Consider the following 220,989-nt stretch of genomic DNA (forward strand, 5'->3'; position numbering starts at 1 on the left):
CTTCGCCTTAAATTCTTCTGCAGTAATTAAGCCATCGTCCAGCAGTGCCTTGTACTCCCGAATTAACTGCGGTGTCTCAACTTCATTCAGTCGGCGTTCAATATGCCGCAACGTCATCAATAGTTCTTGGCGCATCGCTTGCGTGTCATCCTTGGCAAAGTAAGCCGTCAAGGAGCTGGTCAACATCCCAATAAACGCGACGCCGACCAGCATCAGTGCGGCAGCTGCAATCCGACCGAGTAACGTATGTGGTGAAATATCACCATACCCAACCGTTGAGGCCGTGGTAATGGCCCACCACATTGAGTTAGGCCAGCTAATTCCTTCCGAATACGAGTAAATCGTTGCGGAAATCAATAAGAGGGCAAAGGTAATCCATACGAGGTAAATCAAACCGTTCGTTCGCAGTAATCGCTTAAGGCCAAGTTGGGTCTTGCCAGTGAACCCAATCAATCGTAGTAGTCGCGCCAACCGTGCTAATTGGGCAACCCGACCAATCCGAAAGAAATTAAAGACCGCGTTGAATGGCAAAATCGCCAACAGATCAAAAAGGTGGGTCTTAAAGAACCCCCACTTATCTTTGGCAATGAATAACCGCGCAAAATAGTCAATCGTAAACACAACCAAGATGAGGTCGTCCACAGCCATCCAGAGACCACGATCAATATCGATTGCCCCAATAAAATCAAAAATGACCAATCCAATGGAAAAGAGGGCTAAAAAGACGATGAGCAACTCATAAAGCGTCTGCCACCTCTGATTTGCTTTCATATCATCGTTTCTCCACCACGTCGTACTTCTCCGGATTCAGCAACATGGCCGCAAAGTCCGCCGGCAATAGCCAAGGGATCACCATCCCAAAGCCACTGTTTTCAAAGGCTTCCTTGAGCGCTTCTGATTCCATTTTGGTGCCAATCAGTCCCGCTTCCTTGCTTGAGATATCTTGCACCCCGGTAAAGAAATCACCGTAAACGGTAAAGTGGGCGAGTTGACCATCCGCTACATCATAGTTAAACGCCACCGTGCCCCGCTTAAAATGATGACTGACATACCGGTCAAAGTGAGCGCGTGAGCCGTAATTCCAGTCGTCGTTACCATACCGATCCGCCACCAACTGATCAATGGCAGCCCAATCAGTGTCGCTTAGTTGCACGGTTGGAATGGCCGTCACCGTCGAAACGTTAAAGATCGTCTTCAGCCACCGGTCGATGAAATCTTGCGCTTGTAACGCCTTTTTAGTCGCTGGTAACGCTTGTTTAATGTCCATGATGCGACTCGCCACTGAGGACAAGCCCTTGGACGCGTATTTCGAACGCAACGGCGTTAAAACTTTCCCCGCCGTCTCGGTGTCCACGTCAAAAAGAACAGTCCCCCCAAGTGAAAACCGATTTTTCTGCTGAAAGGCCGCCATTCCAGATATTTTCTTACCTTTAATGGTCACGTCATTTCTACCTGAGACGCCCACGTCGTCAATTCCGAGATCGGTCAATGTCGTGACTAACGGCTTCGCATAGTGCTTAAAGTCTAACCAGTAGTGTTGGTCCTGCGGTTCTACCACGTGAAACATATACACTAGATTACCAAGATCAGTATAAACGGCACCGCCACCAGCTGCTCGGCGCATTAGCTTGATGTGGTGAGCACGTAAATAGTCTAAGTCCACTTCAACATAGGCGTCTTGATACTTACCAATCACGACAGCCGGTTCGTTGCGAGCCATAAACAGGGTGTTTTCACTAAACGGATTGGTCTGCATCAGGTAGGTGCTAACGGCTTCAACGGTGGCCACGTCCGTCACTGGTTGGCCGTTTCGGGTGAGATCTAACAATTTCATGGCGATTCCTCCAGTTTTGTCTACCAAAAGTATAGCTCAACTCGCCATAAAATGCGCTGGTTACTATTAACCTCGCCGTGGTTTTAAGGTCGCCAATCCCTGCTCGCGAATTGCAAACCAAAGTGGTCCCCAGGCGTTAGTCGTCCGCTTCACTGGTTTGCCTGCCGCAATTCGTTTCATCTGTAATTCATAGTAACTTAATCCAATTAACGACCCCACCTTCTTGTCCAACCGTGGAAAGCCCGTGGACAAGTGGTCCAACTGAATCGCGGCGAACGTTCCGGCTTGTGCTTGATTAGGTAAATCAGGAACCAGTGCCAGAGCCCGCGCCATTCCAACCATTTCAGCTTCATGGTTGGCAACCGCCTTCGTCATTCCGGCAATACTAGAAAAGCCTCCGGTCACCATGATTGGCGTCTCAATGCCCGCTTTCGCTTTGGCGGCAAAGTCCACGAAGAAGGCCCCCTTATTCGTCGTAGCTTGCATAACCGGCGATTCGTAATTGCCGCCTGAGATTTCGATTAAGTCCACCCCGAGATCGGCCATTGCATGGATGACCTCGATGGAATCTTCCTCGCTAAACCCGCCAGAAACATAGTCGGACGAATTAATTTTCAGCGCAATCGGGAACTGGGCCCCGACCCGAGCCCGCATCGCTTGGTAAATCTCCTTTAGAATTCGCATCCGGTTTTCCAGTGAACCCCCGTATTCATCCGTCCGTCGGTTCGCTAACGGCGATAAGAACTGGTTCAGCAAATAACCGTGGGCCGCATGAATCTCAACACCACCAAATCCAGCTCGTTGAACGACGTCAGCAGCGACCGCAAATCGATTAACAATCGCTTTAATTTCCGCCTTCGTTAAAGCCCGTGGCGGGTTAAAGCCAAATGCGTTGGGTCCCGTCAATGGCACAGCGCTAGGCGCCACGGGCTGTTTGCTGACCGTTTTGGGCGCTTGGCGACCAGGATGGTTAAGCTGTACCCAGGTCTGAGCACCGTTCTTTTGACCGGCGGCGGCCCACGCCTTTAGCCGATCCAGATTTCGATCATCTTCAATCACCACATTTCCCAGTTCACCACGAGCGTTAGCATCCACCATCACATTCCCCGTAATGAGCAAGCCAGTACCGCCTTCCGCCCACTTACCGTATAAGTTAACGAGTTCTTGAGTCGGTCGATACTGCGCATCACCCATCGTTTCCGACATCGCGGGTTTGTAAATGCGGTTTTTGATGGTCACACCGTTTTTTAGCGTTAATGGGGTAAATAATACTGATTGAGTCATCATAAAGTCCTCCGTTTATTGGTTTAATAATTTAAACATTTAATGCTAAAAAATAAAGCCTTACTTGGCCTTATTTCTGCCGATCTCAATATCTTCTTCAAGGGATGCCACTAGGTCTTTCATCAAAGCTAATGCATCGTCCATATGACTGGTGTAATACCGCTCAGTTCCCTTTTTAGTAACGGTCACTAAGCCCGCATCCAATAGTAACTTCAGATGGTGAGAGACTGCTGGACGTGATAGCTTTAGCTGGTCCGTAATTTCGTTGACGGTCATCTGACGACCTCGACACAGCATCACAATAATCTGTTGCCGATTTTCATCGGTCATCATGTTAAAGGCTGGTTCGCCTTTCTTAAAAATTGCCATCGTTCGTTCTGCCAATGGGCCACCTCCAAACTGTTTTCAGCATTTAGCGTTTAAGTGTTTAAACGTATTAAAACACGGTTCAAATCATTCGTCAACCCATCATCAATCTTAATCTTCTTGATCCCAATGTCGGTGCTGATTAATCGCCATTTTTTCCATGACCAGCGCATTTGGATCAACATCTAGCTTCATACACATAAAGTACGCATACGCTAAAACGTCTGCAATCTCCATTTTGAGAGCCTGCAAATCAGCGGCGTCTTTGGCGCCATCCTCAGCGTCCCGCCACAAGAAATGTTCACTCACTTCCGCCGCTTCAATCGACAGTGCCCGTGATAACGCAGGAAGGGTGTGGTACTTTTGCCACCCTCGATCGTCGCGAAATGCCCGTAATACTTTTTCGACGTCTTGATAGTCCATGATAACCTCCAGTCGTTTGCCAATTCAGCGGATTTAACCGCTTCTTCAAGTGTATCATGGTAATCTCGCTCATGGTTTGTGGCATAATAGATTTACTATCTAAAATTCTTGGAGGCGTCCGACATGTCCACAAAGCGGTTACTTCGACAATCTTTTGGCAGCTTCTTTAAAAATTGGGGCGCGTATCTAACCCTCATCATCGTCATGAACCTGGTGCTTAACCTCGCTATCGTCCCACTAATGCGATGGATTACCAAGGTTATCTTACTCCTCAATCACATTCCCTATATTTCCTATACCAACGTCGGCTGGCTAGTCACCCAGCGACCGGTGGCAACCTTGGAACTATTGGTCCTTGCACTCGTCATCCTGGCACTGGTGTTTTGGCAGTTCAGCTTTATGCTATTAGGGATTGAAGGCATCTGCCATAACCACGATCGACGCCTAACTCGCGTCACCTTAAAGGCTCTAAAATCACTGGGGCATCTGCGATTTAGTAGTTTTTTGCTATTCATCCCATACTTTGTGATCGTCCTGCCTTTTTCTAACCTATTTTTAGTCTCGCCGCTCTTAGCTAAAGTGCAGATTCCCACTTTTATTCTCGAAGATCTAGCGAACAATCCAGGTTATGCAGCCCTCATTTTCATTGGGGGTCTGATAGTAACCTATTTAGCAATCCGGTTCGTCCAAGTCTTACCTTTGATGATTCTTAACCGCCAACGAAGTTTTCAGGCCGCAAGATCCAGCTGGCACTTTACTCGACATCACACATGGGCTTACTTCTGGCGGTCCGGGGTTATCGGTTTAAGCGGCGTTGTGGCGACGCTCAGTATGTCAATCGGCCTGTACCTTCTTCAACTTCAACTAGATAAAGGGCAAAATATCGTCGCGTTTACCGGTGCCGTTGTGAATATGGCCATTCTCTCCATCTGGACGCAACTCGTGGCGGCTGCCGTCCTGGTTGTCTTTATTTTAATGCTCCTCCACGGCCTCGAACAACAGGTGCCGCTTGATTCGAATGAACCACGCTTAAACACGGCGCTATCACGCTCTAAGGGCGTCCGTTGGCTCGCCTTTAGCCTCATCCTGGTGTTCATGGCAGGCCAAGTCACTTACAACGTGATGTACCTTCAAGGCGCCATGCTATCACGGCCTCTTGCAATCTCCCACCGTGGTGTTGACGATGAGAATGGCGTCCAAAATACCATCCCGGCGCTCGTTAAAACGAGTCGTGAAAAGCCCGCTTACGTTGAAATGGACATCCACGAAACCAAGGATCACCAGTTTGTGGTCATGCACGATGAAAACTTAAAGGCCCTCACCGGCGTCAATAAGGCGCCCTATCAACTCACTTTAAAGCAGCTCACTCACCTTACCGCACGGGAGAACGGCCACCATGCGCGGGTCCCAAGCTTTGATGCTTACCTGGCGGCTGCCGAAAAACACCATCAGCGGTTATTAGTTGAAATCAAAACGACGCCGCACGATAGCAAAGACATGTTGACCCGGTTTATTAATCGCTATGAAGACCGTCTATTGGCAGATCACGATCGGATTCACTCCCTTGATTATCACGTGATAAGTGGCTTAAAAAAGCACGCACCTAAGTTGTATGTCAGTTACATTTTACCGTACAACTTGACGTTCCCGCGGACCAAGGCTAACGCCTACACTATGGAGGAAACCACGCTGGATGACAACTTTGTCAACCAAGCGCATGCCGAGAACCAAGCGGTCTTCGCCTGGACAGTCGACGATGAAGATGACATGCAGAGCATGATTTTTCTCAACGTAGACGGCATCATTACCGATAATTTGAGTGACTTGCAAGAAACGATCAAAGAAAACTTTGATCACCCTAGCTATGCCAGTCGCCTGTTAATTTACGCTTCCCAACTGGAAAATGATAATTCCGAACAGGGAAACTAATTCGCCATTGACGTCAAAAAAGCTCAGTCCATAATTGAGACTGAGCTTTTCTATTTCTCTAAGCCGCTTACCCGCCAATGGACCAATTTCCGTTTTACACGACAGTTCCAAGCCTGCTTCCCTTTTTACGACGAGGTTTTCTGACTAACCACATTAAAAACACTAACTGTCCCGTGATCTGCCTTGTTTTGCTTCATAACCATGCTAAAATGGATTCATTAGGAGGTGCCCCACCATCAAAAATACATTAAAACAGCGTTGGATAGGCCTGTTATTCGGCTTATTTTTTAATGCCTTTGGAAACGCACTATCCGTCGCTGGTCACATGGGAAGCGGTGTCTGGACTGCTTCAGCCGTCAATATCAGCGGCTGGGTGGGTTGGCCCCTTGGGACGTTGCTATTTATCATTGGTACGATTAATGCCATTACAAACCAGTTTCTCATCCGCCGTCTCGATATCATCCGCTTTGTCGGCGAGATGTGTTTTATCGTTTTCTTCAGTACCATCGTTCAATTCTTTACCCGGTGGTTTGCCGCAATTGGCATCGGCGATCTCCCCGTCGTGGTGCGGACTTTTGTCAGTGCGTTAGGCATTTTTCTCTTCTGTATTGGTATTTCACTCTATCAGCGCGCAAATATCGTCATGCACCCCAACGATGATACGACTAACATTTTACGATTTCTGTACGTTCACGGAAATGCCACGGCCTCACAACTCATCGACTTTATGCCCCCAATCATTGCCATTGCGATCGTTTTTTTCAATACCGGTCAAATCGACTCGGTTAACATTGCAACCTTATTTTCGATCTTAGGAAACGGTTTTATGATTGCTTGGTCAGACGAACATATCTGGCCAACTTTGAAGCATAATTTCCGATCAAACATCGTGGAGGATTCATAATGTTCGACCTGTTTCTTTCTTTTTGGGGCGACCTCGTGACTTTAACGAGCCCGGCTGATTTTCAAGGCTTTTGGGCTAAAAAAAACGTTCCGACTTGGTTAAAGGTTCTGTTGTTACTGCCGTGGTACCTCCTCAACGTGGTTGCACTACTCATCAGTCTATTATTATTATTTTCAAACCTCTGGTACTTCGGTCTTTTAGGCCTCCTACTAACCGCCTTCATCACCCTGATTTCCGTTAATTCAACGCGTATCATTTGTCCATGCTAGCCGGACAAAATAACTAACGCTAAAAACCCGCTTATCTCCTCAATTGAGATAATCGGGTTTTTAAGCCAGTCTCGAAAAATCATTAAACCGGTTTTGACTTGACGCGCGTTAACGGCTTAGACGAAAAAGCCTGTAAAAATGCGGTGGCCAGCACCAATAACCCACCCATTACTTCCGGCAACCCGAAAGCCGTGTGCAACACAACCACCGTAATCAACGTCGCCGAAAGGGGTTCAAACGAACTCAGCATGCCCGTCGTGGCAGGTTGTAAATATTGCAAACTATCGAGATACAGGAGATAGGCAAACATGGTTCCAATAACCCCTACGAACACAACGCCACCCCAGCCAACCGCGTTAAGTGGCGGTACCGGACTCGTGGCGATGTGGGGCATAAAAATGAGACTCCCGAGCAACATCGCCCATCCGGTGACTAATTTTGCATCAAAATGGCGCAATAACTGAATCGGAATCAAGGTGTACAACGCCTGACTAACGCCGGCTAAAACACCCCAAAAGACGGCTAATGGCGCCAATTGCAGACTCGTTAAGTGGCCCTTAGTCACCATTAGGTAAACGCCGAATAACGCAATCAGTGCGCAGATAAAGTCAATTCGCCGCGGCCATTGTCGGTGAATGACCGCTAAGGCTCCAATGATAAATAATGGCCCGGTGAATTGCAAAATTGTCGCTGTAGCAGCATTGCCGTAATTCACGGCTGAAAAATATGTAAACTGTGAGGGCACCATCCCACAAAGGGCAAAGGCCAACAGTTGGCCTGCCGAGCGCCGGTGACGCCAGATACTAAACAGCTGACCCGGGTTCGTCACACCACTCCAAATCAGCAGCAAAACCCCGGCAATGGCCAACCGCATGCCCACTAGCCAACTGGGCGTCACGCCTTGATGGGTAAATAGATATTGGGCAAATGCCCCCGAGGCACCCCAGCAAATACAGCCGCTAATGGCCAGCCAGACGCCTTTCGTTTTTGCGGCCATCACACCACCTCCAATTGTTTAATCACTATCTTACAACATCTCATAAGATTAAACAGAAAATAATGTGGTTCGGTTTACCCCGCTCGAAAAATGCTTTACCCTAGAACCAAACAAACTAGGAGGCGTAGTATATGACAATTCCAACCGTGACACTCAATGATGGTCACAAAATGCCAGCCATCGGATTAGGCACCTACCAAATTCGTGGTGGCGCTGGTCTCGATCAAATTCTAGCTGCTATTCAGGACGGTTACCGCTCGCTAGACAGTGCAACGAACTACGATAATGAGGGGATTGTGGGCAAAGCCATCCGCCGCTCTGGCGTCCCCCGTAGCGATTTCTTCGTCAGCTCGAAGTTGCCTGGCAAGTACCACCGCTACGACGACGCGCTTAAGGCAATCGAGGAGTCGCTAGCCCGAATGGGATTAGATTACTTTGATCTCTTTTTAATTCACTGGCCACTGCCCAAACGCGACCACTACGTTGAAGCCTGGCAAGCTTTAATTACCGCCCAAAAACTGGGCCTGATTCGGGCCATTGGGGTCTCAAACTTTGAACCTGACCACTTAGATCGCCTCATTAACGAAACCGGTGTTACCCCCGCTGTGAACCAGATTGAGATTCACCCTTACTGGATTAACACCGACCGGTTGCTGGCCAATAAAGACCGGGGCATCGTGACTGAAGCCTGGAGCCCCCTCGGTCGTGGTAGCGCAGCGCTGACAGAACCCGCAATTCTAGAACTCGCCAAGAAATATGGCAAGAACGCTGGTCAGATTATCCTGAGGTGGCATACGCAACGCGGCGTGGTGCCATTACCAAAATCCAGCAGTCTCCAACATCAGCGCGACAATCTCGATATTTTCGATTTCCGGTTAACCCCTGAAGAAATTCGAATCATTGACGGGTTAAATAAACCAGATGGCCGCGTCGACGGTCAGGATCCAAACGAATACGAAGAATTTGAGTAATCATCAGTTCAACTAGCGCTTGTCGATCATTAACGACAGGCGCTTTTTATGGTTTGCATCGGCGTCTAGTTAAGTGTGTTTTTTGCATATTATTAGTTTAACTGGTATCGGTTTCATTTTCGAGGGTAAATGTTTGACGCTACCGTAGCGCTTATGGTTTAATTCCTGTTGATTAATCAATAGGAGTTAGCTCATTACTTTACTTTTGGGGGAATCATAAATGACAAACATAAATGTTGAACGGGACGTCCAATATGACGGCACCTATGATCTGACACTGGATATTTATCAGGATATTGACACCATTTCAGACGACCGAAAAGCCATTATCATCATTCATGGTGGCGGTTGGTGGCTCGGTTACAAAGAAGAGGAAGTCAACTGGGCCAACGAATTTGCAAAACAGGGCTACATCGTCTTTGTGCCCAATTATCGCTTGGCACCAGATTATCTGTACCCCGCTCCCGTTGAAGACATGCTAACGGTTTACGACTGGATTAAGACCTCAGATTACCACTTTGACCGGACCAAAATTGGGGCCGCCGGGATGTCGTCCGGTGGTAACTTAGCCATTGAACTGGGTATGCAAACGGGCATCCCGATTGCCTCATGGTCCGGCATTATCGACTTAGATCACTGGATTGAAACTCATCCGGACGTCGTTGCTTCAAACAAAAACGCCCCAATCCCTGGCACCCCAGTGGACCAAATCAACCAGACGGGGAGTAACGATCCCTATTACAAGTGGTTCGTCCTAAACTACGTCAATGGCGACAACGCCCTGTTACAAAAGGCCTCGTTGCTCAACCGGGTTGACGCTAAAGCTGGGCCCATGTATCTCGCCAATTCCTTAGATGAATTATCACCAAATGATGCAGTCCAACGATTACAAGCCGAGTTAATTAAAAACAACATCCCGTCCGTCGTCCAATTCGTCACGGGACACGGCCACGGTGAAGCCTACATGGCCATTGCCCAAGAGCCAACCTTAGCTTTCTTTGAGACGTATTTGGGCCAAAATCCAAGAGCGCACCACGCTAAACTATGACAACTAACAAACAAAAAGCAGAAGTCAACTTGACGGAAAAACCGATCAAGTTAACTTCTGCTTTTATTTGAATTGATAGGTAAGTTAGATACCCACCACGTTTACTTTAAATTCCAAGTATACGTGTCATTGTTATGTTGCTGGGCCTGAGCATTCAGCCCAACAGAGTGAGCAGCATTAATTATTGGACCGGCGACAGCCAGGGTTGCCCCCGTCCCCAAGACGGCTACTCGGCGCGCTTCATCGGCCAGGCGTTGGCCAGCATTCACAGCTTTGTGAATAGCAAACGTCAACCCAGCTAGTGGGTAGGTCACAATCCCAACAAACGGAATCATACCTGCTAAAGCCAGACCTGTTTCGACTGCAAAGAACAGCCCTTCAGTGATTGCGTGAGCAACAAAGGTTCCAGCTTGGAGACCGCCATTCAGAGCAATACTGCCAGTCGTCGCAACCGTCCCCGCCAGTGAGCCCACCGCTTGACGCTGTGCTTCACCGGCTAAGGCCGCGTCGGTTGGCGAGCCGGTAACGTTAGCGTTACTTGTTCGAAGCCCGACATTCATACCATTAACGACAGTCCCTCCCACATTGGCTAAAACAGCTGGTGCTTGGACAATTGTCCGTCGAGCGCTCCCCCAGGCATAAAAGCCACCATGGACTAGGCTACTAACGGCGTTTAAGGTGATTGCAATTGGCCCAGCAACCAACCCCACCAGTGGAATGGCTGCCAGACCACCGGCGATGACAGTCCCAGCGTCAATGGCTAAATTAACCGCATCGCCGACAACTTCTTCGCCGGCGTCAGCCACTAGGTTAACACCATTAGCGGCTGCCAAGGTACCAGCGGCCGCTACATTTAACCCCGATTCAGCAACGGAGGCATTTGCGGTTCGTTGAATTTTAGAATCAACGGCGTCTTGAACGCCCATTTTACCATCCGCTAGATTATAGACGTCCCACACATGACCACTATCATCCGTTAGGTTAACAGAGCCAAATTTGGGGACCGTTAACACTTTATTATTTGCGGTTAAGACCATCTCACCAGATTTAGTATTATATAGCGCCGTAACATTACCCTGCGACGTTTTAACAATCTGATCTAACCCACTCGCCGCTTTTTGCAACGTCGTGTTCGTCGTGATTGCATCATCATAGTTCTGAGAAGCCTCCCCCAGGTTGGAAATTCCGAGGTCAATGGTACTATCAACTGTCGCGTCAATACCACCATGCGAGTCCTCATGCGTTGTTGGTACCGACGCACTCTCGCCGTGGCTCCCTGTCGCAGTCGTCGGTAACGCTTCCTCGACTGTCGGCGTTTGAGCCGGCACTGCCTCAGTCGCCGCTGGCGCCGCTTGTAAATTGCCTGACGGTGTAGCCTGGACATTCAAGTCATGGTTTCTGTCCGCCCCAACCGTTTCAGCTTGACCCCAATCAGAATTGGTTGACTGACTGGGGTTAGCGGCTATCGAACTGGTCATTGAATCTGATTGCGACTCAGTTGTCGGCACTTCTTGGTCACTGGTGCTTGCGGCTGTAGTTGCCGTCGTCGCCTCATCGTCACTAGCAATCACCGGCTGTGTGCCGACTACCGTGCTTTGAACCACTTTATCAGTAGTTTGTGCTTGCGCAGATGACTGCCCCATTGCGGCAAAGATGAGCGACGTACTAAACAAAGATAGCGCAATTGTTGTAGCATATCTTTTATGCATAGTTGTTCCCCCTTTTGTTATATTAGAATACAATCCACCCAGAATTGTAAACACATCGTATATTAAATCGATTTGAAAATCCACTATTTGATATTATCAAGCTTAATTATTGCGACCGAGCACTTCTCTTATCATATTTTCATGAAGCCCCCGTCACGGTAACGAAAAGGCTTACATAGTGTCATAACAACGTTTGTTCGGTAATTCACTCTTGCATTACTATCGATAGCTCTCTATAATAACGTCAATCAGAAAATGGCGAACTTTAATATTCAAATAACTAATAGTGTTCGTTATTTCTCGTTATTATTGTTATTCTAAAACACCGAATCGGATTACCGGTTCCCATCCAAAGGAGATTGACATGACCGAATCAAAGAACGGCTTGTTGTATGGTCCTAACGATAATGTGTCGTTGGGACAGTCAGGGGTGCTTGGGCTTCAACACGTACTCGCTATGGACGTGTACGTGCCACCAATTATCATCGCTGGATTATTATCCATGTCCATTGCAGAAAAAAGCGGATTCTTGCAAGCGGCCTTTTTAGCGGCTGGCATCGGGACGATTCTGCAAACGCGATTTTTCTTGAAAATTCCCGTCTCTCAAGGACCGTCTTTTGTGCCAATTGGTGCTGTGGCGGGCGTTTACCTTGCTAATGGCGGTCCCAATGGTGGGATGGCAACGGTCATTGGCTCCTTAATCGTTGGCTCGCTAATGCTCATTATTTTCGGGCTATCCGGTATTTTTCAAAAAGTGATTTCAAAGTTGGTCCCAGCAATCGTCGGGGGTACCATTATTACCTGCGTGGGGCTTTCCTTATTGCCGTCCGCGCTTAATGACAACATTTTTAAGGCCAGCGGCAATGTGAACCAAAACATTCTGCTCGCAACAATTACGGGCTTAACCATGCTCATTGCGATGATCATTAGTGCTAGGGTCCCACAGCTTTCAAAAGTGCTGAGGATTAGTTCAATCATTATTTCACTGATTGTCGGCACAGTGACAGCAAGTATGATGGGCATGTTTGACTGGTCAGCGGTTTCTCACGCGGCCTGGATTAGCCTGCCACAATTTACCGCGCTACACTATGGTATTCACTTCTCAATTCCAGCAATTTTAACCTTCGTCATTATCTATCTGGTGCTGACGACCGAAACAACCGGAACATGGTTTGCAATGAGTGCCGTTACTGGCGAGAAACTCTCCAATAAACAGTGGAATCACGGGATCATCGGTGAAGGTATCAGCTGTCTCTTAGCCGCGTTGTTAGGGGCCACCCCAACAACGGGTTACTCAACCAACGCCGGGGTCATCTCCATCACCGGTGTTGCCAGCAAGCGGGTCTTCATGTCCGCTGGTATCTGGTTTATCGTTTTAGGGTTCTGTGGTAAATTATCCGCCTTTTTATCAGCTGTTCCGGCTCCTGTCATCGGCGGTGTTTTCTCGATTATTTGTGTGATGATCATGTTAAATGGTCTCAACGTAATCCGATATCTTCAAACTAACGAATCAACCATGTACGTCATCGGAATTCCAATCATTATGACAATGGCGCTCATCTTGGTTCCAACAAGCGTTATTCACGAAACACCCCAGCTTGTCCAATACTTGCTGGGATCACCAATCACCATTGCAGCTGTGACCGCGATTATCATCAACCTTTTGATGCCCAGCGCGAAGCAACCCGCAACTGCAACCGAACCTTAAATTGATTACCCTCACCCTGTGACCCAAGGTGGGGGTTTTTATTTCTCATCACCCTAAACACTGGCGACACTATCATTTAGCCACTTGCGCTTGTCAATCAATTGACGAAAATATATTCACCCCTTGAATAAATAGTCCGTTTGTTCTACACTTATCCTAATCGTTTTCTAATTGTTTTGTCATTTTAGGAGGGACTGCCTATGATTAGCTCGCCTGCACCCCGCAGTGAAAAACGGGTCGCCGCAAACATTCTCAAGGGTTCTTTGGGAAACATGATCGAATGGTTTGACTGGTACGTATACGCCTCATTTGCTGTTTACTTCTCCGCCGCCTTTTTCCCGGCTGAAAATAAAACCGCGGAGTTGTTATCCACGGCGGCTGTTTTTGCAGTTGGCTTTTTAATGCGCCCGCTTGGGTCGTTCATTATGGGCCGTTTCGCTGATCGTCACGGTCGACGGGCTGCTTTGACGCTGTCCGTTGTCATTATGGCCACCGGATCCTTTGTCATCGCTTTAATTCCAACCTATCGCACCATCGGAGTCTGGGCGCCGATTATTTTGGTCATCACGCGCTTGTTTCAGGGGTTATCACTGGGTGGCGAATACGGCACCAGTGCAACTTACCTTTCTGAAATGGCTTCTCCTAAGCGCCGCGGCTTTTACTCGTCCTTTCAGTATGTGACCCTCATTTCCGGGCAACTTTTTGCACTACTCGTCCAAATTATTCTCCAAGGCTTTTTGTCAACGGCCCAACTGTACGCTTTTGGCTGGCGAATTCCCTTTATTGTCGGCGGGTTTGGTGCCATTATCGTCTTGTGGCTGCGACTAACGATGGAAGAATCCGATCAGTTTGAAACCCAAAATAAGCAAAATAAAAAAGCCGGCACTTTGGGCTTGCTCATGAAATATCCCAAACAATTTATGACGGTAGTTGGCATGACGTTTGGCGGTACCATCGCCTTTTACGCCTACACCACCTATCTTCAAAAATTCATGATTAACACCACTGGACTTAATCCTAAGACGGTCGCAGTGATCAACTTCACCGCCTTGTTGCTCATGTTAATTTTACAACCCCTCTTCGGGGCATTATCCGACAAAATCGGCCGTAAGCCACTCTTATTGGGCTTCGGTATCGGTGGCACCCTGTTCACCGTGCCCATTTTTAGCGTATTGGCCCACGTCCACTCACCTTGGGCAGCCTTTTTCTTGATGTTGTTCGGTCTTGTCATCGTTTCTGGCTACACCTCAATTAACGCCATCGTTAAAGCCGAACTCTTCCCTACTGAGATTCGCGCCCTAGGTGTCGGGTTACCCTACGGCTTAACGGTTGCCATTTTTGGTGGCACCGTTGAATACGTGGCGCTGTGGTTGCGATCCATCAACCACGAATCACTCTTTTTCTTTTACGTGGCAGCAGCAGCTTTCGTTTCGTTCATCGTTTACTGGCGAATGTTCGAAACGTCAGCTCATTCTGAAATTGAACGGGAAGCAACGGAGAAAACACCTGATAACCAGATGATTTAGCGCTGGTTATCATTTGATTTTAATTTTTTAACACTTATTCTTGACACAATCTCACTGTATGCTCATAATATACTCATTGAATCAATCAAGAAGATGAGTACTAACCCGAATCAGGCTTAGAGAGTCGCCGCATGGCTGAGAGGCGATCCGAGGGTGGTTAAGAAGATGGTCTTCAATTAAAAGAAGTGGTGAGTGAGCAAATAGCGCGCGTTTGCTGACAAGCCAATTCCGGTACTGTCCGTTACAACAGCGAATGAAGTGGGTGGCCTCGTAGCCGCTCAGTAAGGTGGTACCACGGCTTAACGTCGTCCTTTATCGAAAGATAGGGACGGCGTTTTTGTTTGTGGCATTTTAATTTAAGGGGATTGTTAATAATGAGAAGAAATACAAAATGGTTAATTGGCCTCGGGGTCATTGTCGTCTTATTCGCAGGTATTTTTACCGTGAGTCGCCTCAACAGCAGCAAGAGCACCAATGGTGTGAAAACTGAAACGGTTGGTGTCGCGCCAGGGCCCTATGGAGACATGGCCAAAAACGTGATCGGCCCCCTCCTCAAAAAGAAGGGCTACGAGGTTAAAATTAAGGAGTTTAACGACTACATCCAGCCCAACAAAGCCTTAAACTCTGGCGAAATTGATGCTAACTTATTCCAGCACACCGTTTACCTACAAACATTCAGTCAACAAAACCATTTAAAGTTAACGGCACTCGATAAAGTGCCAACCCTTGGGATGGGGATTTATTCCAAGACAGTTAAGAGCTTGAAGACGCTAAAAAATGGCGCGACCGTTTCACTTGCTAACGATCCATCAAACCTAGCACGGTCACTCCAACTCTTGGCCGCCAATAAGTTGATCACCCTGAAGTCTGGTATTAATGTGGCAACAGCAAGTCTGGCTGATGTGGCTAAAAACCCGAAGAACCTCAAGTTCAAGACGTTAGATGCCGCTCAGTTACCACAATCTCGTAGTAACGTCGACCTAGCGTTAATTCCAGGGAACTTCTCGTGGAACGCCAACATTAAGCCAACTAGCGCGCTGGCTATGGAAGACCTCAAGCCCGACTACCTCAACGTTTTCGTGGTTAAGTCCAGCAATAAAAACAGTGACTTTGCTAAGGCCGTTAAAAGTGTCTTAACCAGCCAAGCCTTTAAAGATGCCATTGCGAAATCTGAGTTCAAGGACTTCCAAAAACCGGCCTCATGGCGTTAGGAGGGATCGCATGAGTCAAATCGAAATCAATGACGTCTCCGTGACCTTCAACCAAAAGGGCCGCGATGTGAAAGCCGTTCAAGACGTCTCCCTCAAGATTGAAAAGGGTGAAATCTACGGCGTCGTCGGCCTATCAGGAGCTGGCAAATCCACGTTAGTCCGCACCATCAACGGTCTTCAGCGCCCGACGACTGGAACCGTTAACGTCGCCGGCGTCGATATCACCCATGCTAATAAGAAAATCCTATCTGAAACGCGCAAGAAAATTGGGTTTATCTTTCAAAATTTTAACCTGATTAACAACCGGACCGTTGCCCAAAATATCGCCTTTGCTCTTACAGCCGGCGGTTATCCGGAAAAACAACAACCCGAAAAAATTGACGAGTTGCTGGGCCGGGTCGGTCTCCAAGACCGAAAAGACACCTACCCCACCCAGCTGTCAGGTGGGCAGAAGCAACGGGTCGGGATTGCCCGAGCCCTGGCCAACGATCCCGAGATTCTGCTCTGTGACGAAGCAACCAGTGCACTGGACCTGGAGACCGCCGAAGAAATCATCACTATTTTAAAGGATATTAATACGCGGCTTAACATCACCATTGTTTTCATTACCCACCAGCTTGAGGTTGCTAAGGACCTATTTGATCGAGTCGCCGTGATGGAAAACGGCCGGATTGTCGAACAAACAACGGCCTACAACCTGTTTGCTCGTCCGCAATCCGACATGGCAACCCGTCTGGTCAACCGCTTTTTGACAACCCAGCTACCCGATGATGTCATTCACTGGCTAGCCAACCTTCCCGGCCGAATTTTAACCCTTAAGTATCAGGGGGATGATTCTCTGAACCCCATCATCACTGAGATTGCCCGCGACACCGGCGTCGAAATCAGTATCTTACAAGGTCGGATTGAATTCATTCATAATCAAGCCATTGGCATTTTGTCCGTTTTCGTCACCGGTGAACCGGAAGCTGTCATACGTGCAATAACGGCCTTTAAAACCAAAGTTAACTCAGTGGAGGTGACACCAAAATGAACGAAACCCTCACTATTTTGCAGCAAAATTTAGGCCAAGCACTTTGGGAGACCTTTGAAATGGTCTTTATTTCCGGGCTCATCGGCGTCATTTTTGGCACCATTATTGGCCTTGCTCTTTACTACTTTGCTAGCCCATTGTTTTCACCACGACCCGTCGTCAATACGGTTGTGGGCTTCATTATTAATGCCATCCGTTCCTTCCCGTTTTTAATCTTGATGGTTGTCTTAATTCCGTTCGCCAAATGGGTGGCTGGCGACCCCTACACGCCAATGGGCGGGGCCGTCTCACTGACCGTGGCCGCCGTTCCGTTTTTTGCCCGCTTAGCTGAAGGCGCCTTTGCCGAAATTGATCAAGGCGTCATTGAGGCAGCGCGCTCAACCGGCGCCAGTTTCTGGCTCATTTTTCAGGAAGTGCTATTTCCGGAAGCATTACCAGCGCTCATTCGAGGCATCGTCTTGACGATTATTAGCTTGATTGGCTACTCCGCCATGGTCGGAACCATTGGTGCTGGTGGGATTGGGAACCTGGCCATTCAGTTTGGCTACAACCGTTACGAAACCGGCGTCTTAATTAGCGTCATTATCATCTTAGTCATCATTGTTCAAGTCATTCAGTGGATTGGCGACCGCTTAGCCGCCCATTTCACCCGAGCTTAGCCATTAGGAGGCCCACCATTGAAATTCGAAGCATCAAAAGTCTTACAGTCACTGCCAAAACAATTTTTTGCCAACTTAGTCCGAAAGGTTAACGCCAAAGCTGCAACTGGCGCTGATGTCATCAACTTGGGACAAGGTAATCCTGACCAGCCCACCCCAGACTTTATTGTCCAGGCCATGCAACAAGCAACCGCCGACCCGGCTAACCATAAGTATTCCCTTTTCCGGGGAGATCCGGCACTCAAACAGGCTGCCGCTGATTTTTACCAGCGAGAATACAATGTCACTCTGGACCCAGAGACCGAAGTGGCCATTCTCGGCGGGTCCAAAATCGGTCTCGTTGAGTTACCCTTCGCACTTCTGAACCCTGGCGACACCATGATTTTGCCCGATCCAGGCTATCCCGATTATTTATCCGGAGTTGCCCTTGCTCAGGTAAAGCTTGAACTAATCAAGCTCCGAGAACAGAACCATTTCTTACCCGACTACAACGAGTTGTCTGAGGATGCAAAGCAGCAGGCTAAACTGCTCTATCTGAACTACCCAAACAATCCCACTGGTGCAGTTGCAACTAGTGATTTTTTCAAGAATACAGTCACCTTTGCTCAGGCTAATCAGATTGGGGTCGTCCACGACTTCGCGTATGGCGCCATTGGGTTCGACGGCCACAAGCCACTCAGCTTCTTACAGACCCCCGGTGCTAAGGATGTTGGTATTGAAATGTACACCCTATCAAAATCCTATAACATGGCGGGCTGGCGCATTGGATTCGCGGTGGGGAACGCCGATATGATTGAAGCCCTCAATCTCATCCAAGACCACTTGTTTGTCAGCGTTTTCCCGGCCATTCAAAAAGCGGCAATTGCGGCTTTACAAAGTGACCAGTCGACCGTGACCGATCTTGTCAGTCTGTATCAGCGGCGCCGCGATGACTTTTATGCAGCAGCCCGGCAAATTGGCTGGGAACCCTACCCTTCAGGTGGCTCATTCTACGCTTGGATGCCCGTTCCCGAAGGCTTCACTAGTGAAACGTTTACTGACTTATTACTGGAAAAAGCCGCAGTAGCCGTCGCTCCTGGTAATGGATTTGGTAGCGGAGGCGAGGGTTTTGTTCGGGTTGGTCTCTTAATTGACGAACCCCGTTTCAGTGAAGCCTGTCAGCGCATTGGCCAATTACACTTGTTCTCTCGATAATCGTCATGGAAAGGACGCGACTTAAATGACGCTCGAAAGCCAATCAATCCACCTAGAACTCCCAACCGGAACGGTTAAAACAGACGTCGAAACCCGTACTCAGTTTGGTCGAAACGTGTACACTCAAGAAGTAATTACCACTAATACCCCATTGGCCGTCGTCTTCGCCAAGAGCGTCGCTGACGTCCAAGCGACAGCGCGCTACGCTAATCAGCATCACATCCCGCTGACTGTTTGGGGAGCTGGGACTTCCATTGTTAACAGTTCAGCCGGATTAACTGACGGCATCGTCTTAGACCTAAGCGGCTTAAACCACATCATCAATATCAATATTCCCAACCAGTACGCCGTTGTAGAAGCTGGCGTTCTCAACGGTGACCTCGACCAAGCTGCCCGAAAACAAGGCTACTTCTTCGCGCCGGACCCTGGCTCCAAACCCATTAGTTCAATCGGTGGCAATATCGCCACAAACGCGGGCGGTATGAGTTCCCTCAAATACGGTACGACTAAGCAATCCGTTATCGGCCTCCAAGTCGTTTTAGCTGATGGGTCACTCATAAATATTGGTAGCCACACTTTCAAAGACAATGTTGGCTATAACTTAACTGATTTATTTGTCGGTTCAGAAGGTACTCTGGGAATCATCGTCACGGCAACTGTCCGCCTGTTACCCGTGCCCTTCGGTAATCCCATTACTGGCTTAGCAACCTTCATAGATATGGCCGCCCTAAGCAAAGCCGTTCAGAAGATTTCGGGTAGTGGGTTATATCCTGCCATGCTTGAAGCCTTAAACGACACATCAATTGAAGCCCTTGATCAACTGGAGCACATTGAGCTCGCAAAAGACGGCGCCAAAGCACTCTTGATCTTTCAGCTTGACGTCGCCCCAGTTGGCGCCCTGGACGCTCTAAAACAACTATTGACCGAATCCGGTGCCCGCCAGATCAACGTCACCGACGATCCAGTGTACGCTACCAAAATCATCAAAATTCGCCAAGACTACTATCAGGCCGAGGCGGCTTACGGCCGGCTTGTGGTTGAAGACATCGCCGTTCCTCTATCCAAGTTACCTGATCTCGCCGCATTTGTCGAAACGCTTCAATTTACGACCCCCGTTAAAGTCTTTTTAGGTGGTCATGCTGGAGACGGCAATTTCCACCCCAATATTGCAATCCCTAAAGACGTCACCAGCATCCCAGAAGACGTCGAGGCCGCCATTCATAAAATTTTCGATTTTGCTTTATCAGTCGATGGCACCATTTCCGCCGAGCACGGCATTGGCGAAATCAAACACGCTTGGATTACTCCCAAATTAGGGGCAGATGTCGTCGCCATTCAGAAAAAGATCAAGGCCGATTTTGATCCAAACGGCATTTTAAATCCCGGCCGCAAGATTTAGAAAAATGCTTTTAAGCCTTGATATATCAGGAGTCTTAGGAACTAAGACACGTTAAAATCGCAGGTCTTAAACTGCCAGCTTGCAACTTTTAGCTAGGATGATATGCTTGCAATGTGATCACGAGGGTAACACCTCCAAAACAAGTTACACTCCTTAATCACACTAAGACATGCATGGCAAGTAACGGCTCCCCCACAGTCCTGATAACTTTTTATCAACTGGTCGTTATCTCAACTTGTCGGTTAACTGAGTGATCACTAACGATGCAACCTAACCCACAGCCTGAATGGCTGTGGGTTTTTTGTTTTGTGGCAAGGGCCTTCATTAACAAATGGCCGGATCAGTTCATTTAACATCCCGGGAACTTAAATCTGCTGAAAGGATCCATAACAGTTCAACTTGGTGATAGCTTTGAAAAAAGAGCCGATTTTTCTTGGGAGTGGATGTACTCAAGATCTTATTTTGAAACATCAGATCTTATTTCCCAGCACAATATCTTGGAAAACATCGCAAAATTGTTAGATGAAAACCAAATTAACTCAACCGTCACAAAAGTTCTATCGCCAATTAATGCGACTAACTTACGTCAGGCACACGAAATGGTAGAAAATGGTCATATGATGGGTAAAGTCGTTATCGTAAACAAATAGGAGACCACAAAATATGAGCATCCGAATTTTGCCGGATGCCCATATTTGTGATTACGGTAATCTCTATTCGTATCAATTTATGCTAAAATGACGACAAGTAGAGATTACCGACGCTTGAACAGCTTAGTATCAATCCCTCGATGATCTAAATTACCGAACTAAAGGTCGATTTGAGAACAAACACACCATAGCTGCCCCTACTTTGAAGCATGACTTCGAATTCAACCAATGACCCCGCTACAAATTCATTCGGTCACCTCCATGACATCGGCACCAATGAAACTAGGCGGCCAATCACCGATAGATTATCGACAATTGACCGCCTAGAAAAGACAAACAATATTCACTTTAACTTTTAAGGTATCCTTTACATCTGCCGGATACCTCGACCTTTTCGTTTAACCGATTCAAATTACTGATGATTTCTAAAATACTCCTGAGCGCCTTCAAAGAGACCAAAGGCCAAAAAGCTAAAGAGCGTCCCCAGACAAAAGAGTTTAAAGTACTCAAACCACTGTAACGTTTCAATCGTCACCAAGTCGTAAATGCCGCGAATAACCAGCAATCCAACAATGATTTGCAGGACGATAATGGTGTCACTGACAACCTTAGATAACCACTTTTCCATGGGAATCTCCAATCCAATCGTTTGATCTGTTAACGTTAATTAACACGTTAAATCAATCATCACAAATGCTCGACGGGAAGTCAAGTGACCCTAAGCCGTTAGCTCGTTTATTTCGCTGAAATTTCACCAGCTTGAACCGGATCTTCCTTCTTCAACGTGAAGGCGGCGATGACCGTCACAACAGCCACGATAGCCCCTAAGATCATGTAGGTGTGTTGGAAGCCAATTGAGTCGTACCAGTTACCAGCAACGGTTGAGAAAATGAAGACGGAAATTTGCTTGGCAAAGTTGGAGGCCAACGCATAAACCGTTGCGTAAACACGGACGTCGAACGCGCCAGCAATGTACTTCATGATTGAGACCAAAACCAATGGCATTTCAAACCCGGCTAACAACCGAAGAATGATGACAACGGCTAAGTTTGGTGCTAAAGCGCTACCAATAATCCGTGCGGCTAAGATTACCCCATAGGCAATCAAGCCATTTCGGGAACCGATCTTGTTGATCAACCAAGGCATTGGGAACATCAGCAAGAATTCCAACCCAATTTGAGCGGTTGTCATGTAGCTGTAGGCGGCTGTCCCAGCTGCGGCAGTGTCAAAGAACGTCTTAAAGAAAATGATGAACTGTTGGTCAAACACGTCGTATAGAGCGGAAGTCCCAACATAGAAGAGACACAGAATCCAGAAGTTACGCATTCTGAAGATTTGGCCAATCTGACTCATATCAAGTGAAGCGTCAGACGTGCCACCAGCGGCAGCAGCATTTTCCATATGAATCTTGTCGCTAAAGATCAAGAGCAGTGTTAAACATAGCCCCATCACACTGTTTGCCCAGAAGATTGAGTTCGGTGCCATCAAGAAAATCTGGCCCCCGACAAATGAAGCGACCATCCCGGCTAAGGAACCCCCCATCCGAGAGTGACCATATTCAAAGCCGTTCGCCAATGCAGCCCGTTGAACGTACTGTTCAATAACAGATACCCCACCATTGAAGATAAAGCTCAGGAAAATACCGGTGACAATGGCGACAAATGTGGGACTAATCCCTAATAATGGCATGAAACACCATTGAAAGTACGGTCCAATCAACATTGAAGCAACCGCAATAGTGATGATCAGGTTCTTTTTGAAGACCAATTTATCCGAAATCACCCCGAAAGCGGGTTGGAATAATAGCGAAATTCCGGCCATCATTGAGAAGACCATCCCAGCTGTTGCCCCGTTTAAATGGCCAACTTGTTCAAGCCAAAGGGTCAAATACCCGTTGATAATTTGCCACTGGAAGAAGTACGTAAAGTGGGTCAGGGGAAAGCCCCAGAAATCCTTCTTTTTCGGTTGTGCTGATTTATCCATATCCATCTAACCTCCTATAAGTAGTTGTAAGGAACTGGCTTACCAAATACCGGATAGCCGTTATCGTCATAACTAAAGGGTTTCACTAGCGTGTGCCGGTTAGGGTCGTACAGCGGGTCGCCCTTAATGTCACTGTAGTTACGGCAGTGGTACACCATGATATCCTGTTGCCCATCTTCTGAAACCGTAAATGAATTATGCCCTGGTCCTAGCTGATTAGTGCTCAGGTCACTTTGGAAAACCGGCTTCGGCGATTTTTGCCAACTAGCAGGATCTAACAGATCGCTATCATCCGCAGCGGTCAACATCCCCATGGCGTAATTCTCGTCAGTCGCACTGGCTGAATAGGTCATAAAAAACTTGTGATTTCGGTGCAAAACAGCTGGCCCTTCGTTGACCCAGAACCCTTTGATTTCCCAATCAAACTCCGGTTTGGATAACATCACCGGCTTTGTTTTGAGCGTCCATGGGTTGGCCATTTCGGCAATGTACAAATTAGAATTCCCCTTAATCGCCTTGTCCTTTTGCGCCCAAACGTAATACCGTTTGCCATTGTGCTCAAAAGTCGTCGCATCTAGGCTAAAGGTATCCTTGTCCGTTTTAACCTGTCCCCGCTCAACCCAGTTATCTTCACTAGCCATCGGATCCTCGGCGTCACATTCGATACAATACATCCGGTGGGTAAACATCCCCAGCTCGTCAAGTTCTTCCGTATCCGTTGCCGCAAAGTAAATGAACCAGTGACCGTCAATAAAGTGGAGCTCGGGCGCCCAAATTAACTTGCTCATGGCACCGCTTTCATGTTTCCGCCAAACCGTTCGCGGTGCAGCGTGGGCTAACCCATTGAGCGTCTTAGCGCGCCGAATTTCAATCAAGTTGTACGCCGGCACCGACGCAGTGAAATAGTAATAGCCATCCGTATGCTTATAAATGTACGGATCCGCCCGTTGAATAATCAGCGGGTTAATGTATGTTTCTGCCATTTATTCATTTTCTCCTTTAGCTCATTAGTCTTGTTGTTGTTTTCTTAACAAGCAACAGTCTAAAACGAATAGTAACCGCTTTCAATACCTTTTTAAGACTTTTTGATTATTTTTTCGCTTACGATAAACATATGTATCACTTAAAAAGCCCGTATTTTTAGTTTTTGTATCTTTTGATTGCTAATAATGTTATTCTTAACACATAAGATTAACTAAAAAGTGTTCCAAAAGAGGTGGCTGGTTTGCAGCTAGATATTTCGGAAAATTCATTAAATGTGTATAAAGCATTGGCGAATCCAGTGCGATTGAAGATGATTCAGATTCTGTCTCATGACAAATTAAATGTGAAAGATCTCGCAAATCGGGTTGGTTTGAGTAACACCATCACGTTGCGGCACTTACAAATTCTGGCGGATGCCGACATCATTACATTTGAAAAACAGGGACACAGTAAGGTATCCCGATTAAAAGTGGATAATATTTCTGTTCGCTTCCCCGAACGCATCTACCCATCCTTTGACGTTTACGAAACCGATATCCCAGTTGGGCACTACACGGCCTATTCGGTCGAGCCCTCTTGCGGATTGGCTGGTAAAACCGCCTATATCGGTAAGGTGGATAACCCCACTTATTTCATGGACCCCCAACGAATGGAAGCCGGCATGATTTGGTACTCCAAGGGATTCGTCGAGTATCAAGCCCCTAATTATCTACAGAAAAACGACCATTTGGAGATGTTAGACCTATCGATGGAGCTCGGTTCAGAGTTCCCCTTCTCTAACAATGTCTGGCCCTCAGACATCACCTTTTACATTAACGACGTCGAAATTGGCACCTGGACCAGTCCCGGTGACTTTTCCGATACCCGTGGTAAATACACGCCAGCCTGGGTTCCTGACAACGTCAACCAATACGGGATTCAAAAAATTCTTCGGATCACCGATCACGGTTCCTACCTGGATGGTCAACCCTTTACCAACGTCTCGTTAGGTGATTTAGATACATCCAAAACCACTTTCAAGATTCGGTTCGCCATTAAACCAGACGCTGAAAATTCAGGCGGTTGTACCATTTTTGGGAAGGGGTTCGGTAACTATGATCAAGATATTAATTTGAAGTTGTTTTATAGTTAAGCCCACGACAAAGAAGCCACGTTCGCACTTCAGCGAACGTGGCTTCTTGACGACTAGGACACAATAACACCTAGTGCATCATCTTCACTTTATAAGTTAATCGGTTGACCACCTGTCACACCATAAATCTGGCCGGTCACATAACTCGCGGCATTTGACGCTAAGAACACGTAGACTGGGGCCAGTTCAACGGGTTGACCAGCCCGTTCCATCAGAGCGTTCTGACCAAATTCCGGAATCGCCTCTTGCGGTTGACCGTGGTCAAGTTGAAGCGGCGTCCAGATTGGGCCAGGCGCCACACCATTAACCCGAATCCCCTTTTCAGCTAACTGCTTAGAAAGGCCGACCGTAAAGTTAGCAATGGCTGCTTTGCTGGCGGCATAGTCGAGCAACGTAGTCGACGGATCGAACGCCTGAACCGAGGTAGTCGTCACAACACTACTTCCGGCTGGCAAGTGTGGTAGCGCTGCTTGAACCAACGTAAACATCGAAATGATATTCACGTTAAAGGTATCTTGTAACTGCTTGGTCGTAATCTCTTCAATGGCCGGGTGGGCAATCTGTTGGGCGGCATTTAACACTAATATGTCTAACCCACCTAGTCCTTCCACGGCAGTGTCAACAATCTTACTGGTCACATGGTCATCTCGTAAGTCAGCTGGAATCAGAATCGCCTGCCGGCCCGCTGCTTCAATCGCTGCTTGAACCTCTTGAGCGTCAGCTTCCTCACCCGGGAAGAATTGAATGGCAACGTCGGCCCCTTCTTTGGCAAAGGCAATGGCAGCGGCCCGGCCGATGCCTGAATCGCCCCCGGTAACCAAGGCCCGCCGATTTTCGAGCTGGTTGTGTCCCGTATAGCTTTCTTCACCAGTATCTGGGACTGGCGTCATCTTTTGTTGCAACGCTGGGGTGTCCTGATCTTGCTTGGCAAATTTCTCCGTGTAGTAAAGCTTTCGTGGGTCCTTCAAAATTGGATCGGTCATCTGTATTCCTCGCTTTCTTATGGATTACAGTAAGCGTATCTAATTTAGGCCCTAATTTGAAGTTTTCTGCTCATTAAAATCGACATTTCGAATCACCGCGCCGCCCTTAGTCTAAATAACTTCGCGTATAATCTGCAAAGCCCGCGACATGGTAGGCGACGCCCTTTAACTTCGGGTTCACAAGATGGGCTTCTTTGACGTAGTATAACGGAATCACCCCAGTGCGCGCCTGAAGTCGGCTTTCAGCGGCCCTCAACGACCGCCAGTACGTGGTTTTACGATTAGTAGCCTGAGCCGTTTTAATAAACTGATCATAGGTTGAATCACTAAAATGGCCCGGATTCATTGTATTGCCAGTCGTCAAAATACCTAGGTAATTAATGGGGTCCGCAAAGTCGGCCAGCCAGTACCACTGACTCAAGTTGAACTGCCCCGCTGTTTTACGGCTTGAGAGTCCTTTTTCCGGTAAGTTGCTAATATTAATCTCAGTATCGGCTAAATTTTGCTGAATCTGACCTTGGAGAAACTGCGCGACATTCTTGGTGACACCCTGATCATCGCCAATTAAGCTTAACTTAACGGTTCCCGTTTGCCCTGACTCCCGCCGGCCTTGACGCCAAAGGGCTCTAGCCGTTCGAACGTCCTGCTTTGTTGACGTGCTCGTCTCCTGACTAAAATCCCGCCCGGTCGTAGGATCTATCGCCGTTTTTGGCGCCACAAAACTGCTAGCAGGCGTCGAGCCATCTGCTAACACTTTGTCAGTTAGCTGTTGGCGATTAATAACTAGCGAAATGGCCCGGCGCATTTTTGCGTTCGCCAGCGGTTGTCCGTGTCGCTGATTAACCTGCAGATAGTAGGTCCACGCCTTAGGCACCCGCTTCAAGTTCTTATTATTCTGCATTCCGCGAGCCGTCACCCCTGAGATGGTGGCGTCGTCTAACTTCCCTGACTGAAACAAATCGCTGGCTGTATTCGCTTCAGGAACGGTTGTATAGGTGATGCCATCAAGCTTCACCGCCTTTTTATCATAGTAGTGGGTGTTGGGAACCAGTCGGTATTTATTACTAGTGCCACTCCAATTCGTGATTTTAAAAGCACCGTTTGAGACCGTGTTGGCCGCATTCGTCCCATACGTGCGCCAACCAACTTTTTCAACGAATGGCTTATCCTGCGGCATGAAGACCGGCATGGTAACCAGCTTGTTAAAGTAGGTCATCGGATGATCCAAGGTGACTTGCAGTTTTTTGGTACCTAACGCTTTAACACCGAGCGTCGTATAGGACTTTTTGCCCGCGATGATGGCATCCGCGTTCTTAATTCCACTAAAAACGTAAGTATAGACTGGATTATTCTTCGGGTTCAACGACCGCTTCCATGAATATTCAAAATCCGCTGCCGTTACCGGATCACCATTGCTCCACTTGGCGTTGGTGCGGATATTAAACGTATAGGTTCGCCCGTTATTGGTCGGTTTGACCAGCTTCGTTGCCATCGCTGGCACTGGTTGATTTTGATTATTCAATCGGTACAACCCCTCGGAAATGTTAGTGAGCGTGTTAAATTCTGGCATCGTTGCTTGGTTTGTGTTGTCTAGCGTCGTCAAATCCGTCGTTTGCATCAAGTTAAGTGTTTTCGTTGAGGTCGTGGTTTGCTGACCACAAGCCGCAAGCACCATCCCAACCCCAAAGATTGACATCAACAAACCGAGTCGTTTTAATCCCTGTCTCATCGCAAATTCCTCCTCCATTATCCAGTTACTTACTAACTATTTGTCATGATACCAGAGTCCCGGATGATCAACCATCCCAAAATAAAAATCCGGATGACGTCGTGATGGCGCCATCCGGATTCCAGTCATTTATTTAATTAAAATAAGCTACCAATGTAAGCCAAGCCCAGGCCGGTCCCAATCGTTTGCCGGTTCCTAGCCAGTTGCATCTGGACCGTTGCCAGCAGTGGCGTGAGTGACTTCGTCTGGAGACGCTGCTCACTCGTTAGCGCAGCTAGCGCATCGTAGAGCACGCGAACGGCCTCTGGCTCCTTATCCGCTTGAATGAGCTTAGCGCCTGTCAGTAGCTGGGCTTCAAAGGTTGCATCCTTAACCTCATGAGCGTTATAGGCTGCATCAACTAAATCAAACAATTGAGGTACCCCTTGCTTTTGCTTAGTCATTTGACCCCACCATCCTTTAATATGGGGCTATCATACGCGCGGAAGAATCAAAATGCAATGGTGACTTACTCATCTTCCTCAGCCACTAGCGTTTCTTCAAAAACCCGCGTACCGCGGTCGATTAACTCCTGCAAAATCTGAAGTAACATCATGACCCAAACGAAGACGAGAACAAAGCCGATAATCTCAAACGCCGTTAGCGATAAGTAACCGACAACGTCAAACAAGAAATCCGCCGCGACTAAAATGATACCGACCCCATAGGAAATCCATAAAAATTCTTTTGTCATGTGGGGCAGTAACCAGCGCAACATCACAATTAGCGCAATGATGATGTAAATCAACAGCCCCGCAATTTGATCATGTAGCCAGTGATACTCGTGGTTGTTAGGAAATAACCCGACAGCGCCAACGTCAACAGCCAAGAACGTCAACATGGCTCGTAAAATGTTAAGCCGCCAGGAATGTGGGTAAACCTGATGCAGTGAGACAAAAATGTAATCGACCAACGTCACTAACAAAAAAGCCGAAACAATCAACGTCAAGTTAAATTGCCAACCCTGACTAGCGAGGTCGGTTCCCAAAAAACTAAAATTATGTTGCCACCAGCGCCGTTGACCATTTGCGGCCATTGAAATCAAGACACCACCGGCAATCAACGCCGTAAATAGCCGAACCAACGCTGAGGGAGACATCGAAAAAGCAGCCAAGATCATCACGTAATTCACAATGACTTCGAACACAAAAACTAAGATGGTTGCGGTGAGCCGATCAAACGCAGCACCCGCAAAAATACTACTTAATAGCCAAAAGAAGCCGATCAAGGCAACACCTAAAATGACGGCAAACGAGGCAATAATTGCTGGAAAATTTCGCCAGTAGATATTTTTAGAAAAAACGTTGGTCTGTTGGCGCCGACCACGGATAAAAAAGATGGTAAATAGGAGTGTCCCCACGATTGTTCCAGAAAAGATCACATCGGTTCCAATCGACGTTTCACCATTTAATTGGATTAAATTTTGGTCACGAATCCAGTAGAAAACGTTGAACAAAATACTGCATAGCAACGCCGGAATCACAAACCACCAGAAGCCAATTCGTTGGTACAAAGAAACCTCCGAATGATCGCTTTGCAGTTGAACATCAAAATTCCGGACCCGCAGTCGAACCTGGTCACCCGCCTTAACTCTCAGTTGGTTGGCCACGTTTTCTGGCACGGTTAGTTTTAAGTCTTTTTTCGTCATTTTGCCCCTCCACTACTCTATCAACTATTGTGCGGGAAACCCTAACAATGTGCAAGAGTAAAAAACTTGACAGCAACTTGATCGCCGTCAAGTTCAGATTGGACCATCCTTTGTATACTCGGGTTGTGAAATGAAGGGAGTGTTCTTGATGAATCTACAACGCTATATCCAATCGCACCAAACCGACTTAACGGTGATTTCAGCTAGTCTAATTGTTATCGGGTTTCTAAGTCGCTACGGGTTCGGGAACCTAGCCGGCTATAACGTGACTTTGGCGGTCGCTTCCATTATTGCGGTCGTTCCCATTGCGATTCATGCCTACCAGGCCTTACGGGTTCGCGTCATTAGTATTGACCTATTAGTCACGATTGCCGTCATCGGCGCGTTTATTATCGGTGAGTATAACGAATCCGCGATTGTTACCTTTTTATTCTTGTTTGGTGCCTATCTCGAGCAACGGACGCTCAATAAAACCCGAGAGTCCATTAAAACCCTAACAGAAATGGCCCCGACAACCGCGCTCGTGATAGCCGAAGACGGCACGACCACGACAACAGATGTTGACGACGTCGAAATTGGCGATCACGTGCTCGTTAAAACGGGAGCCAACGTGCCAGTCGATGGCCAAATTATCGATGGTACCGGCTACTTTAACGAAGCCGTTATTACGGGGGAATCCAAAGTGGTCTCAAAACGCCCCGGTGATTCAGTCTTTGCGGGTGCGATGTTGAGCAACGGCACCGTGACGCTAACCGCTACCCAAGTCGGCGAAGACACCACATTCGGTAAGATTATCGAATTAGTAGAAGATGCTCAAGATACGAAGTCGAAGGCGGAAAGCTTCATTGACCGGTTTGCCCAGTATTACACCCCAGCAGTCTTAATCATTGCCGTCCTCGTCTATTTGTTCACCCACAACTTTGAAACGGCCATCACCGTCCTCGTGCTGGGTTGCCCTGGTGCGCTGGTTATCGGCGCCCCCGTTTCAAACGTTGCAGGGATCGGAAACGGCGCCAAGCGTGGCATTCTAGTCAAGGGTGGCGCCGTGATGGACGACTTTGCCAAAGTTGACACCTTTGTCTTCGACAAGACCGGAACGCTGACGACGGGACAAACCGCTGTCACACAGGTCAAAGCTTATACGGCTAATCCCAAACTTGCCTTGGCGTTGACAGCCCGTGGTGAGCAACACTCCGATCATCCCCTCGGCCACGCCGTCTTGACGTATGCCAAGGCGCAATCACTAGCGTATCAATCCTTACCCGTCACCAGCGATCGGACCATTAAAGGCCAGGGCCTCGAGCTGACCATCGATGATTATCAAGTCTTAATTGGAAATGAACGCTTGTTAACAACCCATGAAGTCGGGTTAACGCCGCCACAGCAATCTGACCTACAGGCCATTCAAGCAACCGGCAGCTCTGTCATTCTAGTCGCAGTAAACGGTCAGCTTAGTTTAATTCTCGGGATTGCCGATGCTGTCAGACCCGAAGTTAAGGGGCAACTGCAAGCACTACGTGATCGGGGCACCCGCCACCTAGTCATGTTAACCGGGGACAACCAGGTCACGGCCAATAACGTGGCCCAACAAGTTGGCATTGATACTGTTCATGCTGAATTATTACCCGAACAAAAAGTTGATTATATCAAGCAAATGCAAAAAGCTGGTCACCGCGTGGCCTTTGTGGGGGATGGCATCAACGACAGCCCCGCCATTGCAACGGCCAACATCGGCATCGCAATGGGGAGCGGGACCGATGTGGCGATTGAAACCTCAGACGTGGTCTTAATGCAATCGTCGTTTCAATCCCTTGTTCACGCCTACGCACTTGCTAAGAAGACCGTCTTGAATACGCAAGAAAACATCGTGATTGCCGTTGGCGTCGTACTGTTCTTATTGATCGGATTAATCGCTGGATTTATCTACATGGCCAGCGGAATGTTCGTTCACGAAGCTAGCATTCTCGTTGTGATTTTTAACGCCATGCGGCTGATTCGCTTCGGTAGCACGCCCAACGTCAAAAAAGCGCCCCAAAAGACCACGGACTTGACTTAGATCAATTTCAAAGAGGCGGACCAGCGCTAAACTGGTTATAAATTAAAGGAGGCCATGATGATGACAAAACGCGCAATCTTACAACTAGACGGACTGACTTGTCCGTCATGCATGACAAAAATCGAAAAGGGACTCACTGGTCAACCCGGCGTTGAAGCCGTGAAGGTACTATTTAACGCCAGTAAGGTCAAAGCCGACTTTGACGACAGTCAAACGGATGCTGAGACTTTAGCAACCGTCGTCGATAAACTCGGCTTCCCTGTGAAAACAATCAAAACAAAGTAGGAGGTCTCACCCATGACAACCGTAGAAGCGCAATACCAAGCTGAAATCAAACAAGCCGAGCTTGATCACCATACCCCAACGGCTGGTGCAATGGCCGGACACATCGTTGCCAACTTACACGTCTTTGACGTCAAACTCCATCAAGCCAAGTGGTTTTTAAAGGGCCCACAAAGTATCGCATTGCGTCCCCTTTACGAGCAACTGATTGAGCAGGATCGTCACGATTACGACGTTCTAGCTGAAAGCCTACTTGATGAAAATGAACTGCCGCCTTCAACCACCGCCGAATACGGTGAGTACGCCATGCTAGAAGAAGATGGTCGCACTAAGTACAAGCCGGCCGATGATATCGTCAACGAAACCATTCACGATCTCAACACGCAAAACCTGTTTATTACCCGGGCAATAAAATTGGCCAATAACGAAGATCGCCCCGCTATGGCTGCGCTCTTAACCACGCTTTTGAGCCATAACAATCATAGTATCCGCCAACTTCAAGCTGTTCTGGGTCACAACGCCTGGGACGGGTTAGTTGAAGAAGACGACGACTAATCACCAAGTGCTACTAAACCCAACGCTTTAAGGTTCACTAGCGTTGGGTCTTTTTTTGTCACGGCATTATTTCCTAGCCGATTGTCCGTTTCGTCACCCCGCCTGCCCATTCACCCGATTTTCCCACACCGTAGCAAATTGTCGGAATTTTTAGCTCATTATCAAGGGAATCTCCTAATTTTTATACACTTTAGGAATATATACTTAAAAAGATTGCTAAACCCGATAAATGAGAATAAGATTAGAGAAAACTTTTTTGAGTTCTCATTTAAACAGAGGGTGGTCACAATATGTCTAAACAACTGCCGTTAACGCACACAATGTATTCCCCCACGTTTGAGCACGCCGCTTGTGGGATGGGCTTCATCGCCCAGGTGGATGGTCAAGCATCCCATGAATTGGTCGAACAAGGGCTCACGATGCTCCAGCGGATGAATCACCGGGGTGGTACGGGGGCCGAACCCGATACCGGCGATGGTGCTGGTATCCTGATGGCGCTGCCCGACGACTTTTTTCGTCAGACATTTGCCAAGCAATCATTGACTTTGCCAGCAGCCGGCGATTACGCCGTTGCTCAATTATTCTTAGCACATGATTCAAGTGAGCGCGCTGCCGTTTTAGATTCTGCAAAACAGCAAATTCAGCTCAACGGTTTTACGGTCCTTGGCGAACGAACCGTTCCCTTTATCTTCGAAAACTGCGGGCCAGGCGCCCAACAGTCCATGCCCGGATTCGTTCAGCTCATTATTGAGCGCCCTGCTGACGTTCAACCAGGACGGCCATTTGAAGACCAACTATACTTCTTACGACGCGACTTAGAAAAAGCCTTCGATCGGTCAAGCCTCTCCATTTGCTCACTGTCCAGTCAAACAATCGTTTATAAAGGCCAATTACACGCCTATCAAGTGGGACTATTTTACCCTGATCTGCATGATCCTAACTTAAAAAGTGCCATCTGTCTCATTCATTCTCGCTTTTCTACGAACACGTTTCCCAGTTGGGACCGGGCGCAACCGTACCGCTTCCTAGCTCATAACGGTGAAATCAACACCCTAAAAGGCGCCGAAAACTGGATGACAAGCCACGGTATTGCGATCTACGACGAGGCGGCTTCTGATTCTGCCAAGCTAGAAAACTGCATGGAATACCTCTACCGCCACGGTCGCACGATTCCAGAAGCGTTGCTGATGTTAGTCCCAGAAGCGTTTGAAGCGAACCCCAAACTATCGGCCGCTCAGCGCGCTTTTGACGAGTATCATGCCAGTTTTGTGACTCCTTGGGACGGCCCCGCAGCCCTGTGTTTCACCGACGGGATTCAAGTTGGCGCTTACCTCGACCGGAACGGGTTACGACCATCGCGGTTTACGTTAACCAAGGACAATCTCTTGGTGGTCGCTTCTGAATCCGGCGTCGTGGACATTGACCCCGGTGACATTCAAGAAAAAGGCATCTTAGGCCCCGCTGAAATGCTGTTGGTCGACACGCACGAGGGCCGGTTATACCGATCCGATGAGCTAAAGGCCAAGTATGCCAATCAGTATCCGTACGAACAATGGCTAGCCGCTAATTTGTTACCCTTAGAAGCGCTCCCGGACGTTAAGCCGGAACCAGAATTATCCGAGGCGGCTTTACAGGACCTCTGGTTGAGAAACGGCTACACCCAAGAAGTGATCGAAACAGATTTAATTCCAATGGCTCAAGACGGCCACGAACCCACTGTTGCGATGGGCTTTGACTCACCGTTGGCCGTTCTAAGCCACCATTCACAGTCCCTGTTCACGTACTTCAAACAGGCCTTTGCCCAAGTGACAAACCCGCCAATTGACCCGATTCGTGAAAAGGACGTCATTAGTACCGCTCTGTACTTGGGACGTGACGATGACGTCACTCAGACAACGGCGAAAAACTGCCAAAAACTGCGAATTCGTCAGCCCATTCTATCGGACCTTGATTATGCGAAGGTGCTCGGATTAGACCTGCCCACCCTCAAGGTCACTAAGATTCCGTTAGCTTACGACCTAACAGAGACGCCCAACCGCCTCATGCACGCTCTCGACCACTTGTTTACACGAGCTGAAAATGCCATTAACGATGGCAGCACCATTCTCGTGTTGTCCGACCGACCTGTGGGGCAAAACCAGCTCAGTATCCCAATCCTACTGGCCGTCTCTGGTCTGCACAACTACCTCGTTAGCCAGGGTAAAGCCGCTGCCGTTTCACTGGTAGCCGACACTGCTGAAGCGTGCGAAATTCACCATTTTGCCTGTTTACTGGGTTATGGGGCAGCCGCCATTCATCCGTATGGGGCATTTGCCACCCTCAAGCAACGCCGCATGGGCGATTTGATCGACAACTACTGCAAAGCTGGAACGGCCGGCATTATTAAAATCATGAGTCGGATGGGCATCTCCACCATCGCAGGTTACCAAGGGGCGCAACTGTTTGAGGCCATCGGATTGTCGGAATCACTCGTCAATCAGTACTTTACAGGTACCATGAGCCGAATTGGTGGCTTAACCCTCGACCAACTAGAAACCGAATACTTGGCAAAATACCGGGTCACGACAAGCACCCACAAAAGCGATGATCTCCCTTCCGGTGGTAGCTTCCAGTTCAAGGCTGACGGCGAATACCACCTCTATCACCCAGAATCGGTCTATCAGTTTCAAAAGGCCGTTCGAACTGGTGATTATCAAGCCTATCAAGCTTACGCAACGGCGATGAACCAACGGGCTCAAGCAGATCCTACCACCTTACGAGACACTTGGGAACTTGTGACCAGCAATCGGCCAGCCGTTCCCATCAACGAAGTCGAGCCGGTCAGCAGCATTGTGACACATTTCAAGTCCGGCGCTATGAGTTTTGGCGCCCTGTCTCAAGAGGCTCACGAAACAATTGCGATTGCCATGAATTCAATCGGCGCCATGAGCAACTCCGGTGAAGGGGGCGAAGCGGCCAGCCGGTTCAAGACGGGACCCGATGGTTTAAACCGCAATAGTCGCATCAAGCAGGTTTCCACCGCCCGGTTTGGTGTGAACACCGAGTACCTCATGAGCGCTGATGAGATCCAAATTAAGATGGCCCAGGGCGCTAAGCCTGGTGAAGGCGGCCAGTTACCCGCCAATAAAGCCTACCCGTGGGTGGCCAACATTCGGGGGTCCATCGCTGGGGTCCAATTAATTTCACCACCACCTCACCATGACATTTATTCGATTGAAGACCTTGCGCAGCTAATTTACGACTTAAAGCAGGTCAACCCCTACGCTAAAATCAACGTGAAGCTTGTCTCGTCCACCGGCGTTGGGACCATTGCGGCCGGGGTCGTTAAAGCAGGAGCCGACACGGTCGTTATCTCCGGCTACGATGGCGGGACGGGCGCCGCTCCACGGAACTCAACGCGAGACTGCGGATTGCCATGGGAAATGGGGCTCGCCGAAGCCCACCAAACGTTAGCCATGAACCGCCTTCGGCAACGCACAACCCTCGAAGTAGACGGCAAGCTATTAACTGGCCGAGACATTGCCATTGCCGCTATGTTAGGGGCTGAATCGTTCAGCTTTGCGACCCTCACCATGATTGCGATTGGCTGCGTGATGATGCGTAAATGTAATTTGAACACTTGTCCAATTGGCATTGCAACGCAAAATCCGGAGCTTCGTAAGCTGTTTGCGGGCAAGCCGGAACACGTGGTTAACATGATGCATTTTCTGGCTCAGGACCTCCGCGAAATTATGGCCAAGCTGGGCTATCGAACGCTCAACGAACTCGTAGGCCACGGCGAGCATTTAAAAGCCCGCTACTTCCCATCTGGCAAGGCCAAGAACTTGAACTACGACCGAATCATTGATAAAACACTCCCAATTGAGCGAAAAGTCGACGATCCGTTCAAGCCTAAAACGAATTGGCCTGCACTTGATCAAATGAGTGCCGCTTATTTGTCCTCTGGTAAGTCCGTCACCATGAACTTACCAATCGGCAACGTTGACCGGGCCGCTGGTACCCGAATTGGCGGCTGGGTCGCCAGCCACTTTGGTAACCATACGCTAAAACCCGGACTCCTTAACTACCACTACACCGGGATTGCCGGACAGAGCTTTGGGGCCTTTATCACGCAAGGGCTCGAACTGACGCTCACCGGCGAAGCTAACGATTACGCTGGCAAGGGCCTGTCGGGTGGCCGAATCATTATCGCTGCACCGAAAAACGCCGAAAACTTGTACGCCCATTCCCCAATCGTGGGTAACGTGGCGTGCTTTGGCGCAACGAGTGGTGAAGCCTACTTTAATGGTCGGGCTGGTGAACGGTTCGCCGTCCGGAATTCCGGCGCCACCATCGTGGTCGAAGGGATTGGCAACAACGGTTGCGAATACATGACTGGCGGAACCGCCGTCATCTTAGGGCGCGTTGGCCGAAACTTTGCGGCTGGTATGTCCGGCGGGATTGCGTATGTCTATGACTGGGCAAACGATTTTACTGAAAATTGCAATCAAGAGCTCGTCGACTTATTGCCCCTGACCGATTCGACGGATGAAACGCACCTTAAAGCCATTATTAGCGATCACTACCGCTACACCAACTCAAGTCAAGCTGCAAAAATTTTGACCAACTGGGACACGGAAAAACGGCACTTTATCAAGGTCTATCCACGGGACTACCACCGGATGTTGGATTACATTCAACAGTTCCGTCAAGCAGGTCTCGCAACCGACGCCGCCGTCCAAGAGGCCTTTAATGCAGCAACCGGACAGAACTAGGAGGCATTTTATGGCTGATCCATACGGTTTTTTGAAATATGAACGACAAGACAATCCCATGCGGCCCATTGAGGACCGAATTTTAGACTTCAACGTCATGGAACTCGACCTTAACGAGGCCGACCGTCGGCAACAAGCGGCGCGCTGCATGAACTGCGGGATTCCCTTTTGCCACCATGGTATCTTTTACGCTGGCGGGCGAGCTGTTAGTGGTTGCCCGAACGACAACCTAATTCCAGAGTGGAACGACCTGGTCTACAAAGACCGGGATCGCGAAGCTTTCGACCGACTAACCAAGACGAACGCCCTGCCTGATATGACCGGCCGGGTGTGTCCAGCCCCCTGTGAAGTGGCCTGTGTTCAGGCTCTAAACGGCTCAGGGATCACCATCCGAAATAACGAAAAATACATTATTGAAACGGCCTTTAAAAACGACTGGGTTGTTGAATCTGGCAAACCTGCCCGACGAACTGGTCGTCGCATTGCCGTCATTGGTAGCGGCCCCGCAGGAATTTCTGCAGCATGGCGGCTCAACCAACTTGGCCATTCTGTCACCATCTATGAACGCGCCGACCACGCTGGCGGTTTTCTCATGTATGGCATTCCAAACATGAAGCTGCCGAAAACCATCGTTGAACGCCGCATTCAAGCTATGCGCGACGTTGGCATCCAGTTTGTTTTGAACACTGAAGTTGGCACCGACATCACCATAGCCGAGTTAAAAGCCGAATACGATCGCATCATTGTCTGCGTCGGCGCTCGCCAGGCCCGAGACCTTAACGTTGATGGCCGTGAGTTGACGGGAATTCATCAGGCGGTTGACTACCTGTCAACCGCGACTCGAAGCGTCCTTAAAAATGGGCCTAAAGCCACTCACGACCTCGCTGGTCAAACGGTGTTGGTCTTAGGCGGTGGTGACACCGGAAATGACTGTATTGCGACAGCCATTCGTCAAGGCTGTGCTAACGTGATCCAACTGGAAATCGGGACTAAACCACCCGTTGAACGACTGGCTTCAAACCAGTGGCCAGAATGGCCGATGGTCCTTAAAAATGGCTACGGTCAGCTGGAAGCCCAAGCAAAATTCGGGGAAATCACAACCTATTCACAAACTGTCACCCGGTTTTTTGGTGAAAACGGTCAGCTAACTGGCGCTGAAATCAGCGACGTGGACCACTTTAAGCCAATTCCTGGATCGCAACGCCGGGTTGACGTTGACCTGGTCTTGCTAGCCATGGGCTTCACCGGAGCGGAAAAACCCTTATTAGACGCCTTGGGCATCACTAAGATGAACGACGATTACACCACCAATGATAACCAGATCTTCACTGCTGGTGACTGCCACCGCGGCCCAAGCCTCGTCATCTGGGGCATCTATGAGGGCCGAATGTGTGCTGAAAAAATCGACGCGTCATTTGAAATGATGGCTAGCAGTCAGGTGTGAGGACCCTCACTGAAAACAACCCATTACCACCGTCAAGCCCGGCTTATCCCCAATCGATAAGCCGGGCTTTATCGAGCTGTTTCAGCCAAGTCATTCCGCTTGCTTTCCTTCAAAAATCAGTCATACTGGCTTCCAAAAGAAAGGGGGGAATGCCGCTATGACAACTGACCGCGAACTCGTGACAAGCCAACTCTACAACCTTATTTTAGCGCGGGGCACCCGGTCTTTCGAACGGCAGCAGCTTCAGGCTGCTCGCCACGCTCTTGAGGCCGGGGCACCCCTCAAGCAGACCTTGGCGGACCTGCAATTTCAACTTCGACCGCTTGCCTGGCGTGATAATTTGACACCTGACGTGGCTGACTTTTACGTTGAACTGACCGGTGACACGGCCAGTTCAACAATAAAGCAACCATTAGCTACCACCACGGAAAACGAAGAAACAGCGATTTTTGCCGGCGGTTGCTTTTGGTGCATGGTTGAACCCTTTGAGACCCGCCCCGGGATTAACCGGGTAACATCTGGATACACCGGGGGGAAAACTTCTCACCCCACCTACGATGAAGTCCTCGCTGGCGGGACCGGCCACGTGGAGGCCGTTGAAATTAAGTTTGATCCGACCAAAATCGCCTATGAAGAGCTGGTGACACTCTACTGGCAGATTAGTGATCCAACCGATGATCAGGGTCAATTTCAGGACCGCGGTCCTCAGTACCGGCCGGCCATTTTTGTCCAAAACCAGGCGCAAGAAACCATTGCGACTGCCTCAAAACAAGCCTTGATCACAAGTGGCCGTTATCGCGATCCCATCATAACTCCAGTCTTACCGGCCCAACCCTTTTGGCCGGCGGAAAACTACCACCAACAGTTTTATTTGAAACAATCTAAGCGGTACAAGGCCATCAATCGCGCCCGGAACCAGTTACGAAAAACCGGCCAACTTCAAAACCGACTCCATCACTTCATTCACCGCTAACTCATTAACGCAAAAACGACTCACCTAACTTCTGGTCACCGATACCACTGCGGTTAACCGGCCCGAATTAGGTGAGTCGTTTTGTTTTATAGTTAGTTAGCCTTGACTTCAGCTAACTAATAGGATAATCTGTCAGTCGGTCTTTAGGAATCCGACAATCGTTTACGCCATTGTCATTGTCAGTTGACCCAAGCTTGTAATCTCGCCAGTCAAAACGTCACCCGGCTTTAAGAAGACCTGTGGATCGCGACCCACACCAGTGCCGCTTGGGGTCCCCGTGTAAATCAAATCACCTGGCTGCAAGTTGACGATACTAGACAAATAAGCAATCAAATCCTGGATTTTGAAAATCATCTGACTTAGCGGTGCTTGTTGAACAATTTCACCGTTCAACTTGGTCGTAATGACTTCATTGTCTAAATCGGGAATTTCGTCCAACGTCGTCAAGACGTTACCCAAAACACCGTAGTTTTCAAACGACTTTCCCATTGAAAATTGCGGCGTTGAGTTGGCAAACTGCACGTCACGGTCCGACAAGTCTTCACCAACAGTGACGCCAGCCACGTAGTCAAGGGCTGATTCTTTGCTGATGTTACGGCCTGCCTGACCAATCACAACGACTAGTTCGGTTTCCCAGTCCGTTTTTGGGCCGTGAAGTTGAACCGTCGTGTTAGCAGGCGCTAAACAACTGCTGAATTTGGTAAAAATACTAGGCACTTTGGGCAGCTTCTCATGAATCTCAGCGGAGTGGTCTGCAAAGTTCATGCCAACCGCAAAAATTTGTCGTGGTTCGTTGACCAGCAACCCCAAGTTCGCTGGTTGATACTCATCGACATCGGAGACCTTTGCGGTTTCTGAGAACTTTGGCATGGCCATTTCGTAAGGTTGAAGCCCCAACACTCGGCGGCCTTTTGTGGCGCTTTCCAGTATAAAAGCTTCGCCTTGAACATTTGCAATTTTCAATATGATCACCTCAAAATCTCATTATACGCTATGATCAGTGGTTTGTGTGGAACTGTCGCTAACTGTCAGTTGTTAACGGCGAGTGGTCGTTAGTCATCGATGACCCATTCCCACCGCAGTTCTCACCAAAATACAATCTTTGGCAATGCCAGATCAGCGGGTCCTAGTATCATCCGAGTCGTCTATCCCAATCGAACCATGACCAAGTGCTACGATACTAACGTAAGCTCAACACGAAAGGAGTTGTGACCTCCCATGGATGCCACTCAAGAACCAACAAGTTCAATGCTTGATATGTTTCGCTTTGTCTTTGGCAAAGTTCTAAAAAACCGCTGGCTACTTATTTTAAACGTGGCCGCGTTAACCATCATTACGCTGTTACAATTCGTGGTGCCACAAATTGAACAGTATATTATCGATAGTGTGATCCCTAATAAAAACCTAACTTGGCTCGCGCAAGCCATCGCCCTGCTGCTTGGCTCAGCCGTTGCGCTTGGGATCTTCAACTACCTGTCAACCTACTACATGACCGTCATGAGTCAAGCGGCCATTTTTGACTTACGAGACGATCTCTACCGGCATATTCTCAGTCAAGATACCCGCTTCTTTGAATCCAGTCGAACCGGTGACTTGATGACCCGTCTGACCAGCGATATTGGCAATCTGCAAAGTTTGATTTCCGCCAACATGTTGGGCATCGTGGGAAACCTGTTCACCTTCGTTGGGGTGCTCATTTTTATTTACTGGATTAATTGGCAAATGGCCCTAGCGGTTACCCTGACCTTCCCACTGGAATTCTTACTGTACCGCGTTTTCCGCGGGCGCATTCACAGTGCGTTTCAGCGGGCTCGGGCGTCACAAGCGCGAATGTCTAACCAGATGCAACAGACTTTGACGCAAATTGACCTGATCAAGAGCTACACCAGTGAGGACCTGGAAGCCGACCAATTTGACCACGTCTCTGACGAAAACCGAAAAAACATGGTGGCTGCCGGCCGCAATCAAGCCATTTTTTCACCATTGGTTGACGGGATCAACACGCTAGGAATCGCCATTGTCCTCTTACTTGGCGCCTACTTCATTATTAACGACCAGTTAAAAATTGGGCAAATGGTGGCCTACTTAAGCTATGTCGCCATGGTTCAAGCACCCATTAGCTCCCTGACCCGACTGCTAAACCAGTTGCAACAAGCCCAAGTATCCTATGGGCGGGTCCGCGCGATTTTAGACTCAACGCCCCAGCTTAAAAACGCCGCTAACCCCGTGGCATTTCCCAAACTCCAGCACGGGATCACTTTGGATCACGTGACGTTTAACTACGACCACTCCAAGAACCCCCACAACGCGACGGTAACCGACGTTAGTTTCCAAATTCCGTATGGTGAAACCACAGCGCTAGTGGGTCACTCTGGCTCGGGCAAGACGACGCTGACCCGTTTAATTGACCGGCTATACGATCTCAACGGTGGCGATATTTTATTTGACGATACCTCAATTAAAACCATCGACATTAAGTCGCTACGCGAAAACGTCGCCATCGTCTCCCAAGACGTCTTTGTTATTGATGGCTCCATCCGTGACAACGTGGTTTACGGCCGTCAAGATGCCAGTGACGATGATGTCTTGCAAGTATTAAAACTAGCGGACTTAGCCGATTTTGTTAACGGCCTCAGTGACGGGCTGGATACTCAGGTGGGTGAACGCGGTGTCAAACTGTCAGGCGGTCAAAAGCAGCGCCTCTCCATTGCCCGCGCCCTGTTAAAAGACGCCCCAATTATTATTTTAGACGAAGCCACTGCTAGCTTGGATAACGAGTCAGAAAAGGCCATTCAGCACGCCTTAGACAACTTATTAAAGTCCAGAACGGCCCTCGTAATTGCCCACCGACTGTCGACAATTCACAACGCCGACCAGATTGTCGTCTTGGATGACGGTCAAGTTGTCGAAACTGGCAACCACGCGACTTTGATGGCGAAAAACGGAGCGTATGCGGCCCTGTATAATGCCCAGTTTGAATAACTTGGGACTTCTAATTGAAAAAATCGCTTTACAATTAGAATTTGATGAGTTAATATACTTGTAAATTAAAAAGCGATGAAAAGCAGGAGTAGATAAGTGCTCACCTGTAGCGAGTTTCCGGTTGGTGAAAGGAAATGATGGGTGCTCATTGAAAGTAGGCTTGGAGCTGTAAATGCAATCTGAGTGTTTACTGGGTGCCACCATTACCAAGGCCAGCGAATCCGACTTCGGTCGTGCTCGCCAAGACGGCTTTTTTGCCGTAAAACCAAGGTGGTACCGCGCCGCAAGCGCCCTTCGATAATAGTTCGAAGGGCGCTTTTTTTCGCTCATAAAAGTCAAGGAGGAGTTTGCATGAATTTATTAGCTAAGTTAACAAAACATCCAAATACCATCATCCCAGCCGCCGGTGACGGTAGCACCATTCAATTTTTAGCCCAAATGAAACCAATGGCCACCTACTTGTCTGGTCAACTGGCGAGTCAAACATTGTTGGCCGAAAATGACGAGGGCCTGATTTCAGAGTCTGAATACGCCAAGTTTTTACGGGATATGCGCCTCAAAACACCGAACACGCTTATTGCTGACCTCCAATCCGGCTTCGGTAGTCCGCTAAATGCCTACTACGCCGCCCAAGACTTAGAACGGTCCGGTGCTGATATCTTAATCCTAAACGACCAGCCCTACCCAGCTCATAGCCAGCCGCATCCGGCTAGTACCACCCCTGAGGACCTGTTGGGCAAAACGCGAGCTGCCCTAGACGCCTTCGAAAATCCCGCAACGCAACTCTGGATTAAGTTAGAAGGAATCGGCAACTACGGCATTGACGGCATCCGTCAACGGGCCATTTACCTAGCGAAAGCAGGCGCCCATGCCCTAATTATCGATCACGCAACAGCTGACCAACTCCGTGAACTCACTTCAGCGCCGTTAGCCTTACCACTACTCGCCACTTGGACGACTAAAACGGAACAGTTAGACCAGATTTCTGGTTGGCTCGACACCGGCACCCTTGCCAAAGCCGCGCAAGAGGCTCACCAAGCCGCCTATCACTCACTTTTGGAAGGAGCCCTATCCTATGCTAAAAAATGATCGAATGAGACACCAATTCAAAACTGCCGTGATGAGCGGCCACATTGTTCGCATGATGGTGGCGCCTGACGCCCTTGCCGCCAAAGTCTCTGAATCCGCCGGTGCCCAAGCCGTTTTCTCCGCCGGGTACGCCACTAGTGCCTCCGCCTTGGCGATGCCAGACCGGGGCATTAGCGACTTCGGCATGGCCCTCGAACGATGCCGTGAAATTATCAATGCCGTTAACATCCCCGTTTTCGCCGATGCCGATACCGGCTACGGTGACCTAGCCAACGTCAAGCGAACCGTTGAAAGTTACGAAGCCATTGGCGCCGCCGGGATTTTCATTGAAGATCAAGTATGGCCCAAACGGTGCGGCCACATGGACGGTAAAAAAGTTGAACCAACTGAGGTATTGGAAGCCAAAATAAAAGCGGCTAAAGCCGCGCGCCAGCACGATGATTTCCTAATCATGTCACGAACCGATGCCCGCGCCGTCAACGGCCTTCAAGACGCCATCGACCGGAGCAAACGGTATCAGGCGGCTGGTGCTGATTTGATTTTTATTGAGGCACCGCAAAGTTATGATGAACTCGTTGAAATCCATCAAGCGTTCCCAAATACCCCGCTAATGGCCAATATGATTGAGGACGGTAAGACCCCATTGACTGCCACGGAAGACCTCGAACGGCTAGGCTTCAACATCGTCGTCCACCCCAACGCCATGACTTACACCCAAACCTACGCCGAAGAACAGCTTGTTCAAACGCTTCAGCGCGATGGAACCACCAAAGCCTATAAGGACCACATGATCACCTTCCCCAAGTTCAATGAATTTGTCGGGTTGGACCAAGTCAACGCTCGGGATGCGCAATACGCCCCAGAAAAGATGAAACAATACATGTAACTGTTATAATGAGGAGGAACTGCCAATGTCATCAAACGCTTTATCGTTAGAAACCCAACTGAATACTGCCCGCGAAACGCCACTCTTTTATAAAGTCTTCGCCTTGGCCGGAGCCGGCATGATCTTAGATGCCGCCGACGTCTACATGGCCAGCGCCATCAACAGCACCATGATTGCCCAGAAATTCGCGAGTATTAGCCAGGGATCATTATTCTTATCAGGTGGCTTTTTAGGCCTCTTTCTTGGTTCGCTATTGGCTGGTTACATTGGCGACTTCTACGGTCGAAAGAAATCTTACCAGTTTAATTTGCTCTTATTCGGCGCCTTCACCCTCCTCTCTGCTTTTGCGCCAAACATCATCACCCTCATCATTTTCCGATTCATCGCCGCAATCGGCCTCGGTGCTGAAATTGTGACCGGCTACGCGGTGGTTAACGAGTTTGCCCCAATTAAGCGGCGGGGTCACTGGTCAGGAATGACCGCCATTGTCGCCAACACCGGGGCGCCCATTGCGCTACTCATCGCAACCTTTGCTATCCCACAATTTGGCTGGCGAGCCATGTTCATCATCATGGGAAGCTTGGCACTCTTGCTGTACCTACTACGCCGGCACTTTCCTGAGTCACCCCGCTGGCTACTCTCCCAAGGCCGTCAAGACGAAGCAAACGACATCATCAAGCAGCTCACCGAACGCGGCTTATACGACGAAGATGAGTTCAACGACAACCATGAACCAACTAGTCATATCAGCTTTGCTAAGGGCCTATTCATTGCGATTGTGGCTGTCAGCGCCACCTTGCTATGCCAGTACACCTTTACGTCTTGGGTGCCAACGCTACTGTTGAATCAAGGCATTAACATCGTGAGTTCCATCGGCTTCTCAGCCATCATGATGCTGGGTGCTCCCATTGGTTCCGCAATTGGCGCTTTACTGGTTGACCGCGCTGGTCGGAAAAAGGTGATCTTGTCCGCCTTTGCCGCAACGGCCATTCTAGGCATCGCCTATGCTTACGAACGAACAACCGCTGGTATTTTGATTAACGGGTTTCTATTAACCGTGACCCTCTACATCCTCGTGGCAACCGTCGTTAGCGTTTATAACAACGAACTCTTCGAAACGAGTCACCGTTTCCGAGGCGCCGGCATTTCCAACGGGATATCAAAACTGCTCAACGTTTTAATGCCCACCGTCGTTGCCTTCATGATCACCCAGGTCTCACCCGCTTTTATCTTCTATGGGATCGCTGCAATGGCCATCATTGCCGCCATCATTATCGGCTTGTGGGGACCTGAAACGGATCAAAAAGCCATTAAGTAATTGACTGCTTACCCAGTATAAAACCCGACTAAGATTGCCTAATTCAGCGCGTCTTGGTCGGGTTTTATGGTGGCGTCCTTTGTAGTTTAAACAATTCCCTGATCAATCAACGATTGCGCTGCGTCAATCACTGTCTCTTCCGGTGTGTATTGCTGCCACCCCAGATCATTTTGGGCAGCTGCCGTTGTGTGATGATACGTTCGCTTCAGCATCGGCAATAACGATCGTAATCCTGGAATAAATTTAGCTGCGAAGCGTAGGCCACCATTCGGAATTGTCATCAAATGAAGGTGCCGTTCTGGAAACGCCTGTTGGTACAGTTTGGCAACTTGGATCATCGTGATTGTTTGATCAGCGGCCAAGTATCGCTTCCCTATCGCAACCGGATTTTCAAACGCTAACCGATGTAATCTCGCTAAGTCCCGAACGTCACTAATTTCTAACGGCACTTTAGGGACGACATTGGTCCGGTGCAAAAAATTAACCAAAATGCCGTTGGAACTAATACTGTGAGTTGATAGGACTGGTCCAAAAATGGCCCCTGGTAATATCGTCGTCAAGGCCAGCCCTTGGGCCTCCGCAAACGCCCAGGCTGCCCGTTCAGACTCCACCTTCGAAATTCGGTAGGGATCAAGTTCCGGATTGTCCAGAGATGTCCAATAACTTTCATCTAACACCGCAGCCCCAATGCTTGTTGGTGGTGTTGAAGCTGCTTGAGAGCTCGTCATGACGACCCTTGTGATTCCCGCCATCTTGGCTGCCCGCAGCACATTCAGCGTACCATCTTTGGCAACCTTGACTAATTCGTCAGTTGTCTCTCGGCCCGTCCCGAGAGGTGAAGCAACATGAATAACGCCATCCGCCCCGTCCATGCCGTTGGCCCAACCACTTTGAGCGGTTAGATCCGCTTCAAAGAAACTTAAATTAGCCCGCTGACTGTCAGATAAGCCATTTGTTACTGATTGCCGAATGGCTGATGCTTTATTTAAATGGCGCAGTGATGTTCGGACGTGATAACCATGCGCTAGAAACTCACGGATTACCCAACCTGCGACGAATCCAGAACCACCCGTGACCACAATTGTTTTGTTCACTTTAACCCATCTCCAATGTTGTTTTAGACAAAATCTACTATTTATTGTATAATATGTCAATAACATTTTGGAGGTTTTCAAGTATGGAAAAACGCGAACAACTCGTCCTAAAACTTAACCATGTCCTTAGCGCCAACGGATTTGCGCATTTATCAATGGCCAAAATTGCGCAACTTGCGGGTGTTAGCCGGGCGACACTATACGGATATTTTAAAAATAAAGATGAAATAGTCGAGGCCGTCGTTGGCCGCCACCTGATGTTTATCAATCGCAATACGAAAACTCCCGTCTCCCTCACAGTTGAGGGTTACGTCACGTTAAGGCTCAATGCCCAACTCTTGATCGGTGCTCAGGCGCCCATCTTTCGAGATGATTTAACCCAAACCATGCCGGCGTTAGCTAGACGCTTAGAAGCCGCGTATCAAAACTTTCGGCAATTTACAATTGAACAACTCCAGCTTCTTAAAAGCGCAAAGATTATCAACGATCAGTTTTCACCCGAGCGCCTTTTTCGCCAGGACGAACTCTTTATACCAGCAGTCATCAACGATATTTTGACGCATCATCGCCCATTCATCGAAACCGAACAATTGCTGACCGACTACCTAACCGCCGAACTTACTGGAACCGTCACTGATCCCCAAACCATTTTAGTCGCACTCGATAAAAGTAAAACTTTCCGTCATCGTATTTTTGATGAACTAGCGGCAACTTACTACTAAAACTTCGAAAAGTGAGTATCTACTCACTTTTTTTATTTAAAAGAATTGACAGCTATCCTTAACAGATTTATACTCGTTTCATAAAGTGAGTAATCACTCACTTACCTAAGGATGGAGGAATCCCACTATGACCACTAAGATTGTGTCACTAGCTCATCTTGTTAAAAAATTCGGGAAGCAAACCGTGTTGCAAGACGTCAATCTAGACGTTGCAACCGGCCAAATTGTTGGCCTCATTGGGCCTTCGGGGGCCGGTAAGTCGACGGTCATCAAAACAACCCTTGGTATGGAAGTTGCCGACGGTGGAAGCGCTACGGTGTTTGGCGAAACGATGCCCAACCGAAAACTGCTATCCCGGATCGGCTATATGGCTCAGACTGATGCGCTCTATGACGCACTCACTGGCCGTGAAAATCTACAGTTCTACGGTAGAATGAAGGGCTTGAGTCAATCTGACCTCACCAGTGAAATTGACCATGTCGCGACAGTTGTTGATTTAACGGCTGATTTAGACAAACGAACGAGCGGTTATTCAGGCGGGATGAATCGCCGCTTATCCTTAGCCATTGCCCTTCTTGGCCAACCAGAGCTACTTATCTTGGATGAACCGACCGTTGGTATCGATCCCGCGCTTCGCCGGTCCATTTGGGCGGAACTTGGCCGGATTCGCGATGAGGGTCGAGCCATTTTAATCACGACCCACGTGATGGATGAAGCCGAACTGGTTGACGAAGTCGCGTTACTGTTGGGCGGCAAAGTGATGGCTTTCGACGCACCGGCGGCCTTAAAAGCTGAGTATCAAGTTGACACGATTGAAGAGGTCTTTTTGAAGGCTGAGGGGGAATTATAATGAGAGCTTGGTCAATTGCAAAACGAATTATGACAGAAATGCTGCGGGACAAGCGGACACTGGCGCTAATGTTCGTTGCACCCATCATCATTATTACCATGTTAAACGTTGTTTTTTCTTCAAATGCCACGACCAATGTCAACATTGGGGCCGTGTCCGTCAGCCAAACGATGCGCGATGACTTAGGCGACATTAAGCACGTGTCGATCAGCCAGTATCGTTCTAAAACCGCTGCCAAAAAGGCCCTAAAAGATGATAAGATTGATTCAATCATCCAAAAAACCGATGATGGTTATTCGGTCACCTATGCCAATACCGACGCCAGCAAGACAACTGCCGTTAAAATGGCCTTAAAAACGGCGATGACCACTAGCACCATGACGACCATGAAGGATAAACTTAAAACAGCTTCAACAGCCTTGGCAAAAATCCAATCACAGTTACCAGCCGCGGCGCGTCAAAAAATGGCTTCTCAGTCAACCGGTTCGAACCAGTCTGTGAGTGCCCCACAAATTTCTAATCACTACGTCTATGGCGATTCCGATACTGGGTTCTTTGATAAAATTCTGCCAATTTTACTGGGCTTCTTCGTATTCTTCTTCGTCTTTCTTATTTCTGGGATGGCCCTATTGAAAGAACGAACAAGCGGCACACTCGATCGATTATTGGCAACCCCCGTTAAACGATCGGATATCGTCTTTGGTTACATGATCAGCTACGGAATCTTAGCCGTTTTCCAAACGTTAGTCATTATCTCGGCGACAATTTGGTTGCTGGGGATCGACATTGTCGGCAACGTATTCAACCTCATCGTTATTAACCTGCTGTTAGCACTAGTTGCGCTGGCCTTTGGCATTCTAGTATCAACCTTTGCCCGATCTGAATTCCAGATGGTCCAGTTTATTCCGTTAATTGTTGTCCCTCAGGTCTTCTTCTCTGGTATCATTCCGTTAGACACAATGGCCAACTGGGTTAAGGCAATTTCTTATATCATCCCGATTAAATACTCGGGTGATGCCTCAACCGCCATTATTATGCGGGGAACGACGCTCACCGGGCTTGGTCTGGATATCGGCATTTTACTCATCTTCTTAGTTGTGTTGACTGGATTAAATATCGTTGGTTTACGGCGTTACCGTAAAGTTTAACCGCTATTAGCCACAGTAATGCAACGCGAAAGGAACCGTTTATGAACCCTGAAAATATTTTTACTAGTTACTCCGACTGGCTAGCTCACGCTGAAATCCCTAAAGGTCAGCGCGCCGTTCTTGAAGCCAGTATCGATCTATTCTCCAAACAAGGATTTGACGGGACCTCAACCGCTCAAATTGCGGAGCAGGCCGGTGTCAGCCAGGGAACGATCTTTAAGTACTACCATACTAAGCAAGACCTTTTACAAGCCATCATTACGCCTGTTCTTCAGCACCTCTTCCCCAAAATGCGTGATCGATTTGTTGGCAGCTTACCAGAAAAGGCGGACCTACCGACGTTCATTCACTTTATCGTGCAGGACCGCTTTAAGTTCCTGCAGCAAAACGCTGAAGTTGTTCAAATCTTCGTCTCTGAACTTCTGATCAGTCCTCAAATTCGCGAGGTTTTTAACGACCTGATCAAAAACTCAATTCCCATCTTCGAAGAAAGCCCACTCACGAGGCTTCAGTCTTCCGGCCAAATTCGCCAAGATCTATCCCTTTTCGATATTGGTCGAACATTAGTTGGTCAACTTATCACGTATTTTTTCCAAACCAAATTTTCGCCCAAACAGCTCAATACGGCCGCTGATTTAGCCCGTATTGAATCCATCTTAGTGGCTAGTTTACAACCCTAGCACGAATTAAAGAGGCCGCGCTTGAGTTAATTCACTCAAGTGCGGCCTCTTATTTCACTCAGGTATTCATCATATGGCCACTGTTCATTTCAATCAGAGTGGCGACCCATTACGCCGACTAATCCGGAAAACCGCCAGAGCAATAAATATGGCTAAAACCGTCAACGACGACATCGTATCGTGGCGGGGAGCCTCGAACGTCACGTAGAAAATGGCGTATGCCACCATCGCCCACACGAACCGGATGACCCCCGCAATCATGGTTGCTCGGGACAAATCATCAATGTTGTCGATCCACCAACAACAAATGATAATCACAATCCCGACAACGATACCAGCTAAGCTGAACCAATTGAGGTAGACTCCGGAAAAACTAGCCGCAATTAGGATAACTGGGACGTTACCCGCAAGTAACATCACCGACGTTAACCAGAGTAACCAGTGGTTTTTTAACAGACTCACCATCACAGCGACTACAAGGTCAACTACCCCAGCAATGATATAAAGGTAGGCCGGCGGATAGATCATGGGGACTTGCTTGATAATCATTAAGCCACTCATCCCTAAGTTGACCCCAAGGATGACTAAAATAACAGCGGTGACGTACCGAAAAAGACTAAATGGTTTCAACGGTCATCCCCCCTTCACCTCCCATCATATCGTGAGACGCTCGGGGAAGCAAGGCCCACTACCAACGTACTGTCACGCTTAGCGGTCTGAAGCGCTCGCTGGTTGACCCGTTAATACTGGTTTCAAAACGTGAACAGCCAGACCGGCTACGGCACCGACTACAGCTGGCACCACCCAGTCCATCCCAAGGCTTGCAAAGGGTAACACCCCTTGTTGAAAAGCCCCAAGGGCCTTTCCAAAAGCACTTTGACTCACCACTGGCGGAAAAGCAGCGACCATGTCTAACAATGCCGGAACGGCGGTACAGACGACCACGAAGGCATAGACAACGGGATCACGTTTAAACAATGGTGAAAAGATCGATAACAGGATCAAAACCATGGCGAATGGGTAGAGAAACATCAACATCGGCGTTGACCACTGGATGATCGTATCCAACCCAAAATTAGCAGTTAGGAACGACGCCACGCACATGAAGCCAAGCCAGGTTTGGTAACTCACCCTTGAAAAATGTTTGTGGAAATCCTGAGCAAAGGCTGCCACCAACCCAACTGCCGTGGTTAAACAAGTGACTGTCAGCAGTGTCGCCAAAAGCGCATGGCCAATATTTCCCAGGTAATAAGTCACTAATTGATTGAAAGCAACCCCACCGTCAGCTGACACTTTAAAGTGCCCTAACGTTGTGGCGCCTAGCCAGATCAAACCGACATAGATCAATCCAATCATTCCCGTGGCCAACACACCAGCTTTTGCAGTCACGCGGGCGTTACTTTTTGGCGTCGTCTTGCCAAGCTGTCGAACAGCGGCAACCACGGTCACCCCAAAGGCTAGACCGGCTAACGCATCCATTGTGTTGTACCCCTGCAAAAAGCCGTTAAAAAATGAGGCGTGTTGGTAGGCTGCTGTGACGGATTGATTGGAAGCATGACTCATCGGGGCCATGAACGCCATCGCAAAGACCGCGAATAGCATCAGTAAAAATAGCGGGTTCAGGACTTTACCAACACTGGACATGACGTTGGACTCCCGGAACGAAATTAAGAATGCTGCGCCGAAAAATAATAGCGAAAATACGAGGAGTCCTGCATGCGCCCAACTAGCGGGCAATAGTGGTTGAACGCCAACCGAAAACGGAATTGTCGCCGTTCGAGGGGTCCCAAATAACGGCCCGATTGTTGCGTGAATCAACACCATAAATGCTAGCGCAAAGGCCGGCCCAAGTGGCTTACCAATGTCATAAACCCCTTCTGAACGGGTCACCGCTACGGCTAAAACCGACAAGAGTGGTAACACCACCGCGGTAACTAAAAAACCAACGGTCGCTAGTCCCCAATGAGCGCCAGCTAACTGACCTAAATGGATGGGGAAAATTAGGTTCCCAGCCCCGAAAAAGAGTCCAAATAACATGGAGCTGACGACTAAGTATTCCTTGACCGACAGGGGTTTTGGATTGAGATCTTGAACTTGTTCCATAATTGAGTGCCTCCCAGCTTTTCTTTTAATTGCCATTCTCTAATCTGAATCGGACCAATCTGAACTTCCAAAACCACCATCTCCTTTCTGACAAACAAAAAGCACCCTTAAACCAAAATTGGTTTAAGGGTGCGCTGCACGGTACCACCTTAACTTGTCGTTTCATCACTAAAACAACCTTTTCACGTACGGCTAAAAAGCGATACGCTAACCCGATAATGGGGGTTGCCAGTGCACGTTACTCAAACTTCGGTGCACCGCTCAAAAGGGATTTTCACCACGTCAACCAGGCTTTCTCTCACCAACCAAAGCTCGCTTACTGGTTACCGTGACTACTCAACTTTCTCACAGCGTTTTGTCATTTATTTAACCCAATACTAATCATGCACTCATCACTTGTCAAGCTAATTTCTCAAATTATCGAGTTAACAATAAACCACCAAACACAACCAGTAATCCAAAAATAAAGCGAACAAGCCGTTCTGGCGCAATTTTACTGGCCACCCAGTTTCCAAAAGGCACCACAACAAATAGCAGCGGGACAATGACGAGCAGTAACTTGACGACCGATAAGTTCCAAAAACCGGCACTTGCTTGCCCCATTACAACTAATATCCCAACACAAACGAAATGGGCCTGCAAAATACCGCGAAGCTCGTCAACTGGCCACTTTTTCAATGTGCCGTATATGACAACTGGGACGCCGTGGCTGTTATAAGCACTTCCAAGCGCGCCGGATATCAAACCTGCCAAGTAATCAAACCCTCGATTCGTCAGATGCGCTTTAGCGTTAGGCGTTGGGTGGTAGTCCCGCCAAAGGCTATAGCTACCATAACCGATCAGAAAAATGCCCAGCAAGTGTTCGACAATGGTTGCTGGCAGCCATTTAACAAGCGCTAATCCAACGGGAACGCCCAGCAGTGACCCCGTCACCAACCGCCGCACAATTGCCACATCAATATGGCTCCGAAACCGAATCACCGCCGGTACCGCCACGATCAGCCCTAAGGCGCCTATCAAAGCGGTACTGCTCTGTAAATTAACCCCGACCAAGGCCAATAGCGGCATGGTGACTAGGGCTTCACCAAAGCCAAAAATTGTCCGGGTTAGCGCCCCAAATACCGCAATTCCTACAATAATAGCCATCATCATCGCTGGTCACCATCCGGATAAAGCACACTATTTCGGAAAATACCGTCACCCCAGATTTCACGTTCACTCAAACTGGTCTCAATTAATTCAACTGGCTGCCCATTTTCCAGAACCATGGCGCACCGGTACCCCTTAAACGGTTCGTATAACGACATGATGATTTCTTGGCCTTGAAGTGCTGTTTCAATATCATCGACGGTGAAGGCAACGTGAAATTGCTCTTGAATCAGCGGATCCAACGAACAGTTTGGTCCAAAAGCGTGCAGTTCAATCGGAATCGTTAGGTCATTTTGTTGGTCAAGTGAGTACATGTCAAAAAGTGAACTGTACTTTGTGGCCGGATTATCAGCAATCGTTGCCAACGAAACCGGCCGACCAATATGGTGAAACTTAAGTGTTGTCATGGGGTTATCCTCCCTACAATTCTTATAAAACTAGCATATCATACGATGACTCATCCGACCGAAGTTATTAGTTCTACTTGATGAAAGCGCTTGCACGAACGTTCATTCCGTGCCATACTAATCTATGTGGAACAAATCACAAACGAGGTGACAATCATGAAAATTACAGCAGCTGTTGTTGATCAAAAAAATGCCGACTTTGCCATTCGTGACGACGTTGACCTTGCTGATTTAGGGCCGGACGATCTGCAAGTCCACATGGTCGCTAGTGGCATCTGCCACTCGGATGAAGCCCTCAGAATTGGCGATGCCGTCATTGACTACCCCATTGTTTTAGGACACGAGGGTGCTGGCATTGTTGAAAAGGTTGGACCTGAAGTCACTCAATTTAAGCCCGGTGACCACGTTGTGCTCAGCTTTTACGCTTGTGGGAACTGTAAAAGCTGTCTAAGGGGGATCCCAACTCAGTGCGAAAATTACGCAAAGAATAACCTTTCCGGCACCCGGCCAGACGGGTCCGCTCACTTCACCGAAAACGGTCACCCGGTCGCGGACATGTTCGACCAAAGTTCATTTACAACCACGACCGTGGTCCGCGAACGCAACGCTGTGAAGGTCGACAAAGCTCTCGACTTACGGATGCTTGGACCCCTTGGCTGTGGGTATGTCACCGGCTCTGGAACCGTGTTGAACACCCTAAAACCTCGTCCCGGTCAAACGATTGCGGTCTTTGGCACTGGTGCCGTCGGTCTGGCCGCCATGATGGCGGGTCGAATCTCAGGGTGTACTAAGGTTATTGGGATTGACATTGTTGACGCCCGACTGGACCTGGCCAAGGAACTGGGGGCCACCGACGTCATTAATAGCCAAAATGGCAACGTTGTTCAAGCCGTCAAAGACCTCACCGGCGGCTACGGCGTTGACTTTGCTGTTGATACAACCGGGGTGACCTCCGTGATGGAAGATTCTATTAAGGTCCTCGCCCAAGGTGGCACGAGTGCCGCCATTGCCGTCACCCCGAACCACATTGACGTTGATACTTGGAACGACCTCTGTGTCGACGATAAGAAACTCATCGGCGTCAACATGGGGGACTCAATTCCTCAAGTGGATATTCCTCGGCTAATTGATTTTTATAAAATGGGAATGTTCGATTTTGATAAGACTGAAAAATTTTATAAATTCAGTGAAATTAACGAAGCCAATGCCGATTCGCGGTCTGGCAAAACGATTAAACCCGTGTTAATTATTGATCCGGCGTATGTTCCGGGAAAATAAAAATATAGTCCAAAAAGACTGCCATGTGGGTGTCCTCCAGTCAACCTCACACATGACAGTCTTTTTTTAATCTTAATTTTAGATAACGCCCTGCGCCATCATTGCTTCCGCAACCTTCTTAAATCCGGCAATGTTGGCCCCAGCTAGGTAATCATTGCCCAGGCCATACGTCTTAGCGGCTTCAGCCGATTCTTTGAAGATGTCTTCCATTATGCGCTTCAAGAGTTGGTCAACCTCTTCAAACGTCCATGATAACCGCTCGCTGTTTTGGCTCATTTCAAGGGCCGAAACGGCAACCCCACCTGCATTGGCCGCCTTGGCTGGCCCAACGATAACGGCCGCTTGCTTAAAGGCCTTCACTGCTTCTGGGGTACATGGCATGTTGGCCCCAGCGTTCACAATTTTAGCGCCATTTTGAATCGCGCGGGCTGCTCGCCCACCGTCAATTTCGTTTTGAGTGGCACACGGTAGCGCGATATCGTAATCCACATCGAAGTCCCAAACAGAACCTTCGTAGTAGGTCGCTGTTGCCACCCGGTCGGCATAGTCCTTAATCCGCCCACGCTCAACTTCCTTGATCTGCTTCACAATCTTATAATCAATCCCGTTCGGATCGTAAACGTAACCGTTTGAATCCGACGCCGTTAAGACCGTTGCACCAAGCTCAGCTGCCTTTTGAGCCGCATAAATAGCCACGTTCCCAGCGCCTGACAATTTAATAGTTTTACCTTCAAGCGTTTCGCCCTGATCCTTTAACATGGCTGCAGTGTAGTATAACAAGCCAAAACCAGTGGCTTCCGTGCGAGCCAAGCTACCGCCAAATTGCAAACTCTTACCGGTTAAGACGCCGGCTTGATACCCGTTCAAGCGACGATATTGACCGTACATAAAGCCGATTTCACGGGCACCAACGCCAATGTCACCGGCTGGAACGTCAAGGTCGGGACCAATGTGCTTTTGTAATTCGGTCATGAAACTTTGGGTAAATCGCATGACTTCGTTATCAGACTTCCCTTTGGGGTCAAAATCACTCCCACCTTTGGCCCCACCAATTGGCAGCCCCGTCAGACTATTTTTAAAAATTTGTTCAAAGCCTAAGAATTTTACGATTGATAAATTCACACTTGGATGGAACCGCAAGCCACCCTTATACGGTCCAATAGCACCGTTAAATTGAACTCGGAAACCCCGGTTCACCTGAACATTGCCCGCGTCATCCACCCATGGAACTCGGAATTGGAAGGCTCGCTCTGGCTCCGTCAGACGGCCCAGCAGGTTCGCCTTGATATACTCAGGATGCTTTTCCAACACGGGGGTGATGGAGTTGAAGAAGTTATCAATGGCCTCTAAAAATTCCGGCTGGTTGGGATCCCGCGATACAATTTCGTCACGGACTTTTGCGATATAGGTTGTTGCTTCTGACATGAACTGATCATCCTCTCAAATGCTGGTTTGAGTAACACGTTAAGAGAGATTATATCATAAATTAGAATGTTCTCATAATCCACTTACTAATTCTGATTTTGAATTGTTTCACGTGAAACAATTTAGCCTAAAAAAGGCCGCTCATCCAGCGGCCTACGTCTTCTATCCTTTTGACTAGGGTTTCTTAATCACACCCAGCCGTTGCATCTGCGGCAAAATAACAGCTGTCCATAAACTTCCTAAAACGACCCAGGCGATGGCCACGCCCACGGCCGCGCTGAGAAAGAAACTAGGCACAAACAACCACAAAGCACCCTTTGTCCCTAGGAACAAGGCGGCAATCGGGTAGGCCGCAATGGCACCTAATACGCCGGTCCCAATTAATTCACCAACCACAGCCCCTAATAATCGCTTCGTTTTCCGGAATAAAAACCCACTAAAGAACGCCCCAATCATTGATCCGGGAAAGGCTAAAATGGTGCCAGTTCCCATCATATTGCGAATCAATGACGTTAAAAACGCTTGGGTAACTGCCCACCAAGGCCCAAGTAACACCCCGGAGACCACGTTGATCAAGTGCTGCATGGGCGCCACGCGGGCCACCCCAACCGGAAATTCAAACAGGCTCCCACCAAATACACCGAGTGCCACCATTACCGACGTTAAAGCAATATAGTACGTTTTACGTTGCATCGCAATCCCTCCAGGTTAGTTGTCCGTTTCAAGCAGTGGATACTTCCTTACAAAAAGTGACGTCAGATAAACGCCAAGACTCAAGCCCGCCAATAGTAAGACCGTTGTGCCCAAAACAAAATCGAGTCGTTGAAGCCACGAGTAGGCCAGTACCCCGATGAGCCACCAAGCAAAATTCCAGCCCAGAGCCAATCGCTGACGTAATCCAAAAATGCTGACGAACAGAATGGCAAAAAGCGGCGTAAACACGGCACCAATCGCATACAGAAAGTTCTGATAATAGGCCATTGATACCGTCAAAGCAACAATCAGTCCTAAAATTGTCACCAGAACGCCTAACAGGTTCGTCCGCCCGCTCTTCAACAGGTTATCAATGTTAGTAGCCGCCGAATACGCGTCCATAAACGTCGTGGTCACCGTCGAAAAAACGATGATTAATAATGCGATCAGCCCTAGATTCGTCTGGGCGACTGCTGCGGTAAAATCACTTAGCCCGGTCTTTAAAACGGTCAACAGCCCAATCAAAAACATCGCCACACTCCCTAGGAAGTAGCCACTAACACTGACCAGACTCGCTTTAAACGGTGCGGTTGTATTGCGCGTATAATCGCCAATCAACGGGAGCCAGGACAGCGCCATAGTGACGTTTAACTCCACTGCCGAACCGAAACTCATCGTCCCAGAACCGGCCGTCACACCCCCGGAATGGCCCGTCTCAACCGCCCAGACCACCAGCACCATTCCAACCGCTAGTAAGATAACGACCACGTTATTAATCGCAAATAGCCATTGATGATCCAACAGTAACCAAAGCACAATGAGGGCTGCAACGATAGCTGCCATGACCAGGGCCGACTGAAAATGAAAAAGCCGCTTTGTTATTTCATTCATGGCCAACTGAGCATTGACAATCATCACCGCCGTCCATCCCAGCAGTTGAACCGCATTTAAAATTGAAAATAAGCTAACCCCCCAGCGACCAAATGTCGTGTGAGTGACCGCAATGGCCGTCTGGTTATGAGTTGCCGACAAATACGCAGCCGGAAATAAAAATAAACCGCAGCCAATTAAATGGCCCAAAATAATTGCTGTTACGCCACGTTGCAGTCCCAACGGCGCCATTAGCGTCCCCGTTACTATCTCAGCAATCGAAATTGCCGCTCCTAACCAGAGTAAAAAGGCACTACTCATCTTTGTTCGTTCCATGTCACGCCTCCATCATCAAGCACAAAAAAAGGACCCTTCACCTGAGTTTGCCACCGCAAATGAAAGATCCCTCGATCTTAATAGCCACTTTCCTTCGCAAGTCTTAACTTAACAGGTTCAAAGGGATCGGACCAACGCCCATCTCAGCCAAAAAGGCACCCCTAGTGTCGATTTAATTGTTACGTTCATCTTACTGACAATACCGGCGAAAAGCAAGTCGGGCTGTACTGGTTCCAAGCGGTTTTAGTGAGCCCATCCCAACTAATTTGTAAATTCCCCCTTGTCTTTCAGAAAAAACTCGTTATACTGGAACCATTACACAGAGAGCTAACGGTTGGCTGAGAGTTAGCAGCGATATGGCAGTTTCGAAACTGGTTCGCGACCAATATCAAGCGACTTAAAGGCGGTCTGAAGACCGTGAAACTTGGGTGGAACAGCGTTAAGACGCCCCTAGTACCGACGGGTACTGGGGGCGTCTTTTTTTGATTGAAGGAGGATATTATGCAAAAACCACAACAAAAAGAACTCTCGCGGGCATTACAGAGTCGTCATATTCAAATGATTGCAATCGGTGGCGCCATCGGAACCGGACTATTTCTGGGATCCGGTAGTGCGATTCACACCTCTGGCCCAGCCATTATCTTAGCTTACATCATCGTTGGTCTCTTCTGCTTTTTCATGATGCGCGCCATTGGTGAACTCCTACTTTCCGACACCAGCAAGCACTCCTTTTTAGACTTCGTCAAAGAATACCTCGGTGACCGCATGGAATTTGTAACCGGCTGGATGTACTGGTTTTGTTGGATTAGTCTAGCCATGGCCGACCTGACGGCGACTGGAATCTACGTTAAATACTGGTTCCCCAGTCTGCCACAGTGGGTTGCACCGCTCGTTATCTTAGTTTTTCTGTACGCTTCAAATAAGCTTGACGTCAAACTGTTTGGCGAGCTTGAAACCTGGTTTTCGATTATTAAAGTTGCCGCCATCATTTTGCTGGTGGTGGTTGGCTTTGGCTTAGCCCTATTTCACGCCCAAGTGGACGGCGGGCACACGGCTAGCTTCGCAAACCTGTTCAACTACGGCGGCTTCTTCGCCACGGGCGCGTACGGCTTTCTCATGTCATTTCAAATGGTTGTCTTCGCCTTTGTTGGTATTGAAATGGTCGGCATCACCGCAGGGGAAACGGATGATCCTAAAACGAATCTACCTAAGGCCATCAACAGCTTGCCCATCCGGATCGGGTTGTTTTACGTCGGCGCGATGATCGCGATCATGAGCGTATACCCGTGGAACCAAATCACCACTACGGCTAGTCCGTTCGTGCAAGTTTTCGCTGGTATCGGCATTGTGGGGGCCGCGGGGATTCTCAACTTTGTCGTCTTAACGGCCGCCCTATCCGCAACAAATAGCTGCCTCTTCAGCACATCACGGACCCTTCGCGCTCTGGCGGCCGGTGGTAACGCCCCCGCTCGATTCAAAACACTAAGCGACGCTGGCGTTCCCAAAACCTCACTGAACTTTAGTGCTGCTGTTTTGCTGCTCATCGTCGTTCTTAACTACTTGATGCCAGCAGGGGTCTTCAACCTCGTCTCAGGCGTCTCTACCATCAACTTCGTCATCGTATGGGTGGTCATGATCTGGTGCCACGTTAAGTACCGCCACCAGTCTCCGGCCGGCAGTGACACGTTTAAAATGCCTGGTTACCCCTTGACCGACTACCTGAGCTTGGCCTTCTTTATCGCCATTCTCGGGTTCCTACTCATTAACTCGGGGACTCGACTCTCAATGTCGATTTCACTTTTATTTTTTATCGTTCTGATGGGCATCTACCAATTAGCGTACCGACCAAGCCGGTCCCCTCGCTAGTTCGACGTTCACTCATACGGGACTGATTTTAACGGGCCGCATCCAGTCCGTTAAGATCGGTTCCGTTTTTTGTTGACAACTCATCTACCTGTTGTTACTATATACCGGTACATAGTATTACATATAACCAGGATGAAAGGTGGCGGTACTAATTGACAGGCTTAACCGAGTTACTAAAAGGCGCCCTTGAAGGCATTGTTTTACAACGAATCAGTCAAAATGAAACGTACGGCTATGAAATTACAAATTACCTCGTCACTTTAGGGTTTGAAGACATCGTCGAAGGCACCGTTTACACGGTCTTGCTCCGGCTAGAGAAAAAGGGACTGCTTAACGTCACCCGGCGGAAGTCAGAGGTGGGCCCCCCACGAAAATTTTACACGTTAAGCACCGCTGGCCAGCAATACCTCACCGATTTCTGGGAAAAGTGGCAGTTTTTAGCCACCACCATGACAAAACTGAAGGAGAAATAACATGACTAATTTTTTAATCACAATGATAGGTGACAAGAAGCGCTATAACGCGTTTAAGCAAGATATGGCCGCCCTCCCACCGGCCTACGCGAAAACGTTGGACGCTCTCCAACGCTACATCTGGAACTTCGCTAAAAACGGGGCAATGCTTGATCCGCTCGAAGATATTTTGCACATGTTTCAGGAAAGTGCCGCTGAAAAGGTCCCGGTCAATCAAGCGGTGGGAGACGACCCCGTCGTCTTCGCCGAATCAATTATGGCACAGTATCCCGACGACCTATGGTTGATCAAATACCGTAACCAGTTACGGGAGCAGGTGGCCGAGGCTGAAAGGTTATAGGAAGAGAGTGTGGAATAAGGCGGTTAGACTGCGGAGCGTAAGACAGAAGACCAAAGAATCCCGGGCTTGGATTCTTGGGGCTTTTGGCTTACGCAGTAGCGGTCTGCCTTGTGGAACACGTTTAGAGTGTGGAACAGCGCAGCTAGAGTGCGCCACAAGGTGGTTAGACCGCAGCTCATCATCGAGGAACTTGGAAAATTTCAGTGTCAACACAAACACATCCGATTCTGGCAGGCTCGTCAAAATCGGATGTTTTTGTGTGATGCGGCCGGAATCCGAGTTTTGCTACTAATCGCAGTAAACTCATGCACAGCCCTTTCATTGAGTTCACTAACTGTAATGATAGCGACACGCATATATCCGGATAGTATCAGTCACACCGTCAATATCATATATCAAACGGTGTTCTTGCGTAATACGTCGTGACCACAAACCCGATAGGTCGTGTTTCAACGGTTCAGGCTTTCCGATACCAGTATATGGGTCACCTCGTTCTATATCTTTTAACAGCTTATGAATCTGGCGAACATTGCGCTTATCTCCTAGGTTATACCTACAAATAATCGTCCCACGCTTTAGTCGTCCACGCCTTAATCATCTGGTAAATCCTTTAAATCGTGGACTTGCGCTTTACCATTCGTGAATTCCGCTTGTCCTTCACGAATCTGTGCCACTAATGCCTGGTTACTCAAAATATAGAGTGTCTCTTGCATCGCATCATAATCTTTCTTACCCATCACCACTACTGTGTCATCGGCATCCTTAGTCGTTACAATTAAGCTCTCTGAATCGTCATTGACTTGCCGCATATAACTACGTAGCTTTTGACGAAATTCACTGTCTGAGATTGCATTCACCGATAACCACCTCCAAAGTGCAATATCTATTGGTGTCATCTTAACTTTTATTATTTACGGAACAATGCCGTAATCGCAATGTTTTTAGCTTCTTACTGATTCATGACGAGGTCGTCAATTTGCTTGAAAAAGGCGTCGCCGTGGACACCAGTCACCAGCGTAATCGGTCGGCCAGTCGGCGTTAAGAAGGTCCGACCAGCGCCCGGTCCCTCGGTCAAAACGTCACCCGTGACCTGCTTAGTCGTCACGAGCTCTGGATAACGGCTCACCATCGTGGTTAAAACGTCCCACAAATAATAGATGGAGTTGGCTTCAAATGAATGAACCAACGAATAACCTTGACCAATGAGGTCAAAGGCTGGAAAGCGCCGAAGACTCGCCCAGTGTTGGCGTAACTCACGGGTGAGCGGCACCTGATCCGTGCTTTCAAGGCCGACCATTACAATATCGAGGGAAGAATCCCAGACCGTCTTAACGGCTTCTGGATCCCAATAAGCATTCCATTCCATGGTGCCATCTTGTTCTGGTTCTGCCACGTTTCCTTGGTCGTTCATGGTACCACCCATCCAGTATAGGCGATCAATTTTAGTCACAATTGTTGGGTCATCATCTAATGCGCGTGCTAGGTCGGTCAAAGGTCCCGTCATGACCAGTGTCACAGGTTCATCAGCCGCTAATACCTTTTCACGCAAATCATCGTGAGCTGCTAGCGGGGCTTGTGGCGTCTTGGGATCGCCATGCTCGTTTAAAATTGGAAAATCATCAAACGAGAACGCGCTTAACCGCCACTCCTTAGGAAATTGATGAACCGGCCGTGAATCAGACTGGGCGACTTCCAACCCCTGATCCGCTCCAAACAAGTCGATGATCTTTCGTGACGCCGACACAGCCGGCTCAACGTAAGAGTCAGCCCCGACCGCTCCGACACCAATCAGTTTGACATCCGGCATCCGTAGCAATAACAGTAAAGAGACCAAATCATCAACGTTGCCATCGTGATTAAGATAGATTTTTTTCATAGAGAACCTCCGACCATTTAATGGTTGTATTGTACCAAAAGTTCGGATATTTATAAAATTAAAATTGAATTATTAATCTTAAAAAGACATTGATAAGTAAAACCCGAATTTAATCTAAAAAAGCACTCATTCAACTTGCAATGAGTGCTAGAACCACTATAAACCTGTCATAACGACAACTTTTCCAAAGGACTGTCGACTGGCCAAATACTCGTGAGCAAGTCTGGTTTCTTCAAGCGAAAAGACCTTCTCAGGCGCAACATCAATGTGGTGAGCCGTCACAAAATCCAGCATTTCTTGAAACTTTCCCGATGTGACGTCACCCGAACTAAACCCGGTCACATACGTATCGTTTGGCATATCCGTTATGGGATCAAACTCTGGTAGCGTCCACTGGTTGCCCAATTCTCCGGTCATATTGACAATGCCATAGGGGCTGAGGTGTTGCATTGAATCGCGTAACGTCAGCGGGCCAACTAATTCCACAATTTTATCGAATTTTTCATCAACCGGGATCTCGGCCGCCACGACCAGCGCCCCATCAAATCCAGCCTGAATCAGTTGCGCCCGTTTTTCTGGAGAACGGGTCGTCCCGACGACTTCATTATGCCGATTGAGCGCCCTGATTAACTTCAAACTGGCTAATCCGACTCCACTCGTTGCCGCGCGAACTAAAATCCGATCGTCGGGTTTTACCTGGAGACCTTTAACAATGCCATAAGCCGTGTAATAGGTTTCCGGAACGGCCGCTAATTCTTCCCATGATAGGGACGTTTCCACGGGGAAAATGTGCTGATTGGGTAAAAGGGCATACTCGGCATAGCCACCATCAAAGGCTCGGCCCATTTCGCCCATAATTGCCGCCACCGGCTGGCCAACCTGAAACCGCGTTGGGTCAGACGTCTCAGCAACTTCACCAACCGCTTCAATCCCTAAAATTCGAGGAAATTTTACTGACGGGGATTTCCCTTCACGCGTAAAGATTTCAGAGTGATTAATGCCGAATCCTTTCACCTTAACTAGGCTCCAACCCGGCTTAACCTTGGGTGTCGGGACTTCTCGATACTGCAACACTTCAGGGCTCCCCGGCTGTGATACAACGATGGCTTTCATCTTAATTCACCCTCCTAATTAACTAACCCGTGTGCTTTCAAATAAGCGTGCGCAACCGTCGCCGCTTTTCGGTGCTTAACCGTCACTTGGTAGTTCATCTCCTGCATGTCAGCGTTTGAAATTTTACCAGCCAGTTTATTTAACGCTGTCACAACTTCGGGCCGCTGCTTCGCGAAGTTGGCTAACATTAATGGTGCGCCTTGATATGGTGGGAAAAAGGACTTTGAATCCGTTAGTGTCACCAAGTGGTACCGCCGAATTTGTGGATCAGTGGTATAGGCGTCTGTCACGTCCACGCGCTTATCCGCCAGGGCCTCATAGCGCAGTGCCGGTTCCATGGTCCGAACACTCCGTAAGTTAAAATGATAGGCCTGCTTGAGTCCAGGATAACCGTCTGCTTGCTGATAAAAATCTGGATCAAACGCCCCGTCTAATTGACCGGCAACCCGCGCTAAATCTGCGACTGTCTTTAAATGATATTTGGCCGCTGTCGCTGACCGAACGGCTAAAGCATACGTATTTTGATACTTCATTGGCTTGAGATACGTCATTTTGAACTGTTGCTGGAGGTCGTGCTTAGCATCTTGGTAGGCCGTTTCTGGGTCGTGGCTGACCCCCGAACTCGTCTTGACTAGTGATTGCAAAACCGTCCCGGTGAATTCGGGATAAATATCAACTTGTTTGCTAGTCACCGCCTTGAACAAAAAACTAGTGCCGCCAAAGTTGGGTTTTAAATTAACCGTAATCGCTGGGTCCTGTTGCTCGATTAGATCCTTATACATATTAATCAAAATTTCGGGTTCCCCACCCATTTTACCCGCGATTGTGACTGTTTCGTGGGGCTTAGCCAACAGTTGCCGGCCAAGACCAACGCCTGCACCTAAAACGGCCACGACTAACACGCCGATTCCCAGTTTTTTAAAGGAAACGTTTGCCAAAACTTTAATCAATAAACTGGCCAGTAAGGCTAAGACGGCTGAAAGTACCGCACCAACAACGAGAGCGGCGTTATTATTGGTCTGAATCCCTAGTAAAATATAGGTCCCTAACCCGCCGCCACCAATCAGAGCCGCTAAGGTCGCGGTTCCAATAACCAGAACCGTCGCAATCCGGATCCCGGATAAGATCATTGGCATGGCCAGGGGAATTTCGATTCGAAACAGCTTAAAACGCCGACTAACACCCAGTGCATCGGCCGCTTCCATTAACACGGGATCGATGTTCGTCAATCCCGCATACGTGTTTTGAAACACTGGCATAATCGCATACAGAACTAACGCAATGACGGCGGGGACCGTCCCAATCCCGACAAACGGAATCAAGATTCCCAGAACCGCTAGGCTGGGGATTGTCTGAATCACCCCGGCAACCTGCAAAATCACCTCACCGATTCGCTGGTGGTTAACGAGTGCAATGGCGAGTGGAACGCCAATCAGAATGGTAATAATCATCGCAATCAGCGAAATTTCCACGTGCTGCCAAAGTGCTTGAAGAATTTCATTGCCATTCTTAGCCAAGTAAGTACTTAACTCATTGATCGTGATCACTCTCCTCTCCAAGCCGCGCAACATAGTTGAGCAAATCGTGAATGGTCAAAACGCGACCGTCAACTTCGATTAGCTGATCAGCACGTCGTTCAAGCATACCGGCCCACTCGAATACCGTTTGACTATTCCGAACCTTTAAGGGGGTTTCCCCCGGTTGTTTCTCACGACCAAGACCCGCTACTAGGACCTGTTTCAGTAACCGGTCGCCAGAACTCTCAGCATCAAAAAACTGACGCACCACTTCGTTAGCCGGATTAGCCATCACTTCATTGGGCGGCCCGACCTGTTGCAAAGCGCCGTGGTAAACGACACCAACCCGATCAGCCAGCAACGTCGCTTCATGCATGTCGTGGGTCACAAAAACAATTGTAGCGTCAATTTCACGATGCAGCTCAATCATAATCTGTTGTAGCTGCCGCCGGGAAACGGGATCAAGAGCGCTAAAGGGTTCGTCCATTAATATGAGCTTTGGCTTAGCCGCCAGCGACCGAACGATGCCCACCCGCTGTGCTTCGCCCCCGGATAGCTCACTTGGCATCCGCTGTAAAAACGTCTTCGGTGGTAATCCAACCTTGGCCATCAGTGCTGAAATTCGGTCTTCCTTGGCCTTTTTGTCCCAGCCCAAGGCATCCAACTGGACAGCTGCATTTTGAGCCACCGTCAAGTTGGGAAACAACGCCCCGGTTTGCAGCACGTAGCCAATGTGTCGGCGTAACTGTCGTAAATCGGTTTTGGCCACGTCTTCACCATCAACCTTAACGGTCCCACTTGTGGGTACGACCAGCTGATTGATTGTTTTAAGAAGGGTTGTTTTCCCACTTCCTGACGGCCCAACTAACACAAATAACTCACCATCGTTAATGGTGAGCGTTAGATTCTTCAACGCATTTTGATCATCATACTTTTTGCCAATGTTTTCAAATTCAATCACGGTCGTTCACCTCAGCTTCTTTTTCCATACTAAATAAACGATCAATTGGGCGCAACCAAAAAGATGAAATTCGTGTCATTATTTTAGTCCTGGCGTATATTTAAGGTAACTTTTACACCATCACATCAAGCTAGGAACACAGAAAGGTGGAAGTAACATGACAATCACAGTCACTGGCGCAAGTGGCCATTTAGGCCATCGCGTCATCAAAGCACTGCTCAAATTGACGATCGATGATAACATCCGAGCTGGGGTCCACAATCCCGAAAAGCTGGCGGCCTTTCAAAAGCTGGGCGTTCAAGCGGTCCAACTCGATTATTTCAATAACGCTTCCATGGACTTAGCCTTTAACGGGACCGATGTTTTAGTCTACATTCCCAGCAAAACCTATAACGTTTTAAAGCGCGTTGCTGAACTAGAAAGCGTCTTGACCGCCGCTAAAAAAGCGGCTGTTAGCCAGATCATTTTCGTGAGCTTTTTTGCGGATCAAGAGACTAATCCGTTCACGATGTCGCCGTTTTACGGGTATGCGCCTCGCCGATTGGCCGGTTTTGGGATTCCTTATGCCGTGGTTAAAAACAGCCTGTTCGCTGACCCACTTGTTCCCTATCTCCCAGAATTAATCGAGCGCCAAGCCCTCATTTACCCGGTTGACGACCAAAAACTAGCATTCATTACACAAACCGATAGTGCCGAAGCCATCGCGCAACTCGCCGTCAAGCCAGAACTGCGTGGCCACGGTGAAACGTACCTACTGTCGCAAGAAGAAGCGTTCGATATGCCAACCTTAGGGGCCCTGATGACCGATGTCACCGGCCACCCCATCGGTTATCAGCCAGTTTCAACAAAGGCCTTTGCTGATATCTATCGATCTGAAGGTGACGGTGACGAATTGAGCAGTATGTATCGAGCCGGCGAAATGGGCCTAATGGCGGCCACGTCAAAGGACTTTCAAAAATTAACCGGCCATGCTCCGGAAACTATGGCGGCTTTTTTGAAACGCAGCTATCAACCGGAGAATTAATATTGCCCGGGAAATACCATTTTAGTAACGGAGGCAACACCCATGCAAATTCATACCCAATCTAAGTACGATTACCTCTTACCGGCCGCACTACTTGCCGCCGCAGCCGGTGGGCTTGATGCCTACACCTACCTTGAACACGGTGAAGTGTTTGCGGGGCTTCAAACGGGGAACTTAATTCTTCTTGGAACTCACCTAGGACAAGGGCAATCGGCCACTCGATACCTCATTTCAATCATGATGTTTATGGTTGGCACCCTCATTGTTCGACTCTTACAGCATCGTTATCCAAGCGACGCTAATCTCAGTCGGTCCACAATCGTGATCTTCTACGAAATCTTACTAATCGGCCTCAGTGGAGGGCTATCTGCTCACGTCTCCGACATTGTCACAACTGGTTTACTGTCGATGGCAGCCGCCGGTCAACTTCAGGAATTTCGGCGGCTAAACGGCGGTCCCTTTACCTCCCTGATGATGACGGGAAATATCCGGACCCTGGCAGAGAGCCTTTACGATGCCGCTTTTAAGCACGACCATCAGGCTAGCGTTAAAGGTCTCGCCACGTTAACAATCATTATTAGTTTTGTACTGGGAGCCGGTTTCAACGGTGTCATGGTCACGTATTGGGGTGACACAACCATTTGGATTTCCGCCATAATTTTATTCATCACTTGGCTGAGTAGCCACGTTTATCGCATTATCCCATCGTCGCACTAACTGGTGATAACTTAGACCAACCCAAATAGAGCCACTGACGCAACAAGCATCAGTGGCTTTTGTGATCGACTGGGTTTACCTTGAACGCTTTGACCGTGCCCTCAGCGCCGCTAAAATGGTCACGGTGTCCACCACTTCTTGTAGTAACGCACCAACAATGGTTGGAATGACACCCGTACTCGCAATGAGCATCAACCCCGTACAGATGCCGACGCCAATCAACACGGATTGACGGGCCACCTTCATCGTATCCCTTGAAATTTCAACTGCGGCAACGACCCGACTGAGATCATCCTTTAAAATAACCGCATCCGCTGACTCACTCGCAGCGGTCGCCCCGTGGGCCCCCATAGCCAAACCAACATCCGCCGTGACCAAGGAGGGCGCATCATTGACGCCATCGCCCACCATTGCGACAGGCCGCTTTTCCCGTGGCAACTGCTTGAGCACCGCAATCTTTTCAGCGGGGAGGCACTCTGCGTAGACGTCATCAATACCAACAGACTGGGCAATTTTCTCAGCAATCGGCCGCCGGTCACCTGAAATCATCATTAGGTGATCAACGCCAAGCTGATGCAAGCCAGTCACAGTCGTTGCTGCCTCTGGCCGCAACTGATCTGAAAAAGTGATGCAGCCCAAGTAGCGGCTATCTGCGGAGACGTACACGGCCGTAGTCGACTGCTGCTCGATGGGTGCCGACGTGACAAAATCAGCCTTTCCCACCTTCACCACTTCTCCTGCTACCGTGGCGCTAACCCCACCACCCGTTACTTCCGCAACGTTAGTCGCCGCAGGTAAGTCCGCCGGTGCCACTTCAACTAATGAGCGGGCCAGTACATGATTGGAATGTTGTTCACACGCGGCAGCCAACTTAATTAGCGCCGCCTGTGACACGCCAGCTACCGGTAAAACTTCCGCAACTGTCAAATTCCCCTGCGTAATCGTCCCCGTTTTATCAAACGCCATTGTTTTAACCTTCGCCAGTTTTTCCAACGTCGTTCCCGTTTTGACAATGATCCCGCTCTGACTAGCTCGACTCATACCAGCCACTAATGCGATGGGTGCTGCTAATATTAAGGGACACGGTGACGCCACGACTAAAACTTCTGCAAACCGTTCAGGAGTCCCTGACACGGCCCAAGCAATGCCAGCAATCACGTAAGCTACCAAGGTGAAAGGGACGGCGTAACGGTCGGCCATTCGGACAAAGTGCGCCGGTTGGGCTTCGGCTTGCTTGACCAACCGAATAATGTTTTGATACTGACTGTCCTCAGCCAATTGGTCAGCCACCATCGTCACGGTATTATCGCCATTGACGGCCCCCGACATTAGCGGGCTCCCCGCCGTTATTTCGACTAGCCGAGATTCACCCGTTAGCGACGATTCATCAACCATCGCTTGACCGGCCACGACCGTGCCATCGACTGGCACTACCTCACCGGGTTTAACCAGTAACCGATCCCCAACGGCCACTGATTCGACCGCAACATCATGGATCTGATCTTCAATCACAACGTGGGCAATCTGGGGGGACTTTTCCAACAACGCCTGGAGGTCTGTGTTGGCCTTGTGAGCGGCATAATCTTCCAAGGCATCACCACCAGTTAACATGAGTAAAACAATAAGGGCCGCCCAGTACTCACCGATTGCCAGCGTGGCCACTACCGCTGTAATAGCCAGTAAATCCACGCCGAACTTACCTGACCGTAACGTTTTAACCATGTCCACCAGCATGAGGCAAGCAATCAGCGAACCAAGCGCCGTGACCACGATTTGAGCGACGCCGCTTTGTCGAAATAGAAATTGCAAAATCAGGGCTACAGCGCCCACTGTTAAAACACCCCATAACCGTTTATAGTTACTGAATTTTAACATCGTCGTCCCACCTTTCGTGCTCATTACTTCACTTTAATGATACCGAAAAAATCCCACAAATGGTATTTAAATGCGTCATCTGTGGGACTGATGTTTCACGTGAAACTTGGCTAAGTATAACATTGAAGGATAAATTCTGATATAGTAACATTTATGGCACTATCAATTATACAGAAAAAATAATGGTATCCAGCGTCCATCTCATAGCCCAGATGAATCTACTCAGTCAACGTGATTTTGGAAAATTGAATACAGATCCGCCCCAAGTAGCCTAAATTATTAAGTACGATTTTTATTTACTCAAAAAGTGATATTTACTTGTTCAAGATCGAAATATTGATTGAAAATCAAACGCGAATCAAGCTACTGACACCTCTTAAAAAACACGCAGTAGTCAATATGGACAAAATTTCATCGTATTATAAATTTGATGGTAAAATTAACTTTGTATAAGCATGAGAAAATGTAGCTGTCTTTTACCTGTGATAAGGCTAAACAAGCCAGAAAATAAAGAACGATTTTATTCGTAAAATAACGATAATAGTCGCTTTCTTTAGGAGGTGTCAAGATGATTAAAGTCGCGATTTGTGACGATATTCCAGAAATGACTAGTGCTGTCGAGAAAACTCTCGAAGCTTATAACCCCACACTATTTGATATATCAGTCTTCTTCACTGCAGATAAGTTAATTGCGTCATTGCAGAATATTCAATATGATTTTTTTATTCTTGACATTGAATTGCCTTCCTCATCAGGAATAAATGTTGCAAAAGAGATCCGCAAGCATAATTTAAATGTACCAATTATTTTTCTAACAAATTTCAGCGAATACATGGAAGACGTTTTTCAAGTTCAAACTTTTGATTATATTCTAAAGCCCGTGACAGAAGAAAAAATGTTTCCGGTCATTAAAAAAGTTATCAAATATTTGGATTTAGACGATGACCATTTTTCTTTCACATATAAGCGAATTGCGTACAATTTAAAATTTACAGATATTATTTGTTTTGAAAAACAAAAACGTATCGTTATTATTCACACAGCACAGACCGACTTTCAGGCGATTATGTCGACGCCCGAACTATTGCAAAAATTAAACGACAATTTTGTACAAGTTCATACCTCCTATATCGTTAATATCAAGTTTATTAAAGAAGTTGGTACGAATTATATCATTTTAACGGAAGACTCTGGATCAATTGAAATACCCATTAGTCGGAAATTCAAATCACAAGCAAGAGATGCAATTATTATGAAAATGAGGAGTAAACTATGACAGATACTATAATCAGATTGTTGAGTTTTCTTGTTTATGCCTTCTTGCTTAATTTCTTCTTTTCGAGTTGGTCAGTTGCAAATCAGCTATCATTGAAACGCATTTTAGTACTACTTGGATTAACAGGTATTGTTTCACTTACCGCATTTTTTGCTTCCAGTAGCATTGAACCATTTATCAATATCATTGTAACGTTAATCGCCATGATAACAATTGCTAGTCAGTATGATGTGCCCAATAAAGACATGTTTTTCTGGGTTGTAATTTTGTTAGCCATTAACTTTATTAGTGAGTCAATTTCGCTAGCTATTTTTGATGCAGTGTTATCCTCACAGTACGATGCACAAAATTTGCTGTTTGTCATCATCACTACTAGTATCACGATGACAATTGAAATACTGATGTTTCTGGCGCTTAAACTCGTATTTTTCCGAAACCACATTATTCTTGAATCTTTAAACTTACCATCGTTGGTTGCTCTAACCTCTATTCCAGTTGTATCAATCATCGTCTTATTTAGTTTTTTACTTGCTAAGATTAACGTCACAATCCATTCTACGTACTTTGTACTACTGGTAGCATTTGGTGTGCTCTATATGAATCTTTGTATACTTTACTTGTATAGTAGCTTAACGAAACACCTTCGGCAGTTGAATCAAATTACACTGCAAAATAAGTCACTTTCATATGAGTTAAAGTATATTTCTGAGTTAAAAAAGTCGCAGGAACAACTTTCTGCTATTCGACATGATTTAAAAAATAAATTCATTGTTTTTCGGGGATTACTGGAGCACAATCAGATTGACGAAGCAAAAAACTATCTACAAGCAACAACAGATCAGCTCAATGTTCGGCAAAAATTCTATACACGTGATATTATCCTAAATTACTTGCTGAACGATAAGCACGAATTGGCTAATCAAGCTAATATTAAATTTGAGATTAAAGTACTTCTATCTGAGCAAATCAATGTTGATAAAGATATCCTTGCAGTTTTAATTGGTAACTTAATTGATAACGCGTTAGAGGCTTCTAAAAGGTTACCAAATCAAAATGAAGCTGAAATCTCTTTGGTCATTAAACAATTCGAAGATAAGCTACTGATCGATATTAAAAATCACTATAATCCTGGAGAAGTTGTTACACGCCGTAGGCGTAAATATGACGGGCTTGGTACCAGTAATATTAAACGAATTGTTTCTAATTACAATGGTCTGTATAAACAATGGACGGAGACAAATGTTTATCTGGTAAGTATTATTCTTTTAAATATAAACTAAAAAGCAACCTAGTATCAGCTACCTATGTTTTCGGATAGGCGCCAATTCCTGGTTGCTTTTTCACTCGATTGAATGTGTTTTATGATCTATGAATTGAAAATAATATGCAACACACACAGCCAGCAACACAATGGTTGTGATATAGCTTCCCTCCAACCCAAAGCTGCCACCGCTTAATACTGGATGATCACTGTAGATATTTGTCTTTAAAAAAGATACTCCAAGTCCAATATTACTGACTTTACTTCCAAAAATAACACCAAGAGAAAAATTCCAACCGCCGTGTAGACCGGCAACTATCCAGAGGTTTTGTCGTTTATAGAATAACAAGCCAAGAAAGATCCCCAACAATAGCAACGATAATAAACTCCAAATCGAGAAGTTGCCATTTATCGAATGTACTAGTGCAAAAATCAATGCGCTTATAACAATTGCGGTCATAGGCTTTAGCTTTGTGGCAAGGCCATTCATTAAGTAGCCTCTAAAAATCACTTCTTCACTTAATCCTTGAATTGCAAAGCCAAATAAATACAGCAGTACTAAACTCATATCAATATTACTAGTAAAAATAAATTGGACGTGCGCTAAATGACCAATTATTGTTGTAATTAAATAGACACAAACTACGCCCAGCAACCACCCCCTAAGAACTTCAAGCAAAGTGCCTTCATGGGTAATCCCGAGGGATAGTAACCGTCGTTTTTCAATAAAGCCCGCATAAACCAAAAAAATTAGAATTGTCAAAATTGTACCAAATAATTCGCCTATTAAAAAAGGTCTACTATTAAGATTAACGGCAAAACCACTTCCTGAGAAGAATGCGTACAAACCTACGTATATTAATTGCGAAAGGCTTTGCAGCACGACAACCATTATGATCTGGAAACCAAACCAAGTTTTACGTTCATTAGCCGAAATTTCCATAATATTATTTCTTAGCAAGCTGGATCACCACCAATCGCACTGCTTAAAGTGCTTCGTTCTTATCAATACTACGCCCCATACTGATACCTGCAATGGTGACTAGCACGATCATTGCAATGGCAACAAGCAATGAAAGAAATTCGTAAGACATTAATGTGATTGCAGATAAGTTTGATAGAAATACCACAAAGACAATACTAGCAATGATACCTTGTACTGTTGAATTGAGCTTAATACCAATAAAACTGGAAAACAGGATGATTGTCAACGTCAAACAAATGCAAGCAATTGTTGATACCACAACATCAATGGTGTGTGGAAGTGGACTGATTTTAATCAAGGGTATAATGACATTCATCATCATGAATACCAGGTTTGATATAAGGAGTCCAACAATCATCGATAAACTTATTACTGCTGAGAATGCTTTTGTTTTAGTGTAAAAAAGTTCTTTACGGCTAATGGGCAGTAAATAGGTCTTACTTTTATTCATGCCGACATAATCACGAACTAAGTATTGGCTAGCCATCACAGTTCCATAGATTGCTAAGACACACATTGTTCCAGTTGTTGCTAATCCGAGGACAGAGCTGTAGCTCGTTAGCATATTATTTTCATCGCTGGCGTCAAAGCGGCCCACCAACGCAAAGAAATATAAAAATAACAGTTGTAAAATTCCGGTTGTCAAGCCTAGAGGCAATAGCATTTTTTTCATACGTGAAAACTCAAAGTTGAAGTGTTTCATCATCAAGACCTCCTCGATCTAATCGCTAATTCGATTTGTTCATTTTAATTTAACGATTGGACGCTATTAATAAAGCTATGATAAAAACCCATTAAGCCGTCTGAAAATTCTTCATTAATTTCTGCAATCGTTTTTCGAGTACTTGTTTGCCCCTTGGCCATCACGATAGCATCCGTAATCACATCATTTAGATCAGCGAACGAATGACTAGTGATAATAACGATTTTATCTTGAGAGAGTTGTTCGATGAGATTTTTTGTTAAAACAACTCCGTCAGGATCCAAGCCGTTAAACGGTTCATCAAGGATCAAAATTTCAGGTGTGTGAGAGATAGCTACCGCCAACAGCAAACGTTGACGCATACCCAGTGATAGACTACCGATCATTTGTTTCTCAGATACATCTAGTCCCACGTTTTCTAAAATGGTTGACCATTTTTTGGGGGCAGTCAGTCCAAAAAAGTAATAGTGTTCTTCAAGTAGTTCCTTAATAGATAAATCAAATATACTATCAGATTGGGCAAACACGGACCCGATTTTTTTGAGGAAGTCTGTACGTGTTTCTTGGTTTAGAATTAAATCATCAATCCGAATATCACCAGCGTTTGGAACTAGTAGGCCACAAACACACTTGAGTAATGTGGTTTTACCTGCACCATTAGGGCCGACTAGCCCGTAAATTCCATTGTTCTTAAAAATTAAATTATCGATCCGTAAAATGTTTCTGCCATCAATTGACTTAGTGACATGATCAATCTTTAGTTGTGTCAAAATTTAATTACCCCCTTTTGGTTAGCGCAGATAATGATAAAGTGAAAGCGATCAGTGCCCACAATATCAGAACGATTATATTAAAAAATGATACCGTGCCTGAATGAAATAAAGTTGCTCGTATTAAATCACTTGTTGGAACAAATGGGAGCCAGTTATAAACTGATGCCAGCCAATCCGGAATACGACTGGCCGGATAAGTGATTGGTGAAAATAGCAAACCACCAATCATAATAACTTGGGTTGCGAGCGCCATAACGTTCGCTGACAGCCAATAGGCCAAGGTAAACCCGATCAAAATCATCGTTATCTGTGCTAGCAAGATAATGACAATGCTTAGTGGTGAAATATATAGGTGGATTTTGAATCTAATTACTGCAGCAAGGCATGACATAATAACACCCGGCAAAGATGCTAAACTCCAGATAATCACATCTGCCAGTATGATACTGGTTCTATCAACTGGTAGTGTCTTTTGATACGCAACAATGCCATCCTGTTTGGCTGTACCGATAATTTGGGCAGCTAGAACACAACCAACTGCAATAATACCGATTGTAATAGCACCAGATGATAGGTACAGCGAATCTTGATGTGTCATATTTGGCAGTAATAACGCTAATCCATACACAATAGCAAGCGCCAGTACAGCTTGGGTAACACTAAATGTCGGTAACAGCACTTTATGCCTAACCAAACTCCACCAGACGAGTCCACCAAATTTACGTGTTTTTGTCTTCAAAGAATGATCAACTATCTGCTCACTATTTATCTCCATCAGTTAAGCCTCCGTACATTACATCAAGCGAGTTGGGTGCAAGGTTATACGTTACAATTTCAGACAGATCAATACGCTGTTGTAACCAATTAATCGCTGGTATTATTTGGGAGTGGGTTAAAATAATTTCATATTCCAAAGCACTATCCTGCTTGACCTTGATCGATTTAGGAAAATCGTCAACTGATAAGGGACGTTTAGTTGTAAGCGTTAATACATTTTCAGACAAGCGGTTGGACGACGCTAAATTGGTCGACTCATCCTTAATTAAATGGCCATGATCTAATAGCAGATAACGATCCGCATATTGATCAACCTCAAGTAGATTATGTGTAACGACTATCACAATATGTCCAGATTCAGCAAGTTGACCGAGATACTGCCAAATCAGTTTACGCCTGACCGGATCAACATCATTAGTTGGTTCGTCAAACAAGAGAATCGGTGCTGGTGCTACAACGGTCATCGCAAACGATGTTAAACGTTGCAACCCCCCAGATAGTTTTTCACCTGTTGTGTTTGCCCAATCCATAATTTTTAAAGCATTTAACACTTTGTCCAATTCTGATTTGCGATCACCATCAAAATGTCCCCGAATTCTAGACACCGCTTCAATCGATTGACGGAGGGTGACGCCCGTCAGGGGCGCATGTAGCTGAGGCATCATAGAAATCATGCTTCTAGCAACCGATGGTTCTTGAATAAACGAATGGCCAGCAAATGTAACCGATCCCTTATCAGGTTTAGTAATTCCCATAATTTGATTGAGTAATGTGGTTTTACCTGCACCATTATGACCCGTCAAGGCGGTGATAACACCCGGTGAAAACTGTGTTGATATATTGTCATTAGCGGTTACTTGACCATGATTAAATGTTTTAGTAATTGAATGAATACTTAAATTTGACATTAGATTGATCAACCTCCTTCGCGGTTACTAACGAATCAGCCGATAAATACGCATAATCAAGGGTAGCAACCAACCTACAATAATTAGAATCGACATCATTCTACCTAAAATATTGATTAGCGTAATTTCCGCTGTTCGCTTATTTCTCAAATCAGCAAGCATTGAAGGATTATCTGAGATCATTGCAATCACTAGTTGTCCATCTGTCCGCTTGTGAATCCTAAGCTGCCATAGAATTCTTACCCATAAAATAGCGCAAGCAACTGGTAAAAACCAAGCATCACTGTATAACCACAGCCCTGATAGTACAGCTAATTCAACCAGGTCAAGTACAACACCTGCCGAAACTGCAGCAGTTCTACCTAACCGTGACCATACCCAAACGTGTGATAGAGAAACCTTCGCTACTGCCGTCTTCGCAGAGATGTGTAAGCCCGCTTTTGAAGGAGTTAATTGCCCAAACAGTAAATGCATTAATTCATGAGCTATCGTCGTTACTATTGAAAATAAAACAATAAAAATAATGTTTTCCAGTAAACCTATGTGTTCCGCAATAAGCAAGTTCCCGGTAGGGATTCCTCTAATTAAGGTTGTATAACCAACATAAAGTGCTGATATAATACCTATTATTAGAAATGTAGTTCTAGCGATTATCCAACCAGTAGATTTACTCTCAACGATGGGTCTCGGTACGGGCTCATCAGAATCTTTTAGAAAGCCCATATCTTTTAGGGTCGTCATAAAGTGTTCATTGTTTGAAAATGAGTCAACATCTCCGTGCAATAGTTTTGTCGATATTTTTTCATCTACAATGATTGGTTTTGCTTTGCTGGTTAATAGAATCCAGTTGTTGTCTCTCAGCCTTCGTCCTAAGATTGGATTTAATTCTGGTTGATCAGTCATACTTGATGCCCTTGTTTTGATAGTATTGGAAAATCTGCCAGTCTTCAGCACTACCATTACCACATGTCGGGCATTCATCTTCAAAACGGGGCCACGTATGATGGGTGAAAGACGACCCATCCTCATAATTAATTTCAAATTGTGTACCCAGACTTTGCGGTTTGGCATACCGTGTTAAAACTCTAATTGCTTCATCAACAATTGAAGATACTAACTGAAACATGCCCGGCCCGTACGCAATTGAAGGCGGATTGAAATTAACTTCGCGGAAACCCACAAATTGATCTAAAAATTTAGGATCATGTTTACTAAAATTCAAATTTAAACAGTCAAAGCATCCAGTGACATATGGAATCACAGTATAGACACGTCCACGGCTGACCTGTGAAGCACCAAATACACAAGGTAAATCAGCCGCCACAATTGCCTTGTTAACAACTCGATGAATGATAAACGGCGGCTCATCGATTGCGCAAATTACTAAGTCAACCCCATCTGTGTACTGTAATATATCTTCTGGGCTTTGAATTTTTTGATTGTGTACTTCAATTTCAACATCTGAGTTCATTTCGTTAATGGCTTTTTTAGCTACTTCGGTTTTCAGTTTACCGACATCAGCTTCACGAAACAGAAATTGGCGACCTAGATTACCCATTTCCACACGATCATAATCGACAATAATGATCTTTTTTGGCCCCAATCCAGCTAATAATGTTAATATGTTGGATCCACCACCGCCAAGTCCAAGTAAGAGAATCGTACTTTCATGTATCTTCCTTTGTACCTCAAAACGATTTCCATTCATACCGACAAAGCGGCTAAAGTAACTGATATTTGGGAGGTAGCGTTCTTCATCAGTTTCATCAGGCAATGTCTCTTCAAGGACATTATTTTCATCTAATAAGTCAATACCGGATATAATGTCATCAACTGTTAATTCTGGAAATTTTTTTTGCATTTCTACTACAATATCACTAACTTTTTGTCCATTTAACTTACTAGCTAGACTGTAGAGTTGTCCTTCTGGATCCCCAAATTCAACGGTGATTCCTAACTGGGCACCAATCCTAAAATAGGTTTTATCAAGACGATATAGGGGATAAATCGGCTTGATTCGTGGTCTGTTGTATTTCATATGCTCCTCCTAGTATATTTTGCGTTAAAAAAAGTTGGCGAGATCATCTTTAAGTTAAAGATAACCTCGCCAATGATTAGCACTAGTTGTAATTAGATAACAATCCACCATGCTGTTGCGTCAACTTTGTCTGCTTTACGTACTGTAATGTTCTTCATGACCGCCAACTCCTTTCACGCAAAACTGTCATCAAGCTTCACGCCCTCTTATCCAAGTATTTTGATTAATACCTATGAACACGTCATTGGTATATATTTATGATATGTCTGAATGTTTTTATTTTGGCTATAACGTCACAATTGACCGTTTTAATGTAACGAATGACGCAAATTTGTCTTGTCGTTTTGCATTTATGTAAATAAGAATAAAAGCAATATGATAACTGTTTTTATTTTTGAACTCACAATGCGGTCAATATAAAAATTGGTCCCCAAACCAATGCCGGGTTACTGGATTGGTATGAGGATCAAAAATTAATGTCTTATAGTTAGTTTACTTTTTATTTTGTCGGGTCCAATGCCAGTCAAGAATTCAGCCAACATTATTAAAAAGACTATCCCGATAAGGTTAATGTTCGACCTACTACCTTCCATGGACTGTGTCACTCACACGTATCATTGCTGATCAGCTTGGGTGACAATCCACTAGTTATTCGTAACCGACTTGAGAACAAGGATATCAACACGACTTTGGAGATATACGGGCATCTCTACCCAATACGGATACTGATGCAGACAATAAGCTCTCAGGTCTGATCGCAATCCAACCAGCAGTTTCAAAAGTGTGCCACGTAGTTTTAAAACTCCGTTGAATCGTTGATCTAATAACCATTTATCATACACAGTCTATGTTTCACGTGAAACATTTTAAAATTACCGGGCCGTCCACCCACCATCAGCCTTAATCACATCACCGTTAACAAAGCTCGAATCGTCTGATGCTAAGAACACGGCCACGTTCGCAATTTGCTCTGGCTGACCCATTGGAGCCGTTTGAGAGCCCGTTGCAGCAATGGCTTGACCCCCTAGCGGATCCGGGTCAGTAATTGAATTCCCGATATTAGTGGCGACACCACCAGGTGCAATTGCATTAGCTCGAATATTGCCAAATGTGCCATAGGTGGCCGCGATGTTTTTAGTCAGTCCGACTAGCCCGTGTTTGGAAGCAGCATAGGCTGCACCACCGCGGGCACCAAACAGACCTCCAACGGACGCATTGTTGATGATCACGCCCCCGGTTTCTTGATCTTCCATGACACGAATAGCAGCCCGACTAGCCATGAATGGGCCCGTTAAATTGATGGCTAAAACCCGTTGCCACAGTTCATCAGTCACGTTCCCAACGGCTTTAAAATTATCCATAATCCCAGCATTATTGACGAGAATGTCAAGCTGACCATAAGTCGTCGTTGCCTGCTTGATCATTGCTTCAACATCCGCTTCTTGGGCCATATTCGTGACAATACTCGTCGCTGTCCCTCCGCCTTGAGTAATCTCATCAACAACTTGAGCTAGTGATTCCGCATTGATATCGGCTAAAACAAGCCTTGCACCCTCTCGTGCATATGCCTCAGCGATTGCCTTCCCCATTCCTGAAGCGGCTCCTGTTACAATTGCGACTTTGTTTGTTAATTTAGCTGTCATCACCATCACTCCATTCTTTTTGTATCCGTTTTCATTTTACTGCTAATTCCCGGTTCCGATCACATGGCGTTCGCTTTTTATACCGCACGGCGCTACAATAGACCTCGTAAATCTAAACAGAAGAAGTGATTGAATTGTTGAAGCGTAAAAAAGGATCATGTACCACTATTTTGGTCGGCAAGAAAGCCACCATTGACGGCTCAACCATGATTGCCCGGAACGAAGACGGCGCAGGACCACTGAATCCCCAGCGGTTTGTAGTCGTCAATCCCAGCGAACAGCCCACCCATTACCAAGCCAAACTCAGCAAGGTCGAAATGGATCTACCAGCTAATCCAATGCGCTACACTAGCACGCCAGACGCTAACCCGGTAGCCGGCATCTGGGCTGCTGCTGGTATCAATAGTGATAACGTCGCGATGACCGCAACGGAGACCATTACGAGCAACGCCCGCATTTTGGGGATTGACCCACTGGTCGACGACGGCTTAGGTGAAGAAGACTTCACCACCATCGTCCTTCCTTATATTCACTCGGCTCGTGAAGGCGTTGAACGACTCGGTGCCCTGTTGGAAAAGTACGGGACCTACGAGCTTAATGCGATGGCCTTTTCGGACAAGGATGAAGTCTGGTACTTCGAATCAATTGCTGGCCACCACTGGGCAGCAATTAAAATTCCCGATGACGCTTACGTCGTCGCGCCAAACCGCTTTAACATTGACGACTACAACTTCCAGTCGCCAGATGCCTTGTACGCTAAGGACCTGCCAGATCTCATCGACACTTACCATCTAAATCCAGACACGGAAGGCGTTAATCTTCGCCACATTTTCGGTAGTGCCACCATTAAGGACACCCGATATAACAACCCGCGTGCTTGGTACGGCCAAAAGTTCTTCAACCCAGAATTCGACACACTACCAATTGACCAAGACCTTCCCTTCATTTGCCGGACGGACAAAAAAATCAGCGTGGAAGACCTTAAGTTCGTCTTGAGCTCTCATTATCAAAACACGCCGTATGACCCATACGGCACCGGCACCGAAAGTGAGAAGAAACAGTTTAGACCAATCGGCATCAACCGGAACCAAGAACTCCACATCTTACAAATTCGCAACGACGTGCCCGCTGAAATTGCGGGTATCCACTGGTTAGCTTTTGGTCCTAACACGTTCAATGCTGTTGTCCCGTTCTACGCCAACGTCACCGACACGCCAGCTAGCTTCCGGGATACGACGACTGAATCCGATCCTACCAAGGTTTACTGGTTAAACAACGTCCTAGCCCTCTTGGGTGACAGCAATTTTGGCCTCTATGAAGATCAAGAAAACCTCTTCGAGGAACACACGGTGGCTGCTTGTCGACATTTACAAATAGCCGCTGACAAAGCCTATCAAGACCAAAACGATGGTCAGGCCTACCTTGGCAGCATCAACCAACAAATGGCAGACGAATACGTCAAAAACGCCAATAAGCTCCTCGGCCAAATGCTGGCCCTTGGCGAACCACAAATGAAATTACAATTCACGCTTAACGATTAACAGAATTTGAAATTAATGGAAAAGACGATGACGCTCACGTTGTTATCGTCTTTTTTTGCGTCGTTAATAAATAAGGACTCGATACTAGCTTAAAACATTTGAATTTTTCTCGCCGTTTAGTACTCAACCTGCATATCAGTCCTAAACAATCCCGAGACTGCTGATAAAAATAATCAATAGATTAAACATTATTAATCAGCGATAAACCATTGCTAAAAGTGTCTATAGATACCCTCATTAAAAAATAGTTAACACCGTTCATTTTTAACCTAGTATACAATCTGTCTATTTTGTCGCACAAATAATTGCATATGGGTTATAATACTAAGTGCTATGTCTGTTTGATTCATTAACTTGTTTTAAGGAGTAACAACTATGCAAGATCTTCGTGTTATCAAAACCAAAATGACTATTGAAAATGCGTTTGCAGAGTTGATTTTAGAAAAGGGATTGGATGCCGTTAAAATTGTTGATGTGACAAATCGGGCGAAAGTCGATCGTCACACATTCTATCGTCACTACAAGAATAAAAACGATTTAATGGACCACATGATTGCCGACTTTTTTGGGGAATTTGCCGAGCTAATCGAAAAGCAACCGCCATTCTCAATCGGATATCAAAGTAGTGATAAATTAACCCAATTTCTAATCAATGACTTGGCGCCTTTTATCTCTAGTAAGCAACATATTTTAAGGGTTGCGCAACAAGAATTATCAGCCACATTTTCTAAAGTATCGCGCCAAAATATTCGCGATACGATTCATCAAAAGCTAGATGCTGACACACCCGAAATCGAAGTGTACATCATCATTGGCATTTGCACGGCCCTGATGCAATACGTGGTCGATCACAAGACCACCCCAACTAAGGAGGCCGTTCTTAAAACCCTGAACGACCTGAATGCCTTTACAACTCTTGGTTAACGTGACAGATGTCGAAATCAGTCGCTCAATTTTCGTGCGCCGTGTGAAAACTTGTTGCACCTGCGCTTATTTGTTAAGATTGTAGTCATCATTGTTCACCACGCACACGAAATCGAGAGGTAATAAATTGTTAACTGTAAGCAATGTTTCAATGAGCTTTTCTGATCGAAAGCTATACGACGACGTTAACCTGAAGTTCACACCAGGTAACTGTTACGGCATCATCGGCGCAAATGGCGCTGGTAAATCCACTTTTCTGAAGATTTTAGAGGGCCAATTAACGCCAACGACCGGTTCCGTTACAATGGGACCAAACGAGCGAATGAGTAGCCTCAAACAAGATCATTTTGCCTATGATGATCAAACTGTCATGAACACTGTCTTAATGGGTTACCAACACCTATACGATGTGATGACGGAAAAAGATGCCCTGTACGCTAAAGCCGACTTCTCCGATGAAGACGGGTTAAAGGCTGCTGAATTAGAGGGCGAATTTGCTGAAATGGACGGCTGGAACGCCGAAAGTGACGCCAGTCAGTTGCTCCAATCCATGGGCATCGACGAGAAAATGCACGACCTCTTCATGAGAGATCTCGTCGAAAACGACAAGATCAAGGTGCTGCTTGCTCAAGCCTTATTTGGCCAACCAGATGTTTTACTGTTAGACGAACCGACCAACGGGTTGGACCCGTTGACCATTAATTGGCTGGAGGACTTCCTTGCTGATTACGCAAACACCGTTTTAGTTGTCAGCCATGACCGTCACTTCTTAAATGCGGTCTGCACTCACATGTGTGATGTCGATTTTGGTAAAATTGAACTCTTTGTTGGGAACTACGACTTCTGGCAACAAAGTTCCGAACTCGCACAGAAGTTACGCAACCAATCGAACGCTAAAAAAGAAGAACAAATTAAACAGTTGCAAGAATTCATCGCGCGGTTCTCAGCCAACGCTTCCAAGTCTAAGCAAGCGACTTCCCGCAAGAAACAACTGGATAAAATCACGTTGGATGATATCAAACCAAGTTCCCGGAAGTATCCGTTCATTCAATTTAAACCCGAACGCGAGCTGGGAAATGATTTACTCCGAGTTGAAAACGTCAGCTTGACCATTGACGGCCAAAAAGTGCTCGATAACGTCAGCTTTATTCTGCGTCCTGGCGACAAAGCCGCCATTGTGTCGCGGTCTGATGTCACAGCCAGTTACTTGATGCAAATCATTGCTGGCGCATTGGAACCCGATAGCGGGACGGTGACGTGGGGCGTCACGACGAACCGAGCTTACATGCCAAAGGATTTGAACCCTGAGTTCGACGACCCGAAACTCAACATTTTGGAATGGCTCCGCCAGTTTGCCAGCAAGGAAGAAAGCGATAATACCTTCCTGCGGGGGTTCTTAGGCCAAATGCTGTTTAAAGGTGACGAGGTTCTCAAACAAGTCAACGTCTTATCCGGGGGCGAAAAGGTTCGGAGCTACCTGTCTAAGTTGATGCTAAGTAAAGCCAACGTCATGATTTTGGACGATCCAACCAACCATTTAGACCTGGAAAGCATCACAAGTTTAAACGATGCCCTCATCGCCTTTACCGGCTCTCTGGTCTTCACCAGCCACGATCGTCAATTTATCCAAACCATCGCTAACCACATCATCGAAGTGGGCCCTAAGGGCGTGGTTGACCGTGCCGACACCTCTTACGACGAATTCATCGCTCACGAGGCCGCACAGGCTCAAGTTGAAAAACTTTATTAATTTAAAAAAGCAAGCGACTAAAAATCGCTTGCTTTTTTTGTCATTACTTGATCATTGAGGGGCCTCACTATCCGACCATCTTTCAGCCAAGTTCGCCAGTCCTCGCAAATTCGTCATAAAAGCGTGCTGAGCAATTGGCCGCAAAAGGGTCAGAGGCACGTTCAACTTTGGACTAGTCTCGACCATCACGGATTCGTTGACAACCGTCATTTCCCCCTTCGCCGTTAACTGGAATTGCACCTGATAGGATAACCGATCCCCCTTTACCCGATAGTTGATTGCGGTGTCATTAGCCGAGATGGTCAGTTTTTCTGATCGATTAATCGCACTGTGGCCTCTAAAAAGTTCAAATTCACCGTCACTGTTTAGGGCGCTAACCGACCGAATTTCGGGATCCCATTGTACCAACGCTGCACTATTAAGTAAAAGTTGGCTAATTACTGAAGCACGCGCCTGAACGCCAATTGTGTTATCAAAAAAGTCCTGCATAGCTGTTCACACTCCTCTTTAAGAATGTCTTCAGCATATCCAAGACTCGCTATTTTTAATAATCAGAATACTAATATTTACCAAATAAGATTGAACGGAACTTTAATGTCCTTGAAACACGCGACTAGTAGGCCAATAATAAAGATATTCAAAAGGGGGGTTAAACTATGAAAGTCATCAACGTCGACTTAGCCGTCAAACCAGGACAACAGGAAAGCTATGAAGCCTTTATCGACCAGCTAGTTCAAGGTTCCCGAAGCGAACCGGGTAACATCAGTTACAACCACTTTAAGAAACTCGGCAGTGATACAGATTACGAGATTATTGAACATTGGCAAGATGACGATGCTGTGGCCTTTCACAACAACACGCCACACTTTCAAACATTTTTGAACGGTGTCAGTGATTTCTTAACGACCGATCCGGTGATTATTCGGATGGGTTATACCGAATAGTTACGATGATAATGCGCCGCAATGTAGCCCCCGAAATTTAATTTGGGGGCTTTTTTGCGACTAATCAAACTTATAGACTGACTCGTTAAATAACGTGGCTAAAAAGGCTGACCGGTCAGCAGCCGTCTGTCGCTGGTGCCGGTCCCCCAGTCGCTTTGCAATTAGCGCAAGAAGATAATAACTATTTGCTAACATGTAATGAGAATTATTGGCGGTAATAAAATCCACGCCTCTTGTCATTAGAACAAAACTTTCTTTGTCTAGGCTTAATCTGTAATAAACGACGGCCGCCAAGTAAAATACCACGTTTAAGTTCTCATCAAAGGGGGCATCACTCATCTTCTTGAGCGCTGAATGCACTTGGTTTAACGCCTCTTTTTTCTGGCCTGACACCGCGGCAACGTAGGCCAATGTGACTTGAGCCAGCCGCGTTAATGCCTGCTGTGATACGGTTGCACTCGCTAACGATAAATGCAACGAACGTTTGACTTCGGTAGGCTGAAAGTGAGTTGTCCCCTGTAATTGAGCAACGGCTAAATAGTAGTAATAAGATTGTGTCTGCGCAGCCGTCTGAACGGATTCAACAACCGCCTCATCCAGTAAAAACTTGAGTAATTTCTGATAATCATGATGATTGCACAGTGCGACAACCCGATCATTCAGTGCCGATTGGTTCCCAATCGCGTAGTTTTCCGCTAAGCTGAGCCTCTCCAAAGAGACGCCAAGCCGTTGGCATAAAGCAATTAGGAGCTCTGCATTAGGGGTATACCGATTATTTTCAATAGCCGAAAGCATCGATTGAGAACAAATATTTTCGGAAATTTGAGCTTGTGAGCATTTCAGCTCCTTCCGACGCACTCTTAAAATATGGCCAATTGTGTGACCCATAATGACGCCCCTTTCACGGTGAGGATGACTCAAAACTGAAATGAATCAACTTTTCTATCGATTATGGCATACCAACCGATATTTTTACAGTAGCTCCAAAATCATCCGTCCCGCCGTCACGACCAACCCGGCACCGTATAGCATGACGATGGCACCGGATATCAAATTAACCCAGCGCATGAATTTATCAGGTAAGCGTGATTTCAGCGCACTGATAATCAGCGTCACACCAAAGAACCAAATAGCCGTTGCCGACACAACGCCAAATAAAAACGGGCCGGCTTGAGCGGCGGTCAACGTGCTCCGAAAGGCGCCTAAGCTGACGCCAGTATCGATGATGGCCTGCGGATTCGCGAAGGCCACCGCCCAAGCACTAAAAAATGCTCGCTTAAGCGTTAGCTGTTGCTGGTCATTTCCTAGGCCAACTGAATTCGCTGAACGCCAAATGCCCCAGCCCATCCAAATGACCACGAGCCCGCCAATTGCCATAACGGCTAGCTTAAGGGCGAAATACCGCGAAATCAACGCACCCATGCCCAAAAACGCGATGAGGGTGAGTGTCGTATCTGCAATCCAGACGAACACCGCAATCAACAGCGCCCGGCTCAAGCGGTTACTAACCGCACTATTAAAGACAAACAAGTTTTGCATGCCGATAGAACTAACTAATGCAAAACTAATAATCATTCCTTGAATAATCGTCGCGACCAAAACAACATCCTCCTCAATCTAAAAAGGCATCCACCGTCACCTTTTTAGCGTCGAAGCGCCTTAATCTACGGTCACGGAAGATGCCTGTTGCGACTACCCGATGATAGCCACCTTACAGCGATTTATTGATTAACTCATACTCTACCGGATACGCACAACCCTGTCAAAGGCTTAAGATTAAAATTCACTTTGACTTTCATGTGAAAGTCCGTTAGCGTAAAAGTAAACATTGTAAAGAAGGCGGTAGCGATTAATTTTACAGGAATCGGCACGGTGGTCAACACCTTAGCCATCATTGTTGGCGGCCTGTTAGGGTTTCTTTTCCAACGATTACTAAACGATAAATTACAAAAGACCATTATTCAGGCGATTGGTGTCTCGGTAATTTTCATTGGGATTAGTGGCACACTCAGCCATATGCTGGTGATCAACGGCCACACCATTGGCACTCAGGGCGCTTTGATGGTCACCATTTCACTAACCCTAGGAGGCCTCATTGGCGAGTTGTTAGGAATTGACGCTTGGTTTACCCACTTAGGCAACTGGCTTCGAAAACGGGCAGGTGCCAGTGGTGATTCTCTATTCGTCGAAGGCTTCGTTAGCGCCACATTAACCGTTTGTGTGGGAGCAATGGTTATTATCGGGCCGATTCAAGACGCCTTAGAACACGATCCAACAATGTTGTTCACAAAAGCCATTTTAGACGGCGTTATCATCGCCATCTACACCGCCAGTTTTGGCCTCGGTGCAGCCTTCTCAGCCTTACCGGTATTCGTTTTTCAAATAACAGTCACTTTCTTAGCTGTCCTGATTAACCAGTTTTTGACCCCTGCTATGACAGCTGGCATCTCAACCGTCGGGTCCATGATGATTTTTTGTATTGGTATTAACTTATTATTTGATACTAAAATTCGCGTCGCTAATATGCTCCCTGGATTGCTGGTCGTCGTGGGTTACGTTGCGTTGTTCTAACTTCATCGTTGCCATCTGCCCGGTTAGGCACTACGCTAGTATTAACCCTAATATCTAGGAGGAAATGACACCATGTCCTTACAATCTGAACTCATGCAGGAACTTGACGATGACAAGCAAGCAATTCTTGCTATTCGGCGCCACTTGCACGCTCACCCTGAGGTTTCTTTCCAAGAAAAGCAGACAGCTGCGTACATCAAAAAATACTATGCTGACTTAAACATGCCCACCACTGACTTTGGTGATGGTTTTGGGTTTGTCGTCGATATTGTGGGGGCCAACCCCGGACGGCACCTCGCGCTAAGAGCCGATTTTGATGCGCTGGCCATTCAGGAAACTAACGATTTACCTTTCCGGTCACAAAATGACGGTGTGATGCACGCCTGTGGCCATGATGGGCATACCGCTTATTTAATGGTCTTGGCCAAACATCTGTGGGCGCACAAGGACCAACTAAAAGGCAGTATCCGAATTTTGCACCAGCCCGCTGAAGAGGTCTCCCCTGGCGGAGCGAAGTCCATGATTGCAGATGGCGTGTTAGATGGCATTGATAACGTTATCGGGCTCCACGTGATGAGTTCGATGAAGACGGGGACTGTGGCTTACCATCTCAATGAAACCCAAACAGGCCGTGCTAATTTCAAAGTGACCCTAACCGGTAAGGGTGGCCATGCGTCAATGCCGCACTTATCAAACGATGCCATTGTCGCGGGAAGCTACCTCGTCACCGCGTTACAAACCATTGTGTCCCGGCGAATTGACCCCTTTGACACCGCCAGCGTCACCATTGGTTCATTTGACGGCGCTGGGTCCTATAATGCAATCCAGCAAAGTGTGACCCTAAAGGGCGACGTCCGCATCATGAAGGAGAGCACCCGCAAGACCATCCGCCATCAAATTACCCAAATCATTCATGGCATTGAAACCATGTATGGCGTGACCGCGGATCTTGATTATGATGATAACTATCCCGTTTTGGATAACGACCTAGAGTTAACCACAGCCGTCGTTGATAGCATCAAGGCCGCTCATCTACCAGAAGTCGAATCGGTCTATGATTGCGGTCCGCAAGACCCATCAGAAGACTTTGCCTATTTTGCGCAAGAAAAACCGAGCACCTTCTTCTATGTCGGTTGTCAAACGTCGGACGGTCAAAATCACCCTCACCACAGTCCCGATTTCATGATGAACGAAGATTGCCTGATCATTGCGGCCAAAGCAGCGGGTTCCGCTGTTTTAGCCTATCTAAATCGCTAAGTAAAAATCGACCGAATGAGGATGTCCTCACTCGGTCGATTTTTACTTAACCGTGGGTTTAAAGAATGGAAACAACCAACCGGTAAAACTTTTGATCAGTTGGCGATATTCCATCGCCGTAACGTTACCACGTTTACTGAGCATATCATAGGTGACCCCTTGTTCAACCGTCGTGATCCCCGTCCTATGAAACCCGTTCTTAGTATAAAAGGCCAGCCGGGCTTCCCGCTGGTGACTGTTAATTGCCGTTGAATCCAGTGGTTCGACCATTAAAATAATTCGGTTCAGCGGGTGTTGATGATCAAGTTCTTGTAAAATCTGGCTCCCATAACCCTTCGAACGAACCTGATCATTGACCGCTAAAAAGAATAAATAGGAGACGTCGTGATGCGTAATCGTGTAGGTAAAGCCCACAAACTGATGATCATCATAGTAGGCTAAAAAATCCACAATTGCCCGGTGAGCTAGTGATTTTAGCCACGAATAAGGGATTCGTTCTTCTTTGGGAAAAGCCCGCTTGTATAAAGCCTTCACTTGAGCGTTTGCATCAGACAACCCGACTACTCGCTTAATCGTTAACGTCATTTTATCTCCCTCACAGTTTGTTTAGTTACTACTAGTTTAACTGAAATTTGGCATCAGGAAGAGAAATTTCGTCATCGTTTAAGGAAAATTAAGCGCTGCTCCAAATGTTTCACGTGAAACATTTTAATTTAGCAACCACGTCTCATCCATATCTGGCCGCTTTCGGTACTGCTTACCATGCTCGTCAATGACGGCGTGCCATTCCCGAACCGTCACCCAATCTGGTTCAACCAACAGCGGCTCGGTTGCGACGCTTAACGCCGCGTAATTCGCAAAGTCACCAAGTCCCAAGCGTTTGAACAATCGCAAGGCATACTGGTCGGCAATAAAGACCCGCCGTTCAAATATGTAAAGTAGCATGACATCAGCTGTTTCCGGTCCGATTCCCCGGACACTAAGCAGTGACCGGCGTAAATCCGGCGTCGATATTGACTGGAATGCGGACACATCATTATGATACGTCCGCCACCAAGCAAGCATGGCTTGAATGGACCGGGTCTTTTGCTTATAAAATCCTGCTGGTCGCACCAATTCGTTTAATTCATCACTGGTCAGCTGATTGAGCCGTTCAAACGTCAGGTACGGTGCAAGATTGGCTAGGGCCCGCTCCACATTCTGAGCCGTGGCCTGTTGGATTAAAATCATGGTGACCCAATCCTTCACCGTTTCACCGTCTTCCCACCAGTGCTGCGGGCCATAATGAGCCACTAAATGATCCAAAACCCGCCGTGCTGATTCTTCAAAAGTCATTTTGCTCCCCCATTTCACTATCAAATGATACCACGAGGGCCCCGATTGACGCGAAATGACGACCATTAAAAAAGCACGGATACCAGCTGGCACCCGTGCTCAATTAGCGTCATTGACTTAATCTTCCCGAAACAACAGCCCAATTAATGCGACTACCGCTCACTCAAATCCAACAGGTTATTCTTGGCAGCGTTGCCCTGGTCACGGAGCTGACGCCACAGATCTTCTTGGCTGGCCGTAAACGTCAGGTGACGGGTCAGTCGCAGATAGTTAACAGCACTAGCCGCGTGAGCTGTTAAATCGCTAACATCAGCGCCATCCACTAGTCGTTGATAGGCGCGCGTCAACACTTGGCGAATCGGCTCGTTGTCGATACTCCGATACAATGCCGCTGTGCGTCGTTTAAAACTTTGCGATTAGCCGCCTATTTTGCTAGGCCACGTTATGGCAACTTAGTCACATAGGCCACGTGGGCCATCGCCGGAACTTGATCCCACGCAACAGGGTAACCAGCGCCATGAGCACAAAAGACAGAGTCAGGCGTATTTTCCAGGTCACTAACCGGCTCATACCCTATATTTTCAACCACTTCAGCCTGATTATGGCATGGTCGATAACCAGCTACAAGGCAGTCCAGCCGCCCCTGACCATGGGTGTAAGCATTGACCGTCTGTGCATACCCTTGCATCTCGCTCACCGGTGCCAATCCTTTCAAGACCGCATGGGAGCCGTGTGTCTCAGGTGGTTCAGCTTCGCCGTGCATGCGTTGCACATCCGTCATCGCCCGGCCAATCAAGTTCTGATCAACTTCTAATTCAAATTGGTACCACGGTTCCAACAGCGCAACTTTATTTTGAGTCCGTAGCATCATCAATCCCTGACGGATGGCTCGCCATGTTGCCTCCCGAAAATCACCGCCGACCGAATGGACGATGCTCCCCCTTCCGCCAACTAGGGTGAGTTGCATGTCGGTAATGGGGCTACCGGCCAGGACCCCTAGCATCTTTTTAGATGTCATATTTGTCATAATTTGATGCTGCCAGTTTTTATCCAAAACATCCGTTGAAACTTGATTTTTATAAATCAGCCCGCTACCCAAAGGAAGTGGCGTCATCTGTAAGTGAACTTCTGCATAGTGTCGCAACGGCTCAAAATGGCCGACCCCTTCCACCGAGTCTGTGATGGTTTCTCGATATAAAATGCGGCCCTTAGTAAACCCAACGTCCAAGTGAAACCGGTCATGCATCTCCTGGGTTAAAACTTCCAATTGCATGGTACCCATCACTTGAACTTGAATCTCCTGAAGTTGTTCCTGCCAGGTCACGGTTAGCTGACGATCCTCGTCGGCCAATTCTTGCACAGCAGCCAGACACGCAGCGATATCTTCTTGTTGCGGGTCAACAGCATAGGTTAAAACAGGCGCCAGTAGCGGTGATTGACTGTCGGATTCAACCCCTAGCCCCTGGCCCGGATACGTTGACGTTAACCCCGTAATGGCCCCCACTTCACCAGCAGATAGCACCGGTGTCACCGAATAACGTGCTCCGTTATAGCGTCGAATTTGATTAACTTTTTGGTCGGGCACCGGACTTTGGCGGGGCTTCAATTCGCCCCCCGTTAACTTAACCCAAGTGAGTCGTTCCCCCTTGTCATCGTGGGAAATTTTAAACACCTTAGCCCCAAATTCAGACTGGACAGTCGGTTCAACCGTCCACTGATCAAAACCCGCCAAAAATTCAGCAATTCCTGAATCCTTCAAGGCTGACCCCGCAAAACAGGGAAACAAGGTCCGCTGCTGAATAAGTTGCCGAATCACGGCCTCATCAATCGTCCCCGTCGCCATGTAATCGTCCAATAATCGCTCATCATTCAACGCAATTTCTTCCAGAGTGGCGGTTGGCAGTGGTCCTGAGCTAAAGGCCCGGCAGCCCTCACCAAACGTCGTCTGCAACGCCTTCATAACAGCATCAAGGTCAGCGCTGGCGGCGTCTGCCTTGTTGATAAAAATAAACGTCGGCACGTGATAGCGATCTAGTAAGCGCCACAGCGTTTGGGTATAACCTTGAACACCATCAATGGCGGAAACAACCAAAATGGCATAATCTAGCGCAGCCAGCATTTGCTCAGCCTGGGCCGCAAAGTCCACGTGACCAGGCGCGTCAATCAGCGTAATCCGAGACTCTTGGTAAGTGAAGTTAGCCTGGTGCAAATAAATCGTAATGCCACGCTGCTTCTCCATCGCGTCCGGATCTAAAAAAGCATCCCCATTATCGACACGCCCCAGGTTTTTTAAGACGCCACCATGGTAGAGTAACGCTTCAGATAGCGTCGTTTTCCCCGCGTCCACGGGCGCAATAATTCCAGTTGTGAGTTGTTTCGTCATGACCTTATTCCTCATTCATTATAGATAAGTCTTCATATCCTAATATACCACTAAACGACGGCTTGAAAAAAGCGCTCACCGCGCCGTCTTACGACCGATGCTTCTTAGGCGACCAGGCCATCTTCATATAAGTATCTCCTTGTTGCAGCTCTGCCACCATCTGAGCCAACCGCTTCGCCTGAGTTGCCGGCCGTTTTGCTCGTTTAATCCAGCTGAGGTAGTCGTTTCGCTGATACGGCGGGCGAGCTTCATAGGCTGTCATAACATCCGCTTGTTTTAACGCCTCGAAGACTTCTTCAGGCATAACTTGGCGTGGCCGACTTTGGCGAGGGCTCACTGCACGATCATTTAAGTGAGCAAGCCGATAACGAACGATTTTTGTAATCAGTTCCTTTGGCAATGGCTGGTCAAGCGACAGATGAATGGCACCTTTGGTCGTCTGATAACTGCTTAATTCCGCTGCAAAATGAGCGATGGGTTCAGCCGTTGGATAGAATCCAACATGGTGTTTTGAAATACCGAAATACACGATCGCTTTCCCCTGCCAAAAAGTCGGCATGGCATAGCTGATCCGCTCTTCTGCCTCAGGCAAAAGCTCACGCAAAAGTCCATAAAGTGCATTAGCAAGCTGCTGTTGTGATTCCGAAAACTGATGAATGTACATTTCGATTTCTGTCATGGTTCCCTCCCATCCTAACCCGCATTATTTCCCAGGAAATACCGCCTTGGATAACCATTACAGCTAGCGGGTATTTCAGTAGGCCTGCCCTTCAGTCGTTGATACTTTCCGAGTCGTACTTGGTGGCCAGGCTCGTCTAGGATTCTCCCCATAATTCATCGCGGCTAGTCCCTATTGAAGCGCCGAAACCATCCAAACAACAAAACCACCAATTGGAAAAATTAACCACCAGAAATGGGCAAGAAAGTCCCAGAAGTTCATTTGTCCATACCGGGGGGTATATAACCCCGTCGTTGGATTATACGTGTAGGCCTCGGGGTCCGGCTGCGGGGCCTGATTAGTTGCCACATCCAATATCAAGGTATCCAGACTCACACCGAAAACACCAGCGATTGTGACTAACGTCTTCAGGTCAGGCGTCCCTTCCCCCGTCTCCCATTTAGAGATGGCTTGCCGTGACACAAACAATTTTTCGGCCAGCTGATCTTGTGACATCCCGTGGTCTTGTCGTAACTGTTTTAACTGGGTTGCAAATTTAATTGTCATCATTCCTCACTCCTTTCCCTTAATGTGACAAAATAACTGGTCGCTAACCAGCAACGATTAGCGTTAAGTTGCCACGTTCTACTGCCTGTTGCGCAACTGAGCGTGGCATCTCCCGACTGAAACGCCAGTCTAACAACAATCCAGTAGTTGCGGGCGACTTAATCCAACGAAAACCAGCCGTCACTAATGGCTGCCAGTTGGTCATTGATTGCCTGTCGATCGAACCGGTCAGCCATTGGCTCAGTTGCCGAATCAGCCAGTCGATTGACCCCCACCCCACTCACACAGAATGGCACCTGCGGATAGCCCGCCTTAATGAAGTGCGCCATGGTGACGTTTTCTTCCAACCGAATGCGATGCTGCAAATTGGCTTCAAAATCATAGGTGTAAATCACATCACCTTTTTGCAAATCCGGATACGCAAAATAGTGTCGCTCGTCATTGAACGTTTCGTGGTCATCAAAGTCATCGTCCAATTCAGCTCGGTACTGGGTGTCAGTTTGGGGGACATCAAATCGATGAAGGTGCAAATTTGACCACCCAAATAACAGTTGAATCAAACCGTGCAATTGGTCGTAACGGATGCTATTGGCCACCAAAACGGTTCGACTCACCCGCTTTCCAAGAAGGGATATTTTAAGTTGCATCAAGCTGCCTTTGTCCAAATGAAGTCCTCCTTTTGAATATAAATTTTATAAATTAATGTTGCTGGATTTGCGAGTTATAATCGCAATTATTTAAATTTTGTATATTTTAGGAAGTTCTGTCACTCGTTGTATATTAATTGTACCGCTTTGATTCAGGTTAAGGTACTTAAAGCCACTGGCATCTTAAACGCCCGGGATTTCGACTAAACCGTTTTCCAAGTACCCCCGCCTTGAGTTTCCCCAACTTAGTTTCTATAATGATACAGTTAAGGATAATAACGGACGCCGGCGTTAGCCCCGTCAAAAAGGATGGACCGCATGTCTAAGTCACACGAAAACTTCATTATGACCATTTCCACCATCGTCTTGGGAATCGTCGCTGGTACCGGCTCACTTCTCTTGGGGGCCTTTCTGGATTTGATTGAATCCCTGTTTCTCAACTTCAACGAAACGGCTACCCACCCGTTCGCCGGGCTGATTTCACCGGCCCATCGGATGCTCTCTCTGGTCACTGGCGGCCTAGTTGCTGCCGTTGTCTGGTGGCTAATGCGCACCCGGATGAAGCCTGCCGTTGGTATTTCTAAGGCCCTTGATGGTCAGGAAATGCCTGTTACCACAACGATTGTTCACGTGTTAACCCAAATCTTCTTCGTCGCTACCGGCGGTTCGGTTGGTCGGGAATTAGCACCCCGCGAGCTAGGTGCCATGCTCGCTCAAACCTGGCAACGACTCCTGAAACGATTCCGCCATATCGAGCTGAGTGACGACGACCGCCGACTACTCATCGCATCCGCCGCCGGTGCTGGTTTTGCCGGCGTTTATATCGCGCCAATCACCGGTGCCATGTTTTGCTTGGAACTCCTTTATAAGAAGGTGACCGGACGCGCTGTCGCTGTGAGTTTGACGATGTCGTCAATTGCCATGCTGGTTGGTTCTCTTCTACGGGGCTTTCACCCCTACTACGCGGTTGGCAGTGGCGCCTTTTCGGCCACATCCGTCTTCGTTGTTCTTATTTTGGGACCACTGTGCGGGATCTTAGGCGCTTACTTCCGCCAGGCCTTCCAATGGGCCAACCAACACCAGACCCGGGATAATCACCTGCTGTGGCAGCTACCGGCCGTTGCTGTGGTAACCGGCTTGATTGCCACGACCTTCCCCCAAATTATGGGAAATGGTCGGGCCTTAGCGCAACCGGCTTTTATGAACCAATCAGTTAATCTCATTTGGTTATTCCTCATCGGTGGCCTAGCAAAGGCTATTGTGACCGTTTTTTCACTCCGCGCAGGCGCATCCGGCGGCACGCTGACACCATCGATCGCCATCGGCGCAACAATTGGTATGGCCTTGGGCTTTGCCATTCACCTGTTTGTCCCGGCCATCAGCATCTGGCAAGCAGGCATTATTGGGGCAGCATCATTACTCGCAAGTTCGCAGCAGGCCCCGCTCATGGCCTTATTCATGCTATTTGAAGTGTGTCATTTAGACCATTCCGCGTTACTCCCGTTAGGATTGGGCGTTGCTTTGGCGACAACCACTTCTCACGTTATCTTAAATCCTAGTCGCTCCCATTAATTATGAAGGCCCTAGACGATTGCCATAATCGTCTAGGGCCTTTTCTTTACTTAATGATCAGCATATCTTGATCGTCAAATTCCCAGTCACCACCATATGTGACTTCCCAGAAATAACCCGAATAGCCGTCCCAGTCCAGTTTGTGTGATCGGTTGAACCACCGTTTCCTCCAATGACACAGCCTTAGCCATTACTTCGTCGACCTCATTTAAAAAACGCCAGCCGATTACTTTGCAATCTAATCGGCTGGCGTTAACTAACTAGTTCTTCTTTGCGTCGTTCATTGCTTTCATGATTGACGGGTTCTTTGAGTGGCAATCCTTGATCATTTCCAAGTCTGCTTCAGTCAAAGTAACGGTGTATTCAGCCATGTGAATCCCCCTCTTCTCAGTTAATGAATTTAGTTTAGCACTATCAAGGGGCACCTGTCACGAATCCTTTGATCTACGATGGAAGACAGCTATCAACCCAAAATGTTCCACGTGAAACATCAGCTCTAATTAACCCTAAGGTTTCAATAGCAGTTTGCCCGCATAGGCTCCTGCTTCCAAATCGCGATGAGCCTGGGCGCCCTCAGCCAGTGCATAAACTTTTGCGGGCTGAGCTTGAACCTGTTGTGTCAAAACGTAGTGAAATAAGCGATCGGCGCGTGCTTGACGACTCTTGGCGGAGTCTAAAAAATCCCACAAATCCCCTGTCATCAAGTTCTTTGAGTCTTTCATCAGCGCGATTGGGTCAACTTTTGGTGGGTTCCCTCCGGCCATTCCGTAAAAGACCGTGCGACCACGTTTTTGCGTGACTTTTAGGCTATCCAACAGCGTGACCCCGGCACCGTCAAATGCGGTCCGAAAGTAATTTTGATGCGTGCTGGACCAATCATCCTCACGTCTAAAGACCTGTTGAGCACCAATCTCATACGCCGCTTGGGCCTTCGTTGCACTAGATGCAACACCATAAACAACCTGACCATCCGCCACTAGTAATTGCGCTAGCAGTTGGCCGACACCACCACTAATACCCTGAACCAACACGGGATCACCCGGCCGATTCTGAGCCAAATCATGGGCTAGAAAATCTGCCGTTAAGCCTTGCAAGCCAACGGTGACCGCCTCTTCATCCGTCAGTCTCGCCGGTACTCGAATGGCTCGGTCCACTGGCACGGCGACCACCTCAGCATTAGCAAACGGAACGTCAACAAACAACACGCGCTCGCCAACCTCATATTCCGACACCGCCTGGCCAATTGCCGTGATGATTCCGATTCCTTCATAACCATCAATGTAGGGCTGGTGCTGCTCAATATGATAATGGCCGCGACGCCGATAAATATCCGCAAAGTTCAGACCGATGACCGTCGTCTTGACTAACAGCGTATCGGCCTTAACAACCGGATCAGCAATGTCACCATACTGCAACACTTCTGGTCCACCAAACGATTCAAAATAAAGTGCCTTCATTGATTAATCCTTTCCGTGACAGGATGGCCTCATCCCGAACAAATTAGCCTTTTCTATTGCTGTAACGTCTCAAATAACTGGCTCAGTAACTCGCTGGTTCGCTGCTGATTAATAGCCACCAGAATGTTTTGGTCTAAACTGTCATCTTGTAAGTCAGCAATCTTGATGTGGTACTTCTTTTCCAGGGTCTGATCGTTCATACCGGAATACAGAAACGGTAATCCCTTACCCATTGCCGCCATCGATAGACCTTCCTCTAGGTTTGTCACGTAGTGGTTGGCCCTTAAATTAAAGCCGTTTTGCAGTCCCTGATTAATCACATAGTCGACGATGATGGGCGATTGCTGGCGTTCAAATAATATCAATGTTTCATTCTTGAGGTCTGCGAAATTAATCGTTTTTTGAGCTGCTAACGGATTGCCTTCCGGAATGGCAATTTGCAGGTGGTTCTCCATGAATAATCCCTTTTGAAACGTTGGCTGATCTTGCAAATAGGAGGCGATATCAACTATCAGGTCATAGTGACCATCGCCTAAGCCCTCAGCAAGGCCCAATGGCCCGTCAGCTGACAATAAAAACTGCACACCGGGATGGTCAGACTCAAAGCGAGACAACACCTCGTACAGTCGTGCCAGATTAAAATGACTTAAATAGCCAATTCTAAAGACCTTTTGCGTGGTCTGTTCGGTACTCGAATCGCTAAACATCCTCGATAAGTGTTCCACCCGTTCTAAAACGTCAGCAGCTGCCACGAGTAGCTTGGCCCCATCGGCCGTTAGCTGTAAATCGTGACTTTGACGTTGAAACAGCGACACGCCTAATTCAGACTCCAACTCTTGAACGTGGCGGCTGAGGGTTGGTTGAGAAACATACAGTTTTTCAGCTGCCTTGGTAAAGCTGAGTTCCCTGGCTACTTCAACAAAATAAGTTAACGTCGATAATTTCACATTCCCGCTCCATTCAAAAAGGGTTTGGTCTAACTTTAAAATAAAGTTACACCAAACCCCTTTATACAACAAGATTGACTTCTACTTCGTCATGAGTGGCAATTGCAAGAATGAAGCGTACTCGCCACCTGTGTGTAAAATGTGAGTGCCTTTATTATCAGGAGTAGCACCGGGTGTTCCTGGCATAACGCCGCCCAGCTCGTCCTTTGAGCTGACAACCACACGTAGCGTTTCGCCAGCCTTGTAGGTAAGGCCCATTGGGCTCAACACGATGTCGAGAGCGACGACTTCGCCATTTGAGAGCTTCTCAACCCGGTCAAACGCATAAGCCGGAATCTCATCCGTTGAGACCTTGTCATCCAAGTGCCGCATGGAAGCTCGTAAGCGTCCCCAGACACCCTTGTAACGCAAAGCTGATGCTCCTTCTTGCGTAAAGTCTTGCAGGGCAGCACCGTGGTTTGGTACGACAAATTCACTTAGCACGTTACCACGAGCATCCAGCTTTTGAACCCAAACGTAGACGTCCATGTCATCGTAGCCCTCTGCTGCCATGTATAACTTAGCTTTAGGGTAGCCGACAAATTCAGTGTCTTTTTCAAACGTCATCTGGAACGAAGCCCGGCCGGGTAAGCCGCCTGCTTGATACTTTACTGGCACGTCGGTCGTCGTTGGTTCCGTCTGCAATAACCGAAGCTGGCCGTTCAGATAGTAGCGCGTCAGTTGGCTACCCGTTGGTGGAAAGGCCGTGGCCGCGATGTCCGTTTTATTATGCCCTTCAAAATCAATTGTCGTGTAGCGAACCTGCTGGGTTTTTGGCCAGTCATTATCCTTGTCTAACAGGTAGTAATCCATGAACCGACGTAACTCTTCGGTGTTGTCCTTGTCATAGTAGAACGGCCATTCCTGCCGATCGTGGATTCGCAACCACTTCTCAGAAGATCCCAGATTCCGCCATGCACGGAATGTACCCATGGTATGCAACGTGTTGGAATAACTACCAATCACGTATGCTGGCACCTTAATTTTACTGGTATCCGCTATTTTATCCTGCCAGACCGCTGCATCAGCAAGTGGGTAAGCGTCGATTTCCTTAGTCAAATCTTCACGAAGCGCCCCCGTTGCACTCACGTGGTTGGCTCCCAGACGATTAATAAAATTCTTGTCTGGAATGCCGCCAATATAGGCGAGATCGCGGTAACCATCCGACAACCCTTCTGTCGGATTGATCGCTGTTAAATGCGGTGGCTGCTCAGCGGCGATAAACCACTGTGACCAAGCCAGATACGACGTCCCGGTCAAAGCCGTCTTACCACTTGACCACGGTTGCGAGGCAATCCATTCAATAAGATCGTAACCATCTTGAGCTTCTTGAGAACCGATTTCAGTAATGTTGCCTTCACTGTGGGCAATCCCACGCATGTCAGGGTTGCAGACCGCATAGCCATGAGCGACCCAGTATGCGGGATCAGCAGCTTCAAACTTCGTTAAGCCAGAGCTCCACGCATTTCCCATTCCGAGCATATTGAACAAGTTTGTATAACGCGGTGCCGTGCCAGCACTCTTGCCGTAAGGGCTCCAGCCAATTAAGGTTGGCACCTTTACCGCATCCGTTGGCATGAAAATATCAACGTAGATTTTGACCCCATCACGCATCGTCACGGGAACGTCCTTTAGCATCTTAATATCGACGTCCAGGGGCTTGAAACCAGGGGCAATTTGCTCACCCTTTTTTAGGATCATTTTCTTTGTTTCAAACGGGCTCAAAACGCCGTGTTCCACACCGTCATCGATGTAATCAAAAGCTGGACTAAATTTCATATCTTCAGTAATTTTAACAGTCATTTTATTACCTCCAAGTTGTCGTCTTTCTTTAACCATCTCGAAGTATAGTGGCTGCCAAGCTCAAAGTACAATCGCAAAAGCGGATAATGACGGCGTTTCACTGCCTGGTATTCAGGAAGTGAATACCACGAACTGGTGCCGTTCCGCCACGCTTATTCCACTTTAGGCATTAACCGCCGATAGAGGGCCAATGTCTGGCACCGGGTTAACGGCGTTGGATTCTCGGCAACTTGCCGGGCAAACTGTAGCAGAGATGACCCGATAAATTGGCTCACGAATTGCTGGTTCGCCGTTGAACACCCATTTTCGGCCATCCCCTTTAGAATGGTTTCGCTAAGCAGCGCCTCAACCGATTCTTGGATCCCCGCCCACTTGACCAGTTTAAAAAGAACCAGGTGATCTTCAATCTCAGAGACCGCCACAGTGCTCCACGACTCAAAATCAACTTGGTTCAACGCATTAATCTGTTGTGCCAGTCGGCTAATTAACCGCACAAATTGAGCTAATAAAACATCCGCCAGGTTCGGATGAAGGCGGTAGAAGGTCGCCCGTGAAACGCCCGCTCGTTCGCAAAATGCTTTAATTTCAATGCGATTGAAATCGTCTTGATCTTGATAAGCTGCTAGCAAAGCATTATATAGTTTTTCTTCGGTCCGCTGTTTGCGACGATTAATTTTGACTGGTTCATTTAAAAATACTTTTTCCATCAATATGTACCGAGACATATAGTAATAATGTGTCTCATAAGTCTCTTTCATTTAAGTTAACCAGTCAATATATTAAGGTTTATTCTATTAAATGACAACTATTATTTAAAAAATCATGGCGCTCCTAGTGCGGGGTTTCCACGCAAGTCATGATCGGAATGTTTCACGTGAAACAATATCGCTCACGATTTTAAACTTGTTAATCTAACTAACCACCACCAAAGCAGGCATGCGACGAGTCCACCACAGGCGATCCCCAGAACAAGTGCCAAGTTCGTCGTTAGTGTTGCTATAATGGCTATCACAAACATCAGTACAAATAGTATCGTTAGGAGTGTCATTTTAGTGCCCTTAGTCGCCCCTGACAATTGCTGGTACCGCACCGCAGACGCTTCCAAAACAATCACATTCAAGCAAACCAATAATACTAGTAGCATTGCCGTCAACCGGCCCATCCCGAATCCCGGAGCCTTAAAAACGTGCGCTAAAATCATGCCAAGCCCGATTAAATCCACTGCTAGGGAACTCATGACGATTACTCGAGTACCGCGGCGTTCGCGTTCTTTTTTCTTCACGTCTTCAATCATCTTTGCATCCTCCTTAAGTAATGAATCTAGTGACAATCGATACAGATCTGCCAGACTTAGCAAACTGGCAATATCCGGATAGCTGCGGCCCGTCTCCCAATTTGAGATCGTTTGTCGCGAAACGTGCAGGCGTTGGGCCACCTCAAGTTGGGTTAACTGCTGATTGTTTCTGGCCCGCCCCAACCGCTCACTCACTTCCATACACTCAAGTCCCTTCATTCTGTTCTTTCACTACTTATCTTACCGATTACGCCAAGTTTTGGCGAGCTTAGAATCTTTGCATCCGCGTCATGGCAGGCTTTTAGCCAACTATTTTTGTCTAGTAGTCGGGCACCTAAAAATTATGCTACAATGATTAGCGCTGCAACAATTAACGGATTAGAGGGTTTAATAATGAACGAAATACTAAAAGAACAATTCTTTGTAGATGATTTGTCGGCTGACCAAAAGCACGTCATTACAGAGATGAACGACTACATCCAAGGCAGCCTAGCTGGTAATCAACACTCGGTCGCTATTATTGAAGGTGCCGCTGGTACTGGAAAATCAGTTGTCTTAATGGAACTGGTCCGTCAGTACATGACTGACAAGCACTATAAGACGTCGTTGGTGGTCAACCATCCCGAGTTGTTCAAGGCCTACAAGGATCTCGGTGAAGCCATTCCCAACATGAAAGTGAGCGACATCCGGCGCCCCACATCATTGATTAACTACGCGCAAAAAAACAACAAACGCTACGACGTCATTTTTGTTGATGAGGCGCACCTACTATATTCCAAGTCCGAACCCTATGCGCACTATCGCGGTCAAAACCAACTGACCGACCTCATGGACTTAGCGAAGGTGGTCGTGGTGGTCTATGACTTCGACCAGGTTTTCCAGTCAAAAATGTACTGGGATAAAGACCTTCTTTTCAAGACAATCGGCTCTCATCCCTACAAACAATTCGACATGAACTTCCAATATCGAATGGTTGCAAGTGACGAACAGGTGGCCTGGATGGACGACTTAACGGCTGAAAAGCCCATGAAGCCGTTTCCCCGCAACAGCGAATTCAAATTCGAAGTGTTCGACAAGGCCGGTGTCATGTTCGAGCAAATCAAAAAACGCAACAAAGAAGTTGGCATGAGTCGGATGGTTGCAACGTCAGGGTTCCCCCGCATTGATGGCCGCCACAACGTTGAAATGGACACGTTCAGCTTGCCGTGGGACGAATGGGATCCCCAACGCACCCACTGGGCAAAGCGAGAAGGGTCCATTACTCAGGTTGGGACAATTTACACGCTCCAGGGCTTTGACCTCAACTATGTGGGAATGGTGATTGGCCCGTCGTTTGGCTACGACCCCGAGACTGACAGCATGACCATCATTCCTGAAAAGTACTCACATAAGGAAATTTTCAAGAAGCGAAAGGACATTAAGTTTAGCCACGATGAATACAAAGCCTTTATCGCTAATGTGTTGAACGTGTTGATGAAGCGCGGTAAATACGGGTTGTATCTGACGGCCTACGACCCAGCGCTGCGGAAGCGGTTGTTGGAACTACAATAGTGACAAAAACGGGTGAGCGCCTAACTGGCAGCTCACCCATTTTTAATTTCAAACCGCCATTAAGCCTTCCCCACGTATCCCAATAAAATACCTAGATACTCGTGCGCTTGATTCAGTGAGATGGGGTCTTCTTGCAAAAACATCGCGACCAACATCATCATGACGGTATTACTGAAATGAGTCACCAACATGCTCAACGGAATGCGGTCATCATAGTGAGTTAAATCATTAGTGAAAATCTCTCTCAGTGTCTTTCTCAGGTACGCATTAAAGTTCGTGAATAGCGCGCTGTCAACTGGGTTGTGCAAGACAATGTGTTGTAACAGTTCTCGGTGGGAATCGAACAACTCGTAAAGACGGTCCAGATACAACTTCAAGTCGCTTGTGGCCCGAATGGCACGATGTTTCTCGCCCCTCAGTCCGTTTACAATGAGGTACCAACAGTAGTTTAGGAGATCATACTTGTCATCGAAGTAGTTGTAAAACGTCGCCCGGGGAAAGTTACTAAGCTGACAAATTTCATTAACGCTAATGTCTTCAAACGCTTTTTTGCCAATGAGCTGATACATTGTATCGGAGAACGCCTGCAGGGTTCGCTGGGCACCCCGAGTGGGTTTCTTCGTCAAATCATACTTCATAAATAATCAGATCCTTTTGCAGTTTTCAAATTCCGTCCAAATCTAAACAATTCAGACAAATTGAATCTTGCTGTCATATCGAGATGACATTATCATGGCTTCATCAGTTTTGCAAGTGTCCATTTTTTAGCACGTGTTATGGACTGATTACTTGCCATATCATTTCAATGAAAGAGGATCTATTAACATGCTTAAGGCCGAACTTGGTTACTTTAAAGACCACAAACTTTTAATCGTTGTAATCCTGGCAATCGCCTTGATTCCAACAATCTATGCTGTCACCTTTTTAAGCTCAATGTGGGACCCATACGGTCGGACGGACCAATTGCCAATTGCCGTGGTTAACGACGACCACAGCGCGTCAATGTCGGGAAAAACGCTACACGTTGGCGATGACTTAACTAAACAACTGAAGGACAGCAACGGTTTCGACTTTCAATTTGTCTCCGACCATCAGGCACAACAGGGCCTGGACAGTGGTAAGTACTATGCCATCTACAAAATTCCGGCGAACTTCTCAAAAAACGCCACCACCCTACTGACGGATCACCCCCAACAGATGAAATTGAACTTGGTGACCAGCTCCGGAAAGAGCTTTATCGCCGGCAAAATGTCTGCGAGTGGCGCCGCTTCAGTACAAACCCGCCTTAACGGGCAGATTGCTTCAACCTATACTAAGGTGCTGGTCAGTGGCCTCACCCAAGTGGAAGGTGGCGTCAAGCAAGCGGCCACTGGTAGCAAAAAACTCAGTAGCGGTGCTCACCAAGTGAATAACGGGTCGCAAAAACTCGCCACCAATCTCAATAAGTTAGCGAACAGCACGCTTAAATTACAATCAGGTAGTAAAACCCTTCAAACTGGCTTAGGCCAATACGTTCAGGGCGTCGTTCAAGCTTCGTCTGGCAGCCAACAGTTATCGAGCGGTTTAAAGACCGTTAACCAAAAACTACCAGCGCTCCAAACTGGCATTTCAACCCTTCAATCTGGGAGTCAGTCCCTAACAAACGGCCTCAAAAAGACCCAACCGGCCATAACAAGCCTTCAAAGCGGGGCAAATCAACTAAACACAGGGATTGCTTCACTGCAAGCCGGTAGTCAAACCATCGCGACGAAGAGCGCCACATTCAGCAAAGAATTGCAGGCCTTCGCCAACCAATTAACAGCAACTAGCCAGCAATCTGGTGAAAATGCCACCAAGTTGAAAAATCTCCAATCACTGGTCGGCGCCACCCAAAAGGCCATTGCTAGTGTGTCGAGTGCCACTACCACTCAATCAGTGAATACGGCACTAGCCGCCAAAGCCAAAGCCTTAAACTTGACAGCAGCACAGACCCAATCTTTACAAGCCGCCGCTGACCAAGAAATCACCACCAGCCAAAAGGCCCAAATGGCAGAGCTAACCCCGCTTCTCAACCAGCTTTCAACGGCACTTACTAACCTGTCGCACAGCGCGGCCACCAGCAGCAATTCCCAAATGACTGGCGCCTTAAATCAGCTCACAGCCGGCGCTTCACAACTCGCCAGCGCCAACCAGAAACTGGCGGCAAACACAACGCGCCTACACGTCGGTAGTCAACAGCTCAACAGTGGGTTATCAGCTACCCACAGCGCGACTAGTCAACTAACAGCCGGTGCCAATCAATTAAGCAGTGGCCTCACCAGTGCAGCTCCTCAGGTTCAAGCCTTAACCAGTGGAATTGGCCAACTCAACAGCGGTGCCGCCACCCTCAATCAGGGGCTCGGCACGTTAAGCCAAAAGGGCGGCTCTCTGATCGCAGGCAACGCACAGGTCACCTCCGGGCTCCAGCAAGCCGGCGCTGGAACAAACCAATTAGCAACAGGCGCTAACACATTGGCCGATGGCAGCCATACCCTGTCCTCCGGTGTGAACACTTTAAGCACCAAGCTGGCAACCAGCGCCGCCAAACTACCGCGCTTAGCTTTCAATAATGAGCAGTCCAAGGATTTCGCCTCACCAGTTGATTTAGCCCAAACCGAAAAGGACCAGGTGCCAAATAACGGAACTGGGATGGCCCCCTACATGATTGGCGTCTCGCTTTACGTCTGCGCGCTGTCATTAAACTTGATGTTTGACGCCTACACCCCACGCAAGCACCCCAAGAACGGTTTCTTCTGGTGGCTCAGTAAATCAACCATCATGAATGGCGTGGCCGCTCTAGCAGCCACCATCGTATTGGTTTCACTGCACGCAGTGGACGGTTTCAACCCGGTTCATCCATGGGCGACTTGGGGCCTAACCGTCCTAGGCGCCATCACGTTCATGAGTATCGTCACGTGGCTGAATTTAATCCTCGGAAAAGTCGGCACGTTCTTAGCGATGATCCTACTGGTCTTACAACTAGGTGGCTCAGCCGGAACATACCCGATTCAGCTCAGCAATGGCTTCTTTGAAGCCATTCACCCGTACCTCCCACTGTCCTACATTGTGGATGGGTTGCGAGAAACGATTATGATTGGCAGCAGCGCCTGGAACGCTATTTTCGTTCTCCTGGTCATATTCATCATTTTCTCGTTGCTGCAGATTCTGCACTACACCCGCTTATTCTTGAGAATGAGACGGATGGATATTCCGAAGGAAGCAGCTGTTTAAATGCCAAGGAGCCATTACCCGCATGATCTGTGGGTAGTGGCTCCTTTTTTGTTACGTTCTTAAGTTCAGTACTAATCCGTCACTTTCACAACCGTCGTATGACCGTCCACTGTCACCTCTGCCTCCTTAAAGCGCAATGCGAAGAAGTCTGAGTGAGCGGCATATTTAGCGTTCTCAGGATATTTATTATTGTATAGGTCTAACTGTTCAGGCGTCGGATTAATTTGCTCGACAACCGCATGCCGAATCCGTGCGTATCCCAGCTCCCCAAATTGAGGCGTCGCAAAAGCAGCTTGACTGTGGGCCGCTATTTCGGCCACTTTTTCCGCTTGAGCACTAGACATAAAAAGTACTTGATCACTGGTTTTATCGTAAACCCCTAACACAATCCGAACATCGGGTGCCTGACCGTTTTTAGTTAGGGTAGCTACTGCAATTTGAGCGGTACCGTTCACAATTTTTTCTAAATCGGTTTTATCTGCCAAAATGATCACTCCCACATTTAATTTAGTTTCAAAATAATGCCTATCTGCTTTGCGATTAGATTGTAAGCGCTTCATAAGATAAATGCAACATCCAGGCCTTAAAAATGCCATCCTAGCAGGTATTCCCCAATTAGCCACGTCAAACCGCCGCCCAGCAACAGACCAATAACCGCACCTAAAGCCGCTTGCCAGAGTTGCTTACGCCGACTCACTCGAGGGGCTGCACCTACCGGCTTATCTTGAACGTACGCTAAAATTTGCCTAAACGTTCGAAGTTGTAGTCGCCTCATTTGGCTGATGAAGACCCCAATCAGGCCGATTCCAAGAGTGGTAAAGGTTCCAATGAGTAGCGCACTGATAACCGGCGAGAAAAACCGCATACTGATTAGCGCCAGATACGTGGCGACCAGCAGCACGCCAATCCCAACCAACAGCCATCTTGTTCGAACCTGATTCACACGCTTTTTCATCATGCTGACATCTCCTCTAACCAGATCATCGACCGTAATCTGGTACAAATTGGCAAGCAGGATCAGCAAAGAGTTTACACATGCGAATAGTTTTTTGACCCACAATGCTGACCTGAACGATGGTTAACCGAATTTAAGGGACTTGATTGAGTCTTGAACCGAGGTACCATCACTGAGCGTTAAGGAGTCGGACAAGCAAATCAAAATGAGCATCACGTAATACAAATTTCTGGCGTAACATGGTGCCTTTCTAATATGAAATATCTTCACATTGGTAATATCAAACTTAATAAACCTTGAAAGTAGTACTACAGATGATCAACCTCTAGAACTACTATCTTCACTTCAATTTGTCTTGTTCAACACTATATTTTTCTCTTAAGCTACATAACTTATACACCCACCAATTCTTTAGTTATTTCGTCATACTTGATGAGTATTATCGGATTTCAACGCTTAAACTCAGACCAAATGGTTACCACCTAATGATCCTAGTACTCTTATTCACCTCTAACCATTTCGATACCAATTTCAAAATCATCAAAGTCAGATGTCATAACAAAAGGAACCTGAACATCTGAGAAAATAATTTTACATACATGTTCACCTAACTCGGTAAGCTGAATAATCTTCGTTGTAACGCTCAAATAACAAGCCTCAAAGCCGTCCTCTAACTGTTGTTTGTACGCTAGCACTTCATCTGTTTCCAGTATTTTCTGACTCACACTATTAACAAATTCTGGAATATCAACTACTAGTGGCTGATAAAAATCATTAAAATCGATAGATGATGCCAAACCCATTCGCTGTAGTAACTTAATACTGTCCTCTGGGCTGTGTTTAGAATCAACAACTTGATCCATATCTACATGGTAATTACCTTCCGCAAAGTTAGGTTCCTCCTCCCCTTCCACACTGGTAAAGATAAAATGTTTCTCTAATTCCTCGTCTTTAATCCCAACAGGACACGGATTATCGCTATTTTCAAATTCAGCGTATCCTTTTGGTACTACCTCTAGTGCAAATCCAAGTGATAGATACAGAGTACGCAACAAATTTATATCGCTGGCAGTTAGTCGTTCCAAAAGATCTACATCTGCCGGATGGAGCGTTTTTTTTCTACTAAAGTCACAACTTGCAGCGATGATTTTTGAAAATATCCTTCTGGTCTCATCAACATCCAAATAAATGGAAATATTTGACATCACCTTGGCAAGTATATGCTTATCTGGAACAACAAGATTACTTTCTTCAATGATGTTGAGTTCGTCAATAATTTCTTTTTTAAGCGTCCCAATATTATGAACTTTTTCAAGTTCAAATTGATAAATATCTAATTGATTTTGCTGAAGAAGTTTTTCTTTAGAAACTTTAAAATCTGATTTTGAACCAAATGTTAAATAAAACCAATTATCTAAAACGTGAAATATTGGTTTGACAATGTCCGCTCCAACTCCACCCGCTAATGCTGCCGAAAATGGAACCAACATATTGTTTACAAAAAAATTCGAATCAATCATTATTAATTACACCATTTCCCTTATAACCTTGTTTACTTATGATACGGCGACCCCTCATTAATCATAAACGCCCGATAAATCTGCTCCGTCAGCACCAATCGCATCAATTGGTGTGGCAGCGTAAACTTGCCGAACGAGATCTGCGTGTCAGCACGCTTTAAAACGGCTGAATCAAGCCCTAGGGAGCCGCCAATCACAAACGTAATGTCGGAGTGCCCATACGTCGTTAACTGCTTAATTTCGGCTGCAAAAGCCTCTGAGGTCCGTTCCTTACCCAGGATGGCTAACGCGTAAACGTATTCGCGATCCTTAATCTTACTTAGGATGCGCTCCCCTTCCTTGGCCATGACCTGCGCCATCTGAGCGTCACTCAGTGATTCAGGGGCTTTTTCGTCTGGCACTTCAACAATTTCAAATTTACAAAATCGTGACAGGCGCTTAGCGTATTCAGCGATGCCTTGCTTAAAATATTTCTCCTTTAACTTACCCACAACGACTAATTTAATGTTCATAAACAGTTTTCCACATCCTTATCAACAAGGTTATCCACAAAGTTATCCACAATTCCGATGATGGTCTTAAAAGCCGGTTTTTCGGGGTTATCAACATGTGGATTGAAAAATCCCGGTTTTACAACCCCAGTTCGCCCACCCTAAGATAGCGCTACATTCCCTATCAAATCAGCGTTTTGCGGCACCCACCTATTTCGGTTGTCGTGTTTTCCACAGCCTGTGAATAACTAATCCGCTTAAATCGGCCAACTACTGAATTAACAATCTTTTGGTCAATTTTCGAACTTTTTTGGGTTATCCACAAAGTTATCCACAGTTTACGTGGCCGTTTAGTGACTAGCGAATTATTTACCGTACCCCTTTCCGGCTCATTCGGAAAAAAATCCAATAAACACAGTTTAACTAGATTTTACCGTACCACAATAGAGCCGAATATTCGACTTTTTCTAAACTCACAAAAAAGGGTCAGCAAGATTGACTTGCTGGCCCTTACTGTCGTTTATTGATTAAGCTGACTGGTTGTTTCGGTTAACTTAACGTTAGTCGTTTTCTTCGCACCATTGTGATAGTACGTAATTGACACGGTATCCCCAATCTTGTGTTGATACAAGATGTCGCGAAGGGTGGCATCATCACTAATGGCTTTACCGCCAAGGGACGTAATGACGTCATACTTCTTCAGACCAGCCGCAGATGCCGGCGTACCTGAACTTGGATTTGCCATCACCACAACCCCGCTTGAAACGCTGGTTGGCAGTTTCAAGACTGATTTTTGTTGGCTCTGTGAGATGTTGGCAAGGTCGACGTACTTGATCCCAAGGGCTGGCCGAACAACCTTCCCCTTAGCAATCAGCTGGTTAATGATGGAGACCACTTCGTTACTTGGAATTGCAAAGCCCATTCCTTCAACGCTAGTCCCATTGTTATCACTGGCCAACTTCATCGAGTTGATCCCGATCACCTGACCGGCCAAATTAATCAGCGGTCCGCCGGAGTTCCCAGGGTTAATTGCGGCATCCGTTTGGATAACCGTGGCGTTACCTGTCTGCTGGTTGGTTGACTCATCCGTCACTGGGACACTTCGTTTCTTGGCCGAAATAATCCCTTCAGTCAGTGAGGTCGCATATTGGGACCCCAATGGTGAGCCAATAGCTAACGCACTTTCACCAACTTGAATATTGTCAGAATTACCAAAGCTGGCCACTTTATTGACGTCGCTACCGTTAATCTTTAACACGGCAAGGTCGGTTACTGCATCCTTACCCACTAAACTTGCTTCTAGTTTCTTACCGTTACTTAAGATAACCTCAAGCGCATTAGAGCCCGATACCACGTGGTTGTTCGTAACAACGTAAGCGGCATTCCCAGACTTCTTGTAAATGACACCTGAGCCCTCAGAAGCCGTTTCCAGGCTGCTCTTGCTATTACTTGAGGAGCTACTACTATTGCCATACATGTCGCCCAGAATCCCACTTAATCCACTAGAACTCTGACTTTGTCTCTGCATATTGATCACTGAGACAACGGATCCCTTAACGGCCTGGAAGGCTTTGGAGGCTTGAGAATCTACCTTGACGCTCATCTTGCTAGTGCTGGTCGTCCCGCCACTATTTGACCCAGCTGGCACGCTGGTTGAAGTTGACGTGTGGTTAGAAACGTAAGTGGCACCACCAAAAGCAATGCCGCCACCCAACAAACCGGCAACTAACGCCGTAACGGCTACTTTAGTGAGCAACCCTCGATTTTGTGAACGGTTTGGTTGTTGCGGTGAATCTGGTCCTTGTTGATTATCCATCAAGTCGCGCGAAATGCGCTTCCCTCCCTGTCAAACGAATATTTAAATACGTACAACCATAGTGTAACGCTTAGATTTGAATAAAGTTTGAAAGCTTTTTATTGTAAAGTATAAGAAAGTCCTAAAAAAGTTTAAAGAGTCATCAATTCACTGGCTTTTTCCGGCTCCGTATCAAGAATCTGAAAGTCGTGATTCACACCAAAGTCGTGGTCGGCCATGATTGATGACACGGTTAAGTGGGCCAGTGACTTCATGTTGTTTTCCTGCGACCGGTGCCCCAAAAAGATCCGCTTGGTATTGTTCCCCAAAACATCCATTAGAACATCCGCACCATCCTCGTTTGACAAATGGCCCGTATCGCTTAGAATCCGTTGCTTTAACGGCCACGAATAGCTGCCCATCCGTAACATCTCAACGTCGTGGTTACACTCCATCAAATAGGCATCAGCGTTGCGAATCGTCCCTTCGACGTGTTCAGAGACATAGCCGGTATCAGTTAAAATAACAAACGACTTGCCCCCACTATGGAACGCATAGAATTGGGGTTCCGCCGCATCATGAGAGACGCTAAAACTTTCGACGTCGATGTCGCCCATCGACAACGTAATGTCCGGCGCAAACAGGTTCTTCTTCTCGGTTGGCACCGCCCCAATTTTGGGGGCCATTGCGTCCCACGTTCCCTGGTTTGCATAGACGTTTAAGTCGTAGCGACGGGCCAAAATGCCAACACTCTTGCGATGATCTGAGTGTTCGTGAGTGACAAATAACGAATCAACTTCGCCGATGTCTTTTCCAATGGAGGCCATCAGCCCCGCCAATTTTTTACCGCTTAAACCAGCGTCCACTAGAATCTTATGTTGTGCCGTTTCGATATAAGTACAATTTCCCGTACTGCCACTGGCTAGTACACTAATCTTCATCCCGCCTACTTCACTCATTATCTGTCCAACTTCCCTTGATCAGTCTAACTAACAAACCCCCGCCATGCCTTGCGGCCGCCGGGGGATTCGCCGCGGTGAATCCAAACAAGTCCATTACACCGCATTTTTTTGAAAAACGCAACGATTTTAGCGCATCAGGTCATCGAGAGAATCTCTGGATTCGCATTACTTGATGGTGACTGGCTGGATCCAGTTTTCAAAATCTCACCCGTGTAAGCGTTGACCCGTTTCATCACCACAGTATCAGAATTATTGGGCTTCAACGCAAACACCCACGTCGGCAAAAAGACCGCTTTACCCCGCGCTGTGGTAAGTCGCGTGTAAGCGAGGTTCGCCCAAGTGACCTTCGTGCCATTTGGAATTTCGTTGTATTGATATAGCCAAGTTAAGGCCCGTTCTTCACTAATAGTTTTGGTCTTTTCGCGTAAGAGATCAACGTTATCCAAGTAGCTTTGTGAATAGCCAATCACGCGGTGGTTATCGCTGATGGTAAATCGTAATTGACCATCCTTAGAGTATACCGGTCCCTTAGCGACCCGCTGAACGTAGATTAACTGATCCTGATTGGATAACTGCTTACTGTAACGGTATTCGCTCCCGTGGCTCACCAAGTTGGCGTTGCTAACAACCTTATCAACGGCTTTCTTGAGGTCCCCACTATTATCGGCCGTGATGGGCTCCTTAAACTGACTAATCAGTTCAGTGCCACTGAAATGATACGTCTGCTGCTGTAAATTGGTCGCGTTTTGACGAAGATCATTCGTCAGCGTTGCCGAGAAATAGTAGCCATAATGCGCATCATTACTTGGCTTTGAAAAGGCAATTTGGTCTTTTCGCATTTCATCTAACACGTTGTTGCCATTCGTCGATGAGTCACCGACCGTGCTCCGGTTATAGGAAAAAAACAGAAACCCATCAATGAAAACGAAAATGACCAAAAAGATCAGCATAATTCGCTTGAAATTCACGTTAGGGACCTCCTTTCTAACAGATTATTGACCATTAACAAGCGTGTCGTAGCGATTCCACTGATGATTAATCGAGACATACCAGGTTGGCACTAAGTTCACCACTTTCTTCAGGGTTTTATCCCAGGTCCAGTGATAGCCCAGCTGAATGTCATCAATTTTCTTAGCCGAGATTCCCAACGCCGCGAGCTTAGCTAGCAACTCAGTCGTCGACATCACCGTTGTGGTCTGCGTCGACGGCGGAATTGGTACTTGAAGGCTGGCTAACGAGAAGTTCATGCGGTAGGAATCCTGCCCCAAAATCTTGGTTCGCACCGCCCCAAAGCCCGTTTGATTAAAGACCGGCATGCCTTCGACGTACGTTCGGAAAATAATTTGGTGCTGTTTAGCATCATACGAATAGAGCCGAACGTTATCAAGCGGAATGCCAACCATCACCATCTGCGAGTAGGCCCGTTGCATCATCGTTAAGAAACTACTACTCCCCGTCTGCGAATCATAATTCGTAAACGTCACCGTCCCATCGTTCCGGTTGACGACCATGTGGCGAAAACCGCGGTCGTCATAGGTGGTACTGGTCTTATGCTTTTTAACCTGCATATTAGAGTTCGTATTCGTTGTCATGATCCGGTTGGCATAGTAGCTCTCAGACTGTTGGGTAGCCTGATAGCTGTAAACTTTCATCGTTGTTTTCTTTGGGTAATAAACCAGTGGTCGGCCGTGCCAGTTACGAAATTCAACCTGGGTGGCAACTCGCGGTTCAGTCAAAATATCATTGAGCTTCGATTGACTGTTTCCTGTGACGGTGACGCGACTCACCTGTTTTGTTGAATCATTTAACAGGTAAATGTGCGCCGAATCGTTCGTCAGTAACTGAACCCGGTTAAAGTTCCGATTACTGATCCGGAACTTTTGGTTATAAACCGACTTAAAATACTGTGAGTTAATCACGTTTCCGAGATCCAATACCACACTATTTTTCCGGTTTAACTGGTCGAAATAAGGGGTTTCTGAATGGTTACTAACCGTGGCCACCTGGCGCGTCGAAAAGGTCCCCAGCAGGCCTTGAAATTCCGCGGCAAGATTGGTTTCACTATTTGAGAGTAGCGATTGGTTGCCCGCCTTATCTGTGTAAATAATCTGATTTGGCAAGTTCACTTCGCGAAATGAAGCGTTCGTGGCATTATCGTTACTATTGCCCGGTTTCGTTGAATCATTGAGGTTAGAATGGGCCGGATTCGTCCAGAGCATCCCCGACATTCCGAGGCTAACAAGCACCGCGACGGCCAGACCGACTGGTAGTATCAGTTTTTTAAGCTTCATCCCAGAGATCCGCCCCCTCTTCTAACGGTTCATACGGCAGTGAAATGTAGAAGGTCGAGCCGTGACCTTCTCGACTTTCAACCCAGATTTTCCCGCCCAATGACTGAACGGTTTCCTTTGAAATAGCGAGACCTAATCCCGTCCCACCTTGTTCGCGAGAACGCGCCTTATCCACTCGGTAGAACCGGTCAAAGACGTGGGGGATATCCGCTCGTGGAATCCCCAATCCCTGGTCCGTGACGCTCAACACGACGGTATTTTGCGTCTCGACTAAACGACACGTAATCACCCCACCATCAGGTGAATACTTGATGGCGTTGTTCATAATGTTGTCTAACACCTGAGTAAAGCGGTCCGTGTCAATTTCAACCCACAGATCACGCTTGGTAAATTCTCGTTTGATCGTGTAATGCTTGTCCAACCGGTCGTTTTGTTCGTCAGAATCAATAATCATATCAAACCGGTTTAAGACATAGTTAAAGAGCTCGTTGATGTTGACCAACTCAAGGTTAAGCTTCTGAGTCCCCGAGTCCATCCGTGACAACGTCAACAGATCATTAATCATCCGGATCATTCGGTCGGTTTCGTCCTGAGTCACCTTTAGAAACTGCGGGGCAATTTCAGGATCCTGCCAAGCGCCATCAGATAAAGCTTCGATATACGACCGAACACTGGTCAGCGGTGTCCGTAACTCATGCGACACATTCGACACGAACTGACGCCGATCTTGGTCGATTTTTTGTTGTTCCGTCACATCATGAAGCACACAAGCCAACCCACTAATAAAGCCGGATTCCCGTTGAATCAGTGAGAAATAGGCCTGCAAAATCAAGTCGTGGTCGTCCGTTGAGAAGTCCAACATAATTTCGTCGGGATCCTCCAATAAATCACGCAACGTGTATTGTTGACGAATGTTTAAGATATCGAGAATGGACTGACCAATCGCCTTTTCGGAGTCAATCTCCAAAAATTCCACAGCTGTCTCGTTAATAATCGTGACATTCCCGCGACGGTCGGTCGCAATCACCCCATCGGTCATATGAGCCATCACAGAATCCAACCGCCTGCGCTCAGACTCCGTGGATTCCTGCGCTTCTTCGACTCGAACAGACAGGTTATTAACGGCAATGGCCAGCTGACCCAACTCATCGTTTCCGTAAACTTGAACCTGACCAGAATAGTCTCCTCGAGCGATTCGCATGGTCTGTTCCTTCATTTCGGTGATTGGCACGGTAATTGCCCGGGAAATAACGAGTGATAATATTAGCCCTAAAGCAATGGCAATGATGGCCGAGACCACGTAGATTCCCGTCACTTTATTAATACCATCGTAAACTGATTGCAGACTCGCCCGAATGTAAACAACACCAACCGGCGTACTGCTCCCGTTACTCTGCTTGATTAACGGCGTGATTTTTGTGTAATAGTACTGGTTCGTGGCGGCGTCGTAAGTCGTCGACTCCGCCCCCGCACTGTTATTATAAATCACAACTTTAACGGCGTTATCCGTCGTTTTTTGCCCAACAACCTGCTGATTATTGGCCTCGTTCGTCCCACGGATGGTGCCCTTGGTATCAATCACTTGAATTTGAGCGTTAGCCGTACTTGGAATGTTGGCATCAGACAGCAAAATGCGGATTTGACGGTTCGCTGACGTCGTATTTGCCCGCGACAGTTGAGTCGTCAAATTCGTATTAACATACCGCTGAAGTGAAATTTGGTTTTTAAACTGGCGTAAGTTCTGACTTTCCAGTTGTTGCACAAAGACGGCACCAACAATTTCCAGCGTGATCAGCAACATCATTGCAAAAACAAACGCAATTTTAAACTGAATTGAATGGTACCATTTAAGTTTCTGTTTCACACCCTGCTTACCCCTTCGCGTGCTTCAAACTTTGAGCTACGCTTGCCCAGCTGCATCGCCATCACTACTATTGCGTAAGTAATAGCCCACGCCACGACGGGTAATTAACCATACCGGGTGACCTGGGTTATCTTCAATTTTTTCCCGTAATCGCCGAACCGTCACATCCACCGTTCGGACATCACCGAAGTAGTCGTAACCCCACACCGTCTGTAGTAAGTGTTCCCGGGTCATGACCTGACCAATGTGTTGGCCTAAATAATGTAATAGTTCAAACTCACGGTGCGTTAACTCGATGTTTTCGCCGTGTTTAGACACTGCGTAAGCATCAGGATGAATCACAATGTCACCGACTTCAATATCCGTATTATCGCTAGTCTCGGCGGTGCTGACGGAGTTTTGACGGCGTAAGTTAGCTTTAATTCGGGCAACCAGTTCCCGGTTTGAGAACGGTTTTGTGACGTAGTCATCCGCCCCCAGCTCAAGGCCTAAGACCTTATCAATCTCAGAGTCCTTAGCCGTGACCATGATAATCGGCGTATCGTGTTTCATCCGAACCTGACGAGCAACCTCAAGGCCATCAACCTTGGGAAGCATCAAATCAAGCACAATTAAATCGGGTTTTTCGCTCTCAACTAATTTCAAGGCTTCTTCACCATCGGAAGCAACGGCAACATCATAGCCTTCCTTGTTTAAGTTAAACTTCATAATATCAGTAATTGGTCGTTCATCATCGACAACTAGAATTTTCTTCATCTGAAAATATCCTCCTCCAGATAGCGGTTATTCGTTCGAGTAAGTTTCGTCAGTAAATTAGGTGCTCGTTTTCGGACCTTAACGGGGGAGCACAGCCACCGTTAAGACGTTCAGGGGATCGCATAAGCGATTAATGGTGTCCTTTTGGTTCAGGTACACATCACCTATTATAACACACCCATTTTAAACGTGTTTTCCAAGCAGACCGGTGCTTTGGCCGACTGTTTGAACCGGGGTAAATCAATAATTTATCATCGTTGAGAATTTTCTTGCAAAAAAATGCAAAAAAACTGTTGCCACGTCTTTGGCCATATGATATTATATTTAACGTTGATTGATTAAGTAATTCAACAGTTAACACATACCGATATGGGCAGTTAGCTCAGCTGGCAGAGCAACGGACTCTTAATCCGTGGGTCCAGGGTTCGATCCCCTGACTGCCCATTATACAACACTAACCAGTTTCCACGCCGTGTTTAACCACCGTGGTTGCTGGTTTTTTTATGGTTCAAAATAATTCTAATTCTCCATCAGTTTAAAGCGGCCCCGCACAATATTTGCGGGGCCGCTTTTTTGGGTGGGTGCTCGGGGGCCAATCCAATTGCCAACTCAAAAAATTGCAAATGGACCTTGATATTTATTTAGAATCATTCTAATATATAGGCGATTATTAAACGAGGAGGAATTGGTCATGGAAAAAACAAGAGTCGTTATTGTTGGTGCTTCTCACGGTGGTCACCAATCTATTTTGGAACTCCTACACCGTTATGATAACCTCGATATCACCCTATTTGAAGCAGGTGACTTTATTTCGTTTATGTCCTGTGGAATGGAACTTTACCTTGAAAACAGCGTGACGAATGTTTCGGATGTGCGAAATTTTGAACCCAAGCTGTTTACGGATCAAGGCATCCACATCCTCAACAACCACAAAGTCAGCCAGATTAATGCCGACGATAAAACGTTGACCGTCAACGACACCGTCAACGGCAAAAGCCAGACCGTCGCTTATGATAAATTAATTCTGAGCTCGGGCGTGGTCCCCAACCGGCTCCCCGTTCCTGGCCACGACCTAGCTAACGTTGCCCTCATGCGGGGCTATGATTGGGCAACCACAATCAAAGCGAAGCTAGACGATCCTTCGGTTCAAAATATCACCGTTATCGGGGCCGGTTACATCGGCATTGAAGCCGCCGAAGCAAGCCGGAAAGCGGGCAAGCACGTCACCCTAATCGACATGATTGACCGCCCATTGGGAACCTACTTGGACCATGACATGACTGATATCTTGACTCAACACTTAACAACGCAGGGTGTTGACCTGATTATGGGTGCGACAATCAAGGCCTTTAAAGGTCACGATCGGGTCACTGGTGTTGAAACGGATAAAGGGACGGTCGACACCGATTTCGTCATTCAAGCGGCTGGTGTCAAGCCAAGTACTGACTGGCTCAAAGGTACCGTTGACCTTGACGATCACGGTTTTATTCAGACTAATGAATACTTACAAACCAACCTCCCCGATGTCTACGCTATTGGTGATGCCACGCTCGCCTATTCAATTGCGGCCGAAACTAAACTCCCAATTGCTCTAGCCACCGTTGCCCGACGAGAAGCCCGGTACGTTTGCCAGCACCTCTTCGAAAAACAACCTACCGTGCCGTTTAAGGGTCTCGTCGGCTCCAGTGCGCTAAGCGTATTTGATTATCATTTTGCGACCAGCGGTCTTAACACCACGACAGCTAAAAAAGCCGGGGTACCTGTTTCGATCAGTTTCTATCAGGACACGCTTCGTCCGAGTTATGTCCCAGCCGATAAAAATAACCCAACGGTTTCAGCAAACCTCGTCTTTGACCCCGCCACTCACCGGATCCTCGGTGGCGCTGTTCTATCTACGTACGACGTTACCGCTCAAGGCAACGTTTTGGCGTTAGCTATCTCTCAACGGTTACGCCTAGAAGATCTGGCCGAGACCGACTTCTTCTTCCAGCCCGGATTTGACCGACAGTGGAGTCTATGGAACTTAGCCGCCCAACACGCATTGGGGGAGAGCCAATTCTAAATTCAATAATTAGCTAACTAAAAACGGTGAGTCAGGCGACTAAAGTCGCCTGACTCACCGTTTTTTATCACAATTATTATTCACTTTTATGGATGCTTTCAAGAATGTCATCCGCCGAAAAGTCGTGGTTCATATACGCAGCATCGCTTGTCGGTAACTGTTGATCCAGTCGGTCAAACTGCTGAAAATCAACCTCGCCCGTCGCTGTTTCATAAGATAGGAGGTGCCCACCAAACCGGTGATCGTCCGCCAAAAAATGGCTGTGGAAGCCGCCGACTGCCGCCCCATCAAAGATCTGCGGTGCGTAGTAGCTTAGCAGGGTGCCTTCCACCAAGTCGCGGTGGAAAACCACCTGACTAGCAGCCGTTTGTGCCAGAGTTTTATAGGGCTTTGTTGACTTTTTAACGACCCGAGTCGTGACGTTTTTAAAAATCCCGTGAAGCCGGATTGAAAAAAACGTGTTGGCACTGTTTGACGCGGTCAAGATAGCGGCTTGCAACGCAGCTCGAGATTGGTCAGAAACCGTCACTAAGGGCTCATATGAGGCAAAATGACTGTTGGCAAATGGCGTGGTAAACTGGGCGTCCACCTCGTTAATTTGGCCGTTTGCGTCGGCTTGATAGACGACCCCATCCAAAATAATCAGTTCGCCATCCAATCCCTCACCCGTTCCGATACCCGTGTCGCCATGGGCTAAAATATCAGCCATGGTTGCCGTACCAGTCAACAATCCAGGTACTAGGAGCGCTAACGTCCCATGTTGAAAAAGGGTCTTCGTATCTGACATCATTTCACGTCCTTAACTAAATTTACAAATCGGCTAACGAATCCGTCACAAATCTAATGTTATCACGGTAGTCAACTGGAATATCAATGAGCGATGGACCGTCCGTGGCCAGAGCTTGGGTTAACGCGGCCTGCAATTCTGCTGGTGTTTCAGCCCGCAGTCCTTGGGCCCCAAAGCTTTCGGCATATTTAACGTAATCGACTGCCCCCAACGTAACGCCCGCATCACGCCCATAATGCGCCTTTTCCTGAAACTTGACCATATCGTAGAAACCATCATTCCAGATCAACTGAACAATGTTGAGATTTAATCGAACCGCGGTCTCCAATTCCTGGCCGGAAAATAAAAATCCACCGTCACCTGAAATCGAAATCACCGGTTTCCCAGGTCGCACGAGTGCCGCCGCAATGGCCCACGGCAGGGCAACCCCTAACGTTTGCATCCCGTTACTAAACAAGAGGTGGCGGGGATTATAACTCCGAAAATGTCGATCCATCCAAATATAGTGGGAACCCACGTCGACGGTCACTGTTGTTTCGTCAGTGACTTGCCGTTGCAATTCGGCCACGATGGCTAAGGGGTGCACCCCCTGACCCGGTTTGCTGTCCGGCACCGTATTTTGGGCCGCAAAGGTCGTCCTAAGGTCTTGAAGTTCACGTTGCTGCTCATCTGCTAAGACCAGGCCCTCAGGCAACGCCGCAGCAACTGCGTTCAACGAAGCCGCAATGTCAGCAACCACCGTTAAATCAGGCTGGTAATCTGTCGAAATCTCTGGTGTGACACTATCAATTGCGACAGTCTGACCGGTCCGATCCGGGTTCCAGAACCGCGCTTCGTACTCGACGGGATCATATCCAACGGTCAATACTAAATCACTGTTTTGCAACAGCTGATCCCCGATTTGGTTGTGAAACAGACCTACCCGACCAAAGAATTGGTCTTCGAGGTCGTGAGAAATCACGCCTGACCCCTGGAAAGTCTCAACCACTGGCACATGATACCGACGTAGCAGCTTTTGAAGGGCTTCAGCGACGGCTGGGGTCGACCCCCGCATCCCGACTAAAATAGCGGGCCGCTTTGCCGTTTTTAGCTGGCTCACGAGCGTCGCCAAACTTTCCGTGTCGATTTGTCCCTGATGGACCGGCTTCAACGCCTTAATTTCTGGCACCGTGACCGGTTCGCTCAAGACATCTTTCGGAATTGAAATAAACGTGGCCCCAGGCTTGGGACTGACCGCTTCGTTATAGGCATTTGCGAACACTTCCGATAAATTATCAGCCGTTTCAACCTCAACGCTGGACTTTGTGGCCGCCTTCAAAAGCGCCGTACTGGCAATACTTTGGTGTGTTAAGCGGGACAAGTCACCGCGGGGCACCTGACCACCAATGGCGATGACGGGATCCGCTTCTGAAGTCGCTGTGATCAATCCGGTGGCAAGATTAGACACCCCGGGACCAGACGTCACGGCAACCACACCGGGAACCCCAGTTAACCGCCCTATCCCGGCGGCAATCAACGCTGCATTTTGCTCGTGACGCGTCACAATCAACTGTGGTGCTGCCGGATTATCCGTGTTTTCAAGCAAGTCAAACAACTGATCCACTTTTGCGCCAGGAATCCCGAAAACATACTTCACACCCTGATTAATCATCGACTGCACTAATGCCGCTGCACCGTTTTTAGAAATTGTCATTTATTTCACCCTTTCATCCGCTTTGCATGTGAATTACGCTATCGGTTTCAGCCCTCAAAGTCAACGAAAAAGGCCTAATTTATCAAGGGTTTTATAATTTTATTTTTAGTAGACAAAGTTAGTGAAAATGACCTATAATATTTGGGTTGAATTTGTGCTAGCGTCACAGCACCTACAAAGGACGTGTTAATTATGTGGACCGTAAAATCATTTTCAGAATTAACTGCGACAGAGCTCCATGCCATTTTAAAATTACGAGTTGCCATTTTCGTCGTGGCTCAAAATCGAGTCTATCAAGAAGTTGACGATGACGACTTAAAAGCACGCCACATTTTCAAGGTCGTCGACGGCCAGGTTGCCGCTTACGCCCGAATCTTCGAGACACCCGATGGTGCCGTGACAATCGGTCGCGTCGTCACCAACCCTGCCTTTCGTGGCCAGGGTCTCGGTTCCGAGCTGATGACTCAGGTCATGGCCGCCATCAAGCAGTACTACGGTGATCTGCCGATCAAGATCAACGCCCAAGAACAAGTCGAAGGTTACTACCAAAAATTTGGCTTTGAAACCCAAGGCGCCCCCTTCACATACCATTCAACACCCCATATTCTAATGACGCACGCCGCCATGAATGAACCCTCAAAATCGTAAAATGTTTCACGTGAAACATTTCCACAAAAAAATAGCGCTGAACTTCACCGTTCAGCGCTATTTTTTTGTGACCCTAGTCCCCTCATTAGCGAAACGACTGAGCCTTTTTCCCGACCATCTTAACGACAACCATGATGACAACAAGGACGGCAATATTGGCGACAACCGCAATTTCAAATAACCGAGTATAGGACACAGATTCAATAATCAGTCCGCCAAATAACGGCCCTAGCGCCTTCCCCGCTGACGCCCACGAGTTAGACAAGCCCTGATACTTTCCCTTGCTAGCAAACGGTGTCAGGTCATTAACCAAAGCAGGAATTGCCGGAAATGCAGTCGCTTCCCCCACCGTCAAGATTGTCATCGCCACAACAAAGTCCCGGTATTGGTGAGCCCAAATCAGGACAACGAACGATAACGTCACAAAGATCAAGCCGATGTATATTTGCCAGTATGGATTTTTGAACCAGTGAGCCAGCCAGTTGATCCCAATCTGAAAAATGACGATCAAACCGGCATTTAACGTCCACAAGAAACTGTATTTTTCCATCGGAATCCCCATCCCGGTCATGTAAACAGATAGGTTTGACACCCATTGCTGATACATCACCCAGATGATGGCCAATGAAATGAAAAAGACGTAAATCACGGTCATATTCGCCTTGGGTAATTGGGCTGAGTCAGCCCGCCGTGCCTGCCTAGACTGAACAACGTTGGCTGCCGGCCGAAACTTGGTTAGAACGACCACCATAAAAATCACGTACAAACTAGTGGCAATAACAAATAACATGGGAATGCTGTGGCTGTAAATAAACCCCACAATCGAAGTCCCAAAAACAATGCCAAGGTTGTTACCAAAGTACAGCATATTAAAGACAAACCGACCGTCACGGCCCTTAATGGACGTCCCAAGGGAATTGGTCACCGTAATTAACCAACCAGTCGCAAATCCCACAAAAACTAGCGCAACGGGATAGGCTGGCCAACCATGCCAAAATATCATCAAAAACGTCGTCAGAGTTGCTAAGCTAATGCCCTCAATCATGAGATGAAACGGATTAAACCGATCATACAGTTGTCCTGCAACGTAACTGCCCACGATGTTTGACCCAGAATACAGCAGTAATACAATGCCGACCGTCGTTAACGATTGATGTAGATTATTATGTAAATACACACTGGTCAACGGCCAGATAAAGCTATTGCCCACACTACTAATGAAGGCACCGGTGACCAACCACTTTAATCGTATGGTTTGCACACCCTCACTCCCCTTCAACTTTAGAACTTCTTAACCCCTTTTTACAAATTGAAACTTTAAATTCAAACTTTCATCACAATTTTGGATTAAGATGGCACCATAGTCAATTAAAGTTAGTTGGCTATCACCTTTAAACTTAAACCTAAACATTGCATGAATAACTCCCCCCAAACTCCTCTAAATGTTTTAAAGGCGATTGACTCTAAGCGCAGCTCGTTCCCCCCTAACGAGCTGCGCTTTTTTGGTTTTTGGGTGGCATACAAAAAAGCGGCGAGCCACGCCGACCTTCTGAACGCTTTCGCGCCGATCGTTGTGAACTCGCCATGGTTTGGCACCAGGAAACAGTATCGCATGGTTCCGCACCGGTGTCAATCATCATTCAGCCAGATTCTAGCGAAACCAAAACGGCGGTCCGCTTTGTCAGCAGACCGCTGTTTTAAGTATTTCTGAAAAGTCAACGCGGGCTGAGCCCTCGGTCGACCTAATAAGTCGCTTGATCTGGCGTGTACGCAATGGACGAAAATTTGTTGTACGATTTCACGAACAACAACTTCACCGTTCCCCGCGGACCCGACCGGTTCTTTTCGATGATGACTTCAACTTCACCAACGTCTTGGGTGTCATCTTGACCACCACCGCCACCACCGTCGTTATCATCACCGTCTTCGCGTTCGTAGTAGTCGTCACGGTACAGGAACGATACGATATCTGCATCTTGTTCAATCGATCCTGATTCACGAATATCCGATAACACAGGTCGTTTATCTTGGCGTTGCTCAACGCCCCGGGAAAGTTGGGATAACGCAATGACCGGCACGTGCAGTTCCTTGGCCAACTTCTTCAAGCTCCGAGAAATTGCCGACACTTCTTGTTGTCGGTTTTCGGCGCTTCCCGATTCGATGAGTTGCAAATAATCAATGAGAATTAACCCAAGGTTCCCGTTTTGTTCCTTATCTAACCGTCGGCATTTTGCCCGAATTTCAGACATTTTGATCCCTGCCGTATCGTCAATAAAAATCTTGGCCTTGGATAGGCTGCCCATCGCCACAATGAGGTTTTGCCACTCATCTTCCGCCAATTGGCCGGTTCTCAAGTGGTTCGCATTGATACTACCTTCCGCACACAACATCCGGCTCACCAGCGATTCGGCACCCATTTCCAAACTGAAAATGGCAACGGCTTTATCTGTTTTTGTCCCGACGTTTTGCGCAATATTTAAGGCAAAAGCGGTTTTTCCAACAGCCGGTCGGGCCGCTAAAATCATCAGTTCATCTTCGTGGAGGCCGGTTGTAATTTTATCCAAATCCCGATATCCCGTTGATAACCCCGTCACGGTGTCTTCTTGTTGTGACAACCGATCAATATCTTCAAACGTGCTATTCAACACGTCTTTGATGACCTTAAACCCCGACTGATTTGTGGATTCCGAAACACTCATGATGGCCTGTTCAGCACTATCTAAGATGTCGGAAACTGGTTCATCCTCAGCGTAACCATCCGTCACAATCCGAGTTGCCGTTTGAATCAGCTTACGAAGGGTGGATTTTTCCCGAACAATTTTAGCGTAATAGGTGACGTTCGCCGCCGTTGGCACTGAAGAAGCCAGCTCTGCAATGTAGTTCACACCGCCGACGTCTTCCAATTGGTTTTGCCGGGTCAATCCATCCGTGACCGTCACTGCATCAATCGCTTCATCGCGATCATTCAGATCGATCATCACCTGAAAAATGAGTTGGTGGGCCCGACGATAAAAGTCGTCTGCTTGGATCTGCTCCATAGCATCGACTAACGCATCAGTATTCAAAAAGATGGCCCCTAATACGGCCTTTTCCGCCTCAATGTTTTGGGGCGGGGTTTGATCGCGCAATCCTTCGCTCATTTTCTAGTTCCCCTTTAAAATTAACCCGAAACGCCAACAAGGCAGCACTCTGGCTGCCCTGACGACGTGTCTATGCTTCGCTGACGTGCACCCGAATCGTTGCGGTAATGTCTTGATGCAACTTAACTGGAACGTTGACGTAACCCATCATTTTGATTGGTTCGTTTAATTCCATCTTGTGCTTATCCAGCTTAATGTCATACTGCTTGCTTAATGCCTGAATGATTTGCTTGCTGGAAATGGCCCCAAATAACCGCCCATCCGTGCCAGCTTTAGCCGTTAACTCGACCACCGTCGCATCATCTTCCAGCTTTAATTTGAGCTGTTCAGCTTCAGCTTTTACTTCAGCTTCCCGCTTTTCTTCAGCCTTTTGTTGACCCTTTAGTTGGCTCATAGCACCCTTTGTTGCTGCTTTTGCCTTCCCTTGTTTAATAAGGAAGTTTTGGGCGTAACCATCGGGTAAGTCCTTCACTTCGCCACGTTTGCCTTTACCGCGAACGTCTTGTAAAAAGATGACTTTCACAGTCAATCACTCCTTTAGCGTTCGATTTGCGCCACTAGCGAGACCGCTAACGACTATTTCATTCAACAATCCTACCACATTCTCTACTGCTCGTCACCGTCTTCGGCGGCCGCATCTTGACCATTTAAAATATCGATGAGCTGTTGCTTAACATCGGCTATGGTGTGGTCGGCAATCTGGGTCGCGCCACTTGATAAGTGACCGCCACCGCCCATTTTTTCCATAATAATCTGAACGTTAACCTGCCCTAAACTTCGTGCAGAAACCCCGATGCGACCATCATCACGTTTCGTAATGACAAACGAGGCATCCACGCCGGACATGTTCAATAGGTCGTCGGCTGCCTGAGCTGCTGTAACGGAGTCGTAAATCTGGTCTTCCTCCCCCGCCACAACAGCCATCCCGTCGTTAACGAATTCCACGAGTTCAATCAAGTGGTTACGTTGCAAGAAATCATCCACATTTTCCTTCATCAACTGTTGCATTTGCACCGAATCGGCCCCGGCAGAACGCAGGTAACTGGCAGCGTCGAAGGTTCGTGACCCGGTCCGAAGGCTAAACGACTTGGTATCAATGAAGATCCCAGTTAACATCGCCGTTGCTTCGATCTTATTAATCGGTTCACTTTCCTGGGACTGATATTCAAACATTTCCGCGATCAACTCACACGTTGAGCTGGCATAGGGTTCGATATAAACCAACATTGGGTTTTCTGGAAACTCTTCGCCCCGGCGGTGATGGTCAATAATCATTACCCGGTTTTCGAGCCGGTGATACAAGTCACTTGAAATCGACAGGGATGGCTTCGAATGGTCCACCATCACGAGTAAGCTCTGCTTTGTCGCACGGTTTAGGGCCTCATCAGCCGTAATGATGGCATCTGAGATCTCCGGATAGTCTGCCAGTGAATCCAATAGGCGTTGAACGTCAGAGTGAACACTGTGCTTGTCTAGGACAATGTAGCACGTCTTACCGTTCATTTGCGCAATTCGCCGAATCCCCATGCAGGCACCAATCGAATCCATGTCAGGTTGTTGGTGCCCCTGAACAAAGATCTGGTCCGACTGACTCATTAACTCTTGAAGGGCCTGCGAAATCATCCGGGCCCGGACTCGAGTCCGCTTTTCCATCGGATTCGTTTTACCACCGTAGAACCGAGCCTCTTCGTCTTGAGCCCGAACCACAACTTGGTCACCACCCCGACCAAGTGCCAGATCAAGGTTGCTTTGTGCTTGATCCGCTAGCTTCGTCAAATTGGCATCGCCGTATGCAATCCCGACACTCAGCGTTAACGGGTAATTCTGCTTAGACGTGCTTTCTCGAATAGTGTCCAAAATGCTGAATTTATCTTCTTCAATGGCCTTTAAAGACTGGGCGTATAAGAAGACGAAGAAGTGGTCGTCATCCAAACGCTTCAAGTAGACGCCATACTGTTGGGCCCACTGGGACAACGCATTCGTCACGTAGTTTCTCAAATTACTGATATCTTGGTCGGTCATCGACTGGGTAATCTCGTCGTAGTTATCCAAGAAAACCTGCCCAATCGCCACTCGCTCGTTATCATAGCGCTGTTGAATCTGTGCAAAGTGGGTGACTTCCATCATGTAAACCGCCTGGACATCAGGCTGGACCAGCATTGAAAACTGCCGGTCACCCCAGGTCACGGTTGTCGGATGCTCCTGGCCGGCATTGTCCTTGATAAGCTGGTCAAGCTCAGGTGCGACGTCGCTTAACCGGTGGCTCAAAACGTTCGTGTCACCAAAATACTGTTGGAGGTATGGGTTAACCCATTCAATCGCATCGTTCTCGTCGAAAATCATGACCCCAACGGGCATGTCAATCAGCGCCTGCTGCTCGCCTCGATTGATCCGAAACGATAAGTCTGCAATATACCGGTTCGTATCCGCACTAATTTTGTTCATCGTGTTCAATGTAAAGATCAGACAAATAATGACGGCCACGAGACCAATACCACCAAGAACCCAAGAGTACATGAATGCCAAAATAAGCCCGGCCGCAGACAACGCAAAAATAAACAGTGCGATGCCTCTCAATCGCTGGTTTCTTAAAAATTCAGGCATACTGCCTCGTGAGAAAAAATCATTCATGATGACTCCCCTAATCTTTAGGTAATAGTAGTTACATTTTAGCACAATCCCCGATTTGATTCGATATTTCACCCGGATTTGTCGTGGGGCCTCACCAATCAGCTAAACCAATGTAGCAGCATTAACAAACGATTCATTAGCCCCAACGAGAAGCGTCCCCTCAGTAGACCTAGACCGGTTAATCAATGGCCCAGTTTGTTCGCCCACAAACTTTTTTCAAAAACACTTACGAAGATCATTTTTTTCTGGTAATGTAACCAGTTGTGTAAAAAATGAAATGAAAGTAGGACTTAATAACTATGGAACAAACTGCAACTTTGAGTGCTACACAACCTCGGGTCGTCGTTAAACACCCCAAACTTGCCATGGTCAGCATGCTGATCGGCGCCTTTGTTGGAATGTTTAGCGAGACCTCTCTTAATATTGCGCTTCCCCAACTAGAAGCTAACCTCGGTGTGACAACCGCCACCGTTCAATGGCTAGTGACCGGCTACATGCTCATTATCGGGGTTGTGTTGCCTCTAAACTCATTATTAACTAAATGGTTAACCACTCGTCAAATTGTCATTTTTGGGCTGTTAGACTTTATCGTTGGGGCCGTCATTGCGGCCCTGGCCCCATCATTTGCTCTCTTGTTAATGGGTCGGATGATTCAAGGAATTGCGACTGGCCTCATTTTACCGCTCATGTTTACCGTCGCCATGCAGGTCTTTCCATCCGTTAAGTTAGGCACGGCCATGGGAGTCTGTGCGTTAGTCATCATGTTTGCCCCGGCCATCGGCCCAACATTGACTGGCTTGATTCTTGCCAAATTATCTTGGCACTGGATTTTCTGGTCATTTGTTCCGTTTCTAGCCATTGCGTTAATTTTTGCCGTGACCTCACTTGAAAACGTCGGCGACTTAACGCACCAAAAAATCGACGGCCTCTCAATTTTGACCAGCGTCATCGGTTTTGCTGGGTTGGTTATGGGGGTCAGCTTCGCGTCAGACAAGGGCTGGGGATCGCCAATGGTCCTTGGTCTCTTCGTCGTTGCGCTCATCGCTTTAGCCATTTACATTTACCGGCAACTGCACCTTGAACAACCTATTTTAAACCTCAAAATATTCGCTAATCCGGCGTTTCGAGCTGGTGCTTTGCTGGTGATGTTAGACTTCGGAATCATCTTATCAGCCATGTATATCCTGCCCATGTACCTGCAAAATGGCCTGGCAGTAGCTGTGGCGATGACCGGTATTATCATGTTACCCGGTGGCGTGGTCAACGCTCTGGTATCCGCTATTTCCGGCCGCTTATTTGATAACTTTGGGGCCAAATGGCTCACCCGGCTTGGCTTTTTTATCGCTTTGATTGGCGCCGGCATGCTGATGATGACCAACGCTCACAGTAGCCTGGCCATGGTGATTGCCGCTCACATCGTCATGATGATCGGAGCGCCACTGGCTATGTCCCCCGCTCAAACCCACGCACTGAACGCCTTGAACGGACCAGCTTCGGGCGATGGTAGCACCATCATGAACACCCTCCAACAAATTGTCGGGGCCATTGCAACCGCCCTAGCCACCAGTCTACTGGTCTTTGGCCGAACCAATAGTCATCTGGCGACCCCCCAAGCAGCCTTTACCGCTGGGGCCCACGTGGCTATCTGGTTGCCAATTGGCCTATCGGTGATTGCCCTTTTAATCACGTTTACCACGACGTCGTTTAAGCAGTCAACCAAGTCATAATCCGTTAACGAACCCGTCAACCACTTTTGGTTGGCGGGTTTTTGAGTTTTAAGCAAAATAAAGGGCAGCTTGAACGCTGTCAAGCCACCCCTTATTAGAATTACTTCAAAATTTGATTAAGTGCTCGATACTGGTCTAGCATCCATGACTTGTAATCATGGCCAGCCGGCAGCGTTTCGGTTACTTTAAGCACTGGGACCCGGTTTTCATTCGCCATGGCCACCAGGTTTTGCACGGTCTTACTCGTCACTTGTTTGTTGTAAACGAAGAAGGCCACCTGCCGTTTTTTAAGCCCTTGGTGCATATCCGTGAGCATTTTAGGCGACGGATCTGTTTCGTTTTCCACGGCCTCTTCAAAGCCATGGTTTCCAACTTTAAAGCCCATGGCTTCAATCGCGTAGTCAAAGACCGGCTCACTCACATAAACCGCCTTATTAGCGGTTTTCTTGGCCGTTGCTTTTAATTGGTCAAGTTCTGCATTAATTGGTTTTAACGACTCAATATACTTTTGGGCATTTTTTTGGAAGTAAGCCTTATTTTTAGGTTGTAAAGTCCCAAACTTTGCAGCTAAGGCGTTGGCCAGGGCCGGCATTGTTTTAGGGTTGTACCAAAGATGCGGATTATCGCCATCTTTCTTATGCATCACGTTCTCGCCAACCTTGAGAAAAGTGGTATCGTGACCATGGCTTACCAGCTTATTCATCCAGGTATCGTAACCAATTCCGTTGGCTACAGCCACGTCAGCGCCCGCCACTTCTTTTGCCACAGCCGGCGTTGGCTCATAGTCGTGAGGGTCAACAGACGGCTTGTTGATGATTGACTTAACCGTTCCCTTGTTACCAACGACGGCCCTCGCCACTTCGCCATAAAAGTCAGTCGACGTCACGACGTTGATTTGGCCACTCTTTTTTTGACCTGACGTCTGACCACAAGCAGCCAAGACAATTCCGAGACTGAACACGGCAACAACGGCCGCCAGTCGCTTTAAAAACCGGTGCGTTTTAAACATTTCAAAATAGCCCCCAAAATAAAAAGTAATTATTACTCTTTATAGAGTACAAAAAAGTCTCGTGATTGTAAATAGTAATTTTTACTATTTGCCAAATTAATTTAATTTTCCATAATCCTGTTTGATTAACTGGTAAAGTTGCGCCATTGAATAAGCCTGACCAAAATACCGGCGACCGGCTGTCTTATAATAGCCGTCTGGATCAGTATGGTCGGTCCCACCTAAAAACTGAGAAACCGCGTGATGTGACCAAACGGTGCCCTTCCCATCATAGGCGGCGTCATTGGGCTTCAAGTGATACTGTTTCAGTAACTTGGCCGTGAAGTAAGCCGCATTAGCAGCCTGTTTAGCAAATTGCTTCTTCGAATGGACTTCAACCTGTTCAAACTGCAAGAACCGCGCATTAGCCGGATAGCCCGCCCCCCACGCGAGGTAGTTTGTGTTGGCAATGTTAATAATGTGAGTGCCGTCAATAAAGGCGTGAACAAACCCATTTGAATAGTTACGCTTCATGTACGCGATTTCACTAAATATGTTGGAATTTGGATTTCCCGTTTCGTGCACAACGACCCCCTCTGGTTTTTTGAAACCATGTCGGTAACGATACTTCGGAAAGCCGTGCCAAATCCGCTTACTAACTGCTACCGGTTCAATATGATGCATCGCGATATACTGATTAACCATACTGGTACTAGCGTCAGCCGTACCATGACAAAAGCCCAAGACCCCGATAAAAACGGCACCCATCACCACAAATCGATTTAACTTCATGACTTATCCTCCTAATTTCAATAACCGTTGCTAAGTTTAGTGGTAACCGTTACCCTTTTCAAGTTACAGTTAAATAACAATTCTTTTTCATTGACATTTCCTAAATCAATTGGCATAATATTAAAACGTAACTATTACTATTAAACAAAAGGAGCGATGACCATGCGTCAACACGTCATCTTAGCTAGCGAAGAAACCGGCGAACGGTTGTACCTCACAAGCAAAAACGTTCGCAACACGCCCGACCGGCTAGTTTTAAAAAAATACTCGCCGAAATTAGGCCGTCGGACCGAATTTAAAGAAGTCAAAAAATAGGAGGCGCCATCTATGGAAAAAACTGATTTAGCCAGTGCTTACCGCCGTTTAAAGAGTCCTAATCTTCGGACGCGTTCCCGCGCCAAGCGGGTCATCAAAGCCCAGCAAAAAAAGGCCAGTGCTGGTAAGAACTAGCCTCTAAGCCACATCTCCATAAGCCCCCCTCAATCAAAGCGTTGAGGGGGGCTTATTTGCGTAGCACTGGGGATGCAAGCACTGCTGGTTTGCCACTCTAATCACCGTCATCCTGGCTTACGGGGTCGGTTTCATCTACGGTCTCTGGGCCCAAGACTACCTAAAAAAAGATTAGCGGCAACTCATGGCCACCAAATCGATCATCTCCTACTGGTCGATTTTTGATAATGACCATTCAATTAATTGGAAACTGGCTGATCCAAACCTATTAGTCCATTATTCGAGAAATACCGTTGATTTTAACCGCTTAACGCTCGGGTCAAATAAAGCAGCCACAACTAACTAACTCGCACTTAAATCAGCTGTATTTAACGTCCAGCCAAGTCGCTGATACCCGGTTCATTTAATTCGCCCAAAACTCGTTTCGGTTGACTTGTCGCAGTCTTAATGGTTTAATGATTTAAACCAACGAACGAAAGTGAAGTGATGCGCCTTTGACGCCAACGGACTGGACACAACTATGGACCGAATTTACCGCCAGCAAGGACTTTCTAATTGCGCTGGGAGATGAAAAGCGCCAGCAAATCATCATTGCCTTATTACATCAAGAATCCAGTGAAGGGTTACGGGTTGGCGACTTTCTCAAGATTACCCATCTCTCACGACCGGCTGTGTCCCACCACCTAAAAGTTTTAAAAGATGCCGGCGTTCTCATCGTGCGCAGTGAAGGCACCCGAAACTATTATCAATTGGCCATGCGAACCCCTTTAGAGGGCCTCGTGCAACTCTGTCAAACTGTTTTAACCACCCTTGACCTTAAGGAGGCAGCACAATGAATAAAATTTTAGTGGTTTTAACGAATACCACGCAATTTACCAAAAAAGACGAAGCCACTGGTTTATGGTTAGGTGAAGCCACCGAATTCGTCGAAGATGTTGAAGCTGCAGGCTATCAAGTCGACTACGTCAGCCCTAAGGGGGGTTACGTTCCGCTAGATCCCCGAAGTATGAAATACGCAGACAACACAGCGTTGGCCCGCTATCGGTCCAACGATTTCCAAGACCGGGCGCTCAGCCATTCCCTGAGTCCCGCCGACATTAATCCTGCTGATTACGTTGCCATTTACTATACTGGCGGGCACGGTGTGATGTTTGACTTTCCAAATGACACTGCCCTCCAAAACATTAGCCGTCAGATTTATCAAAATGGCGGCTATCTCACCTCAGTTTGCCACGGGATTGCCGGATTGCTCAATTTAAAGGACGAGGCCGGCCACTACCTGATTAGTGGTCAAAAAATAACCGGGTTTACAACTAGCGAAGAAGTTTTAAGTGGTAAAACACGGATGGTTCCCTTCCTTAACGAAAAGGTTGCTCGCCAACATGGCGCCCAATTCTTAAAAAAGCGCGCCTTCAAACCTTATGCGGTGACTGACGGCCAATTCATTACGGGCCAAAACCCTTGGTCACCACACGAAGTGGCCCGGCAACTAATAACGGCATTAAAGACGCACGCCAACTAATTTTAGGTACAAAAAAACGACTACCCGGTGAAAGCCGAGTAGTCGTTTTTAATAAGCTTAGTCTGCGGAAACGAAAGGCATTAAGCCCATGATCCGTGAACGCTTAATTGCGATTGTTAACTTACGTTGGTTCTTGGCACTAGTACCAGTCACCCGACGTGGCAAAATCTTGCCCCGTTCTGAAACGAAACGTTCCAATAAGTTAGTATCTTTGTAATCGATGTATTCGATGTGGTTTGCTGCGATGAAGTCGACCTTACGGCGACGACGACCGCCTCTACGTTGTTGAGCCATGATATTCCCTCCAATTCAGTCCGCTTAGAACGGTAAATCATCATCTGAGATATCAATTGAATCGCCGTTATTAGCGAACGGATCCGCTTGATTATCGTTCGAATTTTGATTATTGTTAGCCGCACCATTGGCGTTTGGATCGCCAAACGGATTATTATTCTGAGGAGCACTGCCGTTGCCACCAGCGGGTGCATTGTTGTTGTAGTTATTGTTACTACTACCACTACCGCTATTACTGTTTGCCGACTTGGGCTCCAGTAAAGCGAAGTTATCAACAACCACCTCAGTGACGTAGACGCGTTGGCCCTGTTGATTTTCGTAATTTCTGGTTTGGATCCGGCCTTCAAGCCCGACTAACGCCCCCTTATGGGTGAAGTTAGCAAAGTTTTCGGCGGATCGACGCCAAATCACGCAGTTAATAAAGTCCGCTTCACGCTCGTTGTTTTGATTGGTAAATTGCCGATCAACAGCCAAGGTAAAGTTTCCAACTGCCGCCCCGCTTGGGGTGTAACGCAAATCAACGTCTCTTGTCAGGCGTCCAGTAAGCACTGTTCGGTTGATCATACGAACCGCTCCTCTCGTACTGTTCTAAAAAATTAGTCTTCGCGCTTTACGATCATGTGACGTAAGATATCGTCATTGATCTTTGAAAGACGGTCGAATTCGTTCAACGCTGCATCGTCGTTAGCATTAACGTTAACGATGTGGTAAACACCTTCAGTGTAGCCACCGATTTCGTAAGCGAAACGAAGCTTCTTCCAGTCTTTTGAATCAATTAATTCTGCACCATTGTCAGTCAAGATCTTGTCGAAACGTTCAACCAATGCTGTTTTAGCAGCATCGTCAAGGTCTGGACGGATGATGTAGGTAATTTCATACTTCATGAAATTTGCACCTCCTTATGGACTTCAGGCCCGCCCCATTTGAATTAGACGAGCAAGGAGAGTCTTCCCAAAATAACGGATTACTCACAGATAAACATTTTAACAAAGATTTTCATAAAGTGCAATGGACTTCCTGACAAGATTTGTTGGTCCGAAATTTACCTACGAAAAAAGATGACGGATATCGTCATCTTTTTAGATTTTATTCTTCTGATTCTGGCTCGTCACCGTCATCCGTTGCAGTGTTCGTATCTGGCGTTGCTTCAGCATCAGCTTCTGGTGCTTCCTTTTCGACAACTGCCATCGTGGCAACGGTCGATTCATCATCCAGTCGAATCAGGTGAACCCCAAGGGTTGCCCGACCCGTTTCGGAGACGTTTTCAACCCCGAACCGAATCATCACACCTTTATCGGTAATCAGCATGATGTCTTCTTCTCCGGTCACGGTCGTCAAACCAGCCAGTGGCCCGTTTTTCTCAGTCACGTTGATGGTCTTGATTCCCTTACCACCACGTCCTTTAATGGCGTACTCGCTTGCCGGCGTTTGCTTCCCATAACCCTTCTCGGAAATGACAAACACGTTGCTGTTTGGTGCTAGAACTGCTGCGCCAACCACGTAGTCGTCGTCACGCAACCGAATACCGCGGACCCCGGTAGCTGAACGGCCCATTGACCGGACGTCAGTTGTTTGGAAACTAGCCGCATACCCGCGGTGCGTCCCGATGATCATGTTTTGTGTATCATCGACGATCGACACGTTCATCACTTCATCGCCCTCTTTAAGGCTGATGGCTTTAAGCCCGTTACTACGGATATTACTAAATTCCTCGACAGGCGTCCGCTTTACCGTCCCATGAAGGGTGGTAAAGAACAGGTAACGATTCTGCTCGCTATCTGAATCTGACACATTAATAACGGATTCAACGTGCTCGTCCGAATTGATATTTAGCAAATTGATCACTGGGATTCCCTTAGCTGAACGACCATATTCCGGAATCTCGTAGCCCTTCATCCGATAGACCTTACCCGTGTTGGTAAAGAACAGCATCACGTCGTGGGTTGACGTTGAAATCAAGTGTTCGATGAAGTCATCGTCATGGATTCCCATCCCTTGAATACCACGGCCACCACGATTTTGGGCCTTAAACTCAGTCGTTGGGAGTCGCTTAATGTAGCCGTTATGCGTCAACGACACAATCACGTCTTCTTCTTCGATCAAGTCTTCGTCTTCCAGACTTAACACTTCCCCGACCATCAACTCAGTCCGGCGATCGTCGCCAAACTTCTCTTGAATATCCAGCAATTCTTGGTAGATGATACCGTTCATCTTATCCTTACTTGCTAAAATTTCTTGGTATTCTTGAATGGCTTTTTGAAGTTCAGCGTACTCTTTTTCAACCTTATCACGTTCTAGTCCGGTCAACCGAACGAGTCGCATATCCAAGATTGCTTGGGCTTGCTTATCGGACAACGGGTAGTTATCCATGAGTTGTTGTTTCGCAATCTCAGCCGTTTGGGAACTCCGAATAATGCTGATAATTTCATCAATGTGATCAAGCGCAATCTGCAAACCTTCAAGAATGTGGGCTCGCGCCTTGGCTTTCGCCAGGTCAAACTCGGTCCGTCGCCGGATAACTTCGAGTTGGTGCGCCAGGTAGTACTCCAAGATTTCTTTCAGACTCAAGATCTTGGGTGCACCGTTGACGATAGCTAACATGTTGAACCCAAACGACGTCTGCATCAACGTCATCTTGTACAGGTTGTTCAAAATAACTTCGGCACTCGCATCTCGCCGAACATCGACCACAATCCGCATCCCTTCGCGGTCAGACTCGTCATTGACATCCGTAATGCCTTCGATCCGCTTGTCACGAGCTAATTCAGCAATGCGCTCAATCAACTTGGCCTTATTGACCATGTATGGAATTTCGGTAGCAACAATGCGTTGCTTGCCATTTTTATCCTCTTCGATATCGACCTTTGCGCGAAGGGTAATGGTACCCTTCCCCGTGTCATAGGCCTTCCGAATCCCAGACTTACCTAAGACGACCCCACCCGTTGGGAAATCCGGACCTGGTAAGGCTTCCATCAAGTCTGCCGTCGTGGCCTCCGGGTTATCCATCAAAATGTGAATGGCTGAAATCACTTCCGCCAAATTGTGTGGTGGAATGTTCGTCGCCATCCCAACGGCAATCCCCGAAGCCCCATTAACGAGCAAATTAGGGAAGCGAGCTGGCAAAACGACGGGTTCTTTTTCGGTGCCATCGTAGTTGTCTTGATAATCAATTGTATTTTTATTAATATCACGCAACATCTCAAGCGCAATTTTACTTAACCGAGCCTCGGTATACCGCATTGCGGCCGCGCCATCACCATCGACCGAGCCGAAGTTCCCATGGCCGTCGACAAGCATGTAGCGGTAACTAAAGTCCTGAGCCATCCGCACCATTGATTCATAGATGGCTGAATCCCCATGGGGGTGGAACTTACCCATAACGTCCCCGACGATCCGGGCCGACTTCTTGTACGGCTTATCAGGCGTCACACCCAACTCATTCATCCCATACAAGATCCGCCGGTGAACGGGCTTCAGCCCATCACGAACGTCTGGCAAGGCCCGCGCCACGATAACGCTCATCGCATAATCAAGAAACGATGACCGCATTGTTTTCGCCAAATCGACATCGGTGATGCGACTCGGCAAGTCTTCATTTGCCAAATTATTAACCTCCCAGTTGCCACATTACTGAAACGTGATCGGCGAGACTGCCCCCTACTGTGGCAGGGAAAAGCCCACAAAATCCTAACTCAGATTTTCTGGTCTTCTCCCTGCCACTCCGGGCGCAACCCGTCTCGTCTCACACTCTTTTTGAATCGTGCTATGCAAGGCCGATGACTACCGTGGAACCGCCTTGCGACACACGCTTACCTAGATATCCAAATCCGCGTACTGCGCGTTTTCTTCGATGAAGTCCCGTCGTGGTTCAACCTTATCACCCATCAAAGTGGTGAAGACCTTTGATGACTCGGCCGCGTCACTTGGATCAACGCGCAATAACCGGCGCCGTTCTGGGTCCATCGTGGTTTCCCAGAGTTGTTCCGCATCCATTTCACCAAGTCCCTTGTAACGTTGAATCTTAGGCTTCGGTGCTGGGGAAAGTTGCGAAACGACTTCGTTGAGTTCTTCATCCGTATCGATATAACGCATGTATTTCCCTTGGCGCACTTGGTACAGTGGTGGCTGGGCAATGTAGACGTAACCGGCCTCTAGTAACGGCCGCATGTACCGGTAAATTAACGTCAGCAACAGCGTTCGAATATGGGCCCCATCGACATCGGCATCAGTCATGATCACTAACTTGTGGTAGTTGGCCTTGCTAACATCAAATTCATCGCCAAAGCCAGTTCCCATGGCCGTAAAAATTGTCCGGATTTCTTCGTTGGCTAAAATTTTATCCATGCTGGCCTTTTCGACGTTTAAAATCTTTCCCCGAATTGGCAGGATGGCTTGGGTCAACCGCGACCGACCCTGTTTTGCAGAGCCGCCGGCGGAATCCCCTTCGACAATAAACAATTCTGAGATAGCTGGATCCTTACTCGTGTTATCCGCCAGTTTCCCCGGCAAACTATTAATTTCCAGGCCACTCTTTTTACGGGTCACTTCCCGCGCACGCTTGGCAGCAACTCGAGCTCGTGAAGCCAGCATTCCCTTGTCGACCACTTTACGGGCCACGTCAGGATTTTCCATCATGAACTTTAAGAAATGTTCGCTAAATAGGTGATCGGTGGCCGTCCGAGCATCCGAGTTCCCTAACTTCGTCTTCGTTTGACCTTCGAATTGCGGGTCCGGATGCTTGACTGAAACGACGGCCGTTAGACCTTCACGCACGTCTTCACCGGTCAGGTTCGGATCGCTATCCTTCAGCATGCCATTCTTCCGCGCATAATCGTTAATGATCCGCGTCAAGGCCCGCTTAAACCCTTCCTCGTGAGTCCCACCTTCGTACGTGTGGATGTTGTTGGTAAAGGTCAGTAGGTTGGAGTGGAAATCATCGGTATACTGCATGGCCACTTCAACGGTGATGCCCTTTTCTTCACCCTCCACGTAAATTGGGTCTGGGAACAAAACGTCCTTGCCCTCATTCAGGTATTCAACGTAGTGTTTGATACCGCCTTCGTAGTGGAAACTCTCTTCCGTTGGCTCTTCTGGGCGGTTATCGCGAATGGTAATCCGCAACCCCTTGTTTAAGAAGGCCAGTTCGCGAATCCGCGTCGTCAACGTCTTAATATCATAAGTGGTGGTTTCAGTAAAAATATCTGGATCCGGCTTGAAGTGAACCGTGGTCCCGTGAATCTCATCTGGTAACCCTTCATCGATGATTTTCATGGTGTCTTTAACGTGGCCGTGATCAAAGTCCATGTAGTAACGCTTACCATCACGGACAACCTTGACGTCTAATTCAGTGGACAGAGCATTAACAACCGACGCCCCAACACCGTGCAAGCCACCGGAAACCTTGTATCCGCCGCCGCCAAACTTACCACCGGCATGCAAGATGGTAAACACCGTTTCAAGGGCTGGTTTACCGGTCTTTTGTTGGATATCAACGGGAATCCCCCGCCCGTTATCCATGACTGTAATACTGTTATCCTTTTCAACGGTCACATGAATCGTATCAGCAAACCCAGCTAAGGCTTCATCGATCCCGTTGTCAATGATTTCCCAGACCAAGTGGTGCAGACCTTGGGCGCTCGTCGAGCCAATGTACATTCCAGGCCGTTTTCTAACTGCTTCGAGCCCTTCCAACACCTGAATTTGACTGGCGTCATATTCAGCTGCCCGTTCTTTTTTGGTTTCTTTATCCGTCAAGTGATTTCCTCCTCACTCTAATTCCCTTACACCTCATCATCGACAGCAATGTGCCCGTCGCTAATGGTCAATATCTTTGGTTGGTGAATCAGCTTTTGGGCAACGCCACTAAGACTCGTGGTGGTCAAAAACGTCTGCACCTTATCTTGAATAGCTGTTAACAGGTGTGTTTGGCGCATATCGTCCAATTCGGAAAGCACGTCATCGAGTAACAAAACCGGATACTCACCGGTCTGATCCTGCATGAGGTCAATTTCGGCCAATTTAACGCTTAACGCTGTTGTCCGCTGCTGGCCCTGCGATCCAAAGGCACTGACATCCTTATCGTTGACGATGAACTTTAAATCATCCCGGTGCGGCCCCACCAACGTTGTGCGTTGGTAAAGCTCCTTTTCACGGCGTTCAGAGTACTGGTTCATTAGCGCCTGATAGACGGTATCAACATCCGTTAAAGTGGCTTCCGGTAAGCTCGTAGCGTACTTAAAGCGCAACGTTTCACGGTGTTGAGAAATTTCCTCATGGATGCCTCGTGCCCACTGCTCAAGCTGGTTTAACAGCGTCAGCCGGGAAACGACGATCTCCGCACCATACGCAGCTAGTTGATCTGACAAAACGTCTAATAAGACCATGTCTGACTGTTTTTTTGTTCCTAATTCCTTTAGGTACTTGTTTCGCTGCCGTAAGATGGCCCGGTATTGAGTCAAATTGTACAAGTACTTATGACTCATCTGACCAAATTCCATGTCCATAAATCGCCGTCGCCCCTGAGGTGACCCCTTAACTAGGGCTAAGTCCTCAGGCGCAAACAAAATCACGTTAAGTTGACCCACGTAATTTGACAGCTTGCCCTGTTCCAAATGATTGACTTTGGCCCGTTTTCCGTGCTTAGACAAGTCCAGTTCCAAGGGCGTTGTGCCCGCGGCTTTTTCGACCCGCCCCAACACCTGAGCATTGTCAGCTTGCCAGTTAATTAATTCCCGGTCGTTACTCGTTCGGTGCGACCTAGCAAGCGCTAAAACGTAGATGGCTTCTAACAGATTCGTTTTTCCCTGCGCGTTTTCGCCCAATAAGACGTTAACGCCCGGACCAAATGACACATCTAGCGCTTCATAATTCCGAAAGTGGCGTAACGATAACTCCGTTAATTTCATGGCTAATCAGCCTGATTTGAGCGTATAAAAAATAGCCCTACGTCTTTGACGTCGACCGTATCTCCTGGATACAATTTGCGCCCACGCCGGTCATCTGGCTCGCTATTCACGTCGACCGCGTGTTCTTTGAGGTACCATTTCGCCTGACCGCCTGAACTGACAATGGTTTCTTCCTTGAGAAGTTGGCCCAAAGTCATGTACGGCGAATCGATGAAAACTTCTTTTTTCACGCTTCCACCCACCTTTATTTTCTCTTATAATTATACGCTTTTTAGAGGTAAAAGTATAGTTTGAAATAGAATACAGGCGATTTGAGCCATTTTTAACACTTCTAGGGTGTTCAGTCAGATTAAACGTAAAATCGCACAGGGGATAAAAATAGCAATTTTCACCAAAAAAGCACAAAAAAACGACCATTTTCAAAAAATGGTCGTGAGGTCTCGCAAAGTTAGTCTTAAAATGTCCGAACTGGCGTAATCAGTTGAATAAAGTTGGTCTGATCTTCGGTTGGTACCAGCGTAAACGGCCGTAACGCAGAGGTAAACGCAATTCGGATCACCGTCTGACCAAACGAACGAAGGGCATCCTTCATGTAATCGGGGTTAAATGAAATCTCAAGTGATTCCCCTTCAAAGCCGCTAGCCGCGAGTTCTTCTTCAACGTTCCCAACGTCTGGCGAGTTCCCAAAAATAGTGGCCGTCTTGCCAGCTGGGTCTAAGGTTAATTTCACCACGTTATTCCGGGACTCATGAGACAGCAACGAAGCCCGCTCAATTGAAGATAGCAGCGCATGGGCATCGAATTCCACAGTCGTCGTTGATTCGGTTGGAATAAGGCGAGAAGTATCCGGGTAGTTCCCTTCAAGTAACCGAGAATAAAATAAGCGGTCACCGATGGTAAAGAGCACTTGGTTTTCAGACAAGCGCATCTCAACGTCGGGGTTGTCGTCGCCAATCATCCGTGATAGTTCAACTAAACTCTTACCCGGAATGATCACGTCATGATCAGTCGAAGCTGATTCTGGGAGGGTAATGCGGCGTTGGCTTAACCGGTGACTATCCGTGGCAACGGCCATCAATTCATTACCGCTTAGGGTAAAGTGAACCCCTGTCAAGATTGGTCGACTTTCCTGCGTCGATACCGCAATAACGGTTTGGTTAATCAATTCTTTAAAGACGTTTCCGGCTAAGGTAATCGAATCGGTCCCGTCGATTTCAGGTAAGTGGGGGTAGTTATTGGCATCCAATCCATTGATGGTAAACGAAGCGTTACCTGAAGTAATCTCCGTTTGGAAGCCTTCGGTGACAGCTAACGTTAAGTTGTCTTCTGGCAAGCGCTTAACAATATCACTGAAGAACCGGGCAGGTAATACAATAGCGCCCATACTTTCTACAGCTAATTGGTTGTCTGGGTTGTCAGCATGGAGAATGGTTTCGATCGAAATATCGGCATCGGAACCCGTTAACGTTAACCCAACTTCAGAAGCCACTAACTTGAGACCCGTCAAAATGGGAATCGTGGTTTTTGAAGAAATTGCGCGAGACACGTTGTTAAGTTCCTTAATGAACGCTGTACGGTTAATAGTGAATTTCATGTCTGTCTGACACTCCTTATAATCCATAATATAAATAAAGAACAGTAGTCGTAGTAGGGCGGTGGATACTGTGGATAAGTTAAATGGGCCTTGTTGTCATAAGAGTTATGCACATGTGGATAACCTGTGCATAACTCTTGGAAAAGGTCGTTTTTATCCACATCCACCTTCCTAACCATAATAGCTTACTTGGGTGGTTAAAAAAAGTAGCAGGCCAGAATTTTGCAATTCAGCCCACTACTTTTTTCTTATCGAGTGAGTTCTGTTTTCAGTGTTTCAATCTCACTGCGAAGTTCAGCGTTGACTTTTAACGCGTCTGCAATTTTATCGCAGGCGTGAATCACGGTCGTGTGATCCTTACCGCCAAACTCGTTACCAATTTTAGGAAGGGAGCTATCGGTGAGTTCGCGGGCGAGATACATGGCGATTTGACGGGGCATGACGATGGCCTTCATGCGTTTTTTACCCTTAAGATCAGCCTGTGACACGTGGTAGAACTTCGCCACTTTTTCCTGAATGACGCCAATGGTGAGCTCGCTGGAATGTTGATCAAGCTTGAGACTCTTTAATGAATTGGCGACCAGCTCCGTTGTAATCGGCGCGTGGACCAGCTTCGAATAGGCGTGAACTCGTGAAAGGGCACCTTCGAGTTCGCGCACGTTAGAATCGATATGACTCGCGATGTATCCCAGCGTTTCGTCTGGAATATCAATGTGATCTGCGTTGGCTTTATTCCGCAAAATGGCAATTCGCGTTTCCAAATCAGGTGGGGTAATATCCACGGATAATCCCCAAGCAAAGCGTGAAACCAAGCGATCTTGCAGCTTAGGAATCTCATTTGGTAACCGGTCGCTGGTCAGGACGATTTGTTTCCCGTCATCATATAACGCGTTAAAGGTATGGAAGAACTCCTCTTGAGTTCCCTCCTTATCAGCGAAGAACTGAATGTCGTCAACAAGTAATAGATCAACGTTTCGGTATTCCTCCCGAAACTGCTCTTGGGTCTTAGATTGAATCGCGGTGATGAAGTCGTTAGTGAAGGCCTCACTCGTCACGTATTTAATCTTAGTGTCGGCGTCATCAACCAACATCTTGTTGCCAATGGCGTGCATCAAGTGGGTCTTGCCCAGGCCGACACCCCCATAGAAGAACAGCGGGTTGTACATGACGCCGGGTTCTTCAGAGACCACAAGTGCGGCGGCGTGCGCCATTTGGTTACCCTTACCAATGACGAAGGTGTCAAAGGTGTACTTAGGATTGAGCTTCGCGTCTTGGCGAACATGGTGCGTGACGGGTTTGTCATCGTGTGACGGCACGGCCACGTCCGGTTCGTCACCAGCTACTACGAATACGGGTTCGATATCTTCATGGGTTGCTGCATATGTAAATTCAAGCAGTGGCTCAGTAAGATTACGTTGCCAGTAATCGCGGTGTAACTCAGAGGGCAACTTGATGGTTAACCGGTTGTTGGTTAACTTAACTGGGTCTGCCGTTGAGATCCAGGTGTTAAAGGCAGTTGGCGCAACTTCTTTTTCGAAATCGGCCTTGATAGTGCCCCATAAAGAGTCTAAATCAAGCACGATTATTTTTCCCCCTCAAGAAATGATAGATTAAGTTTAGCATGGTCAATAAAAGTTTTCCACAGCCTTTTTAGCCTGTGGATAATTGTTTCACAGGGAGTGGGAAAGTTATTCACAGGGGGTGTGTATAACTTGCAGTGGATTGTTGTGAAACATTGTTATCAACAGAAAGCTGTGGACAACTAAAGTTATCAACAAAGCGTTTAGAGAAGTTTTCCACAATATCCACAATCAATTTAATCTGTGAAACAACAGCGTGTGATTTAGGGGATAACTCAGTTGATAGGCGGTGGATTTCGATTTTAAATCCACAAGTTATCCACAGGTTATCCTCATGAAACAAATTTTGTTTTCCGAGAAAATTTAAAATGGTACTTTGAACTTGGCGCAGATTATGATAGTATGTTCTAGAAATGCATTTTGAGATGTAAATCCCCACGTAGGAGGTGTTAATTCATATGAAGCGCACATACCAACCAAAGAAACGTCACCGTCAACGCGTTCACGGTTTCCGTAAACGCATGAGCACTAGCAACGGCCGCAAGGTTTTAGCACGTAGACGTCAAAAAGGTAGAAAAGTATTGTCTGCATAAGACCACTGACCGTCAGTGGTCTTTTCTTTTTACGATTTGTTCAAACCTGGAGATGCACTATGCGAAAATCTTACCGTGTCAAAAAGGAAGCGGAGTTTCAAGAAGTTTTTGAAGCGCGTCAGTCGGTGGCCAACCGGCAATTTGTCATCTATCAGTTGGAACGACCAAACCAAAAACACTTCCGGGTCGGCATTTCAGTTGGTAAAAAGATTGGTAATGCGGTTCATCGAAATTGGGTTAAACGCCGAATTCGCCAATCACTATTTGAGTTGAAGCCATTTTTAAAGCAGGATGTCGATATCCTGGTGATTGCCAGACCGATGGTAAGCGAGCTTTCAATGGCAGCAACCAAGCGACATTTGATTCACGCGTTAAAGTTGGCCAAATTACTGGATAGCGATTATAGCGAGGAAGAAAAGTGAAAAAATTTAAACGTTACGCGACAATGTTAAGCATTGTGGCCTTAGCGGTTATCTTGACTGCCTGTGGGAACCAGCCGATTACCGAGCACAGTACCGGTTTTTGGGACGGTGTTATCCTATTAAACTTCTCTCGGGCGATTATCTGGCTTGCTCACGCTTTTGGTGGGTACGGGATGGGGATCATTGTTTTCACCATCATCGTGCGGATCATCATTTTACCGTTGATGATCTTTCAAACTCGAAGCATGCGGCGGACCCAAGAGATTCAACCGCAGTTAAAAGCACTACAAAAGAAGTATTCATCAAAAGATCAAGAAACGATGGCCAAGTTGCGCGAGGAGCAACAAAAGCTTTACAGCGAAGCGGGCGTTAACCCGGTTGCCGGCTGTTTGCCATTAGTTGTTCAACTGCCAATTTTGTGGGCCCTGTATCAGGCGATCTGGCGGACGGATGTCTTGCGCTCTGGTCACTTCCTATGGTTACAACTCGGGGCGCGCGATCCCTACATTATCTTACCAATTCTAGCAGCCATTTTTACCTTCTTAAGTTCATGGCTGATGATGCGAGGTCAAGCAGAGTCCAACACCATGACGACGATGATGACGGTCACGACACCGATTATCATTTTCGTAACGGCCCTGAGTCTCCCGAGTGCCTTGTCACTTTACTGGGTGGCGACTAACGCGTTCCAAGTGGGGCAAACGTTGGTGATTCAAAACCCATGGAAGATTCGACGCGAACGGGAAGAGAAGGCCCAAGCCGAGCGCGAGCGGAAGCGAAAAGTTCAAAAAGCGGTTCGCCGGGCAAAGCAAAGTAAGCGAAAGTAACAATTTCGGCAGCCAATAGCGGCCGTAACAGCTCACCAACTTCATTAGCTGGTGAGCTTTTTTTTGATCATTTTTTAGGCTAACCGGTGTAAACTGCGTATTTGTAATATTTCAGGCCCTTTTCCCGTGATATACTAAATGCATTGATTTTGATGAAGGGAAGATTACCCATGACCGTATTCACCGGCGCCACTGTTGAAGAAGCCATCAGCAAAGGCCTTCACGAACTGAACTTGAACAATTCACAGGTGACCACGACTGTGAAGACCACCCCTAGACGCGGTTTCTTGGGATTTGGTGCGCGCATCGCAGAAGTTGATGTGACGCCCATCGAAGAAGAGCTTCACCCGGACGCCCCGAGCATTCAACCGCAAGACCAGCCAAGCCACACCAGCGCTGAAACAGCCGCGCCAGTAGTGGCACCCCCCGCAGCGACGGACGCAGAACCGGAAGCGCCTCGGGTTGACTACAGCGAAGTTGCGCACCGGTTGAGCGACTATTTGCTGACGATCACTCAGCAACTGGGGATTGATGCGACGGCCAAAGTAGCGGTCCACCACCGCGAGGTTCAGATTAACTTTGACACCGAACAAGAGGGGCTGTTAATTGGCAAACACGGTCGGACGATTAATTCGTTGCAGGCGCTCGGTCAAGTGTATTTGAATCACGCGCGGTTCTCTAAGCTGTCAGTCATGTTAGACGTTGCGAGTTACCGCGAGCGCCGATTGGAAACGCTGACTCGCCTGGCTGAAAACATGGCTCGCGAGGTTGTGGCCACCGGAAAACCGGTTTACCTAGATCCGATGCCGTCGTTTGAACGGAAGCAAATTCACAACGTCTTGGCTGAAAATGATTATGTGATGACCTATTCAGCCGGTACGGAACCAAAACGGGCGGTCGTGATCACACCTCGGTAGTGAAATTATCCCGGGTTTTGATTGACAAACTGGCCGATCCATTTTAGTATTATAGCTAATCATTCTTATCTTAATAGATAAAGTAGTCAAAGTGCTTTATCCATGCTGTTAGGGGCATGGAGTGGGCACTTTTTTTGTGCGTGAATTTTTGAGCATTTTTGATTTTAGGAGGGAAACGATGAGTACGACAAGTGAATTTGATACGATTGCCGCCGTTGCGACACCGCCGGGTGAGGGGGGCATTTCCATCATTCGAATTAGTGGCGATCAGGTGTTTGAGACAATTAAACCGTTATTTAGGGGACATGACCTTCAACAAGTGGCGAGTCATACGATTCACTACGGCCACATCGTGGACCCTAAGACCAACGGCGAAGTTGATGAAGTGATGGCGACGGTCATGCGGGCGCCGCGTACCTACACGCGAGAAGACGTTGTTGAGATTAACTGTCATGGGGGTCTGATGGCGACTAATGAAATCTTACAGTTAATCCTGAGTCAGGGTGCTCGCTTAGCCGAACCCGGTGAATTTACGAAACGGGCCTTCTTAAGCGGCCGAATCGATCTATCTCAAGCGGAAGCGGTCATGGACTTGATTCGGGCAAAAACGGACCGCTCCATGAAGGTTGCCCTTAACCAACTTGACGGTAATTTATCACGGTTAATTAAGAACCTCCGGCAAGATATTTTGGAGGTCCTCGCACAGGTTGAGGTCAATATTGACTATCCTGAATACGACGATGTTGAGACCATGACGACGAAGATGTTGCTGGAAAAAGCCCAGGAAGTTCAGGCAGCCATCGCGCAACTTCTTAAGTCGGCTAAGCAGGGGAAAGTGCTACGCGACGGGCTAGCAACGGCTATCGTAGGCCGGCCTAACGTTGGCAAATCCAGTCTGCTTAACGAGCTTCTGCACGAGGATAAAGCGATCGTGACCGACGTTGCTGGAACGACGCGAGACGTCATTGAAGAATACGTTAACGTCGGTGGGGTGCCGTTGAAACTGGTGGACACGGCCGGAATTCGTGAGACGGACGACACGGTTGAAAAAATCGGCGTGCAACGCTCAAAACAGGCGATTGAAGCCGCTGATCTGGTTGTCCTAGTCCTTAACGCTAGTGAACCATTAACGGCTCAAGACCGTGAATTATTGACGGATACAGCGACTGAAAAGCGCATTATTATTTTAAATAAAACAGACTTACCACGGAAACTCGATATGGTGGCGTTGGCTGACTTAGCAGGGGAAACGACAGTGATTGAGACGTCGATGACTGAAAACCTTGGGCTTGACGCCTTAGAACACGAGATTAGTCACCTCTTTTTTGAAGAGGGAATCGAAAGTGGTCAAGGAAACGTCATGGTGACTAATGCCCGCCATATCGGGCTATTAAACCAAGCAGATAGCGCCTTAGACGACGTCTTAAACGGCATTGCTGCCGGGATGCCGGTAGACCTTGTTCAGGTTGATATGACGCGTTGCTGGGATTTATTAGGGGAAATCACGGGCGATAGCTACCAAGATGAATTACTTGATCAACTATTTAGTCAGTTCTGTGTTGGAAAATAACGAGGAGGAACATTAAGATGCCTGAAGTACAATCCTATCAAGGCCAAGACTACGACGTTATTGTCGTGGGTGCTGGGCACGCCGGCTCCGAGGCCGCACTAGCAGCGGCTCGGATGGGTAATAAGACGCTGTTGATGACCATTAACTTAGATATGGTGGCCTTCATGCCGTGTAACCCATCTGTCGGGGGACCGGCAAAGGGAATCGTTGTGCGCGAAATTGACGCCTTAGGTGGCGAAATGGGGCGTAATATTGATAAGACCTATGTTCAAATGCGGATGCTTAACACGGGGAAGGGGCCGGCTGTTCGGGCCTTACGGGCACAAGCTGACAAGCATGCCTACCATGCTGAGATGAAGCACACGTTGGAACAAGAACCTAACTTAACGTTGCGTCAGGGAATCGTGGATGACCTCATCGTCGAAAACGGTGAATGTAAAGGGGTCATCACCAATACAGGCGCTCACTACAAGGCTAAAGCCGTTGTCATTTGTGCGGGAACGGCTGCGCGCGGCAAGATTATTATCGGGGAACTGATGTACTCTAGTGGTCCAAACAATTCCCAGCCAGCGATGGCACTGACCAAGAATCTCGAAAAGTTTGGGTTTGAACTCAAACGCTTTAAGACCGGGACACCGCCTAGAGTTGATGGGAACACGATTACTTATAGTGAAACCGAAGAACAACCTGGCGATGCTGAGGTTAACCATTTTAGTTATGAAACGCCAGACGAAAACTACCTGTCATTGAAGAACCAGCTGTCATGTTGGTTGACGTATACGAATGAAAAAACCCACGAAATCATCCGTGAGAACCTCGACCGAGCGCCGATGTTTTCGGGTGTGATCGAAGGGGTTGGACCACGGTACTGTCCATCGATTGAAGATAAAATCGTGCGTTTCGCTGATAAGAGTCGTCACCAGTTGTTCTTGGAGCCAGAGGGTCGTCAGACCGATGAATGGTACGTTCAGGGACTCTCAACATCCATGCCAGAAGAAATCCAACAACAAATTCTACACTCCATTAAAGGGCTAGAACACGCTGAAATGATGCGGCCAGGATACGCCATTGAATACGATGTCGTGTCCCCTTACCAGCTCCGCCCGACATTGGAGACCAAGATTGTGAAAAACCTGTTCACGGCCGGGCAGACAAACGGGACGTCAGGTTATGAAGAGGCAGCTGGTCAAGGCATTATCGCCGGGATCAACGCGGGATTGCGGGCGCTTGGTCAAGGCGAATTTGTGATGAAGCGAAATGAAGGCTATATCGGGGTCATGATTGACGACTTGGTGACCAAGGGGACTAACGAGCCTTACCGGTTATTGACTAGCCGGGCAGAATACCGATTGATTTTGCGGCACGATAATGCTGATATGCGCTTGACACAAAAGGGCTACGACCTTGGACTGATCTCTCAGGACCGTTATGAGGCCTTTTTGGCTAAACGGCAGGCAGTTGAAGATGAGATTAACCGCCTTAACACAGTGCGGGTTAAGCCATCGGATGCCGTTAACGCCTACGTGATGAGTCATAACGAAAAGCCGTTGAAGGATGGGGTATTAGCCGCTGATTTTCTGCGCCGGCCACGGGTCAGTTATCAGGATCTCTTGCAGTTTATTCCAGTTCCGGATCAGCTCCTTGACCACCGAATTGTTGAAGAAGTTGAGATTCGGATTAAGTATGCGGGTTACATTAAGAAGGCTGAAGAAAACGTCGCTAAGATGAAGAAGATGGAAGCTAAGAAAATTCCAGATCAGATCGACTATGATGCTATTGATGGGTTAGCAACGGAAGCCCACCAAAAACTGAATAAGATTCGCCCAGAAACAATTGCTCAAGCAACCCGAATTAGCGGGGTTAATCCAGCCGATATTGCGATTTTGAGTGTGTATATTGAACAGGGGAAGATTGCGAAGGTGCAGTCGTAAATTGTGGAACTTGGTCTTAATCGGATGATTTAAGTAGCTAGTGGCGTCAACTTAGCTTTTTTAGGTTGACATCACTTTTTAGTTGAATTAAAGCAAGGATGAGGGACCCGCCATTAACAAGGAGGGCTGGCCGTGCTTCATAACCAATATGTTCGATCGGTCTTTGAATTGACAGCGTTCGTGATGGCGCTCATGATTCCAGTTATTCTCATTAAAGCTGGCGTCGACCTTTTTAATCAGGGCTTGCTATCTCCCGGCCATTATTTGCGGATGATGCTAACAACGGTTGGCCACACGTTTGTCTTTTTCACTCTGATTGAAACCATCGAATTTTTCTGGCATCATCGGCAGCATTAAATATAGATCGGAAAAAACGCTCGTTCGGTTCAGATTCTGAATTCGAACGAGCGTTTTTTAGGATTTGGGAGCGGTCGCGGGGGACTTGTAAGCGTCGCGTGATAAAGCGTGTTCGTCGGCGGCCACGGCAATCGCGGTTGTGGTATCTCCGACAACGTTGGCGACCGTTCGAAACATGCCGGAAAACCAATCGATTCCAGCGAATAATGCGACGCTTGAGATGGGCAGACCTAGGGTGGGCACGATAATGGTCAGGGCAACCAGCCCGCCTCCTGGCACAACGACCGTTCCAAGACAGGACAAGACGGCCAGTAACACAATCTGAATGAGGCCGACGCCAGTGAGTTGAATATGGTAAAGCTGGGTTAACATGACGCAAACCAATGCGACATACATGGCCAAGCCGTTACTGTTGAGGGCCATGCCAAGTGGTAAGACTAATTGACTGACCGACTTACTAACGCCGAGTTTAGCTTGAGCGTCTCGCATCTCGACTGGTAACGCGACAGCGGACGAGGTAGTGGTGAAGGCGACGATGATGATCTGGCTGAGTCCGCGGACTAGCCCAACAATGGGCACCTTGGCATACCAGCTAACGAAGGTTAATAAGCCAACCAGGAATAGGGCGGTTGCTAGCCCGTAAATCCCCAGAAATTGAAAGAGGGGCAGTAGGACCTGGCTACCATTTGCGGCAACAATGCCGGCCATCAGAGCAGCAATGCTAATCGGCGCAAGTTTCATCACAAGCATGACGAGCTTAACGGTCAGTTGGTTGAGCTGACTCACTAGGGTTAATAGCCCACTAAACTGGCCACGTTGGTTGGCTCGACTCAAAACAGTACCGAACAGAATGGCGAAAACAATGACTTGGATCACGTTTCCGGACGCTAAGGACGCAAAAATATTGGTCGGAAAAAAGTTGAGAATGGTCTCGTTCAGACTACTCGTGGCTTTGGCCGTGGCCCCGACCGGTTGTAATTGATCCAAGTGAACGGCGAGTCCTGGTTTGAATAATAGGCCGCTCCCGAGACCGATGGTGGCTGCTAAAAGTGTGGTCATTAAAAACCACAGGCCCGTTTTAGCCCCTAATTTACCTAGATCCTGGGGATTGAGTGTGCCAAGGGCCTCAATGACCGCCCCGAAAATGAGGAGAATCACTGCCATTTGAATTAAACGTAAAAAAATGTCGCCTAAAATCTTAACGGTTGTGGCGAGTGGCCCAAAGAGGAGGCCAAAAACAATGCCACCAACCATTCCAATCGTGATTTGAGTGGTTAGACCAACCCGATGCATCTTCATAATAGTGGGTCTCCTTTTAAGGTTTCAGCCGAGGTCGTTGTCAGTGAGAGCGGCCACAATGACGCGCAATCACGTTAGTAAGCTTGATGGTAGAGGCTTTCTGTTAAAACGTCGACGCCGGCGGTTAAATCATCAGGGGCTGTTTGTTCCGTTGGTGCGTGACTAATCCCGCCAATGCTGGGAACAAACAGCATGGTCGTTGGCACCACTTGGCTCATCACCGCACTATCGTGGCCGGCACCAGAAACGAGCGTCAAGGGGTGATAGCCAAGTTGGCTAGCAATTCGACGATTATTGGCCAGCATGGTGGCGTCAAGTGGTCGGGGCACGTCGTTGACCCACCGACGGCTTTCAACCGGGTGTTGGGGCTGGTTTGCTGCGGCAACGATGGCCGTTAATTTGGTTTCGAACGCATCCAGTACCGTTGAACTGGGGTGCCTAAAGTCCACGGAAAAGGTGACCTTACCCGGAATAGTGTTAGCGGTATTGGGCACTACCGCGAGCTGACCGACCGTGTAGGTTAGTTCGGGATCAGTCTGGGCTGCGGCCTGCTGAAGCTGGACCAGTAGTTGCGTTGTGAGGGTCAAAGCGTCAATTCGGCCAACCATGGGCGTCGTTCCCGCATGGTTGGCGACACCGTGAACGGTGATGTTGAAGCGGCGCTGTCCCACAATGGCGGCGACTAAGCCAATGGTTCGATGCTCGTGAATGAGCCGCGGCCCTTGTTCAATGTGCAGTTCGGTGAAGGTCGCGGGGAGGTCAGGTCGCTGGAAAATCACCCGTGGAATCCGTTTTAGCGATTGAACGGCTGTGATTCGTGCGGCTTCAAAGGACGCACCAGTGGCGTCAACCAGATTCGTGACCTGATCGCGTCGTGCATAGTATTTGGACCCGCTAAACGTTGCGGGAAATCGACTGCCCTCCTCTTCGCTAAAAGCGATAATCCGTAGCGTCCGCTTGGGTTGGCCGTACTGGTGGCGTAATCGCTGCACTGCAGTTAAGCCACCAATAATTCCGTAAAGGCCGTCCAGCGCCCCGCCGTTAACAACGGTGTCCATGTGGGACCCCGTCGCAATGGCGGGTAGCTCGGGCAAGCGGCCGGGAAGATCTAAGTAGACGTTGCCATATTGATCGACGCGGGCTTGGAGATCATCAACCACGCCCGCCTGAAGGAGTTGCGTCTGAGCGGCCACCCAATTGGGGGTGTAGACTAGGCGGTTTTGCCCCGCATCTGCGGCGGATAAGGCGAGGATTGATTGAAAAAGGGGGTTGATAGTGATGGGGGTCATCATCTGTTAGACCTTTTGACTAATGCCTTTCAGCGGTGACGAGGCGCTGGCGCCCTTATCGATGACTCGGCCAGGCCCCGCTAAGAAGGCTTTGCGACCAGCCTCGACACCTAGGCGGAACGCTTCGGCCATTAGGGGAATATTGTTGGCTGTTGCCATTGATGTGTTCGCCATGATGGCGGCAGCGCCCATTTCCATGGCTTCAGCTGCTTGGCTCGGGCGGCCAATTCCGGCGTCCACGATAATGGGGACCTCAATTTCGTCGATTAAAATCTGAATGAGGGCTTTTGTCGACAGTCCTTGATTCGTGCCAATTGGCGCACCAAGTGGCATGACCGTGGCCGCCCCTGCGTCGACGAGTTGCCGGGCCACATTTAAGTCGGGTAAAACGTATGGCATCACAATAAAGCCCTCGTTAGCCAGAACAGCGGTTGCTTTGACGGTTTCGGCGTTGTCGGGCATGAGGTACTTTTTATCGGGAACAACTTCTAACTTGATGAACGGGCTACCGCTGAGTTCGCGAGCGAGCCGAGCAGTTCGGATTGCTTCTTCAGCGTTAGTGGCGCCCGAAGTGTTGGGGAGAATGGTGACGTGATCAGGAATGAAATTTAAGATATTGTCGTCAGCTGACTCCGTTCGTCGCAGGGCCATGGTGATCATTTCGGCTTTGGCGTGGGTGACCGCCGCATCGATTAAATCGTACGAGTACTTACCAGATCCCAAAATAAAACGGGATTCAAAAGTGTGACCGGCGATGGTGAGTAAATCAGTGGTAGTTGTCATAGTTGCGCGCTCCTTTAAAGGTCGTTGATGCCTAAAATAAGTTGGGTAATGATGTTTGCTTCGTGGCCGGCGGTAATCATGACCCGCGGTGCCATTAGTCCTTCGGTTCCCTTGGATACCCCGTCTCCTGCAATGTAAAGGTTGGGCCTAGGATTGGCCGTTTTGATGGTGTTGCTACTGTGAACGCCAGCCATCCCGGTGCCCATGACCAACGGTGTTTCGGGTAGTACCGCGCTGGCGGTGTCTAACAACAGCGCCTTTGCGGCGGGATTGTCGAACGCCTCAGCGATAATGTCGGCCGAATGAAAGAGGTCGTAGACGTTATCGCGGGTGACCCGCTCCTGAATCGCTTCAACCGTCACAAACGGGTTGATTTCTTGGAGGTTTTGCTTCATGGCCACGACCTTGGGCATGCCGACCTGGCTGAATTTGAACTGTTGTCGGTTAAGGTTGCTAAGCTCGACGACGTCAAAGTCGATGAGGGTGAGATGGCCCACGCCAATTCTGGTGAGGGCTAAGGCGATGTTGGTGCCCAGACCGCCGCTGCCGGCAATGGTCACGTGAGCCGCTGATAACTTTGCGGTTGAATCAGCGACGTTCCGGTCTTTCATCCCCGTATACACGGTGGCGAGAGGCATGCCTTGGATGGTTAAATGATCTGGTATCATACGAGTTATCTCCTAACGACCGCCGCCCACAAAGGAAATGAGCTCAACTTTGTCGGTGGTCTTCAAAATGGTGGTGTCAAATTCAGAATGGTGGACGATGTTACCGTTAACCTCCACCACGATATTTTCGATGGGCGCCTGGCGATCGCTTAAGAACTGGGCGACCGACTTACCAGCGACGTTGACTTCTTGTTGACCGTTAACCGTAACCATGTAAAAAAACCTCCTTCTTCAGTTACCGAAGAAAGAGGCTTCAAAAATCCCGTCAAATACGCCTTTCAGTAAAAAACGGGCCCGTTCTTTACTGAAGGACGGACCCGTCTTAAGACAAGTTTTAGGGTTAGTCGCGCTTCCTTCGGTAGTATCAACTACATCAGGTTCGATGGGTTTAATCTCAGCCAGTGGATGGCACCCCAGACGAACAGAAAATTATTTAGTTTTAACGCTTCGAATTATTCCATGCCCGTCAAAATTTGTCAACCAAAGAAATTTAGGCTAGGCAAACGAGGGGTTGTTCAGTACAATGCTCGTAAACCGAAACTTGAAACGGAGGCGTGAAGATGCCAATTAAAAATCGACCACTGTACCTGGTCACCGATCGGACCGGACTAACAACCCCTGAGTTCCTAGACCGAATTCAAGCGGCGTGTGCTGCTGGTGTGGACATCGTTCAACTTAGGGAAAAGGACCTGTTAGGCCGCGAATACTTCGAATTAGCCCAGCAGGTCAAACGGATCACAGATCAGTTTCAGATTCCGTTGATTATTGATGATCGAATTGATGTTGCACAGGCGGTCGATGCTGCGGGTGTGCACATAGGCCAAGCTGATTTGTCAGTGGCGGTCGCCAGACAGCTGATGGGAGCGGAAAAATTGGTCGGGGCGACAACGAAGACCGTGACGCAAGCCCTTGAAGCCGCTAAAGCTGGCGCGGATTACGTGGGCGTCGGCGCTATTTTTGAAACGACGACGCACGTCAAAACGGTTCGAACAAGCGTGGCCACGTTGGCGGCAATCAAGGATCAGCTTAACATTCCGGTATACGCGTTGGGCGGCCTAACCGCGGATAACGTTGCAGCGGTGACGCCCGCGCACGTGGACGGGGTAGCCGTGGTCTCGGCGATCATGAAAGCAACGGACGTCACTACCGCTACCCGGGTGTTGCGACAAGCCGTCTTACAAGCGGTCGCGCATCAGTGACTTGAGAGGTCCAAATGCTCACGAAGGGTGCGCTCATCATCCCGGTGAGTCCGCCGTTGCGCCAGCCGATTAGCATACCCGGCGCAAAGGAACCGCTCTTCATCAGTTTCTGGAACGATGAGTGGTAGCTCAGGATCGGCCGGTTTGCTGTCCGTGACAAAGGTAACGAAGCAAGAAAAGCCCAAGAAGCGTTCCCCAGTCATGAGATGTTCGCCGAGCCCTTTTACGAAGACTTCAAGGGAGCGGTGGCTGGTTCCGGTGACAAAGGATTCAAAAATCATGGCGTCCTGTAAGCGATATGGTGCGATGAAGTTAATGTGGTCCATGGTCACGGTGACCGTCACCTGACGAGCAGCAACGGCGGCCGCAATTGAGGAGCTATCGTCAACCATCGACAAAATTTGACCGCCAAAAACGGTCCCGTGTTCGTTGAGGTCGGAATTAAACACCCGGTGATTAGTTAGTGACCGGGTTTGTTGACAAGTGAGTTGATGAGTTGTCATGTCATGCCTCCAGAGTGTTTAGCCCCATTTTAGCATAGCCAAGACGGATTGGTTGCGCTTCCGCTACTGAACGCCGATAATGTGGGCAATAGGAGATGATGCGTGATGGCACGGCATTTAACTTTTTCACAAGCGGCAATTGACCACGTTAAACCGTATTTGAATGATCAATCAAAGGTTTTGCTAAGTTATGATGACGGCGTGGGCCCATATTCTCATCATGGCCTGGTGGCGTTACAAATTTCATTTCAACTTGTGGTTATCAACGCGGATATGCCAGCAACGGACTATAACGTCGAAATTGAGAGTAACTTTGTTCCGGTCTACGTGAAGGATTACTCGGAACGGATGCTTGGTCAGAATTTGACCCTGTCAGAACAGCCCAAGTATCATACGTTAATCTTGGCGGATGAAAATGACCGCATTGACGAAAACGTTGAAGTGGTGGACGAGCGGCCCAAAGGTTAAAAGTTTAGTGTTAGTGGTCAAAAGGCGTTGCGTTTTGGCGCTGACGGTGGTTAAATGAAAGCGGATACAAAGTTTGTGAAATTTCAGTAGGAGGGTGGTTGCTTATGGCAAGAATTGCAATTGTAACTGGTGGTGGCCAAGGAATTGGCGAAGGCATTGCAAAACAGCTCGCAACGGATGGCTTGACCGTAGCCGTAGCCGACTTGAACAAGGACAATGCGGAGAAGGTTGCCGCGGAAATTGGTAACGGTTCGAAGGGTTATTATGTGGACGTTTCGAAGCGCGACGACGTCTTCAAATTAGTTGATGACGTGGTGGCCGACTTCGGTCAGCTAGACGTTATTGTTAACAACGCCGGAATTGCTGAAATTGGCGCGATAATTGATGCCAAGGAAGAAGATATTAACAAGATTTTCAACATCAACGTTAACGGCGACATTTTCGGGATTCAAGCCGCTGCGCAACAGTTTAAAAAGCAGGGGACCGGTGGCAAGATTATTAATGCCTGTTCGATTGCCGGCCACGAAGGCTTCGAACTGTTAGGCATTTACTCGGCAACTAAATTTGCTGTCCGGGGATTGACGCAGGCCGCTGCTAAGGAATTGGCTAAGGACAAAATTACGGTCAATGCCTACTGCCCAGGCATTGTGTTGACCCCAATGTGGGACCAAATTGACGCCGAAATGGCAAAAATTTACGATGTTCCGCTTGGTCAAACGTTGCAATCTTACATTGATGGTATTGCGCTTGGTCGTGGCGAACAACCAGCCGATGTGGCAAACTTGGTTTCCTTCTTAGCGGATAAGAAGAGTGACTACATTACTGGACAGTCAATCATGGTTGACGGTGGGATTCAATATTCGTAATTAACTGAGTGTTTAAGGCCTGGACGATTGTTCAGGTCTTTTTTGCTGGTGTTAAAAAAGTGGGGCGATGAATCGCTTACATCTGATTTGTAATATTATCGGGTGGTTAGCCGTGCTACGATTGTAGGCAAGATATGAATTTAAGATGTAGGAGGAACCGATGATGGTTTCACGTGAAACATTTCATTCGCAACGCCGGTCCGATCGGCATCAAGGGGTCACTCAAGATCAACGATTGACCGGTAAGCGGTTCTGGCTCATTGCAGCCATTTTAAGTTTGGTGGCGGTAACAGCCCTATTTTTGATCCTTGGGCTAGCCCCATTTGGTCCACATAATTTAGCAATGAGCGATATGGGAAGCCAGTACACGCAGTTTTTCCTGATGTTACGCCGCGCCATTGTTCAACACGCATGGTCGCCGTATTCGTTTACTGTCGGGATTGGCGATAGCGTTATCCCAATTTACACGTATTATCTAATGAGTCCACTCAATTTGTTGATTTTAGCCTTTCCTGCCAGTCATATTTTGACGGCGATTAATTTGATTATTTTTACCAAGCTCGTTTTAGCCAGTCTCAGCATGACGGTGTTGTTGACATATAAATACAATCACCGGGGCTTCTTCACCATTGGGGCGGGGCTGGCGTACAGCTTGTCCGGTTTCGTTGCGATGAACTTCTATGATTTGATGTGGTTGGACGCCGTGGTTTTATTCCCTCTAATTATCCTGGGACTGGAACGTCTATTTGACAACCATATTTGGGGGTATTTGATCACCCTGACAGCAACGATTGTGATTAACTACTACATGGGCTATCAAACCTGTTTATTTGTTGTCTTTTACTTTATATACCTGCTGATACGTCGTAAGACGCACGATGATCATTCAACGGGGCAGTATTTTAAACAGCAGTGGCCAACGATTCGCCGGTTTATTGGCCTATCAGCTCTAGCCGGCTTACTATCAGCGGTCGTTTTGCTCCCAACCGTTTTTGCCATGTTAAGTACCGGGAAAAATACCTTTTCGGCGGCGGATTATCAGTTGGCACCGACCTTTGGCGGGTCAGCTTTAGCCGGTCTTGGTATCGGGACGACGAACTTTGAGGGTCATTTGGTTCATAATCCGGCCGTCTTCGTTGGCCTGACCTTTGTGGTCGCCTTATTAACCTTCTTCCTGGCTAAAAGGGTGACTAGCCGTGCAAAATGGACGGGTGGCGGCCTGCTATTAGTCGTCATTTTGTTCATGGGACTGCGGCCACTGAATACGATCTGGCACATGTTTCAAATGCCGGCTGGGTTCCCGTTTCGGATGAGTTATATCCTGAGTTTTGTCATCATCGCGTTGGGGTACGAAGGGGCGGTTTCCGGCGCATTCAATGAGACGCGCCGCGTGCTGATGGCGGGGGTTGGAACAGCGGTTCTACTCAGCGTCGGCTATTGGTTCGCCAACCATCCGCTAAGTATCGATCAGACTGATCCGGGCTTTGAGACGCAGTTCATGGTGTCAAATAACAATTACTGGTTAAGCCTTGGTGCCATTGTGGTCGCGACGTTGCTGATTGCGCTGATTGGCCGTCAAATCAAGATTGCCCGACCACTCATTGTGGTCTTTGTCGGTCTCGAAATGGTGACAAACTTCGTGTTAGCGACGGCCACCCTGCCATTTGGCAATGAGGCACGCTTCAGTCGGGCGTATACCCGTAGTGAAGCCGCAACAAATCAGCGGCAACAGTCGGGCGCGATGCTGGCGGCTGATACTGGTGATGACAGTGGCTTTTACCGGGTTGGCGCCATTGATCACGCCTTCTCAAAAGCGTTCCCACAAGCCTATAGCGGGTATAACGATGCGATGACTTTCGACTATGCTGGCGCGAGTTCGTATAGTTCGACGCTGAATAGTCACACTCTCAACACAATGCGAAACTTAGGATTCTTTAGTCGAAATGAACGCCGAATTAGCTTTCAAGGAAGCTCGGCACCTGCCGCTCAGCTGTTGGGGTTGAAATACCTGTTCCGGGTTGGCGAGAAGCCGGCGGTAACAACGCTGCTCCACCGTGCTAGTTTGGGATATATGGTGAACGATCAACTGGCCGACACGCAGCTGAGGCCGGGCGATGTTTTGGCTAACCTCAACCGATTGTTACAAGGATCGACGGGCCGCCAAAACCAGTTTATGCAGGCGGCAAAAGTTCATTTGCTAAGCACTTCTCAGCGACGGGGTTACCGCTATCAGTTAAAGGTCACCGCCGCGACGTCGGGCCCTCAGTATCTCTATATTAAGGATATCAACGTGGCAGAAGTGACGGGTTACCGGGATGGCGAGCGGTTCTCATCAGACCGCCACACGCCTGGAAACGTCTTGATGGGGCTCGGTCGAATGAAGGCTGGTCAGACCACCCGGGTAACGTTGACCAGCGTTCATCCATTGCGGCAGTTGAGCCAGAGCTTTGCCGGTCTGGACCAAGCTGCCTTTACCAAGTGGCAGCAAACGATTGCTAAGCACCAATTGAAACTGCGAAATGCCCAATCGGTGTTAACTCACGGTGCAAACTTGACCGGGGAAGTGACAGTAGGGAGCACGAACCGCCTATTGATGGTGAGTGTGCCGTACGATAAGGGCTGGCAGGTGACGGTCGACGGGACCGCCGTTGCGACGACAAAGGTCATGGACGGCTTGCTCGGCGTTCATTTAACACCCGGACAGCATCAGGTGACCTTGCAATACCGGCCTCAAGGGTTATTGGTTGGCGGCATCCTGACGCTAGTTGGCCTCTGCTTAGTGGTTCTGATGGCTGGCGTGCGGGTCCGGCGAGTGGCCTCCGAATAGCCAGATAGTTAAGGCTGGTCCTCAGACCGAGAAGCATTGGTTGATTGACCATATCATCTAGACATAACGAAGGCGCCATTGGTTCGAACATCGTTCAAACTGATGGCGTCTTTTGATATGGCGATGATCAGGATGGGGTGTTTGGTCATTGTTTCACGTGAAACAATTAAGACCCATCTAGGCCAACTAGGTCGTTGAAGTGGGAAAAAACACCGCCCTGATAGGATTCTTACAATTAGTAAGTCGTTTGGCGTGTATTTTAAAAATGCTCGGATTATAATGTAAGCGTTAATTCAGTTGAAGGAGATCTTGGACATGGCAAAAATGAGTGCAGGACAAGCGTTAGTTAAAGTTTTAGAAGATTGGGGCGTTGACCACATTTATGGGATTCCTGGTGGTTCAATCAACCATACCGTTGAGGGCCTCTACCTTGAAAAGGAAAAGATGAAGTACATTCAGGTTCGCCACGAAGAAGTTGGGGCCATTGCGGCCTCAGCAGATGCGAAGTTTACCGGCAAGATTGGGGTCGCCTTTGGGTCAGCTGGCCCTGGTGCTACTCACCTATTCAATGGACTGTACGATGCTAAAATGGACCACGTGCCAGTCTTAGCCATTGTCGGTCAAGTTGGCCAACCAGTGATGAACACCAACTTCTTCCAAGAAATGGACGAGACACCAATGTTTGGTGACGTTGCGGTCTTTAATCGGACCGTGACGACGGCTGATCAAATTCCTTACGTGATTAACCAAGCCGTTCGAGAAGCTTACCGTCAAAGTGGCCCGGCCGTTGTGATTTTGCCGGAAGACTTGACGACTCAAGAAATTGACTACGTGCCAAGTAAGACGCCAAAAGTTGTTAAAGACGACTTTAGCCAAGTGGTAAACCCTGACGCCATTCAAGAAAGCTTAAAGATGTTAAAGGAAGCTAAGCACCCGTTGATCTACGCTGGCCGCGGATTGCTGGGCTCTCGCGACGTGCTGGAGAAATTCTCCGAACAGTTCAACATTCCGGTGATGAACACGGTTCCCGCAACCGGCGTCATTAGTACCGATCACCCGAACTTTATTGGGACGTTTGGTCGATTAGGGACGAAGTCGGGATTTGAAGCGCTCCAACACACTGATTTGATCCTGTTCTTAGCGTCTGAGTTCCCATTTGCTGAATTCTGGCCGAAGAACTTGAAGATTATTCAAGTGAATACTAACCCGTTTGACATCGGCAAGACGGTTGACGTCGATTACGCCGTGATCTCGGATGCCACGAGTTACCTGAAAGCCATGATTGACACCGGCGAGAGCCGTCCTGCTGATACTTGGCTGAAGGCTAATCAAGAAAATAAAAAGAACTGGGACGCTTGGCTCAATGAACTGGCAGATAAGGACGATGAGGATGGTCTCTACGCCGAAGCCATTACCAAGAAGATCAGTGAACTATCAGGACCAAACGATACCTTTGCGATTGACACTGGGAACGTGTCAGAGTGGGGCGTCCGTGGGGTGCCAATGAACAAAAATCAGCGCTTTGCCATCTCTGGGTTGTTCGCAACTATGGGCTTTGGCTTGCCTGGTGGGCTTGCTGGTGCTTTGAGTGTGCCAGATGCTCAAGCTTGGTCACTATCTGGTGACGGCGGCTTTGCAATGGTGGCCCCAGATATTATTACGGAAGCTCGGTATGAATTGCCGGTCATTAACGTGGTCTTTTCAAATAATCGCTTCGGCTTCATCTGGTACGAACAAGCTGAAACGAAGCAACACTTCTACGGTGTTGATTTGACGGATGCTGATTGGGCTAAGGTTGCCGAAGGCCTTGGTGGGATTGGCTTTACGGTCCACAATCAAGCCGACTTAAAGGATGTCTTTGACAAAGTCAAGGAACTCCAAGCTAACGGTAACAAGAAGCCGATTGTGATCAATGCGATCATTAAGCCGGACGATCCTGTTGCGACAGCCTTTATGCCGTTGGATGAAAAGCTCTACGGCAAGGACACCGTTGACGCTTACGCCAAGAAGTACAATATTGACCCAAGCAAGCAACCATCATTAGGTGAAATGCTACGGGCCGAAGGTGACGAACTGTAGTCAGTTTGGCCCTTAAAAACACCAGTGAACCCCACTAGGTTCGCTGGTGTTTTGTTTTCTGCACAAATTGTCAAAGTCTGGTATGATACCGGTATAGATAATCGGAGGGGGTCCGGATAATGGGCAATTGGTTTAAGAGCGGTCGGACAGTGTCTCGGGGGACGAGCAGTCACGAAATTGATTACGGGGAATTATTTACGACCTATATGCGGGAAAAAAATAAAAATCTGGAACGGCAACGCCGACAAGCGCGGTCCGTTTCCAAAGAGATGCAACGAGATACTAAACGTCGTTCAAAGACGGATTAGGCGCGTCGCAGCCGCACTGGCTGCGACTTTTTTAATTTGATTGGCAATGGGGAACCATTGCATTAATTCATGGAGGTCTTTTTATGACAATGGACAAAACACCACGCTTCATCGACCGGCATGTTCCCTTTCAACCGGCAGCGACAACCGGTATTCCGCATCAATATCACGATGTGCCATACGCGCCAGGAGCGCGTCACACACTCGATATTTATTTACCAAACGATGGGGTGGCACCGTTTCCGGTCGTGATTGACGTATACGGAGGCGGTTTGTATTTTGGCCAGAAGAGCTCTCATAAGTTAAACCCGGCGCTGCAGCTGCGGTCTGCGGGTTACGCGATTGTGAGTCCCGATTACTCACTGAGCTATCAGCAGCCGTTTCCAACTCAGATTAGCGAATTAAAGGCTGCCATTCGCTTCGTACGCGCCAAAGCAGCACTGTACGGTTTGGACCCCAACAGGATTGCACTAATGGGAGAATCCTCTGGCGCTCATTTGGCCGTTTTGACAGCCGCGAGTGAAACTGTGGGTCAGTTGGACCGGGGCCTCGGCAACCACCTCGGCGTGTCGGCGGCGGTGTCCGCAGTTATTGCATCCTATGGTCCCTATCAATTTGACCAGTTCAGTGCCCAGTTTGATTTGTTAAAAATAACGCCCAAATTTCGGGAAACGGGGCAAGCTGATTCCTTTGAAGGCGTCATGTTTGGCGGCCATGCGCCAGCTCAGATTAAAGATCAAATCACCGCAGCAGACCCGGCTCATTATCTCACCGCTAAGATGCCACCGTTGCTCCTGACGGCGGGGACGGCTGATCAAGTCGTGCCCTACGTTCAATCCTTTAATTTGGCAGCGAGTGCCATGACGGTGATGGGAACTGACCAGGTGCAACTCCACCTCGTTGATGGGGCACATCACGGCCCGGCGGACTTCATGACCGCTGATATTGTGGCGGAACGGGTGGCGTTTTTGAACCGGTGGCTGGATTAGCGCGTAACGCTTGATGGCAATTCTCTCCGGGGGTTGATGTCGATCATTTTCAGTACTCTGTATCGACTTTTAAGTCGCGATTATCAAATTAACGAATTAATGAGACGCTTATAAAAGAGGACAAGGGATGTTAATTTGGGGGAGAAAAGATGTCGAAATATAAACGATTTTGGGCTTGGGTGAACTCTGAACGCGTCTATCGTAGGTTCAAAGGCAGTCTAATTGTGCTGTGTTTGATTTCATTTGGACTGGTCGTCGTGTTGAACCAGCTATGGGCTTGGATTCCGTTGGTGGTGTTTGCTAGTATATCAGGATTGTTAGCAGATTTAATCTGGAGTGACGACACAATCAACCGGGCTGATGGCAGTCGATTTCGGTTATTGTGGCGAGGTATCGTTATCGGGATAGCGTGGTTTCTTGCTGTTTTAATCACGCTCGTTATTTTTCTGGTTAAAGGTCACTAGTCATGATAAAGAAGCGTTCGACCAAACTCTGTCGGTCGAACGCTTCTTTGTGGTTGATGTCAGGTTAAGTCGAGGCCGCTTAGCGCGACTTGGAACGTGTCACCAAAGCTAGTGCTGCACCGCTAAAGAGCAGCACCATTGTGGCCATTGGCGCATAACTGGCACTGCCAAACAGGCCGACAATGGGACTTGCGAGGCCCCCGAAGGCGTTTTGTGACAAGCCAATCAGGGCGGACGCACCACCGGCGTTTTGGGTGGTGAGGTTCATAATGATTGAAGTGGTTAAAGTAAGCAGGAGGCCAATCATCATGACGAGCACGAAGATGAGGCCAGCGACAGCAACTAGTGGGAAGTGGACGTTGGCGCCCACTAGTAAGAGGCCGCCCACAAGCACGCTGATGGATAGACTCACTTGCACCTGCCGCTTAGCGCTGATCTGATTCAGTCGGCCCGGCAGCGCGCTCCCGATAACGATTCCGAGTCCGTTAAGCGCGTAAATAAGGCTAAAGGCCTGCGCTGATAACCCAAATAGGTTTTGGTAAACGAAGGTCGACGCCGCAATATAGCTGAATAGACTCCCGTAAACGACCCCGGTTACGATAATGTAGCCCGTGAACTGAGGGGTTTTTAGTAGCTGGCCAAAGGACTTATAGATGTCAAACAGGGGCCCAGTTTGGCGCTGGGCTATTGTGAGGGTTTCGGGGATGCCGATGATAATGAGCCCGCACAAAATCAAGCCGATGGTGCCGAGGAGCACGAATATGCCCTGCCATGGGACAAAGCGGATGAGAACGCCACCCACGATGGGGGCGAGAATGGGGAAAATGCCGTTGACGGCGTTGAGAATGGCATAAAACTGGGTCAGTGCTGGACCAGAGAATAGATCACGAGCCACCGCCCGGGACAAAACTTGGCCGCTCGCACCCGCAATCCCTTGAAGGAACCGGAAAATAATCAGTAAACTGATGGAGTGGGTCAACGAGATGGCAAGTGAGGCTAGTGCGAAAACAAAAAAGCCAAGAAATAGCGGGCGCCTGCGGCCATATCGGTCGCTTAAAGGCCCCACGATGAGTTGCCCAATCGCTAACCCAATGAGACAAGCGGTGATGCTAAGTTGCATCATAGAAGCGCTGGTGTTAAATTGGCGCATCATTTGGGGTAAAGCTGGTAGGTATAGGTCAATTGCTAACGGACCGGTTGCGCTTAAAGTGCCTAGAATCAGGATAAAGCGCAGTCGGTGCGCTGCGGCATTTTGGGTCATCAAGTACCCTCCCAAGTCAGATTTCTGGTATTATTTTACAGGTTAAAGGTTTGAATCGCATGAAAAGCCGAGAATTTGTTAAAGTTTATCGGCTTTAATTGCCAGCCTGTGGTCAAGTAGCGTACACTAAGTTTTAGATTTGTCAGTTATGGGCAGATATTACCGCGGTCCGCTGGGCTGAGCGAAGGGAAAGCATTTGTGATGAAAGTCATTAGAGAATTAGCGAGTTGGATTGTTCCGGTGATTATTGGAATTATCATCGCTTTCGGGATTAAGGCGTTTGTCCTGTCACCGGTTCGGGTAGACGGGCCGTCGATGGAGCCAAACCTAGTTAATAACGAACGGATTTGGATGTTTAAACAAGCCAAGGTCAAGCACCTTAGTGTGATCGTTTTTGATGCTCACGGTGAGGACCCCAGCGCTAAGAAGGGGTCGGACTATGTGAAGCGGGTGATTGGGCTGCCGGGTGATTCGGTCGCGTTTAAGAACAATAACATCTACGTCAACAACAAAAAGATCGACCAAAGTTTTATTAGTCGTTCAGAAGCCACGACGGGGACCGGAGCGACAAGCTGGACGTTAACAACGCTGGCTAAACGCTATGGTTGGCAGACCAGTGGTAACGTGGTCCCTAAGGGCAAGTACTTTGTGCTTGGTGATCACCGAAGCGTTTCAAATGACTCCAGATACTGGGGTTACGTGGATGCTAACAAGGTTGCTGGGGTCGTGAAAGTACCGTTCTGGACGGGGACTAAGACCCAACGACATAACATTAATTCGTTATCATATGACTAGTGAAAATGCGTCACCGCTGAATCAATTGCTGATTTAGGGGTGACGTTTTTTTCTGCCCGCCTCAGTTTCGACTCAAAATCGCCCGAAAAAACGGCTCATTTCTATATAATTTGGGAATAATGGGGGACGCTGGAATAATCAGTGGACGCCTGATATTATCGGGTTTTACCCCGATATTCCATTAAATTTAAATGAAAATATAATTAAAAAATCCGTTGCCGATTCGGCTTCCCAGTGCTAAACTTTCGGTATTCAATCAAAAGGAGGTTTCGAACTTATGACAACAGCTCAACAACAACACCAATCAACTAACTTCGAAACCGCCTTATTAGCCTTATTACTATAACTTAGGACTCTGACAATTAATCTGTCGAGTCCATTTTGCGTTATGGAAATGAGGCTCGGCGGCACGAACACCTCATTTCTTGTAAATGAGGTGTTTTTTTGTTTTTCAACTACGACGTTCAGAAAGGATTGATCATTATGACAAAGAACATTCAATTTTTCGACACCACATTGCGAGACGGAGAACAAACCATCGGCGTCAACTTCAGTATCGACCAAAAAGTAGCTATTGCTAAACAGTTGGAGGCCTGGGGCATTGACGTGATCGAAGCCGGTTTTCCAGTGGCTTCGGACGGGGATTTTAAAGCCGTTGAAGCTGTCTCACACGCCGTGACCAAGGCCTGTGTCACGGGGTTGGCACGGGCCAAAAAAGGAGACATTGATGCGTGCGTCAAAGCCACTCAAGCAGCGGCCCATAAACAAATTCACGTGTTTATTGCAACCAGTCCTATTCACCGCAAGTCTAAGTTACATATGAGCCAAGATGAGGTGATCGCAAGTATTCAAGATCACGTGAGCTACGCGCGTCGGTTCTTTGATATCGTTGAATTTTCACCCGAAGACGCAACCCGGACCGAACCGGATTTCTTGGTTCGAGCCGTTCAAGCGGCCATTGATGCTGGGGCTTCGGTCATCAATATTCCCGACACCGTTGGCTATACCAATCCCGTAGAATTTGCGGCGCTCTTCAAGAATCTCCGAGAAAACGTGCCCGACTTCGATAACGTGACCTTTTCAGTTCACTGCCACGATGACTTGGGGATGGCGGTTGCGAATAGTCTGGCCTCCATTGAAAACGGGGCAACGCGGATTGAGGGCACCATCAACGGGATTGGTGAACGGGCCGGCAATGCGGCGTTGGAGGAAGTGGCTGCGGCCCTGTACGTCCGGCACGATTACTATGACGCTGATAATCGGATCAACCTCTCGGAGACGAAACGAACGAGCGATATGATTAGTGATTTTACCAATATGGCTGTGCCACATAATAAGGCGGTGGTCGGCGCGAATGCTTTCGCTCACGAATCTGGTATTCATCAGGATGGCATGTTGAAAAATCCGCAAACCTACGAAATTCTGACGCCAGAGGTGGTTGGTGCTCACAAGACCACCTTGCCACTTGGTAAGCTGTCCGGTTCCCATGCCGTGATGACGAAGTTGCAAGAAATGGGGTACAACGTGACCCGGGCCGATATGACGTGCATTTTCCCCATCTTTAAGGCGAAGGCCGATACCACGGACGTTGTTTCCGAAGCCGATTTGAGAATCATTATGAAACATGTTAGCGAGGTGTCTGCGTAATGAGCCAAAAACCCTACCAAATTACCGCATTGCCTGGTGACTACATCGGTCCAGAAATTATGGCGGCCGGCTTACGAGTCCTAAGGGCGGTCACTGCCGACCAAAACTTTGATTATACCGTCACCGAATACCCATTTGGCGGTGCTGGGATTGACGCAGCCGGTGATCCCTTACCAAAAGAAACGCTAGCAGCAGCCAAAGCCAGTGACGCCGTGTTACTAGCAGCCATTGGCGGACCCAAGTGGGACGGGGCAGCTCGGACACCTGAAACCGGCTTGCTGGAAATTCGCAAGGCCTTGAACTTATTTGCCAATATCCGGCCCACCGCAATTAGTCCGGTGATGCAACGGTACTCACCGATTAAAAATGAAGACCCAGTCGACTTCGTCATTGTCCGGGAACTAACCAGCGGGATTTACTTTGGCACCCCCCGGGAACGGACTGCTGATTATGCCCTAGATACTATGCGTTACACAGCAAGTGAAATCGAACGAGTCGCCCGGGTGGCTTTTGAAATGGCTAACCGTCGACACCAGCACGTGACGTTGGTGGATAAGGCTAATGTCTTAGCGACCAGTAAGTTCTGGCGCGAAGTTGTTGGGCGAGTGGCCACCCAGTATCCGGCTGTCACCTTAGATTACTCATACGTTGATGCGGCGGCAATGAAGATTATTGCCAACCCCGCACAGTTTGACGTGATCTTAACCGAAAACCTCTTCGGCGACATTTTAAGTGACGAAGCCGCTCAGATTACTGGATCGCTAGGCACCATTCCATCGATGAGTTCGGGGGCTAACGGTCCGGCTCTATACGAACCCATTCACGGATCAGCACCGGATATCGCCGGTCAGGGAATCGCTAATCCATTTTCAATGATTAAGTCGGTTGCCATGATGTTGACCAATTCCTTTGACCGTCGCGACTTGGCGGCTACCATTAATGCGGCTGTTGATCAAAGTATCGCGACGCACATTGTCACACCGGATCTCGGCGGCAGTGCCACGACCGAGGAAGTCACCAACGCTGTCATTCAATCAATTCAGGAAAGCAGGGTCAGTTATGAACCAAACCATGTTTGATAAAATTTGGAATCAGCACGTCATTGAAGGTCAACCGGGTGAGCCCCAGTTGATTTATGTGGATCTTCATTTACTCCACGAAGTCACGTCACCTCAGGCCTTTGAAGGGTTACGAGAAGCTGGTCGAAAGGTGCGCCGGACCGACAAGACCTTTGCGACGATGGATCACAACGTGCCCACTGAAGACATCTTTAACGTTAAAGATGCGATTTCGCGAAAACAGATTGAAACGTTGGGCCAAAACGCTAAGGAATTTGGCGTTCGGTTAGCCGGAATGGGCGACGAACGGCAGGGGATCATTCACGTCATCGGCCCACAGCTTGGTTTGACGCAGCCCGGGATGGTCATCGTGTGTGGCGACTCACACACGGCCACCCACGGCGCATTTGGGTCCATCGCATTTGGGATTGGGACCAGTGAAGTTGAACACGTCTTGGCCACGCAGACCATCTGGCAGACCAAGCCGAAAACCATGGGAATTCACGTTCACGGCAAGATGCCGGCTGGCGTCTACGCCAAGGACATTATCATGGGTATTATTGCGCGTGAAGGGGTGGCCTTTGGGACCGGCTATGGTGCCGAATTTTACGGTGACACCATTGAGGCTATGAGTATGGAAGAACGTATGACATTGTGCAACATGGCGATTGAAGGTGGGGCCAAAATGGGGAGCGTCCGGCCGGATCAGACGACGTTTGATTACGTGGCAGGCCGGGAATACGCGCCGAAGGATATGGCGAAGGCTATCGCGTACTGGCAGCAGTTCTACACGGACAGCGAGGATGCTTTTGACCGGATCATCGATTTTGATGTCAGCGAATTGGCCCCATTTGTCTCCTGGGGAACTAATCCAGGAATGGCCGTGCCCATTGACCAACCCTTCCCAGCCATTAAAAATGCCGATGACCAGAAAGCTTACGATTACGTGGGATTACAACCTGGTGAGACAGCTGATCAGATTCCAATCCAATACGTCTTCTTCGGCTCATGCACCAATGGCCGCTTGTCGGATCTGAAAATTGCCGCCAATATTTTGAAAGGGCACCACATTGCTGACGGAGTGACGGCGTTGGTGGTGCCGGGGTCCCGGACGATTAAGCACGAAGCTGAAAAACTGGGAATCGACCAAATTTTTAAGGCCGCGGGCTGTGATTGGCGGGAACCGGGATGCTCGGCCTGTCTCGGAATGAATCCGGATCAAGTGCCAGCTGGCATGCACTGCGCGTCAACGTCAAACCGAAACTTCGAAGGGCGCCAAGGGGCTGGTTCTAAGACCCATCTCGCAAGCCCTGCCATGGTGGCTGCAGCTGCCATTCACGGCCACTTTATTGATATTCGAAAGGAAGCCATTTAGATGGAACCCATTACGGTGATCAACGGCACCAGTGTGCCACTCATGAAGGATAACATCGATACAGACCAATTAATTCCTAAGCAGTTTTTGAAAAATATTTTGAAGGTTGGTTATGGTCAACACCTATTTTACGATTGGCGGTATCAAGAAAATGGTCAACCTAATCCTGACTTTATCTTAAACCGGCCTGACCGGCAGGGTGCAAGCATTCTGGTGGTAGGGGACAATTTCGGTTGCGGGTCCTCTCGAGAACACGCTGTCTGGGCGCTTAAGGACTATGGGTTCAAGGTTGTCATCGCCGGTGGTTACTCAGATATCTTTTATATGAATAGTACCAAAAACGGATTTTTAGCCATTATCTTACCCAAAGAACAGCGTGACATTTTAGCTGCAGCTCCGGCAGATGCCGTCATTACAGTGGATTTGCCGAATCAGGTCGTGGAATACGATGGGTACCGCTTTGAATTTGATATTGATCCGCTGTGGAAACATAAGTTTGTTAACGGGCTCGACGATATCGCAATTACCATGGGCTACGAAGACGAAATTGAAGCCTACGAAGCACGGATGCCTAGCTTCAATTAGCGGCACACACATAGGAGATGGTTAAATGGAACTACAAAACATAGGGCTACAGACCAGGCTTGATCAAACTCGGGAATCGCCGCTATTCTATAAAATTTTTGGGCTCGTTGCCGGCGGAATGTTTTTGGACGCCGCCGATGTTTACATGGCAAGCTCTGTGGCAAGTTATACCCTTCAGACGGGGTGGTCGACGGTTCAGCTGAATTCGTTGTTTTTATCCAGCGGGTTCCTAGGTTTATTTATTGGCTCCATCATTTCAGGTTTCATTGGCGACTTAAAAGGGCGTCGGGTGGCGTATCAAATCAACCTGATATTGTTCGGTGGTTTTACCTTTTTGGCCGCCTTTTCGCCTAATATGACCTTCTTGATTGGTTGCCGGCTAATGGCGGCTATCGGTTTAGGGTCAGAAATCGTGACCGGTTACTCAATGGTTAACGAGTTCTCGCCAATTCATAACCGAGGAAAGTGGTGTGCCGCGACGTCGTTAATCGCCAATTGTGGGGCGCCGATTACCATGCTAATCTGTACACTGGTCCTGCCCCGTTTCGGTTGGCGCCCACTATTTGCGCTTATTGGGGTTATTGCCGCCATTCTGTGGTATTTGCGGCGTGACATTCCCGAGTCCCCGCGCTGGTTGATTGCTCACGGGCGGAATGAGGAAGCAGAGGCCGTGGTCAAGCAATTGGAGATCACCGGGCGCCAGACGGCAACGCCATCGAAGACACCGGTTTCTCACGACCAAGTGCACCATTCGCTAGGCGTGAGTCTCTTTGTTGCCATTGTGGCTGTTACGGCGACGATTATTTGCCAGTATGCATTCACCTCGTGGGTCCCAACGTTGTTGCTACAACGCGGCATCAACATCTCAAGTTCCCTGGGTGTTTCAACAATCATGATGCTGGGGGCGCCAGTGGGCTGTGCCATTGGGGCCACGATGATTGACCGAATTGGGCGGAAAAAGACCATTGTCCCAGCCTTTTTGCTGACAGCCGTTTTTGGCATGATGTATGCGCACCAGTCCAGTATGGGCATGGTAGTTTTGATTGGGTTCTTACTCACCACGTGTTTTTACGTTCTGATGGCCAGCGTTGTGGCCGTTTACGTAGCTGAGTTATTTCCCACACAGTACCGGTTCCGAGGATCCGGCATTGCTAACGGCATTGCTAAGTTGATGACAGTCGCCATGCCGATCGTCGTGGCTTGGTTATTGAAAGTTGCTTCAGCTGACGCTATTTTCTGGGCAATCAGTGGCATTGCATTATTTGCAGGAATTGTGGTTTGGGTCTTCGGTGATGAGACGAACCAAAAAGAAATTGGTTAGGTAATCAGTGACGCGGTGTTGCGGTGGTTTTGCAGTGTCGCGTCTTTTATTAGGTATCAGGAAACGATAAGATCGCTGATTTTGGGACGTCATTTCCCATCATTTTAGGGTTCTGACCTATAATGAGTGGGTGACGATAACCTAAGGAAAGCGTGATACGACAATGATGACTTTTGATGCTTACACAAATGATGAAAAAATCAGCTACTTAAAGGCCCAAGCACCGCATGCCGACATCCACGTGGATGATGCAGTGACTCAGAAATACTCAGCAAACGGTCGTGCGGCTAGTGAAATTGATGGCAAAATTCTAGCGTACGTCGCTGTTTCCGATGTTGATGATATTAAAGGCGTGCTGAAAACGGCCCGCAGATTTCATTTACCAGTTGTTCCTCAGACCGCTGATAGCTCAACGGTGATTGGGGCTGACGGCATTGATGGTGGGTTGATTTTATCAACGGCAAACATGACGACGATTAAAGAAATCAGCCCGGATGATGGGGTCGCAGTGGTTGAACCCGGCGTGGTCAATGGGGACCTCGATAAGGCAGCGCGCGAACACGGGATGTTTTACGCACCAGACCCTGGTTCTAAGCCATTTTCATCAGTTGGTGGGAATGTCGGCACCAACGCGGGTGGTATGAGCACGGTTAAATACGGGGCTACTCGTGATTCCGTGCTGGGATTAAAGGTAGTTTTGGCGGATGGCAGAGAGATTAAGATTGGTGGACGAACCTACAAGCAGGCCTTTGGCTACGACCTGACCCACCTCTTTGTTGGCAGTGAAGGGACGCTTGGCATCGTGACTGAAATCACCGTTAAGCTGTTCCCAATTCCGTTGGGGACCTCGGTCATGGGAAGTGCCTTTTTCCCTGATATGGCGGCATTGGCCGCGACAGTTAAGGACTTGCGGATGTCGGGCATTTACCCGGTCATGCTGGAAGCGCTAGACGGGAAAACAACGGCGGCGTTGGATGAGTATGAAGGTACCCACTATGCGGAAGGAAACGACGCGATGCTGATTTTCCGGTTAGATGCGGGTGGTCAGGAAGCCCTAGACGTTGCTGAGAAGATCCTTAATGATCATGAGGCAAAGCACGTTCACGTGACCTCTGATGAGACCGAGAAAAAAGCCCTTGAAAAGTTGCGTCAAGACATGTTACCAGCCGTATTTGCACACGGTAACCACATTATGGAAGACATGGCCGTGCCGCTATCGAAGCTGGCTGAAATGGTTGACTACGTGAACCAAGTGGCCGAAGAACTTGACGTGGATATTTACACGGCTGGTCATGCGGGAGATGGCAATGTCCATCCAAGTCTCTTATGGCCAAAGGATCAACCGGAACCACCGGCTAAAGTTCTGGAAGCCACTCGCCGATTGCTGAAAAAAGCACTGGAACTCGATGGTACCATTTCGGGTGAACACGCCGTGGGGATGCTGAAGAATCAGTGGACGAACGCGGAACTAGGATTTGATGTTGATATGATTCAACACCAAATTAAGGACCTCTTTGACCCAATGGGCATTTTGAACCCAAAGCGCAAGATTAATTAGACTCGAAGATGAGATGATTCTGCCGTCACCCGATATTGTTGGGTGGCGGTTTTTGATTGGGAGTAATTTCCCGGGAAATACGAAAGTGATGAGACAGCATGGGAAAATAAATATTTCGGATGAAGTCTCTCGGGCATTTGATCTAATAGGAGATTAGCAAGTATGATTTGCGTGACAAATGCGTTTGATACTTGCTAGTATTACCTGAGATCCCCATGTACAGTTTTTAGGAGGCGTGTGAGTTGAGTTTTAAAGATGATTTAAGGATGATGCGACACCAAGCCGGGTTAACACAGGAAGATTTAGCACAAAAGTTACATGTGACTCGCCAAACAGTATCAACTTGGGAGACAGGTAAAAATAGGCCTAACCTGGAGACTTTACACACCTTAAGTCAACTTTTCAACGAGCCACTCGAAAAACTATTATTTGGGGAGGAAACAAAAGTGGACAAAGTAAACCGACACTCTGTGGCCAAAAAAATTGACCATGATGTTAACTTAAAGAAGCGCTATCGTTTTTGGACGATTAGCCTAGCAAGCCTACTGACATTAACCGTCGCGGGTATTGGTCTGTTATTGTTTGGATATTATCAAGGGATTGATACAATCGACCGGATTAATCCTTTTTTGTCCTATGAGGTGGGGTACACAAAGCTCCCTAGTAGCTCAGAAATTAGTCCGCGAAATAAAAAAACGGATGGCTACTGGACCGCTTGGTTTACTGATAGCCCGATGGGAAATGAGTGGACAAAGTTGACCCTAACCACGGGAGAAAACCCGGGCCTCAAAGACCCGTATGTCATGGCCTACCACAAAGGGAGTTTTGTTAAAGAGGCCAGAATTGTTCCCCGAACTTATCTGAGTAAAGCATATGTTAGTAATCTAAAAGGATTGGAGACGTTGTTAAAGACCAAGAATACGCCAGACTACAAACTGTTTCAGCATCAGATTCACGTTTCCGACACGATTCAAGATCTGTCGGAAGAGTGATCGACTGAGGAGATGGCGGTTGCCACGTTCTATTGTTTTAGATTTTAATTGGTAAATTAAAAAAACGCCCTGATGAGGGCGTTTTTGAATACAGTCAGGTAGTAAAGGGGTCAGACTCTAATCCAATACCTTATAAGCGGCCAACAACGTCACATCGTCGGTTGCTGCGAGTTGGATCTTTAACTCGGCTAGCTGAGCCTTTGACATAGCGTGCGTAATGACCATCACCTTTGCCCGTTGTTCGGGACCGTCAGTTTGGACAATTTGTTTGAAACTAGCCCCAATGTTGGTCATAATCTGGGTGAGCTTGAGCATTTGGCCCGGGATGTCAGGCATCGACAGGGAAAGGTAGTAGGGGTAAAGAATGTCGGCTGGGTCCGCGTACTGGGTCTGAGTCTGATAGTTATTAAACCCGTTACCAGTCGTGCCTAGTGCGATATTTTTGGACTCCGATATAATGTCGCTCAACACACTATTAGCGGTGGGTAGACCACCGGCACCTGGGCCGTAAAATAAAGTTTCTCCCACGGCCTGGCCCGTTACCATCACAGCATTATTTTCGTTATTAATTGTTGCGAGCGGGTGGTCAGATGGGACCAAAACGGGGGCAACTTCAGCAAAGACACCGTCGTCAATGCGTTTAGCGACGCCGAGTAGCTTGACGGTGTAACCTAATTCGGCGGCCTGGGTCACGTCATCGAGTTGAACGTTATCGATCCCAGTGACGGCCATTTTATCGAGGCTAAGTTGGGTGCCGAAGGCAAACTGACTGAGAATGATCATCTTGTAGGCGGCGTCAATGCCGGCCACATCGTTGGTTGGGTCGGCCTCAGCGAAGCCCAGTTTCTGAGCCTGTTGCAGGGCTTCTTCGTAGGACCGCCCGTGTTGTTGCATCTGGGTCAAAATGTAGTTGGTGGTGCCGTTCACGATTCCTTTAACTTCTAAAATATGGTCGGCAGCAAAACTATTCACGATGGTTCGCAAAATAGGAATGCCGCCCGCGACACTCGCTTCATACATGAGGTCAGTGTGGGTATCACGCGCGGTGGTGGCCAGTTCCTCGCCGGCGTTCGCAATGAGGTCTTTGTTAGCTGTGACGACGTGCTTGCCAGCTTGTAGTAGTTGGGTAATAATTTCTTTGGCCGGGTGAATGCCACCCATGACTTCCACCACGATTTGAATCTCGGGGTCGTCCATAATGGCGTTTAAATCACTTGTGAGTTGAATCCCCGTTAAGTCGACGGTTCGCGGTTTATCGATGTTATGCACCACAATCGTCTTGACGGTCAGGGATCGACCGGTAATATTGGCGATTTTATCCTGGTTGCTGGTCAACATTTGGAGCACGCCACTGCCGACGGTTCCGAGCCCGACTAATCCGATTTTAATATCTTCCATGATAGACTAACCTCTTTCGTTTCAAATAGCATTGAGCTAAGTATATCAGAAGAGATCAGTATGAGGAAACTATTAGAAATAGAATCGAGAATAGTTTTTACAATCTTATATAGATAATTAGAAATAAAATAAACCACCACAGAAATTAATCTGTGGTGGTTTGGAAGACTACTTATGCCTTGGTTAGGGGCTTAAGCAGTTGTAGATTGGTTGTGTAGGTTATTTGGTATAGGGTTACTATAACGCATTTTAACAGGAAATTCACGTTAAATTTGGAATTTCCAGGCGTAGATAATTTATATTTAATTTATATTATAAGTTAAATCAGAGAATCCGTTAATTGCCGAAAGCCATCTTAGCGGGGTGGGCGTGCTATAATCAGTTTAAAAACAAGGGGGAAGCACGATGATCATCCGTGAGTTAACAGCGGCAGATAGGCCAGCGGTTGCCGACATTTATTTAGTAGACCGACAACGTTTTTTCCCTTGGGTGGCACAGCCGGAATTAGCTGATTTTGAGCGCGATTCCAATCATGAACTAGTGCTCGTGGCTGAAATTGATGGTGAAATTGCCGGGTTTATTTCCTTTTACCGGTTGGAAAACTTTATTCATCTACTCTTTGTGAGTCCGAAACATCAACGTTGCGGCGTTGGTCATGCCCTGATTGAGGCCATGCGTCAGCAAGCCACCGCACCTATGACGCTGAAGTGTGTGACGACAAATGAAAACGCCCTAATTTTTTACCGGCGTGAGGGCTTTGAGATTATTCGTGAAGACCGGTTCGCTGTCCCAAACAACTATACGTTGAAGGACACGCATGAGGAACGGTATTGGTATCGGTAGTTAATGATTTAGGTCTGCTAGTGGGGCCGATACAAACTTTTTATTAAACATGACGCGGCCAAGCTGGTATTCATCCGTGTTGAACGTCATGCGTTGGCCGTCCTTATCCTCCAAGGTGAACGTCGTCGCTCGATTGTATTTGGCAAAATTCTTACGAACATACAGTGATCCGTACGCGGAACGGTTCGGTTCACGATCGGCGTGAACGTATAAAATATCGCGAAGAATCATCGCCTCGGTTGAATCGGGATGGTTGATTGTCACTAAAATGCGGCGGTATCGTTTGACCATAGCGGCCTCCTTTCTGGAAAACACTGATATTGTAGCATAACGCAGGGTGGTTGGTTAGACTGCTTAGTTGTCACGCGAATAATGGTGTGATGGAAAAATAGCCAGCGAGCCTATTTTTGATTAGGCCGTCGCCAGCAAATTTGATTTTATTTCACGAAAATGGCGTTTTGATAGAATAGAAATCTAAAAATCGATTTCTAATTCGTCAAAACGCCATTTTTGATGTTGCTATTTCTGATTATTCTGCCAACTGTTTAGGAACGGCCCGTCCGCGGTGGTGATGATGGTGACCGCCTTCTTGTTGGAGCATTAGTTGCTTTGTGCGCTCCCGTTCAATTTGGAGTTGTTTTTTGAGGTTTCGGGTGCGGGCTCGGCTGGCAATCCATACCGCAACGGGGACGGTAGCCACAGCAACAGTAGCCGGAATTAGCCAGGGGTTGACCTCGACGATGGCAGTGCCATCTTGAACTAAGTCATCAAGTAAATTCAATGCAACTTTCTTCTTAGACATTAAAAATCACGCTCCTTTTCTCCATGATACCTTAAAAACGGTTAATTGACTGCGGATTAATCCTAAAATTTTAAAGCTTGAGCTGTTGCTCATCAGTGGAAAGTGGGAATCCTTTTTTGAAGGTTGTTCGCAGGAAATGCAAGAGTGGCGGGGTGACCTTTAATTCGTCTAAGTCAGCAAGAGAGAAGGTATACCGGATGGCCCTTTCGTCGCCAGCAATTACTTTTTGCACCCACTTTGGCTCACGAATAAGTTCGCGCCCCAACGCTGCAAATTGGACGCCGTCGCTCATGAGCTGTTCCACTTGCGACGGGGTGGCCAAGTGACCGACTACCATGAGTGGCAAGTCGTCAGCGACAACGGCTTGGATTTTTTGGAAAATCGGCGTGGCCTCTGATCGGTCAACGATGGATCCCGCCCAGGCATCGGCAAGTGAGATGTGGAGGTAGTCAATTGGTTTATAGTTGAGGAGTTTGATTAATTCAAGGGTGTCTGCCAAGCGAATGCCGGGTTCTTCCCGTTCTTCAGGAGAAATCCGGTACCCAAGAATAAACGGCCGATCCGCCTTGGCAATGACATTGGCGCAAGCATCGACGACGGCGAGGGGGAAGGTCATGCGTTTTGACAGCGACCCGCCAAACCGGTCCGTGCGGCGATTGGAATGTGGGCTGAAGAACTGCTGCATGAGATACGTATTGGCACCGTGGAGTTCGACCCCATCAAAGCCGGCGTCAATCGCGAGTTGCGTTGCATTGGCGAAATCCTGAATGGTCTGTTCAACTTCAGCGGTTGTTAATGCCCTCGGCGTCTCGGCATTTGGCCGTAACGGGGCTACCGCACTAGCCGAGACGGGTTGCTGGCCACGTAAAACCGCTGTTGAGGTCATTCGCCCAGCGCTGAAGACTTGTAAAATGGCCTTGGTGGGCCCGGCTTTGATCCCCTGAGCCAGCCGACTTAAGCCAGGTAGCATGGACCGGTCAGCAGCACTTAACTCACCTTCGTATCCTTTACCAAGGGGGTTCACGTAGGCGCAGCCCGTAATCAACATCCCCACGCCACCCGCGCGTAACCGGTAATAGTCAATTTCGTCGTTGGTGATGGTACCGTCTTCGAAGCTGGATTGCTCAGTCATGGGTGACATGGCGACCCGGTTAGCGATGGTGACGCCGTTGCGTAGCGTGTACGGTTCTAGAAATTGATAAGTCAAAGTGATCATATCCCTTCTATGTTGTTTTCCTTAACTATAGTCGTCTTATTGGGGGATTTCAGGATTATCATAACAAAAACCCGTAAACCTCGGCTTACGGGTTGATGTCAATATTGATGCCAGAGACTTTCTGGTGAATAGAGTATTTTTAACGTGTTACTGTCAGCTGTGGCGGATCCTTGACTTACAGGATATGGCGGTAATATGTTTTTTGATTGGCCACCAATGCCGCGGCGGAAGTAAATCTTTATTGGCGTTTGGTCAGACAACAGCCCTGCGTAAAAGTTTTGTTGCCATTTACCATTGACATAGGTGAAATCTGTAAAACTGATCGGCATGTTAGTGTCAATGTAACGGTAATGGGTCGCTTTCTTTGTATCAACAGTTAACGTTGTTCTTGTTGGGTCTGTTAATCCATAGGCGATCCCAGAACGGTACTGAAATCGATTGGGAAATTTCAAAATGTTGGTGGTTTTAATGTAGGCCAGATTGAGCCCGTTTTGGACAACCGATAACGAGCCCTTTTTAAGGGTGTAGATTTTATCCGCTCGATTGTACGGGTAGCGTCGCATCAAGCTATAGCTTGGTAAAACGTAACTGACTGGGGTATAGATGATGTCGCCCGTTGGCCCGGGTTGAGTGGTTGAATCGTAACTTTTGCTGCTCTTAGCAGTGGCTGCATCGTAGAATGCCTGAAAGCTGCCGGCACTATACCACTCATTTCCGGAAACATCGTAGCCAGTTCCGATATCGTCATAGTGGTTGTCCATATATTCAACAAAAGGAATCATTGTGAGGGATTTTGTGGAAGCGACTGGTCGCATCACGATTCTAAAGTTTTGCCAGCCCTTGTAAGAAGCGGTCAATGTTCCAGTTCCAGTGATGCCTTCTGCTTTGTTGGTCGCTTTAATAAAAGCTACAACTTTATTGATTTGGGCGGTTGTTGGTTTCTTAGCAAATGACGCATATGAAGATATACCAGTCAGGTTTGGTTTCGCATAGGTATAATTTTCTGCCGAGTTTACTTTGTTCCAATCTTTTTTGGCGATACTGCTGTAAAGAACGTTAACGTCGCTATTTTGAACGTATGATGCAGTGGGATTTTTCCCACTAGTTAAGTAACCTCGCCAGACATAACCATTTGCGTGACCATTACTGATCTGATAGTATACGCCCTTTTTTTGACCGGATTGTAAAATAACCGTTTGGATTCGGCTCCATGTTGTTCGTGGATAGTTTTTCATATTATGTAACCGCTTGGTATGTGAAAGATTCCATAGGTATACATTTGTACCACGATTCTTTTGATGAAAGTCAGGAAATGGGAATTCCTGTTTGACGCGTTTGACGACGCGATAAGAAGCCGATGCGTCTGGAACCTGGGTGATTCCGTAGGCGATTCCCAAGCCGATTAGTAGTGCAAGACTACCCTTTATAAGTTTTCTTTTCATGATGAACCCCCTTAATGAACTTAGCTTAACATAAGTTATTAAGAGGGACAATTTGCAAAGGGGCTTCAATTTGGTAAACGATACGTCCAATCCCTAGAATTTCGGTATAATAGCTATATGATATCTGAAAAAACAACACAAAAGCAACTATCATTGCTCCACCAAACCTGGCCCCTCCACGGGCAGATGACCGTTATTAAAAACGGGGTCTTTTCACGACCAGAGCCGACGTTTCGGGCCCCAGCTGAAAAAATTCACCGCGGATTGGTCTTTTCCTATCAGGGGAAGCTTTTTCGGGAAGGCTGGCTATGGGCGATTTCGGACGGCCGCTATATTCCGTATCAGCGGGTCCGAGGGCACCTACCACGATCGGTTCGCAAACGCCGGGTCGGTGGGGTTAACTGGTACCGCGCTGGCCGCGTTCTTGATACGGCCGCCAAGCAACCACTCGCGGGCATTTGGCCCTACAGCTCTGAACGGCACGTGGCTGATCGTGGTCAGTCGATGACAGTGGAAGCGGTAAGGCCGCTTCTGCCCACCAAAGTTGAGCAACGCGAGCTTCAGCGCGTGAAACAAGCCATCGCCCGGGTTCAACAACCGGACAGCGTCGTGATTGCCCACCTGACGGACACCCATTTTAGTTCCTATGCTAGCCCGTCGACCGCTCGTAGTTTGCACTATCTCAAGACTGTTAGCTATTACGCCAAGGATACGGCGCTAGACTTGATCGTCCACAATGGGGACCTGACTGATGGGGTCGTGGATAAACGCTATGAACTGACGGACATGAAACAGGCGGTGGCGGCTTTGCAACTGAGCCAGCGTCCGGTCCTAATCAGTCAGGGGAACCATGACGATAATTCGGGATACGCTAGAGACGTTGACAGTCAGTTCTACGATCAGGTTATCACTAACCCGGAAGCTAACCAGATTAAAGGGGCCACTTTTGCGGGGCTGTTAGATAACCGACTGGTGACAAATGCCAATCACGCGGTCTACGGTCGCTATAAAGTCCCAGATTCGCCGGTTAATGTGATTATCTTAGACGGTTTTGACCAACCGGATGACTTGCCAGGATACCGTTCCCGGTACGATTTCCGTCACGGTTGGACGCATTTTTCGCCAGCCCAACAAACCTGGCTACGAGAAACGTTAACGGCGTTACCTGACGATGAGATGGCCTTAGTTTTTACCCACATTATGCCCCACGGACTGCCGTTCGACCGGCATGGGAACTACAACGAATTTGCGGCCACTAATCAGCGTGGTGGCGCGGATGAGGGGGACGCGATCCGGGCTATTTTGCGGCAGTATCAACAGCGTACGGGTAACCTCATCGCAGTAGTGGCCGGCCATACGCACATTGACGACTACGCCTACCAAGACGGAATCAACTGGATTGTTAGTACGTGCGCCATCACAGACCGGGGGCTTGGTCGCTTGAAACGGCGATTTAACACCCGCTATGAACAGGCGTGGGATGTTTTTTCAGTCAATCCAAGTACCCGGGAACTGTACCGAATTCGCTACGGGTACCATAACCGCAGGGGGTTCTTGGGCCGGGTGCACTGGCGTGGATTTAAGGGGAAATTTACATTTTAAAGACAAAAAAGTTCTGATCTGGCCGCGACCTGATTAGAACTTTTTTGGTTTGGAAAGGGGTTGGAGTGTTTCACGTGAAACAAGATTAAGTTGGTTTTCCCAAGGTGTTAAATGAGTTAAATGTCACAAATAGACAGAATCCAACAATACGAAACGGCCACAAAGGTTAGCGAATAATGAGACCGGTGCTCCCTGCTGACGTTTTGCTGTCTGCATATTCTATTGTTTAATAATTATGCGGCTTATGTAGAGTGCTAGTAGCGTCGCTATGACCGCGCTAGTCCCCACAGCTAGAAAAGATAAATTTTGATAGAGAACGCCACCTAGCGATGACCCTACGGTTAGGCCAAGATAAAGAAACGAACTATTCAAGGACGTCATCGTTGTGCGGCTTTCAGTCAGTACCGTTGCGTTGTGGGTTGTTAGTTGTGGTGCGCCGATCCCTTGAGCAAATGCAAGCACGGCCAACGCAAGTACGAAGGCCACCAATCCAGATGCAATGCCAAGACCTAAGTAGGCTAGAATGCTGATGATTCCTGCAACTGTCACTGCTCGCCTCATGCCCAGATAATTACCAATCCAGCCACCAGTAAAACTGCTAATGAAATTGCTAACCCCATACGCGACAAACACCAGACCAGTCGCTCCGACCGAAAGCGAAAACTGTGTTTCTACATAGAGGCCGAGGTAAGTGTATACCGCGTAGAAGCCATACATCCACAGTAACATCGCCACTAATCCTAACCACGCGCGCCGATTTTTCAATATTCTGACATAATGTTGTAGTGGATTAGTAGAAATGACGTTTGACCGATTGTCACGAGTAACCAGAAAGGCGATAAGCACGACTGAAACAAAAGCAAGTTCCGCTGAAACAAAGAAGGTCCATTTCCAGCTTAACCAGTCAGCGATAAAGGAACCAGTTGGTACGCCGATGGCAATCGATAAGGATAATGCTGACATCACGATACCCATAATTTTCCCAACAAGCTGACGGCTGAATTGACTACCTATGTAGGCGTAAACATTCGGTGTAAACATGGCAGCGCCCAGCCCGGCCAAGGCACGATATGCCCAGAATTGATAAAGCGAGGTTGCAGTGCCGCATAAAGCGGTTGCTAACATAAATAGGCTGAGTCCGAGCAGAATCATTTGCTTACGCGGCCATCGTTCTGAGAATGGTGCAATGATCGGCGCCCCTACTGCGTAACAGACGGCATACATCGTGACACCAAAGCCGATTTGTGTTACTGAACTGTGCAGCTCAGTAGCTATAGTCGCCAACAGCGGCGAAATAATGAATGAGTCTAATCCAACAATGAAAACGGCAATGAAGAAGCCGAACACGACTAATTTTTGCTTAACTGATAATCTGTCTGACATGAATATCCCTCCATACTTGTTTCTGTATTTCCAAAGATTTAGAAATAAAATCTAAAAATATTGACGCCTGTCGTCAAATACAGACGTCATTAAATCAATCTTCCATTTCGAGTGATTCGAGGAACCCGGGCATATACTTCGTGAATGTCTCTTCCCGAAGGGTGATTAGCCGACTTTGTGCATCTTTTCGGGTGGTAGTGAGACCAGCCTCCCTTAAAGTACGGAGGTGATATGAGATCGTCGAATTAGCGATGCCCATCAGATCACTTATTTCACCACAAGCCATTTCGCGATGCGTCGCGTGCAATATTCGCACGATTTCCAGTCGCGCGTCATCTGCCAAGGCCTTTAATATTTTCACTCTAGAGCTATTGTCATGCATGAACATCACTCCTTGGCAATGAGTATACACTTATTTCCATATATGTGGAAGTACAAACTTGAGAGCTAAAAATCAATGTTCGCACTGATGATTCTTCGCACTAATCCGGCCAGCGAATCATGATAAGGTCGTTCAACCTGAAAAAAAGAGGTAAACTACGATTAATGAAATCAGCTCATTTTCTATCACTATTTTAGGAGGGATATTTCATGACCAATAATGATTACCTAGCGCTTAAAGTGCCGTTTTCTGAAAAAGATCAGGTTAAAAAATTATTTGCGCATTGGGATGCAGGAAAAAAGAGATGGTATGCCACAAACCGAAAGTATTACTATAAATTCAGAAATTGGATTCCTGGAGAAATTGTTGTTACCGATTTTATAGGCATTATTCAAGGGGTGGTTACTTGCTGGAAGTGCGGTAGGCAAACCCATGTCTCCTCACCCACGATTACTGCGTTAAACACCATTGATATCGAAGATGGTGGCACCATCACCGATTTTTCAGGGTTTGATGTCTATTCGTTTCCTTGGGAGACCGCAAGCGTTATCATGCCCCAGCAGTTTGTAGAATATGGTCGAAGGACACGTTCAATCAAACGTGTTTTTAGCAAGACTGAGGGACACGCATACTTAGGGAACGTTTGTGAACACTGTACTTCACTTCAAGGGAATTTTTTTCTCTACGATGAACCAGATTCCCCATTTCTCTACGAAAGCACTACGCCATTAGTTATAGAGCGCGTCCGCCTAGGCAATGGTGATTATGTTTTGCCATTTAACAGTATTGATTCTCGAATTTCACCTAATACAGATATTCTTAGCCGCGTTTCATTCGTCGAGTCGAATATGGTCATCGCCGATTACTAACATATTAGTGGACAACGTGAAAAGAAACATCGACAAGGAGTTGCCAGAATTGTGCCATACTGTGTTCACTTGGACGGGGGATGGCTGATCACTTTGAGCTGGTACAGGCACTTTTTGCCAAGGCGGTTAAAGCACACAACGATACGGGCGACAAATTAGAACGTGCATATTGGGTCAGATTATCCAGATGTATATGTGGAGCACAAATCACTTCTGAGAGGTCACCCACTTGTTGGATCGTCGCTATGTGAATGAGTATCTCGATAAGACGGAAAGGGAATTGCGCGACGCAATTGGTAATAACAAAGACTAAGCTCCAATTTTAAAAATATTGATTAATGGAAGGAAATAATATGAAGCTGACGAAGTTGATAATAGATGGATTTCGATCTTATGGAGAACCGACAACCATCAGTTTTGATAATATTACGACACTGATTGGTAGCAACGGGGCTGGTAAAACCACTGCTAAATGCACTAAATAAGATGTTCTCAGTAAATGCTACTGATCGTGTAATTGTTCCAACCGATTTTTTCGTTATTTTTTATTTTTTTGCTAAAAAGCAGTACCACTAACGCCGTCATATCAACATTTGTCTCTCATATTTAACTTAGTAAAGTTTCACGTGAAACATTATTCCGCCACCGACCGTGCTAATTTTCGGTAGTAGTCAATGGATTGGGGATCTAGTCGGAATTGGCTGGCCAAGGTTTGGTCGTCAACTTTGGGATGGTTCATCAGGTAATCAACAACCACACTTTGGTATAGTTTGGTGGGACTCAGCGGCATTCCGAGCTTGGCTTCGTCCGGTTTTAGATACTTGTGCAAACCAGGAAGGGTGAGGTGAGGGTCGTTAGAAAATCGTTGTTTGAGAAAGATATCGGCGGTCTTTTGGCGCTCCTGAATGGGCTTAATGAACTGTTGAAACGCCTGCCAGAAGTGCTGTTCATCAGTGGTAAACGTCGCGGGATCGAGCTGTTGGTAGAATCCGGGCGTTAAGAGTTCACTGACGGTGAATCCTTGGTGGATCAGCATCAGTGTCAGTCGCGTGTAGAAACTCAAGGTCGGATCCGCTAAAATTTCAGGTAGCAGGTATAACCATTTGACAGCAGGTGGCTGAAGGTCGGCCTTGGACTTCCCTTTCAACGTTACAGTGGGGTACTGGCTAATCAATTGATGAGTGAATAGGTACTTAAAATACACGTTGATATGGGACAAAAGCTTGTTGTAAGTGCCATTTGTGATGTGCCGTTGCTTAAGAACCATTCCGAGATACTGCTCAATATCACGGTCAAACAAGCTGTCAACGCGATGATCGCGTTGGTAGCCAACGTTAAACAGGCTGAGATAGTTGAAGAGGTCCGTTAGTACGGAACGGTATTCGGTGATGGTGATGGGCGCCAAGTCTTGACCCGCTAACATGGTTTCAAAACTATCTTGGTAGGGGTAGGCATTGACGGGCTTTTGTTGATCTGACATTCCGGGACCTCCATTCATTGATAAAGTTACTTTAACTTAATTGGGCCTAAAATAAAACCCTTAACCCGTCAAGTCGCGGGTTAAGGGTTTAAAAGACTAGTTATCAGCTTGAACAAAGACGGCGTTCGTCTTATCGTAATCAACATCACGGACAACTTTGTAGCCGCTAAGACCAATCTTAGTGGCGTTGTTGGTACCCGTGGTCGTATCTTTAAACGTCATGGTTTGCGTCATTGGAATATCGGATAACTTCCCGGCGAACTTAATCACCGTTTGGTTGTTGGCATCGGTCTTGAACGTGTAGCGGACGGTGCCTTCCTTATTCAGCGCGTTAGCACTCTTTGCAGCGCTGTATGACTTGTAATACTTCGTGACATTATAGATGGTGACCCGGTTGGTGTTTTTATTGAAATAAAAAGCTTCCATGCCGGATTCACTCTTTTTATTAACGCCGCCAGCAGCGTACCAAAGGGCGTTGCTGTCTTCAATCGTTTTTTGAACGTCACTGGGTTTAGTACTAGTGGGTTCGTTTTTAAAGCTCGCTTGTTCGTGTTGTTTGTTCCCTTGACTTTGATTCCCGCAGGCGGCTAGCACCAGCGCAAGAACGGCTACTAGACTTAGTAGTAGAGTTTGGGACTTCTTCATTTTCAATCACCTCAATAGCTTTAGTATAGCATATCCATGTAACAGCTAGGTGGCTTTTACTTTAAGAAAGTGTGAAAAAGAAAAGTGCGGAACAAGGCGGTTAGACCGCGGAGTGTAAGCGGAATAGGCGGAAACTCCCGGGTTTGGAGTTTTTGGCTATTTTGCTTACACAGTAGCGGTTTGCCTTGAGTAGCCGGATTAAGAAAAGTGCGGAACAAGGCGGTTAGACCGCGGGAAATCACTAATTACCAGTAGACCAAACATATGTTTCTTGGTAAAATTGAAGACATTAGTGATGAGGAGTTGTCAGCATGTCAAAAAAGCGTCGACCGGGTCGTCGAAATCAACAATCGTCTATTATAGGGTATCTCGTCATCTTCATTGTTGTGGTTGTTGGGGCGTTAGCGGTAGATGGCCGCCATTATTCGACCTCAAACAAGGGAAGCTTACTGGAAGAAGCCAGTTCGGTTGTGCGATCCGTGACGCAGGGGGCCAACCCGGCGAATACGGGTACGACAACGGCTAAAGGGACCCAACAGTTAGCTAAGTTAAACTATTCAGGTAAACAAACCGTATTGGTTAATGAAAATCAGCCAACGTTTACGAAGGCTCAGCTCAGTATGAGTCATGGCGCGTGGGCGCATTATGGGGATCTAGATTCCCTCAATCGGGTCACAGGCGCGTCAGCCATGTTGAACCGATCATTGATGCCGACAGCTAAGCGGGAGCCACTGTACGTGAATCCGACGGGTTGGCATAATCGTAAAATTCGGTACAAAGGGGAGACAACTTGGCTGTATAACCGTAGTCATTTATTGGGGTACCAGCTGACCGGCCAAAATAATAATTTAAAAAATCTCATGACGGGCACGCAATCCTTAAACAGTCCTGGTATGGAGATTTATGAAAATAAAATTGCCAGTTATCTGCGAGAAACCACCGATAACGTCCGTTACGAGGTCACACCCGTTTTTCGCGGGACCGAACTACTAGCACGTGGGGTGCACATGCAAGCGGAGTCGCTGCGAACTAGATCGATTCGATTCAACATTTATATTTTTAATATCCAACCCGGCGCTAATATTGATTATCAGACTGGCCGTGCCAAACAGGCGGCGAGTTAGCCGTAAAAGCTTATTCCAGATGGGCAATCCGCCCACGGAATAAGCTTTTTTTTATGCTTAACCGTCGGATTTGCCGAACGGGTTGCCCCTGAATTGAACGGAACCAATCTTTGTGAAAAATAAGTTAGGTTACGTCGAGCTAGGGCCGGTCCGAGTTAAAAAAAGATCGCAAAATTCAAAAAAAGTTTTGTGAAAAATGCAATCGATTACATTTCATTCAAAATATGGTTTTATTCAGAACCACTAGTCAGTAATAACGGCCAAATCAGGTATCGTATCAAGAGTTAATGGTGTTTCTGGAAATAGATAAATAATCAAAATAAAACATAATTATTCAGTGATCAAAGAATTTCACTATCTTGCCCTATTTCCTGTAAGCGCTTACCATTAGTAGCATAATAAACGCGACTTAGATAAACATTTCACTAACTTGAATGTGATTCGGTTGCAGAGAGGGGCATTACGATGCAGTTAGGCAGTGTAGAAGCAGGTGGAACGAAGTTTGTTTGCGCAGTTGGAAATGAGGACTACCGGATCTTAGATCGCGTGCAGTTCCCGACCACAACTCCGGAGGAAACACTTCAAAAAACCGTCGACTACTTCAAACAATTTCCAGAATTACAAGCGATTGGGGTCTCAAGTTTTGGCCCAATCGAATTACGTCGGAATGCGGATGATTACGGCTACATTACTAATACACCAAAGCCGGGATGGAAGGATACCCCGTTTGTGGGCCGACTTCAACAGGATTTTGACCTTCCCATTAGCTGGACAACGGACGTGAATGGCTCTGCATATGGGGAATATGTGATGTCAACGCTGTTTAACGAGAAAATTGATTCGTTAGTTTATTACACAATTGGCACTGGTGTCGGTGCGGGTGCTGTTGTGGACGGCGAATTTATTGGGGATGTGGGTCATCCAGAGATGGGCCACGTTCGGCTCAAACGGCACCCTGACGATCTTGATTTTCCAGGAATTTGCCCGTTTCACGGTGATTGCCTAGAAGGATTAGTGGCGGGGCCAACGTTTGAGGCTCGGACCGGGAAAAAGGGACAGGACGTGCCACTGAGCGACCACACCTGGGACATCATGGCCTTTTACGTGGCGCAAGCAGCCATTCAGGTCACCCTAACGTTGCGGCCAGCCAAAATCGTTTTTGGTGGTGGTGTGGTTAGCGAACCGTTCCTCAAAAAGGTCAGAAGTCAGTTTGACGAGTTGATGAACCACTATGTTGAAGTTGGTGATTTGAACCACTACATTGTGATGCCAAACGTGAAGGAAAATGGCTCGGCGACGGTCGGCGACTTCGCGCTTGCCCTCAAAGAATTACAAAAATAACGCATTAAGGAGCTTTTGAAGATGAAGGGATTAGTATTAACCGCAGTTGAAAAGATGGCTGTTGAAGAATTAAAGACGCCAGAATTAAAGCCAAACGAGGTGTTGATCAACACCGCTTATGCTGGAATTTGTGGGACTGACCACGCTCTATACAAAGGATTGCCTGGTTCCGCTGATGCCGTTCCACCAATCGTGTTGGGTCACGAAAATTCAGGAGTGGTGGCCGAAGTTGGGTCAGAAGTTAAAAATGTGAAGAAGGGTGATCGCGTGACCGTTGACCCTAACATCTACTGTGGCGAATGCTTCTACTGTCGGACGGGACGTCCAGAACTCTGCGATAACCTGTCTGCAGTTGGGGTTACTCGTAACGGGGGCTTTGAGGAGCAATTTACCGCACCCGCTTCAGTTGTTTACCGGATCCCGGACAACGTGTCATTGAAGGATGCGGCAACCACGGAACCTATTTCTTGTGCGGTTCACGGAATTAAGTTGTTAAAATTAACGCCGTATCAAAAAGCGCTAGTCATCGGTGACGGCTTCATGGGTCAATTGTTTGTTCAAATTCTCCAAGCCTATGGGGTTCACCAAGTTGATTTAGCCGGTTTGAACGACGAACGAATGGCTTTGAACAAAGAAAAATTTGGCGTCGTGAACACTTACAAGTCTGGTGTCGACGACATTCCTGCTGACTACGACGTTGTGATCGAAGCCGTCGGTGCACCGGTCACTCAAGAAATGGCAGTTTCAGCAACGCGGAAGGGCGCTCAAGTGTTAATGTACGGGGTTGGTGCACCTGATCAAACCTTCTCAATGAACACGTACGAAGTTTTCCAAAAGCAATTGACGATCCAAGGTTCGTTTATTAACCCCCACGCTTTTGAAGACTCATTGGCACTCTTATCCAGCGGTAAGTTGGATGTCGATACTTTGATTAGTCACGAACTGACCTTTGACACCGTTGAAGACTTCTTGAACGGTCGCATTGAAAACGTCAGCAAGGCCGTTGTTAAAGTAGGTGACTAACATGCGAACTGCGAGTGAAGCGGGAGGTGCTACAATGTCGACAGCAACTGGTCGGACCATCTCAATGAGCAAGTCCATCGCATACTTTGCGTTGTCGTTAGTGATTAACTCCGCTGGTAACGTCATTACACTGGTGACCAGCTCGAAAATCCATCCGTCTTATCTGGGGTCAGCGTACTGGACGGCGGCTGAAGCCAATTTTGCGACAGCCATCAATTGGAACTTGTTTTGGACCTTTTTGATTATTGGGGTTTTAACAACGGTGTTAAACGCCATTTTGATCGGAAAATGGGAATGGGGTCGGGCCCTTGGAAACTTGATTTTCATGGTGCCGTTCTCGTTTCTGATTCAGGTCTTTGAAGACTTTTTCATGGGGAAGTATCCCAGCCTGTTTGCCGGGTTCCCGGATGCTAAGACGCCGGGCATGGTCATCTTCTATGTATTATTGAACTTCTTTGGGGTTGCGATGATTGCGACGGCTATCTCAATCTACCAGCGGGTCAACTTGGTGTTACACCCTGCTGATGACTTGATGCAGGTTTTACGGTTTAAGTATTTTAAGGGGAATGCGAACGTGGCCATGTGGGTGTCATACGTGCCACCGACCGTTTTGGCCATCATCGCGTTTGCGGTGACGCGTCAATTTACAAACTTTGGGCTCGGGACAATATTTGCCCTGCTATTCCAAGGCGGCATTACTGGAATCGCCGATAAAGCCATCTTCCCGCGGCTGAAACATCAAGCCGTTGACGTTGGTGAATCAGAGACCGGTAAGTAGGAGGAGAAAAATGGCGATTAATGAGTATATTACGGGTATCCAACACGTGGGCATTCCCACGGATGATTTGGACAGCACCATTGCATTTTATAAAGGGCTTGGTTTTGAACAAGCGGGACTGTTTCCAAACGGGCAGGAACACTGTGCGTTCATGCGGTTAGGAAACCTAACGATCGAGACGTGGACTGGTGATCCAACCGCTAAAAAGGCGGGCGCAATTAACCATATTTCGTTAAATACCACTGATGTTGAGGCGGCCTTTGCAGCTGCTAAGAAACAGGGTCTGACCTTGGTCAACACTGAGATTCAGTCAATTCCCAGTTTTTGGGATAACGGCATTCGATTCTTTAACATTTTGGGCCCTAATCAGGAAACGATTGAATTTTGTCAAATTTTGTAATCGAGTAACGAACGATTAAAGCAATTTAGTCATAGCGGTGAACTTGGATATAACCGAGTTCACCGCTATTTGTTTGTGTCGTCAGTTTATTGGTTGATAATAAACAGTCGGCTTTAACCTTGTCCAACTTTGTCAAAACGACTACACTATAAGTTAGTCACATTATTTTAGGTTCTTTACAGGAGGCGTTCCATTGCGTAAGTGGGGGAGGATCATCACCAGTATTATTTTGATGATGCTGCTGGGACAGCCGGTTGTTGCTAGGGCCAAATGGCATATTTATCACCAAAAGTCATCGGCCTTAGTGGACTACCATCGTTCCAGAATGCGAGTTGTCAATGATCGAAAAGTTCAGTATAAAAAGGTGCCAAAGCGGTACGCTCACATGAGCAAGTCGAGTACGATTCATGAAATTAAGGCAACTCAGGGGCGTCGCGCGACCTTTAAAACGCGGTACCTATTGCCAAATCCGGGTAAAAATGGCCAGCGGTGGGGTAATCCTCAGTCGATTGCGATCTCTAAAAACCGGATAATGAGCGTTGTCTACTGCCCAACAAATTTGAAGAACAAGGGACGAATTGTGCAGTTCGACTTAAACCGGTTAGACCAAGCTGGCGTCATAGAGGATCCGGCCAGCTTGCAGACAGTTTTTGTCAAACACAAGGGTCATTATTCGCAGGATCAAAAGACCTTGCAACACGCGATTAAAGTTGGCCCGCTATTTACAACCGGTCACGGCCAATCCTTGGCCTATAACTTTAAGACGCACGGATTATATATGTGGCGTGACTGCGAGAAGCGTGCGCGGGTTCCAGTTAATAAGTGGGGATACATCCAACATATTAATGCCAAATCACTGCGACCGGACCGACTGATACGGTTCCGGCTTCGGTCGCACGGATTGAGCGTTCCTGGTGGGCACACACTGGCGTTTGATGGCGCTGGCAACGCTTATTTTTGGACAAATCCCGGCTTTGGCGGCTACATCTATAAGGGCCACATTGGCAAAAAACACGTGACGTTTAGGCTGACGCGTCAGATTCTTAAGCACATCCCTGGGACCCGGATTCAGAGCATGGGATACAATCCGGTGCGCAAGCGGCTTTACCTAATATCAGATGGTTCCATCGCCAGTTTTTCGAGTGCGAAGCTCAAGGGTCGCGGTCATTTGACGAATCGGAGTTTTGATTATTCGGCGTTCACTCCGAAGCGGGAGTTTGAAGGGTTAGCCTATGATCAAAAAGGCCATGCCTATTTGCTTGTGAACCACCAGCCCGAAGTCCTGGTCGCGAATCGCTCATACTAAACGGGTTGTCGTGTCGTCTGCAGGGTGAGGGAAATCAAAAGCGGTAAGCTGAGCCGAATGGGCCAGCCTACCGCTTTTTTTGGTCCGTGGTTGGCCGCGGTTACCGGCGCTTGTTATACCGGTACAGTAGCCATAAACCGAGGGCGACGAGGACAGCAACGCCCAAAAGTCGATTGCCGCCGGTCAGCTGATGTAGGAAAAAGAAAGTGTGGGTGCCATGAAAGCCCCCAATAAGTAAATTAAACATGATGGATGCTCCTTTTCTAAGACTTGCCAGTTCGCCTGCTGTGCTATAATTTCGTCAGGAGGTGCGGGAGTGAGTATTGATTGGACATTAATTATTGAAATTATTTACTTTTTAAACGTGATTTTAGCCATTATTACGGTATTTCGTCAACCGCGCGATATCGCTGCCATTTGGGCCTGGCTGCTAGTGCTTTTGCTACTGCCGGTTGTGGGATTTATTATGTATGCCTTCGTTGGGCGACAGCTACCGAAAAATAAGCTGTTTCGGGTGAAGAGCCACGTTCAGATGCAACTGGACGAACGGCTGCAGCAACAGCGAGATGCAATTGGAAACGAGGATTTACCGGCTGATTTAGTTTCGAACTCCGAGCGGGCTCTTGTGCAGATGTTCAAAACATCGGATCAGGCCTTTCTAGCGCGGAAAAATCGGGTCAAAATTTACACTGACGGGAAAGCGCTGTTCCACGATATTATTGAAGATATTCAACGGGCGACGAGTTCTGTCAATATTGAATTTTACACCTTTTATAACGATAAAATCGGTAATGAAATCTTGAACTTGCTGGTTAAAAAAGCTAAGGCTGGCGTGGAAGTTCGGGTCATTTACGATCCATGGGGTTCCATGGGGACGTACCGGTCATTTTTTAAGCCGTTAATCGAGGCGGGCGGTTACGTCGAAGCCTTTTTGGCGCGTTCAGCAATTTTGGACTTCCGGCTGAATTTCCGGGATCACAGAAAGATTGTGGTTGTTGACGGGAAAGTCGGCTACGTCGGAGGGTTCAATATTGGTGACCAGTATTTGGGTCGAAAAGAAAAGTTTGGCTATTGGCGCGACACTCATTTGCGAATTACCGGTTCTGGGGTATTTGGCCTGCAAAGTCGGTTCTTCCTGGACTGGAATGCAACTGCGAAAGCTGGTCAGTTGCCGGTTGACCATATTGAACCTAAGTACTTTCCACTGACCACGGTTAAGGGGGACACGAACCTCCAGATTGTCTCGAGTGGGCCAGATTCAGCGTTACAACAAATCAAAATGGGTTATATTAAGATGATTCAAAGTGCTCATAAAACGCTGTGGATTCAGTCACCGTACTTGATTCCGGATGATAGTGTGTTAGATGCACTGCGTATTTCAGTGATGGCAGGTGTGGATGTTCGGATCATGATTCCGCACATGCCTGACCATCCGTTTGTGTATCGAGCAACGCAGTACTACGCCCACCAATTGGCTAAGCAGGGCGTGAAAATCTACTACTACGAAGCTGGTTTTCTCCATGCCAAAACGATGGTGATTGACGGCCGGATTGCATCCGTTGGATCCGCCAACATGGATTATCGCAGTTATAAATTAAACTTTGAAATCAACGCGTTCTTGTATGATGAAAAACTAGCGCAACAGCTGGCTGACATTTTTGAGATGGACATGCGAAAGAGTCGCCGCATTACCGCTGAGATGTTTGATAATCAGTCGTTTTACTTACGATTTAAGCAGAATTTTTCACGGTTATTGTCGCCAATTTTGTAGGAGCTAATTGCTTGAAAGCGATACCAAGATGGGGTATTATAATGGTGGAAGGTTAGATAAGACCAATTTTAAAACAAAGTACAAGGACTGCTGAAACGGCGGTTTGATCCGATATTTAGTGATGCTAGACCAATCGGATCGATTGTGGGAAGTTTAGGGAAGTACTCAGTGACGTTGGTGGCGGTAAAGAATGAGGAGTTTGGTTAACTGGATCAAGGTTTAACCACTGAAAAACCTCCCGCCATAACCAGACGAAACCCGCCAAGAGAACCATCGATTGGTCATTAACCTTCTGCGGTACGCCGGGACGCAACTGAGTCCCGTAGATAAAAGTGAACCACCGACCTGATAATGATATTGGGTCGGTGGTTCTTTTGACTATTTTGGTTGAAACGCGCGGTTGTCTTTGGCCCATAGGGAGCAGCAGATTATTGGGGCGCCGTCACTTAAAAAGCGCACTCACCAGATGGTGAGTGCGCTGATTGCGTTGATCATTAATCTAGAATTCGGTGTAGATCGACTTGCTGGTTCAGAATCCAAAAGAACATGGCACCAGCGACGAGGACGACGAGTTCGCCGGCCCCAACGGTTAGCCAGTTCATCCAGAAAGTTCCCCAAAACGACATGTGAAGGACGATGGGTAACTCGGCGGCAATCGTGACCATTGAGAGGGTCACGATGACAACGCCGGCAACAAGCTTATTAGCATAAGTTCTGATGTGCTGAGCCACGTAGTATAAGATAAGCATGGTGACGAAAGTGGAGAGTGCCCCCCAGATAACGTCAATTGGGCCCAACGGTCCGAGTGCATTGCTGATACCGACGCCGAGCGCCACGGCGACAACGTAGCGTTTGTTGTACAGTGCGAGTAGGTTCAACAGTTCGGCAACCCGAAACTGAACTGGACCGTAGCTTAGGCTCGCAAAGACCATTGTAATGACAACGTAGAGTGCGGTTACGATGGCCACGCGCGTCATATCATAGACGGTCGCGATACCAAAGTAGTTAGTCTTAGAATTCATCAGAAATTCCTTCCCTTGCTATTAAATTGGACACCGTAATAGCGTAGGGGATTTCCGGGCAAAAAGCAAGTTTAGTTGGCATCAAAGGTGTTTAATTTGGCCACGGCTTGGTCCAACAGATCTGGATCAATCATGCCAACGGAAACACTCGAGAGTTGGTAGTAGATATTTTTGGCTAGGTCTTGGGCTGGGATGCGCTGACGATCAGCCATCCAGTAGTAACATTCTTGACCTAGGCCGTAGCTGATAAATAAAATGTGATAGTAGGTTTCACGCTCACTAACGACACTCTTTTTGTCGGGCCGATGAGCCACGTAGTCGAGTAACTTTTGCTGCACGAGGTCGGTAATCTGTTGCGGAAAAAACTCGGTATCCAGATTGCTAACAGCGAAAATATAGGGTTCGTATTGGTCAATGTCATGAATGGCCTTCAAAATACCGGCCGGTTTGGTAATCCCGTTTTTAGTCACAAAACCCGCCGTTCCAATTGCTAGGACCTGAGCTAAGTGCTGCTTTAATTTTTCATATAAATCATAAATGTCGAGAAAGTGGGTGTAAAAGGTTCGCCGGCTAAGGCCCGCAATTTTTGTCACTTTTGTTACGGTGATTTTGTTGAGTGGTAATTCTAACGCTGTCACACAGTGCGTAAACGCGTCATACAGGCGTTTTTGAGTGTCTGTTGGTGCTTGTAATATGGTCATTAAGTTCATCCCCCAGAGGGCGTCGTTGTTAAAACCACGCCCATGAATCACTTCGGTTATACCCCATAACTGAAGTGCTATGTTTAATTATAATGCAACTTGTGCCATTCAAGTGTTAATTTCATTTGACCGCACTAAAAAACCGCCACAGATAACTGTCGCGGTTCGTGCATTGATTAGTTAGGCTTCCTGGAGAATCCAGAGGAAGAAGATGAAGACAACGGCGAGGCCGTACATGATTGGACTCACTTCTTTACCACGTTTAGCGGCAATCATGGAGAGTGGGTAGGTAATAAACCCAAGGGCAATTCCGTCAGAAATACTGTAGGTCAGTGGCATGCCGACTAAAATCAAGAAGGCGGGTGCCGCAATTTCGAACTTTTCCCAGTGAATATTCTTCAACGATTGGGCCATCAACGTTCCGACGATGATCAAAGCGGGTGCGGTGACTTGGCTGGTAATCACGGTAAGAAGTGGCGAGAAAAATGATCCTAATAGGAAGAAAATCCCCACGACAACAGCCGTAAAACCAGACCGGCCGCCGACAGCAATCCCGGCTGAGGACTCAACGAAGGCCCCCATTGGTGACGTTCCAAGTAGTGATCCGACAACCATCGTTGTTGAGTCAGCAGCTAGAGCCCGGCCAATTCTTGGAATCTTGTTATTCTTAACAAGACCAGCTTGTTCAGCTAACCCAACCAAGGTCCCAGTGGTGTCAAAGAACGTCACTAATAAGAAGGTTAAAACAACGACGCCCAGTTGTAACGTGTTGATCTGACCAACGTGGCCGAGGGCGGCCCCAAACGTTGATGAAATGCTTGGCACGGGTGCAACCCAGGCGGCTGGCGCGTGAATCAGGCCCGTGACAAGGCCGACGATGACGTTAACCACCATCCCGATAAAGATGGCGCCAGGTACTCGAGCGCTCATCAAGACGATGGTGACAAGCAGGCCGACAACGGTCAACCAAGTCGTCCCAACGCTAAGTGAGCCAAGGGCGACTGTCGTCGATTTGTCAGCCACGATTAGGCCGCCATCGTGTAAGCCGATAAAGGCAATGAAGAGCCCGATTCCGGCACTAATCGCCATTTTGAGGTCGCGCGGAATGGCATCGACCACCATTTCACGTAACCGAAACGCGGTTAGGATCATGAACAAAATAGAAGCGACAAACACACCAGCCAGGGCTGTTTGCCATGGGACCTTCATTCCTAAAACAACGGTGTAGGCGAAGAAGGCGTTAATTCCCAGACTGGCGGAAATTGCGAAGGGATACTTTGCGACAATCCCCATGACGAAACAGCCAAAGGCGCTGGCTAACGCAGTGGCGGTGAAGACCGCCCCCTTGTCCATGCCAGAAACGCCTAGCACGTTCGGATTAACAAATAAGATGTAGACCATGGAAATAAAAGTGGTGAGGCCGGCTAAAAACTCCTTGCGGTAGTTGGTGCCAAGCTCATCGAAATTAAAGTAGGCTGCGATACGTTGCCCCATATTGACTCGTCCCCTCAGTTCTAAAAAATAATTGCTGAATGTTCGTGTTTTGCAAATAACAATCACGTTTTATTGTAGCATAGCGCATATTGAGTTGCAAGATACGAATAATTCGAATGAATTATTCGATTTCAGTCCCGTAACGTTCAGTGCCCGACATTTAGCGTCGAAATTTTACGGGAGCTAGTGTAAAGTTAAGCTATCAAGTGAACGGAGGCAACGCATGGCAACATTAGTATTGGGGATCGATGATCAAGTCGGCCAACTGGTCGCAAAACGGTTGGTTGATCAGGTGTCCTTAACGGTATTTAGTTCAAAAACAGTGACGGGCCAAGTTGGCGATCCGCACAAGGCGGCCACATACGTTGACCTGTTAGAAGACGTGGACGTCGTTTATAGTAACTTTATGGGCATGGATGTGGACTGGAAGTTAGAGGCACTCTTTGAGGCGATTCGTCAGACGAAAGCGAACGTGCGAACCGTGGTTCGGTCCGTTGTGGGGGTTGACGATGAAGCGACCCAGCCGGTCTCATACCCAGGGATCACCGATCCCGTCACCTTTCTAAAACAACAGCGTTACGCGATCAAAATTGTCGATGAAGCCGAACTGCCATACACGGTATTCCGGGCAGCTCCCGTTGCTGTGACGGCAACTGACGACGTTTTGCTTATTAATGAAGGCCAACCGGTTAATCCGGCACCCATTACGGCGGAAGCCTTAGCCGCTGTTGTGGCGCAAGAGTTAGTTGAGCCGCAGCACGTGGGACAATCACTGGCGGTCGTGGGTAAAAATTAAAACCACGTAACAATAGGGTAAAAGTCTTGCCATTATTGGGCGAATTGAGTATGCTACTGCCATGACTAAAAGAAGGGTGAGACGTTATGCAGACAAGGGAGATTAATGCCACGCGCATTGTTGTCAAAATTGGGACGAGTAGCTTAATCAATCAAAGCGGTAGGCTGAACTTACGGACAATCGATCAGCTCGCCTTTGTATTGAGTACGCTGTGTGGTCAGAATAAACAGGTGATTTTGGTGTCCTCAGGTGCCATTGGGGTTGGTCTTGGAGAATTGAAATTGACCACCCGACCTACGGACATCTCCGCCCAACAGGCCCTAGCCGCCATTGGGCAAAGTAAGTTGCTAACGGTCTTTAACCAACGATTTGACCACTATAACCAACAAATTGGCCAAATTTTGCTCACCCACGATGTGTTTGATTTTCCAACGACCAAGCAACACGTGATGAACACGTTCGACCGGCTTTTAGAGCGGCAGGTCGTGCCCATCGTGAACGAAAACGATTCCGTGGCCGTTGACGAGTTGGACCATAAGACGACGTTTGGCGATAACGACCAGTTGTCGGCCATGGTGGCCAAAAATACGGCGGCGGATCTCTTGATTATGCTAACGGATACGGATGGCTTCTATGATGCTAATCCGTTGACACACCCCGAAGCACGACTCATTTCCCGGATTACGACCATTGATGAAACCACGTACGCCGTTGCAGGCGGTAAGGGGAGCATGTACGGCACCGGTGGCATGGTGACGAAGTTAAGGGCGGCCGATATTATGCTGAAGGCGAACCAACAAATGGTTCTGGCCAGTGGCAGTGATCCAAGTATCATTTTTGATATTTTAGACGGCAAGCCCGTTGGGACGTGGTTTGCATCGCAACCGAAAGAGGTGCTTAAACATGGATAACGTTAAATTGTCAGCGCTTGAAGAATTGGGTCAACGGGCTCAATTGGCGGAAACCGAGTTAGCACAGCTGGGAACGGCGGTTCGAAATGACGGTTTGTTAAAAATGGCCGACGCTTTGGTGAGTCATCAGGCTGCCATTTTAGAGGCGAACCAGGCTGATTTAGCAACGGCTGATGGATTAAAAGCGAGCTTCGTTGATCGGTTAACGTTGGATGCAGACCGGATTGCGGCCATGGCGGAGGGAATGCGGCAAGTCGCTCAGTTGGATGATCCGTTGGGACAAGTTGACCGGATGTGGCAAAATGCGGCGGGCCTAACAATTGCCCAAGAACGGGTGCCATTAGGCGTGATTGGCATCATTTTTGAGGCCCGTCCCAACGTCACGGCTGATGCGGCGGCCCTGTGTTTTAAGAGTGGTAACGCCGTTCTTTTGCGGGGTGGTAAAGAAGCGATATTAACAAACATTGCGATTAGCGATGCCCTGCGCAGTGCGCTTTTTGAGATGGGCTTGGATGAAAATGCCATTCAGCTAGTTCAGGATACTAGTCACGAAACGGCGGCTGAAATGATGGGGTTAACCGAATACCTTGACGTCTTGATTCCCCGCGGCGGTCGCGGGTTGATTCAGCGGGTTGTTCGGGAAGCGAGTGTTCCAGTCATTGAAACTGGGGCGGGTAACTGCCACATCTACGTAGATCAAGCAGCCGATTTAAAGATGGCGACGGACATTACCGTGAATGCCAAGGTGCAGCGGCCGTCCGTCTGCAATTCAGCCGAAAAACTCGTCATTCATTCAGCAGTTGCCCAGACCTACCTACCGGTGATTGCGGCAGCGTTGCGCGAAAACCACGTTGAATTGCGGGGAGATGAGCGGGCCCGGGCCATTGTGCCCGACATGGTCGTGGCAACCGCTGAAGATTGGGACGAGGAATATAACGACCTCATTATGGCCGTCAAAGTGGTTGACTCAGAGGACGCGGCTATTGCGCACATTAACGCGCATAATACCAAGCATTCTGAAGCAATCATCACTGATTCATATGAGGCGGGTCGCAAGTTTCAACGTCGGATTGATGCTGCTTGTGTTTATATCAATGCGTCGACCCGGTTTACAGACGGTTTTGAGTTTGGGTTTGGTGCTGAAATCGGCATTAGTACGCAAAAGTTACACGCTCGCGGGCCAATGGGCTTGCACGAGTTAACTTCAACGAAGTACTTGCTATCGGGTGATGGTCAAATTCGGCACTAAGAAACCGTTAAAACTCGCTACTTTGGGTCGTTTAATGGACAAAAGTTTGTTAAACTTATCATAAAGGGGTGGTGAGCCATGACAATCAAAGCAGGTCCGGAAGAAATTGAACAAGTTCGCCAACAGTTGGATTCGGCGAACCGCCAGTCCCATTTTGTTATTTTTGAATCTAACGAAATGGATTATGGTGGCACGTTACGGATGATTACAGATTATGATAGTTTTCTTCGAATTCAGGAAAAACAAACCAATGCTGACGCCATGCGCATCATCCAAGATATCGTGCCAATCACGGATAATCTCGTGAAATGGGCGATTGCGGAAAGTGACGCTGCTCGTGGCGCGCAAAGTCCAGAAGCACTTAGCGATTTGGAATACTATACTGATCAAGTGTTACTTGAAAATCAACTACCGATTAATCCACCAGACGAAGATGAGTCCGAGGACGAATAAAAAGAAATCCAGCTCAGTAATAGGAGCTGGATTTTTTGATTGGCCAAACTTAGACGTGAGGAATCGCTGCGGACCACGCCGGCCACGTCCCCGCCTATGTTAAAATAGCCTTACTGACTACTGAGAAAGAAGACGGCGATATGACCTTACAATTTGTGACGGGACCAGGGAGCGTTGACCACCAAGCAACCTTGTTAGACGACCTTGCAACAACGTTTAACCGATTCCCAGATGATCAATTCTACTACCTGGTGCCTAACCACGTGAAGTTCGAATCTGAAGTACAGGTGTTGACCAAACTCGCAGACCACGCTGGCATAACAGATGGTACGTATGCCCAAACCGGCATTCAGGTGCTGTCACTTACCCGACTAGCCTGGTTCTTTATGAAAAATACACCAGCTTATCAACTGCCCCGGATTTCACAGGCTGGTTTAAATATGCTCGTTTACCAAGCCATCCTAGACCATCGTAGCGAACTTCGATTATTCGCTGGCGAGGCGGATCGCCCCGGGTTTATTAGCCTGTTGACGCGTCAATTAAGTGAGCTAAAAACGGGTCAGATTACGGTCGGTGATCTCGCTCAGGTGGCTCAAAAAGTGACGGGAAACAGCGCGGATTTAGATGCGAAACTTCACGATCTAGTGCTCTTATACGATAGTTTTGAAACCGCGATGCGTAACAAGTACGTGGCCAACACTGATTTGCTGAACCAACTGAGCGATTTTTTAGCCACGGCGGATTTAAGTCATGCGCACTTTTATTTTGACGGCTTTTCCCAAACGCAGTTCTCTGCTCAGGAAACGGCATTAATCACAACATTGATGACCCGGTCAGCCGAGGTCAAAGTAGCCTTGACAGTCGATCGACCGACGCCGAGTCCAGCCCAACTGGATCCGCAAAATTTGTTTTACCAACCAGCCCGGACTTATGCGCGGTTGTACCAGTTAGCCTTAGCAAACAAGGTCAAAATTCTTGATAATCAAGTCGCTACAACACCGCGAGTCACGCCGGCGTTACAACAGCTTGAATACTTCTGGCGGGACGCCTTTAACGGCCACGCCCCACAGGCGTCTGCAAAGCTAGCGGACGAGTCAGCAGTTCAGGTTGTTCAAATCGATAACCGGTATGCAGAATTGGCTTGGGTCGCTGCGCGAATTCGGCAACTGGTGGCGCAGGGGTACCGATACCGCGATATCTTGGTGTTAACCCGGCACTTGGATAAGTACGAGACCATTCTAGCCCCTATCATGGCGGCTGAAGAAATTCCCTATTTTAGTGATGTGCAGCGGTCCATGGCTGATCATCCGTTGGTTGAGCTCATTGACGCATTATTTGACGTGAAACGGCGGTATTATCAGTATGCCGATGTGATGCGGTTGCTCAAAACAGAATTGTTGATGCCCCAAGATGATGAGGGTCACCCCATCAGCGTCCGGGCTTTTCGCGACGCGCTGTTCAAAACCGAAAACTGGGTCTTGAAAATGGGGTACCAGGGACACCGTTGGGTTCAAGATGCAGATTGGCCGTACGCCCGGCTTCGTAGTGATGATTTGGGGACCCAAACGAGTCAGGATCAAGAAACGGCGAGTCAAATCAACGGGATTCGTCGGTTTATTAAAACGACGTTACCGCCGTTTTTTAAGGCGATAGATCAGGCTCAAAATGGTCGCGAGGCCGCCCAACTTTTGGTGACCTTTTTAACGCAAAACGGGGTCGTTGAACGGTTAACACAATGGCGGGACGCCGCAGTTGAGGCGGGCCAACTGGCGGTTGCTGGTCAGCCTGAGCAAACGTGGAATACTTTTTGCGACCTGTTGGACGAATACGTGACGATTTTGGGAGATCGAGCCTTCGTGGCGGACGATTTTTTGGCGCTGTTACAGGCGGGCTTTGAAGGTGCGAGTTACGCGCAAATTCCGTCAACCCTCGACCAAGTCGTAATTTCTGAAAGCGGAATTATTCAGATGAATAACCGCAAAATTACCTTTATGATTGGGTCCACTGATAAGGTTATGCCAGATACTAGTGTGGTGTCGGCGCTGCTGAGTGATCAAGACCGTGAAAAATTAACGTTCCCAGAAGGCGAGTACTTGGGTGATGACGGCGTCGTTCAGTTACAAGGCGAGCCGTTCGTTAATTACTTAGCGTTTATGACACCGCAGGAACGTCTGTATTTTACCTTTCCAATGAACGAAGAGGGCGAAGCGGTCAACCAACTGAGCCCGTATGTGGCCAGAATTGTGGCCCATTTTAAACTAACGATTCAAACGGCCCACGCCATTCCCGACGCCACTGATCATGATATTTCACCCTACTTGGGCGCACGACGGGCGATGTTACGACACCTGGTTCAAGCGAGTGACGATAGTCGTGAACGCAACGTTAAGCTGGCTAAGCCGTGGCTGTACGTTTATCAGCGGCTGGTAGGCGATTCAAGTTATCGGTTACTCACTGAGAAGTTGCTCGGGAGTCTGACTTACCGAAATGTGCCCACTCCGCTGGCCCCCGAAATTGTGACCGGACTATACGGCCACACCATTAACAGCTCGATTTCGAAACTTGAAGAATTCTACCAAAATCAGTATGCATACTTCTTAAAATACGGTCTTAAATTGCGCGAGCGTGACGTGTTTGAACTTTCTGCGGCCAATACCGGGGAATTCTTCCATGCCAGTCTCGACCAATTGATGAAACAAGTAAACGCCGAAAACATTGATTTAGCAAAATTAGACGATCAACAACTTGATGAGTTGGTCGATTCGGTTACGGGTCGTATTTTAAAGGACCCAGCCAACTTACAGTACGCTATTTTAGAGTCCAGTGCGCGGATGGCCTACATCAAGTCTCAATTGATCGCGTTGATTCGCCAAACCACTCGGGTGATGAGTCAGCAGGGGCATTACACCCCAATGCGGGCGAAACGGACTGAGGTGATGTTTGGCCAAATTGGGGCTGAAAAGGGCTTGCCTGCGCTGGCGTTTGACTTGCCAAACGATAATCGCGTGAGTGTGCGGGGAAAGATTGACCGGATTGATGTGTTACGATTGCCGGACGCTGAATACCTTGGCGTGGTGGATTATAAGTCTAGTGAGCACAAGGTGGATCTTAACGATGTTTACCACGGGATTGCCATGCAGATGATGACATACTTGGATGCGGTGCAACAAAACATTGATTTGTTGGCGGATACGGAAACCGCTCAATTAGCAGGAGCGCTCTACCTGCATTTACAAAATCCGAAGTTTAAGCCAAGTGACCTACGGCAGACGGACTTTTTGTCGGCGTTACTCAAAAAGGATCGCTACCAAGGGTTATTAGTGAACGATGACAACCTCTTTAGTCGCTTGGAACCACAACTCGATAAGGGCAGCGCAGTTGTTTATCCGTTCCGCAAAAACGCCAATGGGAGTATTGGTAAAGCTGAGACAATCGTGACACCAAGCCAACTACAGAGTCTATTACGGTTCACGGAAGAAAAAATCAAAGCGGCGGCGACGGCTATTTTTGCTGGTCAATTGGACTTAAATCCGATTAAGCGGCCAGATGGGCGAACCGCGATGCAATTTTCGCCATATAAGGCCATCATGCAATTTGACCCAATGTTGACCGAAAATAATTACCGATTACTCAGTAAAATTGACGATCCAATGGCCAGAATTCAAGAGGAGGAAAAGCAGCGTGGACTACACTAAAAGCCAACAAGCAGTTCTTGATACGCATCATACAAATCTGTTAGTTTCAGCCTCGGCCGGCTCCGGTAAGACCCGGGTGCTTGTTGACCGGGTAATCAATATGATTCTGGCTGGCGAAAGTCTTGAGAACCTGTTAATCGTGACCTTTACCCGCGCGGCAGCCAAGGAAATGAAAGACCGCATCGAGGTGGCGCTTCGTGAGCGAATTTCGACGAGTCACGATGAGGATCAACGGTACCTAACTCGGCAGTTGGCCCTGTTACCAGTTGCTGACATCAGTACGATGGACGCGTTTTGTCAACGCATTGTTGAGCGGTATTACTACCTCATTGACCTCGATCCGGTCTTTCGAATCCTTGCCGATGCGTCGGAGGGTGCTCTCTTACGCGAAGAGGTATGGGCTGATGTTCGCGAACAATGCTATGCTAATGATGAATCTGGCGCTTTCAAGCGCTTGGTTGCAAACTTTTCAAATGATCGGTCAGATGATGGCTTAACCGATCTTGTCGAACAGGTCTTTTTCTTCATGAATGCAAAACCGGACCCACAGGCTTGGTTAGCTGAGTTATCTCAGGCCTACGAAGTGAGTGACAAGGGGTTATTACAGACACCGTTAGTGGTTGACCATTTTATCCCGATGTTACGGGAACGACTGACGGCGTTAGGCCGAGCGCTGACCCAAAATCTTGGGTTGGCTCAGGATGAACAGGCTGAAAAAGTGGCGACTTACTATGAAGCGTTGGTGGGCCAAGTGAACCAGTTAGCAGCCGAAGCAGCCACCATGTCATGGGATTCACTAAGAGAAAAAATTGACGCCTTTTCTCTGGGACGTCGCCCGGCAGTGACCAAGAAAGACCCCGCTTATGATGGCTTTCAGCTGGTCTTAGACGATGTGAAACAACACCACGACCAAGCCAAAAAGGCGCTGGCTGAATTGCAAGCCCTGATGCCCTACGGTGAAGCACAGACCGTGGCTGTCATGCAGGATAGTCAGGCCATCGTGGCGACGTTAGCGGATGTGGTAACCCAGTTTGCGTCAGCTTACCAACAAGAAAAGTTGCGGCGGCATGTACTGGAATTTAGCGACATTGAGCACTTTGCGTTGCAAATATTGACCAAGGATTCGGCGGCTGCTCGAGCCGTTCAAGACCAGCTGAAAGCGACCTATCATGAGATTATGGTGGATGAGTACCAGGATACAAATGAGTTGCAAGAGGCTATTGTGACCTCGATTGCTCAAACAGATCCGGGCAATCTGTTTATGGTGGGGGATATCAAGCAGTCGATTTATGGTTTCCGATTAGCAGAGCCCAAGCTGTTTATTAATAAGTTCAACCACTACCAAGAAGATCCCGAGGCAGGCAAGGAGATTACGCTAGCGGAAAACTTCCGATCCATGAAAAATGTGGACGATTTTACTAACTTAATCTTTACTCAACTAATGGATCGAAACCTTGGCCAGATTGATTATACGGGGCCAGCTAAACTCGTTTACGGGGCAACTTACTATCCTGAAGACCTGGTTAAAGAAGCCCACGTGCTCGTCTACGAAACCGCGGCCGAAGTTGACCGCGGCCAGACCGAAGTGCCTGATAAGTCAGCGGGCCAGGTAGCTGTTGTGGGACAAAAAATTCGTGAATTAGTCGTGTCAAAAACCGAAATATGGGATCGAAAAGCCGGCGTCAAACGGCCGATGACGTATCGGGATATCGCAATCATTGCGCCAACTCGGAGCCATAATCTTGAAATTCAGGATCAGTTTGGTCAGCTTAATATCCCGGTTCAAATTAACGATGCCGAGAGCTACTTCAAGACGACGGAAATCCAGATTATGATGGCGTTACTGCAACTGATCGACAATCCGTATCAAGATATTGCGTTGGCAGCTGTCCTTCGGTCGCCAATCGTTGGCTTGAATGAGAATGAATTGGCGTATTTGCGAATCACCGATAAGACGGATGACTATTACACGGCACTTCAGCACTTTGTTGGCCAATATGAACTGACGTTTGCCGGTAACGGCTACGCTGATAGTTTGTATCCCAAGGTCCAGCAGTTCTTAGAACAATTATCAGAGTTTCAAGACATTGCCCGGCAACAGCCGATTGCAACGCTAATCTGGACGATTTACCAAACCACTGGATTTTTAGATTACGTGGCCGGTATGCCAGCAGGGTCGCAACGTCAGGCCAACTTACATGCGTTATACGACCGGGCGCGAGACTATGAACAAAACGGCTTCAAGGGGCTTTTCCAATTCGTCCGGTTTATCGAACGGATGCAGAAAAATGACAACGACCTAGCCGAAGCAGATACTCAAGCCACCGAAGACGCCGTTCAAGTGACCACGATTCACGGTAGTAAGGGGCTTGAGTACCCGGTCGTCTTTTTATTGGACACGTCACGTCAGTTTAATATGAGTGACACGATGGGCAGCGCTATCATGGATAACGATCTGGGAATTGGGATTAACGTCCTTAACCCGGGAAATAGAGTGATGGCTGAATCCATTCCGAAAGCGATAATTCGCGATAAGTTAGAGCGCGACACTTTAGCGGAAGAAATGCGTAAACTGTATGTTGCTCTCACGCGGGCCGAACAGCAACTATTTATTGTTGGGGCCGTAAAGACCAGAGAATCAGCGCTAAAGAGTTGGCGCGATGCCCTATTAGACGATCAGTTGGTATTGAGTGCAACGACCCGTCGCGCTAAAAAGACGTATCTAGACTGGATTGGGATGGCCCTCGAACGGCATCCTAAGGCGACCTTTGATTCGGCGGCCGTTGATTTAGCGGCGCTTCACGGGGACACTACCCGTTTTGACGTGACGTTTTTAACGGCTGATGACTTAGTGGAAACACAAGCGCAGTCGCGCTTAGTAACTGGGAGCACCTGGCTAGCAGACTTGCAGTCGCGAGCTGAAGGGGCTGACTACACGGATGTTGCGGTGGATCAGATTGAATCCGTGTTGAACCTCCAATACCGGTTTGCAGCTGAAACCCGCACCACGGCCTATCAGTCGGTTTCTGAAATCAAGCGGGTCTTTGAAGATCCTGACCTGACCCAATTGGGCAATTACGCGCCAGACTGGCAACACCATCAGGGTAATCGGTTTGTGTCAAAGGATTTCAAACGACCCGCGTTTTTGCAGACGGTTCAAGCGCCGACGGGAGCTGAGGTTGGAACGGCCACCCATTTGGTCCTACAGGAACTCTCCCTGACTGAGCCCGTGACGATTGAACGAGTCGCACAACAGATTCAAGAATTGGTGACGGGCGGGGTATTGACGGCAGAAGTGGCAGCCAAAATTAACCGTGAGCAAATTCTTAGCTTCTTTGACAGTGAGCTTGGGAAGGCCGTGATGGCCCATCGCGAGACCCTCCGACGTGAAACGCCATTCTCACTGCTCCTGCCAGCCAAGGATATCTTTTCGGATCTGACGGATGAAGCCCCGCGGTTACTGATTCACGGAATCATTGATGGCTATTACCTGAATGACGATGGAACTGCGACGTTGTTTGACTACAAAACAGACTATGTGCCCCAAACCGAAACGGGGGTCACGGCAGTCGTTGACCGCTATAAGGGACAACTGAACCTCTATGCTTTGGCCTTAGGCAAGATGCTTGGCCGACCAGTAAGCGTTAAGGCGTTGTATCTATTGGCGGTTAATCAGGAAGTGTTGGTGGACTGATGTGAAGTTATCAGAAAAATTAAAACAGGGGCGGCAGCGCGCCCGGTTGACCCAAGTCGAAGTGGCCGAGTCGCTCCACGTTTCACGGAAAACCATTTCCGGATGGGAAAATGGCCGTGGAGCGCCCGATCGAGCGATATTGGTTCAGTTGAGTCAACTCTATCAAGTACCAATTGCGGTCTTAATTGATGATGATCAGGAACTGGATCTCTCTGAGGCGGCCCTTCAAAAAGCAGCGCGGCGTCGCCGGTTGACCCAACTTTCCTACTGGTTAATGGTCCCACTGCTGGGGCTCGCCTATGCTGAATTTTTTAGGCTGAACGGGTTCCATCTTCCGATTGTTATGGTGTTGGCGGTGGTTAACAGTTGTGTTTACTTGTCGTTATTTTCGGATTGGGGCCGATTTTCAAGCGTGCGCCGGCGGTTGATTGCAATCACGACCACGCTGATTATTTTCATTTTTAATTTACTCATTATTGGGCTTGATAAACGGTTCCTTAAGTTTTTTACTGCCGAATCTCCCAGTTACTTAGCTGGCGTAATTTTTGGTCATTTAGCGGATGTCGTTTTTTTGACGGTCATGTTAATGAGCCTAATTTTTCTGAAGCCACGGTCTGTTGAGCCCAAGAAAAAGGATCACTAGTTAAGTCGTCATTAGTTTTGGGGCCCGTGCCCTAATAGGGCGTTAAAAAGGCGTCACGGTCGATTACTTTACGACCGTGACGCCTTTTATGATGCAGCTTAGCTGGTCATGCCCTTCCAAATCTCAGACCAAAATTTACCAGGTGAGACGGCGGCCAGGACCATTTTTAATGCTGTGGTGCGATATACTGAAGCTGATTTTTTCACGTTAATTAGCCCCTTCCCAATTCATTGTATCTAGTTTAATTGGATTTAACAAAAAATCAAGTGGATAACGGATGAGTCCGGTATCAAATGATGATATGCTTAATGTGAAGAAGTGGATTGGAATGGGGGCGAAGTCGTGGAAATCGGTGAAAAATTAAAGCAGTGTCGTAGTCAAAAACAGTTAACACAAGCTGATGTCGCGGAAAAGCTCCATGTGTCTCGAAAAACGGTGTCAGGCTGGGAAACCGGCCGGAGTTATCCAGATATTAAGATGTTGGTGAAACTTGCGACCCTTTTTGATATCTCACTAGATGTTTTGTTGAATAATGAAAAGGCACTCGATCATTACGAGAAACAGGACCAATTGGGGAAAAATTCAACACGGGTTTTCAAGTGGGCCTATTGGGCAACCGCTCTGTTTTTAATCTTAGGGTACGTTGACTTATTTCGGCCTGGTGGTTTTCACACGATCGTTATTCCAGTGGGGTTGCTAATTGCGGTTATTTTATTGATGAGTCACTATACGGGATGGCGTAAGTTCAAAAAAATTCGGGTCTTGCTCACGTGTCTTATTCTGTTTATCGGAAGCGGCGGCTTGGCTGGTAGCTTGGTCTCAATTAGTCCTGAGTTCCTGAGAATTATCTCGGAGAACAGTTCGTTTGAAAATACGGGGTTTATGTTGGCCAGATTCATGTTGATCGTGCTATTATCGACCAGCTTGTGCGCACTTGTGTTTCTTAGGGAACCAAATTTTGATAAAGAATCGGTAGAGTAGATCGGTCACTGGCCGGTCTGCTTTTGTTTTGGCCATGTCTACAAACCTAAGACAATCCAGGTCTGATGGTGTCTTAGCCTGCCAGCTTGGCTTTTTTCAATTCAGGGGATAAAGTGGCTTCAAGGAACAAGCTTTAACAAAAACTTGATTTCGACTAGTTGAAAAGACTCATATTGATAGGGTTTATCAAATAAGACGGAAAGGGTTAACCAATGAGGTTTCTTGACAGCGTCGCCTACGTCACACTCTTCTTTCAAATAATCGTGATTAGTGCGTTCATTATGAGCTATCTGCAATTAGCGTTTCCGGTCAGTTTTCTGGTCTTAAGCGGCCTTCAGATTGGCAATACGGTACTTTGGTTAATGACTAGTGGTTTGCGCTGGTGCCGCGGGAAAGAGGGCGATCCGTTCAGCCTAGCTGCAACGACGCTAAGTTTTTGTGTGACAGTGTGTTTGCTGGTGGCCTCTAAGTTCGTTTTTTAAGGATGAGTTTGAGCGGTCATTGAGAATCTGATAGTGATGTCGGCCCAGTTTGGTCGATCACTGAAGGCATTAAAAAACGTGGGTCAGGCAATTATAAAATTGTCTGGCTCACGTTTTTAGTAGAAAAGGCGGCGCTACGCTACCGATCAAAAATGCCGAAAAATTGTGATTTATCTGCAAAATCAGCCATGTAACGGCCGTTCCAGCCGGCTTTTGACCCAGTAGCACCCAAGTCAATGACGCGTTGTTCATCAGCTGCATTCAGATGAATGTTGCCGAATCCAGCGACATAGATGTAGTTTGCCAGCCGGTTGACCAGGGCTTCCGGATTAGGGGCGGTATCCAATTTCTTGTAGACCTGCATTAAAACGTCTGTGATGTCGGTCAAGGTTTTATTTTGATCCGGATAGGTTTTGAGGCTGTTGTAAAGCTCATGAATAGTTTGTTTAGCAGTGATTTTAATCTCAGTATCTTTTGACAAGGTGATGACCTCCATTCGAAATAGAAATGTTTGGCCTAGTTGCTAGGCCATTGATTTGCAGTGTTCAAAGCGTTCAAACCGGCCCAATTTCCCTTGGGATGGGCAATGTTTTGAATGGCTTCTAACAACTGAGACTCATGATTTGTTGGGTGAAATTGCGTCACAAAGCAAGCGGTGCAGATGTTTTGGTAAACGGCCCCGGCCTCTGCGACTTCAGTTTGCTGGTGGTGCTGGACTTTATAATTGGCTGTTTCAATAATCTCGAGCAACATCTGAAATCCTGGACGTTGCGGATTTTGCTGTAGCGCGGTTGTAAGTTGGTTTAGAAGTGAGGTTGGGGTGACGGGTGATTTTTGAGACATGTTCATCATCTCGATTCATTAATGGTTTAGCTCACCATCAGGTTTGATCCTTCAGCAAAAAGAACCAAGTACTGATTAGCCATGTCATCACCAAAATAATCAGGGTTATCCAGAAGGGGTGGCTGGTAGCTGCTGAATAAGGTGAGTAGACAGTCGTTAATGGGAAGTTGAGGGCGTAAAGGTTGACATCAACGACGGTTTTAACCTTTGTGGCGAACCAGTCGATGAAACTGATTCCGAAAATGATGGGCGTTATGAGCCATGTGAAGCTACTGCTTGGTGATTGCAGAGAAATGGTCACGAGCACGATCAGGTATAAGCCGCCGGTTAAGCTGACTTTGAACCAGTTACGTCTTAATTGACCAGACATTTGACATCTCCTTTCACACGATAAACGTGATTAGTACTAGGGCTATCAGCGCAAGGGCTTCCACTGAGCGGTAACGCCACTTCTGAGAAACCGCCATTGCTAACTTTGACCCGGCGTCTTCGGTAATTGTTGATAAAACGAGTATGAGTACGACAAAAATAAAACTTACAACCGAACGGGCTTCCCTTTGTAAAACAATCGGGAAACCCAGGCCAATACAGAGGCTCCCTACAATTGCGAGAGCGGCAGTAACGAATGTGAGTTTAATAAAACGTTGATACCGAGCCTGACTTTGGTTAGCCATGCTATCGCCTCCTAAAAACGAATAATATCTCCTAATTGACATATTGAATATAGTTCTTCGTCCTCAAAAGGCAAGCTACGAATCGCAGACATGCTGTTATGGCGGGCATTTGGGCCATCAAAAAAATCTGCCGCCCAAGTAATGGGTGGCAGATTCTTAATCGGTCATAAAGTCGCTAATGAATATAAAATGAACACCATCACCGCTGCGATTGCGACTAATGGTAAATCTTGCTGCCAAGTGAATCGGCGTCGCTTAGCCAGGGTCACCGTCAAAACGGTGAGAACGGTGATTAAACCGACGGCGAACAGAATCAGTAATTTAACTTGGACAGCCACGTCTGCAGTGGTCATTAATAAGCCCGCTTTCTATTTGATCAGAAGTTGATAGGCGTACCGTGGTTCCTTTGGCTCGTGCATGTAGATGATGCCGCGGCGAGTAAACCCATTTTTGGTAATCACGTGTTGCATGCCCTTGTTGTCGGGATGTGTGTCAATTCGGACGTCTTTGTAACCCAAAACGCCGGAAATTGTAATTAGCCCGCTGATGAGCTTATCGGATAATGCTTGACCGCGAAACGCACTCGAGACTGCAATTCGGTGAATCGCGGTATACCGGCCGTGGACGCCGTTCGCCCATTCGCCATCTTCAATTTCTAAGTAGTTAGGATCTATCCCTTGATGGAGCGCCGCAGTCCCTGCAATTTCGCCATCGACGACCAAGACGTAGGTGATCCCGTTTTGAAGGTCAAAAGCGAGGTCGTCATCTGATGGATAGCCGTGTTGCCATTGGTCAACGTGTTGCTCGGCTAAGAACCCCTTTGCTTCGTGAATGATTGTTGTGATCGCTGTTAAATCAGCGTTGGTTGCAAGCCGTAAGTAGGTTGCAGGCATTGTGAAACACTCCCTTGTCGATCAATTTTCCATTGTCCGGTGATACCGGAAACCGTTTTATTATAGTGTAATTGCCGGTTGTGAGCAATACTTACGACGTTAATTTCTGCTGGCTGACACCGGTTGCGTTACACTAATAGGGAAGTAGTTTTGAAAATAACGTGAAGGGAGCGATTAGCCGTGGCAAAATCCCACGCAACGATACCGGTTCAAATTGAGGTGCACGACGCCTACGTTCATAATCTCAAACACATTAACGTGAAGATTCCGCTAAACGAAGTGGTGGCTATTTCAGGATTATCAGGGTCTGGTAAGTCATCGCTAGCCCTTGGTGTTTTATACGCCGAAGGTTCCCGACGGTACCTTGATGCGCTATCGACTTACACGCGCCGGCGAATCAGTCAAGCGGCACCGGCTCAGGTTCAAGAGGTTAAGTATCTACCAGCTGCAATTGCGCTGCGGCAACGGCCAACTGTGCCTGGGGTTCGCTCGACGGTGGGGACCATGACCGAAACGTTAAACGTATTGCGGCTCATGTTTTCGCGATTGGCTACCCACGTCTGTCCAAACGGGCACACGGTGCCGCCGACGATTGAAATTGCCCAGGCGATGGATTACACGGATGAGCGAATGGGTAAAATCAAGTGTCCGACCTGCGGGATTGAATTTAAGGTTCCTGCGGCAGAGGACTTTGCATTCAATGCGGCTGGCGCCTGCCCGACGTGCGGCGGAACGGGAGAAGTCCGTCAGATTGATCCAACGACGCTTATCGACCACCCTGAAAAGTCACTGGCTGACGGGGCGGTGGCCTCATGGCGACTTCCTGGTCGGAATTTTATGCCCTACGTGATTGAGCAGATGGGGGTTCGCATCGACGTGCCTTATCAGGACCTATCAGAATCTGAAAAAAACCGGGTCCTCCACGGGGAAAAGAAACAGTATAAGATTTCGATCCCCTCCTCAACCGGGCGGGTTTTCAATATGGATCATGCCCTTTATGAGAATGCTTATAATGCCGTAGCAGACACGGCTAAGGGGTCGACTAATGAACGAACGCTAAAGCGCCTCGATCGCTTTTATGCCATTGACGTGTGTCCAGACTGTCACGGGTCACGGTTTAACCCGGCCCTCTTCACGAACACCATCAACGGGCGAAATATCGCTGAGGTCAGTGAATTGACCGTTGAACAGTTGGCAGCATTTGTGGCCACAATCGTGCCAGCGCTGCCTGAAAACATGCGTGCGATGGCGCAACGGATTATCGAAGAACTCACGCAGACGTTACGGCCCCTATTACGACTGGGATTAAACTATCTCACAATTGCCCGGGCGGGAGGAACGCTTTCGACTGGCGAATTACAACGGATTCAGTTGACCAAGACGCTCCATTCAGAAACAACGGGCGTCTTGTACGTCTTAGATGAGCCGTCAGTTGGACTGCATCCTGCTAACGTTGATGGGTTGATTGAAATCATGCACCAGTTGGTTGAACTGGGGAATTCAGTGGTTGTCGTTGAACATGACCCGACAATTATTGCGGCCGCAGATTCAGTTATTGAGATTGGTCCAGGAGCTGGGAAAGCTGGTGGTCAGGTCATTACTCAGGGTTCAGTTGAAACCATTGAGCACGATGCCCACTCCCTGATTGGGCGGTACTTGACGGGAAAAGCGCCGATTCAGTTGCATGAAGCGAGTACCCCGGCCGCATTATTTGAAAAGGGCGAATTGGCCTTACACGTGACGCATAAGTTTAACTTGAATGACGTTCACGTTCGGTTTCCGATTAACCGGTTGAGCGTTGTTTCAGGCTTTTCAGGAGCAGGTAAGACGACGTTGGTCTTACAATCCTTGATTCCAGCAATTAAGGCCCGGCGTGGCAAGCACCCGCTTCCCAAACACGTGGATCAGTTGGAAAACCACCATATTCGCCGGGTTCAGATGATCAACTCCGTGCCGGTTGGTAAAAATGTTCGGTCAACTGTGGCTACCTATTCGGGGATTTTTGACCACATTCGTGAGTTGTTTGCGGCGACGGCAGACGCTCAAGCCAAGGGGTTCACAGCCAGTCGATTTTCTTATAATTTGAAGGGCGGGGCGTGCCCAACCTGTGGTGGAACGGGTGTTATTAACCTTGACATTCAATATTTACCAGACATGGCAGAAACTTGTCCGACTTGTCATGGGCGGCGGTACAATCCGGAGACCTTGGCCGTGAAGTGGCAGGGTTACAATATCGCAGACGTTTTGGATCTAGGTGTGACAGAAGCCATTCCGGTATTTGAAGCTGAACCGGCAATCGGGGACGTTTTGAAGACGTTAGACGAAATGGGACTGGGTTATTTGACGTTGGGTGAGGATACACCCGCGTTATCTGGTGGTGAAGCCCAGCGACTGAAACTAGTCACCCAAATGGGTCGCCAACAACGCGGGACTTTATTTGTGTTTGATGAGCCATCAGTTGGATTGCATCCAGACGATGTCGCTGTTTTACTGCGGGTTTTTGACCGGTTACTACGTCAGGGTGCGACGATTATTACGATTGAACACGACTTGCAACTCATTGCGAACGCGGACTATTGCGTGGACTTAGGTCCTAAGGGTGGTGATCAAGGGGGACAACTCTTGGTCGCTGGTAGTGTGACTGATTTGGCAAATAGCGAGAAAAGTATCACAGGCCGGTATTTGAAGCCGTTGTTGCACTGACTTAATGACGGGTCACTGTGGGCGGTCTAATGATCTATCAAATGCAGATAGCAGTTATGTCATCAAAATAAGCCCGATTCCAACAGGAATCGGGCTTATTTGTTATGAAACTCTTTTTGAAAGACGGCTACTTTTTATCAGAATCGAAAACGTCGTTGATTTTTTCAGCGACCTTATCCTTGGCGTCTTCTAGCTTATCCTTAAGCTTGCCAGACTCCTTTTGGGTCTTACCTTTGAGTTCGGTTTGTGAATCACCGGTTACTTTTCCGGCTTCTTCCTTTACAGAACCAACAACTTGGTCCTTCTTGTTATCGAGTCGATCAGTCATCGATACCAGCTCCTTTTCTCTAGGTTACCTTTATTGTAACGAGAATCAGGCTGGTCATGCAATAAATCCGCTCACTTATTCGGCAAGGGCTAGTGACTCGTTCGTTGCGGCCTGGAGTCCGTCTTCGAGTGGGCTTTCTTGGCGTCTGCCAAGAACGAACGTCACGGTGAAACTAACCACGAAGCTGATCACACCACTAATGATGAAAGCAGGAATCGCGTGACTAGCGATGCTGATAAAACCCAACACGCTGTTGGAACCAAGGGCGACAGCTAGGACGTGTGTCATCCCCAAGTAGACGCTGGCGACACCAGAGCCAATCATGGCGGCGTAAAACGGGAAGCGTAACTTGAGATTGACGCCGTACATGGCCGGTTCCGTAATCCCTAGAAGTGCTGACACACTGGCGGATGAGGCCAGACTCCGTTGTTTCTTGTCCTTAACAAGGCAAAAGACAGCAAGTGCCGCACCACCTTGAGCAATGTTTGAAATGGAGGCAATAGGGAAGATGAATGATCCGCCAGTCGTCTTAACGTTGGCGATGAGTTGGGTTTCAATGGCTGGGAAACTTTGGTGCAGGCCGGTAATCACGATTGGCGCGTATAGCAAACCAAATAGGCCAGCGCCGAGCGCCCCAGTATTTTGATACAGTGCCAACAGGCCATTGGTCAAGCCATCACTGACCACCCGCATGACCGGGCCAACGATGGTGAAGGTCAGCAGACCAGTTACTAGGACAGCAATCAGTGGGGTAAAGGTATAGTCGAGAGCTTCTGGCATGCGCCGGTGAAGCCGTTTTTCGAGTGTCGCTAGGATGAATGCAACGGCTAGCATGGGAATGACGGAACCTTGATAGCCTGCCTGGGCAACTGGTAGGCCGAACATGTGCCAGTAAGCCATGTGGTGAGCCGTCATCGCTGCGCTGACATTGTAGCCGCTCACGAGGGCCGGCGACACCATCATCATTCCAAGAGCGGCACCGAGATAAGGATTACCGCCAAACCGTTTGGTGGCGGAAAAACCGACAAGAACGGGTAAAAAGGTAAATGGGGCGTTGGCAAGTACGTTAATGAAGTCGGCAAACCCTTTCAACTGCGGAAAGCTGGTGATTAGAGCGGCTGTTCCAAAAAGGTGGGGTGCTGTTAAGACGTTATGGAGGGCCATTAACAGCCCCGCAGCCACAATAGCGGGAATGATGGGTGTGAAAATGTCGGCTAAAACTGTAATGAACGATGAGAAACCACGTTTAAGTGGTGTCGAGATGGTTTGGATTCGCATGGAAGTCCTCCTTGTAAAAAAGTCACTTCGAGCTAGTTTACAAGCTTTCAAGAACTTTTCAAGCTTTTTGATTAATTTTAAAAGTTACAGTTTTGTTTCAACACTGCAAAAGACCGATAACTAGGAGATCGAGTGGTGTTAAACTAGGGACATTAGAAGGGAAGGGTGACGAATGCGATACCCAGAGGTTAGGATTGCCACATTTATCAATCGTGAAAACCGGTTCATTGCACACTGTGAGTTGAATGGCGAGGTTGTGACGGTTCACGTCAAAAATACAGGGCGTGGGAAAGAAGTTTTTCTACCAGGCGTTCACGTTGCCCTAAACTATGCCCCGGGGCCGAAGCGTAAGACCGACTATGATCTCATCGCGGTGGAAAAGGCGGGGAGATGGATCAACATTGATAGCCAAGCACCCAATAAAGTTGTGATGGAGGCTTACCAGGAAGGACGACTTAAGATTCCTGGGTTACCGGAATGGACGGCCTTTCGGGGGGAGGTCCGATACCGTGAATCACGCATTGATTTTTGGGGGCGCACGGAAGATGAGCGAGACTGTTGGTTAGAAGTCAAAGGTGTGACTTTGGAAAACGCAGGATTAGCGGCTTTTCCAGACGCCCCCACCGTTCGCGCTGTGAAGCATGTTCATGATTTAATAACGGCCACACGAGAAGGGGCTTGGTCGGTACTATTGTTCGTGATTCAAATGGCGGATGTGGACGTGATGACCATTTATCAGGATCGAGCACCGAAGCTAGCGGCGGCCATCCGGGAAGCCCAAGCAGCAGGTGTCAAAATCGTCGCGTACCGTTGTGAGGTCACCCCGGATACGTTGAGATTAGCGACACCAGCTCTGGTGGATTTAGATCGAGAGTTTAAGGAACAAGTCGTGATACAGGATAATTAACGGTAGTATGGTGGCGAAACCACGACAAAAAAAGCCGGCCGCTATAGCGCACCGACTTGGGGTGTTTTAACAAACTTGATTGGTTAAATTAGTCCGGTCGTCTCACCGACATGGCCACGCCCATCCCGCCGCCAACACAGAGGGTGGCTAACCCGGTCGTGAGGTGGTTCTGCTGGAGTTGGTGGACTAAGCTCGTCACGATGCGAGCTCCTGAGGCGCCAACTGGATGACCCAAAGCGATGGCACCACCGTTAACGTTTAGCTGGTCGTCTGCGATATGAAGGTCACGGGCCACGGCGACGCTTTGTGCAGCAAATGCTTCATTGAGTTCGATGCGATCGTAGTCACTAATTTGGCGCTGTTGTTTTGTCATCAGTTGAGTGACAGCGTAGTACGGGGCATAGCCCATGATGTTAGGGTCAATGCCAGCTTCTTGGTAACCGTCAATGATAGCAAGGTAGGGTAGGCCGGCTGAGTCAGCTGCTTGTTTATCCATCAAGACCAGCATACTAGCTCCGTCGTTTAAACCAGCAGCATTTCCAGCAGTCACAGTCCCGTCAGATTTGAAGGCGGGCTTCAATTGACTGAGAGCCGACAGTGAAGTGTCGGGGCGAACGGGTTCGTCTGACGTGATGGTCGTTTCGTGCTTTCCCGTTATCGTCACTGGCACAAGTTCGTCATCAAAAGCGTGAGCTAAATTGGCGGCCACGGCTTTCTGATGTGATCGGAGTGCAAAGGCGTCTTGCTGGTCACGGGTGACGTGGTACCTTTCAGCGACGTTTTCAGCTGTAATTCCCATAGGAGTGTGTGTAAAAGCGTCTAACAGGCCGTCGTGTTCTAACCCGTCGAGCAATTGAGTGGCGCCATAGGCGTGTCCCCGACGCATGTGAGGGGCAAGGTATGGGACGTTGCTCATACTTTCGGTGCCACCAACTAAAACGGCTGTGGCATCGCCCATGACAATAGCTGACTGACCTAAACGAATGGCTTTCATGCCCGACCCGCAGACCTGGTTAATAGTCATAGCGGTGCTTTGAGGGGCCAGACCGCTATTAAGGGCGATTTGGCGAGCGGGATTTTGGCCTAAGCCTGCTTGTAGGACGTTTCCGATGATGGCTTGATCAATCTCAGCGGCTGGTAGCCCGGAGCGGGCAATAGCGGTTTTGGCTGCTAGGATTCCAATTTCAACCGCGCTTAGTGACGACAATGCTTTGCCGAACTTGCCGATGGGCGTCCGAACGGCACTTAAAATGACAACTTCCTTCATTAGTCGGTTCCTCTTTACTTAGATTTCTAAGCCTAAAGAATACACGATTATGGCGAAAAAGTCTCGTGAGTTGCTAACTCTTTGGGACAACTTAAGGTTCATATTAAGGAAGTAATGAAAAGAAGGTTTCAGTGGGGAAAAGAAAAAGTTGAAATAATGTGAAATAATCCTTGACCTAACGCCGTTATCTTGATAAAGTAATAAACGTTGTCGCAAGGCAATACGCCAACCTATACCATTTCAGTCAATTGAAATTGATTTGAAAATAAAGGTTGACGGATGATTAAGAAGATGTTATTCTTAATAGGTTGCGTAACACGGATGTGTGAACAGCTCGAAACGTTGAGAAATTAAAGTTTCTTGTTGACAAGCAACGATGAATCATGTATCATTATTCTTGCTTAAACGAAAAAGTTTGGCAAGTAGACCTTTGAAAACTGAACAAAGTTTC

The 220,989-nt window shown here is 47.8% G+C and carries 205 protein-coding genes, 1 tRNA gene, 3 pseudogenes, 2 riboswitches and 2 other annotated features (1 of these 213 running past the window's edge); of the genes and pseudogenes, 99 read left to right on the forward strand and 110 right to left on the reverse strand.

Going from position 1 to position 220,989, the window contains the following annotated elements; all coding sequences use genetic code 11:
• From FC96_RS05130 to FC96_RS05150, 5 genes are all read right to left on the reverse strand, one after another.
• Positions 1-771, reverse strand: the 5' portion of a protein-coding gene (locus FC96_RS05130) for an ion channel (protein WP_082593333.1). It extends 72 nt beyond the left edge of the window; 771 of the gene's 843 nt are visible here — the first part of the coding sequence; it begins with the start codon at positions 769-771; its stop codon lies off the left edge, out of view.
• A 1-nt stretch (position 772) separates the two neighbouring features.
• Positions 773-1,834 carry a lipoate--protein ligase gene (locus tag FC96_RS05135; RefSeq protein ID WP_054660175.1) on the reverse strand — a complete coding sequence of 354 codons (1,062 nt, stop codon included), beginning with the start codon at positions 1,832-1,834 and terminating at the stop codon, positions 773-775.
• 66 nt (positions 1,835-1,900) lie between these two features.
• Positions 1,901-3,118, reverse strand: coding sequence for an NADH:flavin oxidoreductase/NADH oxidase family protein (locus tag FC96_RS05140; RefSeq protein ID WP_056942249.1), 1,218 nt, complete (start codon positions 3,116-3,118; stop codon positions 1,901-1,903).
• Between the two features lie 60 nt (positions 3,119-3,178).
• Complete coding sequence (locus FC96_RS05145; RefSeq protein ID WP_056942250.1) at positions 3,179-3,502, reverse strand: ArsR/SmtB family transcription factor; 324 nt, start codon at positions 3,500-3,502, stop codon at positions 3,179-3,181.
• 93 nt (positions 3,503-3,595) lie between these two features.
• Positions 3,596-3,907: a nucleotide pyrophosphohydrolase gene (locus tag FC96_RS05150; RefSeq protein ID WP_054660179.1), complete on the reverse strand. Its 312-nt coding sequence runs from the start codon at positions 3,905-3,907 to the stop codon at positions 3,596-3,598.
• Positions 3,908-4,030: 123 nt separating this feature from the next.
• On the opposite strand from FC96_RS05150, the gene FC96_RS05155 reads away from it, so the two are divergent.
• The 3 genes from FC96_RS05155 to FC96_RS05165 all read left to right on the forward strand — a co-directional run bounded on the left by FC96_RS05155 (position 4,031) and on the right by FC96_RS05165 (position 7,009).
• Positions 4,031-5,836, forward strand: coding sequence for a glycerophosphoryl diester phosphodiesterase membrane domain-containing protein (locus FC96_RS05155; RefSeq protein ID WP_056942251.1), 1,806 nt, complete (start codon positions 4,031-4,033; stop codon positions 5,834-5,836).
• A gap of 262 nt (positions 5,837-6,098) precedes the next feature.
• Positions 6,099-6,740 (forward strand): DUF6198 family protein, encoded by a 642-nt coding sequence (locus tag FC96_RS05160; RefSeq protein WP_476748570.1) that lies wholly within the window; start codon positions 6,099-6,101, stop codon positions 6,738-6,740.
• Positions 6,740-7,009 (forward strand): hypothetical protein, encoded by a 270-nt coding sequence (locus FC96_RS05165; RefSeq protein WP_056942253.1) that lies wholly within the window; start codon positions 6,740-6,742, stop codon positions 7,007-7,009. The genes FC96_RS05160 and FC96_RS05165 overlap by 1 nt, the downstream gene beginning before the upstream one ends.
• 82 nt (positions 7,010-7,091) lie before the next feature.
• Here the strand turns inward: FC96_RS05165 and FC96_RS05170 are convergent, their stop codons facing one another.
• Entirely contained in the window at positions 7,092-8,006 is a 915-nt protein-coding gene (locus tag FC96_RS05170; protein ID WP_056942254.1) for an EamA family transporter, read from the reverse strand.
• 131 nt (positions 8,007-8,137) lie between these two features.
• Here FC96_RS05170 and FC96_RS05175 point away from each other — a divergent pair, with 131 nt between their 5' ends.
• Complete coding sequence (locus FC96_RS05175; protein WP_056942255.1) at positions 8,138-8,977, forward strand: aldo/keto reductase; 840 nt, start codon at positions 8,138-8,140, stop codon at positions 8,975-8,977.
• A gap of 220 nt (positions 8,978-9,197) precedes the next feature.
• Entirely contained in the window at positions 9,198-10,025 is an 828-nt protein-coding gene (locus FC96_RS05180; protein ID WP_054660182.1) for an alpha/beta hydrolase, read from the forward strand.
• 101 nt (positions 10,026-10,126) lie between these two features.
• Here the strand turns inward: FC96_RS05180 and FC96_RS05185 are convergent, their stop codons facing one another.
• Complete coding sequence (locus FC96_RS05185; RefSeq protein WP_054660184.1) at positions 10,127-11,734, reverse strand: hypothetical protein; 1,608 nt, start codon at positions 11,732-11,734, stop codon at positions 10,127-10,129.
• A 364-nt stretch (positions 11,735-12,098) separates the two neighbouring features.
• Here FC96_RS05185 and FC96_RS05190 point away from each other — a divergent pair, with 364 nt between their 5' ends.
• The 8 genes from FC96_RS05190 (at position 12,099) to FC96_RS05225 (ending at position 21,114) form a co-directional block, all read left to right on the forward strand.
• The gene (locus FC96_RS05190; RefSeq protein WP_054660186.1) at positions 12,099-13,442 is read left to right on the forward strand and encodes a uracil-xanthine permease family protein; all 1,344 of its coding nucleotides are present in this window, start codon (positions 12,099-12,101) and stop codon (positions 13,440-13,442) included.
• 200 nt (positions 13,443-13,642) lie between these two features.
• The gene (locus tag FC96_RS05195; protein ID WP_054660188.1) at positions 13,643-14,968 is read left to right on the forward strand and encodes an MFS transporter; all 1,326 of its coding nucleotides are present in this window, start codon (positions 13,643-13,645) and stop codon (positions 14,966-14,968) included.
• A gap of 374 nt (positions 14,969-15,342) precedes the next feature.
• Positions 15,343-16,179, forward strand: coding sequence for a MetQ/NlpA family ABC transporter substrate-binding protein (locus FC96_RS05200; protein WP_056942256.1), 837 nt, complete (start codon positions 15,343-15,345; stop codon positions 16,177-16,179).
• Positions 16,180-16,189: 10 nt separating this feature from the next.
• On the forward strand, positions 16,190-17,212 hold the full coding sequence (locus tag FC96_RS05205; protein WP_056942257.1) for a methionine ABC transporter ATP-binding protein: 1,023 nt from the start codon (positions 16,190-16,192) through the stop codon (positions 17,210-17,212).
• Positions 17,209-17,871 carry a methionine ABC transporter permease gene (locus FC96_RS05210; protein ID WP_056942258.1) on the forward strand — a complete coding sequence of 221 codons (663 nt, stop codon included), beginning with the start codon at positions 17,209-17,211 and terminating at the stop codon, positions 17,869-17,871. Before FC96_RS05205 ends, FC96_RS05210 begins: the two co-directional genes overlap by 4 nt.
• An 18-nt stretch (positions 17,872-17,889) precedes the next feature.
• Positions 17,890-19,065, forward strand: coding sequence for a pyridoxal phosphate-dependent aminotransferase (locus tag FC96_RS05215; protein WP_056942259.1), 1,176 nt, complete (start codon positions 17,890-17,892; stop codon positions 19,063-19,065).
• A 25-nt stretch (positions 19,066-19,090) separates the two neighbouring features.
• Entirely contained in the window at positions 19,091-20,464 is a 1,374-nt protein-coding gene (locus FC96_RS05220) for an FAD-binding oxidoreductase (RefSeq protein WP_054660190.1), read from the forward strand.
• 386 nt (positions 20,465-20,850) lie between these two features.
• Positions 20,851-21,114: a zinc-binding dehydrogenase gene (locus FC96_RS05225; protein ID WP_268872572.1), complete on the forward strand. Its 264-nt coding sequence runs from the start codon at positions 20,851-20,853 to the stop codon at positions 21,112-21,114.
• 412 nt (positions 21,115-21,526) lie between these two features.
• Here the strand turns inward: FC96_RS05225 and FC96_RS05230 are convergent, their stop codons facing one another.
• The 3 genes from FC96_RS05230 to FC96_RS05240 form a co-directional block, all read right to left on the reverse strand.
• The gene (locus FC96_RS05230) at positions 21,527-21,742 is read right to left on the reverse strand and encodes a hypothetical protein (protein WP_054660194.1); all 216 of its coding nucleotides are present in this window, start codon (positions 21,740-21,742) and stop codon (positions 21,527-21,529) included.
• Between the two features lie 107 nt (positions 21,743-21,849).
• A complete protein-coding gene (locus FC96_RS05235) occupies positions 21,850-23,097 on the reverse strand; it encodes an oligosaccharide MFS transporter (protein WP_082593335.1) in 1,248 nt (415 codons plus the stop codon).
• Positions 23,098-23,111: 14 nt separating this feature from the next.
• Positions 23,112-24,080, reverse strand: a complete 969-nt coding sequence (locus tag FC96_RS05240) for a glycoside hydrolase family 43 protein (RefSeq protein WP_056942261.1) — start codon at positions 24,078-24,080, stop codon at positions 23,112-23,114.
• Between the two features lie 242 nt (positions 24,081-24,322).
• Here FC96_RS05240 and FC96_RS05245 point away from each other — a divergent pair, with 242 nt between their 5' ends.
• A complete protein-coding gene (locus FC96_RS05245) occupies positions 24,323-25,213 on the forward strand; it encodes an ArsR/SmtB family transcription factor (RefSeq protein WP_056942262.1) in 891 nt (296 codons plus the stop codon).
• 89 nt (positions 25,214-25,302) lie between these two features.
• Here the strand turns inward: FC96_RS05245 and FC96_RS05250 are convergent, their stop codons facing one another.
• From FC96_RS05250 to FC96_RS05265, 4 genes are all read right to left on the reverse strand, one after another.
• Complete coding sequence (locus FC96_RS05250) at positions 25,303-26,196, reverse strand: SDR family oxidoreductase (RefSeq protein ID WP_054660196.1); 894 nt, start codon at positions 26,194-26,196, stop codon at positions 25,303-25,305.
• A gap of 106 nt (positions 26,197-26,302) precedes the next feature.
• The gene (locus FC96_RS05255) at positions 26,303-27,925 is read right to left on the reverse strand and encodes a peptide ABC transporter substrate-binding protein (protein WP_056942263.1); all 1,623 of its coding nucleotides are present in this window, start codon (positions 27,923-27,925) and stop codon (positions 26,303-26,305) included.
• 137 nt (positions 27,926-28,062) lie between these two features.
• Positions 28,063-28,368 (reverse strand): hypothetical protein, encoded by a 306-nt coding sequence (locus tag FC96_RS05260; RefSeq protein WP_054660198.1) that lies wholly within the window; start codon positions 28,366-28,368, stop codon positions 28,063-28,065.
• A gap of 65 nt (positions 28,369-28,433) precedes the next feature.
• Positions 28,434-29,612 carry a hypothetical protein gene (locus FC96_RS05265; RefSeq protein WP_056942264.1) on the reverse strand — a complete coding sequence of 393 codons (1,179 nt, stop codon included), beginning with the start codon at positions 29,610-29,612 and terminating at the stop codon, positions 28,434-28,436.
• 148 nt (positions 29,613-29,760) lie between these two features.
• Here FC96_RS05265 and FC96_RS05270 point away from each other — a divergent pair, with 148 nt between their 5' ends.
• The 6 genes from FC96_RS05270 (at position 29,761) to msrA (ending at position 39,676) form a co-directional block, all read left to right on the forward strand.
• Positions 29,761-31,668, forward strand: a complete 1,908-nt coding sequence (locus FC96_RS05270) for a heavy metal translocating P-type ATPase (RefSeq protein ID WP_056942265.1) — start codon at positions 29,761-29,763, stop codon at positions 31,666-31,668.
• 60 nt (positions 31,669-31,728) lie between these two features.
• A complete protein-coding gene (locus FC96_RS05275) occupies positions 31,729-31,953 on the forward strand; it encodes a heavy-metal-associated domain-containing protein (protein WP_054660206.1) in 225 nt (74 codons plus the stop codon).
• 12 nt (positions 31,954-31,965) lie between these two features.
• Positions 31,966-32,505 (forward strand): ferritin-like domain-containing protein, encoded by a 540-nt coding sequence (locus FC96_RS05280; protein ID WP_054660208.1) that lies wholly within the window; start codon positions 31,966-31,968, stop codon positions 32,503-32,505.
• Positions 32,506-32,795: 290 nt separating this feature from the next.
• Positions 32,796-37,259: a glutamate synthase large subunit gene (gene gltB, locus FC96_RS05285; RefSeq protein ID WP_056942266.1), complete on the forward strand. Its 4,464-nt coding sequence runs from the start codon at positions 32,796-32,798 to the stop codon at positions 37,257-37,259.
• Between the two features lie 10 nt (positions 37,260-37,269).
• Positions 37,270-38,703 (forward strand): glutamate synthase subunit beta, encoded by a 1,434-nt coding sequence (locus FC96_RS05290; RefSeq protein ID WP_056942267.1) that lies wholly within the window; start codon positions 37,270-37,272, stop codon positions 38,701-38,703.
• Between the two features lie 157 nt (positions 38,704-38,860).
• Positions 38,861-39,676: a peptide-methionine (S)-S-oxide reductase MsrA gene (gene msrA / locus FC96_RS05295; protein ID WP_056942268.1), complete on the forward strand. Its 816-nt coding sequence runs from the start codon at positions 38,861-38,863 to the stop codon at positions 39,674-39,676.
• Between the two features lie 162 nt (positions 39,677-39,838).
• Here msrA and FC96_RS05300 read toward each other — a convergent pair whose 3' ends face one another.
• Positions 39,839-40,639, reverse strand: coding sequence for a fumarylacetoacetate hydrolase family protein (locus FC96_RS05300; protein ID WP_056942269.1), 801 nt, complete (start codon positions 40,637-40,639; stop codon positions 39,839-39,841).
• Between the two features lie 255 nt (positions 40,640-40,894).
• On the opposite strand from FC96_RS05300, the gene FC96_RS05305 reads away from it, so the two are divergent.
• The 4 genes from FC96_RS05305 to FC96_RS05320 all read left to right on the forward strand — a co-directional run bounded on the left by FC96_RS05305 (position 40,895) and on the right by FC96_RS05320 (position 45,951).
• The gene (locus FC96_RS05305; protein ID WP_056942270.1) at positions 40,895-42,658 is read left to right on the forward strand and encodes an ABC transporter ATP-binding protein; all 1,764 of its coding nucleotides are present in this window, start codon (positions 40,895-40,897) and stop codon (positions 42,656-42,658) included.
• Positions 42,659-42,724: 66 nt separating this feature from the next.
• Positions 42,725-42,956: a binding site (T-box leader), on the forward strand.
• 53 nt (positions 42,957-43,009) lie between these two features.
• A complete protein-coding gene (locus FC96_RS05310) occupies positions 43,010-43,747 on the forward strand; it encodes an isocitrate lyase/phosphoenolpyruvate mutase family protein (protein WP_054660299.1) in 738 nt (245 codons plus the stop codon).
• Entirely contained in the window at positions 43,734-44,633 is a 900-nt protein-coding gene (locus tag FC96_RS05315; protein WP_056942271.1) for an isocitrate lyase/PEP mutase family protein, read from the forward strand. The genes FC96_RS05310 and FC96_RS05315 overlap by 14 nt, the downstream gene beginning before the upstream one ends.
• 25 nt (positions 44,634-44,658) lie before the next feature.
• Positions 44,659-45,951 carry an MFS transporter gene (locus FC96_RS05320; RefSeq protein ID WP_056942272.1) on the forward strand — a complete coding sequence of 431 codons (1,293 nt, stop codon included), beginning with the start codon at positions 44,659-44,661 and terminating at the stop codon, positions 45,949-45,951.
• Between the two features lie 86 nt (positions 45,952-46,037).
• Here FC96_RS05320 and FC96_RS05325 read toward each other — a convergent pair whose 3' ends face one another.
• Positions 46,038-47,045 (reverse strand): NAD-dependent epimerase/dehydratase family protein, encoded by a 1,008-nt coding sequence (locus FC96_RS05325; RefSeq protein WP_056942273.1) that lies wholly within the window; start codon positions 47,043-47,045, stop codon positions 46,038-46,040.
• An 83-nt stretch (positions 47,046-47,128) separates the two neighbouring features.
• Between FC96_RS05325 and FC96_RS05330 the strand changes: the two genes are divergently transcribed.
• From FC96_RS05330 to FC96_RS05345, 4 genes are all read left to right on the forward strand, one after another.
• Positions 47,129-47,767: a TetR/AcrR family transcriptional regulator gene (locus FC96_RS05330; protein WP_054660212.1), complete on the forward strand. Its 639-nt coding sequence runs from the start codon at positions 47,129-47,131 to the stop codon at positions 47,765-47,767.
• Between the two features lie 127 nt (positions 47,768-47,894).
• Positions 47,895-48,617 carry an ABC transporter ATP-binding protein gene (locus FC96_RS05335; protein WP_056942274.1) on the forward strand — a complete coding sequence of 241 codons (723 nt, stop codon included), beginning with the start codon at positions 47,895-47,897 and terminating at the stop codon, positions 48,615-48,617.
• The gene (locus FC96_RS05340; RefSeq protein ID WP_056942275.1) at positions 48,617-49,765 is read left to right on the forward strand and encodes an ABC transporter permease; all 1,149 of its coding nucleotides are present in this window, start codon (positions 48,617-48,619) and stop codon (positions 49,763-49,765) included. Before FC96_RS05335 ends, FC96_RS05340 begins: the two co-directional genes overlap by 1 nt.
• 41 nt (positions 49,766-49,806) lie before the next feature.
• A complete protein-coding gene (locus FC96_RS05345; protein WP_054660214.1) occupies positions 49,807-50,445 on the forward strand; it encodes a TetR/AcrR family transcriptional regulator in 639 nt (212 codons plus the stop codon).
• Between the two features lie 93 nt (positions 50,446-50,538).
• Here the strand turns inward: FC96_RS05345 and FC96_RS05350 are convergent, their stop codons facing one another.
• The 4 genes from FC96_RS05350 to FC96_RS05365 form a co-directional block, all read right to left on the reverse strand.
• Positions 50,539-51,075 carry a hypothetical protein gene (locus FC96_RS05350; protein ID WP_056942276.1) on the reverse strand — a complete coding sequence of 179 codons (537 nt, stop codon included), beginning with the start codon at positions 51,073-51,075 and terminating at the stop codon, positions 50,539-50,541.
• A gap of 78 nt (positions 51,076-51,153) precedes the next feature.
• Positions 51,154-52,548 (reverse strand): branched-chain amino acid transport system II carrier protein, encoded by a 1,395-nt coding sequence (gene brnQ, locus FC96_RS05355; protein WP_056942277.1) that lies wholly within the window; start codon positions 52,546-52,548, stop codon positions 51,154-51,156.
• A 122-nt stretch (positions 52,549-52,670) separates the two neighbouring features.
• Positions 52,671-52,906, reverse strand: a binding site (T-box leader).
• A gap of 59 nt (positions 52,907-52,965) precedes the next feature.
• Positions 52,966-53,700 carry a sulfite exporter TauE/SafE family protein gene (locus tag FC96_RS05360; RefSeq protein ID WP_056942278.1) on the reverse strand — a complete coding sequence of 245 codons (735 nt, stop codon included), beginning with the start codon at positions 53,698-53,700 and terminating at the stop codon, positions 52,966-52,968.
• Positions 53,697-54,104 carry a hypothetical protein gene (locus tag FC96_RS05365; RefSeq protein WP_054660218.1) on the reverse strand — a complete coding sequence of 136 codons (408 nt, stop codon included), beginning with the start codon at positions 54,102-54,104 and terminating at the stop codon, positions 53,697-53,699. The genes FC96_RS05360 and FC96_RS05365 overlap by 4 nt, the downstream gene beginning before the upstream one ends.
• Positions 54,105-54,260: 156 nt before the next feature.
• On the opposite strand from FC96_RS05365, the gene FC96_RS05370 reads away from it, so the two are divergent.
• Positions 54,261-55,382 carry an NAD(P)-dependent alcohol dehydrogenase gene (locus FC96_RS05370; RefSeq protein ID WP_056942279.1) on the forward strand — a complete coding sequence of 374 codons (1,122 nt, stop codon included), beginning with the start codon at positions 54,261-54,263 and terminating at the stop codon, positions 55,380-55,382.
• Between the two features lie 78 nt (positions 55,383-55,460).
• Here FC96_RS05370 and gdhA read toward each other — a convergent pair whose 3' ends face one another.
• The 3 genes from gdhA to cytX all read right to left on the reverse strand — a co-directional run bounded on the left by gdhA (position 55,461) and on the right by cytX (position 58,706).
• The gene (gdhA, locus tag FC96_RS05375) at positions 55,461-56,807 is read right to left on the reverse strand and encodes an NADP-specific glutamate dehydrogenase (RefSeq protein ID WP_054660220.1); all 1,347 of its coding nucleotides are present in this window, start codon (positions 56,805-56,807) and stop codon (positions 55,461-55,463) included.
• Positions 56,808-56,981: 174 nt separating this feature from the next.
• Entirely contained in the window at positions 56,982-57,500 is a 519-nt protein-coding gene (thiW, locus tag FC96_RS05380) for an energy coupling factor transporter S component ThiW (RefSeq protein WP_054660222.1), read from the reverse strand.
• A gap of 15 nt (positions 57,501-57,515) precedes the next feature.
• The gene (cytX, locus tag FC96_RS05385; protein WP_056942280.1) at positions 57,516-58,706 is read right to left on the reverse strand and encodes a putative hydroxymethylpyrimidine transporter CytX; all 1,191 of its coding nucleotides are present in this window, start codon (positions 58,704-58,706) and stop codon (positions 57,516-57,518) included.
• Positions 58,707-58,778: 72 nt separating this feature from the next.
• A riboswitch (TPP riboswitch) is annotated at positions 58,779-58,879 on the reverse strand.
• A gap of 328 nt (positions 58,880-59,207) precedes the next feature.
• Here cytX and FC96_RS05390 point away from each other — a divergent pair.
• The 3 genes from FC96_RS05390 (at position 59,208) to FC96_RS05400 (ending at position 61,385) form a co-directional block, all read left to right on the forward strand.
• A complete protein-coding gene (locus tag FC96_RS05390) occupies positions 59,208-60,572 on the forward strand; it encodes an amino acid permease (RefSeq protein ID WP_056942281.1) in 1,365 nt (454 codons plus the stop codon).
• 152 nt (positions 60,573-60,724) lie between these two features.
• Positions 60,725-61,045, forward strand: coding sequence for a PadR family transcriptional regulator (locus FC96_RS05395; RefSeq protein WP_054660224.1), 321 nt, complete (start codon positions 60,725-60,727; stop codon positions 61,043-61,045).
• Between the two features lies 1 nt (position 61,046).
• Positions 61,047-61,385: a DUF1048 domain-containing protein gene (locus FC96_RS05400; protein ID WP_056942282.1), complete on the forward strand. Its 339-nt coding sequence runs from the start codon at positions 61,047-61,049 to the stop codon at positions 61,383-61,385.
• A gap of 330 nt (positions 61,386-61,715) precedes the next feature.
• Here the strand turns inward: FC96_RS05400 and FC96_RS12705 are convergent.
• From FC96_RS12705 to FC96_RS05425, 6 genes and pseudogenes are all read right to left on the reverse strand, one after another.
• Positions 61,716-61,983, reverse strand: a pseudogene (locus FC96_RS12705) (Txe/YoeB family addiction module toxin).
• Complete coding sequence (locus FC96_RS05405; RefSeq protein WP_054660228.1) at positions 61,976-62,242, reverse strand: type II toxin-antitoxin system Phd/YefM family antitoxin; 267 nt, start codon at positions 62,240-62,242, stop codon at positions 61,976-61,978. The pseudogene FC96_RS12705 and the gene FC96_RS05405 overlap by 8 nt, the downstream one beginning before the upstream one ends.
• Positions 62,243-62,334: 92 nt before the next feature.
• Entirely contained in the window at positions 62,335-63,261 is a 927-nt protein-coding gene (locus FC96_RS05410) for a nucleoside hydrolase (protein WP_056942283.1), read from the reverse strand.
• 156 nt (positions 63,262-63,417) lie between these two features.
• On the reverse strand, positions 63,418-64,374 hold the full coding sequence (locus FC96_RS05415; protein WP_056942284.1) for a zinc-binding alcohol dehydrogenase family protein: 957 nt from the start codon (positions 64,372-64,374) through the stop codon (positions 63,418-63,420).
• A gap of 14 nt (positions 64,375-64,388) precedes the next feature.
• Positions 64,389-65,912: an ABC transporter permease/substrate-binding protein gene (locus FC96_RS05420; protein ID WP_235804732.1), complete on the reverse strand. Its 1,524-nt coding sequence runs from the start codon at positions 65,910-65,912 to the stop codon at positions 64,389-64,391.
• Positions 65,905-66,852: an ATP-binding cassette domain-containing protein gene (locus FC96_RS05425; protein WP_056942286.1), complete on the reverse strand. Its 948-nt coding sequence runs from the start codon at positions 66,850-66,852 to the stop codon at positions 65,905-65,907. Before FC96_RS05425 ends, FC96_RS05420 begins: the two co-directional genes overlap by 8 nt.
• A 157-nt stretch (positions 66,853-67,009) precedes the next feature.
• Here FC96_RS05425 and FC96_RS05430 point away from each other — a divergent pair, with 157 nt between their 5' ends.
• Complete coding sequence (locus FC96_RS05430; RefSeq protein ID WP_056942287.1) at positions 67,010-67,876, forward strand: NmrA family NAD(P)-binding protein; 867 nt, start codon at positions 67,010-67,012, stop codon at positions 67,874-67,876.
• 42 nt (positions 67,877-67,918) lie between these two features.
• Positions 67,919-68,593, forward strand: a complete 675-nt coding sequence (locus FC96_RS05435) for a YoaK family protein (RefSeq protein WP_054660234.1) — start codon at positions 67,919-67,921, stop codon at positions 68,591-68,593.
• Between the two features lie 75 nt (positions 68,594-68,668).
• Here FC96_RS05435 and FC96_RS05440 read toward each other — a convergent pair whose 3' ends face one another.
• Positions 68,669-70,468 carry a heavy metal translocating P-type ATPase gene (locus FC96_RS05440; RefSeq protein WP_056942288.1) on the reverse strand — a complete coding sequence of 600 codons (1,800 nt, stop codon included), beginning with the start codon at positions 70,466-70,468 and terminating at the stop codon, positions 68,669-68,671.
• A gap of 568 nt (positions 70,469-71,036) precedes the next feature.
• Here FC96_RS05440 and FC96_RS05445 point away from each other — a divergent pair.
• Together FC96_RS05445 and FC96_RS05450 are read left to right on the forward strand one after the other, a co-directional pair.
• Positions 71,037-71,744 carry a LytR/AlgR family response regulator transcription factor gene (locus FC96_RS05445; protein WP_056942289.1) on the forward strand — a complete coding sequence of 236 codons (708 nt, stop codon included), beginning with the start codon at positions 71,037-71,039 and terminating at the stop codon, positions 71,742-71,744.
• Positions 71,741-73,024: a sensor histidine kinase gene (locus tag FC96_RS05450; RefSeq protein ID WP_056942290.1), complete on the forward strand. Its 1,284-nt coding sequence runs from the start codon at positions 71,741-71,743 to the stop codon at positions 73,022-73,024. Before FC96_RS05445 ends, FC96_RS05450 begins: the two co-directional genes overlap by 4 nt.
• A gap of 60 nt (positions 73,025-73,084) precedes the next feature.
• On the opposite strand, the gene FC96_RS05455 is transcribed toward FC96_RS05450, so the two are convergent.
• The 8 genes from FC96_RS05455 to FC96_RS05490 form a co-directional block, all read right to left on the reverse strand.
• On the reverse strand, positions 73,085-73,966 hold the full coding sequence (locus FC96_RS05455; RefSeq protein WP_056942291.1) for a CPBP family intramembrane glutamic endopeptidase: 882 nt from the start codon (positions 73,964-73,966) through the stop codon (positions 73,085-73,087).
• 25 nt (positions 73,967-73,991) lie between these two features.
• Entirely contained in the window at positions 73,992-74,696 is a 705-nt protein-coding gene (locus FC96_RS05460) for a hypothetical protein (RefSeq protein WP_156403163.1), read from the reverse strand.
• 41 nt (positions 74,697-74,737) lie between these two features.
• On the reverse strand, positions 74,738-75,463 hold the full coding sequence (locus FC96_RS05465; protein WP_056942293.1) for an ABC transporter ATP-binding protein: 726 nt from the start codon (positions 75,461-75,463) through the stop codon (positions 74,738-74,740).
• A gap of 7 nt (positions 75,464-75,470) precedes the next feature.
• Positions 75,471-76,241, reverse strand: coding sequence for an ABC transporter permease (locus FC96_RS05470; protein ID WP_056942294.1), 771 nt, complete (start codon positions 76,239-76,241; stop codon positions 75,471-75,473).
• The gene (locus FC96_RS05475; RefSeq protein ID WP_054660244.1) at positions 76,228-77,151 is read right to left on the reverse strand and encodes an ABC transporter ATP-binding protein; all 924 of its coding nucleotides are present in this window, start codon (positions 77,149-77,151) and stop codon (positions 76,228-76,230) included. Before FC96_RS05475 ends, FC96_RS05470 begins: the two co-directional genes overlap by 14 nt.
• Positions 77,152-77,178: 27 nt before the next feature.
• Positions 77,179-78,054 (reverse strand): hypothetical protein, encoded by an 876-nt coding sequence (locus FC96_RS05480; protein WP_056942295.1) that lies wholly within the window; start codon positions 78,052-78,054, stop codon positions 77,179-77,181.
• The gene (locus FC96_RS05485) at positions 78,047-79,189 is read right to left on the reverse strand and encodes a ThiF family adenylyltransferase (protein ID WP_056942296.1); all 1,143 of its coding nucleotides are present in this window, start codon (positions 79,187-79,189) and stop codon (positions 78,047-78,049) included. The genes FC96_RS05480 and FC96_RS05485 overlap by 8 nt, the downstream gene beginning before the upstream one ends.
• An 872-nt stretch (positions 79,190-80,061) precedes the next feature.
• On the reverse strand, positions 80,062-80,832 hold the full coding sequence (locus tag FC96_RS05490) for a glucose 1-dehydrogenase (protein ID WP_054660246.1): 771 nt from the start codon (positions 80,830-80,832) through the stop codon (positions 80,062-80,064).
• A 134-nt stretch (positions 80,833-80,966) separates the two neighbouring features.
• On the opposite strand from FC96_RS05490, the gene FC96_RS05495 reads away from it, so the two are divergent.
• The 3 genes from FC96_RS05495 to FC96_RS05505 all read left to right on the forward strand — a co-directional run bounded on the left by FC96_RS05495 (position 80,967) and on the right by FC96_RS05505 (position 85,047).
• The gene (locus FC96_RS05495) at positions 80,967-82,373 is read left to right on the forward strand and encodes a C69 family dipeptidase (protein ID WP_056942297.1); all 1,407 of its coding nucleotides are present in this window, start codon (positions 80,967-80,969) and stop codon (positions 82,371-82,373) included.
• A 375-nt stretch (positions 82,374-82,748) separates the two neighbouring features.
• Entirely contained in the window at positions 82,749-83,297 is a 549-nt protein-coding gene (locus tag FC96_RS05500; RefSeq protein ID WP_056942298.1) for a TetR/AcrR family transcriptional regulator, read from the forward strand.
• Between the two features lie 127 nt (positions 83,298-83,424).
• Positions 83,425-85,047: an ABC-F family ATP-binding cassette domain-containing protein gene (locus FC96_RS05505; protein WP_056942299.1), complete on the forward strand. Its 1,623-nt coding sequence runs from the start codon at positions 83,425-83,427 to the stop codon at positions 85,045-85,047.
• 51 nt (positions 85,048-85,098) lie between these two features.
• On the opposite strand, the gene FC96_RS05510 is transcribed toward FC96_RS05505, so the two are convergent.
• A complete protein-coding gene (locus tag FC96_RS05510; protein WP_056942300.1) occupies positions 85,099-85,536 on the reverse strand; it encodes a hypothetical protein in 438 nt (145 codons plus the stop codon).
• A gap of 167 nt (positions 85,537-85,703) precedes the next feature.
• Between FC96_RS05510 and FC96_RS05515 the strand changes: the two genes are divergently transcribed.
• Positions 85,704-85,991 (forward strand): putative quinol monooxygenase, encoded by a 288-nt coding sequence (locus tag FC96_RS05515; RefSeq protein ID WP_054660254.1) that lies wholly within the window; start codon positions 85,704-85,706, stop codon positions 85,989-85,991.
• Between the two features lie 60 nt (positions 85,992-86,051).
• Here the strand turns inward: FC96_RS05515 and FC96_RS05520 are convergent, their stop codons facing one another.
• Together FC96_RS05520 and FC96_RS05525 are read right to left on the reverse strand one after the other, a co-directional pair.
• Positions 86,052-86,879: a helix-turn-helix transcriptional regulator gene (locus tag FC96_RS05520; RefSeq protein ID WP_056942301.1), complete on the reverse strand. Its 828-nt coding sequence runs from the start codon at positions 86,877-86,879 to the stop codon at positions 86,052-86,054.
• An 84-nt stretch (positions 86,880-86,963) separates the two neighbouring features.
• Positions 86,964-87,590, reverse strand: coding sequence for a LysE/ArgO family amino acid transporter (locus FC96_RS05525; RefSeq protein WP_235804724.1), 627 nt, complete (start codon positions 87,588-87,590; stop codon positions 86,964-86,966).
• A 273-nt stretch (positions 87,591-87,863) separates the two neighbouring features.
• On the opposite strand from FC96_RS05525, the gene FC96_RS05530 reads away from it, so the two are divergent.
• A complete protein-coding gene (locus FC96_RS05530; protein ID WP_235804725.1) occupies positions 87,864-88,562 on the forward strand; it encodes a DUF554 domain-containing protein in 699 nt (232 codons plus the stop codon).
• A 72-nt stretch (positions 88,563-88,634) separates the two neighbouring features.
• A complete protein-coding gene (locus FC96_RS05535; RefSeq protein ID WP_056942303.1) occupies positions 88,635-89,819 on the forward strand; it encodes an amidohydrolase in 1,185 nt (394 codons plus the stop codon).
• A gap of 42 nt (positions 89,820-89,861) precedes the next feature.
• Here FC96_RS05535 and FC96_RS05540 read toward each other — a convergent pair whose 3' ends face one another.
• The 7 genes from FC96_RS05540 to FC96_RS05570 form a co-directional block, all read right to left on the reverse strand.
• Entirely contained in the window at positions 89,862-90,404 is a 543-nt protein-coding gene (locus FC96_RS05540) for a GNAT family N-acetyltransferase (protein ID WP_056942304.1), read from the reverse strand.
• Between the two features lie 123 nt (positions 90,405-90,527).
• Positions 90,528-91,154: an endonuclease III domain-containing protein gene (locus FC96_RS05545; RefSeq protein ID WP_054660262.1), complete on the reverse strand. Its 627-nt coding sequence runs from the start codon at positions 91,152-91,154 to the stop codon at positions 90,528-90,530.
• A 152-nt stretch (positions 91,155-91,306) separates the two neighbouring features.
• Positions 91,307-91,540 (reverse strand): bacteriocin immunity protein, encoded by a 234-nt coding sequence (locus FC96_RS05550; protein ID WP_054660264.1) that lies wholly within the window; start codon positions 91,538-91,540, stop codon positions 91,307-91,309.
• A gap of 56 nt (positions 91,541-91,596) precedes the next feature.
• Entirely contained in the window at positions 91,597-93,537 is a 1,941-nt protein-coding gene (locus FC96_RS05555; protein WP_056942305.1) for an elongation factor G, read from the reverse strand.
• Between the two features lie 88 nt (positions 93,538-93,625).
• Positions 93,626-94,216 carry a YdeI/OmpD-associated family protein gene (locus tag FC96_RS12710; protein WP_082593342.1) on the reverse strand — a complete coding sequence of 197 codons (591 nt, stop codon included), beginning with the start codon at positions 94,214-94,216 and terminating at the stop codon, positions 93,626-93,628.
• 171 nt (positions 94,217-94,387) lie between these two features.
• The gene (locus FC96_RS05565) at positions 94,388-94,765 is read right to left on the reverse strand and encodes a helix-turn-helix transcriptional regulator (protein WP_054660266.1); all 378 of its coding nucleotides are present in this window, start codon (positions 94,763-94,765) and stop codon (positions 94,388-94,390) included.
• Positions 94,766-94,920: 155 nt separating this feature from the next.
• Positions 94,921-95,427, reverse strand: coding sequence for an IS1096 element passenger TnpR family protein (locus tag FC96_RS05570; protein ID WP_056942306.1), 507 nt, complete (start codon positions 95,425-95,427; stop codon positions 94,921-94,923).
• A gap of 300 nt (positions 95,428-95,727) precedes the next feature.
• On the opposite strand from FC96_RS05570, the gene FC96_RS05575 reads away from it, so the two are divergent.
• Positions 95,728-96,981 (forward strand): chloride channel protein, encoded by a 1,254-nt coding sequence (locus FC96_RS05575; RefSeq protein ID WP_420835106.1) that lies wholly within the window; start codon positions 95,728-95,730, stop codon positions 96,979-96,981.
• Positions 96,982-97,487: 506 nt separating this feature from the next.
• On the opposite strand, the gene FC96_RS05580 is transcribed toward FC96_RS05575, so the two are convergent.
• From FC96_RS05580 to FC96_RS05600, 5 genes are all read right to left on the reverse strand, one after another.
• Positions 97,488-98,438: a zinc-binding dehydrogenase gene (locus FC96_RS05580; RefSeq protein ID WP_056942308.1), complete on the reverse strand. Its 951-nt coding sequence runs from the start codon at positions 98,436-98,438 to the stop codon at positions 97,488-97,490.
• Between the two features lie 53 nt (positions 98,439-98,491).
• On the reverse strand, positions 98,492-99,385 hold the full coding sequence (locus FC96_RS05585) for a LysR family transcriptional regulator (protein WP_056942383.1): 894 nt from the start codon (positions 99,383-99,385) through the stop codon (positions 98,492-98,494).
• Between the two features lie 81 nt (positions 99,386-99,466).
• The gene (locus FC96_RS05590; protein ID WP_056942309.1) at positions 99,467-101,227 is read right to left on the reverse strand and encodes a CocE/NonD family hydrolase; all 1,761 of its coding nucleotides are present in this window, start codon (positions 101,225-101,227) and stop codon (positions 99,467-99,469) included.
• Between the two features lie 152 nt (positions 101,228-101,379).
• Complete coding sequence (locus FC96_RS05595; protein WP_056942310.1) at positions 101,380-101,934, reverse strand: TetR/AcrR family transcriptional regulator; 555 nt, start codon at positions 101,932-101,934, stop codon at positions 101,380-101,382.
• A gap of 182 nt (positions 101,935-102,116) precedes the next feature.
• Positions 102,117-102,722, reverse strand: a complete 606-nt coding sequence (locus FC96_RS05600; RefSeq protein WP_056942311.1) for a helix-turn-helix domain-containing protein — start codon at positions 102,720-102,722, stop codon at positions 102,117-102,119.
• Positions 102,723-102,914: 192 nt separating this feature from the next.
• Here FC96_RS05600 and FC96_RS05605 point away from each other — a divergent pair, with 192 nt between their 5' ends.
• Positions 102,915-104,072 carry a DUF2075 domain-containing protein gene (locus FC96_RS05605; protein WP_056942312.1) on the forward strand — a complete coding sequence of 386 codons (1,158 nt, stop codon included), beginning with the start codon at positions 102,915-102,917 and terminating at the stop codon, positions 104,070-104,072.
• A gap of 59 nt (positions 104,073-104,131) precedes the next feature.
• Here the strand turns inward: FC96_RS05605 and FC96_RS05610 are convergent, their stop codons facing one another.
• Positions 104,132-104,710 (reverse strand): TetR/AcrR family transcriptional regulator, encoded by a 579-nt coding sequence (locus FC96_RS05610; RefSeq protein WP_056942313.1) that lies wholly within the window; start codon positions 104,708-104,710, stop codon positions 104,132-104,134.
• 187 nt (positions 104,711-104,897) lie between these two features.
• On the opposite strand from FC96_RS05610, the gene FC96_RS05615 reads away from it, so the two are divergent.
• A complete protein-coding gene (locus tag FC96_RS05615) occupies positions 104,898-107,321 on the forward strand; it encodes a YhgE/Pip domain-containing protein (RefSeq protein WP_056942314.1) in 2,424 nt (807 codons plus the stop codon).
• A gap of 71 nt (positions 107,322-107,392) precedes the next feature.
• Here FC96_RS05615 and FC96_RS05620 read toward each other — a convergent pair whose 3' ends face one another.
• The 10 genes from FC96_RS05620 to yycF all read right to left on the reverse strand — a co-directional run bounded on the left by FC96_RS05620 (position 107,393) and on the right by yycF (position 117,955).
• The gene (locus FC96_RS05620) at positions 107,393-107,806 is read right to left on the reverse strand and encodes a pyridoxamine 5'-phosphate oxidase family protein (RefSeq protein ID WP_162253147.1); all 414 of its coding nucleotides are present in this window, start codon (positions 107,804-107,806) and stop codon (positions 107,393-107,395) included.
• A gap of 98 nt (positions 107,807-107,904) precedes the next feature.
• Positions 107,905-108,279 (reverse strand): hypothetical protein, encoded by a 375-nt coding sequence (locus FC96_RS05625; RefSeq protein WP_054660287.1) that lies wholly within the window; start codon positions 108,277-108,279, stop codon positions 107,905-107,907.
• Positions 108,280-108,776: 497 nt separating this feature from the next.
• The gene (locus FC96_RS05630) at positions 108,777-109,796 is read right to left on the reverse strand and encodes an Abi-alpha family protein (protein WP_056942316.1); all 1,020 of its coding nucleotides are present in this window, start codon (positions 109,794-109,796) and stop codon (positions 108,777-108,779) included.
• Positions 109,797-109,828: 32 nt separating this feature from the next.
• On the reverse strand, positions 109,829-110,308 hold the full coding sequence (rlmH, locus tag FC96_RS05635) for a 23S rRNA (pseudouridine(1915)-N(3))-methyltransferase RlmH (protein WP_054660293.1): 480 nt from the start codon (positions 110,306-110,308) through the stop codon (positions 109,829-109,831).
• A gap of 499 nt (positions 110,309-110,807) precedes the next feature.
• Positions 110,808-112,103: a S1C family serine protease gene (locus FC96_RS05640; RefSeq protein ID WP_054660295.1), complete on the reverse strand. Its 1,296-nt coding sequence runs from the start codon at positions 112,101-112,103 to the stop codon at positions 110,808-110,810.
• Between the two features lie 131 nt (positions 112,104-112,234).
• A complete protein-coding gene (locus FC96_RS05645) occupies positions 112,235-113,041 on the reverse strand; it encodes an MBL fold metallo-hydrolase (protein ID WP_056942317.1) in 807 nt (268 codons plus the stop codon).
• 137 nt (positions 113,042-113,178) lie between these two features.
• Complete coding sequence (locus FC96_RS05650; RefSeq protein WP_056942318.1) at positions 113,179-114,012, reverse strand: two-component system regulatory protein YycI; 834 nt, start codon at positions 114,010-114,012, stop codon at positions 113,179-113,181.
• A gap of 24 nt (positions 114,013-114,036) precedes the next feature.
• Positions 114,037-115,335, reverse strand: a complete 1,299-nt coding sequence (locus FC96_RS05655; protein WP_056942319.1) for a YycH family regulatory protein — start codon at positions 115,333-115,335, stop codon at positions 114,037-114,039.
• The gene (walK, locus tag FC96_RS05660) at positions 115,325-117,199 is read right to left on the reverse strand and encodes a cell wall metabolism sensor histidine kinase WalK (RefSeq protein ID WP_082593357.1); all 1,875 of its coding nucleotides are present in this window, start codon (positions 117,197-117,199) and stop codon (positions 115,325-115,327) included. Before walK ends, FC96_RS05655 begins: the two co-directional genes overlap by 11 nt.
• Positions 117,200-117,235: 36 nt before the next feature.
• Positions 117,236-117,955: a response regulator YycF gene (gene yycF, locus FC96_RS05665; protein ID WP_056942320.1), complete on the reverse strand. Its 720-nt coding sequence runs from the start codon at positions 117,953-117,955 to the stop codon at positions 117,236-117,238.
• A 371-nt stretch (positions 117,956-118,326) separates the two neighbouring features.
• Here yycF and FC96_RS05670 point away from each other — a divergent pair.
• A tRNA-Lys gene (locus FC96_RS05670) sits at positions 118,327-118,399 on the forward strand.
• A 247-nt stretch (positions 118,400-118,646) separates the two neighbouring features.
• Positions 118,647-120,017, forward strand: coding sequence for an FAD-dependent oxidoreductase (locus FC96_RS05675; RefSeq protein ID WP_056942321.1), 1,371 nt, complete (start codon positions 118,647-118,649; stop codon positions 120,015-120,017).
• Positions 120,018-120,093: 76 nt separating this feature from the next.
• Here the strand turns inward: FC96_RS05675 and budA are convergent, their stop codons facing one another.
• Together budA and alsS are read right to left on the reverse strand one after the other, a co-directional pair.
• On the reverse strand, positions 120,094-120,804 hold the full coding sequence (gene budA, locus FC96_RS05680; RefSeq protein ID WP_056942322.1) for an acetolactate decarboxylase: 711 nt from the start codon (positions 120,802-120,804) through the stop codon (positions 120,094-120,096).
• Positions 120,805-120,826: 22 nt separating this feature from the next.
• Positions 120,827-122,497 carry an acetolactate synthase AlsS gene (gene alsS, locus FC96_RS05685; RefSeq protein WP_056942323.1) on the reverse strand — a complete coding sequence of 557 codons (1,671 nt, stop codon included), beginning with the start codon at positions 122,495-122,497 and terminating at the stop codon, positions 120,827-120,829.
• A 192-nt stretch (positions 122,498-122,689) separates the two neighbouring features.
• Between alsS and FC96_RS05690 the strand changes: the two genes are divergently transcribed.
• The gene (locus FC96_RS05690; protein ID WP_056942324.1) at positions 122,690-123,145 is read left to right on the forward strand and encodes a GNAT family N-acetyltransferase; all 456 of its coding nucleotides are present in this window, start codon (positions 122,690-122,692) and stop codon (positions 123,143-123,145) included.
• Between the two features lie 85 nt (positions 123,146-123,230).
• Here the strand turns inward: FC96_RS05690 and FC96_RS05695 are convergent, their stop codons facing one another.
• The 4 genes from FC96_RS05695 to FC96_RS05710 all read right to left on the reverse strand — a co-directional run bounded on the left by FC96_RS05695 (position 123,231) and on the right by FC96_RS05710 (position 128,916).
• Complete coding sequence (locus FC96_RS05695) at positions 123,231-124,406, reverse strand: MDR family MFS transporter (RefSeq protein WP_056942325.1); 1,176 nt, start codon at positions 124,404-124,406, stop codon at positions 123,231-123,233.
• Positions 124,407-124,887: 481 nt separating this feature from the next.
• Positions 124,888-126,285, reverse strand: coding sequence for a replicative DNA helicase (gene dnaB / locus FC96_RS05700; RefSeq protein ID WP_056942326.1), 1,398 nt, complete (start codon positions 126,283-126,285; stop codon positions 124,888-124,890).
• 70 nt (positions 126,286-126,355) lie between these two features.
• Positions 126,356-126,808: a 50S ribosomal protein L9 gene (rplI, locus tag FC96_RS05705; RefSeq protein WP_055679612.1), complete on the reverse strand. Its 453-nt coding sequence runs from the start codon at positions 126,806-126,808 to the stop codon at positions 126,356-126,358.
• A gap of 83 nt (positions 126,809-126,891) precedes the next feature.
• Positions 126,892-128,916 carry a DHH family phosphoesterase gene (locus FC96_RS05710; RefSeq protein ID WP_082593362.1) on the reverse strand — a complete coding sequence of 675 codons (2,025 nt, stop codon included), beginning with the start codon at positions 128,914-128,916 and terminating at the stop codon, positions 126,892-126,894.
• A 299-nt stretch (positions 128,917-129,215) separates the two neighbouring features.
• On the opposite strand from FC96_RS05710, the gene FC96_RS05715 reads away from it, so the two are divergent.
• Entirely contained in the window at positions 129,216-130,643 is a 1,428-nt protein-coding gene (locus tag FC96_RS05715) for a DHA2 family efflux MFS transporter permease subunit (protein WP_056942327.1), read from the forward strand.
• 100 nt (positions 130,644-130,743) lie between these two features.
• Here the strand turns inward: FC96_RS05715 and FC96_RS05720 are convergent, their stop codons facing one another.
• Positions 130,744-131,652, reverse strand: a complete 909-nt coding sequence (locus tag FC96_RS05720; protein ID WP_056942328.1) for a metal ABC transporter solute-binding protein — start codon at positions 131,650-131,652, stop codon at positions 130,744-130,746.
• A 96-nt stretch (positions 131,653-131,748) separates the two neighbouring features.
• The gene (locus FC96_RS05725) at positions 131,749-132,423 is read right to left on the reverse strand and encodes a peptidoglycan recognition protein family protein (RefSeq protein ID WP_056942329.1); all 675 of its coding nucleotides are present in this window, start codon (positions 132,421-132,423) and stop codon (positions 131,749-131,751) included.
• Positions 132,424-132,585: 162 nt separating this feature from the next.
• Here FC96_RS05725 and rpmG point away from each other — a divergent pair, with 162 nt between their 5' ends.
• The 4 genes from rpmG (at position 132,586) to FC96_RS05740 (ending at position 134,395) form a co-directional block, all read left to right on the forward strand.
• The gene (rpmG, locus tag FC96_RS05730; RefSeq protein WP_056942330.1) at positions 132,586-132,738 is read left to right on the forward strand and encodes a 50S ribosomal protein L33; all 153 of its coding nucleotides are present in this window, start codon (positions 132,586-132,588) and stop codon (positions 132,736-132,738) included.
• 12 nt (positions 132,739-132,750) lie between these two features.
• A complete protein-coding gene (locus tag FC96_RS12995) occupies positions 132,751-132,873 on the forward strand; it encodes a putative metal homeostasis protein (RefSeq protein WP_162253148.1) in 123 nt (40 codons plus the stop codon).
• Between the two features lie 494 nt (positions 132,874-133,367).
• The gene (locus FC96_RS05735; protein WP_055679613.1) at positions 133,368-133,709 is read left to right on the forward strand and encodes an ArsR/SmtB family transcription factor; all 342 of its coding nucleotides are present in this window, start codon (positions 133,368-133,370) and stop codon (positions 133,707-133,709) included.
• Positions 133,706-134,395 (forward strand): type 1 glutamine amidotransferase domain-containing protein, encoded by a 690-nt coding sequence (locus FC96_RS05740; RefSeq protein WP_056942331.1) that lies wholly within the window; start codon positions 133,706-133,708, stop codon positions 134,393-134,395. Before FC96_RS05735 ends, FC96_RS05740 begins: the two co-directional genes overlap by 4 nt.
• Positions 134,396-134,452: 57 nt before the next feature.
• Here the strand turns inward: FC96_RS05740 and rpsR are convergent, their stop codons facing one another.
• From rpsR to dnaA, 9 genes are all read right to left on the reverse strand, one after another.
• Positions 134,453-134,689 (reverse strand): 30S ribosomal protein S18, encoded by a 237-nt coding sequence (rpsR, locus tag FC96_RS05745; RefSeq protein ID WP_055679614.1) that lies wholly within the window; start codon positions 134,687-134,689, stop codon positions 134,453-134,455.
• 24 nt (positions 134,690-134,713) lie between these two features.
• Positions 134,714-135,253 (reverse strand): single-stranded DNA-binding protein, encoded by a 540-nt coding sequence (ssb, locus tag FC96_RS05750; RefSeq protein WP_055679615.1) that lies wholly within the window; start codon positions 135,251-135,253, stop codon positions 134,714-134,716.
• A gap of 32 nt (positions 135,254-135,285) precedes the next feature.
• Positions 135,286-135,573: a 30S ribosomal protein S6 gene (rpsF, locus tag FC96_RS05755; RefSeq protein ID WP_055679616.1), complete on the reverse strand. Its 288-nt coding sequence runs from the start codon at positions 135,571-135,573 to the stop codon at positions 135,286-135,288.
• A gap of 202 nt (positions 135,574-135,775) precedes the next feature.
• On the reverse strand, positions 135,776-138,238 hold the full coding sequence (gene gyrA, locus FC96_RS05760; RefSeq protein ID WP_420835107.1) for a DNA gyrase subunit A: 2,463 nt from the start codon (positions 138,236-138,238) through the stop codon (positions 135,776-135,778).
• A 264-nt stretch (positions 138,239-138,502) separates the two neighbouring features.
• Positions 138,503-140,443 carry a DNA topoisomerase (ATP-hydrolyzing) subunit B gene (gene gyrB / locus FC96_RS05765; RefSeq protein WP_056942332.1) on the reverse strand — a complete coding sequence of 647 codons (1,941 nt, stop codon included), beginning with the start codon at positions 140,441-140,443 and terminating at the stop codon, positions 138,503-138,505.
• A gap of 26 nt (positions 140,444-140,469) precedes the next feature.
• On the reverse strand, positions 140,470-141,594 hold the full coding sequence (gene recF, locus FC96_RS05770; protein ID WP_056942333.1) for a DNA replication/repair protein RecF: 1,125 nt from the start codon (positions 141,592-141,594) through the stop codon (positions 140,470-140,472).
• Between the two features lie 2 nt (positions 141,595-141,596).
• Entirely contained in the window at positions 141,597-141,824 is a 228-nt protein-coding gene (gene yaaA, locus FC96_RS05775; RefSeq protein WP_056942334.1) for a S4 domain-containing protein YaaA, read from the reverse strand.
• A gap of 224 nt (positions 141,825-142,048) precedes the next feature.
• Complete coding sequence (gene dnaN / locus FC96_RS05780) at positions 142,049-143,188, reverse strand: DNA polymerase III subunit beta (protein ID WP_055679620.1); 1,140 nt, start codon at positions 143,186-143,188, stop codon at positions 142,049-142,051.
• A 248-nt stretch (positions 143,189-143,436) separates the two neighbouring features.
• Positions 143,437-144,768 (reverse strand): chromosomal replication initiator protein DnaA, encoded by a 1,332-nt coding sequence (gene dnaA, locus FC96_RS05785; protein WP_055679621.1) that lies wholly within the window; start codon positions 144,766-144,768, stop codon positions 143,437-143,439.
• A gap of 458 nt (positions 144,769-145,226) precedes the next feature.
• On the opposite strand from dnaA, the gene rpmH reads away from it, so the two are divergent.
• The 7 genes from rpmH (at position 145,227) to FC96_RS05815 (ending at position 151,385) form a co-directional block, all read left to right on the forward strand.
• On the forward strand, positions 145,227-145,361 hold the full coding sequence (gene rpmH, locus FC96_RS12715) for a 50S ribosomal protein L34 (RefSeq protein WP_002829327.1): 135 nt from the start codon (positions 145,227-145,229) through the stop codon (positions 145,359-145,361).
• Between the two features lie 59 nt (positions 145,362-145,420).
• Positions 145,421-145,783, forward strand: a complete 363-nt coding sequence (rnpA, locus tag FC96_RS05790; RefSeq protein ID WP_055679622.1) for a ribonuclease P protein component — start codon at positions 145,421-145,423, stop codon at positions 145,781-145,783.
• Positions 145,780-146,610, forward strand: a complete 831-nt coding sequence (gene yidC, locus FC96_RS05795; protein ID WP_235804726.1) for a membrane protein insertase YidC — start codon at positions 145,780-145,782, stop codon at positions 146,608-146,610. The genes rnpA and yidC overlap by 4 nt, the downstream gene beginning before the upstream one ends.
• A gap of 170 nt (positions 146,611-146,780) precedes the next feature.
• On the forward strand, positions 146,781-147,527 hold the full coding sequence (jag, locus tag FC96_RS05800) for an RNA-binding cell elongation regulator Jag/EloR (RefSeq protein ID WP_056942335.1): 747 nt from the start codon (positions 146,781-146,783) through the stop codon (positions 147,525-147,527).
• 178 nt (positions 147,528-147,705) lie between these two features.
• Complete coding sequence (gene mnmE, locus FC96_RS05805; RefSeq protein ID WP_056942336.1) at positions 147,706-149,097, forward strand: tRNA uridine-5-carboxymethylaminomethyl(34) synthesis GTPase MnmE; 1,392 nt, start codon at positions 147,706-147,708, stop codon at positions 149,095-149,097.
• A gap of 17 nt (positions 149,098-149,114) precedes the next feature.
• On the forward strand, positions 149,115-151,028 hold the full coding sequence (gene mnmG, locus FC96_RS05810) for a tRNA uridine-5-carboxymethylaminomethyl(34) synthesis enzyme MnmG (protein ID WP_056942337.1): 1,914 nt from the start codon (positions 149,115-149,117) through the stop codon (positions 151,026-151,028).
• Positions 151,029-151,160: 132 nt separating this feature from the next.
• Positions 151,161-151,385 carry a hypothetical protein gene (locus FC96_RS05815; protein WP_056942338.1) on the forward strand — a complete coding sequence of 75 codons (225 nt, stop codon included), beginning with the start codon at positions 151,161-151,163 and terminating at the stop codon, positions 151,383-151,385.
• Positions 151,386-151,442: 57 nt separating this feature from the next.
• On the opposite strand, the gene FC96_RS05820 is transcribed toward FC96_RS05815, so the two are convergent.
• The 5 genes from FC96_RS05820 to thiS form a co-directional block, all read right to left on the reverse strand.
• Positions 151,443-152,684 carry a dicarboxylate/amino acid:cation symporter gene (locus tag FC96_RS05820; protein WP_235804727.1) on the reverse strand — a complete coding sequence of 414 codons (1,242 nt, stop codon included), beginning with the start codon at positions 152,682-152,684 and terminating at the stop codon, positions 151,443-151,445.
• Between the two features lie 74 nt (positions 152,685-152,758).
• Positions 152,759-153,976: a M20 family metallo-hydrolase gene (locus FC96_RS05825; RefSeq protein ID WP_056942339.1), complete on the reverse strand. Its 1,218-nt coding sequence runs from the start codon at positions 153,974-153,976 to the stop codon at positions 152,759-152,761.
• A gap of 3 nt (positions 153,977-153,979) precedes the next feature.
• Positions 153,980-154,756, reverse strand: coding sequence for a thiazole synthase (locus FC96_RS05830; protein WP_056942340.1), 777 nt, complete (start codon positions 154,754-154,756; stop codon positions 153,980-153,982).
• A 14-nt stretch (positions 154,757-154,770) separates the two neighbouring features.
• Entirely contained in the window at positions 154,771-155,424 is a 654-nt protein-coding gene (gene thiF, locus FC96_RS05835) for a sulfur carrier protein ThiS adenylyltransferase ThiF (protein ID WP_056942341.1), read from the reverse strand.
• Between the two features lie 12 nt (positions 155,425-155,436).
• Positions 155,437-155,637 (reverse strand): sulfur carrier protein ThiS, encoded by a 201-nt coding sequence (thiS, locus tag FC96_RS05840; RefSeq protein WP_055679625.1) that lies wholly within the window; start codon positions 155,635-155,637, stop codon positions 155,437-155,439.
• A gap of 119 nt (positions 155,638-155,756) precedes the next feature.
• A riboswitch (TPP riboswitch) is annotated at positions 155,757-155,850 on the reverse strand.
• Positions 155,851-155,984: 134 nt separating this feature from the next.
• Here thiS and thiE point away from each other — a divergent pair.
• Positions 155,985-156,623 (forward strand): thiamine phosphate synthase, encoded by a 639-nt coding sequence (gene thiE / locus FC96_RS05845; protein ID WP_055679626.1) that lies wholly within the window; start codon positions 155,985-155,987, stop codon positions 156,621-156,623.
• Here the strand turns inward: thiE and FC96_RS05850 are convergent.
• On the reverse strand, positions 156,617-157,126 hold the full coding sequence (locus tag FC96_RS05850) for an acyl-CoA thioesterase (protein WP_055679627.1): 510 nt from the start codon (positions 157,124-157,126) through the stop codon (positions 156,617-156,619). The genes thiE and FC96_RS05850 overlap by 7 nt on opposite strands.
• A 105-nt stretch (positions 157,127-157,231) precedes the next feature.
• Between FC96_RS05850 and FC96_RS05855 the strand changes: the two genes are divergently transcribed.
• From FC96_RS05855 to FC96_RS05885, 7 genes are all read left to right on the forward strand, one after another.
• Positions 157,232-157,594 (forward strand): iron-sulfur cluster biosynthesis family protein, encoded by a 363-nt coding sequence (locus FC96_RS05855; RefSeq protein WP_055679628.1) that lies wholly within the window; start codon positions 157,232-157,234, stop codon positions 157,592-157,594.
• A 104-nt stretch (positions 157,595-157,698) separates the two neighbouring features.
• The gene (locus FC96_RS05860) at positions 157,699-158,460 is read left to right on the forward strand and encodes an acetoin reductase (RefSeq protein WP_056942342.1); all 762 of its coding nucleotides are present in this window, start codon (positions 157,699-157,701) and stop codon (positions 158,458-158,460) included.
• Positions 158,461-158,620: 160 nt separating this feature from the next.
• Positions 158,621-161,287 (forward strand): YfhO family protein, encoded by a 2,667-nt coding sequence (locus FC96_RS05865; protein WP_082593368.1) that lies wholly within the window; start codon positions 158,621-158,623, stop codon positions 161,285-161,287.
• A gap of 315 nt (positions 161,288-161,602) precedes the next feature.
• Entirely contained in the window at positions 161,603-163,366 is a 1,764-nt protein-coding gene (spxB, locus tag FC96_RS05870; protein ID WP_056942344.1) for a pyruvate oxidase, read from the forward strand.
• Between the two features lie 119 nt (positions 163,367-163,485).
• Positions 163,486-163,674, forward strand: a complete 189-nt coding sequence (locus FC96_RS05875; RefSeq protein WP_056942345.1) for a hypothetical protein — start codon at positions 163,486-163,488, stop codon at positions 163,672-163,674.
• 83 nt (positions 163,675-163,757) lie between these two features.
• Entirely contained in the window at positions 163,758-164,663 is a 906-nt protein-coding gene (locus tag FC96_RS05880; RefSeq protein ID WP_235804728.1) for an alpha/beta hydrolase, read from the forward strand.
• 149 nt (positions 164,664-164,812) lie between these two features.
• Entirely contained in the window at positions 164,813-165,127 is a 315-nt protein-coding gene (locus FC96_RS05885) for a hypothetical protein (RefSeq protein WP_055679632.1), read from the forward strand.
• Between the two features lie 79 nt (positions 165,128-165,206).
• Here FC96_RS05885 and FC96_RS05890 read toward each other — a convergent pair whose 3' ends face one another.
• A complete protein-coding gene (locus FC96_RS05890) occupies positions 165,207-166,388 on the reverse strand; it encodes a multidrug effflux MFS transporter (RefSeq protein ID WP_056942346.1) in 1,182 nt (393 codons plus the stop codon).
• Positions 166,389-166,589: 201 nt separating this feature from the next.
• Here FC96_RS05890 and lepB point away from each other — a divergent pair, with 201 nt between their 5' ends.
• The 9 genes and pseudogenes from lepB (at position 166,590) to FC96_RS05930 (ending at position 175,719) form a co-directional block, all read left to right on the forward strand.
• Positions 166,590-167,183 (forward strand): signal peptidase I, encoded by a 594-nt coding sequence (gene lepB, locus FC96_RS05895; protein ID WP_055679665.1) that lies wholly within the window; start codon positions 166,590-166,592, stop codon positions 167,181-167,183.
• 483 nt (positions 167,184-167,666) lie between these two features.
• The gene (locus FC96_RS05900) at positions 167,667-168,830 is read left to right on the forward strand and encodes a 2-isopropylmalate synthase (RefSeq protein WP_082593390.1); all 1,164 of its coding nucleotides are present in this window, start codon (positions 167,667-167,669) and stop codon (positions 168,828-168,830) included.
• The gene (gene leuB, locus FC96_RS05905; protein ID WP_056942348.1) at positions 168,830-169,909 is read left to right on the forward strand and encodes a 3-isopropylmalate dehydrogenase; all 1,080 of its coding nucleotides are present in this window, start codon (positions 168,830-168,832) and stop codon (positions 169,907-169,909) included. Before FC96_RS05900 ends, leuB begins: the two co-directional genes overlap by 1 nt.
• Complete coding sequence (gene leuC, locus FC96_RS05910; RefSeq protein WP_056942349.1) at positions 169,890-171,263, forward strand: 3-isopropylmalate dehydratase large subunit; 1,374 nt, start codon at positions 169,890-169,892, stop codon at positions 171,261-171,263. Before leuB ends, leuC begins: the two co-directional genes overlap by 20 nt.
• Positions 171,264-171,848 (forward strand): 3-isopropylmalate dehydratase small subunit, encoded by a 585-nt coding sequence (leuD, locus tag FC96_RS05915; protein WP_055679635.1) that lies wholly within the window; start codon positions 171,264-171,266, stop codon positions 171,846-171,848. It begins immediately after the preceding gene.
• Between the two features lie 25 nt (positions 171,849-171,873).
• Complete coding sequence (locus FC96_RS05920) at positions 171,874-173,169, forward strand: MFS transporter (protein WP_056942350.1); 1,296 nt, start codon at positions 171,874-171,876, stop codon at positions 173,167-173,169.
• Between the two features lie 163 nt (positions 173,170-173,332).
• Positions 173,333-174,727, forward strand: coding sequence for an FAD-binding oxidoreductase (locus FC96_RS05925; protein WP_056942351.1), 1,395 nt, complete (start codon positions 173,333-173,335; stop codon positions 174,725-174,727).
• Positions 174,728-174,996: 269 nt separating this feature from the next.
• Positions 174,997-175,158: pseudogene (locus FC96_RS13170) on the forward strand (helix-turn-helix transcriptional regulator); the annotation flags it as partial.
• Positions 175,159-175,173: 15 nt separating this feature from the next.
• Entirely contained in the window at positions 175,174-175,719 is a 546-nt protein-coding gene (locus FC96_RS05930) for an XRE family transcriptional regulator (protein WP_235804733.1), read from the forward strand.
• A gap of 117 nt (positions 175,720-175,836) precedes the next feature.
• Here FC96_RS05930 and FC96_RS05935 read toward each other — a convergent pair whose 3' ends face one another.
• Positions 175,837-177,117: a homoserine dehydrogenase gene (locus FC96_RS05935; RefSeq protein ID WP_055679638.1), complete on the reverse strand. Its 1,281-nt coding sequence runs from the start codon at positions 177,115-177,117 to the stop codon at positions 175,837-175,839.
• A 405-nt stretch (positions 177,118-177,522) separates the two neighbouring features.
• Between FC96_RS05935 and FC96_RS05940 the strand changes: the two genes are divergently transcribed.
• Positions 177,523-177,960, forward strand: a complete 438-nt coding sequence (locus tag FC96_RS05940; protein ID WP_056942353.1) for a GNAT family N-acetyltransferase — start codon at positions 177,523-177,525, stop codon at positions 177,958-177,960.
• On the opposite strand, the gene FC96_RS05945 is transcribed toward FC96_RS05940, so the two are convergent.
• From FC96_RS05945 to FC96_RS05960, 4 genes are all read right to left on the reverse strand, one after another.
• Positions 177,961-178,251 carry a hypothetical protein gene (locus tag FC96_RS05945; protein WP_056942354.1) on the reverse strand — a complete coding sequence of 97 codons (291 nt, stop codon included), beginning with the start codon at positions 178,249-178,251 and terminating at the stop codon, positions 177,961-177,963.
• Between the two features lie 238 nt (positions 178,252-178,489).
• Positions 178,490-178,762, reverse strand: a complete 273-nt coding sequence (locus tag FC96_RS05950) for a hypothetical protein (RefSeq protein WP_056942355.1) — start codon at positions 178,760-178,762, stop codon at positions 178,490-178,492.
• A 70-nt stretch (positions 178,763-178,832) separates the two neighbouring features.
• On the reverse strand, positions 178,833-179,978 hold the full coding sequence (locus tag FC96_RS05955) for an NADH-dependent flavin oxidoreductase (protein ID WP_056942356.1): 1,146 nt from the start codon (positions 179,976-179,978) through the stop codon (positions 178,833-178,835).
• Between the two features lie 98 nt (positions 179,979-180,076).
• Positions 180,077-181,420 (reverse strand): hypothetical protein, encoded by a 1,344-nt coding sequence (locus tag FC96_RS05960; protein ID WP_056942357.1) that lies wholly within the window; start codon positions 181,418-181,420, stop codon positions 180,077-180,079.
• Positions 181,421-181,537: 117 nt separating this feature from the next.
• Between FC96_RS05960 and FC96_RS05965 the strand changes: the two genes are divergently transcribed.
• Complete coding sequence (locus FC96_RS05965) at positions 181,538-183,022, forward strand: metallophosphoesterase family protein (protein ID WP_082593373.1); 1,485 nt, start codon at positions 181,538-181,540, stop codon at positions 183,020-183,022.
• Positions 183,023-183,241: 219 nt separating this feature from the next.
• On the opposite strand, the gene FC96_RS05970 is transcribed toward FC96_RS05965, so the two are convergent.
• Complete coding sequence (locus tag FC96_RS05970) at positions 183,242-184,405, reverse strand: MFS transporter (protein ID WP_055679643.1); 1,164 nt, start codon at positions 184,403-184,405, stop codon at positions 183,242-183,244.
• A 94-nt stretch (positions 184,406-184,499) separates the two neighbouring features.
• The gene (locus FC96_RS05975; RefSeq protein ID WP_338055561.1) at positions 184,500-184,793 is read right to left on the reverse strand and encodes an ArsR/SmtB family transcription factor; all 294 of its coding nucleotides are present in this window, start codon (positions 184,791-184,793) and stop codon (positions 184,500-184,502) included.
• Between the two features lie 203 nt (positions 184,794-184,996).
• Between FC96_RS05975 and FC96_RS05980 the strand changes: the two genes are divergently transcribed.
• Positions 184,997-185,656, forward strand: coding sequence for a DUF5710 domain-containing protein (locus FC96_RS05980; RefSeq protein ID WP_056942359.1), 660 nt, complete (start codon positions 184,997-184,999; stop codon positions 185,654-185,656).
• 353 nt (positions 185,657-186,009) lie between these two features.
• On the forward strand, positions 186,010-186,141 hold the full coding sequence (locus tag FC96_RS12720) for an AAA family ATPase (RefSeq protein WP_162253149.1): 132 nt from the start codon (positions 186,010-186,012) through the stop codon (positions 186,139-186,141).
• Between the two features lie 149 nt (positions 186,142-186,290).
• On the opposite strand, the gene FC96_RS05985 is transcribed toward FC96_RS12720, so the two are convergent.
• A complete protein-coding gene (locus FC96_RS05985) occupies positions 186,291-187,136 on the reverse strand; it encodes a hypothetical protein (protein WP_055679645.1) in 846 nt (281 codons plus the stop codon).
• A 96-nt stretch (positions 187,137-187,232) separates the two neighbouring features.
• Positions 187,233-187,781, reverse strand: coding sequence for a hypothetical protein (locus FC96_RS05990; RefSeq protein ID WP_056942360.1), 549 nt, complete (start codon positions 187,779-187,781; stop codon positions 187,233-187,235).
• A gap of 311 nt (positions 187,782-188,092) precedes the next feature.
• Here FC96_RS05990 and FC96_RS05995 point away from each other — a divergent pair, with 311 nt between their 5' ends.
• The 6 genes from FC96_RS05995 to FC96_RS06020 all read left to right on the forward strand — a co-directional run bounded on the left by FC96_RS05995 (position 188,093) and on the right by FC96_RS06020 (position 193,753).
• Entirely contained in the window at positions 188,093-188,905 is an 813-nt protein-coding gene (locus tag FC96_RS05995) for a DNA/RNA non-specific endonuclease (protein ID WP_056942361.1), read from the forward strand.
• A 465-nt stretch (positions 188,906-189,370) separates the two neighbouring features.
• The gene (gene scrK / locus FC96_RS06000) at positions 189,371-190,246 is read left to right on the forward strand and encodes a fructokinase ScrK (protein ID WP_056942362.1); all 876 of its coding nucleotides are present in this window, start codon (positions 189,371-189,373) and stop codon (positions 190,244-190,246) included.
• A gap of 21 nt (positions 190,247-190,267) precedes the next feature.
• The gene (locus FC96_RS06005; RefSeq protein ID WP_056942363.1) at positions 190,268-191,269 is read left to right on the forward strand and encodes a zinc-dependent alcohol dehydrogenase family protein; all 1,002 of its coding nucleotides are present in this window, start codon (positions 190,268-190,270) and stop codon (positions 191,267-191,269) included.
• A 34-nt stretch (positions 191,270-191,303) separates the two neighbouring features.
• Complete coding sequence (locus FC96_RS06010; protein WP_235804729.1) at positions 191,304-192,047, forward strand: DUF6198 family protein; 744 nt, start codon at positions 191,304-191,306, stop codon at positions 192,045-192,047.
• A gap of 10 nt (positions 192,048-192,057) precedes the next feature.
• The gene (locus tag FC96_RS06015; RefSeq protein ID WP_055679647.1) at positions 192,058-192,447 is read left to right on the forward strand and encodes a VOC family protein; all 390 of its coding nucleotides are present in this window, start codon (positions 192,058-192,060) and stop codon (positions 192,445-192,447) included.
• A 193-nt stretch (positions 192,448-192,640) separates the two neighbouring features.
• Positions 192,641-193,753, forward strand: coding sequence for a hypothetical protein (locus FC96_RS06020; protein ID WP_338055562.1), 1,113 nt, complete (start codon positions 192,641-192,643; stop codon positions 193,751-193,753).
• A gap of 100 nt (positions 193,754-193,853) precedes the next feature.
• Here FC96_RS06020 and FC96_RS12865 read toward each other — a convergent pair whose 3' ends face one another.
• Entirely contained in the window at positions 193,854-194,000 is a 147-nt protein-coding gene (locus tag FC96_RS12865) for a hypothetical protein (RefSeq protein ID WP_156403167.1), read from the reverse strand.
• A gap of 69 nt (positions 194,001-194,069) precedes the next feature.
• On the opposite strand from FC96_RS12865, the gene cls reads away from it, so the two are divergent.
• Positions 194,070-195,524, forward strand: a complete 1,455-nt coding sequence (gene cls, locus FC96_RS06025; RefSeq protein ID WP_056942364.1) for a cardiolipin synthase — start codon at positions 194,070-194,072, stop codon at positions 195,522-195,524.
• Between the two features lie 494 nt (positions 195,525-196,018).
• On the opposite strand, the gene FC96_RS06030 is transcribed toward cls, so the two are convergent.
• The 3 genes from FC96_RS06030 to FC96_RS06040 form a co-directional block, all read right to left on the reverse strand.
• Complete coding sequence (locus tag FC96_RS06030) at positions 196,019-196,546, reverse strand: QueT transporter family protein (protein WP_055679648.1); 528 nt, start codon at positions 196,544-196,546, stop codon at positions 196,019-196,021.
• Between the two features lie 71 nt (positions 196,547-196,617).
• Positions 196,618-197,247, reverse strand: coding sequence for a TetR/AcrR family transcriptional regulator (locus FC96_RS06035; RefSeq protein ID WP_156403168.1), 630 nt, complete (start codon positions 197,245-197,247; stop codon positions 196,618-196,620).
• A 180-nt stretch (positions 197,248-197,427) separates the two neighbouring features.
• Positions 197,428-198,741 carry an NCS2 family permease gene (locus FC96_RS06040; RefSeq protein ID WP_055679650.1) on the reverse strand — a complete coding sequence of 438 codons (1,314 nt, stop codon included), beginning with the start codon at positions 198,739-198,741 and terminating at the stop codon, positions 197,428-197,430.
• A 223-nt stretch (positions 198,742-198,964) separates the two neighbouring features.
• On the opposite strand from FC96_RS06040, the gene FC96_RS06045 reads away from it, so the two are divergent.
• From FC96_RS06045 to FC96_RS06085, 9 genes are all read left to right on the forward strand, one after another.
• Positions 198,965-199,537, forward strand: a complete 573-nt coding sequence (locus FC96_RS06045; protein WP_055679651.1) for an NAD(P)H-binding protein — start codon at positions 198,965-198,967, stop codon at positions 199,535-199,537.
• Positions 199,538-199,623: 86 nt separating this feature from the next.
• Positions 199,624-200,448 carry a glutamate 5-kinase gene (proB, locus tag FC96_RS06050; RefSeq protein ID WP_055679652.1) on the forward strand — a complete coding sequence of 275 codons (825 nt, stop codon included), beginning with the start codon at positions 199,624-199,626 and terminating at the stop codon, positions 200,446-200,448.
• Entirely contained in the window at positions 200,441-201,697 is a 1,257-nt protein-coding gene (locus FC96_RS06055) for a glutamate-5-semialdehyde dehydrogenase (RefSeq protein WP_056942366.1), read from the forward strand. The genes proB and FC96_RS06055 overlap by 8 nt, the downstream gene beginning before the upstream one ends.
• Positions 201,698-201,775: 78 nt before the next feature.
• The gene (locus tag FC96_RS06060) at positions 201,776-202,150 is read left to right on the forward strand and encodes a hypothetical protein (RefSeq protein WP_056942367.1); all 375 of its coding nucleotides are present in this window, start codon (positions 201,776-201,778) and stop codon (positions 202,148-202,150) included.
• 140 nt (positions 202,151-202,290) lie between these two features.
• Entirely contained in the window at positions 202,291-205,845 is a 3,555-nt protein-coding gene (locus FC96_RS06065; RefSeq protein ID WP_056942368.1) for a PD-(D/E)XK nuclease family protein, read from the forward strand.
• Positions 205,832-209,539, forward strand: a complete 3,708-nt coding sequence (gene addA, locus FC96_RS06070) for a helicase-exonuclease AddAB subunit AddA (RefSeq protein WP_056942369.1) — start codon at positions 205,832-205,834, stop codon at positions 209,537-209,539. Before FC96_RS06065 ends, addA begins: the two co-directional genes overlap by 14 nt.
• A 1-nt stretch (position 209,540) precedes the next feature.
• On the forward strand, positions 209,541-210,182 hold the full coding sequence (locus FC96_RS06075; protein WP_056942370.1) for a helix-turn-helix transcriptional regulator: 642 nt from the start codon (positions 209,541-209,543) through the stop codon (positions 210,180-210,182).
• A gap of 342 nt (positions 210,183-210,524) precedes the next feature.
• A complete protein-coding gene (locus FC96_RS06080; RefSeq protein WP_056942371.1) occupies positions 210,525-211,163 on the forward strand; it encodes a helix-turn-helix domain-containing protein in 639 nt (212 codons plus the stop codon).
• Between the two features lie 212 nt (positions 211,164-211,375).
• Complete coding sequence (locus FC96_RS06085; protein WP_056942372.1) at positions 211,376-211,645, forward strand: hypothetical protein; 270 nt, start codon at positions 211,376-211,378, stop codon at positions 211,643-211,645.
• Positions 211,646-211,784: 139 nt separating this feature from the next.
• On the opposite strand, the gene FC96_RS06090 is transcribed toward FC96_RS06085, so the two are convergent.
• From FC96_RS06090 to FC96_RS06115, 6 genes are all read right to left on the reverse strand, one after another.
• Entirely contained in the window at positions 211,785-212,126 is a 342-nt protein-coding gene (locus tag FC96_RS06090; protein ID WP_235804730.1) for a bacteriocin immunity protein, read from the reverse strand.
• Positions 212,127-212,161: 35 nt separating this feature from the next.
• Entirely contained in the window at positions 212,162-212,488 is a 327-nt protein-coding gene (locus FC96_RS06095) for a bacteriocin immunity protein (RefSeq protein ID WP_056942373.1), read from the reverse strand.
• 37 nt (positions 212,489-212,525) lie between these two features.
• Positions 212,526-212,858, reverse strand: a complete 333-nt coding sequence (locus FC96_RS06100; protein ID WP_055679659.1) for a hypothetical protein — start codon at positions 212,856-212,858, stop codon at positions 212,526-212,528.
• 13 nt (positions 212,859-212,871) lie between these two features.
• The gene (locus FC96_RS06105; RefSeq protein ID WP_056942374.1) at positions 212,872-213,162 is read right to left on the reverse strand and encodes a hypothetical protein; all 291 of its coding nucleotides are present in this window, start codon (positions 213,160-213,162) and stop codon (positions 212,872-212,874) included.
• Positions 213,163-213,326: 164 nt separating this feature from the next.
• Positions 213,327-213,515 (reverse strand): hypothetical protein, encoded by a 189-nt coding sequence (locus FC96_RS06110; RefSeq protein ID WP_055679661.1) that lies wholly within the window; start codon positions 213,513-213,515, stop codon positions 213,327-213,329.
• A 15-nt stretch (positions 213,516-213,530) separates the two neighbouring features.
• Positions 213,531-214,055: a GNAT family N-acetyltransferase gene (locus FC96_RS06115; RefSeq protein ID WP_055679662.1), complete on the reverse strand. Its 525-nt coding sequence runs from the start codon at positions 214,053-214,055 to the stop codon at positions 213,531-213,533.
• A 180-nt stretch (positions 214,056-214,235) separates the two neighbouring features.
• On the opposite strand from FC96_RS06115, the gene FC96_RS06120 reads away from it, so the two are divergent.
• On the forward strand, positions 214,236-216,758 hold the full coding sequence (locus FC96_RS06120; protein ID WP_056942375.1) for an excinuclease ABC subunit UvrA: 2,523 nt from the start codon (positions 214,236-214,238) through the stop codon (positions 216,756-216,758).
• A 127-nt stretch (positions 216,759-216,885) separates the two neighbouring features.
• Here FC96_RS06120 and FC96_RS06125 read toward each other — a convergent pair whose 3' ends face one another.
• Together FC96_RS06125 and FC96_RS06130 are read right to left on the reverse strand one after the other, a co-directional pair.
• On the reverse strand, positions 216,886-217,086 hold the full coding sequence (locus FC96_RS06125; protein ID WP_055679663.1) for a CsbD family protein: 201 nt from the start codon (positions 217,084-217,086) through the stop codon (positions 216,886-216,888).
• A 141-nt stretch (positions 217,087-217,227) separates the two neighbouring features.
• Positions 217,228-218,334 (reverse strand): annotated as a pseudogene (locus FC96_RS06130) (PTS transporter subunit EIIC); the annotation flags it as partial.
• 202 nt (positions 218,335-218,536) lie between these two features.
• On the opposite strand from FC96_RS06130, the gene sfsA reads away from it, so the two are divergent.
• Positions 218,537-219,271 (forward strand): DNA/RNA nuclease SfsA, encoded by a 735-nt coding sequence (gene sfsA, locus FC96_RS06135; RefSeq protein WP_055679664.1) that lies wholly within the window; start codon positions 218,537-218,539, stop codon positions 219,269-219,271.
• A gap of 88 nt (positions 219,272-219,359) precedes the next feature.
• On the opposite strand, the gene FC96_RS06140 is transcribed toward sfsA, so the two are convergent.
• On the reverse strand, positions 219,360-220,538 hold the full coding sequence (locus FC96_RS06140; RefSeq protein ID WP_056942377.1) for an acetyl-CoA C-acetyltransferase: 1,179 nt from the start codon (positions 220,536-220,538) through the stop codon (positions 219,360-219,362).
• Between the last annotated feature and the right edge of the window lie 451 nt (positions 220,539-220,989).

This window comes from Secundilactobacillus kimchicus JCM 15530, assembly GCF_001433995.1.
In the GTDB taxonomy this organism is placed as follows: domain Bacteria; phylum Bacillota; class Bacilli; order Lactobacillales; family Lactobacillaceae; genus Secundilactobacillus; species Secundilactobacillus kimchicus.

Bases quoted from the DNA above. Each gene is read 5' to 3' on its own strand.
- FC96_RS05135 (WP_054660175.1), bottom strand. From the start codon at position 1,834: ATGAAATTGTTAGATCTCACCCGAAACGGCCAACCAGTGACGGACGTG.
- FC96_RS05140 (WP_056942249.1), bottom strand. From the start codon at position 3,118: ATGACTCAATCAGTATTATTTACCCCATTAACGCTAAAAAACGGTGTG.
- FC96_RS05150 (WP_054660179.1), bottom strand. From the start codon at position 3,907: ATGGACTATCAAGACGTCGAAAAAGTATTACGGGCATTTCGCGACGAT.
- FC96_RS05155 (WP_056942251.1), top strand. From the start codon at position 4,031: ATGTCCACAAAGCGGTTACTTCGACAATCTTTTGGCAGCTTCTTTAAA.
- FC96_RS05165 (WP_056942253.1), top strand. From the start codon at position 6,740: ATGTTCGACCTGTTTCTTTCTTTTTGGGGCGACCTCGTGACTTTAACG.
- FC96_RS05170 (WP_056942254.1), bottom strand. From the start codon at position 8,006: ATGGCCGCAAAAACGAAAGGCGTCTGGCTGGCCATTAGCGGCTGTATT.
- FC96_RS05175 (WP_056942255.1), top strand. From the start codon at position 8,138: ATGACAATTCCAACCGTGACACTCAATGATGGTCACAAAATGCCAGCC.
- FC96_RS05180 (WP_054660182.1), top strand. From the start codon at position 9,198: ATGACAAACATAAATGTTGAACGGGACGTCCAATATGACGGCACCTAT.
- FC96_RS05185 (WP_054660184.1), bottom strand. From the start codon at position 11,734: ATGCATAAAAGATATGCTACAACAATTGCGCTATCTTTGTTTAGTACG.
- FC96_RS05190 (WP_054660186.1), top strand. From the start codon at position 12,099: ATGACCGAATCAAAGAACGGCTTGTTGTATGGTCCTAACGATAATGTG.
- FC96_RS05195 (WP_054660188.1), top strand. From the start codon at position 13,643: ATGATTAGCTCGCCTGCACCCCGCAGTGAAAAACGGGTCGCCGCAAAC.
- FC96_RS05200 (WP_056942256.1), top strand. From the start codon at position 15,343: ATGAGAAGAAATACAAAATGGTTAATTGGCCTCGGGGTCATTGTCGTC.
- FC96_RS05205 (WP_056942257.1), top strand. From the start codon at position 16,190: ATGAGTCAAATCGAAATCAATGACGTCTCCGTGACCTTCAACCAAAAG.
- FC96_RS05210 (WP_056942258.1), top strand. From the start codon at position 17,209: ATGAACGAAACCCTCACTATTTTGCAGCAAAATTTAGGCCAAGCACTT.
- FC96_RS05220 (WP_054660190.1), top strand. From the start codon at position 19,091: ATGACGCTCGAAAGCCAATCAATCCACCTAGAACTCCCAACCGGAACG.
- FC96_RS05230 (WP_054660194.1), bottom strand. From the start codon at position 21,742: ATGGAAAAGTGGTTATCTAAGGTTGTCAGTGACACCATTATCGTCCTG.
- FC96_RS05235 (WP_082593335.1), bottom strand. From the start codon at position 23,097: ATGGATAAATCAGCACAACCGAAAAAGAAGGATTTCTGGGGCTTTCCC.
- FC96_RS05240 (WP_056942261.1), bottom strand. From the start codon at position 24,080: ATGGCAGAAACATACATTAACCCGCTGATTATTCAACGGGCGGATCCG.
- FC96_RS05250 (WP_054660196.1), bottom strand. From the start codon at position 26,196: ATGACCGATCCAATTTTGAAGGACCCACGAAAGCTTTACTACACGGAG.
- FC96_RS05255 (WP_056942263.1), bottom strand. From the start codon at position 27,925: ATGAGACAGGGATTAAAACGACTCGGTTTGTTGATGTCAATCTTTGGG.
- FC96_RS05260 (WP_054660198.1), bottom strand. From the start codon at position 28,368: ATGACTAAGCAAAAGCAAGGGGTACCTCAATTGTTTGATTTAGTTGAT.
- FC96_RS05265 (WP_056942264.1), bottom strand. From the start codon at position 29,612: ATGACGAAAAAAGACTTAAAACTAACCGTGCCAGAAAACGTGGCCAAC.
- FC96_RS05270 (WP_056942265.1), top strand. From the start codon at position 29,761: ATGAATCTACAACGCTATATCCAATCGCACCAAACCGACTTAACGGTG.
- FC96_RS05275 (WP_054660206.1), top strand. From the start codon at position 31,729: ATGACAAAACGCGCAATCTTACAACTAGACGGACTGACTTGTCCGTCA.
- FC96_RS05280 (WP_054660208.1), top strand. From the start codon at position 31,966: ATGACAACCGTAGAAGCGCAATACCAAGCTGAAATCAAACAAGCCGAG.
- gltB (WP_056942266.1), top strand. From the start codon at position 32,796: ATGTCTAAACAACTGCCGTTAACGCACACAATGTATTCCCCCACGTTT.
- FC96_RS05290 (WP_056942267.1), top strand. From the start codon at position 37,270: ATGGCTGATCCATACGGTTTTTTGAAATATGAACGACAAGACAATCCC.
- msrA (WP_056942268.1), top strand. From the start codon at position 38,861: ATGACAACTGACCGCGAACTCGTGACAAGCCAACTCTACAACCTTATT.
- FC96_RS05305 (WP_056942270.1), top strand. From the start codon at position 40,895: ATGGATGCCACTCAAGAACCAACAAGTTCAATGCTTGATATGTTTCGC.
- FC96_RS05310 (WP_054660299.1), top strand. From the start codon at position 43,010: ATGAATTTATTAGCTAAGTTAACAAAACATCCAAATACCATCATCCCA.
- FC96_RS05315 (WP_056942271.1), top strand. From the start codon at position 43,734: ATGCTAAAAAATGATCGAATGAGACACCAATTCAAAACTGCCGTGATG.
- FC96_RS05320 (WP_056942272.1), top strand. From the start codon at position 44,659: ATGTCATCAAACGCTTTATCGTTAGAAACCCAACTGAATACTGCCCGC.
- FC96_RS05330 (WP_054660212.1), top strand. From the start codon at position 47,129: ATGGAAAAACGCGAACAACTCGTCCTAAAACTTAACCATGTCCTTAGC.
- FC96_RS05335 (WP_056942274.1), top strand. From the start codon at position 47,895: ATGACCACTAAGATTGTGTCACTAGCTCATCTTGTTAAAAAATTCGGG.
- FC96_RS05340 (WP_056942275.1), top strand. From the start codon at position 48,617: ATGAGAGCTTGGTCAATTGCAAAACGAATTATGACAGAAATGCTGCGG.
- FC96_RS05345 (WP_054660214.1), top strand. From the start codon at position 49,807: ATGAACCCTGAAAATATTTTTACTAGTTACTCCGACTGGCTAGCTCAC.
- brnQ (WP_056942277.1), bottom strand. From the start codon at position 52,548: ATGGAACAAGTTCAAGATCTCAATCCAAAACCCCTGTCGGTCAAGGAA.
- FC96_RS05360 (WP_056942278.1), bottom strand. From the start codon at position 53,700: ATGATGATGGCTATTATTGTAGGAATTGCGGTATTTGGGGCGCTAACC.
- FC96_RS05365 (WP_054660218.1), bottom strand. From the start codon at position 54,104: ATGACAACACTTAAGTTTCACCATATTGGTCGGCCGGTTTCGTTGGCA.
- FC96_RS05370 (WP_056942279.1), top strand. From the start codon at position 54,261: ATGAAAATTACAGCAGCTGTTGTTGATCAAAAAAATGCCGACTTTGCC.
- gdhA (WP_054660220.1), bottom strand. From the start codon at position 56,807: ATGTCAGAAGCAACAACCTATATCGCAAAAGTCCGTGACGAAATTGTA.
- thiW (WP_054660222.1), bottom strand. From the start codon at position 57,500: ATGCAACGTAAAACGTACTATATTGCTTTAACGTCGGTAATGGTGGCA.
- cytX (WP_056942280.1), bottom strand. From the start codon at position 58,706: ATGGAACGAACAAAGATGAGTAGTGCCTTTTTACTCTGGTTAGGAGCG.
- FC96_RS05390 (WP_056942281.1), top strand. From the start codon at position 59,208: ATGCAAAAACCACAACAAAAAGAACTCTCGCGGGCATTACAGAGTCGT.
- FC96_RS05400 (WP_056942282.1), top strand. From the start codon at position 61,047: ATGACTAATTTTTTAATCACAATGATAGGTGACAAGAAGCGCTATAAC.
- FC96_RS05410 (WP_056942283.1), bottom strand. From the start codon at position 63,261: ATGAAAAAAATCTATCTTAATCACGATGGCAACGTTGATGATTTGGTC.
- FC96_RS05415 (WP_056942284.1), bottom strand. From the start codon at position 64,374: ATGAAAGCCATCGTTGTATCACAGCCGGGGAGCCCTGAAGTGTTGCAG.
- FC96_RS05430 (WP_056942287.1), top strand. From the start codon at position 67,010: ATGACAATCACAGTCACTGGCGCAAGTGGCCATTTAGGCCATCGCGTC.
- FC96_RS05435 (WP_054660234.1), top strand. From the start codon at position 67,919: ATGCAAATTCATACCCAATCTAAGTACGATTACCTCTTACCGGCCGCA.
- FC96_RS05440 (WP_056942288.1), bottom strand. From the start codon at position 70,468: ATGTTAAAATTCAGTAACTATAAACGGTTATGGGGTGTTTTAACAGTG.
- FC96_RS05445 (WP_056942289.1), top strand. From the start codon at position 71,037: ATGATTAAAGTCGCGATTTGTGACGATATTCCAGAAATGACTAGTGCT.
- FC96_RS05450 (WP_056942290.1), top strand. From the start codon at position 71,741: ATGACAGATACTATAATCAGATTGTTGAGTTTTCTTGTTTATGCCTTC.
- FC96_RS05460 (WP_156403163.1), bottom strand. From the start codon at position 74,696: ATGATGAAACACTTCAACTTTGAGTTTTCACGTATGAAAAAAATGCTA.
- FC96_RS05470 (WP_056942294.1), bottom strand. From the start codon at position 76,241: ATGGAGATAAATAGTGAGCAGATAGTTGATCATTCTTTGAAGACAAAA.
- FC96_RS05475 (WP_054660244.1), bottom strand. From the start codon at position 77,151: ATGTCAAATTTAAGTATTCATTCAATTACTAAAACATTTAATCATGGT.
- FC96_RS05480 (WP_056942295.1), bottom strand. From the start codon at position 78,054: ATGACTGATCAACCAGAATTAAATCCAATCTTAGGACGAAGGCTGAGA.
- FC96_RS05485 (WP_056942296.1), bottom strand. From the start codon at position 79,189: ATGAAATACAACAGACCACGAATCAAGCCGATTTATCCCCTATATCGT.
- FC96_RS05490 (WP_054660246.1), bottom strand. From the start codon at position 80,832: ATGACAGCTAAATTAACAAACAAAGTCGCAATTGTAACAGGAGCCGCT.
- FC96_RS05500 (WP_056942298.1), top strand. From the start codon at position 82,749: ATGCAAGATCTTCGTGTTATCAAAACCAAAATGACTATTGAAAATGCG.
- FC96_RS05510 (WP_056942300.1), bottom strand. From the start codon at position 85,536: ATGCAGGACTTTTTTGATAACACAATTGGCGTTCAGGCGCGTGCTTCA.
- FC96_RS05515 (WP_054660254.1), top strand. From the start codon at position 85,704: ATGAAAGTCATCAACGTCGACTTAGCCGTCAAACCAGGACAACAGGAA.
- FC96_RS05520 (WP_056942301.1), bottom strand. From the start codon at position 86,879: ATGGGTCACACAATTGGCCATATTTTAAGAGTGCGTCGGAAGGAGCTG.
- FC96_RS05535 (WP_056942303.1), top strand. From the start codon at position 88,635: ATGTCCTTACAATCTGAACTCATGCAGGAACTTGACGATGACAAGCAA.
- FC96_RS05540 (WP_056942304.1), bottom strand. From the start codon at position 90,404: ATGACGTTAACGATTAAGCGAGTAGTCGGGTTGTCTGATGCAAACGCT.
- FC96_RS05545 (WP_054660262.1), bottom strand. From the start codon at position 91,154: ATGACTTTTGAAGAATCAGCACGGCGGGTTTTGGATCATTTAGTGGCT.
- FC96_RS05555 (WP_056942305.1), bottom strand. From the start codon at position 93,537: ATGACGAAACAACTCACAACTGGAATTATTGCGCCCGTGGACGCGGGG.
- FC96_RS12710 (WP_082593342.1), bottom strand. From the start codon at position 94,216: ATGACAGAAATCGAAATGTACATTCATCAGTTTTCGGAATCACAACAG.
- FC96_RS05565 (WP_054660266.1), bottom strand. From the start codon at position 94,765: ATGATGACAATTAAATTTGCAACCCAGTTAAAACAGTTACGACAAGAC.
- FC96_RS05575 (WP_420835106.1), top strand. From the start codon at position 95,728: ATGTCTAAGTCACACGAAAACTTCATTATGACCATTTCCACCATCGTC.
- FC96_RS05580 (WP_056942308.1), bottom strand. From the start codon at position 98,438: ATGAAGGCACTTTATTTTGAATCGTTTGGTGGACCAGAAGTGTTGCAG.
- FC96_RS05590 (WP_056942309.1), bottom strand. From the start codon at position 101,227: ATGACTGTTAAAATTACTGAAGATATGAAATTTAGTCCAGCTTTTGAT.
- FC96_RS05595 (WP_056942310.1), bottom strand. From the start codon at position 101,934: ATGGAAAAAGTATTTTTAAATGAACCAGTCAAAATTAATCGTCGCAAA.
- FC96_RS05600 (WP_056942311.1), bottom strand. From the start codon at position 102,722: ATGGAAGTGAGTGAGCGGTTGGGGCGGGCCAGAAACAATCAGCAGTTA.
- FC96_RS05605 (WP_056942312.1), top strand. From the start codon at position 102,915: ATGAACGAAATACTAAAAGAACAATTCTTTGTAGATGATTTGTCGGCT.
- FC96_RS05610 (WP_056942313.1), bottom strand. From the start codon at position 104,710: ATGAAGTATGATTTGACGAAGAAACCCACTCGGGGTGCCCAGCGAACC.
- FC96_RS05615 (WP_056942314.1), top strand. From the start codon at position 104,898: ATGCTTAAGGCCGAACTTGGTTACTTTAAAGACCACAAACTTTTAATC.
- FC96_RS05625 (WP_054660287.1), bottom strand. From the start codon at position 108,279: ATGATGAAAAAGCGTGTGAATCAGGTTCGAACAAGATGGCTGTTGGTT.
- FC96_RS05630 (WP_056942316.1), bottom strand. From the start codon at position 109,796: ATGATTGATTCGAATTTTTTTGTAAACAATATGTTGGTTCCATTTTCG.
- rlmH (WP_054660293.1), bottom strand. From the start codon at position 110,308: ATGAACATTAAATTAGTCGTTGTGGGTAAGTTAAAGGAGAAATATTTT.
- FC96_RS05640 (WP_054660295.1), bottom strand. From the start codon at position 112,103: ATGGATAATCAACAAGGACCAGATTCACCGCAACAACCAAACCGTTCA.
- FC96_RS05645 (WP_056942317.1), bottom strand. From the start codon at position 113,041: ATGAGTGAAGTAGGCGGGATGAAGATTAGTGTACTAGCCAGTGGCAGT.
- FC96_RS05655 (WP_056942319.1), bottom strand. From the start codon at position 115,335: ATGAAGCTTAAAAAACTGATACTACCAGTCGGTCTGGCCGTCGCGGTG.
- yycF (WP_056942320.1), bottom strand. From the start codon at position 117,955: ATGAAGAAAATTCTAGTTGTCGATGATGAACGACCAATTACTGATATT.
- FC96_RS05675 (WP_056942321.1), top strand. From the start codon at position 118,647: ATGGAAAAAACAAGAGTCGTTATTGTTGGTGCTTCTCACGGTGGTCAC.
- budA (WP_056942322.1), bottom strand. From the start codon at position 120,804: ATGTCAGATACGAAGACCCTTTTTCAACATGGGACGTTAGCGCTCCTA.
- alsS (WP_056942323.1), bottom strand. From the start codon at position 122,497: ATGACAATTTCTAAAAACGGTGCAGCGGCATTAGTGCAGTCGATGATT.
- FC96_RS05690 (WP_056942324.1), top strand. From the start codon at position 122,690: ATGTGGACCGTAAAATCATTTTCAGAATTAACTGCGACAGAGCTCCAT.
- dnaB (WP_056942326.1), bottom strand. From the start codon at position 126,285: ATGAGCGAAGGATTGCGCGATCAAACCCCGCCCCAAAACATTGAGGCG.
- FC96_RS05710 (WP_082593362.1), bottom strand. From the start codon at position 128,916: ATGAATGATTTTTTCTCACGAGGCAGTATGCCTGAATTTTTAAGAAAC.
- FC96_RS05715 (WP_056942327.1), top strand. From the start codon at position 129,216: ATGGAACAAACTGCAACTTTGAGTGCTACACAACCTCGGGTCGTCGTT.
- FC96_RS05720 (WP_056942328.1), bottom strand. From the start codon at position 131,652: ATGTTTAAAACGCACCGGTTTTTAAAGCGACTGGCGGCCGTTGTTGCC.
- FC96_RS05725 (WP_056942329.1), bottom strand. From the start codon at position 132,423: ATGAAGTTAAATCGATTTGTGGTGATGGGTGCCGTTTTTATCGGGGTC.
- rpmG (WP_056942330.1), top strand. From the start codon at position 132,586: ATGCGTCAACACGTCATCTTAGCTAGCGAAGAAACCGGCGAACGGTTG.
- FC96_RS12995 (WP_162253148.1), top strand. From the start codon at position 132,751: ATGGAAAAAACTGATTTAGCCAGTGCTTACCGCCGTTTAAAGAGTCCT.
- FC96_RS05740 (WP_056942331.1), top strand. From the start codon at position 133,706: ATGAATAAAATTTTAGTGGTTTTAACGAATACCACGCAATTTACCAAA.
- rpsR (WP_055679614.1), bottom strand. From the start codon at position 134,689: ATGGCTCAACAACGTAGAGGCGGTCGTCGTCGCCGTAAGGTCGACTTC.
- ssb (WP_055679615.1), bottom strand. From the start codon at position 135,253: ATGATCAACCGAACAGTGCTTACTGGACGCCTGACAAGAGACGTTGAT.
- rpsF (WP_055679616.1), bottom strand. From the start codon at position 135,573: ATGAAGTATGAAATTACCTACATCATCCGTCCAGACCTTGACGATGCT.
- gyrA (WP_420835107.1), bottom strand. From the start codon at position 138,238: ATGCGGTCATCGTTTCTTGATTATGCGATGAGCGTTATCGTGGCGCGG.
- recF (WP_056942333.1), bottom strand. From the start codon at position 141,594: ATGAAATTAACGGAGTTATCGTTACGCCACTTTCGGAATTATGAAGCG.
- dnaN (WP_055679620.1), bottom strand. From the start codon at position 143,188: ATGAAATTCACTATTAACCGTACAGCGTTCATTAAGGAACTTAACAAC.
- rpmH (WP_002829327.1), top strand. From the start codon at position 145,227: ATGAAGCGCACATACCAACCAAAGAAACGTCACCGTCAACGCGTTCAC.
- rnpA (WP_055679622.1), top strand. From the start codon at position 145,421: ATGCGAAAATCTTACCGTGTCAAAAAGGAAGCGGAGTTTCAAGAAGTT.
- jag (WP_056942335.1), top strand. From the start codon at position 146,781: ATGACCGTATTCACCGGCGCCACTGTTGAAGAAGCCATCAGCAAAGGC.
- mnmE (WP_056942336.1), top strand. From the start codon at position 147,706: ATGAGTACGACAAGTGAATTTGATACGATTGCCGCCGTTGCGACACCG.
- mnmG (WP_056942337.1), top strand. From the start codon at position 149,115: ATGCCTGAAGTACAATCCTATCAAGGCCAAGACTACGACGTTATTGTC.
- FC96_RS05820 (WP_235804727.1), bottom strand. From the start codon at position 152,684: ATGAAGATGCATCGGGTTGGTCTAACCACTCAAATCACGATTGGAATG.
- FC96_RS05825 (WP_056942339.1), bottom strand. From the start codon at position 153,976: ATGATGACCCCCATCACTATCAACCCCCTTTTTCAATCAATCCTCGCC.
- FC96_RS05830 (WP_056942340.1), bottom strand. From the start codon at position 154,756: ATGACAACTACCACTGATTTACTCACCATCGCCGGTCACACTTTTGAA.
- thiF (WP_056942341.1), bottom strand. From the start codon at position 155,424: ATGATACCAGATCATTTAACCATCCAAGGCATGCCTCTCGCCACCGTG.
- thiS (WP_055679625.1), bottom strand. From the start codon at position 155,637: ATGGTTACGGTTAACGGTCAACAAGAAGTCAACGTCGCTGGTAAGTCG.
- thiE (WP_055679626.1), top strand. From the start codon at position 155,985: ATGCCAATTAAAAATCGACCACTGTACCTGGTCACCGATCGGACCGGA.
- FC96_RS05850 (WP_055679627.1), bottom strand. From the start codon at position 157,126: ATGACAACTCATCAACTCACTTGTCAACAAACCCGGTCACTAACTAAT.
- FC96_RS05855 (WP_055679628.1), top strand. From the start codon at position 157,232: ATGGCACGGCATTTAACTTTTTCACAAGCGGCAATTGACCACGTTAAA.
- FC96_RS05860 (WP_056942342.1), top strand. From the start codon at position 157,699: ATGGCAAGAATTGCAATTGTAACTGGTGGTGGCCAAGGAATTGGCGAA.
- FC96_RS05865 (WP_082593368.1), top strand. From the start codon at position 158,621: ATGATGGTTTCACGTGAAACATTTCATTCGCAACGCCGGTCCGATCGG.
- spxB (WP_056942344.1), top strand. From the start codon at position 161,603: ATGGCAAAAATGAGTGCAGGACAAGCGTTAGTTAAAGTTTTAGAAGAT.
- FC96_RS05875 (WP_056942345.1), top strand. From the start codon at position 163,486: ATGGGCAATTGGTTTAAGAGCGGTCGGACAGTGTCTCGGGGGACGAGC.
- FC96_RS05880 (WP_235804728.1), top strand. From the start codon at position 163,758: ATGACAATGGACAAAACACCACGCTTCATCGACCGGCATGTTCCCTTT.
- FC96_RS05885 (WP_055679632.1), top strand. From the start codon at position 164,813: ATGTCGAAATATAAACGATTTTGGGCTTGGGTGAACTCTGAACGCGTC.
- FC96_RS05890 (WP_056942346.1), bottom strand. From the start codon at position 166,388: ATGACCCAAAATGCCGCAGCGCACCGACTGCGCTTTATCCTGATTCTA.
- lepB (WP_055679665.1), top strand. From the start codon at position 166,590: ATGAAAGTCATTAGAGAATTAGCGAGTTGGATTGTTCCGGTGATTATT.
- FC96_RS05900 (WP_082593390.1), top strand. From the start codon at position 167,667: ATGACAAAGAACATTCAATTTTTCGACACCACATTGCGAGACGGAGAA.
- leuB (WP_056942348.1), top strand. From the start codon at position 168,830: ATGAGCCAAAAACCCTACCAAATTACCGCATTGCCTGGTGACTACATC.
- leuC (WP_056942349.1), top strand. From the start codon at position 169,890: ATGAACCAAACCATGTTTGATAAAATTTGGAATCAGCACGTCATTGAA.
- leuD (WP_055679635.1), top strand. From the start codon at position 171,264: ATGGAACCCATTACGGTGATCAACGGCACCAGTGTGCCACTCATGAAG.
- FC96_RS05920 (WP_056942350.1), top strand. From the start codon at position 171,874: ATGGAACTACAAAACATAGGGCTACAGACCAGGCTTGATCAAACTCGG.
- FC96_RS05925 (WP_056942351.1), top strand. From the start codon at position 173,333: ATGATGACTTTTGATGCTTACACAAATGATGAAAAAATCAGCTACTTA.
- FC96_RS05935 (WP_055679638.1), bottom strand. From the start codon at position 177,117: ATGGAAGATATTAAAATCGGATTAGTCGGGCTCGGAACCGTCGGCAGT.
- FC96_RS05940 (WP_056942353.1), top strand. From the start codon at position 177,523: ATGATCATCCGTGAGTTAACAGCGGCAGATAGGCCAGCGGTTGCCGAC.
- FC96_RS05945 (WP_056942354.1), bottom strand. From the start codon at position 178,251: ATGGTCAAACGATACCGCCGCATTTTAGTGACAATCAACCATCCCGAT.
- FC96_RS05950 (WP_056942355.1), bottom strand. From the start codon at position 178,762: ATGTCTAAGAAGAAAGTTGCATTGAATTTACTTGATGACTTAGTTCAA.
- FC96_RS05955 (WP_056942356.1), bottom strand. From the start codon at position 179,978: ATGATCACTTTGACTTATCAATTTCTAGAACCGTACACGCTACGCAAC.
- FC96_RS05960 (WP_056942357.1), bottom strand. From the start codon at position 181,420: ATGAAAAGAAAACTTATAAAGGGTAGTCTTGCACTACTAATCGGCTTG.
- FC96_RS05965 (WP_082593373.1), top strand. From the start codon at position 181,538: ATGATATCTGAAAAAACAACACAAAAGCAACTATCATTGCTCCACCAA.
- FC96_RS05970 (WP_055679643.1), bottom strand. From the start codon at position 184,405: ATGTCAGACAGATTATCAGTTAAGCAAAAATTAGTCGTGTTCGGCTTC.
- FC96_RS05975 (WP_338055561.1), bottom strand. From the start codon at position 184,793: ATGTTCATGCATGACAATAGCTCTAGAGTGAAAATATTAAAGGCCTTG.
- FC96_RS05980 (WP_056942359.1), top strand. From the start codon at position 184,997: ATGACCAATAATGATTACCTAGCGCTTAAAGTGCCGTTTTCTGAAAAA.
- FC96_RS12720 (WP_162253149.1), top strand. From the start codon at position 186,010: ATGAAGCTGACGAAGTTGATAATAGATGGATTTCGATCTTATGGAGAA.
- FC96_RS05985 (WP_055679645.1), bottom strand. From the start codon at position 187,136: ATGTCAGATCAACAAAAGCCCGTCAATGCCTACCCCTACCAAGATAGT.
- FC96_RS05990 (WP_056942360.1), bottom strand. From the start codon at position 187,781: ATGAAGAAGTCCCAAACTCTACTACTAAGTCTAGTAGCCGTTCTTGCG.
- FC96_RS05995 (WP_056942361.1), top strand. From the start codon at position 188,093: ATGTCAAAAAAGCGTCGACCGGGTCGTCGAAATCAACAATCGTCTATT.
- scrK (WP_056942362.1), top strand. From the start codon at position 189,371: ATGCAGTTAGGCAGTGTAGAAGCAGGTGGAACGAAGTTTGTTTGCGCA.
- FC96_RS06005 (WP_056942363.1), top strand. From the start codon at position 190,268: ATGAAGGGATTAGTATTAACCGCAGTTGAAAAGATGGCTGTTGAAGAA.
- FC96_RS06010 (WP_235804729.1), top strand. From the start codon at position 191,304: ATGTCGACAGCAACTGGTCGGACCATCTCAATGAGCAAGTCCATCGCA.
- FC96_RS06015 (WP_055679647.1), top strand. From the start codon at position 192,058: ATGGCGATTAATGAGTATATTACGGGTATCCAACACGTGGGCATTCCC.
- FC96_RS12865 (WP_156403167.1), bottom strand. From the start codon at position 194,000: ATGTTTAATTTACTTATTGGGGGCTTTCATGGCACCCACACTTTCTTT.
- FC96_RS06030 (WP_055679648.1), bottom strand. From the start codon at position 196,546: ATGAATTCTAAGACTAACTACTTTGGTATCGCGACCGTCTATGATATG.
- FC96_RS06035 (WP_156403168.1), bottom strand. From the start codon at position 197,247: ATGACCATATTACAAGCACCAACAGACACTCAAAAACGCCTGTATGAC.
- FC96_RS06040 (WP_055679650.1), bottom strand. From the start codon at position 198,741: ATGGGGCAACGTATCGCAGCCTACTTTAATTTCGATGAGCTTGGCACC.
- FC96_RS06045 (WP_055679651.1), top strand. From the start codon at position 198,965: ATGGCAACATTAGTATTGGGGATCGATGATCAAGTCGGCCAACTGGTC.
- proB (WP_055679652.1), top strand. From the start codon at position 199,624: ATGCAGACAAGGGAGATTAATGCCACGCGCATTGTTGTCAAAATTGGG.
- FC96_RS06055 (WP_056942366.1), top strand. From the start codon at position 200,441: ATGGATAACGTTAAATTGTCAGCGCTTGAAGAATTGGGTCAACGGGCT.
- FC96_RS06060 (WP_056942367.1), top strand. From the start codon at position 201,776: ATGACAATCAAAGCAGGTCCGGAAGAAATTGAACAAGTTCGCCAACAG.
- FC96_RS06065 (WP_056942368.1), top strand. From the start codon at position 202,291: ATGACCTTACAATTTGTGACGGGACCAGGGAGCGTTGACCACCAAGCA.
- FC96_RS06085 (WP_056942372.1), top strand. From the start codon at position 211,376: ATGAGGTTTCTTGACAGCGTCGCCTACGTCACACTCTTCTTTCAAATA.
- FC96_RS06095 (WP_056942373.1), bottom strand. From the start codon at position 212,488: ATGTCTCAAAAATCACCCGTCACCCCAACCTCACTTCTAAACCAACTT.
- FC96_RS06100 (WP_055679659.1), bottom strand. From the start codon at position 212,858: ATGTCTGGTCAATTAAGACGTAACTGGTTCAAAGTCAGCTTAACCGGC.
- FC96_RS06105 (WP_056942374.1), bottom strand. From the start codon at position 213,162: ATGGCTAACCAAAGTCAGGCTCGGTATCAACGTTTTATTAAACTCACA.
- FC96_RS06110 (WP_055679661.1), bottom strand. From the start codon at position 213,515: ATGACCACTGCAGACGTGGCTGTCCAAGTTAAATTACTGATTCTGTTC.
- FC96_RS06115 (WP_055679662.1), bottom strand. From the start codon at position 214,055: ATGCCTGCAACCTACTTACGGCTTGCAACCAACGCTGATTTAACAGCG.
- FC96_RS06125 (WP_055679663.1), bottom strand. From the start codon at position 217,086: ATGACTGATCGACTCGATAACAAGAAGGACCAAGTTGTTGGTTCTGTA.
- sfsA (WP_055679664.1), top strand. From the start codon at position 218,537: ATGCGATACCCAGAGGTTAGGATTGCCACATTTATCAATCGTGAAAAC.
- FC96_RS06140 (WP_056942377.1), bottom strand. From the start codon at position 220,538: ATGAAGGAAGTTGTCATTTTAAGTGCCGTTCGGACGCCCATCGGCAAG.